General features: G+C 41.3%; 223 protein-coding genes, 2 tRNA genes, 3 pseudogenes and 2 other annotated features (1 of these 230 cut by a window edge). Of the genes and pseudogenes, 194 read left to right on the plus strand and 34 right to left on the minus strand.

Annotation, left to right across the window (positions count from 1 at the left end; translation table 11 throughout):
• From NQ560_RS01215 to NQ560_RS01255, 9 genes are all read left to right on the plus strand, one after another.
• On the plus strand, positions 1-702 hold the 3' portion of the coding sequence (locus NQ560_RS01215) for an Ig-like domain-containing protein (RefSeq protein WP_005332050.1). It extends 189 nt beyond the left edge of the window; 702 of the gene's 891 nt are visible here — the last part of the coding sequence; the start codon falls outside the window, past its left edge; its stop codon occupies positions 700-702.
• 11 nt (positions 703-713) lie between these two features.
• Positions 714-1040 carry a PF13754 domain-containing protein gene (locus tag NQ560_RS01220; RefSeq protein ID WP_005332051.1) on the plus strand — a complete coding sequence of 109 codons (327 nt, stop codon included), beginning with the start codon at positions 714-716 and terminating at the stop codon, positions 1038-1040.
• The gene (locus tag NQ560_RS01225) at positions 1033-1302 is read left to right on the plus strand and encodes a hypothetical protein (RefSeq protein WP_005332053.1); all 270 of its coding nucleotides are present in this window, start codon (positions 1033-1035) and stop codon (positions 1300-1302) included. The genes NQ560_RS01220 and NQ560_RS01225 overlap by 8 nt, the downstream gene beginning before the upstream one ends.
• On the plus strand, positions 1303-1464 hold the full coding sequence (locus tag NQ560_RS01230; protein ID WP_005332055.1) for a hypothetical protein: 162 nt from the start codon (positions 1303-1305) through the stop codon (positions 1462-1464). It begins immediately after the preceding gene.
• A gap of 18 nt (positions 1465-1482) precedes the next feature.
• Entirely contained in the window at positions 1483-2004 is a 522-nt protein-coding gene (locus NQ560_RS01235; protein ID WP_005332056.1) for a phage holin family protein, read from the plus strand.
• A gap of 147 nt (positions 2005-2151) precedes the next feature.
• Positions 2152-3015: an N-acetylmuramoyl-L-alanine amidase gene (locus tag NQ560_RS01240; RefSeq protein ID WP_005332057.1), complete on the plus strand. Its 864-nt coding sequence runs from the start codon at positions 2152-2154 to the stop codon at positions 3013-3015.
• 101 nt (positions 3016-3116) lie between these two features.
• Positions 3117-3326, plus strand: a complete 210-nt coding sequence (locus NQ560_RS01245; protein ID WP_005332062.1) for a helix-turn-helix domain-containing protein — start codon at positions 3117-3119, stop codon at positions 3324-3326.
• 211 nt (positions 3327-3537) lie between these two features.
• Positions 3538-3618 (plus strand) — tRNA-Leu (locus NQ560_RS01250).
• 120 nt (positions 3619-3738) lie between these two features.
• The gene (locus tag NQ560_RS01255; protein ID WP_005332064.1) at positions 3739-5694 is read left to right on the plus strand and encodes a bifunctional metallophosphatase/5'-nucleotidase; all 1956 of its coding nucleotides are present in this window, start codon (positions 3739-3741) and stop codon (positions 5692-5694) included.
• Positions 5695-5816: 122 nt separating this feature from the next.
• Here NQ560_RS01255 and NQ560_RS01260 read toward each other — a convergent pair whose 3' ends face one another.
• Positions 5817-6662, minus strand: coding sequence for a hypothetical protein (locus tag NQ560_RS01260; protein ID WP_005332065.1), 846 nt, complete (start codon positions 6660-6662; stop codon positions 5817-5819).
• Between the two features lie 251 nt (positions 6663-6913).
• On the opposite strand from NQ560_RS01260, the gene NQ560_RS01265 reads away from it, so the two are divergent.
• A complete protein-coding gene (locus NQ560_RS01265; protein WP_005332067.1) occupies positions 6914-7897 on the plus strand; it encodes a radical SAM protein in 984 nt (327 codons plus the stop codon).
• On the plus strand, positions 7897-8766 hold the full coding sequence (locus NQ560_RS01270) for a DMT family transporter (protein WP_005332068.1): 870 nt from the start codon (positions 7897-7899) through the stop codon (positions 8764-8766). The genes NQ560_RS01265 and NQ560_RS01270 overlap by 1 nt, the downstream gene beginning before the upstream one ends.
• Before the next feature lie 501 nt (positions 8767-9267).
• Here the strand turns inward: NQ560_RS01270 and NQ560_RS01275 are convergent.
• Positions 9268-9537, minus strand: coding sequence for a glutaredoxin domain-containing protein (locus tag NQ560_RS01275; protein WP_040015385.1), 270 nt, complete (start codon positions 9535-9537; stop codon positions 9268-9270).
• Between the two features lie 183 nt (positions 9538-9720).
• A complete protein-coding gene (locus tag NQ560_RS01280) occupies positions 9721-10311 on the minus strand; it encodes a TlpA family protein disulfide reductase (RefSeq protein WP_005332070.1) in 591 nt (196 codons plus the stop codon).
• Between the two features lie 327 nt (positions 10312-10638).
• On the opposite strand from NQ560_RS01280, the gene NQ560_RS01285 reads away from it, so the two are divergent.
• The 4 genes from NQ560_RS01285 (at position 10639) to NQ560_RS01300 (ending at position 15726) form a co-directional block, all read left to right on the plus strand.
• Positions 10639-12024, plus strand: a complete 1386-nt coding sequence (locus NQ560_RS01285) for a dicarboxylate/amino acid:cation symporter (RefSeq protein ID WP_005332073.1) — start codon at positions 10639-10641, stop codon at positions 12022-12024.
• A 3-nt stretch (positions 12025-12027) separates the two neighbouring features.
• On the plus strand, positions 12028-12522 hold the full coding sequence (locus NQ560_RS01290; protein ID WP_005332075.1) for a hypothetical protein: 495 nt from the start codon (positions 12028-12030) through the stop codon (positions 12520-12522).
• A 20-nt stretch (positions 12523-12542) separates the two neighbouring features.
• Entirely contained in the window at positions 12543-14048 is a 1506-nt protein-coding gene (locus NQ560_RS01295) for a type 2 periplasmic-binding domain-containing protein (protein WP_233420467.1), read from the plus strand.
• Positions 14049-14439: 391 nt separating this feature from the next.
• Entirely contained in the window at positions 14440-15726 is a 1287-nt protein-coding gene (locus NQ560_RS01300) for an aspartate aminotransferase type Ic (protein WP_005332081.1), read from the plus strand.
• A gap of 91 nt (positions 15727-15817) precedes the next feature.
• On the opposite strand, the pseudogene NQ560_RS01305 reads toward NQ560_RS01300, so the two are convergent.
• Both NQ560_RS01305 and NQ560_RS01310 read right to left on the minus strand, forming a co-directional pair.
• Positions 15818-15997 (minus strand): annotated as a pseudogene (locus NQ560_RS01305) (type II toxin-antitoxin system YafQ family toxin); the annotation flags it as partial.
• Positions 15998-16002: 5 nt separating this feature from the next.
• Positions 16003-16284, minus strand: a complete 282-nt coding sequence (locus tag NQ560_RS01310; protein ID WP_040015387.1) for a type II toxin-antitoxin system RelB/DinJ family antitoxin — start codon at positions 16282-16284, stop codon at positions 16003-16005.
• 417 nt (positions 16285-16701) lie between these two features.
• Here NQ560_RS01310 and rpmG point away from each other — a divergent pair, with 417 nt between their 5' ends.
• The 34 genes from rpmG (at position 16702) to NQ560_RS01475 (ending at position 53119) form a co-directional block, all read left to right on the plus strand.
• A complete protein-coding gene (rpmG, locus tag NQ560_RS01315) occupies positions 16702-16851 on the plus strand; it encodes a 50S ribosomal protein L33 (protein ID WP_005332089.1) in 150 nt (49 codons plus the stop codon).
• A 21-nt stretch (positions 16852-16872) separates the two neighbouring features.
• On the plus strand, positions 16873-17079 hold the full coding sequence (secE, locus tag NQ560_RS01320; protein ID WP_005332090.1) for a preprotein translocase subunit SecE: 207 nt from the start codon (positions 16873-16875) through the stop codon (positions 17077-17079).
• A gap of 27 nt (positions 17080-17106) precedes the next feature.
• Positions 17107-17622: a transcription termination/antitermination protein NusG gene (gene nusG, locus NQ560_RS01325; RefSeq protein ID WP_005332091.1), complete on the plus strand. Its 516-nt coding sequence runs from the start codon at positions 17107-17109 to the stop codon at positions 17620-17622.
• Between the two features lie 62 nt (positions 17623-17684).
• On the plus strand, positions 17685-18110 hold the full coding sequence (rplK, locus tag NQ560_RS01330) for a 50S ribosomal protein L11 (protein ID WP_005338556.1): 426 nt from the start codon (positions 17685-17687) through the stop codon (positions 18108-18110).
• Positions 18111-18257: 147 nt separating this feature from the next.
• Complete coding sequence (gene rplA, locus NQ560_RS01335; RefSeq protein WP_040015388.1) at positions 18258-18950, plus strand: 50S ribosomal protein L1; 693 nt, start codon at positions 18258-18260, stop codon at positions 18948-18950.
• A gap of 110 nt (positions 18951-19060) precedes the next feature.
• On the plus strand, positions 19061-19207 hold the full coding sequence (locus NQ560_RS01340; RefSeq protein ID WP_005332098.1) for a hypothetical protein: 147 nt from the start codon (positions 19061-19063) through the stop codon (positions 19205-19207).
• 312 nt (positions 19208-19519) lie between these two features.
• On the plus strand, positions 19520-20179 hold the full coding sequence (locus NQ560_RS01345; RefSeq protein ID WP_040015389.1) for an IS607 family transposase: 660 nt from the start codon (positions 19520-19522) through the stop codon (positions 20177-20179).
• A complete protein-coding gene (locus tag NQ560_RS01350; RefSeq protein ID WP_005332103.1) occupies positions 20127-21290 on the plus strand; it encodes an RNA-guided endonuclease InsQ/TnpB family protein in 1164 nt (387 codons plus the stop codon). The genes NQ560_RS01345 and NQ560_RS01350 overlap by 53 nt, the downstream gene beginning before the upstream one ends.
• A gap of 468 nt (positions 21291-21758) precedes the next feature.
• Positions 21759-21905 (plus strand) — a sequence feature (ribosomal protein L10 leader region).
• 45 nt (positions 21906-21950) lie between these two features.
• On the plus strand, positions 21951-22487 hold the full coding sequence (gene rplJ, locus NQ560_RS01355) for a 50S ribosomal protein L10 (RefSeq protein WP_005332105.1): 537 nt from the start codon (positions 21951-21953) through the stop codon (positions 22485-22487).
• Between the two features lie 89 nt (positions 22488-22576).
• Positions 22577-22951 (plus strand): 50S ribosomal protein L7/L12, encoded by a 375-nt coding sequence (rplL, locus tag NQ560_RS01360; protein ID WP_005338550.1) that lies wholly within the window; start codon positions 22577-22579, stop codon positions 22949-22951.
• Positions 22952-23301: 350 nt separating this feature from the next.
• Positions 23302-24276 (plus strand): hypothetical protein, encoded by a 975-nt coding sequence (locus NQ560_RS01365; RefSeq protein WP_029732443.1) that lies wholly within the window; start codon positions 23302-23304, stop codon positions 24274-24276.
• Positions 24277-24471: 195 nt separating this feature from the next.
• Positions 24472-25356 carry a ribokinase gene (gene rbsK / locus NQ560_RS01370; RefSeq protein WP_005330347.1) on the plus strand — a complete coding sequence of 295 codons (885 nt, stop codon included), beginning with the start codon at positions 24472-24474 and terminating at the stop codon, positions 25354-25356.
• Between the two features lie 31 nt (positions 25357-25387).
• Positions 25388-25528 carry a hypothetical protein gene (locus NQ560_RS15590; protein WP_005330350.1) on the plus strand — a complete coding sequence of 47 codons (141 nt, stop codon included), beginning with the start codon at positions 25388-25390 and terminating at the stop codon, positions 25526-25528.
• Positions 25529-25549: 21 nt separating this feature from the next.
• On the plus strand, positions 25550-25678 hold the full coding sequence (locus tag NQ560_RS15595; protein WP_005330351.1) for a hypothetical protein: 129 nt from the start codon (positions 25550-25552) through the stop codon (positions 25676-25678).
• A 19-nt stretch (positions 25679-25697) separates the two neighbouring features.
• A complete protein-coding gene (locus NQ560_RS01380; RefSeq protein ID WP_040015220.1) occupies positions 25698-26678 on the plus strand; it encodes a LacI family DNA-binding transcriptional regulator in 981 nt (326 codons plus the stop codon).
• 279 nt (positions 26679-26957) lie between these two features.
• The gene (gene rpoB, locus NQ560_RS01385) at positions 26958-30830 is read left to right on the plus strand and encodes a DNA-directed RNA polymerase subunit beta (protein ID WP_005330354.1); all 3873 of its coding nucleotides are present in this window, start codon (positions 26958-26960) and stop codon (positions 30828-30830) included.
• Positions 30831-30844: 14 nt separating this feature from the next.
• On the plus strand, positions 30845-34519 hold the full coding sequence (gene rpoC / locus NQ560_RS01390) for a DNA-directed RNA polymerase subunit beta' (RefSeq protein WP_005330356.1): 3675 nt from the start codon (positions 30845-30847) through the stop codon (positions 34517-34519).
• Positions 34520-34789: 270 nt separating this feature from the next.
• Complete coding sequence (locus NQ560_RS01395; RefSeq protein ID WP_040015221.1) at positions 34790-35032, plus strand: Fur family transcriptional regulator; 243 nt, start codon at positions 34790-34792, stop codon at positions 35030-35032.
• 19 nt (positions 35033-35051) lie between these two features.
• Positions 35052-35264 carry a FeoA family protein gene (locus tag NQ560_RS01400; RefSeq protein ID WP_005330360.1) on the plus strand — a complete coding sequence of 71 codons (213 nt, stop codon included), beginning with the start codon at positions 35052-35054 and terminating at the stop codon, positions 35262-35264.
• A 13-nt stretch (positions 35265-35277) separates the two neighbouring features.
• Complete coding sequence (locus tag NQ560_RS01405; protein WP_005330361.1) at positions 35278-35496, plus strand: FeoA family protein; 219 nt, start codon at positions 35278-35280, stop codon at positions 35494-35496.
• Positions 35497-35529: 33 nt separating this feature from the next.
• The gene (gene feoB, locus NQ560_RS01410) at positions 35530-37716 is read left to right on the plus strand and encodes a ferrous iron transport protein B (RefSeq protein WP_005330364.1); all 2187 of its coding nucleotides are present in this window, start codon (positions 35530-35532) and stop codon (positions 37714-37716) included.
• 19 nt (positions 37717-37735) lie between these two features.
• Positions 37736-37957: a FeoB-associated Cys-rich membrane protein gene (locus tag NQ560_RS01415; protein WP_005330368.1), complete on the plus strand. Its 222-nt coding sequence runs from the start codon at positions 37736-37738 to the stop codon at positions 37955-37957.
• A 179-nt stretch (positions 37958-38136) separates the two neighbouring features.
• Complete coding sequence (locus tag NQ560_RS01420; protein ID WP_040015222.1) at positions 38137-40512, plus strand: endonuclease MutS2; 2376 nt, start codon at positions 38137-38139, stop codon at positions 40510-40512.
• A 24-nt stretch (positions 40513-40536) separates the two neighbouring features.
• Positions 40537-41241 (plus strand): response regulator transcription factor, encoded by a 705-nt coding sequence (locus tag NQ560_RS01425; RefSeq protein WP_005330374.1) that lies wholly within the window; start codon positions 40537-40539, stop codon positions 41239-41241.
• Positions 41242-41273: 32 nt separating this feature from the next.
• On the plus strand, positions 41274-42686 hold the full coding sequence (locus NQ560_RS01430; RefSeq protein ID WP_005330376.1) for a sensor histidine kinase: 1413 nt from the start codon (positions 41274-41276) through the stop codon (positions 42684-42686).
• A gap of 61 nt (positions 42687-42747) precedes the next feature.
• The gene (locus NQ560_RS01435; RefSeq protein WP_005330378.1) at positions 42748-44028 is read left to right on the plus strand and encodes a S1C family serine protease; all 1281 of its coding nucleotides are present in this window, start codon (positions 42748-42750) and stop codon (positions 44026-44028) included.
• Positions 44029-44137: 109 nt separating this feature from the next.
• Positions 44138-45079, plus strand: a complete 942-nt coding sequence (locus tag NQ560_RS01440; RefSeq protein ID WP_005330380.1) for a 3'-5' exoribonuclease YhaM family protein — start codon at positions 44138-44140, stop codon at positions 45077-45079.
• Positions 45080-45189: 110 nt separating this feature from the next.
• Positions 45190-46587, plus strand: a complete 1398-nt coding sequence (gene rlmD / locus NQ560_RS01445) for a 23S rRNA (uracil(1939)-C(5))-methyltransferase RlmD (protein WP_040015223.1) — start codon at positions 45190-45192, stop codon at positions 46585-46587.
• A 206-nt stretch (positions 46588-46793) separates the two neighbouring features.
• Positions 46794-46916 carry a potassium-transporting ATPase subunit C gene (locus NQ560_RS15695; protein ID WP_005330388.1) on the plus strand — a complete coding sequence of 41 codons (123 nt, stop codon included), beginning with the start codon at positions 46794-46796 and terminating at the stop codon, positions 46914-46916.
• A gap of 153 nt (positions 46917-47069) precedes the next feature.
• Positions 47070-48410: a TrkH family potassium uptake protein gene (locus NQ560_RS01455; protein ID WP_081445640.1), complete on the plus strand. Its 1341-nt coding sequence runs from the start codon at positions 47070-47072 to the stop codon at positions 48408-48410.
• A gap of 13 nt (positions 48411-48423) precedes the next feature.
• On the plus strand, positions 48424-49071 hold the full coding sequence (locus NQ560_RS01460; protein WP_005330390.1) for a potassium channel family protein: 648 nt from the start codon (positions 48424-48426) through the stop codon (positions 49069-49071).
• Positions 49072-49092: 21 nt separating this feature from the next.
• Positions 49093-49635 (plus strand): LysR family transcriptional regulator substrate-binding protein, encoded by a 543-nt coding sequence (locus tag NQ560_RS01465; protein WP_040015224.1) that lies wholly within the window; start codon positions 49093-49095, stop codon positions 49633-49635.
• Between the two features lie 90 nt (positions 49636-49725).
• On the plus strand, positions 49726-52425 hold the full coding sequence (locus NQ560_RS01470; RefSeq protein WP_005330395.1) for a sensor histidine kinase: 2700 nt from the start codon (positions 49726-49728) through the stop codon (positions 52423-52425).
• Entirely contained in the window at positions 52418-53119 is a 702-nt protein-coding gene (locus NQ560_RS01475) for a response regulator (protein ID WP_005330396.1), read from the plus strand. Before NQ560_RS01470 ends, NQ560_RS01475 begins: the two co-directional genes overlap by 8 nt.
• Before the next feature lie 521 nt (positions 53120-53640).
• Here the strand turns inward: NQ560_RS01475 and NQ560_RS01480 are convergent.
• Positions 53641-53703, minus strand: a pseudogene (locus NQ560_RS01480) (DUF6061 family protein); the annotation flags it as partial.
• A gap of 269 nt (positions 53704-53972) precedes the next feature.
• Between NQ560_RS01480 and NQ560_RS01485 the strand changes: the two are divergent.
• The 5 genes from NQ560_RS01485 (at position 53973) to NQ560_RS01505 (ending at position 59959) form a co-directional block, all read left to right on the plus strand.
• Positions 53973-54662 (plus strand): response regulator transcription factor, encoded by a 690-nt coding sequence (locus tag NQ560_RS01485; protein WP_005330398.1) that lies wholly within the window; start codon positions 53973-53975, stop codon positions 54660-54662.
• The gene (locus NQ560_RS01490) at positions 54638-55903 is read left to right on the plus strand and encodes a sensor histidine kinase (protein ID WP_005330399.1); all 1266 of its coding nucleotides are present in this window, start codon (positions 54638-54640) and stop codon (positions 55901-55903) included. Before NQ560_RS01485 ends, NQ560_RS01490 begins: the two co-directional genes overlap by 25 nt.
• A gap of 136 nt (positions 55904-56039) precedes the next feature.
• The gene (locus tag NQ560_RS01495; protein WP_005330400.1) at positions 56040-56714 is read left to right on the plus strand and encodes an ABC transporter ATP-binding protein; all 675 of its coding nucleotides are present in this window, start codon (positions 56040-56042) and stop codon (positions 56712-56714) included.
• Entirely contained in the window at positions 56711-59155 is a 2445-nt protein-coding gene (locus tag NQ560_RS01500; protein ID WP_005330401.1) for an ABC transporter permease, read from the plus strand. Before NQ560_RS01495 ends, NQ560_RS01500 begins: the two co-directional genes overlap by 4 nt.
• A gap of 258 nt (positions 59156-59413) precedes the next feature.
• Positions 59414-59959, plus strand: coding sequence for an LOG family protein (locus NQ560_RS01505; RefSeq protein WP_005330402.1), 546 nt, complete (start codon positions 59414-59416; stop codon positions 59957-59959).
• A 107-nt stretch (positions 59960-60066) separates the two neighbouring features.
• On the opposite strand, the gene NQ560_RS01510 is transcribed toward NQ560_RS01505, so the two are convergent.
• The 4 genes from NQ560_RS01510 to NQ560_RS01525 form a co-directional block, all read right to left on the minus strand.
• Complete coding sequence (locus NQ560_RS01510) at positions 60067-60657, minus strand: nitroreductase family protein (protein WP_040015225.1); 591 nt, start codon at positions 60655-60657, stop codon at positions 60067-60069.
• 113 nt (positions 60658-60770) lie between these two features.
• Positions 60771-62057, minus strand: coding sequence for a [FeFe] hydrogenase H-cluster maturation GTPase HydF (gene hydF, locus NQ560_RS01515; protein ID WP_005330404.1), 1287 nt, complete (start codon positions 62055-62057; stop codon positions 60771-60773).
• Between the two features lie 95 nt (positions 62058-62152).
• Positions 62153-63202: a [FeFe] hydrogenase H-cluster radical SAM maturase HydE gene (gene hydE / locus NQ560_RS01520; RefSeq protein WP_005330405.1), complete on the minus strand. Its 1050-nt coding sequence runs from the start codon at positions 63200-63202 to the stop codon at positions 62153-62155.
• Between the two features lie 126 nt (positions 63203-63328).
• The gene (locus NQ560_RS01525; RefSeq protein WP_005330406.1) at positions 63329-64150 is read right to left on the minus strand and encodes a putative hydro-lyase; all 822 of its coding nucleotides are present in this window, start codon (positions 64148-64150) and stop codon (positions 63329-63331) included.
• Between the two features lie 413 nt (positions 64151-64563).
• Here NQ560_RS01525 and NQ560_RS01530 point away from each other — a divergent pair, with 413 nt between their 5' ends.
• Positions 64564-64734, plus strand: a complete 171-nt coding sequence (locus NQ560_RS01530) for a hypothetical protein (protein WP_005332490.1) — start codon at positions 64564-64566, stop codon at positions 64732-64734.
• Between the two features lie 3 nt (positions 64735-64737).
• Here the strand turns inward: NQ560_RS01530 and NQ560_RS01535 are convergent, their stop codons facing one another.
• The 5 genes from NQ560_RS01535 to NQ560_RS01555 all read right to left on the minus strand — a co-directional run bounded on the left by NQ560_RS01535 (position 64738) and on the right by NQ560_RS01555 (position 68754).
• The gene (locus NQ560_RS01535; RefSeq protein WP_005332489.1) at positions 64738-65205 is read right to left on the minus strand and encodes an HAD family hydrolase; all 468 of its coding nucleotides are present in this window, start codon (positions 65203-65205) and stop codon (positions 64738-64740) included.
• Between the two features lie 12 nt (positions 65206-65217).
• Positions 65218-65949: a phosphate ABC transporter ATP-binding protein gene (locus NQ560_RS01540; protein ID WP_005332487.1), complete on the minus strand. Its 732-nt coding sequence runs from the start codon at positions 65947-65949 to the stop codon at positions 65218-65220.
• Position 65950: 1 nt separating this feature from the next.
• Entirely contained in the window at positions 65951-66784 is an 834-nt protein-coding gene (locus tag NQ560_RS01545) for an ABC transporter permease (RefSeq protein WP_005332485.1), read from the minus strand.
• Positions 66774-67649, minus strand: coding sequence for a phosphate ABC transporter permease subunit PstC (gene pstC / locus NQ560_RS01550; protein WP_005332483.1), 876 nt, complete (start codon positions 67647-67649; stop codon positions 66774-66776). Before pstC (NQ560_RS01550) ends, NQ560_RS01545 begins: the two co-directional genes overlap by 11 nt.
• A 172-nt stretch (positions 67650-67821) precedes the next feature.
• A complete protein-coding gene (locus tag NQ560_RS01555; protein ID WP_005332482.1) occupies positions 67822-68754 on the minus strand; it encodes a phosphate ABC transporter substrate-binding protein in 933 nt (310 codons plus the stop codon).
• A gap of 591 nt (positions 68755-69345) precedes the next feature.
• Between NQ560_RS01555 and NQ560_RS01560 the strand changes: the two genes are divergently transcribed.
• The 18 genes from NQ560_RS01560 (at position 69346) to NQ560_RS01645 (ending at position 86730) form a co-directional block, all read left to right on the plus strand.
• Complete coding sequence (locus NQ560_RS01560; RefSeq protein ID WP_040015426.1) at positions 69346-69843, plus strand: DNA-deoxyinosine glycosylase; 498 nt, start codon at positions 69346-69348, stop codon at positions 69841-69843.
• A gap of 76 nt (positions 69844-69919) precedes the next feature.
• Positions 69920-70723, plus strand: a complete 804-nt coding sequence (locus tag NQ560_RS01565; RefSeq protein ID WP_005332476.1) for a protein-ADP-ribose hydrolase — start codon at positions 69920-69922, stop codon at positions 70721-70723.
• A 61-nt stretch (positions 70724-70784) separates the two neighbouring features.
• Positions 70785-71729, plus strand: a complete 945-nt coding sequence (locus tag NQ560_RS01570; RefSeq protein ID WP_005332474.1) for an AEC family transporter — start codon at positions 70785-70787, stop codon at positions 71727-71729.
• Positions 71730-72283: 554 nt separating this feature from the next.
• Positions 72284-72510, plus strand: a binding site (T-box leader).
• 212 nt (positions 72511-72722) lie between these two features.
• Positions 72723-75377, plus strand: a complete 2655-nt coding sequence (locus NQ560_RS01575; RefSeq protein WP_005332470.1) for a valine--tRNA ligase — start codon at positions 72723-72725, stop codon at positions 75375-75377.
• Positions 75378-75392: 15 nt separating this feature from the next.
• Positions 75393-77546, plus strand: coding sequence for an LTA synthase family protein (locus tag NQ560_RS01580; protein ID WP_005332469.1), 2154 nt, complete (start codon positions 75393-75395; stop codon positions 77544-77546).
• Positions 77547-78866 (plus strand): bifunctional folylpolyglutamate synthase/dihydrofolate synthase, encoded by a 1320-nt coding sequence (locus NQ560_RS01585; RefSeq protein WP_005332467.1) that lies wholly within the window; start codon positions 77547-77549, stop codon positions 78864-78866. It begins immediately after the preceding gene.
• Positions 78860-78994, plus strand: coding sequence for a hypothetical protein (locus NQ560_RS01590; protein ID WP_005332466.1), 135 nt, complete (start codon positions 78860-78862; stop codon positions 78992-78994). The genes NQ560_RS01585 and NQ560_RS01590 overlap by 7 nt, the downstream gene beginning before the upstream one ends.
• A 45-nt stretch (positions 78995-79039) precedes the next feature.
• Positions 79040-80446, plus strand: a complete 1407-nt coding sequence (locus tag NQ560_RS01595; RefSeq protein WP_005332464.1) for a tetratricopeptide repeat protein — start codon at positions 79040-79042, stop codon at positions 80444-80446.
• Positions 80447-80867: 421 nt separating this feature from the next.
• Positions 80868-81179: an STAS domain-containing protein gene (locus NQ560_RS01600; protein WP_005332457.1), complete on the plus strand. Its 312-nt coding sequence runs from the start codon at positions 80868-80870 to the stop codon at positions 81177-81179.
• Positions 81180-81635: an anti-sigma F factor gene (gene spoIIAB / locus NQ560_RS01605; RefSeq protein WP_005332456.1), complete on the plus strand. Its 456-nt coding sequence runs from the start codon at positions 81180-81182 to the stop codon at positions 81633-81635.
• Entirely contained in the window at positions 81614-82348 is a 735-nt protein-coding gene (gene sigF, locus NQ560_RS01610; RefSeq protein ID WP_005332455.1) for an RNA polymerase sporulation sigma factor SigF, read from the plus strand. The genes spoIIAB and sigF overlap by 22 nt, the downstream gene beginning before the upstream one ends.
• A 128-nt stretch (positions 82349-82476) precedes the next feature.
• Positions 82477-82782, plus strand: a complete 306-nt coding sequence (locus NQ560_RS01615) for a hypothetical protein (RefSeq protein ID WP_040015425.1) — start codon at positions 82477-82479, stop codon at positions 82780-82782.
• Positions 82769-83443 carry a stage V sporulation protein AA gene (locus NQ560_RS01620; protein WP_005332453.1) on the plus strand — a complete coding sequence of 225 codons (675 nt, stop codon included), beginning with the start codon at positions 82769-82771 and terminating at the stop codon, positions 83441-83443. Before NQ560_RS01615 ends, NQ560_RS01620 begins: the two co-directional genes overlap by 14 nt.
• The gene (locus NQ560_RS01625) at positions 83403-83825 is read left to right on the plus strand and encodes a stage V sporulation protein AB (protein ID WP_005332452.1); all 423 of its coding nucleotides are present in this window, start codon (positions 83403-83405) and stop codon (positions 83823-83825) included. Before NQ560_RS01620 ends, NQ560_RS01625 begins: the two co-directional genes overlap by 41 nt.
• 108 nt (positions 83826-83933) lie before the next feature.
• Positions 83934-84392, plus strand: coding sequence for a SpoVA/SpoVAEb family sporulation membrane protein (locus tag NQ560_RS01630; RefSeq protein ID WP_005332451.1), 459 nt, complete (start codon positions 83934-83936; stop codon positions 84390-84392).
• Positions 84393-84613: 221 nt separating this feature from the next.
• Entirely contained in the window at positions 84614-84928 is a 315-nt protein-coding gene (locus NQ560_RS01635) for a PadR family transcriptional regulator (RefSeq protein ID WP_005332450.1), read from the plus strand.
• Entirely contained in the window at positions 84928-85464 is a 537-nt protein-coding gene (locus tag NQ560_RS01640) for a DUF2812 domain-containing protein (protein ID WP_005332449.1), read from the plus strand. The genes NQ560_RS01635 and NQ560_RS01640 overlap by 1 nt, the downstream gene beginning before the upstream one ends.
• A gap of 213 nt (positions 85465-85677) precedes the next feature.
• Positions 85678-86730 carry a PDDEXK nuclease domain-containing protein gene (locus tag NQ560_RS01645; RefSeq protein ID WP_179974622.1) on the plus strand — a complete coding sequence of 351 codons (1053 nt, stop codon included), beginning with the start codon at positions 85678-85680 and terminating at the stop codon, positions 86728-86730.
• A 538-nt stretch (positions 86731-87268) separates the two neighbouring features.
• Here the strand turns inward: NQ560_RS01645 and NQ560_RS01650 are convergent.
• A complete protein-coding gene (locus tag NQ560_RS01650) occupies positions 87269-87793 on the minus strand; it encodes a helix-turn-helix domain-containing protein (RefSeq protein WP_005332447.1) in 525 nt (174 codons plus the stop codon).
• A 166-nt stretch (positions 87794-87959) separates the two neighbouring features.
• On the opposite strand from NQ560_RS01650, the gene NQ560_RS01655 reads away from it, so the two are divergent.
• The 4 genes from NQ560_RS01655 (at position 87960) to NQ560_RS01670 (ending at position 92197) form a co-directional block, all read left to right on the plus strand.
• Entirely contained in the window at positions 87960-88094 is a 135-nt protein-coding gene (locus NQ560_RS01655) for a hypothetical protein (RefSeq protein ID WP_005332445.1), read from the plus strand.
• Positions 88091-88663, plus strand: a complete 573-nt coding sequence (locus NQ560_RS01660; RefSeq protein ID WP_005332444.1) for a DUF4230 domain-containing protein — start codon at positions 88091-88093, stop codon at positions 88661-88663. Before NQ560_RS01655 ends, NQ560_RS01660 begins: the two co-directional genes overlap by 4 nt.
• Positions 88664-88857: 194 nt before the next feature.
• Positions 88858-89322 carry a DUF1653 domain-containing protein gene (locus tag NQ560_RS01665; protein ID WP_005332443.1) on the plus strand — a complete coding sequence of 155 codons (465 nt, stop codon included), beginning with the start codon at positions 88858-88860 and terminating at the stop codon, positions 89320-89322.
• 34 nt (positions 89323-89356) lie between these two features.
• A complete protein-coding gene (locus tag NQ560_RS01670; RefSeq protein WP_005332439.1) occupies positions 89357-92197 on the plus strand; it encodes a response regulator in 2841 nt (946 codons plus the stop codon).
• Here NQ560_RS01670 and NQ560_RS01675 read toward each other — a convergent pair.
• The gene (locus tag NQ560_RS01675) at positions 92168-92791 is read right to left on the minus strand and encodes a YdcF family protein (RefSeq protein WP_233420470.1); all 624 of its coding nucleotides are present in this window, start codon (positions 92789-92791) and stop codon (positions 92168-92170) included. The genes NQ560_RS01670 and NQ560_RS01675 overlap by 30 nt on opposite strands.
• 319 nt (positions 92792-93110) lie before the next feature.
• Between NQ560_RS01675 and NQ560_RS01680 the strand changes: the two genes are divergently transcribed.
• The 6 genes from NQ560_RS01680 (at position 93111) to NQ560_RS01705 (ending at position 100143) form a co-directional block, all read left to right on the plus strand.
• Positions 93111-94349 carry a threonine/serine exporter family protein gene (locus NQ560_RS01680; protein WP_005332428.1) on the plus strand — a complete coding sequence of 413 codons (1239 nt, stop codon included), beginning with the start codon at positions 93111-93113 and terminating at the stop codon, positions 94347-94349.
• Between the two features lie 92 nt (positions 94350-94441).
• Positions 94442-95455, plus strand: coding sequence for a stage V sporulation protein AD (locus NQ560_RS01685; RefSeq protein WP_005332427.1), 1014 nt, complete (start codon positions 94442-94444; stop codon positions 95453-95455).
• Positions 95456-95499: 44 nt separating this feature from the next.
• Positions 95500-95856, plus strand: a complete 357-nt coding sequence (gene spoVAE / locus NQ560_RS01690) for a stage V sporulation protein AE (protein WP_005332426.1) — start codon at positions 95500-95502, stop codon at positions 95854-95856.
• 619 nt (positions 95857-96475) lie between these two features.
• Positions 96476-97201 (plus strand): ABC transporter ATP-binding protein, encoded by a 726-nt coding sequence (locus tag NQ560_RS01695; RefSeq protein ID WP_040015423.1) that lies wholly within the window; start codon positions 96476-96478, stop codon positions 97199-97201.
• Positions 97194-98768 carry a COG1361 S-layer family protein gene (locus NQ560_RS01700; RefSeq protein ID WP_005332424.1) on the plus strand — a complete coding sequence of 525 codons (1575 nt, stop codon included), beginning with the start codon at positions 97194-97196 and terminating at the stop codon, positions 98766-98768. The genes NQ560_RS01695 and NQ560_RS01700 overlap by 8 nt, the downstream gene beginning before the upstream one ends.
• The gene (locus tag NQ560_RS01705) at positions 98725-100143 is read left to right on the plus strand and encodes an ABC transporter permease (RefSeq protein ID WP_040015422.1); all 1419 of its coding nucleotides are present in this window, start codon (positions 98725-98727) and stop codon (positions 100141-100143) included. The genes NQ560_RS01700 and NQ560_RS01705 overlap by 44 nt, the downstream gene beginning before the upstream one ends.
• 58 nt (positions 100144-100201) lie before the next feature.
• On the opposite strand, the gene NQ560_RS01710 is transcribed toward NQ560_RS01705, so the two are convergent.
• Positions 100202-100465, minus strand: coding sequence for a hypothetical protein (locus NQ560_RS01710; protein WP_005332422.1), 264 nt, complete (start codon positions 100463-100465; stop codon positions 100202-100204).
• Positions 100466-100676: 211 nt separating this feature from the next.
• Entirely contained in the window at positions 100677-101210 is a 534-nt protein-coding gene (gene yfcE / locus NQ560_RS01715; RefSeq protein WP_005332417.1) for a phosphodiesterase, read from the minus strand.
• A gap of 135 nt (positions 101211-101345) precedes the next feature.
• Here yfcE and NQ560_RS01720 point away from each other — a divergent pair, with 135 nt between their 5' ends.
• The gene (locus tag NQ560_RS01720) at positions 101346-102473 is read left to right on the plus strand and encodes a GNAT family N-acetyltransferase (RefSeq protein WP_052302918.1); all 1128 of its coding nucleotides are present in this window, start codon (positions 101346-101348) and stop codon (positions 102471-102473) included.
• Positions 102474-102613: 140 nt separating this feature from the next.
• Here the strand turns inward: NQ560_RS01720 and NQ560_RS01725 are convergent, their stop codons facing one another.
• Positions 102614-103477, minus strand: a complete 864-nt coding sequence (locus NQ560_RS01725; RefSeq protein WP_005332414.1) for a class I SAM-dependent methyltransferase — start codon at positions 103475-103477, stop codon at positions 102614-102616.
• A 229-nt stretch (positions 103478-103706) separates the two neighbouring features.
• Between NQ560_RS01725 and NQ560_RS01730 the strand changes: the two genes are divergently transcribed.
• From NQ560_RS01730 to NQ560_RS01930, 41 genes are all read left to right on the plus strand, one after another.
• Complete coding sequence (locus tag NQ560_RS01730; protein WP_005332413.1) at positions 103707-104408, plus strand: PHP-associated domain-containing protein; 702 nt, start codon at positions 103707-103709, stop codon at positions 104406-104408.
• Between the two features lie 49 nt (positions 104409-104457).
• Positions 104458-105042 (plus strand): sulfurtransferase-like selenium metabolism protein YedF, encoded by a 585-nt coding sequence (gene yedF, locus NQ560_RS01735; RefSeq protein WP_005332412.1) that lies wholly within the window; start codon positions 104458-104460, stop codon positions 105040-105042.
• A gap of 157 nt (positions 105043-105199) precedes the next feature.
• The gene (gene selD, locus NQ560_RS01740) at positions 105200-106240 is read left to right on the plus strand and encodes a selenide, water dikinase SelD (protein WP_081445663.1); all 1041 of its coding nucleotides are present in this window, start codon (positions 105200-105202) and stop codon (positions 106238-106240) included.
• Between the two features lie 39 nt (positions 106241-106279).
• Positions 106280-107698 carry an L-seryl-tRNA(Sec) selenium transferase gene (gene selA, locus NQ560_RS01745; RefSeq protein WP_005332410.1) on the plus strand — a complete coding sequence of 473 codons (1419 nt, stop codon included), beginning with the start codon at positions 106280-106282 and terminating at the stop codon, positions 107696-107698.
• Between the two features lie 24 nt (positions 107699-107722).
• Positions 107723-109636: a selenocysteine-specific translation elongation factor gene (gene selB / locus NQ560_RS01750; protein WP_005332409.1), complete on the plus strand. Its 1914-nt coding sequence runs from the start codon at positions 107723-107725 to the stop codon at positions 109634-109636.
• Positions 109636-110535 carry a selenium metabolism-associated LysR family transcriptional regulator gene (locus tag NQ560_RS01755; RefSeq protein ID WP_005332408.1) on the plus strand — a complete coding sequence of 300 codons (900 nt, stop codon included), beginning with the start codon at positions 109636-109638 and terminating at the stop codon, positions 110533-110535. Before selB ends, NQ560_RS01755 begins: the two co-directional genes overlap by 1 nt.
• A gap of 164 nt (positions 110536-110699) precedes the next feature.
• Positions 110700-111842: an aminotransferase class V-fold PLP-dependent enzyme gene (locus tag NQ560_RS01760; RefSeq protein ID WP_173785474.1), complete on the plus strand. Its 1143-nt coding sequence runs from the start codon at positions 110700-110702 to the stop codon at positions 111840-111842.
• Positions 111843-111884: 42 nt separating this feature from the next.
• Positions 111885-112121, plus strand: coding sequence for a putative Se/S carrier protein (locus NQ560_RS01765; protein ID WP_005332406.1), 237 nt, complete (start codon positions 111885-111887; stop codon positions 112119-112121).
• A gap of 81 nt (positions 112122-112202) precedes the next feature.
• Positions 112203-112300 (plus strand) — tRNA-Sec (locus NQ560_RS01770).
• A gap of 1346 nt (positions 112301-113646) precedes the next feature.
• Complete coding sequence (rpsJ, locus tag NQ560_RS01775; RefSeq protein WP_005332402.1) at positions 113647-113964, plus strand: 30S ribosomal protein S10; 318 nt, start codon at positions 113647-113649, stop codon at positions 113962-113964.
• Between the two features lie 72 nt (positions 113965-114036).
• Positions 114037-114717, plus strand: coding sequence for a 50S ribosomal protein L3 (gene rplC, locus NQ560_RS01780; protein ID WP_005332401.1), 681 nt, complete (start codon positions 114037-114039; stop codon positions 114715-114717).
• 29 nt (positions 114718-114746) lie between these two features.
• The gene (rplD, locus tag NQ560_RS01785) at positions 114747-115367 is read left to right on the plus strand and encodes a 50S ribosomal protein L4 (protein WP_005332400.1); all 621 of its coding nucleotides are present in this window, start codon (positions 114747-114749) and stop codon (positions 115365-115367) included.
• Positions 115367-115672, plus strand: a complete 306-nt coding sequence (rplW, locus tag NQ560_RS01790; protein ID WP_005332398.1) for a 50S ribosomal protein L23 — start codon at positions 115367-115369, stop codon at positions 115670-115672. The genes rplD and rplW overlap by 1 nt, the downstream gene beginning before the upstream one ends.
• 88 nt (positions 115673-115760) lie before the next feature.
• Positions 115761-116603 (plus strand): 50S ribosomal protein L2, encoded by an 843-nt coding sequence (gene rplB, locus NQ560_RS01795; RefSeq protein ID WP_005339032.1) that lies wholly within the window; start codon positions 115761-115763, stop codon positions 116601-116603.
• Between the two features lie 23 nt (positions 116604-116626).
• Positions 116627-116908, plus strand: a complete 282-nt coding sequence (gene rpsS, locus NQ560_RS01800) for a 30S ribosomal protein S19 (RefSeq protein WP_005332391.1) — start codon at positions 116627-116629, stop codon at positions 116906-116908.
• A 26-nt stretch (positions 116909-116934) separates the two neighbouring features.
• Positions 116935-117324, plus strand: a complete 390-nt coding sequence (gene rplV / locus NQ560_RS01805; protein WP_005332390.1) for a 50S ribosomal protein L22 — start codon at positions 116935-116937, stop codon at positions 117322-117324.
• 11 nt (positions 117325-117335) lie between these two features.
• Positions 117336-117989 (plus strand): 30S ribosomal protein S3, encoded by a 654-nt coding sequence (gene rpsC / locus NQ560_RS01810; protein WP_005332389.1) that lies wholly within the window; start codon positions 117336-117338, stop codon positions 117987-117989.
• A 2-nt stretch (positions 117990-117991) separates the two neighbouring features.
• Complete coding sequence (gene rplP / locus NQ560_RS01815; protein WP_005332388.1) at positions 117992-118429, plus strand: 50S ribosomal protein L16; 438 nt, start codon at positions 117992-117994, stop codon at positions 118427-118429.
• A complete protein-coding gene (gene rpmC, locus NQ560_RS01820; RefSeq protein ID WP_005332387.1) occupies positions 118419-118625 on the plus strand; it encodes a 50S ribosomal protein L29 in 207 nt (68 codons plus the stop codon). The genes rplP and rpmC overlap by 11 nt, the downstream gene beginning before the upstream one ends.
• A 38-nt stretch (positions 118626-118663) precedes the next feature.
• Complete coding sequence (gene rpsQ, locus NQ560_RS01825; RefSeq protein ID WP_005332385.1) at positions 118664-118918, plus strand: 30S ribosomal protein S17; 255 nt, start codon at positions 118664-118666, stop codon at positions 118916-118918.
• A 19-nt stretch (positions 118919-118937) separates the two neighbouring features.
• Positions 118938-119306: a 50S ribosomal protein L14 gene (rplN, locus tag NQ560_RS01830; protein WP_005332383.1), complete on the plus strand. Its 369-nt coding sequence runs from the start codon at positions 118938-118940 to the stop codon at positions 119304-119306.
• A 14-nt stretch (positions 119307-119320) separates the two neighbouring features.
• On the plus strand, positions 119321-119632 hold the full coding sequence (rplX, locus tag NQ560_RS01835) for a 50S ribosomal protein L24 (RefSeq protein ID WP_005332381.1): 312 nt from the start codon (positions 119321-119323) through the stop codon (positions 119630-119632).
• 22 nt (positions 119633-119654) lie between these two features.
• Positions 119655-120194 carry a 50S ribosomal protein L5 gene (gene rplE, locus NQ560_RS01840; protein WP_005332380.1) on the plus strand — a complete coding sequence of 180 codons (540 nt, stop codon included), beginning with the start codon at positions 119655-119657 and terminating at the stop codon, positions 120192-120194.
• An 11-nt stretch (positions 120195-120205) separates the two neighbouring features.
• Positions 120206-120391 carry a type Z 30S ribosomal protein S14 gene (locus NQ560_RS01845; protein ID WP_005332379.1) on the plus strand — a complete coding sequence of 62 codons (186 nt, stop codon included), beginning with the start codon at positions 120206-120208 and terminating at the stop codon, positions 120389-120391.
• A 143-nt stretch (positions 120392-120534) separates the two neighbouring features.
• The gene (gene rpsH, locus NQ560_RS01850) at positions 120535-120936 is read left to right on the plus strand and encodes a 30S ribosomal protein S8 (RefSeq protein ID WP_005339031.1); all 402 of its coding nucleotides are present in this window, start codon (positions 120535-120537) and stop codon (positions 120934-120936) included.
• Between the two features lie 75 nt (positions 120937-121011).
• Positions 121012-121554 carry a 50S ribosomal protein L6 gene (rplF, locus tag NQ560_RS01855; protein WP_005332376.1) on the plus strand — a complete coding sequence of 181 codons (543 nt, stop codon included), beginning with the start codon at positions 121012-121014 and terminating at the stop codon, positions 121552-121554.
• 17 nt (positions 121555-121571) lie between these two features.
• A complete protein-coding gene (rplR, locus tag NQ560_RS01860; RefSeq protein ID WP_005332375.1) occupies positions 121572-121940 on the plus strand; it encodes a 50S ribosomal protein L18 in 369 nt (122 codons plus the stop codon).
• A gap of 14 nt (positions 121941-121954) precedes the next feature.
• Entirely contained in the window at positions 121955-122464 is a 510-nt protein-coding gene (rpsE, locus tag NQ560_RS01865) for a 30S ribosomal protein S5 (protein WP_005332371.1), read from the plus strand.
• Positions 122465-122478: 14 nt separating this feature from the next.
• On the plus strand, positions 122479-122658 hold the full coding sequence (rpmD, locus tag NQ560_RS01870; protein ID WP_005332368.1) for a 50S ribosomal protein L30: 180 nt from the start codon (positions 122479-122481) through the stop codon (positions 122656-122658).
• 28 nt (positions 122659-122686) lie between these two features.
• Positions 122687-123127, plus strand: a complete 441-nt coding sequence (rplO, locus tag NQ560_RS01875; RefSeq protein ID WP_005332364.1) for a 50S ribosomal protein L15 — start codon at positions 122687-122689, stop codon at positions 123125-123127.
• Positions 123127-124443 (plus strand): preprotein translocase subunit SecY, encoded by a 1317-nt coding sequence (gene secY, locus NQ560_RS01880; protein WP_005332362.1) that lies wholly within the window; start codon positions 123127-123129, stop codon positions 124441-124443. The genes rplO and secY overlap by 1 nt, the downstream gene beginning before the upstream one ends.
• Before the next feature lie 58 nt (positions 124444-124501).
• The gene (locus NQ560_RS01885; RefSeq protein WP_005332354.1) at positions 124502-125146 is read left to right on the plus strand and encodes an adenylate kinase; all 645 of its coding nucleotides are present in this window, start codon (positions 124502-124504) and stop codon (positions 125144-125146) included.
• A gap of 4 nt (positions 125147-125150) precedes the next feature.
• Positions 125151-125915: a type I methionyl aminopeptidase gene (map, locus tag NQ560_RS01890; RefSeq protein ID WP_005332352.1), complete on the plus strand. Its 765-nt coding sequence runs from the start codon at positions 125151-125153 to the stop codon at positions 125913-125915.
• A 78-nt stretch (positions 125916-125993) separates the two neighbouring features.
• Positions 125994-126248 carry a KOW domain-containing RNA-binding protein gene (locus NQ560_RS01895; RefSeq protein ID WP_005332341.1) on the plus strand — a complete coding sequence of 85 codons (255 nt, stop codon included), beginning with the start codon at positions 125994-125996 and terminating at the stop codon, positions 126246-126248.
• A gap of 12 nt (positions 126249-126260) precedes the next feature.
• On the plus strand, positions 126261-126479 hold the full coding sequence (infA, locus tag NQ560_RS01900) for a translation initiation factor IF-1 (RefSeq protein ID WP_004607275.1): 219 nt from the start codon (positions 126261-126263) through the stop codon (positions 126477-126479).
• Positions 126480-126798: 319 nt separating this feature from the next.
• Positions 126799-126912, plus strand: coding sequence for a 50S ribosomal protein L36 (gene rpmJ / locus NQ560_RS01905; RefSeq protein WP_005339020.1), 114 nt, complete (start codon positions 126799-126801; stop codon positions 126910-126912).
• 246 nt (positions 126913-127158) lie between these two features.
• The gene (rpsM, locus tag NQ560_RS01910) at positions 127159-127527 is read left to right on the plus strand and encodes a 30S ribosomal protein S13 (protein ID WP_005339006.1); all 369 of its coding nucleotides are present in this window, start codon (positions 127159-127161) and stop codon (positions 127525-127527) included.
• Positions 127528-127576: 49 nt separating this feature from the next.
• Positions 127577-127972, plus strand: a complete 396-nt coding sequence (gene rpsK / locus NQ560_RS01915; protein WP_005332330.1) for a 30S ribosomal protein S11 — start codon at positions 127577-127579, stop codon at positions 127970-127972.
• Positions 127973-128032: 60 nt separating this feature from the next.
• Positions 128033-128626, plus strand: coding sequence for a 30S ribosomal protein S4 (gene rpsD / locus NQ560_RS01920; protein WP_005332326.1), 594 nt, complete (start codon positions 128033-128035; stop codon positions 128624-128626).
• Between the two features lie 30 nt (positions 128627-128656).
• Positions 128657-129616 carry a DNA-directed RNA polymerase subunit alpha gene (locus tag NQ560_RS01925; RefSeq protein ID WP_005339004.1) on the plus strand — a complete coding sequence of 320 codons (960 nt, stop codon included), beginning with the start codon at positions 128657-128659 and terminating at the stop codon, positions 129614-129616.
• A gap of 161 nt (positions 129617-129777) precedes the next feature.
• Positions 129778-130314, plus strand: coding sequence for a bL17 family ribosomal protein (locus NQ560_RS01930; protein ID WP_005332321.1), 537 nt, complete (start codon positions 129778-129780; stop codon positions 130312-130314).
• Positions 130315-130842: 528 nt separating this feature from the next.
• On the opposite strand, the gene fdhF is transcribed toward NQ560_RS01930, so the two are convergent.
• The 5 genes from fdhF to mobB all read right to left on the minus strand — a co-directional run bounded on the left by fdhF (position 130843) and on the right by mobB (position 138652).
• Positions 130843-133554 (minus strand): formate dehydrogenase subunit alpha, encoded by a 2712-nt coding sequence (gene fdhF / locus NQ560_RS01935; RefSeq protein ID WP_081445662.1) that lies wholly within the window; start codon positions 133552-133554, stop codon positions 130843-130845.
• Positions 133551-135386 carry an NAD(P)-binding protein gene (locus NQ560_RS01940; protein ID WP_005332317.1) on the minus strand — a complete coding sequence of 612 codons (1836 nt, stop codon included), beginning with the start codon at positions 135384-135386 and terminating at the stop codon, positions 133551-133553. Before NQ560_RS01940 ends, fdhF begins: the two co-directional genes overlap by 4 nt.
• Before the next feature lie 33 nt (positions 135387-135419).
• Positions 135420-136232: a formate/nitrite transporter family protein gene (locus NQ560_RS01945; protein ID WP_005332316.1), complete on the minus strand. Its 813-nt coding sequence runs from the start codon at positions 136230-136232 to the stop codon at positions 135420-135422.
• An 87-nt stretch (positions 136233-136319) separates the two neighbouring features.
• Positions 136320-137534: a molybdopterin molybdotransferase MoeA gene (locus NQ560_RS01950; protein WP_005332314.1), complete on the minus strand. Its 1215-nt coding sequence runs from the start codon at positions 137532-137534 to the stop codon at positions 136320-136322.
• Positions 137535-137578: 44 nt separating this feature from the next.
• The gene (gene mobB / locus NQ560_RS01955) at positions 137579-138652 is read right to left on the minus strand and encodes a molybdopterin-guanine dinucleotide biosynthesis protein B (RefSeq protein ID WP_005332312.1); all 1074 of its coding nucleotides are present in this window, start codon (positions 138650-138652) and stop codon (positions 137579-137581) included.
• A gap of 335 nt (positions 138653-138987) precedes the next feature.
• Between mobB and NQ560_RS01960 the strand changes: the two genes are divergently transcribed.
• From NQ560_RS01960 to NQ560_RS02055, 20 genes are all read left to right on the plus strand, one after another.
• Positions 138988-140820 (plus strand): NAD(P)-binding protein, encoded by a 1833-nt coding sequence (locus NQ560_RS01960; protein ID WP_005332310.1) that lies wholly within the window; start codon positions 138988-138990, stop codon positions 140818-140820.
• Positions 140814-142547 (plus strand): [FeFe] hydrogenase, group A, encoded by a 1734-nt coding sequence (locus NQ560_RS01965; protein WP_005332308.1) that lies wholly within the window; start codon positions 140814-140816, stop codon positions 142545-142547. The genes NQ560_RS01960 and NQ560_RS01965 overlap by 7 nt, the downstream gene beginning before the upstream one ends.
• Positions 142548-142970: 423 nt before the next feature.
• The gene (locus NQ560_RS01970) at positions 142971-143609 is read left to right on the plus strand and encodes a bifunctional 4-hydroxy-2-oxoglutarate aldolase/2-dehydro-3-deoxy-phosphogluconate aldolase (RefSeq protein WP_005338994.1); all 639 of its coding nucleotides are present in this window, start codon (positions 142971-142973) and stop codon (positions 143607-143609) included.
• 4 nt (positions 143610-143613) lie between these two features.
• Positions 143614-144639, plus strand: a complete 1026-nt coding sequence (locus NQ560_RS01975) for a sugar kinase (protein WP_005332306.1) — start codon at positions 143614-143616, stop codon at positions 144637-144639.
• 702 nt (positions 144640-145341) lie between these two features.
• Positions 145342-147948 carry a bifunctional acetaldehyde-CoA/alcohol dehydrogenase gene (adhE, locus tag NQ560_RS01980; RefSeq protein ID WP_005332305.1) on the plus strand — a complete coding sequence of 869 codons (2607 nt, stop codon included), beginning with the start codon at positions 145342-145344 and terminating at the stop codon, positions 147946-147948.
• 13 nt (positions 147949-147961) lie between these two features.
• A complete protein-coding gene (locus tag NQ560_RS01985; protein WP_005332304.1) occupies positions 147962-148717 on the plus strand; it encodes an aminoglycoside phosphotransferase family protein in 756 nt (251 codons plus the stop codon).
• 212 nt (positions 148718-148929) lie between these two features.
• Complete coding sequence (locus NQ560_RS01990) at positions 148930-149940, plus strand: permease (protein WP_005332303.1); 1011 nt, start codon at positions 148930-148932, stop codon at positions 149938-149940.
• A gap of 46 nt (positions 149941-149986) precedes the next feature.
• Entirely contained in the window at positions 149987-150346 is a 360-nt protein-coding gene (locus tag NQ560_RS01995; protein ID WP_005332302.1) for an ArsR/SmtB family transcription factor, read from the plus strand.
• Positions 150333-151265, plus strand: coding sequence for a CobW family GTP-binding protein (locus NQ560_RS02000; protein WP_005332301.1), 933 nt, complete (start codon positions 150333-150335; stop codon positions 151263-151265). Before NQ560_RS01995 ends, NQ560_RS02000 begins: the two co-directional genes overlap by 14 nt.
• A gap of 124 nt (positions 151266-151389) precedes the next feature.
• Entirely contained in the window at positions 151390-151623 is a 234-nt protein-coding gene (locus NQ560_RS02005) for a thioredoxin family protein (protein ID WP_005332299.1), read from the plus strand.
• A gap of 15 nt (positions 151624-151638) precedes the next feature.
• The gene (locus NQ560_RS02010; protein WP_005332297.1) at positions 151639-152469 is read left to right on the plus strand and encodes a Cof-type HAD-IIB family hydrolase; all 831 of its coding nucleotides are present in this window, start codon (positions 151639-151641) and stop codon (positions 152467-152469) included.
• A gap of 10 nt (positions 152470-152479) precedes the next feature.
• Entirely contained in the window at positions 152480-153307 is an 828-nt protein-coding gene (locus NQ560_RS02015; RefSeq protein WP_005332295.1) for an undecaprenyl-diphosphate phosphatase, read from the plus strand.
• 95 nt (positions 153308-153402) lie between these two features.
• On the plus strand, positions 153403-154284 hold the full coding sequence (locus NQ560_RS02020) for a transporter substrate-binding domain-containing protein (RefSeq protein ID WP_005332294.1): 882 nt from the start codon (positions 153403-153405) through the stop codon (positions 154282-154284).
• 34 nt (positions 154285-154318) lie between these two features.
• The gene (locus NQ560_RS02025) at positions 154319-155029 is read left to right on the plus strand and encodes an amino acid ABC transporter permease (protein ID WP_005332292.1); all 711 of its coding nucleotides are present in this window, start codon (positions 154319-154321) and stop codon (positions 155027-155029) included.
• A complete protein-coding gene (locus tag NQ560_RS02030) occupies positions 155013-155816 on the plus strand; it encodes an amino acid ABC transporter ATP-binding protein (protein ID WP_005332291.1) in 804 nt (267 codons plus the stop codon). Before NQ560_RS02025 ends, NQ560_RS02030 begins: the two co-directional genes overlap by 17 nt.
• Positions 155817-155992: 176 nt before the next feature.
• Entirely contained in the window at positions 155993-156727 is a 735-nt protein-coding gene (locus NQ560_RS02035; protein WP_005332290.1) for a zinc ribbon domain-containing protein, read from the plus strand.
• Positions 156728-156819: 92 nt separating this feature from the next.
• Positions 156820-157497: a zinc-ribbon domain-containing protein gene (locus NQ560_RS02040; RefSeq protein ID WP_005332289.1), complete on the plus strand. Its 678-nt coding sequence runs from the start codon at positions 156820-156822 to the stop codon at positions 157495-157497.
• A 32-nt stretch (positions 157498-157529) separates the two neighbouring features.
• Complete coding sequence (locus NQ560_RS02045; protein ID WP_052302917.1) at positions 157530-158105, plus strand: YARHG domain-containing protein; 576 nt, start codon at positions 157530-157532, stop codon at positions 158103-158105.
• 15 nt (positions 158106-158120) lie between these two features.
• On the plus strand, positions 158121-159323 hold the full coding sequence (locus NQ560_RS02050; RefSeq protein WP_005332287.1) for a zinc-ribbon domain-containing protein: 1203 nt from the start codon (positions 158121-158123) through the stop codon (positions 159321-159323).
• A gap of 29 nt (positions 159324-159352) precedes the next feature.
• Entirely contained in the window at positions 159353-161374 is a 2022-nt protein-coding gene (locus NQ560_RS02055; RefSeq protein WP_154104220.1) for a VWA domain-containing protein, read from the plus strand.
• A gap of 119 nt (positions 161375-161493) precedes the next feature.
• On the opposite strand, the gene NQ560_RS02060 is transcribed toward NQ560_RS02055, so the two are convergent.
• Positions 161494-163185, minus strand: coding sequence for a gluzincin family metallopeptidase (locus NQ560_RS02060; protein WP_040015420.1), 1692 nt, complete (start codon positions 163183-163185; stop codon positions 161494-161496).
• A gap of 391 nt (positions 163186-163576) precedes the next feature.
• Between NQ560_RS02060 and NQ560_RS02065 the strand changes: the two genes are divergently transcribed.
• The 12 genes from NQ560_RS02065 to NQ560_RS02120 all read left to right on the plus strand — a co-directional run bounded on the left by NQ560_RS02065 (position 163577) and on the right by NQ560_RS02120 (position 177236).
• Entirely contained in the window at positions 163577-164380 is an 804-nt protein-coding gene (locus NQ560_RS02065) for a hypothetical protein (RefSeq protein ID WP_040015419.1), read from the plus strand.
• A 4-nt stretch (positions 164381-164384) separates the two neighbouring features.
• The gene (locus NQ560_RS02070) at positions 164385-165743 is read left to right on the plus strand and encodes a zinc ribbon domain-containing protein (RefSeq protein WP_154104219.1); all 1359 of its coding nucleotides are present in this window, start codon (positions 164385-164387) and stop codon (positions 165741-165743) included.
• A 780-nt stretch (positions 165744-166523) separates the two neighbouring features.
• Positions 166524-167432 (plus strand): phosphate ABC transporter substrate-binding protein, encoded by a 909-nt coding sequence (locus NQ560_RS02075; RefSeq protein ID WP_005332273.1) that lies wholly within the window; start codon positions 166524-166526, stop codon positions 167430-167432.
• Between the two features lie 83 nt (positions 167433-167515).
• A complete protein-coding gene (pstC, locus tag NQ560_RS02080; RefSeq protein WP_005332272.1) occupies positions 167516-168418 on the plus strand; it encodes a phosphate ABC transporter permease subunit PstC in 903 nt (300 codons plus the stop codon).
• A 15-nt stretch (positions 168419-168433) separates the two neighbouring features.
• Complete coding sequence (gene pstA, locus NQ560_RS02085) at positions 168434-169309, plus strand: phosphate ABC transporter permease PstA (protein WP_005332271.1); 876 nt, start codon at positions 168434-168436, stop codon at positions 169307-169309.
• A gap of 16 nt (positions 169310-169325) precedes the next feature.
• Entirely contained in the window at positions 169326-170093 is a 768-nt protein-coding gene (gene pstB / locus NQ560_RS02090; protein WP_040015418.1) for a phosphate ABC transporter ATP-binding protein PstB, read from the plus strand.
• 3 nt (positions 170094-170096) lie between these two features.
• Positions 170097-170750: a phosphate signaling complex protein PhoU gene (phoU, locus tag NQ560_RS02095; RefSeq protein ID WP_005332269.1), complete on the plus strand. Its 654-nt coding sequence runs from the start codon at positions 170097-170099 to the stop codon at positions 170748-170750.
• Positions 170747-171421 carry a response regulator transcription factor gene (locus NQ560_RS02100; protein ID WP_005332268.1) on the plus strand — a complete coding sequence of 225 codons (675 nt, stop codon included), beginning with the start codon at positions 170747-170749 and terminating at the stop codon, positions 171419-171421. Before phoU ends, NQ560_RS02100 begins: the two co-directional genes overlap by 4 nt.
• 150 nt (positions 171422-171571) lie before the next feature.
• Complete coding sequence (locus tag NQ560_RS02105; RefSeq protein ID WP_040015417.1) at positions 171572-172888, plus strand: sensor histidine kinase; 1317 nt, start codon at positions 171572-171574, stop codon at positions 172886-172888.
• A gap of 102 nt (positions 172889-172990) precedes the next feature.
• Positions 172991-174514: a sensor histidine kinase gene (locus NQ560_RS02110; protein ID WP_259816077.1), complete on the plus strand. Its 1524-nt coding sequence runs from the start codon at positions 172991-172993 to the stop codon at positions 174512-174514.
• Positions 174498-175514 (plus strand): ABC transporter substrate-binding protein, encoded by a 1017-nt coding sequence (locus NQ560_RS02115; protein ID WP_005332262.1) that lies wholly within the window; start codon positions 174498-174500, stop codon positions 175512-175514. The genes NQ560_RS02110 and NQ560_RS02115 overlap by 17 nt, the downstream gene beginning before the upstream one ends.
• A gap of 99 nt (positions 175515-175613) precedes the next feature.
• Complete coding sequence (locus NQ560_RS02120) at positions 175614-177236, plus strand: response regulator (RefSeq protein ID WP_005332260.1); 1623 nt, start codon at positions 175614-175616, stop codon at positions 177234-177236.
• Here NQ560_RS02120 and NQ560_RS02125 read toward each other — a convergent pair.
• Positions 177233-178327 carry a GntR family transcriptional regulator gene (locus tag NQ560_RS02125; RefSeq protein ID WP_040015416.1) on the minus strand — a complete coding sequence of 365 codons (1095 nt, stop codon included), beginning with the start codon at positions 178325-178327 and terminating at the stop codon, positions 177233-177235. The genes NQ560_RS02120 and NQ560_RS02125 overlap by 4 nt on opposite strands.
• Positions 178328-178732: 405 nt before the next feature.
• Between NQ560_RS02125 and NQ560_RS02130 the strand changes: the two genes are divergently transcribed.
• From NQ560_RS02130 to NQ560_RS02165, 8 genes are all read left to right on the plus strand, one after another.
• Positions 178733-179722: an ABC transporter substrate-binding protein gene (locus NQ560_RS02130; RefSeq protein WP_040015415.1), complete on the plus strand. Its 990-nt coding sequence runs from the start codon at positions 178733-178735 to the stop codon at positions 179720-179722.
• A gap of 229 nt (positions 179723-179951) precedes the next feature.
• A complete protein-coding gene (locus tag NQ560_RS02135) occupies positions 179952-181445 on the plus strand; it encodes a sugar ABC transporter ATP-binding protein (protein WP_052302919.1) in 1494 nt (497 codons plus the stop codon).
• Positions 181445-182530, plus strand: coding sequence for an ABC transporter permease (locus NQ560_RS02140; protein ID WP_005332252.1), 1086 nt, complete (start codon positions 181445-181447; stop codon positions 182528-182530). Before NQ560_RS02135 ends, NQ560_RS02140 begins: the two co-directional genes overlap by 1 nt.
• 1 nt (position 182531) lies before the next feature.
• Positions 182532-183548, plus strand: coding sequence for an ABC transporter permease subunit (locus NQ560_RS02145; RefSeq protein WP_005332249.1), 1017 nt, complete (start codon positions 182532-182534; stop codon positions 183546-183548).
• A gap of 6 nt (positions 183549-183554) precedes the next feature.
• Positions 183555-185054: an L-arabinose isomerase gene (gene araA / locus NQ560_RS02150; RefSeq protein ID WP_005332248.1), complete on the plus strand. Its 1500-nt coding sequence runs from the start codon at positions 183555-183557 to the stop codon at positions 185052-185054.
• A 26-nt stretch (positions 185055-185080) separates the two neighbouring features.
• Entirely contained in the window at positions 185081-186679 is a 1599-nt protein-coding gene (locus NQ560_RS02155; protein ID WP_005332246.1) for a xylulokinase, read from the plus strand.
• A gap of 82 nt (positions 186680-186761) precedes the next feature.
• The gene (locus NQ560_RS02160) at positions 186762-187463 is read left to right on the plus strand and encodes an L-ribulose-5-phosphate 4-epimerase (RefSeq protein ID WP_005332244.1); all 702 of its coding nucleotides are present in this window, start codon (positions 186762-186764) and stop codon (positions 187461-187463) included.
• 59 nt (positions 187464-187522) lie between these two features.
• Complete coding sequence (locus NQ560_RS02165) at positions 187523-189007, plus strand: L-fucose/L-arabinose isomerase family protein (RefSeq protein ID WP_040015413.1); 1485 nt, start codon at positions 187523-187525, stop codon at positions 189005-189007.
• A gap of 189 nt (positions 189008-189196) precedes the next feature.
• On the opposite strand, the pseudogene NQ560_RS15700 reads toward NQ560_RS02165, so the two are convergent.
• Together NQ560_RS15700 and NQ560_RS02175 are read right to left on the minus strand one after the other, a co-directional pair.
• A pseudogene (locus NQ560_RS15700) lies at positions 189197-189478 on the minus strand (GxxExxY protein); the annotation flags it as partial.
• 86 nt (positions 189479-189564) lie between these two features.
• Complete coding sequence (locus NQ560_RS02175; RefSeq protein ID WP_040015412.1) at positions 189565-190719, minus strand: FprA family A-type flavoprotein; 1155 nt, start codon at positions 190717-190719, stop codon at positions 189565-189567.
• A gap of 270 nt (positions 190720-190989) precedes the next feature.
• Here NQ560_RS02175 and NQ560_RS02180 point away from each other — a divergent pair, with 270 nt between their 5' ends.
• The 13 genes from NQ560_RS02180 (at position 190990) to NQ560_RS02240 (ending at position 209048) form a co-directional block, all read left to right on the plus strand.
• Complete coding sequence (locus NQ560_RS02180) at positions 190990-191604, plus strand: DUF4230 domain-containing protein (RefSeq protein ID WP_005332235.1); 615 nt, start codon at positions 190990-190992, stop codon at positions 191602-191604.
• Between the two features lie 326 nt (positions 191605-191930).
• Entirely contained in the window at positions 191931-195827 is a 3897-nt protein-coding gene (locus NQ560_RS02185; RefSeq protein ID WP_005332230.1) for an MBG domain-containing protein, read from the plus strand.
• A gap of 443 nt (positions 195828-196270) precedes the next feature.
• On the plus strand, positions 196271-196900 hold the full coding sequence (locus NQ560_RS02190) for a chorismate-binding protein (protein ID WP_005332226.1): 630 nt from the start codon (positions 196271-196273) through the stop codon (positions 196898-196900).
• Positions 196893-197549, plus strand: coding sequence for a tryptophan synthase subunit alpha (trpA, locus tag NQ560_RS02195; RefSeq protein WP_005332224.1), 657 nt, complete (start codon positions 196893-196895; stop codon positions 197547-197549). Before NQ560_RS02190 ends, trpA begins: the two co-directional genes overlap by 8 nt.
• Before the next feature lie 18 nt (positions 197550-197567).
• Positions 197568-198218 (plus strand): hypothetical protein, encoded by a 651-nt coding sequence (locus NQ560_RS02200; RefSeq protein WP_005332222.1) that lies wholly within the window; start codon positions 197568-197570, stop codon positions 198216-198218.
• Between the two features lie 5 nt (positions 198219-198223).
• Positions 198224-198538, plus strand: a complete 315-nt coding sequence (locus tag NQ560_RS02205) for a hypothetical protein (protein ID WP_005332221.1) — start codon at positions 198224-198226, stop codon at positions 198536-198538.
• Between the two features lie 362 nt (positions 198539-198900).
• Positions 198901-199752 carry an Rpn family recombination-promoting nuclease/putative transposase gene (locus tag NQ560_RS02210; protein ID WP_005332218.1) on the plus strand — a complete coding sequence of 284 codons (852 nt, stop codon included), beginning with the start codon at positions 198901-198903 and terminating at the stop codon, positions 199750-199752.
• A 105-nt stretch (positions 199753-199857) separates the two neighbouring features.
• On the plus strand, positions 199858-200388 hold the full coding sequence (locus NQ560_RS02215; protein ID WP_040015411.1) for a phosphatase PAP2 family protein: 531 nt from the start codon (positions 199858-199860) through the stop codon (positions 200386-200388).
• A 25-nt stretch (positions 200389-200413) separates the two neighbouring features.
• The gene (locus tag NQ560_RS02220; RefSeq protein WP_005332210.1) at positions 200414-203191 is read left to right on the plus strand and encodes a translation factor GTPase family protein; all 2778 of its coding nucleotides are present in this window, start codon (positions 200414-200416) and stop codon (positions 203189-203191) included.
• Positions 203191-204483: a flagellin lysine-N-methylase gene (gene fliB / locus NQ560_RS02225; RefSeq protein ID WP_005332208.1), complete on the plus strand. Its 1293-nt coding sequence runs from the start codon at positions 203191-203193 to the stop codon at positions 204481-204483. Before NQ560_RS02220 ends, fliB begins: the two co-directional genes overlap by 1 nt.
• Before the next feature lie 55 nt (positions 204484-204538).
• The gene (locus NQ560_RS02230; protein ID WP_005332206.1) at positions 204539-205960 is read left to right on the plus strand and encodes a M18 family aminopeptidase; all 1422 of its coding nucleotides are present in this window, start codon (positions 204539-204541) and stop codon (positions 205958-205960) included.
• A 204-nt stretch (positions 205961-206164) separates the two neighbouring features.
• The gene (locus NQ560_RS02235; RefSeq protein WP_005332204.1) at positions 206165-207547 is read left to right on the plus strand and encodes an NCS2 family permease; all 1383 of its coding nucleotides are present in this window, start codon (positions 206165-206167) and stop codon (positions 207545-207547) included.
• Between the two features lie 169 nt (positions 207548-207716).
• Positions 207717-209048, plus strand: coding sequence for an IS4 family transposase (locus NQ560_RS02240; protein ID WP_005331271.1), 1332 nt, complete (start codon positions 207717-207719; stop codon positions 209046-209048).
• A gap of 241 nt (positions 209049-209289) precedes the next feature.
• On the opposite strand, the gene NQ560_RS02245 is transcribed toward NQ560_RS02240, so the two are convergent.
• Complete coding sequence (locus tag NQ560_RS02245; RefSeq protein WP_005332202.1) at positions 209290-210171, minus strand: LysR family transcriptional regulator; 882 nt, start codon at positions 210169-210171, stop codon at positions 209290-209292.
• Positions 210172-210538: 367 nt separating this feature from the next.
• Between NQ560_RS02245 and NQ560_RS02250 the strand changes: the two genes are divergently transcribed.
• The 16 genes from NQ560_RS02250 (at position 210539) to mutY (ending at position 227164) form a co-directional block, all read left to right on the plus strand.
• A complete protein-coding gene (locus NQ560_RS02250) occupies positions 210539-211282 on the plus strand; it encodes a DUF6198 family protein (RefSeq protein WP_005332200.1) in 744 nt (247 codons plus the stop codon).
• Positions 211283-211602: 320 nt separating this feature from the next.
• A complete protein-coding gene (locus NQ560_RS02255) occupies positions 211603-212673 on the plus strand; it encodes a BMP family ABC transporter substrate-binding protein (protein WP_052302914.1) in 1071 nt (356 codons plus the stop codon).
• 87 nt (positions 212674-212760) lie between these two features.
• Positions 212761-214290: an ABC transporter ATP-binding protein gene (locus NQ560_RS02260; protein ID WP_005332184.1), complete on the plus strand. Its 1530-nt coding sequence runs from the start codon at positions 212761-212763 to the stop codon at positions 214288-214290.
• Positions 214280-215380 carry an ABC transporter permease gene (locus NQ560_RS02265; protein WP_005332183.1) on the plus strand — a complete coding sequence of 367 codons (1101 nt, stop codon included), beginning with the start codon at positions 214280-214282 and terminating at the stop codon, positions 215378-215380. Before NQ560_RS02260 ends, NQ560_RS02265 begins: the two co-directional genes overlap by 11 nt.
• A complete protein-coding gene (locus NQ560_RS02270; protein WP_005332182.1) occupies positions 215377-216285 on the plus strand; it encodes an ABC transporter permease in 909 nt (302 codons plus the stop codon). Before NQ560_RS02265 ends, NQ560_RS02270 begins: the two co-directional genes overlap by 4 nt.
• 20 nt (positions 216286-216305) lie before the next feature.
• Positions 216306-217349 (plus strand): nitrogenase component 1, encoded by a 1044-nt coding sequence (locus NQ560_RS02275; RefSeq protein ID WP_005332181.1) that lies wholly within the window; start codon positions 216306-216308, stop codon positions 217347-217349.
• A 35-nt stretch (positions 217350-217384) separates the two neighbouring features.
• Positions 217385-218662, plus strand: coding sequence for a nitrogenase component 1 (locus tag NQ560_RS02280; protein WP_117607070.1), 1278 nt, complete (start codon positions 217385-217387; stop codon positions 218660-218662).
• Positions 218659-219405: a nucleotide-binding protein gene (locus NQ560_RS02285; protein WP_005332179.1), complete on the plus strand. Its 747-nt coding sequence runs from the start codon at positions 218659-218661 to the stop codon at positions 219403-219405. The genes NQ560_RS02280 and NQ560_RS02285 overlap by 4 nt, the downstream gene beginning before the upstream one ends.
• Before the next feature lie 2 nt (positions 219406-219407).
• The gene (locus tag NQ560_RS02290) at positions 219408-220340 is read left to right on the plus strand and encodes a carbohydrate kinase family protein (protein WP_005332178.1); all 933 of its coding nucleotides are present in this window, start codon (positions 219408-219410) and stop codon (positions 220338-220340) included.
• A 20-nt stretch (positions 220341-220360) separates the two neighbouring features.
• Positions 220361-221143 carry a pseudouridine-5'-phosphate glycosidase gene (locus NQ560_RS02295; protein ID WP_161597500.1) on the plus strand — a complete coding sequence of 261 codons (783 nt, stop codon included), beginning with the start codon at positions 220361-220363 and terminating at the stop codon, positions 221141-221143.
• A gap of 423 nt (positions 221144-221566) precedes the next feature.
• Positions 221567-222715 (plus strand): double-cubane-cluster-containing anaerobic reductase, encoded by a 1149-nt coding sequence (locus NQ560_RS02300; protein WP_005332176.1) that lies wholly within the window; start codon positions 221567-221569, stop codon positions 222713-222715.
• A gap of 253 nt (positions 222716-222968) precedes the next feature.
• Positions 222969-223607, plus strand: a complete 639-nt coding sequence (locus NQ560_RS02305) for an endonuclease III domain-containing protein (protein WP_005338846.1) — start codon at positions 222969-222971, stop codon at positions 223605-223607.
• Position 223608: 1 nt separating this feature from the next.
• Complete coding sequence (locus NQ560_RS02310) at positions 223609-223893, plus strand: hypothetical protein (RefSeq protein ID WP_005332174.1); 285 nt, start codon at positions 223609-223611, stop codon at positions 223891-223893.
• Positions 223894-223910: 17 nt separating this feature from the next.
• Positions 223911-224435 (plus strand): cob(I)yrinic acid a,c-diamide adenosyltransferase, encoded by a 525-nt coding sequence (locus tag NQ560_RS02315; RefSeq protein ID WP_005332173.1) that lies wholly within the window; start codon positions 223911-223913, stop codon positions 224433-224435.
• Between the two features lie 147 nt (positions 224436-224582).
• On the plus strand, positions 224583-225260 hold the full coding sequence (locus NQ560_RS02320) for a GTP pyrophosphokinase (RefSeq protein ID WP_005332172.1): 678 nt from the start codon (positions 224583-224585) through the stop codon (positions 225258-225260).
• Between the two features lie 62 nt (positions 225261-225322).
• Positions 225323-227164 carry an A/G-specific adenine glycosylase gene (gene mutY, locus NQ560_RS02325; protein ID WP_040015410.1) on the plus strand — a complete coding sequence of 614 codons (1842 nt, stop codon included), beginning with the start codon at positions 225323-225325 and terminating at the stop codon, positions 227162-227164.
• 160 nt (positions 227165-227324) lie between these two features.
• On the opposite strand, the gene NQ560_RS02330 is transcribed toward mutY, so the two are convergent.
• The 4 genes from NQ560_RS02330 to NQ560_RS02345 all read right to left on the minus strand — a co-directional run bounded on the left by NQ560_RS02330 (position 227325) and on the right by NQ560_RS02345 (position 230388).
• Positions 227325-227747, minus strand: a complete 423-nt coding sequence (locus NQ560_RS02330) for a bacteriohemerythrin (protein WP_005332170.1) — start codon at positions 227745-227747, stop codon at positions 227325-227327.
• Positions 227748-227811: 64 nt separating this feature from the next.
• On the minus strand, positions 227812-228615 hold the full coding sequence (locus tag NQ560_RS02335) for a phosphatase PAP2 family protein (protein WP_005332162.1): 804 nt from the start codon (positions 228613-228615) through the stop codon (positions 227812-227814).
• Positions 228615-229439, minus strand: coding sequence for a glycerophosphodiester phosphodiesterase (locus NQ560_RS02340; RefSeq protein ID WP_005332159.1), 825 nt, complete (start codon positions 229437-229439; stop codon positions 228615-228617). Before NQ560_RS02340 ends, NQ560_RS02335 begins: the two co-directional genes overlap by 1 nt.
• A 31-nt stretch (positions 229440-229470) precedes the next feature.
• A complete protein-coding gene (locus NQ560_RS02345) occupies positions 229471-230388 on the minus strand; it encodes a diacylglycerol/lipid kinase family protein (RefSeq protein WP_005332156.1) in 918 nt (305 codons plus the stop codon).
• Positions 230389-230686 lie beyond the last annotated feature (298 nt).

A 230686-nucleotide genomic window follows, 5' to 3' on the forward strand; every position in this document is an offset into this window, starting at 1 on the left:
AGTGATGCTACTTTCGGAGCAAATCTGTTACTTCGCGTCCTTGAAAAAGTCGCACCAACACTTGCTTTCACATACCCGACAGCTGGCGCGTATATTACAAACGCAACTCCGGCTATTAGGTTTAAGGTGACAGATGATGACTCTGGGGTAAATCCAGATACAATCGTTATCAAAGTTGATGGCGAAAAGGTAACAACCTCATTTACAAAAACAGCAGTCACCGGTGGTTACGAGTGTTCCTACACTCCAGGAACAGCATTGGCAGATGGCGCGCATACTATTTCAATTGAAGCATCTGATTTTGATGGAAACGCTGCAACAGCTAAGACGGTCACATTTACAATTGATACAATTCCACCGACACTTACTCTTACAAATCCAGCAGATGAACTTATCACAAATAAGACAGCTCTGGTTGTATCTGGTAAAACAGACGATGTTACATCTAAACCTGTCACAGTTACAGTCAATGGCGCATCCGTTACAGTTAATTCTGATGGTTCATTCAGCAAGGAAATTACTCTTGTTAATGGTTCCAATACAATTACTGTTGTTGCAACGGATAAGGCTGGCAAGACTACAACTGTAACACGTAAGGTTACTCTTGATACTGGCGCACCGGTATTTAAGAAAGTTACTCTTACTCCTAACCCAGTTGACTGTGGTAAGACGTTCATTATCTCTGTTAAGGTTACAGACTAGGAGCTATTTTTATGGTTACGAAAGTAATCGGTAAGGTCGATGGAAAAGAAGTTGTCTTTGAGCATGCAGAGGGGGACTTGTGGAATACCACAGTCCCTCTTGATTTAGATGGAATGTATGTGGTTGAAGTCACAGCTTATGACGATGCGGAAAACGTAGCGTTTTGTACAAAGATACTGTTGATTGTGGATCCAACTACGCTATGCGCTAGGCTCGTTCCGCTTGATTACGTGACGGAAGTAATTCCGGAAGAATACAAAGCAGTTGTACAAGCAGACGATTATACTGTGGAAGCAGTATATCCATGTCATCACGGAAGGGGGTGTTGCTGTGAATAAAGTAGTATTCATTTTAGGTGAAGATAAGCACGTAAAACTTCTGATCAGAAGTCCCAACAATGAACCATTCACGATATTAAGCGCATCCTATGAGCTTATCAGATATGGTGAGGTGGAAACGTGTGGGGAGTGCGAGATTAATGAGCATTATCTGGACATAAAATTAAGCCCGAAAGTAAAGTCGCGGTCATACGAACTGGAAGTGACTTATACAGTGGCTGATTCGACGAGAAAAACGAGGATAGAAGTGGAGGTTATCTAAATGTTAGAAATAACAGAGATTAAGCTGAGTAAGAACCCGGTCAGTACCGGAGAACAATTTAAGATTTCGATACAGATTGTGGAAAAGAAAAGCTATCCTTATAGATATCCGCGCAAATATCCGGTTTCGCAGGTAAGCCTTGCGGAGCCGGTAAAAGAATAACACAGAAGGAGAACGGAAGTGATTAATTTTTTGTACAGAAAATTCGAACTAAAGAAAGAAGTGAGGTATATGAAAATGGAACAGGCTAATTACATCAAAGCTATTTTCACAGCGGTATTCGCCTTCCTGTCAGCGCTCCTTGGAGTATTGGCAGTGCCGGTGATCCTGTTGGTGGCATGCAATCTGATTGACTACATGACCGGGCTTATGGCCAGTAAGTATAGAGCGGAGGACATAAATTCCTATAAGAGCATTCGAGGAATTTTCAAGAAGGTGTCCATGTGGCTCTTGGTAGTGGTTGGAGCAATTATTGACGAAATGCTATTATACGCATCCACTACGATTGGCTGGAAATCTCCGGTGACATTCTTGATTGCATGCATTGTAGCAATGTGGCTGATCTGCAATGAGATTATTAGTATATTAGAAAATATCCAGGACATGGGCGTTAAGATACCAGCGTTCTTGCAGCCATTGGTCAGACATATCAGGTCACAGGTGGAGGAACAGATTAACAGTAGTGATTCAGAGGGCGAGTAATCGCCCTCTTACATATTATATGGCGTGAGGCATAACACAGAAAGGAGAATAACATGGACGAAAATGAAGTAGTAGGAATGGAGCTGGATGAAGGTGTAGAGCCTACAGAAGAAGAGATTAAACAGGCAGAACAGGAGGTAAAATAGCATGGGAGTATATAACGTACATGGCGGACATAATTTTATCGTTCCGGGAGCTAAGGGGCTCCTGGATGAAACCACAGAGGATAGAAAAGTCACAGCACGCGTAATCTCAGCATTGCGCGTAGCCGGTCATACCGTCTACGATTGCACGGATGATTCTGGTCGGACACAGGGGCAGAACCTGGCTAATATCGTAGCCAAGTGCAATGCTCATCTGGTAGATCTCAACATTTCCAATCACCTCAATGCTGGTGGCGGAACAGGCGTGGAAGTATGGTGCTATGATGAGAAGACAAAAGACATTGCTGCAGCAATCTGTCAGAACGTATCCGCAGCGCTTGGAATTCCAAACAGAGGTGTGAAATACCCTAAGTCTCTGTATGTGCTCAGAAAGACATCCGGACGTGCGATTTTGGTAGAATGCTGTTTTGTGGACAGTCAGAACGATGCATCACACTGGAATGCTGATAAATGTGGTGATGCGATTGCATCTGCTATTGCCGGAAAGACCGTAACTGGCACGACTTCAAGCGGAAGTGCGCCTGTGACAACACCAGTGGCAAAACCAGCGACATCTACTGGAAATGACTGGGTACGCAGACTGCAGTCTGAGTGTAATGCTCAGGGTTTTTCCGACCAGCGTGTTGATGGAATTCCAGGAAAGAACACTCTCGCAGGTTGCCCGACCTGTAGAAAAGGAGCAAGGGGAAATATCACGAGATTGATTCAGGAGAAGTTAGGCGTGGCTGTAGACGGAATCTTTGGACAGAAGACAAAGAATGCAGTTATTGCATTCCAGAGAGCGCATGGGCTTATTGCAGACGGTATTGTTGGAAAGAATACATGGAGAGCTTTGCTCGGACTGTAGTATTTGCATATTATGGTGGAAAGAAGTATGTAGGATAGTGGAAAATATTCCCCATTTATAATCAGCGAAAATTTTGCTACATTATAATAAGAGGTGGTTACATGGAAAAGCTTGCGATAAGACTGAAAGAGCTGAGAGAAGAGAGGGGACTATCACAGATGGAAGCAGGCGCTGCACTGGGAGTATCAAGATCAACCATAGCCGGATATGAGACGAAAGGACGAGAGCCAGATGTACATATGTTAATTACCATGGCTGATTTTTATAATGTCTCTATGGACTATTTGGTTGGTCGAAAAGACGAAAAATAATATTATTGACAAGAGCGAAAAAATCAATTAAAATCAAGATGTCTCAAATGTGCCTCAGAGTACACTTGAAAAACGGCGTTATTACGGCGCTTGCAAGGATTTGAACGACGTGACTTTTAATCAAGTTGTCCGGGGTTCGAATCCCCGCACGCTCACTGTGAATATAACGCAAACTTAATGAGAATTAGGTATTGCGTTTTTATTTTCTTATGCGGATGTGGCGGAATTGGCAGACGCGCTAGACTTAGGATCTAGTGTCCCCGACGTGCAGGTTCAAGTCCTGTCATCCGCATTTTTATGCAAAACCTCGGAATAATAATTTCTGAGGTTTTTTGCGTTGACGAGTTTATAAAAAATATAGTATGATTACTAAAAATAGTAGAGAACAAAAGAATTGATAAAGGAGAGACATATGCAGAGAACGAAAAAGATAACCGCATTTGTACTTGCGATTGCTCTTTGCGTGGGGATGCTGCAGACACTTGGGGTGAATGCAAAAGCCGCGGACACGGGTAAACATATGGACGTATTATTTACACATGATACGCATTCGCATCTGAACAGTTTTTCTACGATCGTTGATGGAAAACAAGAAGAGGTCGGAGGATTTGCAAGGCTCAAGACTTTAATTGACGAGCAGAAAGAAAAAAATCCGGATACGCTCTATCTGGATGGTGGAGATTTTTCTATGGGAACGTTGATCCAGACGGTGTATGAGACAGAGGCGGCAGAGCTTCGTATGCTAGGCTATCTTGGATGTGATGTGACGACCTGGGGAAATCATGAGTTTGACTATCGTTCCAGTGGACTTGCTAATATGCTGAATACTGCAAAGGCTTCCGGTGAAAATGTTCCGTCACTGGTCGTTTGTAATGTGGACTGGAGCGCTATGGAGAAAGCGGGCTTAACGGAAGGACAGCAGCAGATTAAAGATGCATTTGAGAACTACGGAGTGAAAGATTATGTAGTTGTACAGAAAGGTGATGTCAAAATAGCAGTTTTTGGTGTATTTGGTAAAGATTCGCTGGATTGCGCGCCAACATGCGAACTGCTTTTTGAAGATCCGATCGAGGCTTCTAAGAAGACGGTGGAAGAGATTAAGAAAAATGAGGACGTGGATATGATTGCCTGCGTATCTCATAGTGGTACCGTGGAAGATGAAGATAAATCTGAAGACGAGATTCTTGCGAAAAATGTGCCGGATATAGATTTGATTATCAGCGGACACACACATACACAATTAGATGAGCCGATTCAGCACGGAGATACTTATATTGTTTCCTGTGGAGAATATGGAAGAAATCTTGGAACGATTTCTATGACGCAGAAAGATGATGGACGCTGGGACGTGGATACTTACGAGTTGATTCCGGTTACGGATGAGATAAAGGCGGATGCTGCAACACAGGAGCGGATTGATGAGCTGATGGAGACGGTTGATACGAATTATCTGTCACATTTTGGATATACAAAAGATCAGATTCTTGCGGAAAATGATATTGAATTCAGCAGTGTGGACGATATGTATAATGAGCATGAGGAGCTGAATCTCGGAGACATCATGTCTGATGCATATGTGTATGCGGTGGAAAATTCCGAGTACTATGACGGTGATCCGGTCGATGTGGCGGTTGTTCCGAGCGGAACAGTACGTGATACTTATACAAAAGGGGATGTCACGGTCGAACAGGTCTACAATTCATTTTCACTTGGAATTGGGAAGGATGGGCTGGCGGGTTATCCGCTGATCAGCGCTTATCTGACAGGAAAAGAATTGAAACTTGTGGCGGAAATTGATGCGTCTGTTTCAGATTTTATGACGATTGCCAGACTTTATTGTAGCGGTCTTAACTTTACATACAATCCGCATCGCATGATACTCAATAAAGTGACAGATTGCTATCTGATGGAAGCGCAGGGGGAAGGAAACAGAGAAGAGATAGAAGATGACAAGCTGTATCATGTGGTGACAGACCTATATACAGGGCAGATGCTCGGTGCTGTCATGGACACATCTTATGGACTGCTGTCTATTACGCCGAAGGACAAAGATGGAAATCCAATCGAAAACCTGGAAGATCAGGCAATTATGGAAGGCAATCAGGAGCTGAAAGCATGGGCTGCTATTGCCAGATATATGGAGTCCTTTGATGATACAGATGGTGATGGTATTGCAAATGTGTCGGAATATTATAATGAAAAACACGACCGCAAGGTTGTGGAAGACAGCTGGAATATTATTGATCTTGTAAAACACCCGAATAAATTTTTGGCTATCATAGCGGGCATTTTTGTACTTGTAATTGTGCTGATTATTTTGCTCATATTGCTGGTTAAAAAAATTGTGCGGAAGATAAAAAATAATTAAATGAAATAGATTTAAATGATAGACTAAACTAAGAAAAACCACCCTCTAAACTTTTGACGAGTTGGGTGGTTTTTCTATAATTACTTAACTAACGAAGTTTATAAAAGATACAGTTTTGAATCTTATCTTACTATAATTTTCCTGACCACACAGCTTACTACTCCTGCAATGCACAGCGGCAGTAGTGTGGCTTTCAGCCCACCGTAAATAGACAGTCCGCCTTGTACACCGGTAAGCCAGCTTGGAGAACTTGGAATCAGGTGACTGAACATGGCGGCCAGATAGGAACCGGCGTAAATGATAACAAAGGACAAAAGCCCGCGCCCGGTATCCAGGCGGTTGTTGTGCCTGCTTCTGGCGCGTGTGCGGCTGGCAGCCCAGAAGAAGTTGAGCAGTTCATAACCGACCAGCACAGCTCCGACAGCCAGGTATGCGATTAGTGTGGTATCTTTCGTCTGTCCGAGTAACAGGATTTTTCCATAAGAACCGGCGTTACTTAAAAATGCTTTCAACAATGTCAGAATGATGAGAGCGATTAAAATCAGTGTGGCTGCCCGGAGAATGGTTCCGACTAATTTTTTAGTCGCGTTAATGCCGGTCTTAGCAATATTTGCAACCGGTTTTCCTACATTGGGCAATCCGCAACGCTTTTTCTTCTTGGATTTTTTGGAATCCGGATCCTGTTTGTCGTTGCGCTTTTCCTTTTTTGAATCTCTGCCGTTGCTGTTATAGTCATAATCATCATAATCGTCATCATAATAATCGTCATCATCATCATCATCATAATCATCATAATCATAATAGTCGGTGTCGCCATCATAACCGTCATAATCGTCGTAATCATTGTTATTATCAGAACTATCTTCACTCAAATAGCTCCCAAGATCCTCCAGATCTTCATATACAACTTCGAAATCATCATCGAAGTAATTGTCAAATTCATTTGTCTGTTTCTTTTTGTTTCCCATAATCACTTATACCTCCCTGTGAGCAACTCATATTTTATAATGAATGCAAAAGGGACTCAAGAGATGTCACACAATCTTCACGAAACCGTAAGAAAATCTTCAGAAATGTGGAAAATGAGTGAGGACAGGGCATTGATTTTGGAAAAATTGTGTTATAATATGAATACCTGTGGATAAGTGCAATATGTATGCACTCAAGAAGGTGGAATCTTACAGATTTAAAAGTAGTAGGTTGAATTGGAGGTAATGGTATGGAATATGAAGGTAGAATTTGTCGTGCGCCAATGGAACGTGCATCTTACATGCTGCCGGTCATGGTCGGCTGCTCTTATAATAAATGTAAATTCTGTAATCTGTTCAGAGATTTAAAATATCGTGAGCTGCCGCTTGAGCAGGTCGAAGAGGAACTGCAAAGAGTGAAGAATCTGGGGGGAAATCCGAGAAAAATATTTCTTGGAGATGGTAATGCATTTGGACTGAAAATGGATCGACTGCGTGCGATACTTGATTTGATTGATAAATATTTTCCGGATTGTCAGATGATCAACATGGATGCGACTGTAACAAGTATCCGGCTGAAAAGTGATGAGGAACTTCAGGAATTATATGACCGCAAGGTGAGACATTTATATCTGGGGATTGAAAGTGGTCTGGATGATGTGCTGAAGTTTATGAGAAAAGAGCATACCCAGGATCAGGCGTATAAAGAGATTGCAAGAATCCAAAAAGTCGGATTGATTTTTGATGCACATGTTATGTCTGGTGTTGCCGGTAAAGGCAGAGGCCAGGAAAATGCAATCGCTCTGGCAGAGTTCCTGAACAAGACGCAGCCGGATCGTATTGTTAACTTCTCTTTATTTCTTCATAATCAGGTTGCACTTTATGAAGATATCAAATCCGGAGCATTTATTCCGGCAGATGAAGTGGAAAATATGGAAGAAGAGCGTACATTGATTGAGCTTCTGAAAGAAGGACCGGACGGACATCAAATGCTTTATGATGGATTTAATGACTTCCTGGAACTTCGTGTGAAAGGGAAAGTTCCGAAAGATGCACCACGTATGATCGAGAAGCTGACAGAGGCGATTGAAAAATATAAAGGCGAGCCGCCGATTTATGCCTATGTAAAAGGTGACTGTCCGGATTTGTCTATGTGTGACGGTGGACGTTGGCTGTGGGAGATGGATGACAGTAAGCTGGCTCAGTATAATGAAAAGGAAAAGAAACTGGGATAATGAATACAAGAGTAAAAGGATTCATATATTTATTGCTGTCCGCAGTCTACTTTGGTTTTATGCCATTGCTTGTGAAAGTGATCTGCGCGGATGGAAGCGCGATAGTGGGAGCATTATTTTTAAGGTTTGCCCTGGCAATCATTCCGCTGTACATTTACCTGAAAGTGCGGAAAGTTCCGATGGAGCTATCTGTGGAGGAAGGAAAAAAGATTTTGTGTGTGACGGTGTTTGGCTATGGCATCACAGCGCTTCTTTTGTATAGTGCGTACGATTATATGCCGTCAGGTATGGCGACGGTCATTCATTTTGGATATCCGGTTTTTGTGTTGCTTGGCAGTCTGATTTTCCTACGAAGACGTGTGCCTAAGCTGAAAATTGTGTGTGTTGGTCTGTGCATGATCGGTATTTTCCTGTCCTATGCAGGAAGCGGCGGTGAGGCAAAGCCGATGGGATTTGTTTTTGCGCTTATATCCGGAATGACGTATGCATTTTACATATTATATCTGGAAGTGGGCGGGCTGCAGGATATCCCTGCTATGAAGATGATATTTTATATGAATATTGTTGGCTCCATTATGGTATTTTTGATTGGAAAAGTATCGGGGAGTTTTGTGCTTCATATGAATGTAAACGCATGGATCGCAGCATTTGTTTTGTCACTTGGCGCAGCGTTTATCGGAGTGGGATTTTTTCAGTATGGCGTACAGTATGTGGGAGCCCAGGATGCGGCAATTTTAAGTACATTTGAACCGGTGACCAGTATGATCGTGGGGATTTTAGTCCTGCATGAGAGTGCAAGTCTTTCGTCGATGGCAGGCTGTATACTGATTCTTATATCCGTGACGGCAACTGCGTTCGCTAAGTCATGATAGATTTTTTGAATAGTGATAGAGAAAAAAGAACGAAAAGTATTAGAATAAGCATGCTTTTCGTTCTTTTTTTTGTTGGCAGCGTTTGCTATTAAGGGAAAAATGTGGATTTATTGACAATAAAAATATATAAAGAGATTACTATTTAAATAATCAATTGGACAAATGGCAGACTGCACGTTACACTATTCCCGGAGTTAAAAATGTTTTGAGTGTACAGACTCAAATACACAAATTTTGCTGAGAGAATGAGAGGAACAAAAGCATGTTAAAATCTTATCTGAGGTAGGCTTAATAGTGGTCACACAGGCAGTATCATATTGCCACTATTTTGAGAACAGGAGAATTCTCCTGCATAAATACAGGTGTTACTATCGACCTCACATCGATATTGACATTGATACATTTTGTAAAAGCGTGCTGTCGCCAGGCACGCTTTTTTCGTATCTAAAATTGATGATATCAGTGCAGAAAACGAAGTAATCAGCAGTTCGACTTGATTTAAGCTTCTTCCTCTGCCCGTTTTACGACTTCGTCGATGTCCAGTGACAGGCTTCCGTCCTGGAACTGGAAGCAAGGAACGCCGACCCAGTGGTTTTCCTTTACTTCATCAAAGATCGGGTTTGTGTCGCGGAGTGTGAGGAAACGTTTCAGATATCCGATATTGTCGGAAAATTCCATATACAGATACTGGATTCCTTTCTCTTTTAAAATTTCTTCTGCCTCGACGCAGTCTGGGCATGCTTTTGTTCCATACATTACAACTTTCATGTGTAACTCCTTTCTTTTAAAAAATTTTTTCCTGTCTGCTATACGGGTTTGCAAAATAATAAAGTGCTAAGTGTACTGCTTACTTTGTGCGGTCTGAATTCATGTGTGTTTAAACTGGCTTTAGATTCATCGGACTTGCGCCAGACTATCTAAATCGCTTGTGAATCTGGAGTCTGGCGTGAATTAGTTTGCTTCGTAAGCTTCCTGTAAAGCACGGCGCAGCTTCGTGTACTGGCTGTCTGCATCTTTTGCTCCGAGAAATGTCTCGGTAACAAGTCCGTCTTTTCCTACTATAACTGTATAAGGGATACCGGCACTCGGATAAAGATTACTGATATTGCTTTCGGTGTCGCAGGCAACCGGAAATGAATAATTCTTTGCCTCGATAAATGTATCAATAGTATCTTCATCTTCGCCTACATTTACTCCGACAATTACAATCTGGTCACCATACTCTTCATAAAGCTTCTCGATGGCGGGCATTTCCTTGACGCAGTTGCTGCACCAGGTTGCCCAGAAGTTCAAAAGAATGACCTGTCCTTTCTTATCGGAGAGGGTAAAAGTTTCGCCGTTATTCAACTTGGCGGTAAAATCCGGTGCTTCACTTCCAATTGCCATCTCTTGGTGAAGAGCAGAACTTCGTTTCCCACTTTTCTTTCCGGAAGATGTATCATTGGACTGACCGCCTGAGCAGCCAATCAGGACAAAGACAGAGAAAAAACACAGACAAAAACAGAACAGTGGTTTATAAATTTTTTTGAAAAATTTAAACATGTTTCGTGTCTGCCTCCTGTGATTTTGCTGAAAATATATTGTAGTTTCGTACAAATGAAGTATACAACATTTTCACCGAAATATACAAGACATACAAAGGGAAAGCTTTATTGAAAAAAAGAATATATAGAGACGCTTTTATCAAAAATCTTTATTGGACAAATGAAGAACATCAGATGTATGATTATTTGGGATTTGTGTGTGACTGCCTGAAACAATATGACAGATGGAAGGCGGGGACATACATTTTTATAAGGAAATAGAATTCCTTATCAGTAACTATAAGTATTTCTAATCTAAAGGAGAAGAAAAAGGAGGTTTTTCAAAATGGATGCACTTTTAAGTGTAAACTGGATAGCTCTTCTTGTACTTATGATCGCTCTGCTTTCTTTTAAAGCATTGAACTGGATCGCGTACAGAGTGAACTGGACAGTTGTAATTCTGATCAGTATGGTCATTGGTGCTGTCATTGGGGTAGTATTTGCTTCAGAGGGGAACACATACCTTGTGTGGCTGAATTTAATTGGACAGGCTTATGTAAAACTGATCAAAGCTTTGGTAGCACCGGTAATTTTAGTATCGGTTATTTCAGGACTGATTTCTCTGAACGATAAAGAGAAGATGAAAAAAATCGGAACGAAATCAGTATTCTGGCTTCTTATAACATCTGTAACAGCCATTGTTGTCACACTTGTTGTTGGGGCAGTGACTAATATTGGTAAAGGAGCAGGAGCAGTGTTTGCAGACATTTCCAGTGTCACAGACGCTACACTGAGCGCTTATCAGGAGATGGAAACATCTTTTGATACCATTCTTCTGAATCTGGTTCCAAGCAATATCGCAGCAGATCTTGCAGCAGATAATATCGTAGCAATCATTATTATTGCGGTTGCAGTTGCAGTTGCTTATGTAAGCATTTCTTCAGAAGAGGGAGAAGATAAAGTCCTTGTGATCAAGAAACTGATCGAGGCAGTTAAGAAGGTCATTTTCAACATTCTTGCATATGTAATTGATCTTACACCATACGCAGTGCTTTGCCTGACAGCATGTTCTGCAAGTCAGCTCTTAAGCGACAAAGAGGCGCTGGTACAGCTCGTACTTCTTGTTGTGATGGTGTTTGCTGCATGTCTTATCCAGTCATATGTTGTCAATGCGGTAATCTTGAAATCATTTGCCAAGGTTAATCCACTGAAGTTCTTTAAGAAAACATTTGACGCACAGGCAACAGCATTTACAACAACAAGTAGTGTTGGAACAATGCCGATCACAATCGACAGACTGATCCGTAAAGTTGGTGTTGATGAGGAGGTCGCAAACTTTACAGCGCCTCTTGGAACAACAATCGGTATGGCAGGATGTACATGTGTATGGCCGATTCTTCTTGCAATGTTCTACCTTAACGCAACAGGACAGAGCTGGGGAGTAAGCCAGTACCTTGTTATGTGCTTTATGTGTCTGGTACTTTCCCTTGGAAGCGCCGGAATGCCGGGAGTTGGAGTTATCACAGCAGTATCTCTGTTCAGCGCAGTGAATCTGCCGATCGCAGCAGTTGTACTTTTGATTCCGATCAACAACATTACAGACATGGTACGTACTCTTACAAATGTTACAGATGCCAGCGTATGTGCAGCAGTTGTAGCTCGTCAGAACGGACTTCTGAATGACGAAGTATTTGCAAAAGAGGACGAGAAATTAGAGAAAGGAGAGGCGTAAATCATGAAAAAATCAACCATCGCATTAATCGTAGCTGCAGTTGTATGTCTTGGCCTCTCAGCATTCTCAGCAAAAGCTTCTGTTACAAGAACGAACGAAGCTATTGAAGAAATTGGAGAGGTTACTTACTCCGAAGATTGCAAGGCTAAGATCGACCGTGCAGTGGAGTACTACAATGCACTCGACAAAAACCTGGACCTGCAGGAAAAAGTGAATAAAGAAGATATGAAAAATTTCGATGCTGCTAAAATTGAGTATGCACGTCTGGCAATCAAAGCTGCCAGTGTTGCAGATGCAAGAAAAGTACCGGAAGGATATACTTCTGATGATATTAAGAAATTTGTAACAGAGGCACGCGAAGTCGTAGACAGCTATCTGAGTGCTGACCAGACAAGTATGGTACCAAACTACGCAGACCTCACAGAACTGGAAAAAGAATATACTTCAACAGGCGGATCAGGCGGATCTGATGAAGAAGTATCCGTTCCGATGTGCTAGGAAGACAGAGAGGAGATTTAATGATGAAAAGAAAAATGATCTCGGCTGTTCTTGCTGCGGTAATGACAGTCGGAATGATAACAGGATGTGGAAGCAGCCAGACAACAACAGAAAACAAAGCTGACAAGGCTGATAAGCTTGAGAGCCAGACAGACCTTTCTTCTACAGATTATGATTTTGAAAAAGAATATGCATATGGAGATTTTAATGCACATTCAAGAGCTGACGAAGATCGTCAGGACGGAATCGATACATTTGAAGACAAAGATATCGTATTCCAGGATATTACGTACGATCAACTTATCGACATTCTTGGCAGTGAAGGAAACTACATGATTCAGCTTAGCGGATCATGGTGCCACAACAGCCGAGCAATGAGCCCGTTTATCAACAAATATGCAAAAGAGTACGGTATTGATACAGTATACTCTTATGACTTTAACATCAACAATGGTGATGACGGATCTTTATTCGTTCGTATGTCTAATGAGAAGACAACACCTGGAACAAAGCTGAACTATATGTATGGTGAGATGGTTTCCAGATATCTGACAAACTTAGATGACTGGGTAGAGTATCCATCTACACATGCAACAGCACTTTCTTATACAAATGCAGATGGCAAAGAGGTTACGGTTGGAAGACTTCAGCAGCCAATCGTATTTGTATACAACAAGGATAACAAAGTAGATTACAGCAACTCCGGAAACGGAAGCACTTCATGCCCAATTATGTATGCATTTGAGAAAATGGTTGAGCGTGATTCAAAGGGAATCTACACAAAGAGATTCGATGATGACGGAAATCCGGTTCTTGATGAGAATGGTAACCAGATCCGTGATTATATTACGGATGAGTATGATGCAAGTGTAAAAGAGATGTTCGATTTTATCAAAAATAACAATATTGAACTTTCTACATATTCAAAAACAGATCACTTGCGCGATGTATTTAACAGCTATGGAAGCGAAATCTTCTCAGCAGACCAGCAGATCAATGTATATCCGGTAACATACAGACAGCTGAAATGGCTTCTGAATGAAGACGGAAATGCAATGGTTATGATCGGTGGCGCCGGAGATGAGAAAACACGTGCTGTTATCTCAAGAGTGAATGACTATGCAGTAAAGAATAACGTCCGCGTATATCTTTATGATCCGCAGGTGGACGGAGATGTGACAACAGGACGTTGGGGATACAAGCAGTCTATGAATATTCTTGATGAAAATGCAATCGTGAACCTGATGTACACAGACCTTGTAAAGGGTGCACTTACAAACCTTGAAGTTGCACATTCTATGTCTGACGGTACAGCACTGATCCAGGAGCCATTCCTGTTCGCATTCAACAAAGATGCTAAGGACGCTGACGGATTTACAGCACCGATCAAAGCATGGGCTGAGCTGACATATACGCAGGATTCAGAGAAAAGATTCTACATTGGTAAAGAGGCTAATCAGAAATCCTGCGATAGCAGTATCGAGTCTGTATTTGCAGCTTATGCCGGAGAAGAGGCAGCAGAGTAAAATATTGCAAATGTGTCTGTTTTAAAGATGAGGATTTGAGAGTACACCTATAATAAGAATGGATATAAATTAAGAAGACAGTCGTTTTGCGTTGAGGCGCAGGATGGCTGTCTTCTTATTATATAATAGGAACTTACATTTCCTATTATACAAAAAAACTCCAGCAGGATGCGCACTCGCGCGAATAAGAATTATGCCGTAAGCGGCCACGCTCAGTGCGAGAATGCAGTAAATGACGGAATGATATCGGAGAAATGCATATAGAGACGAAAAAATAAGCATTTTCTTTATAAAATTAGTAGAAAATGCAAGTTTATGTTGTAATTTCTTCAAATTTTGGTAAAATAGCATATAGCGAAAAAGATAACATAAAAAGCAGGAGGAATGCCGTATGAAACCGTATAGCAAGTTGACGAAAGAAGAGCTGAAAAAGTTAAAAGGCCAGTTAGAGAAACAATTCGAAGAAGTGAAAGCAAAAGGAATACATTTGGATATGTCCCGTGGTAAACCGTCAAAAGCACAGTTGGATCTGAGTAATGGTCTGATGGACGTGCTGAATGGGGACAGTGACCTGGTAAGCTCTGATGGAGTAGACTGCCGTAACTACGGTGTTCTGGATGGAATTACAGAGGCAAGAAAATTACTGGCAGATATGTCAGAAGTACCAGAGAGAAATATTCTGATCTACGGAAACTCCAGCCTGAATGTAATGTTCGATACAGTATCAAGAGCTATGACTCATGGTATCATGGGAAGCACACCATGGTGCAAATTAGATAAAGTAAAATTCTTATGTCCGGTTCCGGGATACGACAGACATTTTGCGATTACAGAGTATTTTGGAATTGAAATGATCAATGTACCGCTTCTTCCGACAGGTCCGGATATGGATATGGTAGAGAAATTGGTGGCAGAAGATCCTGCAATCAAAGGAATCTGGTGTGTGCCGAAGTATTCTAACCCGACAGGTGTATCTTACTCTGATGAGACAGTCAGAAGATTTGCACACTTGAAACCGGCAGCAAAAGACTTCCGTATCTTCTGGGATAATGCATATTCAATCCATCATCTTTATGATGACAAGAGAGACGTTATTCTTGAACTGTTAAATGAATGTGTCAAAGCAGGCAATCCGGATATGGTATTCAAATTTATTTCCACATCCAAGGTTTCTTTCCCTGGATCCGGAATTGCAGCACTTGCTGCATCCAGAGCGAATATCGAAGATGCGAAGAGCTTTATGAAGTTCCAGACAATCGGACATGACAAGCTCAACCAGCTCCGTCATGTAAGATTCTTTAAAGATATGCCGGGAATGTATGAGCATATGAGAAAACATGCTGCTATCCTTCGCCCGAAATTCGAAAAGGTTGAAGATGTTCTGGAGAAAGAAATTGGCGGACTTGGAATCGGAACATGGACAAAGCCACTCGGCGGATATTTTATTTCTTTCGATTCAATGGATGGCTGCGCAAAGGCAATTGTGGCAAAAGCAAAAGAAGCTGGTCTGATCATGACAGGTGCCGGAGCAACATTCCCATACGGAAAGGATCCAAAAGACAGCAATATCCGTATTGCACCGTCCTTCCCGACAGTTGAGGAACTTGCACAGGCAGCAGAAATCTTCGTACTCAGTGTAAAACTTGTCAGTGTAGAGAAACTGCTTGGAGCAAAATAAGAAGAAACAAAAATCCCTGTAAGATTGGAATAATCTTGCAGGGTTTTTTAATACAAACATGCATTATACTGTGAAAAATGGAGGTAGAAAATTATAAGCTGAATAAATCACTATGAGTACCGGTGCGTGACAGTGTAAGCACAAGGACATCATTATCATAGCGATAAACAAGAAGCCAGTCTGGTTGGATATGATATTCTCGATGTCCAACCCAGTCGCCAGATAGAGGGTGATCTTTGTGCTTAGGGGCTAAGACTTCGCCATTCGCTAACTTTGTCATGAATCAAGATTTGCAAAAAATTCATCTACATCGTGATAACCTTTGACAGTAGGATCTTTTGCAATCCTTTCTGCCTCAAGCATAGCCGAGACGGTTTCTTTGCTTGGAGTTCCTTCGGTAATTTTGAAAGGAATCCCTCTTTCACGTAAAGACTGACGTACAAAAATATTAAACGCAGTGCTCAGATTCATACCAAGTTCTTCATAAAGAGCTTCTGCCGCAGCTTTAAGATTGCTGTCCATGCGTATACTGATATTACAGGTTGATGATTTAGCCATGATATCACTCCTTTCATTTGATAAATATATTATATGCAAAATGCACGAAAATATCAATACAATGCACGAAAATATTCGGTTCTAAATAATGAATGAGGGTAAATGAAATTCGTGAGAGGCGATTTGAAAGTCTGGTTCGTAAATAAAAAATAGGATATTCAAGTTATAAAAGGGTTCGTAAATAAAAAATAGGATATTCAAGTTATAAAAGGATTCCTATATAATGGAAGAAAGCTAATGCATATTGGTGGGACTTGACTTGGCGTAATCTGAAAAAAATCCTTGCATTTTATTCTCTGGTATGGTATACTATCCTAGCGAATGGAAGTAGGTCTTTTTTTTATGCCTAAAAATTAGGTAGCCTCGCAAGCTACCAAGCAACAAATTAACAAAGAAATATAAAGCGAGGTGGAAGTTGTGCGTACAAGAATCACATTAGAATGTACAGAATGCAAGCAGCGTAACTACAACATGACTAAGGATAAGAAAACTCATCCTGAGCGCATGGAGACTAAGAAGTACTGTAAGTTCTGTAAGTCACACACATTGCACAAGGAGACAAAATAGTCGTAAAGGAGTGTGTACGTCATGAGTGAGAAATCTCAAAAGACTCAGAAGAAGAACTGGTTCAAAGGTCTTAACGCAGAGTTTAAGAAAATCATTTGGCCAGACAAGCAGACACTTGTAAAAGAGACGGCGGCAGTAGTTTCCGTATCCGTAGTGCTGGGAGCAATCATCGCATTAGTTGATTTCCTGGCTCAGCACGGAATTGACATTCTGGTCAATCTGGGCTAGACACTAACGAGCAGGAAAGGTGAGTTTATGTCAGAAGCAAAATGGTACGTAGTTCATACCTATTCCGGGTATGAGAACAAAGTAAAAGCCAACATTGATAAGTCGGTTGAGAACAGACATCTGGAGGATCAGATCCTTGAAGTCAGAGTTCCGTTGCAGGACGTTGTTGAACTTAAGAACGGAGTGCAGAAGGTATCTCAGAAGAAGATGTTTCCGGGATATGTATTGATTCATATGATTATGAATGATGATACCTGGTATGTTGTGCGTAACACAAGAGGTGTGACAGGATTTGTAGGTCCGGGATCTAAGCCGGTACCGCTTACAGATGCAGAGATGGCACCACTTGGAATTCAGCAGGACAACATCGTAGTAGACTTTGAAGTCGGTGACACCGTACAGGTTGTTGCCGGTGCGTGGGCAGATACAGTCGGAGTGATCCAGGCTATGAACGCGCAGAAGCAGAGTGTAACGATCAATGTTGAGCTGTTCGGTCGCGAAACACCGGTTGAAATTAGTTTCGCAGAAATTAAACGAGTGTAACGTAAATACGAAACGTGGGAGGGGCCGTATGGTTCCGCCATTACCACAAGGAGGTAATTGAAATGGCAAAAAAAGTAGAAGGTTATATTAAATTACAGATTCCTGCCGGCAAAGCAACTCCGGCACCACCGGTTGGACCAGCTCTTGGACAGCACGGTGTAAACATCGTTGAATTCACAAAGCAGTTCAACGCTAAGACAGCAGATCAGGGAGATATGATCATCCCTGTAGTTATCACAGTTTACAACGATAGAAGCTTTAGCTTCATCACAAAGACACCACCGGCAGCAGTTCTGATCAAGAAAGCATGCAACATCAAATCAGGATCTGGTGTTCCGAATAAGAATAAAGTTGCTACAATCACAAAAGCTCAGGTAGAGGAGATCGCTAAGACAAAGATGCCAGACCTGAACGCAGCAACTGTAGAGGCAGCTGCCAGCATGATCGCTGGAACATGCCGTTCTATGGGAGTAACTGTAGTAGACTAGTCCCTGGTTGTTCTTTAAGACGGGCGAGGCCAAGCGCGGTGTGCGCGCGGACGAACCTGACGAAAAGAATTTCCTTGATAATGATGAAACTGAAGTAAATGGATGTGGGAGGGTTATCCCGACATTACCACTAGGAGGTTATTTATAATGAAAAGAGGAAAGAAATACGTTGAGGCTGCAAAAGCTATCGACAGAGGAACACTCTATGATGTAGCAGACGCAGTAGCATTGGTTAAAAAAACTGCAGTAGCAAAATTTGATGAGACAATCGAGGCTCATATCAGAACAGGTTGTGACGGACGTCACGCTGACCAGCAGATTCGTGGAGCAGTTGTACTGCCACACGGAACAGGTAAAAAGGTTCGTATCCTTGTATTTGCTAAAGACGCTAAAGCTGAGGAAGCTAAAGCTGCTGGAGCAGATTTCGTAGGCGGAGACGAGCTCATTCCAAAGATCCAGAACGAGAACTGGTTCGAATTCGACGTAGTTGTAGCTACACCAGATATGATGGGTGTTGTTGGACGTCTCGGACGTGTACTTGGACCTAAAGGTCTCATGCCTAACCCGAAGGCTGGTACAGTAACAATGGACGTTACAAAAGCAATCCAGGATATCAAAGCTGGTAAGATTGAGTACAGACTCGACAAGACAAACATTATCCATGTACCAGTAGGTAAAGCTTCCTTTACCGAAGAGCAGCTTGCAGACAACTTCCAGACGCTGATCGATGCAATCAATAAAGCTAAACCGGCAGCATTAAAAGGACAGTACCTTAAGACTGTAACTCTTACATCTACAATGGGACCTGGTGTAAAGATCAACCCAATGAAGCTGGCATAAGCATTTCTGAATTCATACAGAAATATGGACTCCCCAGAAAGAGAAATCTTTCTGGGGAGTTTTTTTGGTGTGAAAAAATAACCAAAAAAATAGACACAAAAATAGAAGTAATGTCTGGAAAGGTATCGACAGATGAATTGTCAGAAGGTGCACTTGCAAACGGTGATGTTGCAAGAAATGATGGAAAAATTACATTGGAAGATGTAATGACGCTATTATATTATCTGAGTGGACGAATTACATCATTTGAATCGTAATATATGAGATAATGAATTTCGATAATATTTGATAAACTGAGAGAAAATGCGGGGCTGCCGGAGATAAAGATAGCTCTACATTTTGCTATACATTAAAAATAAAATACATTGAAAAAGAATATTGCACGTGATAAAATTTATCTAGGGAAACCAAAGCCAGGCGGCTACCCTTCTTTTGAGGAGGGATAAGACACCCTCCGGCCGAAAGAAAGGAGGGTCATTAAAAGTTAAAGATAAATTATAAAATCATATAAGTAGATATTGAGTTTTATAAGATATTAGACTAGAACATTATTGAAAGGAGTTGATACTTTGAGTAAATATTATTCTATACACGAATTTTCAAAAATTATAGGCGTATCTGCTCAGACATTACGAAATTGGGATGCAAATGGAAAACTTCATCCGCATCATACTACAGTAAGTGGCTATAGATATTATTCTGATGAGCAACTCAACCAGGTAATAAATGTAAAGCCTAAAAATCGCATTACAATTGGATATTGTCGCGTTTTCAGCCATAAACAAAAAGATGATTTGGAACGACAGATTGATAATGTTAAGACATATCTTTTGGCAAAAGGACAGCCGTTTGAGATAATAAGCGATATCGGTTCTGGGATTAATTATAAGAAAAAAGGACTTCAGGAATTGATTAGACGAATCTCTCAAAATCAAGTTGAAAAGGTTGTTGTTTTATATAAAGACAGGCTATTGCGATTTGGTTTTGAGTTGATAGAATATATCGCTTCACTTTATAATTGTGAGATTGAGATTATTGATAATACTGAAAAATCTGAGCAGCAGGAACTTGTTGAAGATCTGGTTCAAATAATCACAGTATTCAGCTGCAAATTACAAGGAAAACGAGCGAACAAAGCTAAGAAACTTATCCGGGAATTGATACAGGAGGAAACAGATGGTAAAAGCCATAAAAGTAATGCTGCTACCAAACAACGTACAGAAAACTAAGATGTTTCAGTACGCAGGTGCTTCAAGATTTGCTTATAACTGGGCTTTGGCCAGGGAAAAAGAAAATTATGAAAAAGGTGGCAAATTCATTTCAGATTCAGAACTCAGAAAAGAATTTACAAAGCTCAGGCATTCTGATGAATACGCATGGCTGCTGAATATTTCAAATAATGTAACCAAACAGGCAATCAAAGATGCCTGTACTGCGTATAAGAACTTTTTCAAGGGTTTGCAAAAATTCCCAAGATTCAAGTCTAAAAAGAGATTAATGCCGAAGTTCTATCAGGACAATGTTAAGATACAATTCAGTAATACCCACGTTAAGTTTGAAGGCTTTTCTTCCAGCAGGAAAGCAAATAAGCAGAAAATGAATTGGGTAAGACTTGCAGAACATGGACGTATTCCAACAGATGTTAAATATATGAATCCGAGAATATCCTTTGACGGATTGAACTGGTGGATCAGTGTATGTGTGGAATTTCCTGATTGCAAAAAAACACTTAATGATGATGGAGTTGGTATAGACTTAGGAATCAAAGATTTGGCTGTCTGCTCTGATGCTGTTGAATATAAGAACATTAATAAGAGTCAGAAAGTAAAGAAACTAGAAAAACAGAAACGCAGATTACAGCGTAGTATCTCTCGTTCTTACGAGAAAAATAAGGAAGGAGAAAGTTACTGCAAAACCAATAATGTAATCAAAAAGGAAAAACTTTTATTAAAACGAAATCACAGATTAACAAACATCCGTAAAAACTATTTGAATCAGACCATATCTGAAATCGTAAATCGAAAACCAAGATTTATCTGTATTGAAGATCTGAATGTCAGCGGAATGATGAAAAATAGACATTTATCCAAAGCAGTTCAGGAACAAGGATTTTTTTGGTTTAGAAAACAGCTTGAATACAAATGCAGTGATAAAGGGATCCAGCTTATTGTGGCTGATCGGTTTTATCCATCATCAAAGCTTTGCAGCTGTTGTGGAAATATCAAAAAAGATTTGAAATTATCTGACAGGGTTTATAGATGTGCGTGTGGGAATATAATTGACAGAGATTTCCAGGCATCAATAAATCTTAAGGGGTATGGAGAACGATTTGCAAGCTGACACTGAAACGTTAATGCAAATATGTACGGATACGTTAGTCCGGAATTTACGCCTATGGAGAGTACAAGAACTTGTGAGTAGATAGATATTTATATCATCAAAAGCATACTCGTTGAAGTAGGAATGAAACATAAAAGTTTATAACTTTTTATAAGTTTTCAGTAACGGCGATATAATGGTTACATATTCTGATTTGATTCAGTTTTATATATTCATTGTTGCCCTTGTTGGTCTTTGATATGAGATTTTCAAGGGTAAAAGAAAATAGCCGCCAACTACTACCAATAGTTGACGGCTGTTAAAATAACAGTTAATTATATTATTGGGTAGCCGCTTGCGGTTTCCCTTTTCATATTTTTAACATATCATATTTGAAAATATGGCGCAAGAGGAGATTGATAATCTGTGAATTGCGGGAAAAGGATATTTAATACGAAAAAAATAGTTGACAAACGCAAGAGTGTATGATAATCTATTCAAGGACTGCCGAAGACAGTAGGTGTGCGATGCACATAAGGACAGAATACAAGGACGCCTACCGAGGGATGATCGATACAAAATGTATGATTTGCAAACCTCTATTGTCTTAGGATATAGAGGTTTTATTTTATATCTATCGGCGGTGTATAACCCAAAATCTAATAAGGAGGTGCACCATTCGTGGCAAAAGTTGAATTAAAACAACCAGTAGTACAGGCTATTGCAGAGGACATCAAAGATGCAGCAAGTGTTGTATTAGTTGACTACCGTGGACTGACTGTTGCTGAGGACACAGCTCTTCGTAAACAGCTCAGAGAAGCAGGTGTAATCTACAAAGTTTGTAAGAACACAATGATGAAGAGAGCTTTTGAAGGAACTGATTTCGCTGCTTTAGATGAGCACTTGGAAGGACCAAGCGCTATCGCAATTTCTAAAGACGATGCAACAGCTCCGGCAAGAGTCATTTGCAATTTCGCAAAAGATGCTAAGGCTCTTGAGTTAAAAGCAGGTGTTGTAGAAGGCACTCTTTATGATGTGAACGCTCTTAACGAGTTAGCTAAGATTCCATCAAGAGACGTACTTATTTCCAAATTGCTTGGAAGCTTACAGTCACCTATCACAAATCTTGCTCGTGTACTTAATCAGATCGCAGAGCAGGGTGGAGCTGAGGCTTGTGAAGCAGCTCCGGCAGCAGAAGAAGCTGCAACAGAGGAGTAAGAGTAGATAATACTCGCCCCTGTCTGATCTCACAGAGACGGACATAAAACTATTTCATAATAAAAATGTTAAAAATGGAGGAAAATAAAATGGCAAAGTTAACAACAGCAGAATTTATCGATGCTATCAAAGAGTTATCTGTATTAGAGTTAAATGATCTTGTAAAAGCTTGTGAAGAAGAATTTGGCGTATCCGCAGCAGCAGGTGTTGTAGTAGCAGCAGCTGGAGCAGAGGGTGGAGCAGCAGAGGAGAAAGATGAGTTCGACGTAGAGCTTGTATCCGCTGGTGCAGCTAAAGTTAAAGTTATCAAAGCAGTTCGTGAGATCACAGGTCTTGGACTGAAAGAAGCTAAAGAGTTAGTAGACGGAGCTCCAAAGGTAGTTAAAGAGGGTGCTTCCAAAGCAGAGGCTGAGGACATCAAAGCTAAACTTGAGGCTGAGGGTGCAGAGGTTAACCTTAAATAATTTCAGACTTCAGAATTTTAAAGACCGTTCCAAAAGGGGCGGTCTTTTTTTGTGCAATTCAGGGAAATTTTTTTGCTTTTCTGGAGATTTATAAATACAAAGTCTAGCTACAATTCTGACTATATTAATTTATAAAAAATATCTAGACATGATATATCAACTATGGTACAATCTTTTCAAGCATTATATTTCCAAGATCTTGAAGGTTTGTACCATTTCTATTTTCAATATATTTTCTAGGAATTTTCAATGCTTGAATTACCACGATGAACAAGCAGAAGGGATTCTTAGAAAACTTAGAAACAGTCAGGAGGAGAGTCCTTTCGAACACAGAAGAAGGAGGATACTGAATGACAAAAAGTATGAAGGCAGTAAGGGACAGAAAAACGGATAACAGAAGAATCTCACAAAATATGGAAAAAGCCTTTAAGAAAATGGCACAAGTATTTGGGTATCCAAATCGCGAGTACAAAGACCGGGTGTTCCGAATGTTGCTGAAGGAACCCAAAGTAGCACTGGAAGTTTACAACGCTATGAATGGAACTTCGTACGACAATCCAGACGAACTGATTATAACAACGTTGGAAAATGCAGTTTATTTAGGTATGAAGAATGATGTGTCATTTATATTGGGAACACAGCTGGTTTTATATGAACATCAATCAACGCCGAATCCTAACATGCCATTACGGAATCTGGCATATGTGGCTTGCGTTTATATGGCGTATGTATTTGGGGATAATCTGTATGGACGGAAGTTGATTAAGATACCAGAACCAAGATTTGTAGTATTCTATAATGGAACAGACAAGATGCCGGAACAGAGTGTTTTGCGTTTATCAGATGCTTATGAAAGTAAATCTGAAGAATTGGATTTAGAACTGAGGATCCGATTCATAAATATAAATCCTGGATATAATGAGGAAATGGTAGAAAAAAGTCCGACATTATATCAATATGTGAAATTTGTGGATGCAGTTCGCAAATATCAGCAGCAAATACCATTCCCGGAAGCAGTGGAAAAAGCAATTGACGAATGTATCAAAAAAGGTATTCTTGCAGAGTTTTTAAGGAAGAATAGAGCAGAGGTGTTAAGAGTGAGCATATTTGAGTATGATGAAGAAAAACATATGAGGATGGAACGAGAAGAAAGTCGGGAAAATGGAATTGCGATTGGAATAGTTAAGACCGCTCAAAAGTATCATGCAGAGAAAGAACAGATTATCAATCAAATCAGTGATGAATTAAATGTGTCACATCAGGAAGCAGAAACAATATATTCTGAAGTAGAAGAGTATATAAAAACATCTCAAGAAGAAAAATAATAAAAAATATGCAAGTTGCATAAAAACACTTTGCTAAAATTGTGCAATACCGCTAAAATTACCAAATATAATTGACGGCGGTATTTTTTATTACTATAATATAGACAAATGAAACGGGTTTCAGAAATGCGTTTCACAAACAGAAGAGAAAAAGACATGAATAAATAAAAAGACAAGAAAAGGAGAGAAAGAGTTATGAAACTGGCAGTTGTAGGAAGTATTAACACAGACATGACTGTAACAGCAGAAAGAATTCCACTTAAAGGTGAGACATTGATGGGCGACAGTTTGAGTTATATCCCGGGTGGAAAAGGTGCGAATCAGGCAGTTGCGATGGCAAAGCTTGGTGCTGAAGTCGAGATGTTCGGCTGTGTTGGTAATGATGACAATGGACGCAGAATGGTGGATAATCTGAATCGTGTTGGCGTAAAGACAGAGCATATCCAGGTTCTGGAAGGCGTGCCGACAGGAATTGCGATGATTACAGTTGGTGAGAGTGACAATACAATTATTGTTGTTCCGGGAGCAAATGGGAAAGTTGACAAGGCTTATGTGGATGGAATCAAAGATGAACTGGTGAAATATGACATGGTAGTTCTTCAGCATGAGATTCCGCTTGAGACAGTTCATTATATCGCAGAGTTTTGTTACGAAAAAAATATTCCAGTCGTACTGAATCCGGCACCGGCAGCAGAAGTGCCGATGGATATCATCGACAAAGTTACATACGTGACACCAAATGAGCATGAAGCAGTGCTGATCTTTGGAGACGAGTTGAGTACAGAAAATCTTTTGAAGAAGTATCCGGAGAAGCTTGTGATTACACAGGGATCCCGAGGAGTGTCTACATGCCTGAAAAATGGAGAAGTGCTGACAGTACCTGCAAGAAAGGCAAATGTGGTGGATACGACAGGAGCAGGAGATACACTGAATGGGGCATTTTCTGTAAGAATTGCAGCAGGTGATGATATGAAGAGTGCTCTTACTTATGCGAATGTAGCAGCAAGCCTTTCCACGGAGAAATTCGGTGCACAGACAGGAATGCCGACAGCGGAAGAAGTTGAAAAGGAAATGAAGTAAATACAAAACTGATTACTTATGCAATCTCAGGATGTATGTCAGCACTGTCCAGGCTGATTCTGGAATTCAGGGCGTATTTGCGCACAATGATGAGATGGCACTTGGGGCTGTAGAGGCAATCGGAAGCAGAAAGATTGTCGTAGTCGGATTTGATGCGACAGATGATGCCTAGGCAGCAGTCAAAGCTGGAAAAATGGCAGTTACTGTAGCACAGAAACCGGACCTTATGGGTGCGACAGCAGTCGAGACTGCACAGAAGATTTTAAATGGAGAAACAGTAGACAAAGAGATCCCAGTCGAGGTAGAATTAATTACAAAGTAAGACTAAGGGGAACGGATCATTGACTAGCATAAGAGAAGTGGCAAAGCTTGCCGGAGTATCTCCGGCAACGGTGTCACGTGTGATGAATGGAACTGCAAATGTAAATGAAGAGAAGAAAAAACGCGTAGAGGCAGCGATTAAGGAGACAGGATTTCAACCAAATGAACTGGCGAGAGCTTTGTATAAGAAGTCATCGAAGATGATCGGGATGATCGTGCCGGATATTGAAAACCCGTTTTTTAGTGAGCTTGCGAAAGCGGTGGAAGATACGGCATATCAGAACGGATACCGGATTCTTCTTTGCAGTTCGGGTGGAGACGAAGAGAAGGAGGCTGTAAACATTCAGATGTTCAATCAGCTCCGGGCAGATGGAATCGTTGTGATGACGAACTGCGCAGAGACAGGAAAAGTGTTGGCGGACTGTCCGATACCGGTCGTCCTTGTTGACCGCAAGCTTGATGGATTTAAAGAAAATGCATTAATTGAGGCGGACAACTACAAAGGCGGTTGTCTGGCAGCAGAGCATCTGGTGAAATGTGGCAGCAAGAATATTGTCTGTATGAAAGAACCGACCGGGTATTCCAGCGGGCGCAGACGATACGAAGGTTATCTGGATGTGTGTAAAAAATACAATCTCAAAGAACAGAGTGTGGACTGTTGTTATAATTATGAGAGTGGACTTCGGGCAGCAGAAGAGATCATTAAGAAGTATCCGGAAGTTGACGGGGTAGTTGCGGGAAATGATATTGTAGCAATGTCTGTATATAAGGTGTTCACAAGACACGGAAAGAAAATACCGCAGGAAGTTCAGCTTGTAGGATTCGATGATGTCGGGTTCGGCGAATTATTTATCCCGGAGCTGACGACTATACATCAGCCGATTAAAGAGATGGGGCATCTGGCAGCAGAGATTATTCTCAAAGCTGTGAATGGGGAACCTTACGAGAAGAAAAATGTATTTGACGTGAAGCTTATCGAGCGGGAGACAACAAAAAAATAATAGAAATTTGAAATTTGCTTAAACTTTTATTTAAACTTTTAAACTGAGGGTTTGCATTTTGGGGGAAAATAGTGTACAATTGAAAATAATATGGAAAAATATGATTTTGCTCTTGACAATAAAAAGGGCTTTGTGCTATAGTAAAAAATGCGCTATTGTGGAAAGTTATGCCATGATATTGCACGAAAAACTGAGTCACAAAGCTCTTTTTCGTCGTTTTTGCGATAACAGGGCATTTTGCGGACCACAAAAAAAATAAGAGGAGAGTGAAACGTCAATATGGAAAAGAACAGAATTCGTCCCATGAAAAGCGGAAAAAGCTCACGAATGAGTTATTCCAGACAAAAAGAAGTTCTTCAGATGCCGAACTTGATTGAAGTGCAGAAGGATTCTTATGATTGGTTCCTTAAGTCAGGATTGAAGGAAGTATTTGAAGATATTTCCCCAATTACAGATTATAGCGGTAAATTAAGCCTGGAGCTTGTTGATTTCACACTGTGTGAAGATGATGTGAAATACAGCATTGATGAGTGCAGAGATCGTGATGCAACTTATGCAGCACCGCTGAAAGTCAGAGTAAGACTTCATAATAAAGAGACGGATGAGATTAACGAGCATGAGATCTTTATGGGAGATCTGCCGCTGATGACACGTACTGGTACATTTGTAATTAATGGTGCGGAGCGTGTAATCGTAAGTCAGCTGGTACGTTCCCCTGGTATTTATTATGCAATTGCACATGATAAGCTGGGTAAAAAGCTTTATTCCTCTACTGTCATTCCGAACCGTGGTGCATGGCTGGAGTATGAGACAGATTCCAATGACGTTTTTTATGTTAGAGTAGATAGAACAAGAAAGGTGCCGATCACAGTACTTATTCGTGCTCTTGGAATCGGTACAAATCCGGAGATCATTGAACTCTTTGGTGAAGAACCGAAGATTATGGCAAGTTTTGAGAAAGATGCTGCAACAAACTATCAGGAAGGACTTCTTGAATTATATAAGAAGATCCGTCCGGGTGAGCCGCTTGCCGTTGACAGTGCAGAAAGTCTGATCACAAGTATGTTCTTCGACCCAAGACGTTATGATCTGGCGAAAGTAGGACGTTATAAATTCAATAAAAAGCTTCTTCTCAAGAACCGTATTTCAGGACATGTTCTTGCGGAGGATGCAGTAAGCCCGATTACAGGCGAGGTGATCGCTGAGGCTGGAACAAAGGTGACAAGAGAAATTGCAGATCGGATCCAGAACGGAGCTGTTCCGTATGTATGGATTGACAGACCGGAAGAAGAGAGAAATGTCAAAGTTCTTTCTAATATGATGGTAGATCTGAAGGAAGTTGTTGACATTGATCCGGAAGAGGTCGGTGTAACAGAACTTGTTTACTATCCGGTACTTGCAAATCTCCTTGAGGAAACAGCAGGAGATATTGATGAGCTGAAAGCGGCTATCAAGAGAGATATCCATGATTTGATTCCGAAGCATATTACAAAAGAAGATATCATGGCTTCTATTAACTACAATATGCATCTGGAGTATGGTCTGGGTAATGATGACGATATCGACCACTTGGGTAACAGACGTATCCGTGCGGTAGGAGAACTTCTTCAGAACCAGTACAGAATCGGTCTGTCCAGAATGGAAAGAGTCGTAAGAGAGAGAATGACAACTCAGGATCTGGAAGGAATTTCCCCACAGTCCCTGATCAACATAAAGCCAGTGACTGCAGCGGTAAAAGAATTCTTCGGATCTTCTCAGCTGTCACAGTTCATGGATCAGAACAACCCGCTTGGTGAGCTGACTCACAAGAGACGTCTGTCTGCCTTAGGACCTGGTGGTCTTTCAAGAGACCGTGCCGGATTCGAGGTTCGAGATGTACATTATTCCCACTATGGAAGAATGTGTCCTATCGAGACGCCTGAGGGACCTAACATCGGTCTGATTAACTCACTGGCAAGTTATGCAAGAATTAACGAGTATGGATTTATTGAAGCTCCATATCGTAAGATTGACCACTCCGATCCGGAGAATCCGCGTGTAACAGACGAAGTTGTTTATATGACAGCGGATGAAGAGGATAACTATCATGTAGCACAGGCCAACGAGACACTGGATGAGGAAGGACATTTTGTTCATAAGAACGTATCCGGTCGTTACCGTGAAGAGACTCAGGCTTATGAGAGAAAAGCATTTGACTATATGGACGTATCTCCTAAGATGGTATTCTCTGTTGCTACAGCTTTGATTCCATTCCTTCAGAATGACGATGCTAACCGTGCGCTGATGGGATCCAACATGCAGCGTCAGGCAGTACCGCTTCTTATGACAGAGGCACCGGTAGTCGGAACAGGTATGGAAGAAAAAGCTGCTGTTGACTCAGGAGTATGTGTAGTCGCTGAGGAAGCAGGAGTTGTTGAGCGTTCAACATCAGCAGAAATCCAGATCCGCCAGGATGATGGAAAACTGAAAAAATATAAACTTACAAAATTCCTTCGAAGCAACCAGAGCAACTGCTACAATCAAAGAGCAATTGTATTCAAGGGTGACAGAGTGGAGAAAGGCGATGTGATCGCTGACGGTCCGTCTACATCTAATGGTGAGCTTGCATTAGGAAAGAACCCGCTGATCGGATTCATGACCTGGGAAGGTTACAACTACGAGGATGCGGTTCTCTTAAGTGAGAGACTTGTTCAGGATGATGTATATACATCTATCCATATTGAGGAATATGAGGCAGAAGCCCGTGACACCAAGCTTGGACCAGAGGAAATCACTCGTGATATCCCGGGTGTCGGTGATGATGCGCTTAAGAATCTGGATGACAGAGGAATTATCCGCGTCGGTGCTGAGGTCCGTGCCGGAGATATTCTTGTTGGTAAAGTTACTCCTAAGGGAGAGACAGAGCTGACAGCCGAGGAGAGACTGCTTCGTGCAATCTTCGGTGAGAAAGCACGTGAGGTCAGAGATACATCTCTGAAAGTACCTCATGGTGAGTACGGTATCGTAGTAGATGCCAAGGTATTTACAAGAAGCAACGGCGACGAGATGTCACCGGGAGTGAACCAGTCTGTTCGTATCTATATCGCTCAAAAGAGAAAAATCTCTGTTGGTGATAAGATGGCCGGACGTCATGGTAACAAGGGTGTCGTTTCCCGTGTACTTCCAGTAGAAGATATGCCGTTCCTGCCAAATGGCCGTCCGCTGGATATCGTGTTGAACCCGCTGGGTGTGCCTTCACGTATGAATATCGGACAGGTCCTTGAGATTCACCTGTCTCTGGCAGCAAAAGCACTTGGATTCAACATTTCTACACCTGTATTTGATGGTGCGAACGAGATAGATATTATGGATACTCTTGATCTGGCAAATGATTATGTCAACTTAAGCTGGGAAGAGTTTGAAAAGAAACATAAAGAAGAGCTGCTTCCGGAAGTTCTGGATTATCTGTATGAGAACAGAGATCACAGAAAACTCTGGAAAGGTGTTCCGATTTCACGAGATGGTAAAGTTCGTCTTCGTGACGGAAGAACAGGAGAGTATTTTGACAGCCCGGTAACAATCGGACACATGCATTATCTGAAACTGCATCACCTGGTTGATGATAAGATCCATGCACGTTCAACAGGTCCTTACTCACTGGTAACACAGCAGCCATTAGGTGGTAAAGCACAGTTTGGTGGACAGCGTTTTGGAGAGATGGAGGTATGGGCTCTTGAGGCTTATGGCGCATCTTACACATTGCAGGAGATCCTGACTGTGAAGTCTGACGATGTAATCGGTCGTGTGAAGACATACGAGGCGATCATCAAGGGCGAGAACATTCCGGAACCAGGTATTCCGGAGTCATTCAAAGTACTTCTGAAAGAGCTTCAGTCTCTCGGACTGGATGTTCGTGTACTTCGTGATGACAATACAGAGGTGGAGATTATGGAAACTTCCGATATGGGAGAGACCAGCTTCCGCTCACTGATCGAAGGAGATGGAAAATATCGTCGTGATGAGGAAGACTTCGGCAAACACGGTTATACAACTCAGGAGTTCCAGGGAGAGGAACTTGTAAATGAGGAACTGGAAGAGGACGAAGACGATTACGATTCAGATTATGGCGACGATAGTTTTGATGACTATGATGACATGTCAGATGATGAATAGAAAGGGGTGCCTGTATGCCAGAAAATAGTAAAGAACAATCATATCAGCCAATGACTTTTGATGCAATCAAAATCGGGTTGGCATCACCTGAAAAGATTCTGGAGTGGTCAAAAGGCGAAGTAACAAAGCCTGAGACTATTAACTATAGAACCTTAAAACCAGAGAGAGATGGTCTGTTCTGTGAAAGAATTTTTGGACCAAGCAAAGACTGGGAGTGTCACTGCGGTAAATACAAAAAAATCCGTTATAAAGGTGTTGTTTGTGACCGTTGTGGTGTAGAGGTTACTAAGGCAAGTGTACGTCGTGAACGTATGGGACATATTGCCCTGGCAGCCCCGGTATCTCATATCTGGTACTTTAAAGGAATCCCGAGCCGTATGGGATTGATCCTTGACTTGTCTCCAAGAACACTGGAGAAAGTATTATATTTTGCTTCTTATATCGTACTTGATAAAGGCGAGACAGACCTGCAGTATAAGCAGGTTCTGTCTGAGCAGGAGTATCAGGAAGCAAGAGAATCCTGGGGAAAAGGTTTCCGTGTTGGAATGGGAGCTGAATCTATCTTAGAGCTTCTTCAGGCAATCGACCTTGAAAAAGAATACGAAGATCTCACAGAAGGTCTCAAAGGCGCTACCGGACAGAAACGTGCAAGAATCGTAAAACGTCTGGAAGTTGTAGAAGCTTTCCGTGAGTCTGGAAACAAACCGGAATGGATGATCATGACAAATGTTCCGGTTATCCCGCCAGATCTTCGTCCAATGGTACAGCTTGATGGTGGACGTTTTGCAACATCTGACCTGAATGATCTGTACAGAAGAATTATCAATAGAAATAACCGTCTGAAACGCCTTCTTGAGTTAGGCGCTCCAGATATTATCGTAAGAAATGAAAAGAGAATGCTTCAGGAAGCGGTAGATGCCCTGATCGACAACGGCCGTCGCGGACGTCCGGTAACAGGACCTGGAAACCGTGCACTGAAATCTCTGTCCGATATGCTGAAAGGTAAATCCGGACGTTTCCGTCAGAACCTGCTTGGTAAGCGTGTTGACTACTCTGGACGTTCCGTTATCGTTGTAGGACCGGAACTTAAGATTTACCAGTGTGGTCTGCCGAAAGAGATGGCAATTGAGCTGTTCAAGCCATTTGTTATGAAAGAGCTTGTTCAGAACGGAACTGCACACAACATTAAAAATGCTAAAAAGATGGTTGAAAGACTTCAGCCAGAGGTTTGGGACGTCCTTGAAGATGTCATCAAAGAGCATCCGGTTATGTTGAACCGTGCACCTACACTGCACAGACTTGGTATTCAGGCATTTGAGCCAATCCTTGTAGAAGGTAAGGCTATCAAGCTTCATCCACTTGTTTGTACAGCGTTTAACGCCGACTTCGATGGAGACCAGATGGCTGTCCATCTTCCACTTTCCGTAGAAGCACAGGCTGAGTGCAGATTCTTACTGCTCTCACCAAACAACCTCCTGAAACCATCTGATGGTGGTCCGGTAGCCGTTCCTTCACAGGATATGGTACTTGGTATTTACTATCTGACTCAGGAAAGACCAGGTGCAGCAGGAGAAGGTAAGATTTTCAAGAGTGTAAATGAAGCAATCCTTGCTTATGAGAACCAGGCAATCACACTTCACTCTAAGATTAAAGTACGTGTGACAAAGACAATGCCAGGTGGAGAAGAAATAACAGGAATTGTAGAGTCCACACTTGGACGTTTCATTTTCAACGAGATCATCCCACAGGATCTTGGATTCGTTGATCGTGAAAAAGAGGAGAACAAACTTCTTCTGGAGATTGATTTCCACGTAGGAAAGAAACAGTTAAAGCAGATCCTTGAGAAGGTTATCAATACACACGGAGCAACTGCAACAGCAGAAGTTCTGGATGCTGTAAAAGCAATTGGATATAAATATTCTACAAGAGCTGCCATGACCGTATCTATTTCCGATATGACGGTACCTCCACAGAAACCACAGATGATCCAGCAGGCACAGGATACTGTAGACCGCATCACTAAGAACTTCAAACGTGGTCTCATCACAGAGGAGGAGCGTTACAAAGAAGTTGTAGAGACATGGAAGGCAACTGACGATAAACTGACAGAGGCACTGCTTTCTGGTCTTGATAAATACAATAACATCTTCATGATGGCTGATTCCGGAGCCCGTGGATCTGACAAACAGATCAAACAGCTTGCAGGTATGCGTGGATTGATGGCTGATACAACTGGTCATACAATCGAGTTGCCTATCACTTCAAACTTCCGTGAAGGACTTGACGTACTGGAGTATTTCATGTCTGCCCATGGAGCACGTAAAGGTATGTCTGATACAGCTCTTCGTACAGCCGATTCAGGATATCTGACAAGACGTCTTGTTGACGTATCTCAGGAGCTGATCATTCATGAAGTAGACTGTGCAAAGAAAGATGCACCGATTCCTGGAATTTTTGTAAAAGCATTCATGGATGGAAAAGAAGAAATCGAAAGTCTTCAGGAGCGTATTACAGGACGTTACCTGTGCTATGACATTGTAGATAAAGATGGCAATGTTCTTGTTAAGAAGAACCATATGGTAACACCAAAACGTGCAGAACTGATCTGCAAGAAGGGTGTAAATGAGAACGGAGAACCATTAACACAGATTAAGATCCGTACAATCCTTACATGTCGCTCACACAGTGGCGTATGTGCAAAATGTTATGGAGCCAACATGGCAACAGGTGAGCCGGTACAGGTTGGAGAGGCTGTCGGAATTATTGCTGCTCAGTCAATCGGAGAGCCTGGTACACAGCTTACAATGAGAACATTCCATAATGGTGGAGTTGCCGGTGGAGATATCACACAGGGACTTCCTCGTGTCGAGGAGCTTTTTGAGGCAAGAAAGCCTAAGGGACTTGCAATCATCACAGAGATTGCAGGAACTGCGAATTTGAACGACACGAAGAAGAAACGTGAGATTATCGTAACAAATCATGAGACAGGTGAATCAAAAGCATATCTGATTCCTTATGGATCACGTATTAAGGTAGCAGACGGAGCAGAACTTGAGGCCGGTGATGAGCTGACTGAAGGTAGTATCAATCCGCATGATATCTTAAGAATTAAAGGTATCCGTGCAGTTCAGGATTACATGATCCAGGAGGTACAGAGAGTTTACCGTCTGCAGGGTGTTGAGATCAACGATAAGCATATCGAGGTTATCGTTCGCCAGATGCTTAAGAAGATTCGTATCGAGGAGTCTGGAGATACAGAGTTCCTTCCGGGAACAAATGTAGACAGACTTGAGTTCGAGGATGTGAATGAGGTACTGGAGGCAGAAGGAAAAGAGCCTGCAATCGGAGAGCCGATCATCATGGGTATTACGAAGGCTTCTCTTGCAACCAATTCCTTCCTGTCAGCCGCTTCTTTCCAGGAGACAACAAAGGTTCTGACAGAGGCAGCAATCAAAGGAAAGATCGATCCGCTGGTAGGTCTGAAAGAGAACGTAATCATCGGAAAACATATCCCGGCTGGTACAGGTATGAGAAAGTATCGTGATATCAGACTGAATAGTGAGTTATCTATGGATGACGATCTGTTCTTTGAAGAAGGATTAGATGATGATGACGATTTAGATATTCTGAATACAGATTTTTCAGATGATGATCTGTTAGAAGAAAATGAACTTACAACAGAAGAATAAGACTTGCGTAAGAGTTTTGAATGAAAGTACCGCCGCACGAATTCGTGCGGTGGTACTTTTTTGTATAATAACTTTAGGCTGCCCGTGCTGGAGCAGCCTGAAGTGCATTATGCACAAAAAAATAGAAATGATTTATGAACAATTAATAAAAACATAAAAAAATAGTCAAGACAAACTTTTTTGATAAAACATTATTGACAATGATTATCATTAACAATATAATAAGTGATGGAAATGATAATCAGTTTCAAATCGTGCGAGGTAATATATATGTGCCAAGAAGAGAGATTTCAAGAAGTATTAAATCAATTAAAGAAAGCTGGCTATCGGATTACCGAACAGAGAAAGCTTCTTTTACACATTATATTGAATAATGAATACTCCTCTTGTAAGGAGATTTATTATGCAGCAAAGAAGCAGGACGACAAAGTCGGAATTGCAACTGTGTATCGTACTGTGCAACTGTTGGAAGATATGGAACTGATCCATAAAGAGATGGTTGTGAGAATTTAGCGAGGAGAAGGAGTGGATTATGATGCCATTAACGATGTTAAATCCAGGCGAGAGTGCATCTATCGTCCGGGTAGGTGGAAATGAAGAAACAAAAAGATTCCTGGAGAATCTCGGATTCGTAGCTGGAAGTGAGGTGAAAGTTATTTCCAGTAACGAGGGTAACATAATTGCCCAGATTAAAGAATCACGAGTTGCAGTCAGCAAAGGAATTGCTAATAAAATAATGGTCTAGGAGGAACGGGAGAATGACTTTAAGAGATGTGAAAGTTGATCAGACAGTATCCGTAGTAAAGCTTCATGGAGAGGGAGCTACAAAAAGAAGAATTATGGATATGGGAATCACAAAAGGAACCAGCATTTATGTCCGTAAAGTAGCACCACTTGGTGATCCGGTGGAAGTTACTGTACGTGGATATGAATTGTCTCTGAGAAAAGCAGACGCAGAGATAATCGAAGTTAAATAACTAATTAGAGAGTAAAACAGGAGGATGTAAAAAATGGGAGTGAAGATAGCACTTGCCGGAAACCCGAATAGTGGTAAGACAACACTTTTCAATGCTTTGACAGGTTCCAATCAGTTCGTTGGTAACTGGCCTGGAGTTACTGTTGAGAAAAAAGAAGGAAAATGGAAGGAAGACAAAGAAGTTGTAATTATGGACCTTCCAGGTATCTATTCTTTATCACCATATACATTGGAGGAAGTTGTAGCCAGAAATTATCTGATCACAGAGCGTCCGGATGCAATCCTGAATATCGTAGACGGAACAAACCTGGAGCGTAACTTATACCTTACAACTCAGTTACTTGAGCTTGGTATCCCGGTTGTTATGGCAATTAACATGATGGATATTGTACGCAAGAATGGTGATGAGATCAACACAAAGAAACTTGCTGAGAAGCTTGGCTGTGAAGTTGTAACAATTTCTGCTCTGAAAGGTGATGGAATCAAAGATGCAGCTTCAAGAGCAGTAAAGCACGCCGGACAGAAAGCCGGACAGGAATCTGTGCATGAGTTCGCACCGGAAGTTGAGAACTACCTGAATGAGATTGAAGGCAGACTTGGATATGAAATTCCGGAAGAGCAGAAAAGATTTTACGCGATCAAATTATTTGAGCGTGACGATAAGATTAAAGATGCTATGAAAAATGCACCGGACGTTGAAGATATCATTGCTCGTGCAGAGAAAGAGATGGATGACGATGCAGAGAGTATCATCACAAATGAGAGATACAGTTTCATTGGTTCTATTATCGGAGACTGCTTAAAGAAGAATAAAACACAGGAACTGACAACATCTGATAAGATTGACCGTATCGTAACAAATAGATGGCTTGCACTTCCAATCTTTGCAGCAGTTATGTGGCTTGTATATTATGTGTCTGTAACAACAGTAGGTTCTATATTGACAGACTGGACAAATGATACATTGTTTGGTGAGTGGATCATTCCGGCAGCTCAGAGCTTCTTTGAAGGAATCGGATGTGCGGATTGGTTAACAGGTCTGATCGTAGACGGAGTTATCTCCGGAGTTGGTGCTGTACTTGGATTCGTACCTCAGATGCTTGTATTATTTATTTTCCTTGCATTCCTTGAGTCTTGCGGATACATGGCACGTATCGCATTCATCATGGACCGTATTTTCCGTAAGTTCGGACTTTCCGGAAAATCATTTATCCCGATACTGATCGGAACAGGTTGTGGAGTTCCTGGAGTTATGGCTTCCCGTACGATCGAGAATGACCGTGACCGTAAGATGACTGTTATGACAACAACATTTATCCCTTGTGGAGCGAAACTTCCAATTATCGCCCTGATCGCCGGAGCACTTTTCGATGGCGCTTCATGGGTAGCACCAAGTACTTACTTTGTTGGTATCGCAGCAATTATCTGCTCTGGTATCATCTTGAAAAAGACAAAGATGTTCGCAGGAGATCCGGCACCATTTGTTATGGAGCTTCCTGCATATCATATGCCGACAGTTGGTAACGTTCTTAGAAGTATGTGGGAACGTGGCTGGTCATTTATCAAAAAAGCTGGTACAATTATTACATTATCAACAATCGTTATTTGGTTCTTATTGAACTTCGGTTGGACAGATGCTGGATTCGGAATGCTGAACTTCGATGGACTTGAGGGAGCAGCTATGGAGGCAGCACAGGCAGAGTGTGTTCTTGCTAAGATCGGTAACTTGATTTCTTGGATCTTCACACCGCTCGGATGGGGAGATTGGAAGATGACTGTAGCTGCTATTACAGGACTTGTAGCGAAAGAAAACGTTGTAGGTACATTCGGACAGCTCTTTGGATTTGCAGAAGTTGCAGAAGACGGACAGGAAATCTGGGGAACACTTGCAAACAGCATGTCACAGATCGCAGCTTACTCATTCCTCGTATTCAATCTTCTGTGTGCACCTTGCTTCGCAGCAATGGGAGCTATTAAGAGAGAGATGAACAACGCAAAATGGTTCTGGTTCGCAATCGGATATCAGTGCTTACTTGCTTACCTCGTAGCTCTTTGCATCTTCCAGTTTGGTACACTCTTCACAGGTGGCGGATTCGGTATCGGAACAGTAGCTGCAATTGTAATTCTGATCGGTTTCCTTTACATGCTGTTCCGTCCTTACAAAGAGAGTACATCACTTAAGGCTAATACAGTTTCAAGTGTAAAAGCAGCTTCTAAATAAGCAGAAAGAAGGAGATTTTATGATGGCATTGGCAGCACAGACAAGTATATTGTCTACAGTGATTGTAGCACTTGTAATAATCGCGATTGTAGCATGGATCATAAGAGGCATGATACAAAAGAAGAAGAGAAGTGGTACATTTATCGGATGTGATTGTGGGTGTACCAATTGTCCACACTCCTGTCATAATCCAAAGAATAGTAATAGTCAGAGTGGCTGCGGCGGCTGTGGCGGGTGCTAGTCTGGAAAATGTATGACTTAGATTTAAGTCATATGATGTAAAATAATCTTATGTGTGAATAAATGTGTGAATAGACAGGGAAATCCTTGCAGATGAGTTTCATTTGCAGGGATTTTCTTTTGCGCTTTGCTCTTTTCAATGGGACGCAAATAGGGTAAAATAAATGCTAGGTGAATATGATGAATAAGAAATCTTTATACAAATTAGAATACAATAAAATAATTGAAAAACTGACAGAGCACGCAGGTTCTTTTGGAGGCCAGGAGCGTTGCAGAAAATTAAAACCAAAGACGGAAATCTCTGAAATTGAGAGAATGCAGGAAGAAACGGCCGCAGCATTTACACGGATCATAAAGAAAGGACGTCCATCTTTTGGAGGCTGTAGTCCGGTAAGTGAATCTATGATGCGTCTGGAAATCGGAGGAACACTTGGAAGTGGGGAGTTACTTCGCATATGTAAGGTTCTGGAGACTGCAGGACATGTGAAGAATTACGGGCGCCATGACAATGCAGATGATATGCAGGATATATTGGACGGATACTTTGAACAGCTTGTTCCTGTATCTATTTTGTCCACGGAAATCCGCAGATGTATTCCGGCAGAAGATGAGATTAGTGATGATGCAAGTCCGGAGCTTAAGAGAATCCGTCGCGCTATGGGGCAGATTAATGACAAGGTTCATGCAACATTGTCTTCCATGGTAAATGGTTCACTTCGCACATATTTGCAGGATCCGATTATTACGATGCGTGGGGATCGTTACTGTATCCCGGTCAAGGCCGAATACCGTGGTCAGGTCCCGGGAATGATCCATGACCAGTCATCAACAGGTTCTACTTTATTTATCGAGCCGATGGCAGTTGTAAAACTGAATAATGACCTGAAAGAATTATATGGAAAGGAACAGGAAGAAATCCAGGTCATTCTTGCCAGGTTGAGTGCAGATGCAGCAGAATATGTTTCTGAAATCCGTACGGACTATGCAACATTGACAGAGCTTGATTTTATATTTGCAAGAGGAGCTCTTGCATTGGATATGAATGCCAGCAAACCGATGTTCAACCAGGAGAGAAGGATCCGTATCCGCGAGGGAAGACATCCGTTATTAGATAAGAAGAAAGTCGTTCCGATCAGTCTGACACTGGGCGAGGACTTTGATCTTCTGATTGTGACAGGACCGAACACCGGTGGTAAGACTGTGTCACTTAAGACAGTTGGATTATTCCAACTCATGGGGCAGGCAGGTCTTCACATTCCGGCACTGGACCGTTCTGAACTGGGTGTATTCCGTGAAGTTTATGCAGATATCGGTGATGAGCAGAGTATTGAACAGAACTTAAGTACATTCTCATCACATATGACAAATGTAGTGTCATTTATCAAGCAGGTGGATGAAGATTCACTTGTACTTTTTGACGAGCTTGGAGCTGGAACTGACCCGACTGAGGGTGCGGCACTGGCAACAGCAATATTGAATCATTTGCATTGTCAGGGAATCCGTACTATGGCGACTACGCATTACAGTGAATTAAAGGTTTATGCCTTGTCCACACCAGGGGTAGAAAATGCGAGCTGTGAGTTCGACGTGGAGACACTTCGCCCGACGTATCGACTGCTTCTTGGAATCCCAGGAAAGAGTAATGCATTTGCAATTGCAGGAAAACTGGGACTTCCGGACTATATTATCGAGGAAGCAAAGACACATTTGACAGAGCAGGACGAATCTTTTGAGGACTTGCTGACAGATCTGGAGAGCAGCAGACGAACCATCGCGAAAGAACAGGAAGAGATTGCGGCTTACCGACGTGAGCTGGAAGCTCTGAAGCAGGAGACGGCGCAGAAGAAAGAAAAGCTGGAAGAACAGCGTGACCGCATTTTACGAGAAGCGAATGAAAAAGCACATGCGATTCTGGCAGATGCCAAAGAGACAGCAGATGAGACAATGCGTAACTTTCATAAGTTTGGAAAGGCCAATGTTTCGGCAACGGAGATGGAAAAAGAGCGTGAGCGCCTGAGAAAGAAGATGGAGAAGACACGCGAGGGCATGACAGAGGAAGTGAAGAAGCCGAAGAAGCAGTATAAGCCATCTGATTTTAAATTAGGCGAGACGGTTAAAGTTCTGAGCATGAATCTGACCGGAACCGTGCATTCACTGCCAGATACAAAAGGCAACCTTATGGTTCAGATGGGAATTCTTAGCTCAAAAGTACACATTTCTGATCTGGAGATTGTTGATGAGAAGCCGGCATATCTGAAAAAGACTGCTGCAAGAACAAGCAAGGGTAAGGTGAAGATGGGCAAATCTTTGTCCGTAAGCCCGGAAATTAATCTGCTTGGAAAGACCGTTGACGAGGCGGTCGCAGAGCTGGATAAATATTTGGACGATGCGTCTTTGGCACATTTGACAAGTGTGCGCGTGGTACACGGAAAAGGAACCGGAGCTTTAAGAGCGGGCATCCACCAATATCTGAAACGTCAGAAACATGTGAAATCTTACAGATTAGGAGCATTTGGCGAAGGAGATGCCGGAGTGACGATTGTAGAACTGAAATAATGCAAAAATCAGGGAGAATAAATAATGGTTAATAAACAGAAAATTTTGATCGTGGATGACGATGAGGCAATTGCAGAGCTTGTATCTTTGTATCTTGCAAAAGAATGTTTTGACACGATGATGGTTCATGACGGGGAGAAGGCGCTTGTAGCATTCGACACCTATCACCCAAATCTGGTACTTTTAGATTTGATGCTTCCGGGTATTGACGGGTATCAGGTCTGCCGCGAGATCCGTGCGCGGGCAAATACACCGATTATCATGCTTTCCGCAAAAGGGGAGGTTTTTGATAAAGTGCTTGGTCTGGAGCTTGGAGCCGATGACTATATTATGAAGCCATTTGATTCAAAAGAGCTTGTGGCGCGCGTAAAAGCAGTGCTCCGCCGTTATCAAGCAGTGCCGAAACCAGAGGTTCCTGCAGTAGATAAGGGAAAATGTGTGGAATACCCGGGAATCGAGATCAATCTGACGAATTATTCTGTTCTGGTCGATGGGCAGAATGTGGAGATGCCGCCGAAAGAGCTGGAGCTTCTTTACTTCCTGGCATCTTCGCCAAATCAGGTGTTTACAAGAGAGCAGCTTTTGGATCAAATCTGGGGATATGAGTATATTGGAGATACCCGTACTGTTGATGTGCATATTAAGCGTTTGCGCGAGAAGATCAAAGATCATAATGGCTGGAAACTTGCCACCGTATGGGGCATTGGATACAAGTTTGAAGTAAAGTAACAGATCAGGAAACCACATAGAAGAGGCATTGTATGAAAAGTACATTGTATTTAAAATTTATCATCATATATATGATTTTCGGGTTCATGAGTTTGTTCACAGTAGCAACGCTTACAAGAACATTGACAGAAGAACCTCTTGAACGGGATCTGGCTGCGGATGTTTATCAGGAAGCGAACCTGGTGGCAAATGAGTATCTGCCACATTATTTCCTTGGACAGATGGATGAAAGTGCTGTCCATACACAACTTGTTGGAATGGAAGCGCATCTGGACGGGGCAGTCTGGTTCGTAGACCGGGAAGGTAATATGATCACTTCCGCACATTCCGACGGATATCCGACAGCACCGACTGCGATTGAAGATTTTAACCCGGCAGAAATTGGCAGCGCAAAGTATGAAGTCGGAACATATCACGATTATTTTAAAGAAGATATGATCACAGTCATTGCACCGGTTGTACATGGATATTCCACACAAGGGTATCTGCTGATACACAAAAGCATGACTCAGATTGGACAATTACAGATTACATTAATGAATGCAGCGTATATCACACTTGCAGTCATCTATCTGTTGTCATTTTCCATTTTGCTTGGAATTCAGTTTATCGTGTACAGACCGCTCTGCAAGATAACCGAGGCAGCGAAACAATATGCGTCCGGTAATCTGGACTATGAGATTCCTGTGAACACAGAAGATGAGATTGGTTATCTGTCAGCATCGCTGAACTTCATGTCTTCCCAGCTTCGGGATATGGAGGATTATCAGAAGAAATTTGTGGCAAATGTGTCACATGATTTCCGCTCTCCTTTAACATCGATCAAAGGGTATGTAGAGGCAATTGCAGATGGGACAATCCCGCCGGAAATGCAGGGGAAATATCTGAATATCATTTTATTTGAGACAGAGAGACTGACCGATCTGACCAAGGATCTCCTTACGTTGAATGAATTCGATACGAAGAATTTATTACTGGATAAAGTTCCATTTGACCTTCATGAAATGATTAAAAATGTGGCAGCCTCCTTTGAGGGACGTTGCACGCAGAAAAAGATTTCTATTGAGCTGGTCTTTGCCAGAAAGCATTTGAAAGTAGTAGCAGATAAGCGAAAGATTCAGCAAGTGCTCTACAATTTGCTTGATAATGCGATCAAATTCAGTGACCAGGATTCAATCATTACGATTGAAACGACCGAACGTGGGGATAAGATCTACACGTCGGTCAAAGATTATGGAATTGGAATTCCGAGGAATGCACTGAATAAGATCTGGGAGAGATTTTATAAATCCGATCTGTCCCGTGGAAAAGATAAAAAAGGAACTGGCCTTGGGCTTGCAATTGTCAAAGAGGCGATACAGGCTCACGGTGAAAATATTAATGTAGTCAGTACAGAAGGTGTCGGTACCGAGTTCATTTTCTCGTTGCCGAAGGCAGAGGGATAAGGTATACTGTAAATATCTTCTTTGTTGAATATAAGGTTTGTAAAGGAGCCTGCGTGTACGCATGAAAGATGAGAAAGAACCATTAGAGCAAAAGCAGAACTCGGAAGAAGAGGAGTATTCTTTTTTACAGGAAATCATTAAAGATGAGGCAGGAGATCAGGCGAAGTGGAAACACGACGTCCTTAGAAGGATTCAGTTAGGATTAATATTCGGACTGGTGGCCTGCTTTACTTTTTTTGCGTGCAAACCGTGGGTGGAGAAGAGATTTGAAGAAAATCCGACGGAAGTAACAATTCCACAGGACGAACAGCAGGAAGAAAATCAGACACAGCAGGAAGAGGAACAAGTCCAGGAACAAAAAACCGTTCTGACAACAGAAACCTATCAGGAAATGCTGAATAATCTGAAGCAGGTGTCAGGAGAAGTGAGAAAAAGTGTTGTAGAGATTCAGGGCGCTGTTACAGAAGAGGAATTTTCGAAAGATCAGGAAGATAAGGAAAAGAGTATTTCCGGAATGATCGTGGCAGATAATGGTCAGGAACTTCTGATTCTCGCAGGAGAGCTTCCGGTAAAAGACGCGAAGATCATCCGTGTTACATTTTCTGGAGACAGTCAGTGCGATGCCATCTTGAAGAGCCGGGATGCAGGGATGGGACTGTGTGTTTATGCAGTTCAGAGAAAGAATATTGCGGATGATGTATGGGCACAGATTGAGACAGCGACACTTGGCGGCTCAAAAGTTGTGTCCGAAGGCGATACAGTTATTGCTGTCGGGAAATTGTATGGCTGTGATACGATTGCCGGATATGGTGTGATCGAGTCTGGCGAAAATTATCTGGATAAGGCAGATGGACAGTATCAGACCATTTATACGGATGTGGCAGGAGATATTTCCGGAAGCGGAGTTCTTGTGAATATCCGTGGAGAGGTGATTGGAATTATCAACACTTCTGTCAGAACAGATGATCAGACAAATAAGATTTCCGGATATGGAATTTCTGATATCAAAGATGTGATAGAATTACTTTCTAATGGGAAAAATGTACCATATCTTGGAGTGTCCGGTGTAGAGGTAAGCAGCGAGATGCAGGGACAGGGAATTCCACAAGGTGTTTATGTGAAAGAAGTCGATGCAGGATCTCCGGCTATGGCAGCAGGAATTCAGAGTGGTGATATCATTACCAATATTGCAGATACAGATATCATCAATCTTCTTGGTTATCATAATACGCTTATGAAGCAAAATGTGGGAGATAAAATTCTTGTTCGTGGAAAACGTCAGGGAACCGGAGGAGAATATGTGGATATTGACTTTGGAGTCACAGTTGGGTATAAACAGTAAGGAATACTATGCGAAACCATGATGGTGTGTTGCAACAATAACAGAAAATAGTGAACAAATGTCAGTGGAAGCTGACTGATATAAAATTAAGAAAAGAAAGGCACGAATTATGAGATATATTGATACTCTTGTAGAAGGAGAAACAATTCGAAATATATATTTATGTAAAGGAAAGAGATCCGCAGAGACGCGGAATGGAAAGCCGTATGACAATCTGATACTTCAGGATAAGACAGGAACTCTGGACGGAAAAGTCTGGGATCCGAATTCCAATGGAATTGCTGATTATGATGAGAAAGATTTCATTGAAGTATTCGGAGATGTCATCAGTTATAATAACAATCTTCAATTGAACATCCGCCAGATCAGAAAAGCACAGGAAGGCGAATACATACCTGCAGATTATATGCCTTCGACAGAAAAAAGCGTAGATGGGATGTACGAAGAACTGCTTTCCTACGGAAGACAGATCAGCAATCCGTATCTGCGTAGAGTGATTGAGTATTATTTTGAAAAAGACGAGAAATTCATTCGCACATTCAAAGGACATTCCGCAGCAAAGAGTGTACACCACGGATTTGCCGGAGGACTCTTGGAGCACACATTGAGTGTTGTGAAATTCTGCGAGTATATGGTTGGACAGTATGATATTCTCAACAAAGACCTGCTTTACACAGCAGCTATGTGCCACGATATCGGAAAGACAATTGAGTTGTCACCATTCCCGGAAAATGATTACACAGACGATGGACAGCTTCTTGGTCATATCATTATCGGAATCGAGATGATCGATGATGCAATCCGCGAGATTCCAGAATTCCCAAAACAGCTTGCAAGTGAGCTGAAACACTGCATCGTGGCACATCATGGAGAGTTAGAATACGGTTCCCCGAAAAAACCGGCACTGGCAGAAGCCATGGCACTAAATCTTGCCGACAACGCAGACGCCAAGATGCAGACATTAAAAGAAATATTCAAAGACAAAAAAGCCGGAGAGTGGCTTGGATATAACAGATTGTTCGAGTCAAACTTAAGAAAAACAACAATATAGTAATGTAATGGGGACGTAGCAAAACGTAAAAATACTACGTCCCCACCAGTGATTAAGGGTGTCCCTTTTTGTAAAAAGGGGTGCCCCAATTCTTATTATGAGGTATGAATATGCAGAAAAATGATTTGGTTACAGTGGCAATTGAAGATATTGGTGTCGGGGGAGAAGGCATTGGTAAAGTAGATGGGTATACTTTATTTATAAAAGATGCGATTATCGGTGATGTGGTTGAAGCCAAGATTGTGAAGGCAAAGAAGAACTACGGTTATGCAAGACTTATGAATATTGTTACGCCATCTGAAAATCGTGTAGAAAAGCCAGCGTGTCCGATGGCAAGAAGATGTGGTGGCTGCCAGATTCAGGAGATGAAGTATGGAGCCCAGCTTGCATTTAAAGAAGGAAAAGTCCGTGGTAATCTGGAACGGATCGGAGAAGTTCCGACAGAACTTCTTGACAAAGTTATGCAGCCTATTGTTGGCATGGAAGAGCCATTTCATTATCGAAATAAAGCGCAGTTCCCAATTGGAACAGACAAAGAAGGACACATCATCACTGGATTTTACGCAGGAAGAACCCACAGCATCATTCCGAATACAGACTGTGCACTGGGCGTAGCGGTCAATCAGAAAATTCTCGAGATTATTCTGCATTTTATGGAGAATAATCACATTTCTGCTTATGACGAGGAAAAGCATAAAGGACTGGTGCGTCATGTGTTGATCCGTTATGGATTCAAAACTGATGAAATTATGGTCTGCCTTGTGATTAATGGGGAAAAACTGCCGCATGCAGAAAAACTTGTGGATAAATTATGTGAAATCTCAGGAATGACAAGTATCACAATCAGTGTGAACAAGGCAAAAACCAATGTCATCATGGGAAAGGAAATAAAACTGCTCTGGGGGCAGACGTACATCACGGATTATATTGGAAATGTAAAATATCAGATTTCCCCGCTTTCATTTTACCAGGTCAATCCGGTACAAACTGAGAAATTGTATGGACTGGCGCTTGATTATGCAGATTTAAATGGAAATGAGACGGTGTGGGATCTCTACTGTGGAATCGGAACCATTTCCCTGTTCCTTGCTCAGAATGCAAAGCAGGTATATGGAGTGGAAATCGTACCGCAGGCCATTGACGATGCAAGGAATAATGCGAAGATCAATGATATTACGAATGCGGAATTCTATGTAGGAAAGGCAGAGGAAGTTCTGCCGGGATATTACCGTGAATATCAGGAGAGCCACGGTGGCGAAACGGCTCACGCAGATGTGATCGTTGTGGATCCGCCACGCAAAGGCTGCGAGGAATCATTGCTACAGACCATTGTAGACATGCAGCCAGAAAAAGTTGTGTATGTTAGCTGCGACAGCGCAACACTGGCAAGAGATGTTAAGTTCCTAAGAGAAAGCGGATATGAACTTAAAAAAATCACGCCAGTTGATCAATTCCCGAACACGGTGCATGTCGAAGTCGTGTGTTGTCTACATCGGGTAAATTCGTAGAAGTCCTTAATTTCAGGCACTTTGCGAGGTATATGAGTTTCACACCAACAGGCAAACAGGGCAAGAAAAAGCAGATTAGGAATGGCATCGAAGTGTCAGTAGTATTGCATCTGGTATGAGGAAACACATTCGGATAGAATTAACGTTTTTTATTCAATAGCATAGAGAAAAACCGAAAGGACGCTTATTTTCAGAACTTCTGGAAGATGAGTGTCCTTTTCTTTTATTCAAATATTGAAAAATGCACCGACAGTAGATTTTTAGGTGTTTTTGGAGAGAAAACAGTAAATGTTCTGAAAGTCAATTTGATGTTGGACGGTATCCTGTAACTAGCACTCTCAAAAGATGAGGAAAAGATTTCAGACTTCTGCTCATCTTTACACAATCTTAATTTCAAAACAAACTTACTTACGCCCCTTTAATACAAATGAAGATAGAATAAAGAAAATATAAAAAGAAATTAAGACTATGGGGATATAGTTATGCAACAGACAAACAGATCAAGACATCGACATATAACATCATTTCAAGTGATTAGTTTAGGGTTTTTATCCGTGATTCTCTTAGGCAGTCTGCTTTTGATGCTGCCGATTGCTACAAAAAGCGGTCAGTGTACCTCCTTTTTGGATGCTTTGTTTACCGCAACTTCTGCGGTTTGTGTGACGGGACTGGTTGTTAATGATACGGCAACTTACTGGTCTTTATTTGGCCAAGGAGTTATTTTACTGCTGATTCAAATCGGAGGTATGGGAATTATTACGATTGCTATTGCGATTGCTGTTGTTTCCGGACGCAAAATTGGGTTGATGCAGCGAAGTACCATGCAAGAGGCAATTTCGGCCCCAACGGTGGGTGGTATTGTGCGGAGAACGCAATTTATTATTCGGACTACTATTCTTATCGAAATCATTGGTGCGGTTCTTTTAGCCCCTGTTTTTTGCAGGGACTTTGGGTTTTGGAAAGGAATATGGTATTCGCTGTTCCATTCTATTTCTGCTTTTTGCAATGCAGGATTTGATCTAATCGGTATAAGAACCCCTTTTTCCTCGTTGACCTCTTATTCTGTACAGCCGCTTGTAAATCTTGTAATTATGATGCTGATTATTGCAGGAGGTATTGGATTCCTTACCTGGGAGGATATAAAGAATCATAAATGGCATTTAAAAAAATACCGGATGCAAAGCAAGGTGATTTTTATGGTAACAGGAATATTGATATTCTTACCGGCTCTTTACTTTTTTTATTTTGAGTTTTCAAATGTACCTCTTACAGAAAGAGTATGGGTTTCTTTGTTTCAATCCGTTACGCCGAGAACAGCAGGATTCAATACGGCAGATTTGACTTTACTCAGTGAAGTTGGGCAAATGCTTATCATTATGCTGATGCTCATCGGTGGCTCGCCTGGTTCCACTGCAGGTGGTATGAAAACGACAACTCTTGCAGTTCTCGTTTCATCGGCATTATCTGTATTTAGAAAAAAGGAACACACCCATTTTTTCGGCAGACAAATTCCGGATGGCACTATCAGAAATGCAGCTACGATTTTTTTGATGTATATCGTTTTATTCCTTGTCGGAGGAATGGTAATTTGCAGAACAGAAGATATTCCACTTATGACCGCTTTGTTTGAGACGGCGTCGGCAATCGGGACGGTAGGGTTATCGTTGGGAATAACTCCTGACCTGGGGCTTGTTTCCCATATAATCTTGATTTGCCTGATGTTTTTTGGCAGAGTGGGAGGATTGACCTTGATTTTTGCTACCATTTCTGAAAAAAAGCCTAACGGTTCAAAATATCCTCAGGAAAAAATTACAGTAGGTTAAGGAGAATAAAAAAATGAAATCAATATTACTTATCGGTCTGGGAAGATTCGGACGGCACATTGCTATAAAATTAGATGAATTGCATCATCATGTGATGGCGGTAGATAAAGAAGATACTCGAGTTGATGCTGTACTTCCCTTTGTAACTAACGCTCAGATTGGGGATGCGACGAATGAGGATTTTTTAAGTTCGCTTGGTGTTGGAAATTTTGATGTTTGTATTGTGGCTATCGGAGATAACTTTCAGAGTTCATTGGAAGTAACGTGCCTTTTGAAGGAACTCGGTGCAAGAATGGTGGTGTCTCGTGCCGCTCGTGATGTTCATGCAAAATTTCTTTTACGAAACGGCGCAGATGAAATTGTTTATCCCGAAAGGCAGCTTGCCGATTGGGTTGCAATCCGTTATAGTGCTGATCATATTTTCGATTACATAGAACTAGATGAAGAACATGCAATCTTTGAAATATCTATACCGGGAGAATGGATAGGAAAAACAATCGGTCAGTTGGATATACGAAAAAAATATAACATCAATATTATGGCGCTGAAAACAAATGATATTATGAATTTGAAAATAAGTTCCGATACGCAGTTGTTAAAGGGCAGTACCATGCTTGTTCTTGGGGAGACGAAACATATTCAAAAATGTTTTCATATTTAATTTTTGAAAGAAGTTGGTGATATGAAAGATTTTGTTTTACTTATAGTGGTATTGGTAGCATTTATTTATGGTTATTTTCTTATGGAAAAGATGGATAAATTTCTCAAGGAAAATCAATCTCAAAAACTTATTTCAGATTCTAAGCTCAGGATTGGATTTGAAACACCTGCAATCATAGATTCTATTGCAGATCTATTAGAACAATTTTCAAGCGAATACCCAAACTATGAGCTGAACCTGTTCTACGGTTCTGTAAGTGAAATAATAAATGGGCTGGAAAATAATAAACTTGATTTTGGCTTTATCATAGAAAATTCCAACGATATTTTGAAAGATGAGTATTGTTCCTTATCCTTTCAAATAAAGCAAAGTGTCATTACTCCAGGCTCTGTAGACATTGCGGTACATCCCATCAACACGATTGAGAAACCAGCGAGAGTGATATGGCAAAATGACATTAATTGTATGAAGGGTCTATTTGTCGAAAAATTGCGTGATTTTTCGGAGCGTTTTCTGCTTTCGGCTACACGCCCGAATAGAAAAAAAGAAGAAAAGGTGGTATAATCTTTATGCGATTTTAATGTCAGTGCTAAAATGCTTTTCTGAAATTTACGTATTATTCTATATAATGTTTTTGTACAAGGAGAAGACCGTATGAGTGAAAGCAGACACAATCCGGATCAGTTATTAAAGAAAATCCAAGCTGATGAAGAAAAACGTAATAAAGGACATTTGAAAATCTTTTTTGGATATGCAGCTGGTGTGGGTAAAACCTACGCCATGTTAGAAGCAGCTCATATGGAAAAACAGAAGGGAATTGACGTGGTAGCCGGTTATGTAGAACCCCACGCACGTCCCAAAACAGCAGCTCTTTTGAATGGCTTAGAAGTTCTTCCTACAAGAGAAGTTTTTTATAATGGTATGATACTGGACGAATTCGACATTGGCATGGCGTTGAAAAGAAAACCACAGCTTATCCTTGTAGATGAACTTGCGCATACGAATGCCGAAGGATGCCGTCATGCAAAACGGTATCAGGACATTAAGGAACTTTTGAATGCAGGGATTGATGTCTATACGACTGTCAATGTTCAGCATATTGAAAGCCTTTGTGATACAGTTGCATCCATTACGGAAATTGTTGTACGGGAACGCATCCCGGATTCTATTTTTGATCATGCAGATCAGGTTGAATTAATAGATATTGAGCCACAGGATTTAATCAACCGTTTGAATACAGGAAATATATACAGACAGACACAGGAAAAACAGGCAGTAGAAAATTTTTTTACAATAGAAAATTTGACAGCTCTCCGGGAGATTTCACTGCGGCGATGTGCGGACCGGGTGAATATCCTCACAGAAAATACCCGCATAAAAAATCATGGAGATTATCACACAGGCGAACATATTCTTGTATGTCTATCTTCTTCTCCATCCAATGCGAAAATTATCCGTACCGCCGCAAAAATGGCTTCTGCTTTTAAAGGGGAGTTTACGGCTCTATTTGTAGAAACCCCAGATTTTTCGTTGATGAGCGAGGAAAATGTAAAACGCCTGCGTTCAAATATTTGTCTTGCTGAGCAGCTTGGGGCAAAAATAGAAACAGTTTACGGAGAAGATGTTCCGTTTCAGATTGCGGAATTTACTCGTTTGTCCGGTGTGTCAAAGATTGTGATCGGACGTAATTCGGCTACAAAACGGCATTTGCTCAGCAAACCGACCCTGACAGAAAAATTGATTGATTATGCCCCTAACCTGGATGTGCATATTATTCCGGATACGGTTTCTAATGCGGCAGTGTATCAGTTAAGAGGGGGCAGGAAAAAGAATCATATCGTATTCTCTGTCACTGATACATTAAAATCTACTGCGATTCTGATTTTATCCAGTTTAGTCGGAATGATTTTCCAGAAATTTGGATTTGACGAAGCAAATATCATTACTGTTTTTGTTTTAGGTGTTCTTGTCACCGCTGTCATCACGAAACATCAGATATACAGCCTAATTTCCTCGATTGTAAGTGTTTTGGTCTTTAATTTCCTGTTTACGGAACCTCAATTTACCTTGCAGGCGTATGATCATGGTTATCCTGTTACCTTTATTATCATGTTGTTGGCGGCATTTTTAACCGGTTCTCTTGCTATACGGATTAAAAACCAAGCAAAACAGGCGGCACAATCTGCTTACCGTACCAAAGTGTTATTTGATACAAACCAGCTATTGCAACAGGCAAAAGATAAAAATGAAATTGTATCTGCAACTTCAAATCAGCTCATTAAACTCTTGAGAAAAGATATCGTTTTTTATTTAGCTGATGGAGAAGTGTTGGATACGCCGCATATTTTTTCTGTAACTGAAGAAAATTTGGAATCGTGTATTTCCGAAAATGAAAAGGCCGTTGCCGGCTGGGTATTGAAAAACAATAAACGTGCCGGAGCTACAACAGGAACGCTTTCCAATGCAAAATGCCTGTACCTTGCTGTTCGCAGCAGCAGTATGGTATATGGAGTTATTGGAATCGTGATGGGGGAAATACCTCTTGATCCATTTGAAAACAGTATTCTACTATCCATTCTCGGAGAATGTGCCCTGGCTTTGGAAAATGAGAAAAATGCCCGTGAGAAACAGGAGGCGGCCATTCTTGCAAAAAATGAACAGTTGCGAGCGAACCTGCTGCGTGCTATTTCACATGATTTGAGGACACCGCTGACATCCATTTCCGGCAATGCCAGCAATCTTTTGTCCAACGGCGATTCTTTTGATAATGATACAAAAAAGCAGCTGTACATGGATATTTATGATGATTCCATGTGGCTGATTAACCTTGTAGAAAACTTGCTGGCTGTAACCCGGATTGAAGAAGGACGGTTGAATCTCCGTATAATGGAAGATTTGATGGATGACGTGATCACAGAAGCGTTACATCATATTAACCGAAAGAGTGAAGAACATCATATTTCCGTTGAAAGCAAAGAAGAATTTCTTCTTGCAAAAATGGATGCAAAGCTTATTGTTCAGGTAATCATCAATATTGTTGATAATGCTATCAAATATACACCTAAAAACTCTCATATTGTTATTCGGACAGAAAAGCGGGGAAAACAAGCAATCGTATCTATATCGGATGACGGAAACGGAATTGCTGACGAAATAAAGCCACGGATATTCGACATGTTCTATAGCGGTGCAAATCAAATTGCAGACAGCCGCCGAAGTTTAGGACTCGGATTATCTTTGTGCAAGTCCATTATTAACGCCCACGGCGGAGAACTTACTGTTTCAGATAATCTGCCGCACGGAACAGTATTTACATTTACATTACCGGCAGGGGAGGTCAAAGTATATGAATAAGTCACTAATATTAGTTGTAGAAGATGACACATCTGTCAGAAATTTAATTACAACAACCTTAAAAACGCACGAATACCGATATCTGACGGCACCCGATGGTCAATCGGCAATTTTAGAAACATCTTCACACAATCCTGACATTGTTTTACTTGATTTAGGACTTCCTGATATAGACGGTGTTGAGATTATTAAAAAAATCCGTACTTGGTCAAATATGCCAATTATCGTAATCAGTGCTCGCAGTGAAGATACCGATAAAATTGATGCGTTGGATGCTGGCGCAGATGATTATTTAACAAAGCCATTTTCTGTTGAGGAACTGCTTGCCAGACTACGAGTCACGCAAAGAAGGTTATCGATGATGCAAAAAGTATCCCCTGCCGAAGCGGTTGTTTTTGTAAACGGAAAACTTCGTGTAGATTATGCTGCAGGTTGTGCTTATTTGAATGAAGAAGAGTTGCATTTAACACCTATTGAATATAAGTTGCTTTGCCTGTTGACAAGAAATATAGGGAAAGTTCTGACCCATACTTTCCTTACGCAAAGCATTTGGGGAAGTAGTTGGGATAATGATATTGCTTCCCTTCGTGTGTTTATGGCAACACTTCGTAAAAAAATCGAGAAAGAACCAAACTCTCCACAATATATCCAAACACACATTGGCGTGGGGTATCGGATGCTGAAAGTTGATTGAACTTCACAACACCATACTATACCGTTTCAGAATCCTCATACATAACTTCGGATAAAAGATATGAGAGGGATTATCGGACAGGCCTATATCGTGTTACAAAGTGTTGTAAAGCCTGCAATTTCGTGATTTTTAAAATTGACCGTTTTATAGAATACTATAAAAAATAATTCAAACCAAGTCTTTTATTTTTTAAAAGCGTGATATATATTAAGTGTATACAAAAACATGCGCATTCTTTTAAAGTCGTCTATAAATCTTAAATTCTTCAAGAAAGGAGGAAAATCATGAAAAAAGAGTATTGGGCGTTATTAGTTTTTGTGTTAATAATAGTATTGCAGTGGATTGGATTAGGATTTCATGGTCAAATAAGGTTTATTTTTTTGATAATTATATTAGTTCTAATTGTTTTATTTGCAATATTATTGCGAAAATAGCAAAAGTGATTTGTAAATAGTGAGGTAAAGGAACAAGGTGAAACCGATACACTTAGAGCAGTCCTTTACGGAACGGACACAGCCAGTCAATGCACAGTCTGATCCGGGTGTGGTTTTTAAATCCTTTTCAGCGTCCCAGCAGTCAATCCTATCTCCTTATTGTTCAATCAATTATTTGCGACAAAAATTAGAAGCATTTCAATCAGTTCACCATGTCACTTTTATTTTGTGTTATACTGTTTTCCAGTGTTTTCAGAGAATTTAATAACAAAATATAACAGTTATTAAATTTCTTAAAACAGGTGAAATCTCAATCGTGATTGACAGAGGTAATGAAATGTTTGAAGAATTAGGAATTATGTAATGAACTAGGTCTTGACGAAGAGGAGAAATAGTTAACAAAGAGAGGTGCATGTGCTATGCCAGGTATACTCGTGGTTGAAGATGATGAAAATTTAAATCGTGGAATTACATTTTCACTGAAAAAATCCGGATATGAGGTTTTTTCAGCAGAATCAGTGAAAAAAGCGAAAAGAATTGCAAGTGATAATAATGTGGATGTTACCATTTGTGATGTGAATCTTCCGGATGGGAATGGACTGGAATTTGTAAGGTGGATGAGATGCAATTATAATACATACATTATTTGTCTTACAGCACTAGATCAGGAGATGGATCAGGTTATGGGATATGAAGCCGGGGCAGATGATTATATTACAAAGCCGTTTAGTCTTTCGGTACTTCTTTTGAAAATAGAAGCACATTTCCGCCGCAGACAGGAGAAAACAGAAGCCGGCAAGATGATTTCGGGAGATATCGTATTTATCGCAGGAGAAATGAAAGTCCTGATAAAGAGTCGTGAAATCAGTCTGACAAAAACGGAGTTGAAAATGCTGACTTTTTTTCTTCAGAATCCGAAACAGATTCTTTCAAAAAGACAAATATTGGAAAATGTGTTTGATCTGGAAGGGGATTTTGTGGATGAAAATACAATCGCTGTCAATATCAGAAGACTCCGTGAGAAAATCGAAGACAATCCGGCTGCACCGGTCTATATAAAGAATATCAGAGGTCTTGGGTATATATGGAATCAGGAGGTAAGGCAGTGACAAAGAGATATCGCAAGAAGATTACAGTAGTACTCTCCTTGGTATTACCTGTCATATTATTGTTTGCAATATTAAATTGCTTTACCACATATGTGTTTTATGAAGATTATAAATATAAAATGAATCTTATGACAGAGATTGCTGCAAAGGAAGAATTTTCCGGGCTGGATGCTGTTTCGGAATTGCTTAAGGATAAGGATATTGAAACCAACGAACAGGGAAAGCAATTATTGGAGCAATATGGATACTGGGGAAATAAAGGGAATGCATTTTATTCGCAATTCCGGCATCAGGTTATGGTGACCGGTGCTGTAAGCACTGTGACATGCGTGCTTCTTTTGACTTTTTTACTTTATTGGAAGAAAAAAGAAGATGCGTGTCATCAGAAAATTTTAGACCAGTTGGAAGAAATTCTGATCAGATTCCGTGAAAATAAATTTGATGCTTTACTGAAAACGGAAAATTCAGCAGAACTGAAAAAATTGAATGACCAGCTTGAAGCAATCGGACATCATATTCAGTTGCTAAAGGAAGAAGCACGGGAAGAAAAAGAGAGCACGAAAGAAATGGTTTCTGATATCTCTCACCAGTTAAAGACACCGGTTGCAGCTTTGGATACATGTTTTAGTGTGCTGATGCAGAATGACTTAAGTGCCACAGAACAGGAGGAGTTTCGTATCCGTTGTCGGAGTGCTCTGGATGGACTGGAGACATTATTGCAGTCGCTTCTTGAAATATCCAAGATGGAAACTGGACTGATTCAGATTAATAAGAAAAAACTTCCGCTTATGGATACTGTCATATCTGCTGTGAACTGTACTTATCCAAAAGCGGATGAGAAAGAAATTGAATTCGTTTTTGACTATGCAAAAGAGCTGGAAACATGCATGGTTATGCAGGATAAAAGATGGCTTGGTGAAGCTGTGATCAACGTTCTGGATAATGCAATCAAGTATAGCCCGGATGGTTCAAAAATATTTATCCGGTTACAAAAAAGAAACGATCTAGTAAGAATGGAAATTGAGGATCAGGGAATTGGTATTCCGCAGAATGAGTATCACAAAATTTTTCAACGATTTTACAGAGGAAGTTCCAGGAAGGTCATGGAAAAGAGTGGTACAGGAATCGGACTTTTTCTATCGAGAGAAATTATCGAAAAACACGGAGGTACAATCATGGTAACCTCCGGCAAAAAGAAAAAAGGAAGCACGTTTGTGATTCAATTACCATATGTTGGTTAAATTTTAAGTGGGCAGAAATCTTACAATTCTGTAAGACTTCTGCTCGTTTTTTGAAAGTGAAATGAAAGATTATCCTGATACAATTTGGATGTAGGTTGAAAAGGTACACTTTACAGAATTAAAAAGGAGGCAACACATGAGTGTGATATTAGAAACCAAGCAGCTTTGTAAGTTTTATGGCGCAGGTGAGAATCAGATCAAAGCGGTCAATCAGGTGGACATTCAGATTGAGCAGGGAGAATTTGTCGCAATTGTCGGAAAGTCAGGTTCCGGTAAAAGTACATTACTTCATATGCTTGGAGGGCTAGACACCCCGACAAAAGGCAGTGTTACTTTAGCAGGGAAAGATTTATACAGGATGAAGGAAGATGCCCTTGCTGTTTTCCGCAGAAGAAAAATCGGATTTGTTTTTCAGGCATTTAATCTGGTTTCATCTGTTAATGTCTGGGAAAATATTGTACTGCCACTGGGGCTGGATGGAAGAAAAGTGGATGAAGCGTATGTAAATGATATTATTGCAACTCTGGGGATTGAAAACCGGATTTATAATCTGCCAAATCAGTTATCCGGAGGACAGCAACAGAGAGTAGCAATTGCAAGAGCACTGGTGAATCGTCCGGAAATTATATTTGCAGATGAGCCGACAGGAAATCTTGATTCTAAGACCAGTGATGAGGTAATCGCCCTGCTTAAGATGACAGCAAAAAAATATGGACAGACAATTGTAATGATTACCCATGATGACGAAATTGCACAGGTCGCTGACCGTATTCTGGTGATTGAGGACGGACAGGTGGTGGATTTTAGATGAAGACAATAAGCAGGATTGCATATAGCAATGACAAAAGGAACAGGACAAGAAGTATACTGATTATGATGGCAATCTGTCTGACCACGATGCTGCTTGTTATCATCAGTACTGTGGGAAATGGGGTAATTCATTTACAGAAAAGTCAGGCGGCAGGATCATATGGAAGCAATTATGGTCTGTTTGTTTCCGCAGACGGATCGCAGTTAAAAGAAGTAAACCGCCGTGCGGAAATAGATGCTACAGGCTCTATGTGCACTGAAGGTATCATAAAAGGTAATGAAAAAGGCGGGTTTGTCTGCATGGATGAGATTGCAAGAAAAATGCTTCCTTATAATAAAGAATATGAGTTGAAGGAAGGAAAGTATCCGGAAAAAATGCAGGAAATTGCCGCAGGAAGAGCATTTTTTCGTGCAATGGGGTATGGTGATGTAAAGATCGGAGATACGGTTACACTGGATTACCGCGCAGGGATGCAGTCAGAATATAAGCCGGAAGAATTTGTTGTCAGCGGAATCCTATATGATCGGGATGAGTATACCATCGAGGCATCTTATGTTGCTTTCGGGTCACAGGAGTTTTATGATGAGCACGTCGCAGAGAATGACAGACAGTATAATATTTATTTTACTTTAAATGATTCTGCAAATGTATCTATGAATAATATTGATTCGGTTATAAAGCAGATTGCAGCAGCTTGTGGGATCGAAGAAAAAAACGTTATAGTCAATGATCTCTATTTGCAATGGGTCTTGCAGCCGAGTTATGAAACGATTGCGGTATGCGGGGTTTTGATTCTTGCAATTGTACTTTTCTCTGTTGTGGTCATTTATAATATTTTTCAGGTCGGTATTGCTAACAAGATACAGGAGTATGGAAAAATCAAGGCTCTGGGAGCAACAAAAAAGCAGATGAAACAACTGATCTTCAGAGAGGGTATGTTTTTGACAATTTCTTCAATACCAGTTGGATTGCTTCTTGGTTTTCTGATTGCAAAATGCGGTTTTAACTGGCTGGTAGAACAGGGGAACCTTGTATCAACCGGAACTGGCTCTATGGGAGTTCAAAATCAGCAGGTGTCACTGTTTTCCCTGCCTGTTATGCTTCTATGTATTTTCGTATCATTTCTTACCGTTGCTTTGGCACTGCGTAAACCAATGAAAATTGTTTCACGGATTTCACCTATCGAAGCAACACGGTATTTAGAAAATGCAGAAACACAAAAAAAAGGAAAACGAAATGGCAGAAAAAATGTCACCGTGTTTTCTATGGCAATGGCAAATATAACGGGTAATCCAAAAAGAACCATTGGTACCATCCTTACACTGGGGCTTTCCTGCGCATTGTTTGTGATTATCTCTAATTATGTGGGAAATATTGACACGGAGCATGAAGCACGTCTTTCCGTTAATCATGGACAATTTGAACTGCAGCTTGACTATTCTTCTGAGTATGATGAAAGATATCCCGAGAATAATCTGGATACGATTCTGACGGATAATCCATTGAATGATTCGCTGATTGAAGAAATCAAAAGCATTCCGGGAGTGACAGATGTCATGACGAGAGAGATTGTCTCTGTAAATCTGAACGGAACAAGATTTCCGGCTGCTGTTGTGAGTAAAAAGGATTTTGATTTTATGCGCCAAGATGGGGATATTGGCTCTATGGACTATGATCAGGCGGTAAAGAATGGTGATATTTTCTTTGGCTGGTCAACGTGGATGGAACAAGATGGATATGCTCCGGGTGAATCCATTGCATTTGACTTTGAGAATGGAAGTGGAACCTATACCTATCAGGGAAAGATTGCAGGATCTTTTGTAAGTGCGGACACTTATCTTGTCATTCCAGAAGGTGTATACCGTTCCATGAATCCGAGAGGAACAGCCTATGGCTATCTGTGGGTGGACTGTGATAAAAAAGATGTGGCATCTGTGGAACAAAGTCTGAATACTTTGCTTTCTAATACTTCGCATATAAAAATGGATACCTATCATGCGCAGTTACAATCTGCCGAATTTGCAAGCAGCATGATGAAGCTTGGCTGTTATCTGTTTATGGCCATTGTAGGACTCATCGGGTTTATGAATATGGCGAATACCATGATTATGAATATTACGACAAAAAAGCAGGAATATGGTGTATTACAGGCTGTGGGTATGACAAATAAACAATTAAATTTATGTCTGCAGTTACAGGGACTGATTTTTACGGTTGGTACCATATGCGTAGCTTTGATCATTGGTCTGCCGCTCGGCTATACACTTTTTTCCTATGCAAAACATAATGGAATATTTGGAATGAATATCTACCATGTTCCAATCGTACCAATTTTTATTATGATTCTTTTGGTCGGTCTGTTGCAGATTGTACTTTCCTGCGTTTTAAGCAGTAATCTGAAAAAGGAAACGCTGGTAGAAAGAATAAGGTATCAGGGATAGCAAGTAATATGTAATGAACTAGGTCTTAACGAAGAGGAGAAATTAATTTTTGACAGATAAGTTTTTTGAAAACTGTCGTTTGGTAAAATCTATTCCATTTTTTAAAGCCTTGCGATAAAATATGTTCTGTGAGACGGTTATTCGTCCCAACTAAAATAAAAGCAGGATGAATGCAGAGGGTATTTTTGAATTCACAGATAAAGAAAAAGTGCGGAGTTGAGGTTGGAAAAATACTTTTTTACAAAGGAGAAAAATTAAATGAATATTACAGTATATCTTGGTGCAAATGAAGGTAACAATCCGTCGTTAAAAAGGGCAGTCAAAGAACTGGGAACCTGGATTGGAAAAAGTGGCAACGCACTTATTTACGGAGGTTCTAAAAGTGGTTTGATGGGAGCATTAGCCGATAGTGTATTGAATGCAGGCGGCAATGTTACGGGTGTTGAGCCACAATTTTTTATTGAAAATGAATTTCAGCACGAAGGAATTACAAAACTGATCGTAACTAAGGATATGTCGGAACGAAAAAACAAAATGATTGAACTTGGCAATGCATTTATTGCATTTCCTGGAGGAACAGGTACTTTGGAAGAAATAACTGAGATTATGTCAAAAGTATCACTGAAGCAGTTAAATGCACCGTGTATTGTATATAATCTTAATGGTTACTATGATGGCTTAAAAGCAATGCTTAAACATATGATTGACATGGGATTGTCATCAGAGGAAAGACAAAAAGGAATATATTTTGCAGAAAGCCTGGAGCAAATAACAGACATTTTATGCTCTTTGAAAGAGGATTAGCAGAAACCAGATTCAAATGTTGGGATAGAAATAAAAGCAACAGCAACGGATTCTTTAAGCCCCTTCCGATCTAAATCATAGAAAGGAAGGGGGAAGTGCATATGTACTTATCGGTATTCAACAATATCTGTGAATGGCTTCCGTGGTCTTTTAGCTGGAGCTTCATTTGCAAATCCAACAGCAACAATTCCGGTTAACTGGTTGTCTGTTTTGATAAAATCTACAAGTTCATTATACGCAAAACACGTATTTGCAATCCATAATGTACCTAATCCATGTTCTGTTGCTGTCAATATCATGTTTTCAATAGCGGCGCCTATGGATAGTGAATCGCAAATTTCCACGATGCGTTTTTCATTTTCAATACCTTCAAATGGAGTTTTCTGATTTGTGTTAAGCACTGCTATAAGACATGGCGCCTCTTCCATAATTCTGACAGTATTTTCAGCATCTGGTATGGCAAACGCCCATTCTTTCATAAGTGCATGCGTGATTTTTTCTGAATTTATGCCCTGGCGCATAACATCAACCAATTTCTCTTTTTCTTTGCCTTGATATACAATAAACTTCCAAGGCTGCCTGTTTTTGGCAGACGGAGCAAGAGTCGCACTATATATTATATCTTCAATTAATTCCTTGTTAATTTTATCCGCTTTATATTTTCTTATACTTCTTCTGTTCTCAATTTCCTGAATCATAGATATCCCCCAGCTGATATAAATAGCATTTACAGTGACTATTCCTTGCAGAAAAGCACCCAAAGGTGCTTTTCTGGTGAAGGATGAACATACAATGTAGTCCGTTACAAGATTTAGATTTCCTTTAAGTCCAACGTGTCCCGAAAGATAGAGATGCTCCGGTTTAAGATTCCGTTCATATAAGCAATCGCAGTTCCATAGTTTGTCATAGGAATGTGTGCATCTTCGGCACATTTTAGACGATATTTCATTTCTCGTTCGTTTAACATACAGCCTCCGCAGTGGATAATGAGCTGATATTCGGAAAGATTCAGTGGAAATTCAGTTCCGCTTGTAAATTCAAATTCAAAATCTTTTTCGGTGTATCGGCGAATCAGATTTGGAAGCTTAACAGTTCCGATATCACCGCATTGGCGGTGATGTGTGCATCCTTCGCTAATCAGAATTTTGTCACCTTTTTTTAATTTGTCCAGTGTATATGCGCCATGCACTACTGTTTTCAGGTTTCCTTTATATCTTGCAAATAGTATGGAAAATGAAGTTAATGGTACATGTTCAGGAACAATGGCAGATACTTGTTTGAAGGCTTGACTGTCTGTAATGACCAGGTCTGGATCGCGACCGAGTTTTTTTAATGTATCAGCCAGTTCTGTTTCTCTTACAACAATGGAAACGGCACCGGACTCCAGAATATCACGGATGGTTTGCTGCTGTGGAAGAATCAGTCTGCCTTTTGGTGCAGCAGAATCGATTGGCACAACAAGAACAATCAGGTCCATTGGACGGATTAGGTCGTGTACGATATATCGGTCATTATCAGAAGAAGGAATGAGCTTTCCGATTAATTCCTTCAGTTCCTGGATATTGCTGTGATCCTGTGCACTGACCCACAAAATGTGTTCAGAAGGAATTTGACAGGATTCGACAATATCAGCTTTTATGGAGTCCAGAGTGTTGCAGACATCAGAATCAGACTGATTGTCCGGACAGACTTTGGAGACAGCCAGATCTGCTTTATTCAATACAACAATATAAGGAATATTCTTATCCTGAATGCGGGTAAGAATTTTTTTGTCTTCTTCAGTCATACCGACAGTTCCGTCTATAACAAGAATTGCGATGTCGGTTTTATTCAACATTTGATAGGCTTTCTGAATACGCAGTTTTCCCAAAATATCTGCATCATCATCAAGTCCCGGAGTATCGATGATGACGACTGGACCCAAAGGTAAAAGCTCCATAGATTTTAAGACAGGATCTGTCGTTGTGCCTTTGATATCAGACACAATTGCCAGATTCTGCCCGGTCAATGCATTGATAACGCTGGATTTTCCAGCATTTCGTTTTCCAAAGATACCGATATGAAGCCGCTCGGCGGACGGTGTATTATTTAAGCTCATAATGGAACTCCTTATAACAAAGAATGTGCCAAAGCACATTCTTGAATAGATATAAAATAGTGACGTTGTAAATGATTTTGTACGTGTGTTCAACTTTAAATATTGAGTGAGTCTCCTCTGGAAGTCACCACCTGGTATCCGACAGATGCCATGCGGCGTTCCAGACAGTGCCGGCATTGTGCCGATTCGTCACCGGTACAGATTTTATTATCGTAGAGAAGATAATCTTTTCGCACTTCTGTCGGTGACAGGTTCGGCATGACAACATTTGCACCTGCAAGGATTCCAAGCTCACGGCCTTTCGGGTGAATGGTTCCAAGCGCGGTCGTAGCCGGAAGCAGGACCTTCGGCAGCATTAGCCGGATCAGGCCAAGCATAAAGAGCGTAAGCTCTAGTGTACCGGCAGGCTGGTCTGCAAATGGCGTATCATGATGCGGAATGAAAGGTCCGATTCCTACCATATGAGGATTAAGTTCCTTTAAGAATAACATATCTTCTGCCAGATATTCTGGTGTCTGATAAGGTGCTCCAACCATAAATCCGGTTCCGACCTGATATCCGATATCTTTCAAATCCCAGAGACACTGCTGTCTGTGAGCAGCACTTAAGATTGGCGGGTGGAGCTTAGCGTAATGTTCAGGATTGTAAGTCTCATGGCGCAAGAGATAACGGTCTGCGCCAGCATCAAAGAATGCCTGATAACTGTCTTTTTTCCACTCTCCAATGGAAAGAGTGATCGCACATTGTGGAAAATGTTCTCGGATTCGTCTGACAATGTGGATAATCCGCTCTTCTGTAAAATATCCATCTTCTCCACCTTGCAGGACAAATGTGCGAAATCCCAGATTATAGCCTTCCTGGCAGCAGCGAAGAATGGTATCCTCGTCCAGACGATACCGGTGTGCTGCTGCATTACTTTTTCGGATACCACAATAGAGGCAATCGTTTCGACAATAGTTTGTAAACTCGATCAGACCACGGACATAAACGTTATGCCCATAGTATTTGTGGCGTTCTTCTCTGGCAAGTTCGAAAAGGTACTCGGAAAGTTCCGGCGTGCGATTCTTAATCAGTTCGGTCCACTCTTCAAGTGAAAGCTCCTGATTTTTATGTAATTTGTCAATAAGTTCCTTCGGTCCGGTCATAGTACCTCCTGCATGTAATTACCATATTTGTAAAAACTGCCACATAGCTGGTGTGGGTTGATAAAGAATGCTTCTGCAACGTTATTTTCCACCATCTTGTAGCAGCATAAAAGTTTATTTCAAAGTCTATTTATTTTTCTGCGCTTCCAGATAATCATTCAACTCAGAATTCAGGATATCTGTAATAAACATATGTCCCGGTGCATGTGTGATTACGATTGGAAGTTTTGCATTTTCGATGGCAGCCTGAGGTGTAACTCCGCATGGCCAGAATACAGGGATTTCACCTTCGTAGATATCAACGGCTTCGCCGTAATCCGGTTTCATGACATCCATAACACCGACTTCTTCCGGATTGCCCATCTGTACCGGAGCACCGTGTACATTTGGCATCTTCACTGTAATATCATAAGCTTTCTGTGCATTTTCCGGAGTCATCGGGCGCATGGAGCATACCATAGGACCGGAAAATGGTCCAACAGGAACGGTTTGGATATTCGTCTTAAACATTGGTACGTTACGTCCCTGGGAAATGTGACGGATTTCGATTCCTTCTTTGATCAATGTCTCTTCAAAAGAGAAAGAGCAGCCAATCAGGAAGCCGACATAGCCTTCTTTCCAATAAGAAGATACGTCAGTCAGTTCTTTTGTAAATACGCCGTTTTCGTAGATACGGTATCTTGGAATATCAGTGCAGATATTACCGCCTTCGCCCATGGCGTGTGTGTCGGGCGTTCCTTTGATGATTTCAAGAATCGGACAAGGAAATGGATTCTTTTTTGCAAATTCTTCGAAATCTGCTGCGTATTCCGGAGGCAGGATTACAAGGTTTGCCTGTGCGTAACCACGGCACATTCCTGCGGTCGGGAAGTCAATAACTCCATCTCGGCAGAGTGCCCGAACCTCTGCTGGTGTTTTGTCTACATAAGGTGTGATGTCAAATGCCATGATGATAGTCTCCTTTCAGTTTTGCAAAATTATTATATCAGCTGGGAGATGACTCCCACCTATAGGTGGTGAGAAACAAGCTGATATCAGTGGTGGGAGTCAATCCCACAGCTGATATAGCCTCCGGCAGGATTGCAGAGGTGCGCAGTAGAAGTATGTCATGCAATTGCATGACGCGCACCTCGCAGCAAGAATGCCGAGGCATTCTTGAAAAGATTCAGCATCTTAATTCTGTTCAGCTATATCTTCTATTGTAACAAAATAAAGACATGGGAGCAATAAAAAGAGGAGATTGATATTTTATAGATATTCTTTTATTTTATTCATTAACAGATGTCAATTTCATGGTAAAATGATAGTGGGACAAGGAATGATTTATGTATTTAAACTTGAAGTTGTAAAGGAGAACGAAGATGTTGGAATGTGATTATATTGTAAAACAGATTGATGGAGATTATGCACATTTGCAGAGAGTAGACCAGCCGGAGGCAGAACTCAAGCTTGTGGCGAGAGCACTACTGCCGGCTGATATATATGAAGGCTGTGAACTGCATTATGCGATGATGCAGTATTCTATGAAGTAGTATTTATCCTCTCAAGGTCGCGACCAGTCTCTTCGGCAGCATCAGAAGGTCCAGTGCATCGGCTATGGAAGTTGTGCAGACATCGCATTCTGAAAGCAACTTTCCGTAGGCCCCTTCGGTACCCATCACTGCGATACTTAAGGCAGCGGCCTGACACATTGGTACGTCATTCCGTCCGTTGCCGATGGCGATACAGTGTTTGGCACCCAGTGAGCTTAGAATACGAAGCTTCTCATCCATGGCGGAACCGGAAGGAAATGTCATAATTTCCAAAGGAAGTCCGTCGCACATGGCAGCCGCAGTGCCGTGAGTGTCTGCGGTCAGTACATAGATTTTAAATGAATCTCCGAGCAGGAGCAGCCGCTCTTTGATTGCAGGTGGAATCAGCCCGTCAACGGCAATGGTTCCGTTGTAGTCAAGGACCAGATAGTCAAGGTCCAGTGTTTTATAGCCTGGAATTTCGATGATCATATAAGTTTCCCCTTACATATATTGAATTTGTTCGCGGGCAAGTTCTGTAGCCGGTGAGTCAAAGAAAGTTTCTTTGTCAGTAACTTCCAGTATCTTTCCCTGATCCATGAAAATAATCTGGTCAGCGATGCGCTTTGCCTGTCCAAGATTATGTGTAACAATGACAAATGTGTACTGACCTTTGAGTTCCATAAGGGTTTCTTCAATTGCGATTGTATTTTTCATATCCAGTGCGGAGCAAGGCTCGTCGAGAAGCAGGATTTCAGGATTTACACAGAGACTTCTGGCAATTGCAAGGCGCTGTTTCTGCCCACCGGATAACTTGAGGGCAGATTTTTTTAACTGATCTTTTACTTCCTCATATAATTTTGCTTTCTTCAGACTTTCTTCTACTTTTTCAGACAGAACTTTTTTATCCCTGATACCATAATATTTTAACACATAAGTCAGATTCTTCTCAATACTGTGTGGAAAAGCAATCGGCTGTTGGAAGACCATGCCGATGCGGCTTCTTAAAGTTTCTTTCGAAATAGATTTGATATCGGCATCACCAAGAGAAATCTTTCCGGTTGTATATCCTTGTTCCTCTTCCACCATACGATTTAAAGTTTTTAAAAATGTTGTCTTTCCGCAGCCGGATTGTCCGACGATGGCAGTAATCTTTTTATCTGGAATCGTCACAGAAATATCATGAAGAATTTCATGCTTTCCATATCCGCAATTTAAATGTTCGATTGTTAACATATTAGTTTCCCTTTCTCATGTAAGTAACAAATTTGCAGATCAGTTGAATGATCAATAGTAAAAGCATCAGTACAAATGCTGTGCCGTAGGCATAGTCCAGAGAGAATCCGTTGTTTACCAAAGTATATAAGTGATATGGCAGGGACATGAACGGATCTGTCAGTTTCGAAGGAACGCCAGCCTGCATCACTGCACCTGTGTACAGAATCGGGGCAACTGCGCCCATTCCGTATGCCATTCCAAGTGCAACTGTTCCGAGAAGTTCAGGGAAGCAGACCGGAAGAATCATTTTTCTAAGAGCATATTCTCTGGAAAGTCCAAGACCGATGGAATTAGTCATATAGGAAATTCCCTTTTCTTCAAAGACTTTGCGAGCGCGGATCGCAACAAATGGCACAATCATGGCAGAGACGCAAAGTGATGCACACAAAAGACTCCGGCTGATGCCAAAACCATAGATCAGGAGTGTGTAACCCACCAGACCAAATAAAATAGACGGGATACCGGACAGTCCTGTGATTGCGAAATTTACAATGCCGGACACATATTTGTTTCTATGGTAAAAAACAAGGTATGCGGAAGCACCGATTCCAAGGATTCCTCCAATCAGTGCGGCAAGTGCACCGAGATAAAGAGATCCCATAAGAGCCGGGAAAATTCCACCGGCAGTCCCGATTGGTACACCGGCAGGCTTGTCCAAAATGAAAGAAAGGCTCATGACAGTTTTTCCCTTCCAGAATACGTACAGGAAGAGGAACAGTGTAACGCCAATGACACTTAGTCCAAGCAAGATCAGAACAATGCGGATCAAATATTTGGATACCTTAGAATTCATGTTTTGCTAACCTCCTCTTCAAAAGATAGCCGATTCCCAGTACGACCAGCAAAATGACCAGTAACACAACATTTGCAACATAAAGTGCGGACAGATGGAGACTGCCGTACTCGATACTTCCCATTTCCAGTGCAGTCAGGGAAGGCAAGGTCTGACCACGACCAAGAAGTTTCGGGAAGATCGGAGAATTTCCAATGACCATCATAACTGCCATAGTTTCGCCAAGTGCACGCCCGAAAGCCATCATAGCTCCGGCAACGATGCCTGGGCGGATTGCCGGAAAAATGATTTTGACCAGAGTTATTTCCCGGGAAAAGCCGAGTGCAAGTGCTGTCAGTTCATATTGTGTACGTGCAACGCGAATAGATTCGTGACAGGTCGAGATAACGAATGGCAGCAGCATGATTGCCAGTACAATCCCGGCAGCGAGAATACATTGTCCGGCTGCCATATGAAATTGTGTGGCAAAACTTTTTACCAGGACAGTAAGTCCGATAAATCCAAAGATCACGGAAGGAATTCCGGCAACCAAGTCGATAAAAGCCAGAAAGACAGCGGCTATTTTTTCTGGAAGATAAAAATTCAGAAAGCATGCGCAGGCAACGCCGAAAATCAGAGCCAGGACTACTGCAATGAACGATACGTATAAAGTTCCTGTAATTGCAGGCAGTAGTCCAAATTGTGGGTTTGCACTGACAGGCCGCCATTCCGTAGAAGGGAGAAACATTTTTATCCCTAGTTCTGAAAAAGCGGGAATGCTTTCTTTTATGATATGGATCAGCATAATAGCCATCAGTGCGCTAACTCCAAACGCAGTGAGGTAAATAAGGAATCTGCTGATTTTATCTGGTAGTTTTCTTAACATAAGATGTCCTTTCTAATTTGTATAGAGAATAGACCTTGGCATATTAAAACGCCTGTGACCGATACCTGTAACATTTTCATTATAAGCTACAATGCGTGTTATGCAAGAGACATTCATATATAAAGAAGAGGGTGTGCATGTGACACACCCTCTTTGGATTGAAATAAAAGTCTTAGTTCATAGGAATGAATCCCATATCTTCTACAGTTTTCTGACCTTCGTCTCCAAGAACTACGTCTAAGAATGCCTGCTGAACAGCTGTAGGTTCACCGGAACCAACTAACAGCAGAGGTCTCTGAATGATGTAAGAACCATTGATGATATTCTCTTTTGTAGGCTCAACACCATTTACTTTCATAGTAACAACTTTTCCGGCATTCTGGTTAGCAACACCGAATGATGCATAACCGATTGCATATGGATTGTCGATGATATCCTGAACAAGTTCACCCATGGAAGAAGCCTGGATAGCATCAGATTTCACTTCTGTATCACCCATGATGTTCTTCTGGAATACTTCGTGGGCACCACCGTTAATGTCACGAGTGATAACTACGACTTCCTCATCTGGAAGAGAAGCATCAAGATCTTTCCATGTTTTATATTCACCGGAGAACAGGCTTACAATCTGCTCTGTAGAAAGGTCATCAATAATTTTAGTTACAGGGTTCTCAGGGTTTACAGCGATTGTAAGAGCATCGATACCAACCTGATATTCTTTCTCGTCTTTGATCGCCTTTTTCTCTTCATCTTTTACACTTCTTGCTACCATACCGAAAGTAGATGTACCATCGATGACAGCTTTTGTTCCTTGTCCGGAACCACCTGCGGAAACATAAATTGCAATATCTTCATCTGGAAGAGAGGAATCATAAGCTTTCCATGTTCCATATGTATCGAAGAAATTCGTTGCGATAGAAGTAATAACCGGTGCCAGTGTAGAAGAACCATTGAACAGAATCTGGTTGCTTTCCCCATCAGCAGATGACTCTGTCTTTGTGTCGTCTTTTGCGTCTGTGGACGCTGATTTGTTAGAGCCGCATCCTACAGCCATGGACATTACCATAGCGGCTGTAAGGAGAATTGATAATACTTTCTTTTTCATTAGAAATACCTCCCGATCACTTTTTAAAGTTTACGTGGATATTATAGCTTGTTTACAAAAACTTTACAAATAGATAAAGTTAATAATAAATATATATTTATAGATAAAATCGATTGAAATGTAGAATTAATAGAAAATATGAGAAAAAATGTTGGATATTCTCAATTAATACATTCTAAAATAAAGAAAAATTAATAAAAAATATAGATGAAGAACTCAAAGCAAGTGTATTTATGACAAGCCGATGAAACGAAATGTGAATAAATTGTTAATACAAATCATGCAGACGAAAAAACAAACAACATACAAGTAACATATGGATAAAAAGGAAAACAGAGTGACTGGTACAAGAAATTATGCTATGATTAGGGACGAAAAAACGTAGATTTACAGAGGTGCGCAGTAGAATTATGTTATACATTTGCATGATATAGCCTCCGGCAAGGCGCACATTGTCCGGTGGACAATGGTTTTGCGCCGACCGAAACGGAGTGTAGACTTGCAGAGGTGCGCAATAGAAGTATGTCATGCAATTGCATGACGCGCACCTCGCAGCAAAAATGTCAGAGTATGCGTAAATGGAGTTGGATTATGGAAGTAGAACATGTAACACATGAATTTAAACCAATTTATAATAAAGAATCTAAAGTTTTGATGCTTGGAACGATGCCATCCCCCAAATCCCGGGAAGTAGGATTTTATTACGGGCATCCAAGAAACCGGTTCTGGAAAGTATTGTCAGATGTATGTGGAGAGGAAGTGCCGGAGACTAAGAAAGATAAAATCACATTTGCCTTGCGCAATCATATCGCAGTATGGGATGTACTGGCAGGCTGTGAGATTCGGGGAGCAAATGACAGCAGCATCCGTAATCCAAAACCAAATGACATGAATCTTATCCTAAAAGAAGCACCAATACAGGCAATCTTTGCAACCGGTCAAAAAGCAGCACAACTGTACAGACGCTATTGCTACAAAGATACGGGTATTGAAATCATCTGCCTGCCTTCCACAAGCCCTGCGAACTGTCGGGTGAGCTACGAAGAACTATATGAGGCTTATTCAGTGATACAAGAATACATTAGATAGGAAAACTTACTAATAAACAGGCTAAGGTAGATTTAGAATTAGGAGTTTGAATATTTATTTTAACAGGAGGAAGCTTATGACACGTGAGCAAAAAGTCAGCACGTTAATACAATATCTGAAACAGGAAAATCAAGGCTATGCCAGTATTCCGGATCCAATCGATGAGGGAGAACAAAGGCGTCTTCTTCGAAGTCTCATGAATGTCCGTTATCCGGGACATGCATCAGCAGAATATGAAAAATTGCAAGATGAACTTTTACAGGAAGAAGCAGAGGAAAAAGGAATCGTGACATGCAACGATATTCCAGTAATCGAGCAGGAATATCCATGTTCAGAGATTAAGAACAGTGACCGCATATCCCTGTGGCGCGGTGACATTACAAGATTAGGCGTAGATGCAATAGTAAATGCAGCGAACAGCCAGCTTCTCGGCTGTTTTGTACCATGTCATGGCTGCATCGACAACGCCATTCACTCGGCGGCAGGAATTCAGCTTCGTAATGAATGTGCAGAAATCATGGCAGAACAAGGACACGAAGAACCGATAGGAAAAGCAAAGATTACAAAAGGCTACAACCTTCCGGCTAAACACGTCATACATACAGTAGGACCAATTGTCGGACTGGCAGTAACAGAAAAACAAAAAGAGCAGCTAAAAGACTGCTATCTCAACTGCCTGAAAGTGGCAGAAAAATCAAGTTTAAAATCCATAGCATTTTGTTGCATCTCAACCGGAGAATTCCATTTTCCCAATAAACTGGCAGCAGAAATCGCAGTAGACACGGTTGACCGGTTTTTAACAAAAACCAGCATCGAACGTGTGATCTTTAACGTGTTCAAAGAGCAAGATTTTAATATATACAAGAAACTTTTTTGTTAGCGGTACCGGGGTTTTTTTGAAAAAACCCCGTCCCCAATTGGATTTTATCTGGAGGTTGTAGATGGATAATTTATTTTTTTGTTTAAATGCGACAGGTCCTATATTCTTAATGATGATCCTGGGACTTTTTTTTCGTCATATAGGCTGGATGGATGAGGAGTTTGCCTCGAAAATGAATAAATTCGTATTTAAAGTGCCGTTGCCGTTATTATTATTCGGGGATCTTGCGACAGTAGATTTTTCGAAAGTCTGGAATGTAAAATTTGTTATATTTTGTTTTATTGTAACCTTGATTTGTATTATAATTTCAGCGGGAATTTCCTGTCTTTGGAAGGATAAGTCTATCCGTGGGGAATTTATTCAGGCTTCTTATCGAAGCAGCGCGGCGCTTCTTGGTATTGCATTTATCCAAAATATTTATGGAAATGCGGGTATGGCGCCAGTCATGATCATCGGCAGTGTTCCGCTTTATAATATTATGGCGGTTGTTGTTCTGTCCTTTTTCAAACCAGGACAGAGCAAGATTGATAAAGAGGTATTAAAGAAAACTTTAAAAGGAATTATTACCAACCCGATTATTATTGGAATTGTGATTGGACTTCTCTGGTCGGCTTGCCGTCTTCCATTTTCCGGAATCCCGGCGAAGACGGTGACAAGTATTGGAAACATGGCAACTCCGATGGGACTTATGGCAATGGGAGCGACCTTTGATATCCACAAAGCTTCCGCGAAAGCCAAACCGTCTATTGTGGCGGCTGTTATGAAGCTTGTCGGATTTGCGGCAGTCTTTCTGCCAATCGCAGCCGGGCTGGGATTTAAGAATGAAGAAATCGTTGCAATCCTTGTTATGCTCGGATCTGCGACGACTGTAAGTAGTTATGTTATGGCAAAAAATATGGGACATGAAGGTGTCCTTACTGCCAGTACAGTAATGCTTACCACTATGTTCAGTGCATTCACATTGACCGGGTGGCTGTATATATTGAAAACTTTAGGAATCGTGTAATAAAGAAGCTTAATTTCTCTCATTATAACGGCGAAGAAGAACGGACAGAAACAATCCCGGCAGGCGGTTCTACCTGCTTAAAACAACTCAAAGAAAATATAGAGTACACCGTAGGAATACACGCAGATGTCACAGAAGATACTCCTATTAAACTGACAACTTATGACGGAGAAGAGAGAGATGCCGAACTATAAAGTAATTGTATAACAGATAATAATAGAAGCGATTGCATAATATATCTACTGAAAAATAACAGATTTCCTATACAGTAGTGGATATCACAATACAAAAGCATCAAAAGGGTCTCAAGAAAGCATGGAGTTATTTTCGAAATTGGTGCGAGCATAGCCTGTGAGATTATGCACTGCCTGAGCCATCAGCGAGTTTGCATAATCTCACAGAGATAAGCGGCGCAGCAACAATAGAAAATCACTCAGCTTTCGAGATCCCCTTTTGATGCGGTCTCTTAAGGTTTTCTGAAAATTCCCTAAAAACCTTGACAAACAGGACTTCTGTGGCTATGATATTTTGTAGTTTCATGGTTGATAAACCAGTTAAATGCGTTGAAAAAGAGGAGTATGCATAGGTCGTTCTGACAGAGAGAGATGCCCATTGGCTGCGAGGCACTCAAGAACAGAGATGCAGAAGGTAGCTTTGGAGCAGGAACGCTGAAGTCACAGTAGGCGGTCCCGGAGTCGTTCCCGTTAAAGAATAGGATGAGATGTATAGAGGAGTTTCTTCTATATAATAAAGGTGGTACCGCGAATCAATCGCCCTTTGTGAGAATAAAGGGCGTTTTTTTTATAATTAAGAAATGCATTTCCTAATTATAAAAAAGCCTCCGGCAGGATGCGCACTGCGGCGTACAATGATGGTACCGCAAGCGACCACCGCAGGCGCCAGAATGTGCTGGGGCACATTCTATATTTTGCCCTGAAATGTGAAAAATGTGTGAAAACATGAACCAGGAAACACGTATTTGAGGAGGAGACTATGAGTCAGAATTTGGAGAAAACTTACAATCCGAAAGAGATTGAAGACAAACTGTACCAGAAGTGGTGCGAAAATAAGTATTTCCACGCAGAAGTGGACAGAAGTAAGAAACCATTTACAATCGTAATGCCGCCACCGAATATTACCGGTAAGCTTCACATGGGACATGCTCTTGACAATACGATGCAGGATATCCTGATCCGCTACAAGAGAATGCAGGGATACAATGCACTGTGGATTCCGGGAACAGACCATGCGGCTATTTCTACAGAAGTAAAGGTTACCAATCAGTTAAAAGACGAAGGTATTGATAAAAAAGAACTTGGCCGTGAGAAATTCTTAGAGAGAACATGGCAGTGGAAAGAAGAATATGGCGGAACTATCACATCACAGCTTAAAAAGATGGGTGTTTCCTGTGACTGGGACAGAGAGCGTTTCACAATGGACGAGGGATGTTCTGAAGCAGTTGAGAAAGTATTCTTGAACCTTCATAAAAAAGGATTCATTTACAGAGGATCCAGAATCATCAACTGGTGTCCGGTATGTAAGACTTCCCTGTCTGATGCCGAGGTAGAGCATGAAGAGCAGGACGGATTCTTCTGGCACATTAAGTACCCAATCGTAGGAACAGACCGTTTCCTTGAGATTGCAACAACACGTCCGGAGACTCTTCTGGGAGATACTGCAATTGCAGTTCACCCGGATGATGAGAGATATAAAGATATCGTTGGAAAGATGTGTAAGCTGCCACTGACAGACCGTGAGATTCCGATTGTTGCAGATTATTATGTAGACAAAGAGTTCGGAACAGGTGCTGTTAAGATCACACCGGCACATGACCCTAACGACTTTGAAGTTGGAAAACGTCACAATCTGCCAGAACTTAACATCATGAATGATGATGCTACGATCAACGAGAAGTATGGTGGAAAATATGCAGGCATGGATCGCTACGAAGCAAGAAAAGCTATGGTAGAGGATCTGAAAGAGCAGGGATATCTTGTAAAAGTTGTTCCACATTCTCATAATGTAGGAACTCACGACAGATGTCATACAACGGTAGAGCCAATGATCAAACAGCAGTGGTTCGTAAAGATGGAAGAGCTTGCAAAACCAGCCATTGAGGCGATCAAGAATGGTGAGCTTAAGTTTGTACCAGAGCGTTTTGATAAGATTTACCTGCACTGGCTTGAGAATATCCGTGACTGGTGCATATCCAGACAAATCTGGTGGGGACATAGAATCCCAGCCTACTACTGCCAGGATTGTGGAGAAGTCGTAGTAGCTTCCGAAGCACCGGAAAAATGCCCACATTGTGGTTGTACACATTTTAAACAGGATGAGGATACGCTGGATACATGGTTCAGTTCTGCGCTTTGGCCATTCTCAACACTTGGCTGGCCACATGAGACGGAGGATCTTGACTACTTCTATCCAACGAATGTACTTGTAACTGGATACGACATCATTTTCTTCTGGGTTATCCGTATGGTATTCTCAGGATATGCACATACAGGAAAGGCACCATTTAACACAGTACTGATTCACGGACTTGTTCGCGATTCTCAGGGACGCAAGATGAGTAAATCACTTGGAAATGGTATCGATCCTCTGGATATTATCGATCAGTACGGCGCAGACGCACTTCGTATGACACTGATTACAGGAAATGCTCCTGGAAATGATATGCGTTTCTACAACGAACGTGTAGAGGCAAGCCGTAATTTTGCAAATAAAGTATGGAATGCTTCCAGATATATTCTTATGAATATGGAAGGAAAAGAGATCACAGAGCCACAGGCAGAGGATCTGGGACCTGCAGACCGCTGGATTTTATCTGCATGCAATAATGTGGTAAAAGATGTAACAGAGAACTTAGATAAGTTCGAGCTTGGAATTGCACTTTCCAAGATTTATGACTTTATCTGGGACGAGTTCTGTGACTGGTACATTGAACTTTCAAAATATGCAATCTACCACGCAGACGAGAATCCGAAGAGTGCGAACGCTGCACTTTGGACATTGAAGAAAGTTCTTGGTGATGCACTGAAGCTTCTTCACCCATACATGCCATTTGTTACAGAGGAAATCTACAGCAAACTGGTTCCAGAAGAAGAGTCACTGATGATGTCAAGCTGGCCGGTATATGAGGAAAAATGGAATGACGCAGAGAATGAAAACATTCTGAACCATTACAAAGAAATCGTAAGAGGTGTTAGAAACGTCCGTTCCGAGATGAATGTTCCAAATTCCAGAAAGGCAACGATCTACGTTGTATGCGAGGACGAGAAGCTGGCGAAAGGTCTTGCAGTATTAAAAGAGTCTGCAATGATGATGGCATCTGCCGGAGACTTCATTGTACAGGCAGACAAGAGCGGTATCGCAGACGATGCAGTGTCTGTAGTAGTTCCGGATGCAACAGTTTATGTGCCGCTTGAGGAGCTGATCGATTTTGAGCAGGAAAAAGAGCGTCTTACAAAAGAAGAGACTCGCCTGAATAAAGAGATTGCACGTTCCAACGGCATGCTGAATAACGAGAAGTTTGTAAGCAAAGCACCGGCTGCAAAGGTACAGGAAGAGCGTGAGAAACTAGAAAAATATGAGCAGATGCTTGCTCAGGTCAAGGAGCGTCTTGCTGGATTACAGAAAAAATAAATGTAAGGGGATATTATGAAAAAGCTGCGAAAGGAAGAGGTTATAGCATACTGGAAGGAACGTAGAGAGCGAAGGGCAAGAATACTGGAAGAGAGAAGAAATGGTGCATTTGCGCAGAAGATGAAACCTGTCTATCAGTTTATGAACCGGTTTTCTCTGATATTTCACGCGCTTTTAGCATGTCTGATCAACTTTGCAATTGAGGCAATTTCAAGACATTCACTTGTTCAGGCATGGAGCTATATGACACAGACACCACTCGTCTTCCTTTACAATGCATTTATGATATTTATGACATTTACGGTGGTATACCTGTTCCGGCGAAGGGTGTTCGCAAGAATCATTATCGGTGTACTTTGGATGATTCTTGGAATCTGTAACGGTTACATGCTGATGAAGCGAGTGACACCGTTCAATGCCCAGGACCTGAAGGTAGCAACCGATGCGGTCAGCCTGATCAACAATTATTTCAATGGATTTGAGATCGTGATCGTATTGGTGGGAATTGCAGCGGTCATTATATGGCTGATTTCCATGTGGCGCCGCGGTGGTCAGTATGAAGGAAAAATACACCGGCTTCTGGCAATTGCCGGAGTGGCTGTATGTGCCATGTTATTCAGCTTCACAACAGATCAGGCAATTGATAAGCGAGTGCTTTCCACATACTTTGGAAATATTGCGTTTGCCTATGAGGATTACGGACTTCCGTACTGCTTTATGTCCAGTGTATTTAATACAGGAATCGATGAGCCGAATGATTATAATAAGGAGACTATTGATCAGATTACGAATAACGGAGAAATGGCCGAGAATAAAACAGGGCGTGCCTCTGATGATCTTCCGAATATCATTGTGGTTCAGTTAGAGTCTTATTTTGATGTAGATGAGGCGGAATTTTTCACAACAAGCGAAGATGCATGCCCGAATCTGCATGAGATGTACAAGAATTATTCTTCTGGATATTTCAAAGTTCCGTCTGTAGGAGCCGGAACCGCGAATACAGAGTTCGAAGTGCTGACAGGAATGAATATGCGTTTCTTCGGACCTGGAGAGTATCCGTATAAAACAGTTGTCAAGAACCAGCCATGTGAGAGTGCTGCAACAGCTCTTTCAGCACTGGGATACGGTACTCATGGACTGCACAATAACGGAGGTAACTTCTACAGTCGTGCAAAAGTCTATGATCATATGGGATTTGACAGTTTTACAAGTAAAGAGTTTATGAATATTCTTCAGCTTACGCCAAATGGATGGGCAAAGGACGAGGTTCTGGTAGACAATATTATGGAAGCTATGGATACGACCGAGCAGCAGGATTTCGTATTTACCGTCAGTGTGCAGGGACATGGAGATTACCCGGAGGAGCAGCTGATTGAGAATCCGAAGATCAAAGTAGAAGGTATCGATGACGAAGCAAAGAAGAATAAATGGGAATATTATGTAAACATGGTCTATGAGATGGACCAGTTTGCAGGAGATCTTGTGAAAGCAGTGGAAGATCGTGGAGAACCTGCAGTTGTCGTATTCTACGGAGACCATTTACCGACTATGGGACTTACCGCAGAAGATTTAAAGAGCCGTTATCTCTATAACACAAATTATGTGATCTGGGATAACATCGGACTGGAACAGCAGGATAGAAATATTCCGGCTTATCAGCTAATGGCGGATGTGATGAACCGCCTGGATATTCATTCCGGAACATTGTTCAATTATCATCAGCAGAGACAGAATTCCAAGAATTACCTGTCAGACTTAGAGCTTCTCCAGTATGATATTCTGTATGGCAAGCAGTATGTTTACAAGGGCAATCCGCCGATTACGGAAGGTCATATGGAAATGGGTGTGAAGGACGCTACGCTGACGAACATCGTTCCGTATCTGGAAAAAGGCTACAGCCTGTATGGCGAGAACTTTACGAAGTCAAGTAAGGTTTACGTCAATGGCGAGAAGCAAAAGAGTACATTTTTAAATAATACACGAATCGTTCTTCCAAGCACAGAGCTTAGCGAGGGAGATGTTATCACTGTCAGCCAGGTAGGATCCAGCAATACAATCTTCAGAACGACGGACGAATACATTTACCAGGGCGGACAGCTTGTAAGGCAGGAAGGAACAGGAACTGATACAACAAAATCCTGGACAGAACAGGAAAACGAGGAAAAATAAATGAATAGTAAGCCTGTTAACTACAAGGAGGCAGTCGAGTATATCGAAAGCATTCCGAAGTTTACACAAAAACACACGCAGGAGCACACAAGAGAGTTCTTAGAGCGGCTTGGCAGACCGGCATTTGACCGGAAGGTGGTACATGTGGCAGGAACCAATGGCAAAGGTTCTGTGTGTGCATATATTCAGGCGATCTTAGAAGCTGAGGGGAAGAAGACGGGATTTTTTACTTCCCCTCATCTTATATCTATCAACGAGCGGATTCAGATAGGAAGAGAGCCGATTGACAACGAAAAATTTTATCAGGTCTTTGAGCATGTCTATGATGTCGTGAAAAAAATGGAAGAAGAGGGAATTCCACATCCATCTTATTTTGAATTTTTATTTGGCATGGGACTAAGTGCATTTGAAAAATCTGATGTAGAATATATTGTTCTGGAGACAGGACTGGGGGGAAGACTGGATGCAACCAATGCATTTCCGTGTCCGGCGCTGACAGTTATTACATCGATCAGCCTGGATCACACCATGATCCTCGGGAATACAATAGAGCAGATTGCGGCAGAAAAAGCAGGGATCATCAAAGAAGGAACGCCGGTGATTTTTGACGGAAATGATGAGGCAGCAGCCGAGATTATCCGAAATACGGCGAGAGAGCATCATGCGCCATGTCGGGAAATCGGGAAAAATGCGTTCGAAATCCGGGAAGTTACCCGCAAACATATTGCATTTTCACGGACAAATGCTTATCATAAAGATGTTATCTGGCAAGTGCCGATCTGTGGTATCTATCAGGTGAAAAATGCAGAGATTGCAATCGAAGCAGTCCAGTGTCTGCTTGGGAATAAACCAGAGCATGAAGAAATGTGGCGCGATGCCGTTGCTAAAATCCAATGGCAGGGACGTATGGAAGAATGCGCAGACCATTTTATCATTGACGGAGCCCACAACCCGGGAGCAATCGAAGCGTTTGTAGAAAGCGTTCGTGCACTGAAAGAGGAAGAACCGCCGATTCTCATATTTTCAGCGGTATCTGATAAAAAATATGAGCAGATGATAGAATATCTTTGCAGACATTTGCAGACGAAAGCGTTTGTTGTGACAGAGATTGAAGATAAAAGAAGAGTTCCGGCCGGCGAACTGGGGGAGATTTTTAAGCGATATGCAACGTGTCCGGTGTATGTGAAGGCTGATGTAAAAGATGCCATAGCATGTGCCTATGAGATGCGTACCAAAGAGACATACATTTACTGTATTGGTTCTCTTTACCTGGCAGGAATGGTAGAAAAGGCGCTACAGGAGGTGGAGACGTCATGTTAAATTACGAAGAAGAACTGAAAAAATTCCAGCCAAGCCTGGAAGTTGAAGATATTGAGGAAGCAGTATACAGAGAAGACCTGACGGATATGCAGGACATTATCCGCGAAGCAGTAGAGCAGACGAAGTAGTAATGAGTCACGATACAGATAGAAAATAAGAGGGAATATAAATATATGGACTACACAGTGAAACTAGCGTACCAGTCTAACTACTGGTACAATGACGGACTGGCAAAAGCCCAGGTAAGGGATATGTCCGGTGCGATTACATCACTGAAGAAAAGTCTTCAGTATAACCGGGCGAACCTGGCCGCCAGAAATCTTCTCGGACTTGTTTACTACGGGCGTGGAGATGTGATTGAAGCGCTGGTGGAGTGGATCCTCAGCAAGAATTTTCAACCAAAAGACAATATAGCCAGTTATTTTATCAGTAAAGTACAGGAGACGCCGGGAGAACTGGAAGAGATCAACCAGGCAGTCAAACGATACAATCAAAGTCTGGAATATGCAAGACAGGGTGGAGAAGATCTTGCGATTATCCAGTTAAAAAAAGCAGTAGCAGCACACCCGACTTACGTCAAAGCATACCAGCTTCTGGCATTGCTTTATATTAAGACCGAGCAGTATGCCAGTGCGAGACAGATACTCAGGAAAGTACACAGACTGGATGCAACAGATGAAAAGACAATCCGTTACATGCATGAACTTACTGAGATAAGAAAAGAACGTCCGATGAGTGTCAAGCAGTCTGCGAAAAATCAGCAGAAAACGGTTAAATACCAGCTTGGAAATGAAAGCATTATTCAGCCGGTGCCGACCGGGATCAAAGAAAAGGCCAGCATTCACACGGTTGCGAATATTGCAGTCGGTGTATTGGTCGGTGTTGCAGTGATGTGGTTTTTGATTATGCCGGCGATTAATTCGTCAGAGAAAAAAGCATTGAATAAGCAGACCGTTTCATTTAGTGATCAGATTGCAGAACAGAAATCCCAGATCAGCGCACTGAAGACAGAACTGGAAACTTATCGGGCCAGCAGTGAAGAGACAGAAAATGCACAGGCAACTGCAGCTTCAACACAAGACAGCTATGAAGTCGTCATGAATATTGCAGAGCATTACAAATCCGAAGATATGAGTAATGCTGCCATGGCAGAAGAACTTATGAAAGTCAATGCAGATTCTCTTGGAGCTGTCGGAAGAGCAAAATTCGATGAACTGACCGGAAAGATTTATCCGGATGCCTGCAAAAAGCAATATAGAGCCGCAAAAGAAGCTTACGATTCAGGCGAGTATGATACAGTGATTTCCAGTCTCGAGACAGTTATGCAGATGGATGAAAGCTACAACGATGGTGCAGCGATGCTCCTTCTCGCACAAGGCTACGAGAAAAAAGGCGATCAGGATAAGGCCAACACGACTTATCAGAAAATCATCGAAACCTGGCCGGACACCGATGTAGCCACCCAGGCACAGCAGGCGCTCGACGCCCAGAGCGGAAATACTGACAACAGCGACAGCAAAAAATCCGACGACACCAAAAAAAACAGTGACAACGATGATAACGGTGACAACAATAATTAAGAAATAGCTTTAAACAATTAGAAAAATAACTAAATAAAACCAAACTTACAAAAGAGGATACGTTAACCCACGTACCCTCTTTTTTGACATTTTTGATAATTATTATAGGCTGCATATAGAAATTGCGACTGTGCGGATTCCTATAAGGCAGCTAAAGCTTCACACACGTAGAGGCAAAAAATATGTTTTTATAAAGCTAAAGTATATTCGCGATTAGCCAGTACATTCAGCACCTGAAAATCATATAGTTCACAAAAAGGTACTCTGGAGCGGCCGGTACTTAGGCGGTGTCCTTTAGCGCCTTATGTACCGCTGCCAGCGGAAGGTAGTGCGAACGTGCCTTTGGTGAACTATATGATTTCCAGGTGTGTAGAATGGAAAAAGTATAGAAACAAGCTTTATAAAAAAAGGAGGCCGAAAATTGAAATATCAAGTACAGGAAAACTGTCTCACAATTTTTCTCCCCCACGAACTGGATCACCACAATGCGGAGGAAATTCGCCGGGAATCCGACCATCTGATCATACGAAATCATATCCGTTACATCATATTTGATTTTGCGGAGACAGATTTTATGGACAGTTCGGGGATTGGAATGATCATGGGACGTTACAGACAGATTTATATGCTGGGCGGAGAAATCTGTGCAGCCCACGCAAATGAGCGTGTCAAAAAAATATTAACCATGTCCGGTGTGACAAAAATAATGGAAATCATAGAGGAGGATCAGTAAATGGATCACACGAATGAAATGCAACTTATCTTCGACAGTCGTTCTAGCAACGAATCATTTGCCAGGGTGACGGTAGCAGCATTTATGACATCGCTTAATCCGACAGTAGAGGAAGTATCTGATGTAAAAACAGCAGTGTCGGAAGCTGTGACAAATGCAATCATACATGGATATGAAGGAGAAGTACATAATATCTGTATCCGGTGCAGAACGAAAGAACAGACGCTTTTTGTGGAAATTGAAGATTTTGGAAAAGGTATCGAAGATGTTGAAAAGGCAATGGAACCACTTTTTACAACAAAAGCGGAAGCGGAACGATCCGGAATGGGATTTTCCTTTATGGAAGCATTTATGGATAGTCTGGAAGTGGAATCAACGCCGGGAAAAGGGACACTTGTAAAAATGTCGAAAATCATTGGAAAAGGAAGGAAAATATGGACCACACAATCGCTCTGATTCAGAGATCTCACGAAGGAGATGAAGAAGCAAGAGCACGATTGGTGGAGGAAAATGCAGGACTTGTCTGGTGTATAGTGAAACGTTTCCATAACCGGGGTGTGGAAACGGAAGATTTATTTCAGATTGGAAATATCGGTCTGATTAAAGCAATCGACAAATTTGACCTGAGCTACGATGTGAAATTTTCAACTTACGCTGTGCCGATGATTTCCGGTGAAATCAAACGTTTCTTACGGGATGACGGCATGATAAAAGTCAGCCGTTCTTTAAAAGAACTGGCGTACAAAGCATATTTGTTGAAAGAAGATTTACAGAATCAGTGGGGGCGTGAACCGACTGTGGGCGAACTTTCAGAGCGTCTGGGAGTCGAGCAGGAGGAATTGGTCATGGCACTGGATGCAGGCGGAGACGTCGAGTCCTTGCATAAGCCTATTTATCAAAAAGACGGACAGGAAATCCGTCTCATGGACAAGCTTGAGGAAAAGAGCGAAGAACATGAGCAGGTTCTGAATCATATAGTTCTGACGGAACTTCTTGGAGTGTTGAATCAGGACGAAAAAAGACTCATTTATCTGCGCTATTTTGCGGAGCAGACCCAGTCCCAGGTCGGACGCGAGCTTGGAATTTCACAAGTTCAGGTCTCAAGAATGGAAAAGAAAATACTCGGACAGCTTAAAAATGCATATTTTCATGGAAAGCCGACATACTAACATTTGAATAAAGAGTTTCGCAAATATTTCATTTAGCATAGGGAAAGAGTCGACGATAACTGCAATGGATCCAGTGCGGAAATGAATGGAACTATGGCGAAAGAAAGTGCAAGAAAGGTGTGAAAAATGTGCAGGAACAATTAGAAAAAGCGAGAAAAAGACTCAGAATCTGCCTCATTGCGGTAGTGCTTCTGGCAATAGTGGCAGGCTGTGCGTATTATTTTGGCGATTTTGGCAAAGAGCGAGACGTGACGGAAGGAACGCTGGTGAGAGGCGCGCAAGATGCACAGGGAGATGTAAGGGTTCTATATAGCTCCAATACGACTAAGATAGATACATCTATGCCATATAGTGAAAATATGTCAAAGACAGAGGACTGGGGGCGGAATTTAATAGCTGGGGCGTCGGGAGGTTCTGTATATGGCTGGCAGTAAAGAGACTGTTTATATAAAGGCAGACCGGAATGTGGAAGTCACGGATCCGTGTGTAAAATTAGGGGATATTCTGTCCATGGAATGTGCAAATCCAACAGTTCTGCCGAAGCTTAAGACAATCAAACTTCTGCGGTTTCATGGAGTTGATAAAAAGACACAAAATCGTGTCGCGGTTTCCATTTTGAAAGTTATCGAATGTATACATGCAGAATATCCGGAGATTGAAGTCCAGAATCTGGGTGAGCAGGACTTTATCATCACTTATGAGGAACAGCAAAGCGTGGGCGGTGTCTGGCACATTTTAAAAACAAGTCAAGTTGTACTGATTAGTTTTATGGGAGCGGCGTTTTCCATTATGGCATTCAACAATGACGTCGGTGTGACAAAAATGTTCAGTCAGATTTATGAACTGGTAACAGGAACAAAAAGTGATGGATTTACAGTGCTGGAATTTACGTATAGTATCGGAATTGCCATTGGAATTCTGACATTTTTCAATCATTTTGGAAAGAGGAGATTTTCCGTAGATCCAACTCCGATAGAAGTGGAAATGCGTCTGTATGAGAATGATCTTCAGACGACTTTGATTGAAAATATTTCCAGAAAGGAGCAGGAATTAGATGTGGGCACAAAATATACTACTGGCAGTCATCGGTCTTAGTGCAGGTGTGATCGTAGCCAGCGGACTTTTTTCATTTGTCATTGAATTAGGTGTTGTATCCGATTTTGCAGACCGCACCCACACAGGCGAACACATTTTGCTCTACGAGGACAGTGTGGCGCTGGGCGGAATACTGGCGAATATTTTCTGGGTGTTCCACATATCCATACCCGGTGGGAATATATTGGCAGCAGTGTTCGGGATTCTTGGTGGAATATTTGTGGGATGCTGGGCGATGGCACTTGCAGAAATGTTGAATGTATTTCCAATATTCATCCGGCGTATGAAGATTATAAAAAGCGTACCATATCTTATACTTGGAATCGCAGTCGGAAAGACTGTGGGTGCGCTTTTGTTTTTTGCAAATCACTGGGGACAGTAATAATGCCGAGGCATTCTTGAAAGAATACTTTGCCGTTCAAAGGCAGGGACGAATCGAAAAAAGTGTTCATTGACAGGAAAGTCATGTGGAAAAAGAAAGGAGAGGAACATGGATAAACAAAAGCAACAGGAAGCATATAAGAATTACGTCAAGCAGAAGACGCCGGTACACAATCTGCCATTCAATATGCTCAAAGCATTTATTACAGGAGGCATTATCTGCACAATTGGACAGGGCATTTTGAATTATTGCAGGCACCTTGGAATAGAAAAAGACATCAGCGCAGGCTGGACTTCCATGATTCTGATTCTCTTAAGCGTCTTGCTCACTGGATTTAACATTTATCCGCAGATCGCAAAATGGGGCGGCGCAGGAGCGTTGGTTCCGATTACCGGATTTGCGAATTCCGTGGCGGCACCGGCAATTGAATATCAGAAAGAAGGACAGGTCATGGGAATCGGCTGCAAGATATTTACCATAGCAGGACCGGTGATATTATATGGAATCTTCTCAAGCTGGGTACTTGGAGTGGGGTATTGGATATTGAAGATTTTGAAAGTGGTGTGAAAAAATTTTTAGATAGCGGACAGCAAGTCTCCAAAAGGAGCCGATAAAGGAGCTAAAAAAGAGCCAAAAAGGAGCCAAAAAGGAGCCGATAAGAGAAGTGTAAAAAGATGATAAGTTATGGGGAGTAGAAATGCTCCTCATTTTTTTTATTGACACATATATCACGGTGCGATATACTAACTATATCGAAGTACGATGTATCGCACTGAAAGGATTGAATTATGGACGCACATATTAAAAAGGTTTATGTTCCGATGACGGAGACAGGGTTTTACATCTTGTTATGCCTGCGCTCTCCGAATCACGGGTATGGAGTTGTACAGAAGGTAAAAGAAATGACAGACAATGAAGTGGTACTCGGTCCGGGAACCATGTATGGAAGTTTGTCAAAGATGGAAAAGGACGGATTGATTGAATTCGTAAGAGAGGAAGATAAGCGCAAGATTTATCAGATTACGGAGCTTGGAATGGAAGTACTGGAACTGGAGCTGAAACGGATTCAAAGATTGTATCGCAACGCACAGGAGGTATTGTAATGAGTGAGACAAAAAAGGAACTTCGCTGGTTTTCAATTATGGATTATGAAAAAGAAGCCCGTTATCTGAGCAGAATGCATCAGAAAGGCTGGAAATTCAAAAGAGTAACAATGCCTGGAATCTATACATTTGAAAAATGCGAGCCTGAGAAAGTGATCTATCAGTTGGATTATAATCAGGAAGGCATGAAAAACCAGATGGAATATGTGAAAATGTTTGAAGACTGCGGCTGGGAGTATCTTCTGGAATTTGCAGGATACAGTTATTTCAGAAAACCGGAAGCACAGATGTCCAGTGAAGAAGAGATATTCTGCGATGATGAATCGAGACTGGATATGATGAACCGGATCTTCCGGGGAAGAGTAATTCCGTTAATTGTGATTTTTTGTTGTCAGATTGTGAATGGGTACAATGCTATGGCAGGACATAGAGAATATGTACTTGCAAGTGTGTTTAGCATATTAATGATTTTGTATATTGTTATCTTTTTACAATTCACATTAAAATACATTTCATTTCGGCGGAAGATAAAGTAGTGAAGATGTTATAAAATTTTAAAAGAAGAATAAGATATGATAATCTCTTTATTAATAAGAATGCTATAAGGCAATTGTTAATAAGGAGATTTTTATTTGTTATAGTTGAGAAGATATAAATAATATATATAATATATATAATATTGAAAAAATAATATATATAAGTTAAAATAAAAAATAATTGATAACTATAGATTAGTGGGAGGATTTAGCTTGAAAAATAAAAAAGTGGAAATAATAAAAAGTAATGAATTTCAAAATTTATTTGATAAATCAAAGCAATTAATTGACAGTGCCAGAAGTAATATGGGGCAAATGGCAAATGTAATTACGGTTCTTACTAACTTTTTGCTCGGAAGATATATTGTAGAGCAGGAACAGCAAGGCGCCGAACGAGCAAAATATGGAGCAAAAGTTTTAGATTCTTTGTCGTCTTATCTGACAGAAGAATACGGAAGAGGTTTTTCAAGAAGTAATGTTGCGGGAATGCGACAATTTTATATGGCTTACAAGGATAGAGAAAATGAAATAATCCAATCGGGAATTGGACAATTTGATCAGGCTTTTGGAATTGTCCAATCAGGAATTGGACAATTGGAGGCTACATATAAGAAAAATCCATTTAAACTAAGTTGGACACATTATCAGATACTTATGCGTATAGAGGATAGGGAAGAAAGAGACTTTTATGAAAAGGAAGCGATACGTTCTAATTGGAATGTAAGCACCTTAAAAAGACAAATTCATTCTAGCTTGTATGAAAGACTGGCATTGAGCAGAGATAAAAATGATGTAATGAGACTGGCGAACGAAGGTGCCATTCCACAGAAACCGGAAGATATTTTACATACCCCGTATGTCTTGGAATTTGCAGGATTGGAGGATAAAGCAGCATATCATGAAAGTGATTTGGAGTCAGCAGTAATAGGAAAAATGCAGAAGTTCCTTTTAGAATTAGGAAAAGGTTTTCTTTTTGAACAGCGGCAGAAGAGATTTACATTTAATGACAAAAATTTTTATGTTGATTTGGTTTTATATAACAGACTGTTAAGGTGTTATGTTTTGATTGATTTTAAAATTGATGAACTCACGCATCAGGATTTAGGGCAGATGCAGATGTATGTAAATTATTATGATCGTTATGAAAAAATAGAGGGAGAGAATCCGACAATTGGTATTTTACTTTGTAAGCAAAGTGATGAGGCGTTTGTAGATTTAACACTTCCCTCTAATTTCATATGCATATATTCTGTACAAAAATACTGAAAGCAGCATTGCGCCGAATGGAATACAGTATGACGAATTCGTATACACCCAAAGGAAAAGATTTGTCATAATACTGCCTGTTACAAGTAATAAAAGCGCCGGTAAAGCAAGAAAAATTAATTCCTCAATAATTTTGAAATTTTTCATATTGCATAGGAAAAGCATGAGCAGAAATGCAACCACATAGTAGATTGCATGCAGTCCATTTCCTAAATACATAATAATTGTTGCCTTCGGGGAATCAAAAAGTTCCCATAAGTGATTCTCATAGATTTTCAATTGTGATGTCGCAAAATAGTGAAGTACAAAGCTTAATATCAATCCCAAATACAGTCCCCAAAATCGAAATCGATCTTTCATTGCATGTCCTCCTTGTATAATTTGTGCAAATGAATTGAAAATATTTCCCTGTGTCATTTATTGAATTATCATTATCTTCAGAATACTATGAAAATAGAGAGATTGTCAATTTGATTATATCAATAGAATAGACTGACATATCAGTGCGGACTATGAGAAAAAAAGAATTAAAATATGTTTATTTCTGTTTTTTTAACCGCTCCTTTTCTTCCCGCAGCAGTGTGACATTCAGATCATTTTCGCTGGCGGTTTTATCCACCCAGAGATTCAGGGAATCTACGGCGAGGGAAATTTCATCCAGCTTCTGGCTGATAAATGCGAAATCTTTAATCTCATCATCGGAGATTTTCCCGTCTCGGGCAATCTGGATCAGTCTGTTGGTGAGTGGATTGATTTCATTGAGACAGGCAATTGTCTCCAAGATAATATTGGAGAGTTCGCCGACTTCCACTTCCGGAACGTAGCGCTGCCCGATGGCACATTTATGGGAGCAGTAGTAATTGCAAAGATCCGGGCGTTTGTAGCAGTCCGCCATCTGCACGACGTCGTAAGGAGTCGGCTCCTGTGTTTCGTATTCAATTTTTTCAATCCGGGAGGAAGAAACTCCTGCCATCAGCTCACTTGCTTTCTCGCGGGTGAGTTCTTTTTCTTCCCGGCATAACTGATAGATTGTCTTATTTTCACGCGTTGATTGTTTTCCCATAATTTATATAAATCCTTTATCAAAATTTGTGATGAGTCCATATTTCCCGAAATCCGCGGAATATCAATATTTATTACTCTTTATTGAATATGTATTATCATGTCTTAAGTTATTATACTGGAATCATCGAAAGACAGCAAGAACAAGTAATTAAGGCGGTGTGTAAATGAATGCAGAACACAGAATACGGCTGATACGGGTGATAGAAAAAATAGAGAAAAATCCAAAGTTCAGCAAAAAAATTGGTATCAAAGATAAGACAAAAGAAAAATTACAGGAAAGACGAGGAGTAAGAGTATGAAGAAAAAAATTAAGATTGGATTTGTGGTGTTAGTTTTCATTGTGGTAAGCGTATGTGGGGTGTCTGTTTACAGGCATTTCACAGCGCCGAAAAAGGAAAGTGTTCCGCTTGAGACGGTGATTCAGAATTCATCGGATCTGACAACGCAGAAAATGGTGATTTCAGACGTGTTCGAGTGTACGAAAGGAAAGATTCCATTGCTCACAAAGAAAGATTTTCTGGTACAGTACAGAACAACTGTAACTGCCGGATTTGATGTAAGCGAAGCAGAAGTGGAAGAGACAAAGGATAAGGTGACGATCACGATTCCGCATTGCACAGTCGATGAAGATTCGGTCAAGATTAAATCCGACGACATCACACTATATGATACGAATTTTGCAATGTTAAATGTAGAACCGGAAGCTCTTCTGGAGGTGTTGGGCGAGGCAGAGACACGGGCAAAGAAGTTAGCAGAATCCGATGAATACGGATTTATCGCGGCAGCAGATGCGAATGCAGAAAATGTAGTACACAGCCTGTATGATAACATTGTAGATGGAAGAAAAATTGTGGTAGAGTTTAAGTAAAAAAAGAAAAAATCCCCTTGTTTTATGGTAAAATTACGATATATAATGTCAGCACGAAGCACAAAGTAATTTGCAGGCATTGTAATGTAAAATTGAGCTACAAAATAAAGGGATTTTTTTCGTGAATAAATTTTTCAATCATTACTGGATTATGGCTGCGGGATTAGAGATTGATGAAAAAAGGAGATTAAAATATGCCAAGAGTAAGAATTATTAAGAAAAATGATGAGTATTCTTCCGAGTACGACTTGGGAGATATTTTTGAAATCACAGGAACCTGGTACGGCGGCGTACACATTGAGGGAAAATCCGGGGTTCCGGTTTCGTTGGACAAGGATGAATATATGGAACTGGACACAGAACCACAGGAGCAAAAAAATCCGGCAGTAGGAGAAGTGCCGGAGCGGGACATTCTTGTAGGAGATATTGTGCAACATTTTAAACGGGAGTGGGTGTCTTCTGAAACTTCGGAATACTTATACAAGGTTCTGGCATTTGCGCAGCATACGGAGACGGGAGAGAAGCTGGTCGTTTATCAGGGGATGTATCCGCCGTTCAAGATATGTGCCAGACCGTATGATATGTTTATGAGTGAGGTGGATCGGGAAAAATATCCAAAGATCCGGCAAAAATACCGATTTGAAAAAATAAAATTGTAGGAGAGTAGCGCCAGAGAAGCGTGGATATGAGAGTATGGAAAAGAAGAGGGAAAAACGAACATCCAGAAAAGGAGACAGAATTGTATCGGTATGTATGGTTCTTGTGTTCTTTGTGTACCTGTTTTTGGGAATACAGGTAAATGCAGATGCCGGGGAACAAAAAACGGTGAAGATTGGGTATTATGAAGCCCATGACTTTCAGGAAGGAGCAGATGATTCAGCAGCAAAAAGTGGATATAGTTACGAATATATTCAGAAGGTTGCTTCATATACAGGGTGGCGTTACCAATATGTATATGGGGAATGGAAAGATCTTTATGAAAAGTTGAAAACCGGAGAGATTGATTTGATGGCAGGTATTTCCTATGATGACGACCGTGTCAATAGTATGTTGTTTCCGGAATACGAAATGATCAACGAGACATTTTATATTTATAAAGATACAGATGATACAACAATTAAGTTCGGCAATATTGATTCTTATGCAGGAAAAAAGATTGGCGTAGTGAACAATGATAAGAGAATGATGACTGCGCTGGAAGACTGGGCAAAGGAAAAGCAGGCAGACATTCAAATCCAATATTACGACAGTCTGGAATCCTGTGCGGCAGATTTTAATCAGAAGAATATTGATGCGTTTGTCAGTGCAGATAACGTGGCATCTTCTTATACAGGAATTTCACCGGTAGAAAAGATTGGAAAAGAAGCATATTATCTCTGTGTTGCGAAAGACAGAGAAGATTTGTTAGATGAACTGAATAGGGCGCTTTCTATTATTACAGAACAGGATACACTGGATGTAGATGAGTTGCATAAGAAATATTCGGCAGAATCTTCCGTTACAATATTCCTGTCAGAAAAAGAGCAGGACTGGCTGGCAGAGCACGATACAGTTACGGTTGGATATAGCAATGATTACCTTCCATATTGTGATACAGATAAGGATGGCAAAGCGACAGGCCTGGTATCAGACCTGATTCCGGATATGTTTGATGCACTTCCGGACGATTATGAGCCGGACATTATATATCGGGGGTATAACTCGCAAAATGAGATGGTGGAAGCTTTGAAAAATGGAGACGTGGATATGATCTTCCCGGTCAGCAGTGAAGCATGGTATGCGGAACAGGAGGGGTACCAGGAGAGTACGAATGTAGTCACATCTCCGATCGATCTGGCGTATCGAGAACCCTATACAGACAAGGTGACTACCAAAATTGCTGTTAATAAGAATAACCAGCTTCAATACTATTACACAGTGCAGAATTACCCGGATGCAGAAATCATTCAGTATGATTCAATTGAGGAATGTATCAAGGCTTTAAAATCGGGTGAAGTGGGGAGCACGATCCTCAGTGCCAGAAGAGCGAATTATCTGGTGGGGGCTGAGAAGAAGTTAAATGTGTTACCATTAGAAAATACAGAGGAACGGTGTATTGGAGTGGCGTTTGGCAATACGGCGTTACTGCAGATTATTAATCACGGATTGAGTATTCTGGGAGAAAATTACGGACTGAATCATACTTATACATACATGGATGCGATGAGAAATTACACGGCCATGGATTTTATTCAGGATAATATCTGGATTTTTACTGGAATTCTGATTGTCATATTCTTATGTATTATCTGGTATTTTTGTCAGCGCGACCAGAATATGCAGAAGCAGGCGAAAAAAGAAGCAAAACAAAAACAGGAATTGGAAAATGCACTGACAATTGCAAGGCAGGCAAATCGGGCGCGGGGGGTGTTTCTTAGGAATATGTCTCATGATATCCGCACACCGTTAAATGCGATTATTGGATTTGCAAAGCTCGCCATGAAGTCAGAAGGTAATTTTGAACAAATCCAGGATTATCTGAGTAAGATCAGTGTGTCGGGAAATCACCTTCTGGCAATTGTGAATGATGTTCTTGAAGTCAGCCGGATTGAGAGCGGTCAGACAAAGCTGGAAGAGCTGCCGTGTAATATAAAGAATATTGTAGATGAAGTAGAAGTTATTATACAGGGGCAGGCCCAGGAAAAAACACAGACATTTATTGTAGATACTTCGAAAGTGAAGGATTATTACATTTACTGCGACCGACTAAGAGTCAAGGAAGTTCTCGTTAATCTTCTTGGAAATGCAGTAAAATTTACTCCAAAAGGCGGAAAGATTGAACTTCGGATCATTCAGAATGAACCGGCACCGGAAGGATATGCGAATTATGAAGTTCATGTAAAAGATAATGGCTGCGGTATGAGTCCGGAATTTATGGGAAAAATGTTCCTGCCATTCGAGCGGGAGCGGACATCGACCGTCAGTGGTATTCAGGGAACCGGACTGGGTCTTTCAATTGCAAAGCAGTTTGTAGATCTGATGGGTGGAACGATAGAAGTTACTTCTAAAGAAAAAGAGGGAACAGAAGTTATTGTCAGAATTTCACCTCGTCTGGCACAAACTGAAAAAGAGGAGCGGACGGAAAATACAGAATCAGAAGAAAAAGATTATGATTTCCGCGGAAAACGAATTCTTGTTGTAGAAGATAATGAACTGAATCGTGAAATCGTGAAAGCCGTGCTTGAAGAGACAGGTTTTGAAGTGGAAGAAGCAGAAAATGGAGCAGTTGCAGTTGATAAGATAAAGACAGCAGGTGCATTATATTATGATGTAGTTCTGATGGATATTCAGATGCCGGTCATGGATGGCTACATGGCAACGAAAAAGATCCGAAATCTGGAAGATTCGGATCTTGCAAATATTCCAATTATTGCACTTTCTGCAAATGCATTTGAGGAAGACAGAAAAGCATCGGCCGATGCCGGAATGAATGGACATCTGGCAAAACCGGTCAATGTATCAGAATTATTGAAAATGCTTTGTAAGTTGTTTTAGGAGAAATTTAATTTCTGCAAAATATTCCCGGAACATATTGTTCGGCAGATATACTTTCGTGGAGCCGCAGGAAATACCGTAGGTGTTTGGTATCTTCTGCGCCCGCGCAATCTGCATAGCGCGGAACATATGAAAATCATTGGTCAAAATTCCAACGGTATTCGTTGTGTTGCTATCCAGTGCGTGATTTATCGTATCTGCAGAAATCAGTTTCATGCTGTTAGTCAGATTCTGGGCAGTGGTGGTTGATTTATCCTCCAGAATAATGCGCCCGGAATCAATTCCGCGTTTCACCAGATAATCTGCCATGCAGCTTGCCTCTGTAAAGGGTTCGTTAGATCCCTGGCCGCCGGTGACAATGCATCGGGTTTCCGGATTCGCAGACAGATATTCATAAGCCTTGTCCAGTCGAAATTTTAGGACCGGGCTTGGACCATTTTTATAGACTTGTGCACCTAACACGATAAGATAGTCCAGATTATCAGGACCCGCTACATGCATCTGGCTTATGATTAGTCCTTCAATAATAAGGAAAGATGCCAGACAACCGGCAAATATAATGACAATTCCTTTTTTTAGAATATCAGGGAACATTTTCCATAGATTAAAATGAATTCCCAAAGCAACGCATATAAAAAAGACAGCCAAAACGAGCCAGACTGCGAAAAATGCTGTACCAGAGCCAATAGCGCGGACTGCAATGCCGTATGTGCCACATACTAAAGCAAGTATAATGCATAAAAGAAATAAAAAAGTGTGCATGTAAATGATAAACCTTTCTACAATTTTATTTACATTCTATCATAGATTGGTAAGAAATCCTACCTTTTTACATTGTATCGAAAATAGGAAAGCTTTATAATGGAACGATAGAAATTTGAATGATAAATGTTGATAAAAAGAGGATAAGCAGATGGATTATAACCGGATCGTGCAGGAAATATTAAATATTGGAGAAGAGCTGTTGAAAAGCGGGGCAGAAATATTTCGTGTGGAGGACAGTCTGTATCGCATGTGCAGAAGTTATGGATTTGTGCGAAGTGATGTCTATGCTTCGCAGATCAATATTCAAATGACGGTGGAGACGCCCGAAGGAGAGATTATCACACAGATCCGTTATATTGAAATGACGAGTCCTCATTATGATAAACTGGATCAGCTTAATAACTTGTCCAGATATGTTTGTGCCAATACTCCGAAACAGGCAGAGATTCATGAACGTTATGAAAAAATTGCAAAAAGTAAAGTACTTGCATTTCCACTTATGGTGCTGGCACAGATTGTAAGTGGAACTTCATTTGCAATTTTTTTCGGAGGAGGACGAAATGATGCGATTGTAGCCGTTTTTGCTTCAGCTGCAATGGCACTTACCGGATACTGGATTGGAAAACAGGAAAAGAATCCAATGATCTATAATCTAGTTCTCGCATTTGTAACAGAGATGGTGATACTTTTAGCAGAAAAAATGGGAATTGCAATTCATTCAGATCGTATTATGATCGGGATTGTCATGGTGCTGATCAGTACTCTTGGCGTGATCAATGGACTGCGTGACGTTGTTCAGAGAAACTTTACTTCCGGAGCTCTGGAGATTATGAATTCTGTGCTTGGAGCCCTCGGAATTGCATTTGGAATTGCTTTAGCAATGAAAATGTTGCATGGCGGTGGAAATGCAGGAGGAGCAGTGCTAAACTCCAATATATTTGTGCAGGCGGTTTCGGTGTCAGTCGGAAGTATCGGACTGGCTGGAATTTATCAGATACGCGGCAAAAAAGTTATTTATTCAGGGATCGGAGCATTTCTGACATGGACAGTCTATCTGATCGTGAGACAATTCGGCGGCAGTTATTTGTTCGGAATGCTTCTGGCAGCTGTATTTGTGGGAATGTACGCATTTGTAATGGCCAGGCTTAATAAAGCGCCGTCCACAATCTTTCTGACAGCATCCGTATTTCCGCTGATGCCGGGAGCCAATCTTTATTATATGATGTACGGCTGTGTGAAGCAGAACATGGCGCTTGCCATAGAACATATGATTCTCCTGGTGGAGACCTGTCTGATGATCGTATTTGGATTTTTACTTGTGGATATTGTATCGAGAATCGTGATGCGAATTTGGGGACAGGAATATCATATTGGAAAGAATCAATAATGGAGCAAAAATAATCGGATCAGGGGAATATTTTGCCAGAAAAAGAAACATACTAATTTCATGTTGAAAATGAGTAAAGGGAGTTGGAATACATGAAATTAGTAAAAGGAGCGCAGAGTATAGCATATGACCGGGCGCCTTATCTTATCAGCAGTGCATCTGTTGTCGGGAAAAAAGAAGGGGAAGGGCCGATTGGAGAAATGTTTGACCTGGTCGGAGAAAGTGATTTGTTTGGAGAAAATACGTGGGAGGAAGCGGAGAGCACTATGCAAAGAGAGGCCTGTCTGCTTGCCATGGGAAAGGCGCATGTCAGCCAGAATCAGGTACGGTATCTGTTTGGCGGGGATCTTCTAAGACAGGGAATTGCAACGAGCATGGGAGTGGAAAAACTGCAGATTCCAATGTTCGGGCTTTACGGGGCGTGTTCAACATCGGGGGAAGCATTGGCATTGGCATCTATGAGTGTGGCAGCAGGATATGGCGAATATATACTTGCAGTGACCTCCAGCCATTTTGGAAGTGCGGAAAAAGAATTTCGTTTTCCACTAAGTTATGCGAATCAAAGACCATTGTCTGCCCACTGGACTGTGACTGGAAGTGGAGCGTTTCTTGTGGGGCAAAAGGAGAGCCATGTGAGGATAAGTGGCCTGACAGTGGGAAAAATTGTGGATTACGGTCTGAAAGATTCGCAGAACATGGGAGCGTGTATGGCGCCGGCGGCCTGTGATACGATCTGGCAGAATTTACAGGATTTTGGAAGATCGCCAGAAGATTATTCCCGGATTATTACAGGAGATCTCGGATATGTGGGACAGAGCATTCTTTTTGATCTGCTGCTTGAAAAAGGTTATGATATCCGTGGAAAACACCTGGACTGTGGTATGACGATCTTTGATCAGCAGACCCAGGACACCCATGCGGGAGGCAGCGGATGCGGGTGCGCGGCAACGGTACTTTCAGCATATATTCTTCCCAAAATCGAACGGGGAGAATGGGAACGTGTGTTGTTTGTGCCTACAGGAGCACTCATGTCTACGGTCAGCTACAACGAAGGTGCAAGTGTGCCGGGGATTGCCCACGCGATTGTGTTGGAGCATGAAGCTTAGAATATAAGTGGATCTTTGGTTTTCGAAATGGAGAGGAGACAGATATGGATTATATAAAAGCATTTATTATAGGTGGAATCATCTGTGCTCTGACGCAGATCCTGCTGGATAGGACAAAACTAATGCCAGGGCGTATCATGGTACTTCTAGTGTGCAGCGGGGCAGTTCTTGGAGCGATTGGAATCTATCAGCCATTCCAGGATTTTGCCGGAGCTGGTGCGAGCGTACCATTGTGTGGGTTTGGGAACCTTCTTTGGAAAGGGGTCCAAGATGCTGTAGATCAGGAAGGATTCATCGGAGTGTTCCTGGGAGGATTCAAAGCCAGTGCAGTCGGTATAAGCGCAGCGTTAATATTCGGATATCTCGCATCATTGATATTCAGTCCTAAAATGAAAAGATGACTTTTTATATCGCTCAGATTAGACAGGATTTTCTATGCCTGCTGCGTCATATATTACAGTTTTCTCCGCAAACTCGCCAAAAGGCAGGCTCAGACAGTGCTCCGAAAACTGAATTATACTCGCAGGCATAACGAAAATCCTGTCATTAATCCTCGCGATGTAGAAAGTTCAGGCGGAAGTTGTGTGCGGGGACTTGGTGTGCTCGTTCCTGCGAAAGCCTCACTATAGTCACCAAGAAACTGTATTTTATGAGGCAGAAAGTCTGTTTAATATTTTGAGAGAGTAAGTGAGTGTTAGCTTATAGAGGAGCATGTCACTGAGATAGGAGAGGGAGAAACAGTATAATATATCTTCCTGACAAATTAAACATGAAACATAAAAATTAAGAAATACTTCATAATTTCTACCGGAAGTATTTCTTTTTTTATGTTTTAATGAACATATGTAATATATAATTGAGAAAATAGATTTTTCAATTCTTAAGACAATTGGAAGATTTTTGCAACACCTGCAAATAGACGACGCAGCAGGTGTAAAAAATCTTTCATGTCTTCAAGAATGAAAAATCTGTATAACAATGTATATAAAGGAATTAAACATAAACCAAGAGGGAGGGTATATGGAAAAAGTCATAGAGGTAAAGAATCTGTATAAACTCTACCGCGTGGGTGATGAAGTCGTGCGTGCCTTAGATGGCGTAGACTTTAATATTTATAAGGGCGAGTTCTGCGCGATTGTCGGAACATCAGGATCTGGTAAATCGACCCTTCTGAATATGCTGGCAGGGCTTGAAAAACCGACAAAAGGCGAGGTCATCATCAGCGGCGAGCATATCGAAAAGAAGAACGAAGAAGAGTTGGTAAAGTTCCGGCGGGACAATGTAGGATTTATCTTTCAGTCTTTCCACCTGCTGGGGACTATGAATGCAGTGGAAAATGTAGCTCTGCCGTTGAGCTTTCGAGGAGTCCCGAAAGATGTAAGATTAAAAAAAGCGGATAAGATGCTGGATCTTGTAAATCTTGGAAAGCATAAGAAACATATGCCAAACCAGATGTCTGGCGGACAGCAGCAGCGAGTCGGTGTAGCGAGAGCGCTTGTGGTAGATCCGAAGATTATTTTTGCGGATGAACCAACGGGAAATCTGGATTCCCACACATCGGAAGAGGTCATGAAACTGATGCAGCAGGTAGTAAGGCAGCAGAAGAAAACATTAGTCATGGTAACTCACGATAATCATCTCGCGACCTATGCTGACAGAGTATTCCATATCAGTGACGGTAAGATCATAAAGATAGAAAATCACAGAAAGAATGAGGCTAATAAGGAGGAAAAGAAAAATGAGTAGATCAAGGAGAATGATGGCGGTGGTCGTAGCGGCACTTTTGATTGCTGCGATGATATTACCGGGGCTGGCGGTGAAAGCAGAGGCGGCAGAAGAGCCGGCAGAAAAGCCGAAAGTTGAAATATCTTTAGTTGGGGATCATCAGCCGTTTGAAGCCGGGGAGACAAAAACACTTACATTACAAATAACTAATAATAGTGGGCAGAAATTGGAAAATGTAAAAGTGGCGCCGGATATGAGCAAGAAAAAAGCAGGTGACTGGCCATTTGAAAAAGACTGGAAACAGTACTCTAAGAAAATAGACGGTGTTGTTGCAAATGGTGAGTCTAAAAGTGTTTCCTTTGATTTTACAAGACGAGAGGGAGCAAAGAAAAATAGTTATACGATTCCATTTTCCGTGTATGTGCAAGGCATCGATGGTGCAATTGTAACAGATTCAATATTTGTTTACGCAAAAAATGAAACTGTAACGCCAGATCCGACACCGGGAGATAATTCTCAAAACCAAGGTGATGCAGGAAATGGCGGCGGTTCGGGAAGTGGTTCTGCTGATGGAGGTGCTATGACAGCTTCTGTTGGCAATGACGAGCCGGCAGTCTACAGTGGTGGCGGCAGTGGAAGCAGTGGAAGCAGTTCAGATGGATCTGTACCGAGAGTTATCGTAACAGGATTTGATACCAATCCGGCAGAGGTACATGCAGGAAGTGATTTTACACTGACGATTCATTTGAAAAATACATCGAAGAAAACAAAAGTCCAGAATATGTTGTTTGAGCTGCAAGCTCCGACGGAAGGTAGTGATGAGCAGACAAGTGCGCCGGCATTTCTGCCAACTTCCGGTTCGAATTCTATTTATCTTGATGGAATTAAAGCTGACGGTACCGCAGATATTTCTATTACATTGAATGCGAAAGCAGATCTGCTGCAGAAGCCGTACAGCATCAATTTGAGCATGAAGTACGAAGATTCACAGGCAACTCAGATTGAGTCTTCCTCATCGATCTCTATTCCGGTAAAACAGGATGCAAGGTTCGAATTCAGCGAATTTGAAATCAGCCCTCAGACCATCGAGGTCGGTGGTGAGACAAATGTTATGTGCAGTCTTTATAATCTGGGAAGAATTAAACTGTATAATGCAAAAGCCAGATTTGAAGGCAATGGAATCAAAAAACAGGAGATTTTCATCGGAAATGTGGAAGCAGGTGCAACCGGTTCTATTGATGCCATGTTGCAAGGTGAAAAAGTGACGAATGGAAATTCTAAGATCACGATGACTCTTTCTTATGAAGATGAATCGGGAAATATATCTGAAACTACGAAGGATTTTGAACTGGAAGTCACTGAAGCAGTAGATGACTCTGATATGTATATGAATACAGACGGTGATGCAGAGGCAGGCAGTGGCGGATTTCCGGTTGTTCCGGTCGTAGTAGTGATCGTGATCATAGCCGGTGCAGTGGCAGCAGTAGTAATTGTAAAGAAAAAGAAGAAAAAGCAGATGTTAAATGAAGAGGAGGAGCTGCTGGATGAGTTGGATAGATCTTCTGAGGATGAGCGCGAGCAACCTTAAGAGACGAAAGCTTCGTACATTTCTTACGGTGCTCGGAGTCGTCATCGGAACAGCATCTATCGTAGTTATGGTGTCTCTTGGACTTGGGCTTCAGAAATCAGTATATGATGAGATGGAGCAGTCAGGGGGGCTTACGACTATAAACGTAACGGGCAGCGGATCTGTCGGAGATGGGATGATGCATTCATCGAACTCTGAGAATTCCGATGAGGCAAGCAAATATATTGATGACAATTGTGTGAAAAAATTCGGTGAGCTGGAACATGTAAAAGCAGCAGCACCAATCTATGAAACATCCGCAATTTGTCTGAAAGGGAAATATGAAGGATATATTTCCCTGTACGCAAGTACACCGGAAGGCTTGAGAATGAGAGATATCAAGCTGGCAGATGGAGGAACTCTTCCAAAATCCGGGACTGGAAAGCTGGAGCTGGTTTATGGTAACAATGTTCTGACCAATTTCAGTGAGAGAGGAAATAATTCATCAGGATATTGGGAGACAGGAGAACTTCCGGACATTGATCTGATGAAGGATTCTATGTTTATGATCCTGGATCAGGATGCTTATTACAACAGTCAGAGCTCCGGGGGATTTCAGGTTGATGCAGGAACTGACGGAAAGGGAACATCTAATGTTCCACAGTCAGCCAAGAAACATATCGTAACTGCCAGTGGCGTTGTGGCAGGAGGCGTTGACGATTATAATGTGAATTCCTATTATGTATTCTGTGATCTGGATACATTAAAACAGATTATGAAAAAGGAATTTAATGGAAGAGTGATTCCGGGTCAGCCATCTACAAAGTCTGGAAAAGCCTACAAAGAATTCTATTATTCTTCAGCGCAGGTCAAAGTAGATGATATGAGCAATGTCAATGATGTGGCAAAACAGATTCGCGAGATGGGGTATAATGTAGAGACGAATGTTGAATATATGGACAGCATGAAAAAGCAGATGGCAGTGATCCAGGCAGTGCTTGGTGGAATCGGAGCGATTTCCCTGATTGTTGCAGCAATCGGAATTGCAAATACGATGATGATGTCCATATATGAGAGAACAAAAGAGATCGGAGTCATCAAAGTACTTGGCTGCAGCCTGAAAAACATTAAGCAAATGTTTCTGATTGAAGCAGCATTTATCGGACTCCTCGGTGGAATAGTCGGAAATATGGTGAGCTTTGCAATGTCTGGTGCAATCAATATGGTAACAGCACAAAGCTCGGCACTGGGAGTAGAAGGAAATATTTCTTATATTCCGGTATGGCTGGTGCTTATTTCTCTTGGATTTGCGATGCTGGTCGGAATGGTGGCGGGATATTTCCCGGCGCTTCGGGCAATGAGACTGAGTCCGCTTGCGGCAATCCGCAGTGAATAAAGTAAGCAAGAACAGGTGAAAAGGGGACAGGTGAAAAAATCACCTGTCCCAAAGTCTTTTATTCTTCTATTATATGAATTTCCAGATAGTCAAATTCAATAGAATCTACGAAGTTATCCTGATGAAATCTTGTCTTTGCATGTCTTTTGAATTCATCAATATTGGAATCCAGCCAGATTGGATTGCTCAGATCAAATTCATGGCAGACTTCGTCAATCGCATGAAAAATTTTGTGTGTGCGGGTGTCATCGTTATCAACTTCTATGACAGTATCCCGCAACATTCTATTATCTTTAAATTCTTTTGCCCATAATCGGAACATAGAAAATCCTCCTTGTATAATTTTTAGCGGTTGATAATAATGATGTAATCGGATTGCTCCATTGCTATGCAATTACCGCAATCCTTGAACACCTCGAACTCCCATAAAATGGTGTATTCACACCATTTTATTTCGTCCTCGGTGTTCAGCGTGTCAAAAAGTATAAATTGCTTATTTGTGCGAGCACAAACACAATTTATACTTTTGACACTTACATCATATCGATCACATTTCCGTCTAGATCTTTCCAGATGAATTCCTGGTCATAGATCATATATCCGTGTGCGGAATTCTCTTTTGGAATAGACACAGAACCTGGATTCATGTAAATGAAATCAGCCATATCCTGATTTGCAGGAATGTGTGTGTGTCCATTCAGGAGAATATCTCCTTTCTTTAACATTGGCGGATTTGCAGGATTATGGTGATGACCGTGAGTTGCAAAAATAGTATGACCGTCCAGCTCAATAAAACAGTAATCGGCAAGAATTGGGAATTCCAGTACCATCTGGTCTACTTCGGTGTCGCAGTTGCCGCGGACACATAACAGATCCTCTTTCATAGCATTTAACATAGCAATGACAGCCTTTGGGTTGTAGTCTTTTGGCAGATCATTTCTTGGCCCATGATAAAGAAGGTCACCTAATAATAATAGTTTGTCAGCTTTTTCCCTTTTGTATGCTTCAATCATTTTCTCACAATAATATGCAGAACCATGTATATCAGATGCAATCATTAATTTCATAAGTTTTATTTCCTCCAGAATTCGTAAATATATTTAGTTACAACTTTTCTACGACGGATTATAGCACAAAAGAAAGCAGACGTGTATAATTATGATAAATTCAAGTGGATTTTATACAAGAAAGGAAATACGATTATGGAAGATGAAATTATTGAAATATATGAATATAATGATCAGACACTCGAGCTATCACTTGTGACAGAAGAGGAAATCCCGGAGGCACTTGAAGTTGTCAGAGATACATTTGAAAGGACAAAGAATAAAAAGTGCAAGGTCTTTCGCCTGGAATCTGATGAAAAAATGCGTTCTTATATGACAGACAAAGGCTTTGCAGTAAAAGCGATGCGTTATGGCGAGATGGTGGCAGTGTTTGTTGTCCAGACGGAAGGCGTGGACAAAATTCTTGCGGAAACCGGACTTGAACTTAGCGAGGAAGAAAGGAAAAGTGCTGCATTGATCTATTCCTGGTATCCTATGACTTATATAAGAAATGGGGAGGGGGTACCGGTACGATTGATTAATAAGATGATGCGTGCAGCAGAAAAAGTGATGTGGGACAGAGGTATCCATTATGCGGCAGGAATTATAGATTATGGAGTTACACGGGCAATGGGAACATTTGGGCGCAGCAGATATGAGGAAAGAGGAGATTTTCAGAAAGAAAACGGAGAAATGCAGACGCTCTTCTGGAAGGATCTGAAGAAAGTAGAGAGTCATTTGATGAATGGCGATGATGATTGTCCTTGGTTCCGTATTGAACAGGCCCAGGAGCAGGAAGGACCGGAAATTTATAATTTTATGCAGAGAATTTATGAGGGCATTCCGGATAAGAGCTGGTTCAGTATGGATAAAGAGGAGAAGATTCTTCGCTATGTGGCGACAGCAGGATTTGCAGTAAAAGCAGAGGCTCCGGTGGGAGGACATGAATACGAACTGGCAGGAATTTTTATAGCCCGGACATCAGAACTTGGGGAGGAGAATCTGGGAAAATATCTGAATTTAAACGAGGAAGAGCTTACCCGTGTCGCGCATATGGAAATTGCGATGGTAGATGAAGAATTCCGGGGAAGAGGTCTGCAAAAAGAACTGATGAAAACAGCGGAAGAACATTTGAAATTCTTAGGGTATCACTGGCTTATGGGGACTGCTCATCCAGAAAATGTGTACAGTGTGAATAATTTCCGAAAACTCGGGTATGAGATTGTGGCCAAGGACCTGAAATACGGCGGACTTCCGAGATATGTTTTCTGCAAGAAAATATAAGGATGTCATGATAATAAAAGACTGCAGAAAATAAATGTTTTTAATCTACATCTATTTCTGCAGCCTTTTCATGTAATTGTACACTTTTTTAATATATTTCCTGAATTGGTAATTCGGACAGCTTAAGTGTATTAAGATAATTAATGATCTGCTTCCCAGCGTCCCGAAGCTCCACATGGAAGGATCAGTCCGGAGCTTGTGACCGGAAGACCGATTTCCTGAGAGTCTACATGTCCATGGAAGGATTTTAACTCTGTTCCGAGCATGTAAGTTAATACGGCAGGAGCAAGCCCTGTTGTATAGGAGTTGATCAGGAAGAAAAGTGGATCCTCAGAAAGAATCTGAGTACACAGCTTAATAAGTGGATGAATGGCATCCTCGATCTTCCAAATCTCACCTTTTGGTCCGCGGCCGTAAGACGGCGGATCCATAATGATAGCATCGTAATGATTGCCGCGGCGGATTTCTCGTTCTACAAATTTTACACAGTCATCTACAAGCCAGCGGATTGGTTTATCGGACAATCCGGATGATGCGGCATTCTCCTTCGCCCAGGCTACCATACCTTTGGAAGCGTCCACGTGAGTGACATGTGCGCCGGCAGCGGCTGCTGCAAGTGTAGCTCCGCCGGTGTAGGCAAACAGGTTCAGAACTTTGACCGAGCGTCCGGCATTGCGGATCTTATCACCAAACCAGTCCCAGTTTGTTGCCTGCTCCGGAAAAAGTCCAGTGTGTTTGAAACTGAATGGTTTTAAATTGAATGTCAGCTCACCATAGTGAATTTGCCACTGTTCTGGTAAATCAAAAAACTCCCATTCACCGCCGCCTTTTTTGCTGCGGTGGTAGTGACCGTTCATATGCTTCCAGCCTTTTTCTTTTTTTGGGGTATCCCAGATGACCTGCGGGTCCGGGCGTACCAGTGTGTAATCACCCCAGCGTTCCAGCTTCTCGCCGCCGCTGCAGTCGATGACTTCATAATCTTTCCATTTATCTGCAATCCACATAATAAAACTCCTTTAAAATTTATATAGAAAATCATTGGATATTTTACGGATTTTACCGTTCAGACTGAAGTACAGTGCTATTTTGCACAAAAACTCAGTATCATAAGTGTAGCATAGGCACAGCACATTTTCAATTATAGATATTTTCTATATAAACGAACAACTATTATAAAAGTCAATTTGAAGATGTGCGAGAATATTCTTATAATATAAAGAGGAGGGAGAAATTATGTTTATTGACACACACATGCACGAAATGACATATTCACCAGACAGCTTCCTGAAGCTGGAAGAGATGGTTCGGATCGGTAAGGAGAAAGGGCTTGGAGCGCTTTGCATTACGGATCATGACAGTATGGGACTTAAGGACTATGCAGCAGAATATACAGCGAGGACAGGCTTCCCGATTTTTGTTGGGATTGAGTTTTATTCTCTTCAGGGAGACATTGTCGCATTTGGAATTGAAGATTACCCGAAAGAGCGAATCCCGGCACAGGATTTTATAGATCTTGTAAAAGCACAGGGAGGCGTTTGTTTTGCAGCGCATCCATTCCGCAATAATAACCGTGGCCTGGAGGAGAATCTGGCTTTGGTACACGGCCTGGACGGTGTGGAAGTACTCAATGGAAGTACATCTTTTGCAGCATGTATGAAAGCAGCGGCATATGCAAGGCAGTATGGATATTTTACACTTGGTTCCAGTGACTGTCATGTGCCGGAAAAAGTCGGTGTGTGTGCGACATATTTTCCAAATGAGGTCAGAACGATGGATGAATTCCTGACAGAGTTCAAAAAGGGACAGATGAAGCCGGCATATTATGTTCAGGGTGGCTATCGTGTCCTGGAAGTCCAGAATAACGACAAAAAAGTCCAAAATAGTATAAAAATACCATTTACCTTTCCAGCTAGAAGTGATAGTATGTATCTATAGTGTGCGTAAGAAATGGTATATTTAAATAAAAGAAAGGTGGAAATATACAATGATTACAGTTAACGCAATGGGAGATAACTGCCCGATTCCGGTTATCAAGACAAAAAAAGCAATGGATGCACTTACAGGACCGGAGACAATCGAAGTATTAGTTGATAACGAGATTGCCGTACAGAATGTGACAAAGATGGCTACAAGTGCCGGAGGAAAAGTTACATCTGAGCAGAAAGCTGAGAAAGAATATGTTGTTACGATCGAGATGGAAGGAGCACCAGCAGCAGAGGATGATGCAGAGGACGACAATACAGTTGTTGTAATAAGCTCTGACCGCATGGGTACAGGTAACGATGAACTTGGTAAAGTCCTGATCAAAGGATTTATTTTTGCTGTAACTCAGCTTGATAAATTACCAAAGACTATGCTTTTCTATAATGGAGGAGCAACACTTACAACTGAAGGATCTGATTCATTAGAAGATCTGAAATCTCTGGAAGCACAGGGAGTAGAGATTATGACATGTGGAACATGTCTTGATTACTATGGATTAAAAGACAAGCTTGCAGTAGGTTCTGTGACTAATATGTACAGCATTGTTGAGACACAGGCAAAAGCAACTAAGATCATTAAACCATAAGATGAGCACGCGAAGGGCGTGCCAGATGCTGTCTTGGGGGACAGCTCTGGAATTACCGGATTGAGATGAAAAGAGGAGCCTTCTGTTGTGACTGAATGGAAAGCTCCTTTTATTCATATATAATTATTTATTCAACATTGAGGAGGAATTAAGAAAAATGAAAACAAATGTCAAGTTGACTAGCTTAAGCAAGACTTCGGGGTGAGCGGCCAAAATAGGTCCGGAGACCCTTGCTCAGGTACTGAGTAAGCTGCCAAAATTTCAGGATGATAAGTTAATAGTAGGGATTGAGACATCCGATGATGCAGCCATCTATAAAGTCACTGACGATATCGCGATGATTCAAACGGTAGATTTTTTCACTCCGATTGTTGATGATCCTTATATGTTCGGACAAATCGCCGCAGCCAATTCATTGAGTGATGTATGGGCTATGGGTGGGGAACCGGCGGTTGCACTGAATATTGTTGGATTCCCGAATTGTCTGGATCCGGCAATCCTTGGTGATATACTGGCTGGTGGTGCAGATAAAGTAAAAGAAGCAGGAGCAGTGCTGGTAGGCGGACATTCTGTACAGGACGATGAGCCGAAGTATGGATTGTGCGTGTCTGGTTTTGTACATCCTGACAAGATATTCAAGAACTATGGATGCAGACCGGGAGATATTCTTGTATTGACAAAACAGATCGGAAGCGGTGTGGTAAATACAGCGATCAAAGCTGATATGGCATCACCTTCCGCAATCCGTGAAGCGGAGACGGTCATGGCGTCATTGAATAAACTTGGAAAACAAGTAGTTGAGAAATTCGACGTATCTGCATGTACAGATATTACAGGATTTGGACTTTTAGGACACTGTGTAGAGATGGCATCTGCCAGTGAAGTAACCTTCGAGATCAATGTCCGTGATATCGAATATTTTGCAGACGCAATTGACTATGCGAAGATGGGACTTGTTCCGGCGGGGGCATACAAGAACCGCGGATATTCTATCGATCAGGTCGAGGTTGGACATGTGGAAGATTTCTATCTGGATCTTCTGTATGATCCACAGACATCAGGTGGATTGTTGATGAGTGTGGCACCGGAGAATCTTCAGGAGATGCTTGCAGATTTTCGCGCGGCACATATGGATACTAAGATTTCTATTATTGGAAAAGTGGCAGAGAAGAGCGATAAGCTGATTCGTCTGTATTAGTTAGACGAACAAAAGAATAAGAAGGGGAACAAAGAAGTTATGAATAAGAATATGTTATACCGCAGCATTCCGAAAGTGGATGTATTGCTGGAAGACCCGGAGATTCAGGGGCTGATTGAAACATACAGCCGGGATACGGTAGTGGAATCGATTCATTTGGAGATGGATGCACTTAGAAAATATATCGGAACATGCGAGGATGAGGAAAAGGCAAAAGAACAGATTGGGAATCTGAATATGAATGTTCGAAGAACAGTAACTGCCATGCATACACCGAATATGCGTTCAGTCATCAATGGTACAGGAACGATTCTTCATACGAATCTTGGACGAGCACCGATCAGCCAGAAACACATGAATCGGATCGCTCAGATTGCAACGGGATATTCTAATCTGGAATACAATCTGGAAGCCGGAAGACGCGGAGAGAGATATTCACATTTTGAAAAACTGCTCTGTAAGATTACAGGCGCAGAGGCTGCAATGGCGGTAAATAATAACGCGGCAGCTGTTATGCTTATTTTAAGTTCCCTTGCAAAAGGAGGCGAAGTCGTTGTATCCCGTGGTGAGCTTGTTGAAATCGGTGGAAAATTCCGGGTTCCGGATGTTATGGAACAAAGTGGAGCAACACTGGTAGAAGTCGGAACGACTAACAAGACACATTATGATGATTATGAGAGCGCAATTACAGAAGAGACAAAGGCGCTTCTGAAAGTTCATACAAGTAATTATCGAATCGTAGGATTTACAGATACAGTAGGAATTGATGAATTGATTCCGATTGCGAAAGAACATGATATTCCGGTCATTGAAGATCTGGGAAGCGGTGTTCTGATCGATCTTAGCAAATATGGGATCACTTATGAACCTACTGTTCAGGATTCCATCAGAAAAGGAGCAGATGTGGTGTGCTTCAGCGGCGATAAGCTGCTTGGGGGTCCGCAGGCTGGAATTATTATCGGTAAGAAAAAATATATCGATATGATGAAAAAGAACCAGCTTACCCGTGCTCTTCGAATTGACAAATTTACAGCAACAGCATTGGAACTGGTACTTCAGGAATACCTGTCTGAGGAAAATGCGATCCAGAATATTCCGGTACTTAAGATGATTACAAAGTCTTATGACGAGACGGTTGCAGAAGCAAAGACATTTAAGCGTATGCTTCAGAGAGCAAAGCTGCCTGCAGCTTATGAAGTTGTGGATTGTGAATCTCAGATTGGCGGAGGATCTCTTCCGCTGGAACGAATTCCAAGTGCTGCAGTTGCAATCCATCCGGAAAAGATCAGTGTTCCGGAGCTGGAAGAACGTATGAGACATTTGCCTGTTCCGATTATTCCAAGAACGGTAAATGATACGATTCTTTTGGATGTGAGAACATTGGATAAAGATGCAATGACACTTGCTGTAAAGCAGTTAAAAGAGATGGATATATTAGAAGAAACAAGTCTTTTATAGAGACAATTAGGAGTATAGAGACAGATGAAGAATATTATCATTGGTACAGCCGGACATATCGATCATGGAAAGACAACTTTGATCAAAGCTCTTACAGGAAGAAATACAGACCGCTGGGAAGAAGAACAGAAGAGAGGAATCACCATAGATCTTGGATTTACATATTTTGATCTTCCAAGTGGAGACCGTGCGGGAATTATCGATGTTCCTGGACATGAGAGATTTATCAACAATATGGTGGCCGGAGTTGTAGGAATGGATCTGGTGCTTCTTGTTATTGCGGCGGATGAAGGAATTATGCCGCAGACAAGGGAACACATGGATATCTTACATCTTCTGGGAATTGAAAAGAGTATTATTGTCCTGAATAAATGCGATATCGTAGATGAAGAATGGCTGGAACTGGTGGAAGAGGAAGTGCGTGAAGAATTAAAAGGCACATTTCTGGAAAAAGCACCGGTATGTAAGGTGTCTGCTGCAACCGGTCAGGGACTGGAAGAACTGATTCAGGTGATCGAGCATATGACAAGTGATGAAGTTGTAGCTAAAGATGTGAATACAATTCCGAGACTTCCGATTGACCGCGCATTTACATTGTCTGGGTTTGGCACGATCATTACCGGAACCCTTGTGTCTGGTACGATTCGTAAAGAAGATACTCTGGAAATGTATCCGATTGGCAAAGAGTGCAAGATTCGCAGCATTCAGGTGCATGGTCAGGATAAAAAAGAGTGTTATGCGGGACAACGTGTGGCAATTAATCTGTCTAATGTTAAGAAAAAAGAAATTCAGCGAGGTTGTGTGCTGGCACCGCCGGCAAGTATGAAAAATACAGATCTGCTGGATGTGAAGATGAATATACTGGACTCCTCTATGCGGGTATTGACGAATCATACGAGATTACATCTGTTTACAGGAACGAGTGAAATTTTATGCCGTGCAGTACTGCTTGATAAAGAAGAAATCGGACCAGGTGAGAGTGGATATGTTCAACTTCGCCTGGAAGATGAAATCGCAGTACGCAGAGGCGATAAGTTTGTAGTCCGTTTTTATTCTCCGATGGAGACGATTGGGGGAGGCGTGATTCTTGAGCCAAATCCGGGTGTGAAGAGACGTTTTCAACAAGATGTGATTGAAGAACTTAAGAGAAAAGAATCCGGTTCTTCAGCGGATGTAATTGAACTTCATATAAAAGAACATGGAGACACAATGATCACTTCTGCAGAACTTGCAAAGCTGACGGCATTGTCCATGGATGAGGTAAACCAGGATATAGAAGAATTAAAAGAGAATGGCCAGATTTATGTATTCCCGATGAAAAAAGATACATTTACATGGCATGCGGATTCAAAACGTGGAGCAGTACAGGCGATTGTGAAGAGTCTGGAATCCTATGAAAAAGAGAATCCGTATCGTTATGGAATGAAGAAAGCGGAAGTGCAGATGACACATTTTAAGGGAATGAAACCGAATGTGTTTGATAAAGTCATTGAGCTGTTGGAAACTGAGGGATATGTGAAACGTGTCGGAGAGTTTTTGTGCACACCTCAGTTTGAAATAAAGAAAGATGAGACGTATAACAAGATAGCAAAGACCGTGCTTGGTACATTTGAAAGTGCGAAATATGACTTTGCAAAATATTCAGAGATTGACTTTGGAAAGACTCCAAGAGCAATGGCTGATGATATCCTGAATGTATTGCTGGTCGAGGGTAAAGTAGTAAAAATCGCAGAAGATATGTATACACTGACGGAATATATGGAAGAAGCAAAGAATATCATTCGGGAGAAATTAGCGGAAGATCCGGTTATTACTATTGCTCAGGTACGAGATATATTTGCGACCAGCCGAAAGAGTGCGAAACCAATTTTGGAATATATGGACAGTATCAAAGTTACCAAGAAAGTCGGAGCGGAAAGTGAAAGGGTAGCATACTAATGAACTTGAAACAATTAGAGGCTTTTGTACAGGTATCTGAAAGCGGCAGCTTTTCGAAGGCTGCCAAAGAACTTTTCCTGACACAGCCGACAATCAGTGCGCATATTTCCTCCCTGGAAAAGGAATTGAATGTACGGTTATTTATAAGAAATACAAAAGAAGTAAGTCTGTCAGATGACGGAAAAGATCTGTACCGTTATGCGAAGCAGATCACAGATCTTGAAAAGGCGATAGAAGAACGGTTTTATATGGATAGTGATGATGGAAAACATTTTATCACAATTGCGGCATCAACAATACCTGCGCAGTATCTTCTGCCGAAAGTATTGATGTGTTACAGAGAACGCTATCCAAAAGAGCAGATTAAGATTATGGAAACCGATAGTAGTGAAGTGGTTACACAGGTTGTAGATCACATGGTCGATGTCGGCTTTACAGGTACTGTACTTGAGAAAAAGCACTGCAAGTACATACCTTTCTATAAGGATGAACTGGCTGTGATCACTCCGGATACACCGGAATATAGAATACTGAAAGAACAGAATCGTGATGACATTGACTGGATCAAAAGGAAACCGCTGATTTTACGTGAAGAAGGATCAGGTACTAGAAAAGAAGCGGAAAAACAGTTGAAAAATGCTGGAATATCCATGGAGGATTTGGATATTGTGGCGAGCATTGCGAATCAGGAGACAATTAAAAAGTCTGTAAAACAAGGCATGGGGATTACGGTTCTTTCCAGACTGGCAGCTGAGGATGAAGATGGCCTGCTTATATTCCCGATTCCGGGCGCTGATGAAGGACGAGATATCAATCTGGTCTATAATAAAAATTATCAGATGACAAGATCGGCAGACCGTTTTATCCGGATCGTAAAGGAAGTATATGACATAGAATAGTGGTTACGGAACATATAAGTGACTATGAAATATATAAATGACTATGAAATATATCAGTGACTTGTTTAAAGAAAGAGAAAGAGATAGAATTAAGTTTGTACAATGATGTTGGGACCCTGGCATCGTACAATAAATATATAGAAGCGACGAAAGGGGATATTAGCGTGATATATATGGATAATGCGGCAACGACTATGCATAAACCGAAGACGGTGATCGATGCGGTAGTCGCAGCTATGAGTTCTATGGGAAATGCCGGACGTGGTGCGAATGAGGCGTCTTTAAGTGCATCAAGAATTATTTATGATACGAGAGAAAGGCTTGCAAAATTATTTGGGGCAGAAAATCCGAAGCAGATTGTGTTTACAATGAATTCGACGGAGAGTCTGAATATTGCGATTAAAGGATTGATTGAACCGGGAGATCATGTGATCACAACCATGCTGGAGCATAACTCTGTGCTTCGACCACTCTATGAGATGGAAGAAAGAGGCGCGAAGCTTACGATTATAAAAGCAGACAAGCAGGGGAATTTTTCCCTGGAAGATATGGAAGCTGCGATCACGCCAAAGACAAAAGCTATAGTATGTACCAATGGTTCCAATCTTACAGGAAATTATGTGGATGTTGCAGCTGTCGGTGAGATGGCACATAGACACGGAGTTCTTTTGATCGTAGATGCATCTCAGACGGCGGGAGTATTTCCGATTGATGTTCAGAAAATGAATATTGACGTGCTTTGTTTTACTGGACACAAAGGTCTGCTTGCTCCGCAGGGGACCGGAGGTCTGTATGTCAGAGAAGGGCTTACAGTGCAACCATTGTTGAGCGGTGGAAGCGGAGTTCAGACTTACAATAAAAAACATCCGGTGGAGATGCCGACAGCATTGGAGGCAGGAACACTCAATGGTCATGGTATTGCGGGAATGAATGCAGCTCTTGCATATCTGGAAGAGACTGGGATTGACACGATTAGGGAGCGCGAGCAGGAACTGATGTGGAAATTTTATGAAGGTGTTAAAGATATTCCGAATGTTACGGTATATGGTGATTTCAGCACAAAGAACCGTTGTGCGATTGTCGCACTGAATATTGGAGATTATGATTCAGCAGAGGTCAGTGATGAATTGCTTACGGAATATGGTATTTCTACAAGACCGGGTGGTCATTGTGCTCCACTGGCACACGAAGCACTTGGAAATGTAGAACAAGGAGCAGTGAGATTTAGTTTTTCCCATTACAATACAGATGAGGAAATTGAAACTGCAATCCGTGCAATTGAAGAGCTTGCACAGGATGAAGAGTAAAAAAAGATAAAGCATAACTTGAGATAGAAAAGGAAGACACTGATGAGAAAAAAAGAATTGAAACTGGTAGTTACTTTCCATACAACTGCAGATGCGATGGCTATGGAAAAGGCATGTAAAGAGAATAATACACCGGGCAGAATCATCCCGGTTCCAAGAGCTATCTCAGCAGGATGTGGACTTTCCTGGTGCGCGGCACTTGACGAGAGAGAAGAGATCGTTGCCATGATGGAGAAGGTCGGGATTGAACCAGAAGACCTGCATGAGTGTCTTGTATAAAAAAATGCAATAAATACTTGTAAAATATCGAAAAATATGATATTCTATCATAGCGTGATTAAAACGTGCGTAATTTAATACGGGGGTAGTTGGGTAACTGGTGTGCCTCCTAGTCTTCAAAACTAGTGTGGGGCGTTAAGAGCGTCCCGGGTGGGTTCGATTCCCACATGCCTCCGCCAAAAGAGAGGTTTCAGATCCATTGCAAGAGCGATGGATCTTTTTTGTATAATAGGAAATTGCATTTCCTATTATACAAAAAGCCTCCGGCAGGATGCGCACTGCGGCGTATACTGAAGATGTCGCAAGCGACCACCGCAGGCGCTAGAATGTGCCAAGGCACATTCTTTGTTCTAAAATAGGAAAAAATGTAAGAAAATGCATTTTTATATATAAAAACTCATTGAGAAAAACGAAAGAAATTGAAAATAGAATCTTTAAAATAATCAGGGAAGAAAAAAGAAAGACAATAAATTACAGGAAACTTCAAAAAAGAACGATAAGTTACAAAAATAATAGAAAAACATTATGAAAAGCATTAATTATATAGAAGTACAATAATTAGAATGGGTAAATTGACTAAAAGAGTAGAGAATGAAAATGCTTATTTGTCATATCGTATAAAAATACAAAAAACACTGGGATTCAATTGACGAAAGCGCTTACAAGTGGTATATTATAAGCAACTTAAAGATGTTCAGACCAACGGCGGTTATCTTAATATGATTCATATAGATGGCTGCTATTATATTTTGAGACATGTTTAAGTTAAATGACAACTTTGGTTGTGATTGCAGTTAAGCTGTTGCCGACTGTTTCCCCCAAGAATAGTCTTGCGACGGTAAACTCCAATTAATATATATACTTCCTCTTCAGAGGAGCATTCCCCAGCTTTGTATATAATAACAAACTGCAATGCAACGAGGAAAACCTCTCAATGACATACCAAAAAGAAAGAGCACGACATGAGCAGATGTCGTGCTTTTTCTTTTGTCCGATAAAATAAATAGAATACAAAGTGTTTTTTAGAACGCTTACAGGAAAAAGGTTATTATTATATATCAGCTGAGAGATGACTCCCGCAGGATTGCAGAGGTGCGCAGTAGAGGTATGCCATGCAATTGCATGACGCGCACCTCGCAGCGAGAATGTCTCGGCATTCTTGAAAGAAGAACCCCAAAATGTGCGCAAACCTTGAAAATACGTGGTTTTTAGATTGTACTGGAAAAAGTACAAAAAAATAAAAAAAAGACTTGCATTATTGCCTTGGATTAGATATACTAAGAGAGCTGTGACATGATAGCAATGAAGCGCGAGGTTGCCGTCGAGAATGACGGGTTTTCCGTGGAGCGAATGTCAAGTTAGGAAACTGGCGACAAGTCACTGTACGAATCAAAAACTGATTACTGATTACCATTAGGTATAAGTATGAAACAACGTGTGAGTTTCTCACGACACACACGGGAGAGTGTACAGTCACCGCTTGTCGTACTGAAGTTAAAAGTACGAAAAGGAGGCGACTTTTTTTATGGCAAGTCAAGTAATGAGAATCACATTAAAAGCGTATGATCATCAGTTAGTAGATGCATCCGCAAAAAAAATCATCGAAACTGTAAAGAAGAACGGAGCACAGGTGAGCGGACCGGTTCCACTTCCAACTAAGAAGGAAGTTGTAACAATCTTAAGAGCTGTTCACAAGTACAAAGACTCCAGAGAGCAGTTCGAGCAGAGAACTCATAAGAGACTGATCGATATCGTAACACCTACACAGAAGACTGTAGATGCGTTATCAAGATTAGAGATGCCAGCAGGTGTTTATATCGATATCAAAATGAAAAACAAATAAGACACAGTAATTCCTAAAATTTAGGATGAACGCCAAGTTGCGTTCCGCTGTAAATCACAGGAGGTAATTATAATGAAGAAAGCTATCTTAGCTACAAAAGTCGGAATGACTCAGATCTTCAATGAAGACGGAACACTGACACCTGTAACTGTACTTCAGGCTGGTCCTTGTGTAGTAACACAGATCAAGACTGTAGAGAATGACGGTTACGAAGCTGTACAGGTTGGATTCGTTGACAAGAAAGACAAAACTGTAAACAAAGACAAAAATGGTAAAAAGGAAATCGTTCATCGTCATGGTGTAACCAAGGCTGAGCAGGGACATTTCGCAAAAGCTGGAGTAACTGGAAAGAGATTCGTAAAAGAGTTCAAATTCGAGAACGCAGCTGATTATGCACTTGCACAGGAGATCAAAGCTGACATTTTTGAAGCTGGCGACAAGATCGACGCTACTGCCATTTCTAAAGGAAAAGGATTCCAGGGTGCTATTAAGAGACACAACCAGCACAGAGGACCTATGGCTCACGGTTCTAAATTCCATCGTCATCAGGGATCTAACGGTGCTGCATCTGATCCGAGTAAAGTATTCAAAGGAAAGAAGATGCCAGGACACATGGGAAGCAAAAAGATTACAATTCAGAATCTTGAAGTTGTCCGTGTAGATGCAGAGAACAACCTTCTTTTAGTAAAAGGCTCTGTACCGGGACCTAAGAAATCCTTAGTAACAATTAGAGAAGCAGTAAAAGCTAACTAGGTTTTGACGAGGAAGGAGGAAGACTTAAAATGGCAAACGTATCTGTTTATAATATCGAAGGTAAAGAAGTTGAGACAATCGAATTAAGCGATGCGGTATTTGGTGTTGAGGTTAACGAGCACCTTGTACACATGGCAGTTGTTAATCAGCTTGCAAATAACCGTCAGGGAACACAGAAAGCTAAAACACGTTCTGAAGTTTCCGGTGGTGGAAGAAAACCATGGAGACAGAAAGGAACTGGTCATGCAAGACAGGGTTCAACAAGAGCTCCACAGTGGACAGGCGGCGGAGTAGTATTCGCACCAGTACCGAGAGATTACTCATTCAAGATGAACAAGAAAGAGAAGAGAGCAGCTCTGAAATCCGCTCTTACTTCCAGAGTAGAAGAGAACAAGTTCATCGTAGTTGACTCACTTACATTTGATGAGATCAAAACAAAGAATGTAGCAAACGCACTTAAGAACTTAAACGTATCTAAAGCATTAGTAGTATTAGAGGACGGAAATGTTAACGCAGAGCTTTCTGCAAAGAATATCGCTGGTGTTAAAACAGCTAAAACTAATACGATCAATGTGTATGATGTTATGAAATACAACACAGTAATCGCAACAAAGGCTGCTGTTAAAGCAATCGAGGAGGTGTACGCATAATGGCAAACGTTCAGTATTATGATGTAATCCTTAAACCAGTTGTAACTGAGAAGACAATGGAGCTCATGGGAGATAAGAAATACACATTCCTTGTACACCCGGAAGCAACAAAATCTCAGATCAAAGAAGCCGTTGAGAAAATGTTCGACGGAACAAAGGTAGCGAAAGTTAACACAATGAACTGCGAAGGAAAGAAGAAAAGAGTTCGCGGAACATTCAAATATGGTAAGACTGCTGCAACAAAGAAAGCAATCGTACAGTTAACTGAGGACAGCAAAGATATCGAGATCTTCCAGGGTCTCTAAGATCTTTGGAGAGCACATGAGGAAACTCGCCGTGCTCAATGCATACGGAAAGCAACCGTGATAATAAACAATCGAAAGGAGAAACACCATGGGAATTAAGACATATAACCCATATACGCCTTCCAGAAGACAGATGACTGGTTCTGATTTTTCAGAAATCACAAAAAAGACACCAGAGAAATCTCTGTTAGCTCCAAAGAGCAGACAGGCAGGCCGTAACAACCAGGGAAAAATCACAGTTAGACACCGCGGAGGCGGAGCTAAGAAAAAATATAGAATTATCGACTTCAAGAGAAGAAAAGATGGAATCGCTGCTACAGTAATCGGTATCGAGTACGATCCGAACAGAACAGCTAACATCGCTCTGATCTGCTACGAAGATGGTGAGAAAGCTTATATCCTTGCACCAGAAGGATTAAAAGACGGCATGAAAGTCATGAATGGACCAGAGGCTGAGGTTAGAGTAGGAAACTGCTTACCACTTTCTCAGATTCCAGTAGGTACACAGATCCACAACATCGAGCTTCACCCAGGAAAGGGCGGACAGATGGTTCGTTCTGCTGGTAACAGCGCTCAGTTAATGGCTAAAGAAGGAAAGTATGCAACACTGAGACTTCCTTCAGGAGAGATGAGAATGGTTCCGCTTGAGTGCAGAGCTTCTATCGGAGTAGTAGGAAATGGTGACCACAACCTGATCAACATTGGTAAAGCAGGTCGTACACGTCACATGGGTATCAGACCGACAGTTCGTGGTTCTGTTATGAACCCGAATGACCATCCGCATGGTGGTGGTGAAGGTAAGACTGGAATCGGACGTCCGGGTCCATGTACACCTTGGGGTAAACCAGCACTTGGTCTTAAGACAAGAAAGAAAAATAAAGCTTCTAACAAGATGATCGTAAGAAGAAGAGATGGTAAATCTATTAAATAGTTTTCGTAAGGAGGTTAGAACCTATGGCACGTTCAGTTAAAAAAGGCCCATTCGCAGATGCAAGCCTGCTTAAGAAGGTTGACGCAATGAACGCAGCAGGAGACAAGTCTGTAATCAAGACATGGTCCCGCCGTTCTACAATCTTCCCAAGCATGGTTGGACATACAATCGCCGTTCACGACGGAAGAAAACATGTACCTGTATATGTAACAGAAGATATGGTTGGACACAAACTCGGAGAGTTCGTAGCAACCAGAACATACAGAGGACATGGAAAAGACGAGAAGAAATCAAAAGTTAGATAATTATATTGTGAAAGGAGGGTTCATCCATGGCTAAAGGACAACACAGATCCCAGATTAAGAGAGAAAGAAATGCTAACAAAGATACGAGACCTTCTGCTAAGTTATCTTATGCAAGAGTTTCCGTACAGAAAGCATGCTTCGTATTGGATGCCATCAGAGGTAAGGATGTACAGACAGCACTTGGTATTTTAACTTATAATCCAAGATATGCTTCTAGTTTAATAAAGAAATTATTAGAGTCAGCAATCGCAAATGCTGAGAACAATAACGGTATGAATGCTGAGAACCTTTATATTGCAGAGGCTTATGCAAACAAAGGACCAACAATGAAGAGAATCAGACCTAGAGCACAGGGTAGAGCTTACAGAATCGAGAAGAGAATGAGCCACATTACACTCGTGCTTGATGAAAGATAAGGAGGACAATCATGGGACAGAAAGTTAATCCTCATGGCTTAAGAGTCGGTGTTATCAAAGACTGGGACTCTAAGTGGTATGCAGAAAAGGATTTTGCAGACTACCTGGTAGAAGACCATGAAATCAGAACGTATCTTAAGAAGAGATTATACAGCGCTGGTGTTTCCAAGATCGAGATCGAAAGAGCATCTGATCGCGTTAAGATTACAATTTATACAGCTAAACCGGGTGTTGTTATCGGTAAAGGCGGAGCTGAGATCGAGAAAGTAAAAGGTGAGCTTGCACAGTTTACTGACAAGAAATTAGTTGTTGATATCAAAGAGATCAAGAGACCGGATAAAGACGCTCAGTTAGTAGCAGAGAATATCGCATTACAGCTTGAGAACCGTATTTCATTCAGACGTGCTATGAAATCATGCATGTCCAGAACAATGAAGTCTGGAGCACTCGGAGTTAAAACTTCCGTATCCGGACGTCTTGGTGGAGCTGATATGGCTCGTACAGAGTTCTACAGCGAGGGAACAATTCCACTTCAGACACTGAGAGCAGACATTGACTACGGATTCGCTGAGGCAAACACAACTTATGGTAAAGTTGGAGTTAAAGTTTGGATTTACAAAGGCGAGGTTCTTCCGGAGAGAGCACATAAGGAAGGAGATAGATAATCATGTTAATGCCAAAAAGAGTAAAACGTCGTAAACAATTCCGTGGTTCCATGAAGGGTAAAGCTCTTCGCGGAAACAAGATTACTAATGGTGAATATGGTATCGTTGCAATGGAGCCATGCTGGATCCGTTCCAACCAGATCGAGGCTGCCCGTGTTGCTATGACTCGTTATATCAAACGTGGTGGTAAAGTTTGGATCAAAATATTCCCTGATAAACCTGTAACTACGAAACCAGCTGAGACACGTATGGGTTCTGGAAAAGGAACCTTAGAGTACTGGGTAGCAGTTGTTAAACCGGGTCGCGTAATGTTCGAGATTTCCGGAGTAGCTGAGGAAGTAGCTAAAGAAGCTCTTCGTCTTGCAACACACAAGCTGCCATGTAAATGTAAAGTAGTTTCTCGCGCAGACTTAGAAGGCGGTGATAACAGTGAAAATTAATGCATTTGTAGAAGATTTAAAGACAAAATCAGCTGCAGAGCTGAATGAAGAATTAGTAGCTGCTAAAAAGGAACTCTTCAACTTAAGATTCCAGAACGCAACAAATCAGTTAGACAACACAAGCAGAATCAAAGAAGTTAGAAGAAATATTGCCAGAATTCAGACAGTAATTACTGAAAAGGCAGCTCAGAATTAAGAGTAGACTCATAAACCCCAGGAAAGGAGTTACAGACTGTGGAAAGAAATCTTAGAAAAACCAGAGTTGGTAAGGTTATCAGTAATAAAATGGATAAAACCATCGTTGTTGCAATCGAAGATCATGTAAAACATCCGCTTTACAAAAAGATTGTAAAGAAGACATATAAGCTGAAAGCTCATGATGAGAACAATGAATGCAACATCGGAGACAAAGTAAAAGTTATGGAAACAAGACCTCTGTCAAAAGACAAGAGATGGAGACTTGTTGAAGTTATGGAAAAAGTGAAATAGTATAAGGAGGGAAACCTGCATGATACAGCAAGAAAGCAGACTTAAAGTAGCAGACAACACAGGTGCTAAAGAGTTACTGTGTATCCGCGTACTTGGCGGTTCAACAAGAAGATATGCAAGTATCGGAGACGTTATTGTTGCGACTGTTAAAGATGCAACACCAGGCGGCGTTGTTAAAAAAGGCGATGTAGTTAAAGCTGTAGTTGTTCGTACTGTAAACAGTACTCGCCGTAAAGATGGATCTTACATCCGTTTCGACGAAAACGCTGCTGTAATTATAAAAGACGATAAGACACCAAGAGGAACCCGTATCTTTGGGCCAGTAGCAAGAGAGCTTCGTGACAAACACTTCATGAGAATTGTTTCCTTAGCTCCGGAAGTACTGTAGGGAGGTGCAAAGGAATGGCAATGTTAAAAATTAAAAAAGGTGATACAGTTAAAGTTATCGCTGGTAAAGATAAAGACAAAGAAGGCAAAGTTATCGCTGTAGATCACAAGAACGGAAGAGTTACTGTAGAAGGCGTTAACATGCTTACAAAGCATACAAAACCTAGCATGACAAACCAGAATGGTGGAATCGTTCACCAGGAAGGATCTATCGACATTTCCAACGTTATGTACTTACACAAAGGTAAAGCTACAAGAGTTGGAATCAAAATGGATGGAGACAAGAAGGTTCGTTTTGCAAAATCTACTGGTGAAGTGATCGATTAATTGAGGAAGGAGGGCTTAAGCTTTGAGTAGACTGAAAGAACAGTACCAGAACGAAATCGTTGATGCATTAACGAAAAAGTTCGGTTATAAGAATATTATGGAAGTGCCAAAACTTGATAAAGTTGTAATCAACATGGGTGTTGGCGAGGCAAAAGACAATGCAAAACTGTTAGATTCCGCAATTGCTGATCTTGAGAAGATCACAGGACAGAAAGCAGTTGTTTGTAGAGCTAGAAAGTCCGTTGCTAACTTCAAACTGAGAGAAGGAATGGCAATCGGTTGTAAAGTTACTTTAAGAGGAGAGAAGATGTATGAGTTCGTTGACCGTCTGGTTAACCTTGCACTCCCTCGTGTACGTGACTTCAGAGGTGTAAATCCTAACGCATTTGACGGAAGAGGAAATTACGCTCTTGGTATCAAAGAACAGCTTATCTTCCCTGAGATCGAGTATGATAAGGTTGACAAGGTAAGAGGTATGGATATCATCTTCGTTACAACAGCGAATACAGATGAAGAGGCTCGTGAGCTGCTTACACAGTTCAATATGCCTTTTACAAAATAGGGAGGTAAATTATGGCTAAGACAGCAATGAAAGTAAAACAGCAGCGTCAGCAGAAATTCTCTACAAGAGAATATAATCGTTGCAGAATTTGTGGACGTCCTCATGCATATTTAAGAAAATATGGTATCTGCCGTGTTTGCTTCCGTGAACTGGCATACAAAGGACAGATTCCAGGCGTTAAGAAAGCAAGCTGGTAGGCACTGAACACTTGGCGAGGTCAAGCGCCCAGCGCCGGCCGAGTTTAGTGAGAAGGCCGTTCTCTGAGTCTGGCGAGGTATTCCACGAGCCCGGCGAAGAGAACTACATTAAACAATCCATCAGAAGAGGAGGAAAACAATTCATGACTATGAGCGATCCAATTGCAGATATGCTTACAAGAATCCGTAATGCAAATACTGCTAAACATGATACAGTAGATGTACCTTCATCCAAGATGAAGCTTGCAATCGCAAATATCTTATTAGATGAAGGATATATCGAGAAATATGACATCGTAGAAGATGGAGTATTCAAAACAATCCATATTACATTAAAATATGGTGCAGACAAGAATGAGAAAGTTATCACAGGACTTAGAAGAATCTCTAAACCAGGTCTTCGTGTATACGCTAACAGCGCAGATCTTCCGAGAGTACTTGGAGGACTGGGAACAGCAATCATTTCTACAAACCATGGTGTAATCACTGACAAAGAAGCTAGAAAGCTTGGCGTTGGTGGAGAAGTTCTCTGCTACATTTGGTAGGCACTGAACAATTGAAACTGAAAACAGAGTGAGCAAAGACTCATTCCGAGAATCTAAGTTAAGGAGGATTTAGATATGTCACGTATCGGAAGACATCCAATCGCAATCCCGGCAGGAGTTACTGTTGAGATTAAAGAAAACAATGTAGTGACTGTAAAAGGTCCAAAAGGAACACTTGAGAAAGCACTTCCTACAGAGATGGAAATCAAGCAGGAAGGTGATGAAGTTGTTGTAACAAGACCAAACGATTTAAAGAAAATGAAATCTTTACATGGTCTTACAAGAACACTGATCAATAACATGGTTATTGGTGTAACAAACGGATACGAGAAAGTCCTGGAAGTTAACGGTGTTGGATACAGAGCAGCAAAATCAGGAAACAAATTAACACTGAACCTTGGTTATTCTCATCCAGTTGAGATGACAGATCCTGAAGGCGTTGAGACAGTAGTTGAAGGTCAGAACAAGATCATCGTTAAAGGAATCAGTAAAGAAAAAGTTGGCCAGTTTGCGGCTGAGATCAGAGACAAGAGAAGACCGGAGCCTTACAAAGGTAAAGGTATTAAGTATGCTGATGAAGTTATCAGACGTAAAGTTGGTAAGACTGGTAAAAAATAAGTAAGGAGAGTGTGAAAATGGTTAGCAAGAAATCAAGAAGTGAAGTTCGTGTAAACAAGCACAGAAAATTACGTAACCGTTTAGCTGGAACAACAGAGTGTCCACGCTTAGCTGTGTTTAGAAGTAATAATCATATGTATGCTCAAATTATTGACGATACAGTTGGAAATACACTGGTTTCCGCTTCCACTCTTCAGAAAGATGTGAAAGCAAACCTGGAGAAAACTAACAACGTTGATGCAGCAGCATATTTAGGAAAAGTCATTGCCGAGAAGGCACTTGAGAAAGGTATTAAAGACGTTGTCTTCGATAGAGGCGGATTTATTTACCAGGGTAAAATTCAGGCATTAGCAGACGCAGCTAGAGAAGCTGGGTTGAATTTCTAGAAGGAGGAGCACACATGAGACAGGAACGTATTGATGCTAGTCAGTTAGAGCTAGAAGAAAAAGTAGTGTCAATTAAACGTGTAACGAAAGTTGTTAAGGGTGGCCGTAATATGAGATTCACAGCTTTAGTAGTTGTTGGTGACAAGAACGGTCATGTTGGCGCTGGTTTAGGAAAAGCTACTGAGATTCCGGAAGCAATCCGCAAAGGTAAAGAGGATGCTGCAAAGAACCTCATCAAAGTAGCATTAGATGAGAACGATAGTATTACACATGATTTTATCGGAAAATTCGGAGGAGCTTCCGTGCTTCTTAAGAAGGCTCCGGAAGGAACTGGAGTTATCGCCGGTGGTCCGGCACGTGCCGTAATCGAGATGGCAGGAATCAAGAACATTCGTACAAAATCTCTTGGTTCAAACAATAAGCAGAACGTTGTTCTTGCAACTGTTGAGGGATTACGTCAGGTAAAAACTCCGGAAGCAGTAGCTAAACTTCGCGGTAAATCAGTAGAAGAAATCTTAGGCTAAGGAGGAAGAGTGAAATGGCAGATTTAAAAGTAACATTAGTAAAATCTACAATTGGAGCTGTTCCGAAGCATAAGAAAACTGTTGAAGCTTTAGGTTTAAAGAAGCTTAATAAGACAGTAGTTCTGCCGGATAACGCAGCTACAAGAGGAATGATCAAACAGGTTCAGCACCTGGTAAAAGTAGAAGAAGCATAGATTAAAATTCAGATAAGGAGGTGTCACAATGGATTTATCAAACTTAAGACCTGCTGATGGAGCAAAACAGAGTGATAATTTCAGAAGAGGACGTGGACACGGTTCTGGAAATGGTAAGACAGCTGGTAAGGGACACAAAGGTCAGAAAGCTCGTTCTGGAGCACCAAGACCAGGTTTCGAAGGTGGTCAGATGCCATTATATAGAAGAATACCTAAGAGAGGATTTACAAACAGAAATTCTAAGACTATCGTTGGAATTAACGTAAGTGCTCTTGAAGTATTTGACAATGATGCAGTTGTTTCCGTAGAAACACTGATCGAGCAGGGAATCGTTAAGAATCCAAGAGATGGTGTTAAGATTCTTGGTAACGGTGAGCTCACAAAGAAGCTTACTGTTCAGGCAAATGCATTTAGTGCTGGTGCAGTAGCTAAGATTGAGACGTTAGGTGGAAAAGCAGAGGTGATCTAATGTTAGAGACATTTCGAAGGGCATTTCAAACAAAGGATATTCGTAGAAAACTTGGATATACTTTTTTGATGTTGATCGTAATCAGACTGGGATCACAGTTGCCTACACCAGGAGTAGATCCGACTTATATTAAAGAGTTTTTTGCTCAGAATTCCGGGGAGGCGTTCAACTTGTTTAACGCTTTCACCGGAGGCTCTTTTGAGCAGATGTCAATTCTGGCATTGAGCATTACTCCATACATTACATCTTCCATTATTGTTCAGCTTCTTACAATCGCAATTCCTAAACTTGAGGAGATGCAGAAAGATGGAGAAGATGGAAGAAAGAAGATTGTAGCAATCACACGTTATCTGACAGTTGGACTTGCGCTTATGGAGTCAACAGCCATGGCCGTTGGTTTCGGAAGACAGGGACTTTTGAAAGAATTTAATTTTGTGAATGCTGCAATCGTAGTTCTTACACTGACCGCAGGCTCTACATTTCTGATGTGGATTGGTGAGCGGATTACTGAAAAAGGTGTAGGAAATGGAATTTCAATTGTGTTGGTAATTAATATTATCTCACGTATTCCAAGCGATATGACAACGCTCTTTACGAAATTCGTAAAAGGAAAAAGTCTCGCATCAGGTGGACTTGCTGTTGTTATTATAGTTGCTATTATCCTCGTACTTGTTGTATTCGTAGTAGTACTTCAGGACGGCGAGAGAAGAATTGCAGTACAGTATTCACAGAAGGTGATGGGAAGAAGAACTTACGGTGGACAGTCCACGAACATTCCGCTGAAAGTCAATACTGCAGGTGTTATCCCGATTATCTTTGCATCTTCATTGATGCAGTTCCCGATTGTGATTGCAACATTTGCCGGCAAGGGAAATGGAACAGGAATCGGAAGCGAGATTTTAAGAGGTCTTAATCAGGGTAACTGGTGTAATCCTCAGATGCCGAAATATAGCTGGGGACTGGCAGTATACATCATTTTGACAGTATTTTTTGCTTATTTCTATACATCAATTACATTTAATCCGTTAGAGATTGCAAATAACATGAAGAAAAATGGTGGATTTATCCCGGGTATCCGTCCAGGAAAACCGACTGTTGAGTATTTGACAAAGATTCTGAATTACATTATCTTTGTTGGCGCATGTGGTCTTGTATTGATTCAGCTTGTACCGATCATTTTTAATGGATGGTTAGGAGCAAGCGTGTCCTTTGGTGGTACATCACTGATCATCATTGTCAGTGTAATCTTAGAGACACTTAAGCAGATCGAGTCACAGATGCTTGTACGAAATTACAAAGGTTTTTTGAATAAATAAGCAGGATAACTCGCGGAAGATTCTTTCGCGGGTTATTATGCTATAAAGGAGAGTAATTATGAAGATTATTATGTTAGGTGCGCCAGGAGCTGGAAAAGGCACACAGGCTAAGAAAATTGCAGCTAAGTACGAAATCCCACACATTTCTACTGGAGATATCTTCAGAGCTAATATCAAAGAGGGAACAGAGCTTGGTAAAAAAGCAAAAACATATATGGATCAGGGACTTCTTGTACCGGATGAACTGGTAGTTGATCTCGTTGTTGACCGTGTGAATCAGGAAGACTGCAAGAATGGATATGTTCTGGATGGATTTCCGAGAACCATTCCTCAGGCAGAAGCACTTGATAAAGCACTTGCAGAGCTTGGACAGAAGATGGATTATGCAATTGATGTAGATGTACCGGATGAGAATATCATTCACCGTATGGGTGGACGTCGTGCCTGTGTTGGCTGTGGAGCTACATACCATCTGGAATATGCTCCTACAAAAGTTGAAGGAATCTGTGATGCATGTGGTAAAGAACTCATTCTTCGTGATGATGATAAACCGGAGACAGTAAAGAAACGTCTTGATGTATATCACGAGCAGACACAGCCATTGATTGATTACTACACAAATGCAGGAATCTTAAAGACAGTTGACGGAACAGTTGACATTGATGTTGTGTTCCAGAATATTGTGGAGATTTTAGGAGCGTAACAGCATGCCGGTCACGATAAAATCAGCAAGAGAAATTGAACTAATGGCAGAAGCCGGAAGAATTCTTGAGATTGTACATAATGAACTACGTGACGCGCTCCATGCGGGGATGAGTACGCTGGATATCGACAGATTAGGAGAAGAGATTATACGCAGTTATGATTGTATTCCTTCCTTCCTGAATTATAACGGATATCCGGCATCCATCTGCGTATCTCTGAATCAGGAAGTTGTTCATGGAATACCGGACAAACACCGACTGATTCAGGACGGAGATATTGTAAGTCTGGATGCAGGAGTCATCTACAAGGGGTATCATTCAGATGCGGCCAGAACTTATGGAGTAGGTGAAATCAGTAAAGAAGCAAAAAATCTGATGCAGATAACAAAAGAATGTTTCTTTGAAGGTATAAAATATGCCAGAGAAGGTAATCATTTATTTGATATATCCGGTGCGATCGGAGATTACGCCGAAGAACATGGATATGGTGTGGTTCGTGATCTGTGTGGACACGGAATAGGAACACATCTGCATGAGGCACCTGAAATTCCGAATTTCAGGATGAACCGGAAGGGAATGCTTCTGAAAGCAGGTATGACATTAGCGATTGAACCAATGATCACGGCAGGTGGTCATGAAGTTGACTGGCTGGATGATGACTGGACAGTTGTCACCAGAGATGGTTCACTGGCAGCACATTATGAAAATACAGTGCTGATTACAGAGGGAGAACCAAAACTTCTCTCGCTTAGTGAGAAGGTATTATAATAGAAGAAAACGATCTGACAGTCAGATTCGAATTCAATATTATGATTCGAGAGAAACTCAAATATAGGAGAGATCGCTATGGAACAGTTTGAAACAGGAATGATGGCCCGGTCCAAAAGTGGACATGATGCCGGAAATGTGTATGTAATCACAAAGGTTGAAGAGACATACGTATATTTAGTGGATGGAAAAGTAAGAACACTGGATAAGCCGAAAAAGAAAAAGAAGAAGCATGTCCAGTTGATCAAAGAAAGCTTTGATATTCAGGGCGCCACAGATGTGGACATAAAAAGATGGATCAAAATTTGGAATAAGGAAGATAATCAGAATTAGGAGGAAGCGTATATGTCAAAAGCTGACGTAATAGAAATTGAAGGAACAGTAGTAGAAAAATTACCAAACGCAATGTTTCAGGTTGAACTTGAGAATGGACATCAGGTTCTGGCACACATCAGCGGAAAACTTAGAATGAACTTTATCAAGATCTTACCAGGAGATAAAGTAACACTTGAGTTATCCCCATATGATCTTTCAAAAGGAAGAATTATCTGGAGAGATAAATAGGAAGAGATTTAAAATAATCTTGAAAAGGATATAGAAATATATCTGAAAATTCGAAAATAGACATTAAAATAAGCTAAAAAAAATATTCGAAAAAATACTTGAAAAAATTAAAAAAACTCAAGAAAAAGTATTGACTTTATTTGAGATATAATGCTACAATATATAAGCGCGTTTCTGGGCGCTTATATTTGCGTTATCATATATTTGAAGAACAGTCGGTGATACAGTCTTCAGATATTTTCATGAGTTGCAAAATGATATGATAAAAGAAACCGTGCGAAACAAAAGGCAGAGCAATGGATGAAAGGAGGATCCCCTAATGAAGGTTAGATCATCAGTAAAACCAATTTGCGAAAAATGCAAAGTAATCAAAAGAAAAGGAAGCGTTCGCATTATCTGCGAAAACCCGAAACACAAACAGAGACAGGGTTAATTAATTAGGCGGCTGATAGTCAGGACACGCCAGGCGGTGTGTAGAGACTATTTTAAATATACAAGGAACACCTTTAGCCGGTGATGATTCCTCGTATATTGCTTCTAATGCCGGTCCGTCATTACCGCGCAGCTTCCATAAAAGATGCGGTGACCGGAAAGGGCATGATACCGAACATGCCTGGGACATGGAGATGTGTCCCCTATTAAAGACGATAACAAACAAAGAAAGTGGAGGAACAGTCACATGGCACGTATTGCAGGTGTAGATTTACCAAGAGACAAACGAGTTGAGATCGGATTAACTTATATCTACGGAATCGGTAGAACAAGCGCAACCCGTATCTTAGCACAGGCAGGAGTTAATCCTGATATTCGTTGTAGAGATCTTACAGACGACGATGTAAAGAAAATCAGTGCAGTAATCGACGAGACTCAGACTGTAGAAGGAGATCTTAGAAGAGAGATCGCTCTGAACATCAAGAGATTACAGGAGATCGGATGCTATAGAGGAATCCGTCACAGAAAAGGACTTCCGGTTCGTGGTCAGAAGACTAAGACAAATGCAAGAACAAGAAAAGGTCCTAAGAGAACAGTAGCAAACAAGAAGAAATAAGTAACAAATAACAAATAACACAAAAAGGAAAGCGTAGGTTAGTTTTATTATGGCAAAGAAAGTTACAAAGAAAGTGACAAAGAAACGTGTCAAGAAAAACGTTGAACATGGACAGGCTCACATTCAGTCATCTTTTAATAACACAATCGTTACATTAACAGATGCTCAGGGAAATGCTCTTTCATGGGCAAGTGCGGGCGGTCTTGGATTTAGAGGTTCAAGAAAATCTACCCCTTATGCAGCTCAGATGGCAGCTGAAACAGCAGCTAAAGCAGCATTAGTACATGGTTTAAAATCAGTTGACGTAATGGTTAAAGGACCAGGTTCAGGTAGAGAAGCAGCAATCCGTGCACTTCAGGCATGCGGAATCGATGTAACAAGCATCAGAGACGTAACACCGGTACCACACAATGGTTGCCGTCCGCCGAAGCGCAGAAGAGTCTAGTTACAATAATTACGTTAATGGATTGTAGTATCCGAATATTTATAGGAGGAAAATTAAAACATGGCAGTAAATAGAGTTCCGGTTCTTAAAAGATGTAGATCCCTCGGTATGGATCCAGTATATTTAGGAATTGATAAAAAGTCCAACAGACAGTTAAAGAGATCCAATAGAAAGATGAGCGAGTATGGTCTTCAGTTACGTGAGAAACAGAAAGCTAAATTCATCTATGGTGTATTAGAGAAACCTTTCAGAAACTACTTCGAGAAAGCTCAGCGTATGAACGGAATGACAGGTGATAACCTGATGATCCTTCTTGAGTCCAGACTTGACAACGTAGTATTCCGTATGGGATTTGCTAGAACAAGACGTGAAGCTAGACAGATCGTTGATCATAAGCATGTACTTGTAAATGGTAAGCAGGTAAATATTCCATCTTACCTGATCAAAGCTGGTGATACAGTAGAGATCAAAGAGGCTAAAAAGAGCTCTCCAAGATACAAAGAGATCGTAGAGGTCACAGGTGGACGTATGGTTCCAGACTGGTTAGAAGTAGATCAGGAGAACCTGAAAGGAACAGTTAAAGAGCTTCCTGCACGTGAAGCAATCGATGTTCCAGTTGACGAGATGTTAATCGTCGAGTTATATTCTAAATAATAACCAGTAACCCCACAGGAGGTGGACTTAGTGTTTGATTTTAATAAACCCAATATAGAAATAACAGAGATTTCAGAAGATAAGAAGTATGGAAGATTTGTTGTAGAGCCTTTGGAAAGAGGTTATGGAACAACATTAGGTAATTCTCTTCGCAGAATTATGCTTTCATCATTACCAGGATCTGCTATCAGCCAGGTAAAGATTGATGGCGTTCTGCATGAGTTCAGCTCCATCCCAGGAGTGAAAGAAGACGTTACCGAAATCATCATGAACCTGAAGTCACTGGCTATCAAGAATACATCTGAGACAGATGAGCCGAAGACTGCATATATCGAGTTCGAGGGTGAAGGTGTTGTCACAGCTGCAGATATACAGGTAGATCAGGATATTGAGATCATGAATCCAGAGACTGTTATCGCTACATTGAATGGTGGAGCAGACAGCAAATTATATATGGAGCTGACCATTACAAAGGGCAGAGGATATGTAAGTGCTGAGAAGAATAAGAACGATGAGTTACCAATTGCAGTAATCCCAATCGATTCTATTTACACCCCAGTGGAGCGCGTGAATCTCACAGTTGAGAACACACGTGTCGGACAGATTACAGATTTTGATAAACTGACATTAGATGTATATACAAATGGTACATTACTTCCAGATGAGGCAGTCAGCCTTGCTGCAAAGGTATTGAGCGAGCATCTGAAACTCTTTATTGATCTGTCAGAAGTAGCACAGGCTGCTGAAGTCATGATTGAGAAAGAAGATGACGAGAAAGAGAAAGTGCTTGAGATGAGCATTGATGAACTTGAGTTATCTGTTCGTTCATACAACTGTCTGAAGAGAGCTGGAATCAACACAGTTGAAGAGCTCACAAACAGAACATCTGAGGATATGATGAAAGTTCGTAACCTTGGACGTAAGTCACTGGAAGAAGTTCTTGCTAAGCTTGATGAATTAGGATTAAGCTTAAGCAAAGGAGAAGAGTAAACACTGAATACTTATAGGAATGTGAGCCGTAAGGTGATACATTCGTTAAGCATTAAGTGAAATAGATGTTATCTGCTGGTAAGACCGTAAGAGCACAGCAGAGCATTTGGCTAGTAAGCCCGAAGAGTATAACCAAGTGTTAAATATGGAGGAAATTTAAAATGGCAAAGTATAGAAAACTCGGCAGAACATCAAGCCAGAGAAAAGCTTTATTAAGAAACCAGGTAACAGCACTTCTGAACAACGGAAAAATCGTTACAACAGAAGCTAAGGCTAAAGAGATCCGCAAGATTGCTGAAGGTCTTATTGCTATGGCTGTAAAAGAGAAAGATAACTTCGAAGAAGTTACTGTAAAAGCTAAAGTTGCTCGTAAAGACGAGAATGGCAAGAGAGTAAAAGAAGTTGTAGACGGAAAGAAGAAAACAGTTTACGACGAAGTTGACAAGACAATCAAGAAAGATATGCCTAGCAGACTTCACGCTCGCCGCCAGATGCTGAAAGTTCTTTACCCTGTAACAGAGGTTCCTACAGCACAGGCTGGAAGAAAGAAAAACACAAAAGAAGTTGATCTTGTTGCTAAATTATTCGACGAGATCGCACCAAAATACGCAGATCGTAAAGGTGGATACACAAGAATCGTTAAGATTGGTCAGCGTAAAGGTGATGCAGCTATGGAAGTTCTTATCGAGCTTGTATAATTGCAAATACTTTGATAATCTGAATAAGATAATTTTAAAGCTGTCATGTGAAAACATGGCAGCTTTTTTGTAATTTGTATGAAAATAAAATGTTTGATAATTTGCAAATAAGATATGTTGTCTTGTAGTTTACGATAGAAGGAGCTCCATCGCTTATACTTACACTCCAAGCACTGGACGTTTCCATGAGCCGTAGAACAAGCAATCATGTTCAGTAAGAACTTCCATGATTGCTAACGTCTCATTTCAACAGTGCTTAAGTCGTGCGCATATAAGAGATGGAGAGCCTTCTTAGCGTAAGTCTACGAGGCAAATTATTGCAGGGTAAATAAAAACTTCAACAGCCAGTCAATAAACAGGAATACAAAGCAAAATACATGCCTATGTGCGACTTGAGTACAATGGAGATGAGATAATGTCAATCGTGTAAGCCATTGCTGTACACGATTGACACGCTTATTAGCTCATCGAAATGTTCTGTACTCGGAGCGCAAAGGCATGTATTTGCTTATAAGTATTCCGTCTTATTTACGCTGTAATCTTCTCAACTTTAACCGTACATACTTTGTACTCTGGTGTACTTGAGATGGAATCCAGTGCATCGCTTGTCAGCCAGTTTGCACCACCTTCGATATAGTGGAAAGGCATCCAGCATTCACCAGGATTTGTCTTGTAGGATACGGTAGCTTTTGCCTGAATCGTTCCACGTCTGGAAGAAATGGAAACCATCTCTCCGTCTTCAACGCCAAGCTTTTGTGCATCTTCTGTGTTTAACTCGATAAAGGACTCGCCGGCAATCTGATTGATCCCTTCTGTCTTATCAGTCATAGCACATGCATTGTAATGATAGAGAATACGTCCTGTCATCATGATCAGAGGATATTCCTCATCTGGAAGCTCCATAGAAGGTGTGTATGCAGCTGGTCTGAAATATCCAAGACCTCTTGCAAATTTTCCTACGTGCATAATTGGTGTTCCAGGGTGATCTTTTGATGTACATGGCCACTGAAGTCCCTGTCCGTTTACTTCTTCGCTGTCCAGCCTCTCATGGCTGATACCGGCAAATGAAGGAGTTACAGATGCAATTTCATCCATAATCTGTGCAGGTGTCAGATGAGGCTGTGGATAGCCCATACGACGCATGATCTCAGTGAAGATCCAAGTATCAGGCTTCGTATCACCTTCAATCTCTACGGCCTTTCTGACGCGCTGTACACGTCTCTCAGTATTAGAGAAAGTTCCTTCTTTTTCAGCATAAGAACGTCCTGGAAGAATAACATCAGCAAGTTTTGCAGTCTCAGTCATGAACAGCTCATCAATTGCGAAGAAGTCCAGTGACTCAAGAGATTTGATTACGTGATGTGTGTTCGGATCTGTTCTGACCGGATCCTCTCCGAAGATAAACAATCCTTTAATATCTCCACTGATCATCTTAGGGAAGCAGTCCGTAGCTTTTGTACCAATATTCGGATTCAGCTTTGTATCCCATGCTTTTTCAAATTTTTCAAGAACTCCCGGTTTGTCGATGTTCTGATATCCGCTGAACTGGTTCGGAGAAGCACCCATATCGCAGGCTCCCTGTACATTGTTCTGACCACGGATTGGGTTAACACCACATCCAGGTTTTCCAAGTTTACCAACCATCATAGCCATGTTAGACAGGGACATAACACCTTCTGTACCAGTATGATGCTCTGTAACACCAAGACAGTACATAATTGGTGCACGATCAGCTTTTGCGTAAATACGTGCAGCTTCTCTCAACATATCTGCATCGATCTGACAGATTTCTGCTACTTTTTCAGGTGTATAATCTTTGACCATTTCTTTCATAGCTTCGAAGTTCTCTGTACGGTCTTCGATGAATTTGTGGTCGATTAAGTCTTCTTCAATGAAGATATGCATCATACCATTTGCAAACGCTACGTTTGTACCTGGTTTTAATTTCAAATGGATATCAGCATCTTTACACAGGTCGATATCACGTGGGTCAACTACGATGAGTTTAGCACCGCGCTGTACGGCCTGACGAACCTGCATTCCGATAACCGGATGTGCATGTTCCGGGTTAGATCCTACAAGGAGGATAGCATCAGATTCATGAGTAATATCATAAATGGTATTTGTCATAGCTCCTGAGCCAAGTGTGGTTGCCAATCCGGCAACAGTAGGAGCATGTCAAACGCGCGCGCAGTTATCGGTATTGTTGCTCTTAAACGCTGTTCTTACCATTTTCTGAAGCATGTAAATGTCTTCGTTGGTAGAACGAGAGCAGGCAAATCCGGCCAGCGCCTCACCTCCATATTGATTTCTGATCTCTGAGAATTTAGAAGCCACGAGATTTAATGCCTCATCCCATGTAGCACGCTCAAATTCACCAGTTTCTTTATTCTTAATTAATGGATAACGGATTCTTGCATCACAGTCTACGAAGTCGAAAGAACCACTACGTCCTTTGACACAGAGCAGATTGTGATTAGAAGGACCGTCTGCACCCTGCACGTCTACGATTTTGCCGTCTTTTACGTACAGATCCATCTGACAGCCTGTAGCACAGTGTGGACAGGTTGTGCGGACTTTCTTAACTTCCCATTCACGATAATCTTTTCTTCTCTTGATCGTAAGAGCACCTGTTGGACATGCCTGAGCACAGTTCCCACAAGACTCGCATAAGGAATTCTCCCAGCCTTCGCCGAACGGTACTTTTACATATACACGTGCACCGTTTCTCTCAAGAGAAAGGGCATGTCTTCCTGTAGCTTTTGCACAAGTACTGATACAACGCTGGCACTGGATACAAAGACCCGGGTCATAGGAGAGGAATGGATGAGCGTCAAATGGCTCATGCTGTACATCTCCGTGTGATGATTTAAAGTTTGGCACATCAATACCATATTCGCGTGCCATAGCCTGAAGCTCACAGGCACCATTTTTAATACATTTGAAACAGTTTGTTTTATGCTCAGCCATCAAGAGATGGAGAGTGTTCTTTCTGGATTCGATAACAGCTGGGCTGTCTGTTGTAATGTTCATGCCCTCTTTTACTTTTGTGTTGCAGGCAGTTACAAGTTTATTCATGCCTTCTACTTCTACGACACAGATACGACAGGAACCAATTTCATTAATTTTTTCCAGGAAGCAAAGTGTAGGAATATGGATTCCATGCTCCCTTGCAGCGCTTAAGATTGACTGACCTTCTTTTGCTTCAATCTGTACGCCATCGATTGTCAGATTAATCATAAGTCTCTACCTCCTACCATAGCTCCACATCCGAAGTGGTCACAACGCAGACAGCGGCATGCTTCCTGCATAGCTTCTTCATGTGTTAAGAGCTCTTCTACATGTTCGAAATCTTTCTTGCGGATATTTGCCGGGCGCTCACCAATCTCTGTACGTCCCATAAGATCACGCATATTTTCTTTTGGTTCCGGTACAACAGCTTCACAAGTGAGTGTGTGGTGGTAACCAAGATATTCATCAATATTGTGTGCAGCTACTTTTCCGGCAGCGATTGCACGAATTACAGTAGATGGACCAGTTGCACAGTCTCCACCGGTGAATACACCAGGGATTTCTTTTACTTCTGTGTCAAGTCCGGCCTGAAGGATATTCCATTTTGCAGGGATACCAAACTCTTCAAATGGAGCGGATACAATATCCTGTCCAACTGCGATCATAATAACATCTGCTTTGAATTCCTGTTTTTCTTTTGCAGCATCCTTTGGTGCCGGTCTGGATCCGCGGTAAGCACTAATCATCTGTGGTTGTGTGATCAGAGATTTACAGTTACCATTTTCATCTTTTGTAATCTCGACCGGAGCCTGCAGTGTTACAAGTGCGATTCCTTCCATAACTGCGGATTCGATCTCAGATTCCAGGGCAGTCATGTCTTTCTGACGGCGACGGTAAATGATGGATACTTCTTCTGCGTTGCATCTGACAGCACTTCTTGCACAGTCCATAGCAACGTTACCACCACCGATAACGACAACACTTTTGCCAGTGTAATCAGGAAGATTTCCATTTCCAATCTGATCCAGAATATCTACAGCAGATACAACATTTCCGGCGTCAGCACCTTCAATACGAAGTGTCTTACCTGTCTGAGCACCAATTCCAACAAAAATTGCATCATGTTTCTCGTAAATATCTTTGACAGGAATATCTTTTCCGATTGTTGTGTTGTATGTAACATGGATATCACCGCTATTTAAAATCGCACGGATATCTTCATCCAGACGATCTTTCGGAAAACGGTAATTCGGAATTCCATAACGGAGCATTCCGCCAAGTTTGTCATGTGTTTCATATACTTCAATCTTATGTCCCATAAGAGCTAAGAAGTATGCTGCAGTTAGTCCTGCAGGACCACCACCAATGACACCGATGGATTTTCCTGTAGAAGGATTCGGTTTTGGTGTAGCAACTTTGTCGACTGGCATCATATCAACTGCATATTTTTTCAGTGCACGGATGTTGATCGGTGACTCCAGCATCTTTCTTCTGCAGCGCTCCTCACAAGGATGCTCACAGACCATAGCACAGGCTGTCGGGAACGGATTGTCTTTACGGATCAGATTAATTGCTCCGGCGTAATCCTCTTCACCAACTAATGCGATATATCCCGGAATATTTACATGTGCAGGACATAAGGAGATACAAGGTACCTTCTGTCCGATGGATTCCAGACATTTTTTGTTTTCAATGTGGCTCTGATATTCGTCTGCAAACAGGTCTAATCCTTTTAAGACCTCATCAGCGGCATTCCAACCGATGGCACAGTCAGCAGATGAACGGATCATCGTAGCCATCATACGGATGTTATCCAAAGTTTTTTCTGTTGCACGGCCATCTAACACTTTCTGCATCAGACGTGCTACAAGTGGAAGACCGTCGCGGCACGGAACACATTTTCCACAAGTCTGGTTTGCAGCCGTACGCAACATAGAGATCTGCATAGTGATCGGGCAGCTTCCAGGAGGATAAACCTCAACTTTATGAGAAAAATGTCGTGCGATTTCATTCATTTTCACGTCATAACCTGACGGATCAGCAAGATATAATTTGCTCATAATTTTCCCTTTCTAAATTCAATAAAGATTTTTTTAGTCGTCTTTTAAGTAAACGAACCAGTAGGCAAGACCTACCAAAACTGCTCCGCCGATAATGTTCCCCAACGTTACCGGAAGAAGATTTTTGGTGAACATAGCTCCCCATGTAAGGCCAGATACGTCAGCGCCGGCAGCAGTTGCAGCTTCAAGATAGGCTGCATTTCCCTTAGCAAAAATACCGGCAGCAATATAGTACATATTGGCTACGCTATGCTCGAATCCACATAAAACGAACATCATGATTGGAAAGAACAATCCGATGATCTTGGAAGACACCTGCTTGGCAGCAAATGAAATCCATACAGCGATACATACAAGGAAATTACATGCAATTCCGCGAAGAAATGCATCGCCAAAGGAGAGTGATACCTTACCGGCAGCAGTGCTGATCATAGAAGCAGCAAGACCGTTGTTAAAAAGACCAGCCTGATGGCTGAATACACAGATTGCAGCAACACCAATTCCACCGACCATATTGCCAAGGTATACAACTACCCAGTTCTTCAGCATTCCGCCAAGAGTGATCTCTTTTTTGCAGAGCGGAATAACCAGAAGACAATTACCTGTGAACAGTTCACTTCCAGCGAGGAGTACCATAGTCAGTCCTCCTGGGAAGATGCATGCTCCAAGAAACTTGCCTACAGATGCCAGCGGAATAGATACAGCGGCTGCAGTAGAAGCAACGCCTCCAAATGCGATAAAGATTCCGGCCAGTATTCCAAGAACGAACATCTTGGCGACCGGAGTGTTTACCTTCCCCTTTCCGATAGCAATATAATTGTTAGCAATTTCTTTTGGTGAATTCATAACAAATTCCTCCCTTCCCCTAAAATTTTATTTCTAATATATATGATGCCGGCAAAAAGTTACGTAAAAACATCGTTTGCCCTGATATCATAATATATAGACTTCAAGCTTGTCGCCTGCCGCAAGAGGTTTACTTCCGGCAGGAATGACGGCCAGCAGATCACAATCGCTCATGGAAGAAACAGAACCATTGTGCTGGTTGCTAAGTGGGGTGAAATATAACATACCATTTTTGAAATCTGAATGACCTTTTAAAATTCTAGTCACAGGACTTGATTTTTTAAAATCAACCCCAAGATAAGCAGTTGCCTGTGAAAACGTGATGTCAGATCTTCCCGAGAGTTTTCTCATAAATGGAAAGCCGACACACAACAGACCTGTTGCGGCAGCACCCGGATTACCGGATAAGCCCAGAATGACTTTTCCGTCTTTAAATGCACCAAGCATTGCACCGCCCGGTTTGAATTTTAACCGGTGGAAGAGAAGGTCGCCCCCAATGCGACGTATCACTTCCGGCATATAGTCGAAATCACCGGCAGATACACCGCCTGTCGTGATTACGATATCATTGGTCTTGAGGGCGTCGAGTACGGCCCGACACAGGGAATCCAGATCATCACTGACCGTGTTAAGGTAGTTGGCAGTCATATGATGTTTTTGAATGTAACCGCCTAAAAGATATGGATTCGTATTATAAATCTTACCGTATTCTAAAGGAGAACCTGTATTCAAAAGTTCGCTTCCGGTACTGATAAGCCCGATGGAGAGCTTTTTATAGACCCCAATTTCAGCAATCCCCTGTCCGGCAATCAGTGCCAGGTCAGAAGCGGTAAGTATTTTGCCTTTTGGAACAAGCAAAGTTCCGGCTGCAACATCTTCCCCAGGTGGAATGATGTTTGCGGAGGTAACGGGCGCCGTTAATGTAACCGTATTCTCAGTAAAGGAAGTGCGCTCATGCATGATAATGGCATCGGCACCTTCCGGAACTGGTGCGCCGGTCATGATCCGTGCAGCTTTTCCTTCTGTGATTGGATAGGTTGGAACACTTCCGGCAGGAATTACCCCGGTAACGTCTAAAGTCACAGGATGTTCCGGTGAAGCAGCGGCTGTGTCAGCCTGACGAAGTGCATATCCATCATATGCGCTTTTGGCAAAAGAAGGCACCGGAATTTTAGCTGTAATATCTTCTGCAAGAATTCGTTCAAAAGCATCTTGTAGTAAAATGTGTTCTATCGTCTGAGTTTCTGGTTTTGCCAGATTCAGGAGACAGTCAGATGCTTCTTTTAAAGTCTGAATGTTCATATGTATGTTTTCCTTATTTTTCCTTATATAAATGTATCGATTATTTATAAATGTTTTAAATCTCCGTTATGATAATGTTGTAATATACAGTCAGCGATAGCTTCGATATTATCCCGACAATAAACGGGTGTATCTTGTATCAACTGTTCGGTTGAAAAATCAGCAGTGATATAGGAGATACAATTAGAAGCAGAAGCGAGTAAGCTGTTATTTTGTTCATCACTTCCAGTCAATAATATAAGCTTTGGATAATCGCTCCATTTGAAGCCTTCTAAAAGAACAAGATCAGCATCACCGACAAGCCCCGCAATTGCAGATTCCTGTAAAGGTTCCCGTTTTACAACGGAATATTTGTCGTTATCATAGACGATGGAAGCACTCACGCCTGCCTGCCAGAACCGATAACTGTCTGTTCCGGGAGAATCAGGTTCGAAAGAATGTCCGTCATGTTTGACTGTGGCGACCTTAAGTCCCCGGTGGATCAGCTCTGGGATTAATCGTTCCATTAAAGTGGTTTTTCCGGAGTTTTTAAATCCAGAAATGGCCAGGCAGCTTTTTGCAGTCAGTTTTTGGTATTCCTCTGGTGTATTGATATTCTGTAGCTGCCAGGAATCTTCTTCTACGTGATAAAAATGAACCTTTAAGTTGTTCAAAGCATCCATGATCCGAAGATTTCCATTATCCAAGCACCTCTTTAGTACAGGGGTGCAGCTTTTGCGATAAATACCACACAGGGGGTGGATCCGATCATCCGCCGTGACACAGATAAGTGCATCAGTATCAGAATGTTTCATGACTTCCTGAAGGTGATGAGCCAGTGTTCCGGAAAAAAGAGGAACGTCACAGGGAAGAACGAGCAGCGCATCCGACTCGCAGACAGATAAGGCACTGTAAAGTCCGCTCATAGGACCGCAATCTGAATATCGGTCATCAATCATTGAATAAGGGATTTCCGGATGCCGGGCGGCATCATCGACTGAAACCAGAATCTCAGGAAAATCGCGTAGTTCAAAAATCAGTTTGTCGAGAAATGTTGTTCCATTAAGTCTCAGAGAGGATTTCCGATATCCCATCCGACGGCTTTTTCCTCCTGCCAGTATCAGGCAGCCTGTGTTCATCTGTATCACCTCGTGTTGTATTTATCTATAAACAAGCGCGCTTATAGGCGTTTCTTTCGGTTAATTATAGCATTTGAAATTTAAAACCACAAGGAAAGATATATGTTTCACAGGATTGATAAAATTGGGACGGGTTTTAAATGAAACTAACTAAATTATATTTAGAAAATATAAGGACGTTTATAAAAAGAAACTATAGAAAAGACGTTGCTATTGATAAAAAAATAGCATTGTGACTAATTTAGATAAAAGTATTTACAAAATTTTATCTAAATGTTACAATATGACCGTTACTTATTCTAAAAACAATCGGTAGAGAGGGAAGGAATAAAAAAATGAGTAGATTAACGATCGATACTCCTAGCAGGGCAGACCTTGTTATGGAGCAGCTCTACAAGGATCTTGAGCGCAGAATCGAATCAAGCCCACCGGGATTATGTCCAGTAGACTTGTCTCGCGCATTTTTGGAGTTATGCCATGCTCAGACTTGTGGAAAATGTGTACCTTGCCGTGTCGGTCTTGGTCAGTTGAATCACCTGATCAGAAAGGTACTGAACGGCAACGCAACAATGGAGACACTTGATACTATGGAGCAGACAGCAAAGTCTATTATGGAGTCTGCCGACTGTGCGATTGGATATGAGGCAGCGCATATGGTATATAAGGGACTGATCGGATATCGCGATGATTATATCGAGCATATCAAGAACGGACGCTGTACCTGTACATATAATCAGCCGGTACCATGTGTATCCTTATGTCCTGCACATGTTGATATTCCGGGATATGTAGCGTTAGTTGGGGAAGGACGCTATGCAGATGCAATCCGTCTGATCCGTAAGGATAATCCATTCCCGACAACATGTGGATTTATCTGTGAGCATCCATGTGAGGCAAGATGCCGTCGTAACATGATTGATGATTCTATTAATATCCGTGGCCTGAAACGAGTGGCAGCAGACTTTGCAGGGGAAGTAGAGCCGCCAAAATGTGCACCAGGCACAGGTAAGAAAATTGCTGTATTAGGAGGAGGCCCGGGAGGACTCAGTGCAGCTTATTATCTGCAGCTTATGGGACATCAGACAACGGTATATGAGATGCTTCCAAAGCTTGGAGGTATGCTCCGCTATGGTATTCCGAACTACAGACTTCCGAAAGACCGTCTGGACGAGGATATCAATGCAATCTTAAAGACAGGAGTAGAAGTAAAATACGGTCTTAAGATCGGTGAAGATATTACAATCCAACAGCTTCGCAGTGAGTACGATGCTGTTCTGATTACAATTGGAGCAAGTACAGATAAGAAACTTGGACTGGAAGGCGAAGATGCAGACGGAGTCATCTCAGCAGTACAGTTCTTAAGAGATGTAGGAAAAGACGAAGCACTTGACCTGACTGGAAAAGAAGTCGCAGTTGTCGGTGGTGGTAATGTATCTATGGATGCAGTCCGTACAGCCAAAAGACTGGGTGCTAAGAAAGTCAGCATTGTATATAGAAGAAGAGTTGCAGATATGACAGCTCTTCCGGCAGAGATTGAAGGAGCAATTGCAGAGGGAATTGAAGTACAGACTCTGAAGGCCCCGGCATCTCTGGATATTGATGAAAATCATCACATTAAAGGAATGTATGTTACACCGCAGATGATCAGTGAGATCAAAGGCGGACGTGCAAGCGTAAAAGCAACAGGAGAGCCAGATCAGTATATTCCATGTGATATCCTTGTTGTGGCAATTGGTCAGAATATTGAGACAGATCATTTCGCAGAAGCAGGAATTCCGGTAGAGCGTGGTAAGATCGTGACAACTGCAGGAGGAGATTTCCTGGATATGCCAGGTGTATTTGCAGGAGGAGACTGTGCAAGTGGTCCGGCTACTGTGATCAAAGCGATTGCAGCAGCAAAAGTTGTAGCTGCCAACATTGATGAATATCTTGGATATCATCATGAGATTTCCTGTGATGTAGAGATTCCGAAAGCAAGCCTTCATGACAGAGTACCTTGCGGACGTGCAGAACTTACAGAGCGCGAGGCATGTGAGAGAGTCTGTGATTTTGAAGGAGTGGAGAACTGCATGACCGAAAAAGAAGCAAAACAGGAAGCTTGCCGCTGTCTGCGCTGCGATCATTTCGGATATGGAATATTTAAAGGAGGCAGAGAAAAATTATGGTAAATCTTACAATAGATGGAAGACAGATTTCAGTAGAAGAGAATACCACAATTATGGAAGCTGCCAGATCCGTTGGTATTCAGATTCCGAGTCTTTGTTATCTCAAAGGCATCAATGAAATAGGCGCCTGTCGCGTGTGTGTGGTAGAGCTGGAAGGAAAGGACAGACTGATCACCGCCTGCAATAATATTTGCGAGGAAGGTATGGTCATTTATACAAATAGTCCGAAAGTCAGAAAGGACAGACGTACAACAGTAGAACTGATTCTTTCTGAGCACGACTGTCAGTGTGTAACTTGTATGAGAAGCGGCAACTGCAGTCTTCAGAAAATTGCAAATGATCTGGATATTTTAGAACTTCCATTTCATCAGTATCTGGAACACCAGCCATGGGATAAAACATTTCCACTGATTCGTGATTCTGCAAAATGTATCAAATGTATGCGTTGCGTGCAGGTGTGTGACAAGGTTCAGGGGCTTGGTGTCTGGGATGTAGAAGGAACCGGTTATCACACAACAGTTAATGTGTCAGGTCATAATTCTATCCGAGAGGCAGATTGTGCACTTTGTGGTCAGTGCATTACACATTGTCCTGTCGGAGCACTTCGCGAGAGAAGTGATACGAATGAAGTATGGAAAGCAATTGAAGATCCGGATAAGATCGTGGTTGCTCAGGTAGCACCTGCTGTCCGCGCAGCATGGGGAGAGGAACTCGGACTGGCACCGGAAGATGCAACAGTTGGAAAAATCATAGATGCCCTCAAGAGAATGGGAATAAACTATGTATTTGATACAACATTTTCTGCGGATCTTACGATTATGGAAGAGGGAAATGAATTCGTAAAGAGATTTACAAGTGGTGAATTAAAAGACCGCCCGATGTTCACTTCCTGCTGTCCGGGATGGGTGCGCTTTATTAAGAGTCAGTTCCCACATCTGGTAAAATATCTGTCTTCCGCAAAATCACCACAGCAGATGTTCGGTGCAGTTATGAAGACATATTTTGCAGAGAAGCTGGGCGTAAGTCCGGAGAAGATCTATACTGTATCTGTTATGCCATGTGTGGCTAAGAAGGCAGAGCGTGAGATGGATCTTTATTATGAAGAATATGCAGGACATGATATTGATGCAGTTATCACCACACGTGAGCTGATCCGAATGATCCGTTCTGCACATATCAGCCCACAGACACTGGTAGATGTTGAGAGTGACCGCCCGATGCATGAGGGAACCGGAGCCGGAGTCATCTTCGGTGCAACCGGTGGAGTTATGGAGGCGGCACTTCGGTCGGCTTACTATATCATCAAAGGTGAGAATCCGCCGGCAGAGGCATTTACAGCAGTCAGAAGCCAGGGATTCAATGAAAATGACGGCGTTCAGGAAGCAAATTTCCAGATTAATGATATTACAGTGAGAACTGCAGTAGTCAGCGGACTTGGAAATACAAGAGAATTGATTCGCAAGATCGAATCCGGTGAAGTGCACTATGACTTTGTAGAAGTTATGGCGTGTCCGGGAGGATGCGTCGGTGGTGGCGGACAGCCGATCCACGACGGCGAAGAGCGCGCATTTGAACGTGGAAAGAACCTGTATTATCTGGATCGCAATGCGAACCTTAGATTCTCTCATGAGAATCCAGATGTCATTCAGATGTACAAAGAGTACTTTGAGGCACCGATGTCTCACAAAGCTCACATGCTTCTACATACTGAGCATAAGAAAAATATGTAGAAAAATGCGTAAGAAAAATGCATAAGAAAGATAGGCAGTCTGTGTGTATCATAGTTGGGGGCTTTTGCACCCGACATCATAAAGAAAATGATGGATAAGAGAAGGGGCGTGTGAAAAACGGAAGTTTTTTCATGCGCCCTTTTTGCATAATGTAGAATTGTATTCAAGAATGCCTCGGCATTCTTGCTGCGAGGTGCGCGTAATGCAATTGCATGACATACTTCTACTGCGCACCTCCGCAAGTCTACAAATGAGAACAGGTTGTTTTTACATAAGCTTAGAATTATAATAAAGAGGTAGTTAGAAAACTTGAAATACTCTTGACATTATGCGTCCTTTGAGTATAATCAGAATTAAGAGATTTCATAATATGAAAATAGGTTTCGCATAATGAAACTGAAAAAGAAGAAGGAGAAGAAGATCATGAATGAAGTATTAGAGAAGATTCAGAAAATTGGTATTGTACCAGTCGTTGTATTAAATGATGCAAAGGACGCAGAGCCACTTGCAAAAGCTCTTTGCAATGGAGGACTTCCATGTGCAGAGGTTACTTTCCGTACAGATGCAGCAGAGGAGTCAATCCGTATCATGTCTGAGAAATATCCAGAGATGCTTATTGGAGCCGGAACAGTTCTGACAACAGAGCAGGTGGATCGTGCTGTAGCAGCAGGAGCAAAATTTATCGTAAGCCCAGGACTGAATCCTAAGATTGTAAAATACTGTGTAGAGAAGAATATTCCGATTACACCAGGAATCTGCACTCCAAGCGAGGCTGAGCAGGCAATCGAGAATGGTCTTGAAGTTGTAAAATTCTTCCCGGCAGAGCCAGCAGGCGGACTGAAGATGATCAAAGCTATGGCAGCTCCATACACAGGACTGAAATTCATGCCTACAGGTGGAATCAATGCGACAAATGTAAAAGAATATCTTGCATATGACAAGATTCTTGCATGTGGCGGAAGCTGGATGGTAAAAGGAAGTCTTGTAGAGGCTGGAGAGTTCGACAAGATTGAGGCAATGACAAAAGAAGCTGTAGAGATTGTAAAAGAAGTAAGAGGCTAGTCTTATGAAGAAAAAAGCATTTGATCTGCTGACATTAGGAGAGATTCTGCTTCGTCTGTCCCCACCGGACAATGAGCGTATCGTACGTGGAGAGACATTTCAGAAGCAGGTTGGCGGCGCAGAACTTAACGTAGCTTCCGGCGTATCTCTTCTTGGTCTGAGATCCGGTATCATATCAAGAATTCCAGACAGTAGTATCGGTATGTTCGCAAAGAATAAGATCCGATTCTGTGGAGTCAGTGATGATTATCTGGTATACGATACAGGAAAAGATGCAAGATTGGGCGTGTATTACTACGAGAACGGAGCATACCCGAGAAAACCGGGCGTGGTCTATGACAGACAGCATTCGTCCATGACCAGAATTGACATCGATGAATTTGATGACAGTATATATGAATCGACCAGATGCTTTCATACCTCCGGAATTACTCTGGCGCTCAGTGAAGAGTGTCGGAAGACCGGAGTAGAGATGATTAAGAGATTTAAGGAAAAAGGCGCACTCATTTCATTTGACGTGAACTTCCGCCTGAATCTCTGGTCAGGAGAAGAAGCAAGAAAATGTATTGAAGGAATCCTTCCTTATGTAGACATTTTCTTTTGCTCCGAAGACACTGCAAGACTGACATTTGGAAAAGAAGGCAATGTAAAAGAGATCATGGAAAGCTTTGCAGCTGAATATCCAATCTCCATCATCGCATCCACCCAGCGTACTGTATTAAGTCCAAAGATACATAACTTTACTTCTGTAATTTACGACGCAAAAGCGAAGAAATTCTATGAAGAGAAACCATACGAGAATATCGAAGTTGTAGATCGTATCGGAAGCGGAGATGCTTATTGTTCCGGAGTGCTGTATGGACTTTTGAGAGAAGACGGAGGGTGTGCAAGTGCTCTTCGCTATGGAAATGCCAGCAGTGCAGCCAAGAATACTATCCCAGGTGATATGCCATCATTGGATCGTGAGGAGATAGAGAATATTATCCATGATCACGAGACAGTCGGATATCATAGTGAGATGAATTGGTAAATTGAATATATTGTGAAGTAAATATATGAACCCCGCCTGAGGTTTCAGAGCAGGTGAGATATTTTCTATAGTTGCTGCGTCGCTGATATCTTACTCTCGACGGAAACTCGCTTAAAGAACAAGCTCAAACAATCCGTCGAGAGCAAGGCTATACTCGCAACTATGACGAAAATATCCCAATCCTGGCCTGGAAATCCTCAGGCGTTTTTGGTTTACTTTACAATATATTGAAGAAGAGGAAGTAAAGGATCTCCATGTTACAGTTTTCTACTTAGCCTAAATGATAACCTTCCAGCGTAAGCCGTCCTGCTTCCAAGAAGTTTATTTTTTACATACTGAGTGGGAGAAATAGAACTGAAAAACAGGCGGTGCGCATAGAAACATTGAATTATTTTGTAGTTGATGCGAGCATAGCTTGAACTTTCGGAGCATTGTCTGAGCCTGTTCATCAGGCGAGTTTGCGTAGAAAGTTCAAAATAAGCGACGCAGCATCAACAAAAAATATTCAGTTTCTGTGCGCACTGCCTGTTTCAATTCTATTTATCACAGAATATGATAAAAAATAAACAATAATGTTAAAAAAATATCATTTATATATTGACAAATAATTAACGATATTTTATACTACCAAATGTAAAGAATAAAAGACGTCTAATCAAGTAAACTATAATCCATACTTTTTATTTACAGGAGGGAATCCAGATGGCTAAGAAGAAAGATGTTGTACCGGTATTTGTTGACAATGTGGAAGCGTTGGAAGCGAAGATGCAGGCGATGCGCGAGGCGCAGAAAATCTTTGCCACCTATACACAGGAGCAGGTTGATAAGATTTTTTATGCGGCAGCAGTTGCAGCGAACAAAATGCGTATTCCACTTGCAAAGCAGGCAGTTGAGGAAACCGGACGTGGTATTGTTGAGGATAAAGTAATCAAAAATCACTATGCAGCAGAGTATATTTACAATGCATACAAAGACACAAAGACTTGTGGTGTGATTGAGGAAGATAAAGCATTCGGAATTAAGAAAATCGCAGAGCCAATCGGTCTTGTGGCAGCAGTTATTCCGACAACGAACCCGACTTCAACAGCAATCTTTAAGACATTGATCTGTCTGAAGACGAGAAATGCAATTATCATCAGTCCGCATCCGGCAGCAAAAGCTTCTACAATTGCAGCGGCAAAAGTTGTTCTGGACGCAGCAGTGAAAGTTGGAGCACCGGAAGGAATTATCGGCTGGATCGATGCACCGTCACTGGAACTGACCAATATGGTCATGAAAGAATCTGACATCATCCTTGCAACGGGTGGTCCGGGAATGGTAAAGGCAGCTTATTCTTCCGGAAAACCGGCACTTGGAGTTGGAGCCGGAAATACACCGGTTATTATTGATGACACAGCAGATATTAAACTTGCAGTTAACTCCATCATTCATTCCAAAACATTTGACAACGGTATGATCTGTGCATCTGAGCAGTCCGTAACGGTTCTGGACAGTATTTACGATGAAGTAAAGAAAGAATTTGCATACAGAGGCTGCTACTTCCTGAAAAAAGGAGAAGAGCTTGATAAGGTTCGTAAGACGATTATTATAAATGGAGCATTGAATAACAAGATTCCTGGAAAATCTGCATATGAGATTGCAAAACTTGCAGGTGTGGAAGTTCCGGAAAATACAAAGATTCTGATCGGTGAAGTAGAATCCGTAGACATTTCTGAAGAATTTGCACACGAAAAATTATCACCGGTACTTGGAATGTATCGTGCGAAGACATTTGACGAAGCCCTTGAAAAAGCGGAGCGCCTTGTAGCAGATGGAGGATATGGACACACAGCTTCTCTTTATGTACATCCTGCTGAGACAGAGAAAATTGCAAAACATGCTGAAGCTATGAAGACATGTCGAATCCTGATCAACACACCGTCTTCTCACGGAGGAATCGGAGATCTCTACAACTTTAAACTGGCACCGTCACTGACACTTGGCTGCGGTTCCTGGGGAGGAAACTCCGTATCTGAAAATGTAGGTGTAAAACACCTGCTCAATATTAAAACAGTTGCAGAGAGGAGAGAAAATATGCTTTGGTTTCGGACTCCGGATAAGGTATACTTTAAGAAAGGCTGCATGCCGGTAGCGCTTGATGAACTTGGAAATGTACTGCACAAAAAGAAAGCATTTATCGTAACAGACAGCTTCTTATATAAGAATGGTTACGTAGCTCCGATCGAGCAGAAACTGGATGAGCTTGGAATCCAGCATACATGCTTCTTCGAGGTGGCACCGGATCCGACACTTCAGTGTGCTGAAAAAGGTGTGGATCAGATGCGTGCATTTGAGCCGGATACGATCATTGCTCTTGGCGGTGGATCTGCCATGGACGCAGCAAAGATTATGTGGGTAATGTATGAGCATCCGGAAGCTGACTTTGAGGATATGGCCATGGACTTCATGGATATCCGCAAGCGTGTATTCACTTTCCCGAAAATGGGCGAGAAAGCTTACTTTGTAGCAATCCCGACTTCTTCCGGAACAGGTTCCGAGGTGACACCATTTGCTATTATTACAGATGCCGAGACAGGCGTAAAATGGCCAATTGCAGATTATGAGCTTCTTCCGAATATGGCAATTGTAGATGTAGATAACATGATGACTCAGCCAAAAGGACTGACCAGTGCATCTGGTATCGATGTTATGACTCATGCAATTGAGGCATATGTATCTATTATGGCGACGGATTACACAGACGGACTTGCCCTCAAGGCAGCAAAAGCAGTATTTGAGTATCTGCCGAGAGCATACGACAATGGTGCAAATGATCCGGAGGCCAGAGAGAAGATGGCAAATGCTTCTTGTATGGCAGGAATGGCATTTGCAAACGCATTTCTTGGACTGAACCACTCCATGGCACATAAACTTGGTGCATTCCACCACCTGCCACACGGAGTTGCAAATGCAGTGATCCTGACAGAAGTTATGAGATATAATGCTGCAGAAGTACCGACAAAAATGGGAACATTTTCACAGTATCAGTATCCACATGCACTGGCAAGATACGCTGAAATCGGCCGCTTTGTAGGCTGCCAGGGAAAAGACGATGCAGAAGTATTTGAAAACTTTATTGCAAAACTGGAAGAGCTGAAAGAAAAAATCGGTATTAAGAAGTCCATTCACGAGTACGGCATTGATGAGAAATATTTCATGGACACACTGGACGACATGGTGGAGCAGGCATTTAACGATCAGTGTACAGCAGCAAACCCAAGATATCCACTCATGAAAGAAATCAAAGAGTTATACTTAAAGTGCTGGTAAGGAGGTAAATGTGATGAAACTTACGAATCCGGAATTAATTGTGAAACGTTCTTATAAGGAAGTCTACAAGGACGGGGATAAGATTGTAAAAATATTTGAAAAAGATCACCCGAAGTCAGCCGTTTTTAATGAGGCGCTGAATACAGTTCGAGTCGAGGAGGCAGGACTGGATATTCCAAAGCTTGATGAGGTCACACAGATCGATGAAAAATGGGCACTTGTTATTGAGTGTCAGGCAGGCGAGACTCTGGAAACAGTCATGGAAAAGGATTCGGATAATCTGGAAAAATATATGGCAGAGTTCGTAGATCTTCAGCTTCAGATCCACGCAAAGACGGCTCCGATGCTTACGAAACTGAAAGACAAACTGGCAAAACAGATCAATCAGTTAAAAGAACTGGATGCGACCCAGAGATATGAGCTTCTGGTACGTCTGGAGAGCATGCCGAAGCATACAAAAGTATGCCATGGAGACTTTAATCCAAGTAATGTCATCGTAGGCGAGGACGGCAAGCTGACAGTTGTAGACTGGGCACATGTTACCCAGGGGAATGCCAGCGCAGATGCGGCACTTACTTACCTTCAGTTCGCACTGAAGAACCGTGTGGCAGCAGAGATGTATCTGACTATGTTCTGCAAGAAGAGTGACACTGCGAAACAGTATGTACAGCAGTGGTTCCCGATTGTGGCAGCAGCACAGCTTGAGAAGAACAATGAGCTTGAGAAGGATTTCCTGATGAAGTGGATCGATGTCATGGATTATCAATAAAAATATTTGATATATAATTTGATTAAAATAAATAATAAAGCATATATAAGAAGATATATTGACAAACTTCTATGTATGATGTAAAGTGTGAATAGAACGAAACCGGTACGAAAGTTCGTGCCGGTTTTTATAAAACTAAAACATAGAGATATTTCTATATTTCTATATAATGAATTGTTTATAGAAATATCTAATGTTTAAAAGGAGACGTTATGGGTGCGATTAAGACAGGCTGGGATTTTTTTCAGGACCAGATATTAGGTATGCACTGGCTGAAAGATCTCATAGGAAATCTGCTTGTAAAGGCAGGAATGGGGGAGAGTAGATTTCCCGGTGAATTTTTACATTTTTTTATTTATGATGTGATTAAGATTTTTGTACTGCTGGCGGTGCTTATTTTTCTGATTTCTTATATTCAGAGTTATTTTCCACCGGAGAGAAGTAAGAAGATTATGGGAAGATTCCATGGTATCTGGGCGAATATTATCGGGGCATTGCTTGGAACGGTGACACCGTTCTGCTCCTGCTCTTCAATCCCAATCTTTATGGGATTTACAAGTGCGGGACTGCCACTTGGTGTGACATTTTCATTTCTCATATCTTCTCCGATGGTAGATCTTGGTTCGCTTGTGTTGCTCATGAGTGTGTTTGGAGGCAAGATTGCGTTTGCATATGTAATTGTAGGTCTGATTGTGGCAGTAGTTGGAGGCACTTTGATTGAGAAGCTTCATATGGAAGACCAGGTGGAGGAGTTCATCAGACAGGCTCAGAATGTGGAGATTGAATCCCCAAAGCTGACGGTAGGAGACAGAATGAATTATGCAAAGAATCAGGTGGTATCCACTGTGAAGAAAGTTGCACCATACATTTTTGCTGGAGTAGCAATTGGGGCGGCAATTCACAATCTGATTCCGGAGCATATAGTTCGAAGCATATTAGGAGAGCAGAAGTGGTATGCGGTGCCGCTGGCAACGGTAGTCGGAGTACCAATGTATGCGGATATTTTTGGAACGATACCGGTTGCAGAAAGTCTGCTGGCAAAAGGGGCAGGGCTTGGAACAATCCTGGCATTTATGATGTCAGTAACAACCATTTCATTCCCGTCACTGGTGATGTTGTCAAAAGCAATCAAGAAAAAGCTACTTGCAATATTTATCGGAATTGTGTGCATGGGAATTGTCATTGTAGGATACCTGTTTAATATATTTGGATATATGCTATGATAAAGATATCAGAAGATTTTTGAACAGTCAGGAAGGTGATTAGATAATGGATGATAAAGTGATGATAGATTATGCAAAATATGCCCGTATATTTAAGGTAATGTCAAACCCAAAGCGTCTGAAAATTATAGATATGCTTTCCGAAGGGGAACTTTGTGCATGCAAGATTCTGGAAGAGTTTCACATCACGCAGCCAACGTTATCTCATGATATGAAGGTAATGTGTGACCTTGGAATTGTGAAAGCGAGAAAAGAAGGAAAGTGGATGCAGTATTCACTGGATATAGAAGTTTTAAATGATGTGTATAAGACAGTCGGAAGACTTATGATACCAGGAGCTTATGCGGGACTTTTAAATTGTAATTGTAATACAGAAAGGGAGAATGAGAAGAATGAATCAGATTAAATTATATTTTCTGACAGGTTTTTTGGGATCAGGAAAGACAACACTTTTAAAGAATCTTTTAGAGAATATGGAAGGAATGAAAGTAGGAGTCATTCAGAATGAGCTTGGAAAAATCAGCATTGACGGAACAGTACTACAGAATGATGACATTCACATGGTAGAGTTGAATAGAGGATCTATTTTCTGTAGTTGTCTGCGACTTTCTTTTGTCGATGCGCTTGCGAAGATGTCACAGCAGGGATTGGAATATGTATTTGTTGAAAGTTCCGGTTTTGGAGATCCTTCCAATGCGGAGGAGATTCTGGAAGCTACAAAAGTACTGGTTGGGGAAGTATATGATTTCCGTGGCTGTATCTGTCTGGTGGACTGCTACAATTTTCTGGATCAACTGGAGGACGAAATTACCATCGACCGTCAGTTAAAGCACTGCAATCTGGCAGTTCTGACAAAGGTAGATTTAGTGGACAGAGAGCAGATTGAACTGATAAAAGAGAAGGTACAGGAGATTAATCCGGTCTGCCCAATTACAGAGAGTGAGAATGGCAATATTAACCGTTCATTTTATGATATGGATCTGATGAAGTATCAATGGGCAGAATGCGAGGAGACAACCAACTCAGCAGAGACAAAGCCAAAGACATTTTCCATGAACTTTGCAGGTGAGATTGAAAAAGACAAACTGGAAGCTTTCCTTGAGAGAATTGAGCCGAGTGTTTATCGAGCGAAAGGCTTTTTCAAGGTAAAAAATGAAGGCTGGGAGAAGGTCGATGTAGTTGGAAAGAAACTGGATTATGCGCCATATGAAGCGCAGGAGAAGTCAGAACTTGTATTTATCTCCAAGATTGGAATCGCACTGATCCGGGAGATTAAGGAAGCATGGGATGAGTGTGTCGGACTTCCGATGGATCTGAAGAATTAGGATGGAATTTTAGTTGCCAAGCATACGACAAAAAGGTCCGGTGTACCTTTTTTAGTTGCCAAGCATACGACAAAAAGGTCCAGTGGACCTTTTTTAGTGAATGTGATGAGATGAGGAGTCAGATATGAATATAAAAGTAATCGGCAGTGGATGTGAGAACTGTGATAAGACGAATGCAATTGTAGCAGAGTGTGTAGAGGAGCTTGGGATTGATGCGAAGATTGAGCGTGTTGCAGATCTGGTAGAGATTGTAAAGCTTGGAGTTATGACAGCGCCGTCTGTCATGATTGACGGAAAGCTTGTTATTTCGGGACAGGTACCATCAAAGAAACAGATGATGAAAGTGCTGAAAAAGTAAGGGAGACGAAAAGAGATGAACATCAGGATGATTGGTTTTGACCTGGATGGAACACTTCTGACAACGGACAAGATTCTGACGGAGAGAACGAAGAAAGCATTGGAGGCAGCGGCAGATCAGGGAGTGATTCTGGTACCGGCGACGGGACGGCCGTTATGTGGACTTCCAAAGGAACTTCTGGAGCTTCCGTTTATAAAATATGCAGTGACAGCCAATGGTGCCAGAATTTTGGAGACAAAAACAGAACAAGTTTTATCAGAAATGTTAATTTCGGTAGAAAAAGCGCGCGAAATATTGGATATTTTCTCAGATTATGATACACTACGAGATGTGTATTACGATGGAATCGGTTACTCAGAGAAAGAGAAGCTTGTCCATATTCAGGACTATGTCATGACGAAGGCCATGGGCGAATATATTCTTAATACTCGTGTCCCTGTTGAAAGTGTAGAAGAGAAGTTTGAGACAGAGAATCGAGGGACAGATAAAGTACAGGCTTTGTTCCGATACCAGACTGACAAGGAAGAAGCATGGAAGCGTATCCGTAAAGTGACAGGAGTGGAAGCAACCGGAGCATTGGAGAATAATATTGAGGTCAATGCAGAAGGTGTCCATAAAGGGATGGCTCTTTTGGAACTGGGCGAGATATTCGGAATCAGTCGGGAGGAAATTGCGGCATTTGGTGATGGATCCAATGATACGATGATGCTTAAGACAGTCGGAATGGGAGTTGCCATGGCGAATGGAATGCCGGAAGTGAAGGCAGCAGCAGACAGATTGACAGATTCCAATGATGAAGAAGGCGTGGCAAGATTCATAGAGAAATACATATTAAAAACTGAATAGGAGGTAACTAATGTTAGACGTATTGAAAGTCATTTTGCTCGGAATCGTGGAAGGAATCACGGAGTGGCTTCCGGTCAGCAGTACAGGACATCTGATTCTGGTGGGGAATGTTTTAAAACCGGGACTCAGTGATGCTTTTATGGAGATGTTCAACGTAGTCATCCAGCTTGGTGCTATTATGGCGGTCGTTGTTCTGTATTTTCATAAGTTGAATCCGTTTTCACCAAAGAAGACTCAAAAACAGAAGCTTTTGACCTGGCAGATGTGGATCAAAGTATTGATTGCCTGTGTACCGGCCGCTGTAGTGGGATTGCTTTTCGATGATATTCTGGATAAGATTTTTTATAAGCCGCTTCCGGTAGCTGTGATGCTGATTGTATATGGTGTACTATTTATTATAGTAGAAAACCGTAATGAAGGAAGAAAACCGGCTGTCCGCAGAATCTCTGAACTGGATATTAAGATGCTGTTGTGGATCGGTGCTTTCCAGATGCTGGCCCTGATACCAGGAACTTCAAGATCAGGTGCAACAATTGTCGGCGCGCTGATCATCGGAGTATCCAGAGAAGTGGCAGCTGAGTTCACATTTTTCCTGGCAATTCCGGTCATGTTCGGAGCAAGTGCACTGAAGCTTATCAAATTCGGATTCCACTTTACAGCAGCAGAATTCGGATTCCTGATGCTTGGCTGTGTAGTTTCTTTTGGAATGTCTGTTATTGCGATTAAGTTCCTGATGAACTATATCAAGAAGAATGATTTCAAAGTATTTGGATATTATCGAATTATATTAGGTGCACTGATTATTCTGGTAGCACTATTTAAGATGCTACTTGGATAAAAATGGACTTGAGTTTTAGCTGAAACGTGTTAAAATATGTATTATGCAATAAATATGTATAATCATGCAGAATAAAATTTTAGGAGGATAGGGTTATGAAAATGAAAAAATTAACCAGCGTACTTTTGGTTGCAGCATGTGCGCTTTCATTAGTAGCATGTGGCGGATCAGGAGACAAAAAGGACAGCTCCAAGGGCGGTTCATCATCAAAAACAGCAAAGGTTATCGATATTGACCTTACAAATGAAGAGTATGCATTCGGAGTAGATAAGACTCAGCCAGAGCTTCTTGAGAAGACAAATGCATTTATTGAGAAAATTAAAGGTGACGGAACATTAGATAAGATCTGTGACAAATATTTTGGAAGCGGAGAGCCAGAGGCAGTTGAATCTGCAAAACTCGACAGCTCCAAAGATCAGCTTGTAGTTGCTACAAATGCAGCATTTGAACCATTTGAGTATACAAAGGGAGACAGCTACTACGGAATCGATATGGAGATTGCTAAGCTTCTTGCTGATGAGCTTGGAAAAGAGCTTGTAATTGAGAACATGGATTTCGATGCAGTATGTCTGTCTGTAAGCCAGCAGAAATGTGATATTGCTATGGCAGGTCTTACAATCAATGAAGAGAGAGAAGAGTATGTAACATTTACAGATTCTTACTATTCAGCATCACAGAGACTGATCGTACCAAGCGACAACACTGCATTTGATGACTGCAAGAGCGCAGACGATGTAGCAGCACTTCTGGCTAAGACAGAGAAATCTGACAAGATTGGTGTTCAGGCCGGAACAACAGGTCAGTATTATGTAGAAGGAAGCGAGGACTGGGATTTCCCTGGACTTCCTGCAGAGTGTGTAACATATAAGAGTGGTTCCCTTGCAGTTCAGGATATGCTCAATGGAAACATTACATATGTAATCATCGATGCAGCACCTGCATCAGCTATTACAGAATCTATCAACGAGATGCAGTAATTCTCAAGCGATAGATTAGAAGAAGAGAGAGATTATGGGTAATTTTGATCAGAAAGTAAACAAGTTTATAGAGATTTTTGTGGAACAGAATGGTTATGCAAAAGTAATTCAGGGTCTGCAGAATACACTGTTAATTGCAGTGACAGGTTTAATCATTGGTATCATTGTTGGAACTTTGATTGCAACAGTGCGTGTACTTCCAAAGTATAAAACATTGCCAAAAGTATTGAATGGCATCTGCAGCTTTTATGTAGCACTGTTTCGTGGAACACCTATGGTAGTTCAGTTGTTGGTATTTTATTATGTACTTCTTCCAATCATCGGACTGAAAATTACAGGAGTACAGGTAGCCATGCTTGTATTCGGACTCAATAGTGGTGCGTATATATCAGAGATTATGCGAAGTGGAATTCAGTCTGTGGATTCCGGACAGATGGAGGCCGGTCGTGCAGTTGGCTTAAGCTTTGGGACAAGCATGATGAAAATCGTGATTCCACAGGCAGTAAAAAATATTCTCCCGACTCTTGGAAATGAGTTTATTTCCCTGATCAAGGAGACTTCAGTTGTAAGTTTTGTAGGAGCAGCAGATCTCTATGTTGCATTTAACTATATTGGAAGTAACAGCTATGAATTCATGGTTCCATACCTGGTAATGGCACTGATTTATATTGCACTGGTATTGATTATTTCCTTACTGATAAAATTGATGGAAAGGAGCCTGAAGAAGAGTGATAGACGTAATTAATCTGAAAAAAAGCTTCGGTGATGTTGAAGTGTTAAAAGGCATCGATATAACCATCAATAAAGGGGACATCGTAGCAATTATCGGACCGTCCGGTTCCGGTAAGAGTACATTCCTAAGATGTCTGAACTGTATGGAAGATCCGACGTCCGGACAGATTATTTTTAACGGTGTAGATATTGCAGATATGAAGGTGGATATTAATATTCACCGCCGTCATATGGGAATGGTATTCCAACATTTTAATCTGTTCAATAATAAGACAGTTATTGAGAATATTATGCTTGCACCGGTTTACACAAGATGCCAGGATCTTAAAAAAGCGAAGAGAAAGAAATTATTCGGAAAAGGTGGGGCAGATGCATCACTTGCAAGTCTGACAAAAGAGCAGATCAAGAAAGAAGAGAAGGAAAAGGCAATGTCCCTTCTTAAGAGAATCGGTCTGGAAGATAAGGCAGATGTATATCCGTCGACGTTATCAGGTGGACAGAAACAGCGTATTGCAATTGTACGTGCACTTGCTATGGATCCGGATGTCATTCTTTTTGATGAGCCGACATCAGCACTTGATCCAGAGATGGTAGGTGAAGTACTGGAACTGATGAAGCAGCTTGCGGGCGAAGGAATGACCATGGTAGTTGTAACACATGAGATGGGATTTGCAAAAGAAGTGGCTTCCAGAGTTGTATTTATCGACGAGGGAGTTATCAAAGAAGAAGCAGCTCCGAAAGAGTTCTTTGAAAATCCGAAAGATGCACGATTAAAAGAATTTTTATCAAAAGTATTATAAGAGATTATAAAAAAGATATAAAGAGACAGAGTGGAAAGAAATCCATCCTGTCTCTTTTTGCGTATGTGAAAATGTGGTATAGTAGAAACAACAAAGTTATCACAGATAAAAATGCCTATTAGACATAGAAAGAGGCAGCAGAAAAGAACAATATTGACACTAAGGAGGAAATAATTATGGCTTTTTTTGACAGAATGAAAGATTCACTTACAACAGCAGGACAGGAAGTGTCTCAGAAGGCGAAGAATGCAACGGAGAATGTCAGATTGGGAAATTTGATCAAGAACAATGATAAGATGGTAGATAAATTGCTTTACCAGGTTGGTCTGAAATATTATGAAGCACACGGACAGGAAGAGGGAACAGAATATCAGGAGTTATTTGCAGAGATTAATCGTCTGAAATCAGAAAATGCTGCATATCAGCAGGAGTTGGATAATCTGGCAGCTACAAACAAATGTCCTCAGTGTGGATTTGGTAACAATGCAGGTGCAAAATTCTGCATCAGTTGTGGAGCGCCACTGAATCAGACTCCGGTTGCACCGGCACAGTCAGCACCTGGAAAATGTTGTGACAAATGTGGAGCTTTGAATGATGTGGAAGCCTTATTCTGTACGGAGTGTGGAAATCGATTAAATACGCAGCCAATGACCTATACAGTGCCGGAAGCAGACGAGGTAGTTGAAACGACAGTAGCAGAGGCTATGCCAGAGGAATCTGAATCCGAGAAAGTTGACTCAAAGGAAGTTGACTCAGAGGAAACAGTGGCTGAAGTCTCAGAGGAAACAGTGACTGAAGTAGACGATACGCAAGAGCCGGTAACAGAAAAAAATCCGGCATGCTGTGCAAAATGTGGAGCACCATTGGAAGAAGATGCGTTATTCTGTACATCATGTGGAGCAAGAGTTTAGGGGAGTTCTAAAGAAGCTGAAATTCGGTTAAAAGAGACTGTCGGAGGTATTCTTGAAAAAAGAAGATAAGGAAGAGAGTAAGGAGGACAACTATGGCAAAATTTTGTTCAAAATGTGGCAATGAGCTGAAAGAAGGAGCAAGGTTCTGTTCTGTGTGTGGAAACCCGGTAAAGCAGGTACAGAGCGCACAGAGTGAGGCAACAGCAGGAACTAATGAAGAGAGGCAAGGAGTGTCTTCACAGCAGCAGGGATTTACTGCCCAGGATATGCAGTATCAGCAGATGGCAGGATCTGCTGCACCAGTGAAGAAAAATAAAAATTTATGGCTGCTTGCAATCCCGGCAGCGATTCTTGTAATTTTGCTTGTAATTTTCGGAATCAAAGCCGTTCTGTCACCGGCATATTTAAAACCTGTCAAATACATGGAAAAAGCATTCAATAAGCAGGATATTGATCTGATGAAAAAAGCAGTGCCGGATGAGTATGCAGAATGGATGACGGATGATATTGTAGATTATATGTTTGATTTGGACAGTGATTATAAAATTACGATTAAAGTTACTGATAAAGAAAAAATTGCAAAAAAAGATCTGGAAGAAACTCTGATTGATGATTATTATGTTCTGGACAGCATTGCTGAAGATGCAAAGGCGGGATATATTCTGGAAGCAGAGGCAACATTAAAACAAGACGGAGAAAAAGATACACAGGATATTACACTTGTAGTGGTCAAAGTAGATGGAAAATGGGTGATTGTCTCCGGATTATAAAAATAATGAAAAGAAAGACGAGAACAAAAGTTATGCAGGAACAGACAAAGGAAAACAAATTGCCAGTAGTGTTATTGGCGGTCATAATTGTAGTATTACTTGTAGGAAGCATTGTAATAGGAATATTTGGCGGTGGAGGAAAGAAAGTTGAGACTGCTGTTCCAAAGAAAGATATTAAAGCTGCAAGAGAGGCAGCAGAGCTTTCAGATGAGGGGGAAGTTCAGACGATTGCAATCGACAAAGATATTGTTGTGAATGCTGGTGGGACTGGAAGTGCAGATGAGAAGAGCAAAATGCAGGATTCACAGACAACAGAGGATTCCCAGACAGTACAGAACACGGAAGATTACATTTTCCCGAATAGTTCATCAGTACTTCTAACAGATGCAGAGGTGTCCGGAATATCAAAAGACCAGCTCAGAATTGGAAGAAATGAAATTCTTGCCAGACATGGAAGACGTTTCAACGACCAGGCACTGCAGCAGTATTTTGACAGCAAGAGCTGGTATAACGGAACCATTAGTCCGGACGAGTTCGATGCAAATTTAGATTCCAGATTGAATGATGTGGAACGTGCCAACATCGAAATCATCAAGAAGTATGAGTAACAGGGGGGATGAGAAATGTTTTGTCCAGAATGTGGATATAAGAATGTAGAGGGTGCGGCTTTCTGTGAGAACTGTGGAACGAAACTTACAGGAATGCCGGGAAGTATAAATCCAAAGGAAACCTCTTATGAAAAAACAGGAGAAAAAACAACAAAGAAAAGCGTGCCGTTTGGGAAGATAAATAAGATGCTTCTGATAGAGATACCAATCGCAATGATCAGTCTGTTAATATTCATTATGGTCTTCCAGGCAAAATTCAGCGTCAAAAGTGTGGTAGAGCGTTATGCGGAAGGGATGGGTGACGGAAACTGGAATCAGGTTTATGATACACTTTATCTTAATGATTCCGGAGACTTTATGTCAAAGCAGGCATTTGTTACTTCCCAGACTATCAATGGAATAAAATGGGATGAGGATCTGGAAGTTCAGAAGATCCGCAAAAAGACAAGCAACACATATCGTGTAAAATACGAAGGCGATAATGGCGTCCAGAGAATCGATGTAAAGGTAAAAAGAAGAGGTCTTACATGGAAAGTTGATGAAGCGGATACATTTCTTTCAAAAAACTTTTCTGTAGCGGTTCCGAAAGGTGCAGAGATTAAAATTGATGGAATTACACCAGATTCAAAACTGAAATCCCAGGATGAGATTGAAGGAATGGACACCTATACTATTAAGAAGATATTTGGAACAAGTCATTATGTAGAAATCAGCGGTTCTGACATTGAGACTACAAGTGCTGTACTTGAGTCATACGATGAACCTACTGTTATGACAGCCGGATACAGTAAGGCTACGGTGGAACAGATGGCAGATCAGGCAGTAAAAGATCTGAACAACATTTTCCAGGGAGCTGCCGCAAACAAACGTTTCAGTGATCTCGATATTTTGAATAATATGTATGCGGATGAAAAAGATTCTGCAATCAGAAAATATGAGAGTGCGAGGGACGATTATTTTGAAAATGGAAATAACAGCTGGGAGTTTCTGAACTATACAATAACGAATTGTGAGGCTCAGGCACAGATGATCACAAGAGATCAGAAACAACTGATTGAGGTGACGATCAAAGGTGATGCTCAATGGGAAAAGAATTATGTCTACTATGATGGAGACAAGGAGAGAGAGACAGAGACAGAAGATGCAGAACATACATTGTATTACATTGATGATGGTGGAACATGGAAATTGTATGATTTAGATCTTTGGACTTGGTAAAATATGAACTGAAAAAGGAAGAGACAAAAATGTTTTGCGAAAAATGTGGAAAGAAACTGGAAGATGGAGTGAAATTTTGCCCAAGCTGTGGAAACCGGATAGAAATACCGGAAAATCAGACTGATACGGTCTATGAACAGCCGGAAAAAAGTAAGAAATCCAGAAAAAAAAGTAAATTACCACTTGTTCTGATTGCGGTGCTGGCAATTATTTTGATTGTAGGCGGAATTTTATACGGAACGGTCGGCCTTAATCTGCAGAAAGATAAGCTGGCTGTGAAAATAAAAAAGGCTGGAATCCCGCAGTACACGGAAGAAATGAACGAAATTGTGGATGAATGGGATGATTTTGGAATATTCAGCATTTCTGATAAAAGAAATGATCTTCATAAGCTGAAAAAGATTGTAAATTATTTGGATGAGTACAACACAGCAGTGGATGAGTACAAATCCATGAATAAAGAAAAAGAGCAGTATGCGTTAGATGAGGATAGTTACAAAGAATATGAAAACGCACTTCATGACTGTAGCGATGCGATTGAGCAGAAAAATCCAGAGTCACTTATAAATGCAGTCGAGATTGCAAAAGAAACACTGAAGGATTTGAAAAAAGCAGATGATAGCTATGTAGAAGACCGGGTAAAGATGTATGAGGGACTGGATCTTAAAGATGTCGGGGACGATGTTGTCTCCGGATATAAAAAGAATCTGAAAGAGATTCAGGATTTGACTGGAAAAGGAAAAAAAGATTACAAAGCTATTAAGGAAGCATTTTCCAAGATGGATCAGATCGTGTACCAGTACATAGAGCCAAAGAATCAAGCAGTCGTATCCATCCAGCAGATTGATGCCAGTGAATTTCCAACTGTAAAACTATATATGAGTATCAAAGATAAGACAACCGGAAATGTAATTGAAAATCTGGATGATGCATTTTTCTATATCAATAAGCAGGATGCAAATGCAAAGTATGTAAAACAGGTCGTGAAATCAGCGAACCAGTTGAACGAAAAAGAAGCATTGAAAGTAGATATGGTAGCTGATGTCAGTGGAAGTATGGATGGTTCACCGCTAAACGAGGCAAAACAGGTAATGTCGGATTTTGTCGGAAGCGTGCAGTTTGACGCAGGAGATCTCGTGGAATTGACATCATTTTCAACCGGAGTATGTCTGGAACAGGAATTCAGTGATGATGCTGCAACATTGACCAATGATATCAATAATCTTGTTACAGGTGATATGACAAGTCTTTACGATGCACTTTACACAGCTGTTGAACGTGTAGCAGCACAGAACGGTGCAAGATGTGTGATTGCATTTACTGATGGAAATGACAATTACAGTAACTGTACAAAAGAAGATGTGGTAAATGTTGCAAATCGCTATCATGTACCGGTATTTATTATTGGAATCGGTTCCATTGATTATGCCGATGTAAATGATATCGCAACTCAGACCGGAGGTATGTATTATAATGTCAGCGATGTAACTTCCATGGATAAGATATACGAAGAAATCTATCAGATGGAAAAACAGCTCTATCTGGTGGAATTTGAAGATAATACAGGTGCAACTGTCGGGGATACCGCAAATATTCAAGCCGGATACCACAGTATCGATTATGGCGGAGAATGTGAATACACATACACTCCGAACGTTCTTATGAGTGCCCAGAGTAGGGATATATACACAGACGGTCCTCAGGCAGCAGTAGAAGGCTATCTGAAGAACTTCGACAGCGCCATGAATAAATCCGATTTTTCTCTGATATCCGGATATTTGAAAAATGGAAGCCCGATATACACAGAACAAGAAAAATATGTTTTGCGTGATATTACAGAACGATTGGATTCCTATGAACTGACAGACGTGTCATATGCAGACGCCAATAACTGCGTCATATCCACAAGAGAAACTTACTATGTACAAGTAAAAGGAAAACCATTACAACTTATGACCCAGGAATGTAAGTATAACGTAGAAAACCAGGGCGATAAGTGGCAGCTTACATCATTCGTGGATATTAAAGTCGTATCAAGAATCAAACAATAAAACAATCTTGGCATGGATGCTTTCCTGTAATTTACAGGAGGCATCCATTTTTTGTATAACAGGAAATTACATTTTCTGTTATACAAAAAGCCTCCGGCAGAAAAATTTGATGAAACGTATTATTTCTTCAAATCAAATTCGTTGCTAAGATCTTCAGATATTTTTGTGATAGTACCAGGTTCAAAAATATTGTTCAGCCCTGCAATTGTGAGTGCTTCCTGATATTTTGTCCCGGCAGGAACTGTGGTGAGAGTCATATATTTGGCAACACCGGAATGAAAATCAACCCGCGATTCTAAAAACAGTTCGAAAGAAGCGAGGGCAGAGGTGGCATAACCTATATAATAAAATGGCTCTTCAAAAACATGATCTATATAAGTCCAGGATGTGTCATCGCTGATGAAATTGTTATATTCATCACTGACATTTTCCCAAATCTGATCCAGCTTTTTAATATCCAGATCCGGAGTCGTATAGGAACGATATTCCGCTTCATTTATTGTAAATCCATCTGCAACAGAAGCCATCATATCAAAAATAACAAAGGAAGATAGGGCATCGCCACATTCCGGATAATAGGTATCATAATAATCATAGCAGATTAATTCTAATCCTTGCGACATGATTTCTGAGACATCGGTTATATCGCGAGAATCAAATGGATGAGCAGGATTGTGGTAATAATAATTGTAGTGTCCGAATTCATGCAGGAGGGTTGAATAATCGGAGACGGTCTCATATGGAGAACTATAAATATAAGCATCATTGTAGGCAGGCAGTGGTGCAGAAAAACTTAAGGCCGGATATTTCAGAGAAGACGCCTCGACATCATACAAAGTATTTTTTTGCAAATGAATCAAGGATTCCTCCAGTGCAGGACAGACTTTTTGAATACATTTGCGAAGCCGGTGGATTTTTTCCTCTCCACGGTCATGGTTTTCGTCATATACAACATAAATAGAATCATCCTCAGTGACGAAAGATACATATTCGTGAAATACAGGTATGAAATTATCTTTCACTTCATTTTCGATTTTCTTTAGATCGGTCATTGTGTAATCACGACCATATTCAACGGCATAGACAAAATCAGGGTAATTGGCATAACCGAAAGACTGAGCAAAAGCATTGTTCGTATTTACAAGGTCGATGTAGAGCTGTTTGAGTTCTTGTTCTTTGGCGCCCTGTGTGATCAGAGTCTCATAACGTTGGAGTAATTTGTTTTTTTGTTGCTTTAATGCAATTGCTTCATCAGAATAGATCAGTGAATTTTCTATCCGGGAGGCTTTATCTTCTCCAATGTAAGAACGAAAGACATCGCTGTATTGGGAAGATAAGGCACGCTGAAACAGACTGGAGGTTTTTTCAAAACTATCAGTATAGGCAGATTCTTTGCTATGATAACGTTCCGCTTTTTCCTGACTTTCGGTATCCAGATAATACGCATATTGCGCTAAAGTCGCATCAGTCAAAAGCATGTTCAGTTGTTCACATAACTGATCATAGAGACCGAGAATCCGTTCTTCATTACCGTCACTGTCAAGAGCGGTATGAAATTCATTAAAGGTAGATTTAAAGGTATCGATATCGATAGAATCCATAGAACGGTCAGTCAGGGAAAGGTTGGAACGGTTGAAATGATCCGTATACTTGAAGTCTGAATAAGGTTTGACCGTTTCTTTTGCAGATGTATGATTCTTGACGGCGGTATGCTTTTGAGACGAGTCACGGTTATTGCAGCCGGAGCATATAAATGTAGCCAACAGGCAGGAACAACATACTGTTAAGAGTAATAAAAATTTTCTTTTCATAAGGCAACCTCCTTTTAAAATATCAGCTGGGAGTCAATCCCCCAGCTGATATAGCCTCCGGCAGGATTGCAGAGATGCGCAGTAGAAGTATGTCATGCAATTGCATGACGCGCACCTCGCAGCAAGAATGCCTCGGCATTCTTGAATGGATGATTTGTCTTTTTTAGTTGAAATAGTATAACAGGTTTGTAAGGCATCCACAAGGATAGAAAGATCTAATTTTCAGGAAAATGATTGACGAAATTTGAGGCAAAAATCTGTGTATTTTTGAAGGTGGATTTTGCTTTTGTGGGAGTCGTTCTTCATGATACAATGAAAAAAACAATACTTGGCTTATCACAAGAAAAAAGATTCATGGCAGGTAAATCATATAGGAGAGGAGGAAAGGGTCATGGTAAAAAGAATATTAGGTGGAATTTTATTTATATGTATTGGATTTTTTTTGATGATTGCTTCAATAAAAATGATTTTTGTGGATGATCCAAAGGCAAAGAAGCTTTTAAGTGAAGCCGTCTATGTCACGACAGATACGGTAGATCCGGCAAATGATGGAAAAGCCGTTATCGTATCGGCGCCTTTTAAGCTCGTTGAACCGGCGTATGATGATGAAATGGGGATTACCTTAGACAGTATTCGTATTTCACGCAAGAAAGAGAGGACGGAGTATGAAAGAAAACAAAATGATGAGGATGGTTGGAAGGAAAAGTTAGTGTGGAATCAAGAGGGGGCTTCGGAGGAATATATAGGAGAAGGAATGGTTGGCGGATACACGCTTTCTGAGGATTTTATTCATATGATCCGAATGACCGGCACCTGGAAAGACTATGATGAACAGGTGTTAAAAGAACTTGGTTACGCCTTTGTATCGGATCCATCATATAGTCAGGGATATTTTATAGAACCACTGGATCAGACAGAAAGATCTTACCAATATTATCTGGAAAATGATATCCGCTATTCTTATAGTTATGCAGATTTCAAGGATGGCGATAAGGTGACGGCTATCGGTATTCAAGACGGACAAACGTTAAAAAAAGCACCTGGAATGACGGAATATTTGATGAAAGGTGAAATGGATATGGAAACTGCAATAAAAGAAGGTGGTGCCGCAGGGATTGGATTGCAGATTTTTAGTATTGCGATTTCGTTGATCTTTATGCTTGGCGGTGTACTGATGTTTGTAATAAAGAGGTGATTCTATGTCAATGATATGGGCTGGGACAGTTGAAATCGCACTTGCATGGGCGGTTATACTGGGCGTAAAAATTGCAAGTAATGCATTTGAATGGAAATTCGAGCATCTATTGCCGAATTACTGGTATCCGGTTGTAAAAAGAAAATTAGCAAAACCAGAGACAGCAACTTTAAAAGATAAGGGAATACCAAAAAAAATATCCGATGAACTGGAAGGTCTTCTGGCATTTATGCAAGGCGGCAGTTTGCAAAATAGCAGAATTCGAATGGATTGTACTTTTCAGGATAAGATAGATCACGAGACAAAGCAACTGAAAAAAAGAGGTCTGGCAAGACAATTTCATTTTACAAATTTAAAATTGTCGGAGAAGAATGAAAAAAAGAAAGATTTCAGACATTGGAGCGATGCTGGACGTGAATGGAGAGAAGTTATCGTAGAAGCGTCTGTTTCGGACAAATATCTAAGCAAAGATAAGAAAAAAGTACTCCATGAAACAATCTATCCTTACGGTGCGATATTACTTCGTCAGTCACGTCACATCCGACATACAGATAAGGCAGATAAGGACAGAAAAAAGGAACAGACATTTTACAGTGAATATTCACAGATGACCTGCCCAAGCTGTGGTGCGCAGTTAAATTTGAAAGGAAACGAAACGAATTGTCCTTATTGTGGCGCCTTTATACAGAGCCAATTTTACGATTGGCAGACAGAAGATTTTCGAATCTATCACCTTCCGGATCCGAATGCAAGGAATCTGTTATATACAGGCGGACTGATCCTGGCACTATTTTTACCGGCAGTTCCATGTATACGCTTCATCTCAAATATGTATCTTGCATTTGGTCTTGCATTTGTATTGACCATTTTAGTAGCTTTTGGAATGCTCTCTTTCATAACTCCGAAATTAGAGAAAGAGGAAAAGTTGAAAGAACAGATTGTCCGATATGACGAAAGCTGGCTGGCAAGTAACATCAATGAAGCATTGTATAAATCCGTACTCACACCGGAACTACTTACATATATTGTTGACGATATAAAGATAAAAAGCGTAGAAAATACAGAAGATACAACGACAATTTCAGTGAGTGCAAAACTGCGCAGGACTATTTTGGAAAATGATCAGCATATTGTCGTGAAAAATGAAAAAGAAAACTGGACGCTTTCAAGAGCACTACATCCAAATCGATTAAAATCAAAAGGACAGGACATTGTAATAGAAAAAGAATGCCCAAGCTGTGGCGCCAATTATGTTCCGGATGAGAAAGGCTGCTGTTCCTATTGTGGATATAGTTTGAAAGTTGATAACTCAAAGTGGAAAATTAATGCCAGTGAGAAAAGAAATATGTCTACTATAGTATAGTCGAAAGTAATATATTAATAAAATGTTTGACATAGAATAAGCAGACTGTTAATATAATATTAGAAAAGGTGCTACTGATGACGGTTCGCCTGATTTATTAATTAAAAAAATAACCGCTTAACTTGTCAGGGTGTGGGCGGTTATTTTTGCGTCTTGGAATCATGCCACGCAAAGCGAACCGCCATCAACACGTCAACGTGTAGTAGCACCTAAAAATATTTTAACAAAATAAATATATTTTATCAATATAATATTTCTAAAAGAATAAGTAATGTCTTGATAGAATGGGAATATCATAAAATGCTTTGAAAAGCAGTAGAAGTCGTAGTGTAATATAAGAGAGCATGCATCAATCTGACTACTGTGCAATGAAGATGAGACATAAAAAACGTGCTAGTTCATACTGGCACGTTTTTCGCACTTACTATTTATTAATAAAATGCTTTGAAAAGAGCGATAAATGAAGTGTATAAATAAAAAAGTCCCAAACAATCAAGGAGATTTCCGAAATATCAGTGAGCATAGCCAGTATGATTATGTATTGTCTGAGCCGTTTCTCAGGCGAGTTTACATAATCATACTGAGATAAGCGGCGCAACTGATATCGGAAATACCTTGTGTTTGTGACTTTTTTTATTTATAAACACATTCCCGACTACTTTACAAACATTTTACAATCCCGCCGTTTTTGATTTTACATTCTCCTTTTATGATAATAACTGTCGACGAGGTAAATAATAAAAAAAGAATTATTGTACAAGACAAAAGGAGATTACGAAAATGAAATTGAAAAAGTTTATTGCAATGATGGCAGTAACAGCAATGGTTGCAGGAATGGCAACAGGATGTGGTGGATCAAAATCAGATGCAGGATCTGATTCAACAGGAAGTGATACAAAGACAGAAAGCTTAAGCGGAACAATTACAGCAGCTGGTTCTTCAGCATTAAAACCGCTGGCAGATGATGCAGCAGATTCATTCTTAAATGAGAACCCGGACGTGTCTATTACAATTGATGCAGGAGGATCAGGAGAAGGACTGAAGCAGGTATCCGAAGGAACAGTTGATATCGGAAACTCTGATGTAGCTGCTGAGGATAAGTTGGATGCAGATAAAGCAAAAGAACTTGTAGATCATCAGGTATGTGTTATTACAATGGCACCAATCGTAAATGAGGATGTTGCAAAGGCAGGAGTTAAGAGCCTTACAAAAGATCAGCTCATCAGCATTTTCACAGGAAAGACAACAAACTGGAAAGAAGTTGGTGGACCAGATGAGGACATCGTACTCGTAACAAGACCAGGATCTTCAGGAACAAGAGCTACTTTCCAGAAATATGCATTAGACGGAAATGAAGAAGCTTCCAATGCATCTATGGAGACAGACGATTCAGGAGTACTTCTTACAAATGTAAAAGATACAAAGGGTGCAATTGGTTATGTTGCTCTTTCTTATCTGACTGGTGATGCAGGAGTTGAGACAGTTGCAATTGACGGAGTAGAGCCTACACTTGAGAACACATACAGTGGAGAGTACCCAGTATGGACATTTGAGCATATGTATACAAAAGGTGAGCCAAACGAAGTTGTAAGTGCATTCCTTGATTACATCACAGGTGACAAATATGGAAGCCAGATGGAGAAACTTGGATATGGCGTTTCTTCTAAGATGACAAAGACAGAGCACTAATCAGGAAAAACGAGAAGTGGCAGGGCAGACGAAAATATATCAATGTCTGCCATGCCATTTCTTATGAAAATCAGGTGAATGATATGAATAAAAAACAAAGTATGTTTGCAAAAGAATATGCCTGGAGAGGACTTATGACAGCCGGAGGCCTTCTGGTTATCGTAATCACGATCTGTATCGGAGCCTTCCTTGTATATAAAGGTTCTGGCACATTTACCATATTCCACCATTCCCTTTCAGACTTTCTGTTCTCAGCAGATTGGGGACCGGCAGATAATGCCGAAGGCGGTGGTACGGTCGGAGCATTGATCTTTATCGTAGGTTCTCTTTGTACATGCGGACTTGCACTTTTGATCGCAACACCATTTGCACTGGGATCAGCAATCTTTATGATTGAAATTGCACCGAAATTCGGTGAAAAGTTTTATCGTCCGATTGTAGAAATATTTGCAGGTATTCCATCTGTTGTATACGGATGGGTCGGATTGACAGTACTGATCCCGGCAATTAAAAAATTATTTGGACTACAGGTCGGACATTCTATACTGGCAGCAGGAATCGTACTCGCACTTATGATATTTCCAACGATCAGCAATGTGGCAGCAGATTCTATAAGTTCTGTTCCGAAAGATTATCGTATGGCGGCTTATGGACTGGGATCGACCAGATGGCAGTCAATCTATAAAGTTGTACTTCCGGCAGCAGGCTCAGGAATTCTTTCCGGTATTATCCTTGGACTTGCAAGGGCATTTGGTGAGGCGCTTGCAGTTGCAATGGTTATCGGACAGACGACAGCACTTCCAACTGGCATTTTCTCTACGACAAAGAGTCTGACAACGGAGATTGCGGCACAGATGGGAAATGCGACAGAAGGTGGAGAGATGAAGACAGCACTTTGGACAATGGCATTACTGTTATTCGTATTGTCCCTTGTATTTATTCTGCTGATTCATTATTTCTCCAGACCGAAGAAAGATAAAGTGTAAGGAGGAGACGAGAAGATGAACAGAATAAAACGTGCGCGTGGAACCAATAGCGTAATGACAGGCGTATTCTATCTGATCGCAGTTTTCTTTTTTGCACTTTTGATTTCATTTGCATCTTATGTGATTATAAAAGGATTCAGCGGTGCGACTCCGGAAATGTTCCGCTTTCTGAGAAAAGGAAGTATTGGAAACCAGTTATTCAATACGATTTATCTTGTATTCATATCACTGGTATTTTCCGTACCGCTTGGAGTAACTGCAGGAATTTATCTGTCTATGTATGCAAAAAAAGGATTTTTGACCAAGTTTCTTCGCATCTGCATCGAGACACTTTCCTCATTACCATCTATCGTAGTTGGTTTGTTTGGATATCTGGTATTCCTTGTGTTTTTCGGACTTGGAAAAAGTCTTCTTGCCGGAGCACTTTCCATTTCCATACTGGCAATTCCAGTTATTACAACGACGACAGAGGATGCGATTAATGGACTGCCAGATGATTATCTTCAGGCAAGTTTGGGACTTGGTGCAACGAGGTGGCAATCCATCTATCACGTACTTCTTCCGGCCTGTATTCCACGAATTATGACGGGTGTGATATTGGCAGCAGGAAGAGGATTTGGTGAGGCGGCAGCGCTTCTTTATACAACTGGTTCCGGAACAGATATCCGTTGGGGTAATTGGAACCTGGCAGCACCGACCTGTCCGTTAAATATATTCCGTCCGGCAGAGACGTTATCATTACAGATTTGGGGCTTACAGATCAATGGACAAGATCCGAATCTTGCCAATCTGTCAGCGGCAGTTTTGATGATCCTCGTTCTGTTATTTAGTATCGGGGCAAATGCCTTGAGCCGACATATCAATAAAAAGACGTCAGGTGAAAGTGTGTAGAAAGGATAAAAAAATTATGGCAGATCAATCAAAAAAATATAAATTTGATATCAGTAATCTGAATCTGCATTATGGTGGTTTTCATGCATTAAAAGATGTAAATATGCAGATTGAAGCAAATAAGATTACTGCTTTTATCGGGCCGTCCGGATGTGGAAAGTCTACATTTTTAAAGACTTTGAACCGCATGAATGACTTGGTAGAGAATTGTAAGATCGATGGAAAGGTGCTGCTTGATGGCACAGATATTTATAAGGATATGGATGAAATTACTTTGCGTTACCGTGTCGGAATGGTATTTCAGCAGCCAAATCCTTTTCCGAAGAGCGTATATGACAATGTGGCATATGGCCCAAGAATTGCCGGAATCAAGAAAAAATCGCAGTTGGATGAGATTGTGGAGCGAAGCTTAAGACAGGCAGCTATCTGGGATGAATTAAAAGACAGGCTTCATAAAAGTGCGCTTGGACTTTCCGGTGGACAGCAGCAGAGACTTTGTATCGCAAGAACACTTGCGGTAGAGCCGGAAGTCATATTGATGGACGAACCAACTTCTGCACTGGATCCGATTTCAACATCTAAGATTGAAGACCTTGCGATGGAACTGAAAAAAGATTATACTATTGTCATGGTAACTCACAATATGCAGCAGGCTGTCCGTGTATCTGACAATACTGCATTCTTCCTGTTGGGCGAAGTGATCGAGTATAACGATACAGAAAAATTATTCTCTATTCCTTCTGACAAGCGTACAGAAGACTATATTACAGGGAGGTTCGGTTAAGATATGCGTAATAAGTTTGATATGCAGCTGGAACGTCTCAACAGCCAGCTGACCCATATGGGAGAGATGTGTGAGATTGCAATTACCAGAGCAACGAAGGCTTTGGAAGATGGTAAGATTGATGAGGCGAAATCTGTCCAGGAGGCAGATGAAGAGATTGACCAGTTAGAAAAAGACATCGAACGTCTTTGTCTGAAGCTTCTGTTACAGCAGCAGCCGGTAGCAAGAGATCTTCGCCAGATTTCAGCGGCACTTAAGATGATCACAGACATGGAACGAATCGGAGATCAGGCATCTGATATTGCGGAGATTATTATTTCTGAAAAGAAGGCTGAGGCAGCAGATATTCCGGTTATTGTGAAGATGTCTGAAGCAGCAGCAAAGATGGTTCGGGACAGTGTGAATGCTTATGTGGAAAAAGACCTGGAGTTGTCACGTGCTGTTATCGAATACGATGATGTTGTAGATGAGATGTTCGAGGAAAATAAAAAACAGCTGATTGATTACATTTCCAAGAATAGCGGAGAAGGTGGAAAGGAAGCCATTGATCTGATCATGGTCGCAAAATACCTGGAGAGAATTGCAGATCATGCGACCAATATTGCAGAGTGGGTAGAATTTTCAATTACAGGAATCCACAAGGAGAGCAAAGTATGATATTTTGTGTAGAAGACGATAGTAACATTCGAGAATTAGTCATATATACACTTGAGACCACGGGCTTTAAAGCGCGTGGTTTTGAGGATGGAAAGGAATTTTTAGAAGCGCTGGCACTGGAGACACCGGAATTGATCTTATTAGATATTATGCTTCCGGGAATGGATGGGCTGGAGCTTTTAAGCAAATTAAAAGCGTCACCGAAGAACCGTGATATTCCGGTCATTATGTTGACAGCAAAAGGTGCAGAATACGATAAAGTAAAAGCACTGGATGCCGGGGCAGACGATTACGTGACCAAACCATTTGGAATGATGGAGCTTGTATCCAGAATCAAAGCAGTCCTTCGAAGAACACAGAAAGATACACAGGATCCACAGGACGTCATTGTTCTTGGTGACATTGAGATGAATACGAAAAAACATGAAGTAACTGCAGATGGAGAAGTTGTGACATTGACGCTTAAAGAGTATGAACTTTTGAAGCGCCTTATGAAGAACCCGAACATTGTCATGACACGAGACTGTCTGCTGGAAGACATCTGGGGATACGATTTCGACGGTGAGACAAGAACTGTCGATGTACATGTAAGAACACTCAGACAAAAACTTGGCAAAAGCGGAGAGAAGATCGAAACAGTCCGTGGCGTCGGATACCGCATGAGTGAATAAGAGATAATATAGAATAACAGGGGACGAGAAGGGGACGGGAGCAACGGAGCCAAGGCGAGTATGCCCCGTCCCCAAAGCGAGGCGCAAGCCCGCTCAAGAGGCTCACCCGTCCCCAAAGCGAGGCGCAAGCCCGCTTGGAAAGGTACGCATATGAAACTTAGAAGCAAAATTCAACATAGTATGATCATGGTCATCACAGTGACGCTTCTGGCGGCATATGCGCTGACCACACTGGTTATCTACAGACAGAATGTAGGTTTAATGGAGCGGGAGACGCGGCAGGAAGCGGATTATATTGTAAAGGCAATCGAGATATCCGGGACAGATTACTTAAAGCAGATGGACGAGGTAGAAAAGAATACAAGAATTACCTTGATTGATCCGGCAGGCGATGTTCTGTACGATTCTACGGAAGACGCGGTGACTTTACAGAACCACAAGAATCGTCCGGAAATCAAGGCTGCCCATAAGAATGGTACTGGTCAGGAAGTCAGAAGATCCATGACGATGAGCAAGGAAATGTTCTATTATGCAAAGCTTCTTCCGGATGGAAATGTACTTCGTGTATCCAAAACTATGAACACAGCGCTTCACACAGCAATTTCAATCCTGCCGATTATGGGATTGATCGCAGTTGTGGCTCTTGCATTTGCATATCTGCTTTCCAGACAGCAGGTGGCAAAGCTGATTCGACCAATTAATGAACTGGATTTGGAGGAACCTCTGGAAAACGAAGTCTATGAAGAGCTGACACCGCTTCTGGAGAGCATTGATAAGCAGAACAAAGAAAAAGAAGCCATTGCCAATATGCGAAAAGAATTTTCGGCAAATGTGTCTCATGAACTGAAAACGCCGCTTACCTCAATTTCAGGTTATGCCGAGATTATGAAGAGCGGAATTGTGAAACCTGAAGATATGCCACGTTTCTCAGAGAAAATTTACAACGAGGCAAGGCGATTGATTACATTAGTAGAAGATATCATCAAGTTATCACATCTGGACGAAGGAAAAGTCGAACTGGAGAAAGAAGATATAGACCTCTATGAGCTGACAAGAGAAATTATAAGCCGCCTGGCGCCACAGACTTCGGCGAAGAAAGTCCACATGGAACTGACCGGGGAATCCGTTATTTACAATGGAGTCCGGCAGATTTTAGATGAGATGGTCTACAATATTTGTGAAAATGCCATCAAATATAACAAAGAAGGCGGAGAGATCCGCATCTGGGTCGGCAACACACTGAATGGAAAGAAAATTATCGTAACAGATACAGGAATCGGAATTCCAAAAGAGCAGCAGGAACGAATCTTTGAGCGGTTTTATCGCGTAGATAAGAGCCACTCAAAAGAAATTGGCGGAACCGGACTGGGACTATCTATCGTAAAACATGGCGCAATATTGCACAATGCAAAGATCCATGTAGATAGCGAGTTGGGAAAAGGAACGAGGATGGAATTGACATTTTAATATTAAGGGATGTAGTCAAGCGTTGATTGACTATGTCCCTAATTGCGTTTAAGAATTGAAAATGATACAATGATAAAAAATGATGAATTAAGGAAGTATCAAATGGATAGACAGGATGTAAAATTTTCAATTCGAAAGAAAATACTAGGGGTAACGCTTGTGGCGGCGTTGCCTTTTCTTGCTATATCTATATATTTGCTCATTTCCATGTCAAACTACAATCATACATATAATAAGATTGTACAGAATCGTACTATTGCAAATAATTATAATCTGGATTTTAAAGAAGAGATGGATGAAAGTCTTTATAAAATGGTTGTTGGATATGTTACAGTAGATGACTTTGACGATGCGGAAGAATTAAAAAGTCCCTATGTCCTGATTAAGAATCTGCGCAAGGAATTTAGAAATTTGAAGAAAATTACAACGGATACCGAAAGTAAATTATGGCTAGATAGTCTGCTCCGAAATATTGACACGCTGGAGAATCGGGTCGATGATCTGGTGCAGAATATTCATGTGGGTGGTACTTATGACAGTAACATCAAAGAACTGGATGATAATATTTATATTTTAACTGAATTGATTCAGGATGATATTCAGTATTATATTTATTATCAAACGGAAAGTATGGAAAAGGTGACGGATACGCTGAATACACAGATTCGGACATTTATCATTATCTGTGCATGTCTGATCGCGGTCCTGACCATTGGTCTTGTTATGGCAGTCATGCAGATTACAACAGGCATGTTGCGTCCGATTCAGGTGTTGGCACAGGCGGCTGGAAGAATTTCAAAAGGGGATCTAGATGCAAGGGCAGATGTGGATTCCAGGGATGAGATTGCGGTGCTGGCTGATAGGTTCAACGATATGGCAGGCAATATCCAGACTTTGGTTGTGAAAGTTAGAGAGGACGAGCAGAAAATGAGGAAGGCAGATTTGAGACTTCTGCAGGAGCAGATTAATCCACATTTCCTCTATAATACACTGGACAATATTGTGTGGCTGATTGAAGGAAATGAGCCGGACGAAGCAGTGGAGATGGTTGTAACTTTATCTGAATTTTTCCGTCTTGTACTCAGTAAGGGAAAAGAATTTATCACAATCCGACAAGAAGAGCAGCACATCAGCAGCTACTTGCAGATTCAGGAAAAACGGTATCATGACATTTTGGATTACCATATTTATATAGATCCTGAAATTTATGAGTATCAGATTCCAAAACTTACGTTGCAGCCACTTGTGGAAAATGCGTTATATCATGGAATTAAATATAAACGTTCCCGGGGAATGATTGAGATCACAGGAACGAAAGAGGGAGAAAATCTTTATCTGACAGTAGCTGATGACGGTGTCGGCATGGATGAAGATGAATTAAAGAAACTGGGAAAAGAAATTTCCAGACCATGTAAAGAAACGGAAAGCGGATTTGGACTTGCAAATGTAAATGAAAGAATCCGTATGTATTTTGGAGCAGAATTTGGTATGAAAATCTGGTCTGAAAAAGGAAGCGGAACGAGAATTACGATTGAAATTCCGGCAATCACAGATAATCCGGAAAAACCGGAAGCAGGCAAACAAAGCACTAGAAGCGAGGAGGCAGAAAATGAAGCGGAAAAATAAGATTTTTCGAAAGGTAATCATTGTATTAGCCGTACTCGCACTGCTTACTGGTTGTGCCGGACAGGAACCCGAAGCGGAAGATACAAGAACGCCGACCGATGACAATTTAATTGTAGTTGGAGTCTCTCAAGAAGGAAGTGAGTCAGTCTGGCGGACCGCTAACACAAGGTCTGTAAAGGAGACATTAACAAAAGAGAATGGGTATTTTCTGATTTTTAAAAATGCAAGGCAGAAGCAGGAGAACCAGATAAAAGCACTTCGGAGCTTCATTTCCCAGAGAGTGGACTATATTGTATTTTCTCCGATTGTAGAGGATGGATGGGATACTGTACTGCGGGAAGCAAGGGAGGCAGAGATTCCGGTTATTTTGATGGACAGGAAAATTAACGTGAAAGACGAATCTCTATATACAGCGTGGGTTGGTTCTGATTTTGTAGAAGAAGGAAGAAATGCGGGAAAATGGCTGGAAGATTATCTGAAAGGACAGCGTTTTAATGATGATCAGGTGAACATTGTTGTATTGCAGGGAACTGCCGGAACAACAGCTATGTTCGGAAGAACACAAGGATTTGAAGAGATAGCTGCAAAACATGAAAACTGGAATATTCTGGAGCAGACAAATGCAGATTTCACAACGGCAAAAGGCGAAGAGGAAATGCGCAGGCTTCTGAACACTTATCCAGAGATTGACGTGCTTGTATCCCAAAATGATGACATGACTTTTGGTGCGCTGGAGGCAATTCAGTCGGCAGGAAGGACGACCGGAACAGGCGGAGATATCACTGTGATATCTTTTGACGGAACGAAGAAAGCGCTGGAAAAGGTGAAGACAGGGGCAATTAATGTTGATGTGGAATGTAATCCATATCAGGGAAAATATATCGAAGAAATCATTCAGGCACTGGAGACAGGACAGAGCATAGAAAAGGATAATTACGTGGAAGAAAAAGTATTTACACAGAAAAATGTGTTGAGTGTGTTGAATGACCGAACCTACTAAATCTGTAACGAAATTTCTATGAAATTATGGAATAGATTGGATTCATAGCATAGAGCAGAATTTCGAACAAGAGTAGATTAAAAAAAGGGTGAAGATGTGATGTTAAAAGTATTTCTGGCAGAAGATGAAACTTTAATCAGAGAAGGTCTAAGAGACAATATTCCGTGGGAACAGTATGGCTATCGGTTTGTCGGGGAGGCAGCGGATGGTGAAATGGCACTTCCGCTTATACGAAAGACGAAACCGGATGTGCTGATCACAGATATTAAGATGCCGTTCATGGACGGGCTGTCATTGAGTCGAATCGTGAGGGAAGAACTCCCAAGAACAAAGATTATTATCATCAGCGGGTATGATGACTTTGAGTATGCAAGAGAAGCCATTTCCATCGGGGTAGATCAGTATCTGCTGAAACCTGTGACGAGAATGAACTTAAGAAAAGTGCTTCAGGAATTAAAAGAAAAGATTGAACAGGATGCAGAACAGGAAGATTACCAGACGATGCTTCAGAATGAAATGCATGAATATGAACAGTTTTCCAGACGGATTTTCTTTGAAAAAGTACTGGAAGGGAAAATGTCTGTCAAAGAAATCTATGATGAGGCGGCCAAGCTTGAAATGGAGCTGACAGCGTCCAGCTATAACCTGATTTTCATATATTTGCAGGAGCACCGGAAGAACCAGTCGGAGCTGGAAGTAGAGCAGTTTTTGCGGCAGCAGGAAGAAATCCTGCACTATTTTCTGAGGTGTCCACAGTATCAGGTATTCCGGTGGAATGTAAACTGTTATGGAGTCTTAATAAAATCAGATCAGGATAACGTTGAAAAGGAGACAGACAAGGCACTGGATTATGTCCGGAAGATATGTGAGAAGGCGCTGGAAAAAATGGATTGGTACGTGGCTGCAGGAAAACCGGTAGAGCGGCTGAGTATGCTCAAAGAATGTTACAAGAGCGCCAGTCATTGCCTTGCGTACCGTTTTGTTCTGCCACAGATGCATGTGCTGACAGAGGAAAATCTGTCAAAATATATGGCGAACCAGGAAGAAAATAATCAGGCAGCAGTGACAGTCGACACATCAAAAGTGGCGCCGGACGTAATTCTGGATTTTCTGGCAAGGGGTATCCAGGGGGAGATTTACAATTTTGTTGAGTCCTATCTTGGGGGCATCAGCGAAGCCTTGAAATCCAGAATGTTCTGCGAATATGTAGTGCTGAATATCCGCTTTACGATTTTGTCTTATGTGGAGTCAGTCGGAGGTTCAAAGGAAGAATATCTACAGGCCATTGGCGAGTATGCACAGAATATTCATATGGAGTCAGAAGAGGTTTTTGAGTACTTTGTAAAAATGCTTCAGATAGCGATAGAGATTCGTGATAAGGACAGCGATTCACAGGGCGGCAACACTCTTCGAAGAGCACTGGAATATATTCAGAATCATTACACCGAAGAGTCGCTGACACTTGGAAATGTGGCATGTGAAGTTCAGGTTAATGCCAATTACTTAAGTTCTATCTTTAGTCAGAGCATGGAGAAGACATTTACCGAATACGTGACAGAAAAGCGTATGGAAAAAGCAAGAAAGCTGTTGCGGGATACGACTGTGGCAACCGCAGAGATTGCAGCAACGGTGGGCTACAAAGACTCCCATTATTTCAGCTTTGTATTTAAGAAAACGCAGGGAGTCAGCCCGAGAGATTACCGGAATGGAAAGAAGAACTAAAGGTTATCCAGAAGGTTGTCCGGTGTACTTCCTTTTGGAATCAGAGTCCATGGGACTTCTAAAAATGTGACAGGAATTCCTTTGAGCTGCTGGATTATCATGTTGGCAGCGGCAGTGCCCATTTCATGGGATTTGTGGGATAAAGTAGTCAGGGTCAGAATCTGGGAGTTGCTTAAGTAAGTATTATCAAAGGCTCCGATTGCCATATCATCAGGCAGATGGTATCCGGCCAGATTCAGTTCTTTAATTAAAAAATATGCAATCATATCATTATAACAGACGACAGCCGTGCAGGATTCCAAGGAGTCCTGCACGATTTTTTTTAAGAACCCAGTGTCCTGAAAACGCTGCAGGTGGTCCAGATCATGAGAGTTGAACCAGCCGACTCTGGAATCCGGGACAGGAAGCCCCTGGTTACGCATAGTCTCCATAAATCCTTGAAAGCGTTCTGCACCCTGCAGGTCGTCAGAGTGAAAGATGCCGCCAATTGCTGTATGTCCCTGGGAAAGAAGATACTCTGTAAGCTGGCGGCTTCCGGAAAAATTGTCGTCTTTTACAAAAGGGATCTGACTGAAATTCTGATAGTAATTATGTAAAAAGACAAAGCGGCAGTTCTTTTTTTGAAGTGCACGGTACAGATCCAGATTCGGATTCGGCAGATAACTTCTGGATCCTTCCACAATGATTCCCCGTGGTGGCGCAGATAAGAGTTTTGTCAGAATCTTGCGCTCTTCATAAGTTTCATTTTTCGTAATATGAACCTGTGATGAAAAATGATATTTTCGAAGTGTTCCCTGAATATCATCTAATACACCGGGATAAATATAATTGGAATCATCAGAAATCAAAATAGCAATCTGGTCATCAGACAGATTTGCAGAATGTCCGGTAATATAACTGCCGCTTCCATGGCGCTTTTCAATTAGACCTTCCTGTGTAAGAAGATTCAGAGCCTGCCTTACGGTTTGGCGGCTGACATGATAACGTCTGCACAGCTCCTGTTCTGATGGCAGCTTATTAATTTGATTTTTCACATCTTTTTTAATCAGATCCCGGAGCGTTCCGGCCAGCCATTTGTATTTAATCGCCATAAAAAAATCTCCTTTTTGAAAAAAATTATCTTTTCTTAACATAAAAAAATCTGAGAAAATCTAACGTTCCCCTGAAAAAATCAAACTTTTATGTAAAACAACTACAAAGATAACGACTGTAAAATGTAAAAATCCACATAAAATATGTCAAAAAAACAACGATATCAAAAGAAAATCACTGTTTATCTGAGAATAGTAAACATCAAAAATAAACTTGTATTTATTTGATATTTTAATACAAAAAAGTTGTATTGTAAATAACTGATAAACTTTTAAAAATAGCTATTTTCATAATTGCGGACAAACAGGTGGAATGCTATAGTGAAATCAAGAAAAAGAGAGGCCTTTCAAAAACAGAATAAAGTAACTGATGTAAAAATAATCAGGAAGATCAGGAGGAAGATTATGAAGAAAAAAATTATCTCAGTTTTACTCGCATCTATGATGGTCATTGGACTTGTAGGCTGCGGAGGATCAAAAGAAACAGCTGACGGCGCAAAATCCGATTCTGGTGACGGACTGATCAAAGTTGGTATCATCAACAACGATCCAAACGAATCCGGATATCGTACAGCAAATGATAAAGACTTAAAAGCAACATTTACAAAAGAGAATGGATATGACGCTTCATTCGCTTACAGCTTAAAGAATGATGAGCAGATTACATCAGCTCAGAAGTTTATCCAGGACGGTGTTGATTACTTGCTTCTCTCCGCTGCTGATACAGCAGGTTGGGACAGTGTCCTGAAAGACGCTCAGGACGCAGGTACACAGGTTATTCTGTTCGACCGTACAATTGATGCAGACGAAAGCCTGTATGCAGCATCTATCGTATCCGACATGGAAAAAGAAGGTGAGACAGCAGCAAACTGGTTAAAAGACCAGAAATTACCTGAGTATAACATCATTCATATTCAGGGTGTTATGGGATCAGCAGCTCAGAAAGGACGTTCTGGCGCACTTGCAGATACAGCAAAATCTGAGGGATGGAACATTGTAACAGAGCAGACAGCAGAGTGGAATGCAGAGAAAGCACAGCAGATTGTACAGTCCGTTATCGATTCCGGACAGGCATTCAATGTAATCTATGCAGAGAACGACGATATGGCTAAAGGTGCTGTAGCAGCTCTTGACAAAGCAAATATCTCCCACGGTGTTGGAAAAGATGTTATCGTTATGGGATTTGACTGCAACAAATGGGCATTAGAAGAACTTCTGAACCAGAACTGGAACTATGATGGACAGTGCAACCCTTATCAGGCTTCCTACATCGAAGATGTTATCAAGAAACTTGAGTCTGGTGAGAAGATTGACGAGAAGACAATCATCATGGACGAGAAGGGATTCGATGCAACAACAATCACACAGGACGATGTAGATCAGTTCGGTATCTAATGATGGATTGTGGGAGTGCGCAACAGGTCGTAATCCACAGGCATCAAAATGTAGAAAAAATGTGTTAAGTCGCGCGGCGCAGCGTAAGAAAAAATAAAAAAATACGCGGCGTCGCGCATTTTCTCTTAAAAGGAAAACAAACCCGAAAAGAGATAGAAAATAATAAGCAAAAACAGTAAGTAAGAATGAAGAGGTGAGTACGCTGGTGAAAGAGAATTCTGTATTGGAAATGAAAAATATCTATAAAAGTTTCCCGGGAGTCAAGGCACTGCAGGCAGTAGATTTCACATTGTGTGAGGGAGAGATTCATGCATTGATGGGAGAGAATGGTGCAGGTAAGTCAACCTTGATCAAGGTTCTGACCGGAGTTTATGAAAAAGACGGTGGAGATATCTTCCTGAAGGAACATGAAGGAGCAGTTGCAATCCGTTCTCCACAAGACGCACAGAATCTTGGAATCAGTACGGTGTACCAGGAGATTACACTCTGTCCGAACCTTTCCGTGGCAGAGAACATGTACATCGGACGTGGAAAAGGAATCGGACAGAACTGGAAGAAGATGAATGCGGACGCGGATAAGATTCTGAAATCACTGGATATTCCCGCAAAAGCAACACAGCAGCTTTCCAGTTGCTCTATCGCGATCCAGCAGATGGTAGCAATTGCCCGTGCGGTCGATATGGACTGTAAAGTACTGATTCTCGATGAGCCGACATCTTCCCTTGATGAACAGGAAGTAGAAAAATTATTCGGACTCATGAGAGACTTACGTTCCAGAGGTGTTGGAATTATATTCGTAACACATTTCCTGGATCAGGTATATGAAGTGTGTGATAAAATCACGGTTCTCCGTGACGGAAAATTAGTAGGTGAATATGAAATCAAGGATCTCCCGAGAGTCAAGCTGGTAGCCAAGATGCTTGGTAAAGAACTGGACGATGAGGCGGATATTAAAGATGAAAGTCTGGTCTATGAGGCAGATGAGTCCATTCCACCGGTCGTTGAAGTGGAAGGCTTACAGAGCAATGCCGGAATCAAACCATTTGATTTTAATATAAGAAAAGGAGAAGTCAATGGATTTACCGGACTTCTCGGATCTGGACGAAGCGAGTGCGTGCGTGCAATCTTCGGAGCAGATCGTGTGACTGGCGGTACAGTAAAGAAAAGCGGAAAAGTAGTAAAAATCAATAAACCACTTGATGCTATGAAGCAGGGAATCGCATATCTTCCGGAAGACCGTAAGAGAGACGGAATTGTCGGAGATCTGTCAGTCAGAGACAATATCATTCTGGCGGCACAGGTGCTTCGTGGATTCTTCAAACCATTTTCAAAAGCACAGGCAAATAAATTTGCAGATGAATATATCAAGCTCCTGGAAATCAAGACCGCTTCCGCAGACACACCGATCAAATCACTATCCGGTGGTAATCAGCAGAAAGTAATTCTGGCAAGATGGCTTCTGACTCACCCGGAATATCTGATTCTCGATGAGCCAACCAGAGGTATTGATATCGGTACTAAGGTTGAAATTCAGAAATTAGTACTTAAGCTTGCATCAGAAGGTATGAGTGTAACATTTATTTCTTCTGAGACAGATGAGATGCTTCGTACATGTTCCAGACTGATTGTCATGAGAGACCGAAAGAAAGTCGGAGAGCTTTCAGGAGAGGAATTGTCACAGAGCAGTATCATGGACACAATTGCCGGAGGTGACAAAGAATAATGCAGAACACTACAACAAAAAAATCAAAAAATATTATGAATATGTTCAGCGGTAAGCAGATTCTGATTCCGATTGCGGCGCTTCTTCTGCTCGCTGTATTTAACTTAATTGCAGACCCGTCATTTTACAAGATTTCCATGGACGTCAACAGTGCCGGAAACCATGTATTATCCGGATATCTGATTACAATTCTTGACTATGGCTCAGAGCTTGCAATTCTTGCAATAGGAATGACCCTTGTAACAGCGGCTTCCGGCGGACAGGATATCAGTGTGGGCGCCGGAATTGCTATTGCGGGTTCCGTGATCTTACGAGTACTCTGTGGAACAAATTCCAGACCGGACAAACTTCAGGCTCCGATCATTGTAGCATTTTTAGTAGCATGCGTTGTATCCATGTTATTCGGTGCATTTAACGGTATCCTTGTTGCAGGCTTCAAGATTCAGCCGATGGTAGCGACCCTGATTCTATACACAGCAGGACGTTCTATCGCAGCATGGATTAATAACAATGAACTTCCGGTCGTCAGTGATCCGACATTTGCATACTTTGGAGGATTTATTCCGGGAATCCCGATTCCGACACCATTTTTCATTGCAGTTGCATGTATGATCGTGATCGCACTGGCCATGAAATTTACAAATCTCAGATTATACACACAGGCGGTTGGAATCAATGAGCATTCTTCCAGATTGAACGGTCTGAATCCTGCATTTATCAAATTCTTAAGCTTTGTAATCTTAGGACTTTGCGTGGCAGTGGCAGGACTGATCAAGGTCAGCCGTATTTCTTCCATTAACTATTCTGTTATTGCGAAGGATATTGAGATGGATGCAATCCTGGCAGTAGCCCTCGGAGGAAACTCCTTAAGCGGTGGTAAATTTAACATGACAGCTTCAATTCTCGGAGCATACGTCATTCAGTTTTTGACAACAACACTTTATAAATTCAATGTAAAATCCGATGCAATCTCTGCTTACAAGGCAGTTGTAGTAATCATTCTGGTTGTAATCAGTGCACCGGTCGTACGTGAGAAATTTGCTTCATTTACAAAGAAAATGCAGGCAAAGAAGGAGGTAGCTTAGTATGAAATCTAAAAAGAAAAGAAATATTTCGGATACAAATCTACTCCTGACAATTACGATTGTCGTATTCTTTGCCATGTATATCGGCGCAATGATATTTCAGGGCGGTGGATTTTTAAAGACACAGACATTCTTTAACATTCTAAATGCAAATGCAGCACTTTTAATTACTTCCTGTGGACTGAGTTTAGTTATGATTACAGGCGGAATCGACATCTCCGTCGGTGGAGTGGTAGCACTTGTCAGTATGAGCTGTGGTGTATATCTGGATTACATGGGTGGAAATGTAGCCATGTCTATACTGATTGCACTTGGAATTGGACTTGCATTCGGACTCGTTCAGGGATTCCTGGTTGCTTATCTTGATATCCAGCCATTTATCGTAACACTGGCAGGTATGTTCTTTGCCCGTGGTATGACGACTATTGTACATACAGATCCGTTCAACGTACAGAATAAAGCATTCGTTGCATTAAAAGATACCCGTGTTATCGTACCTGGAATGGGTTCCGTAAACCGAATCGGTAAATATGTGGATGCTTATGTAGAAATCGGAGTTATTGTGGCACTGCTTATTGTAGTCCTGATGTTCGTAATGCTTCGCTGGTCCAAGCTTGGCCGGGCATTCTACGCAGTCGGTGGAAACAAACAAAGTGCACTGATGCTTGGTATTAATGTAAAAAGAACACGTTTCCTTGCACAGCTTTTCAGTGGAGTTCTGGCGGGAATCGCAGGCTATGTATATTTCCTTCACGTAGGATCAGGTTCTGCTTCCCATGCGACAGGAATGGAAATGAACGCAATCGCTTCCTCTATCATTGGTGGAACACTTCTGACCGGTGGTGTTGGAAATATTATCGGAACATTTTTCGGAGTACTTTCTTTAAGTACAATCCAGAATATCGTATCTTCCGCAGGTCTGGATCAGGCATGGTGGACAGGAATTACGATCGCAGCAATGCTTTGTCTGTTCCTTGTAATCCAGAGTATTGTTATGGCTCGTAAGAACAGGGGGTAATGACCGATGTTAAAAACGAAAAATTATCAGTTCTGGTTCTGTACCGGCTCTCAGGATTTATATGGAGATGAATGCCTGGCCCATGTGGCAGAACATGCAAAGAAGATTGTGGAGGCACTCAATGCCTCCGGAAATCTTCCATATGAAGTTGTATGGAAACCGACCTTGATTACAAATGAACTGATTCGCCGGACATTCAATGAGGCGAATACAGATGAAAATTGTGCAGGAGTCATTACGTGGATGCACACATTTTCACCGGCAAAATCCTGGATACTGGGACTGCAGGAATTCAGAAAACCACTGCTCCATTTGCATACACAGTTCAACCGGGAGATTCCGTATGACACCATCGACATGGATTTCATGAACGAGAATCAGTCCGCACACGGTGACCGGGAATTCGGACACATTTTCAGCCGCCTTCATATGAACCGGAAAGTCGTTGTCGGCTACTGGGCAGATGAAGACGTGCAGAAGCAGATCGGTTCCTGGATGAGAACTGCAGTCGGAGTTGTCGAAAGCAGTCATATCCGTGTGATGCGTATTGCAGATAATATGAGAAATGTTGCCGTTACCGAAGGTGACAAAGTAGAGGCGCAGATCAAGTTCGGCTGGGAGGTAGACGCTTATCCGGTCAATGAGGCAGTAGAAGCAGTAAATGCAGTCTCTCAGGCAGATATTGATACATTAGTTGAAGAATATTATGACAAATATGAAATTCTCTTAGAAGGAAGAGATGAGAAGGAGTTCCGCCGTCATGTAGCCGTTCAGGCAGGAATTGAAATTGGTCTGGAAAGGTTCCTGGAAGAGAACAACTATCAGGCAATCGTTACACATTTTGGAGACCTTGGCGGATTTAAACAGCTTCCGGGACTTGCAATGCAAAGACTGATGGAAAAAGGGTACGGTTTCGGAGCGGAAGGAGATTGGAAGACTGCAGCCATGGTCAGACTTATGAAGATTATGACCGGTGGCATGAAGGACGCAAAAGGAACTTCCTTTATGGAAGATTACACATACAATCTGGTGCCAGGTAAAGAAGGAATTCTGGAAGCACATATGTTGGAGGTATGCCCGACCATTGCAGACGGCAAGATCAGTATCAAAGAACAGCCACTGAGCATGGGCGACAGGGAAGATCCGGCAAGACTTGTATTCACGGCGAAAGAAGGACCGGCAATTGCTGCTTCCCTTATTGATCTGGGAGACCGTTTCCGTCTTCTGATCAATGAAGTGGAGTGTAAAAAAACAGAAAAGCCGATGCCGAAGCTTCCGGTAGCAACTGCTTTTTGGACACCGAAACCGAATCTTAAAATCGGAGCACAGAGCTGGATTCTGGCAGGCGGCGCACATCACACTGCATTTTCTTATGATTTAAGTGCAGAGCAGATGGGCGACTGGGCAGAAGCAATGGGAATCGAGGCTGTCTACATTGACGCAGACACAACCATCCGTCAGTTGAAAAATGAACTTCGCTGGAATGAGCTTGCTTATCGCAGATAATTTCGGAAAGAAACGGAGAAAATGATATGAGTAGTAGAAAAGAATTAATAGAAAAAGGAAAAACAGTCCTTGGTATTGAATTTGGTTCTACAAGAATCAAAGCAGTACTCATTGATGAAAATCATCACCCGATTGCTTCTGGAGATCATGAGTGGGAGAATCGTCTGGAAAATGGAATATGGACCTACAGCCTTGATGATATCTGGCAGGGACTCAGGGACAGTTATCAGAAACTGGCATTTAACGTAGAAGAATCTTATGGAGTGATTTTAAAGAAAATCGGAGCGATTGGGTTCAGTGCCATGATGCATGGCTATATGGCATTTGATAAAAATGGAGAACTTCTTGTTCCATTCCGCACATGGAGAAATGGAATCACAGGGGAAGCCTCCGAGGCACTTACAGAAGCTTTTCAGTACAATATTCCTCAGAGATGGAGCATTGCTCATTTGTATCAGGCAATCTTAAATGGAGAAGACCATGTAAAGGATATTGAGTTTTTCACCACACTGGCAGGATATATTCATTGGAAATTGACGGGGCAGAAAGTACTCGGAATCGGAGATGCCTCCGGAATGTTCCCGATCGATCCGGAAACAAAACAGTATCATGCAGCCATGATCCAGAAGTTTGATCTCTTAGTTGCAGACAAGAATTATCCGTGGAAATTAAAGGATATTCTTCCGAAAATACTGGTTGCCGGGGAAAACGCAGGAATTTTGACACCGGAAGGTGCAAAACTGCTTGATCCAAGCGGTAATCTGGAAGCAGGAATTCCACTTTGTCCGCCGGAAGGTGACGCGGGAACCGGAATGGCAGCGACAAACAGTGTGGCAAAACGCACTGGAAATGTATCTGCCGGAACGTCAGTATTTGCTATGGTCGTATTGGAAAAAGAATTAAAGAAAGTCTATCCGGAAATCGACCTTGTTACGACCCCGGACGGAAGTCTGGTCGGTATGGTACATGCCAACAACTGTACTTCAGATTTAAATGCATGGGTTGGACTCTTCCGCGAATTTGCCGAAAGCTTCGGTATGGAAGTGGATATGAACCAGTTATTTGGAACTTTATATAACAAAGCACTGGAAGGAGACAAAGACTGTGGCGGACTTCTTTCCTACGGTTATCTGTCAGGAGAGAATATCACAGGCGTGACAGAAGGAAGACCACTCTTTGTCAGATCGCCTGAGAGCAGATTTAATCTTGCAAACTTTATGCGAACACACCTTTATACATCATTAGGAGCCTTAAAAGTCGGCATGGACATTTTGTTAAAGGAAGAACAGGTACAGATTGATAAGATTCTTGGGCACGGCGGGCTATTTAAAACAAAAGGTGTCGGACAGGGAATTCTGGCAGCAGCCATTGACACACCGGTATCTGTTATGGAGACCGCAGGAGAAGGCGGCCCTTGGGGCATGGCACTTCTGGCATCTTATATGTTGAACAAAGAATCAGATGAGACACTGGCACACTATCTGTCAGAGAAAGTATTTGCAGGCAATAAAGGAACTTCTATGGATCCAGATCCGGAAGATGTAAAAGGATTCGAGACATTTATCGAGAGATATAAAAAAGGAATTGCCATTGAGAAGGCAGCTCTTGAGAATCTTATAGTTTAATCGGTGGTAGTGCCCTGTACGGCTTTGAAGTATGAAATGAGATAATCAATACGAGCCGTGCAGGGGAAAAGGAGAGACAGCAATGTTAGAAGAATTAAAAAAAGAGGTCTATGAGGCCAATATGCTTCTTCCTCATTACGGACTTGTCACATTTACATGGGGAAATGTCAGCGGAATTGACCGGGAAAAAGGACTTTTTGTTATCAAGCCAAGTGGAGTAGATTATGAGAAACTGACACCAGAAGACATGGTCGTGGTAGATCTTAATGGTAATAAAATAGAGGGAGATTTAAATCCATCTTCTGATACAGCCACCCACGTTGTTCTTTATAACCGTTTCCCGAAAATCGGTGGTGTAGTACATACACACTCACCGTGGGCTACGAGCTGGGCACAGGCAGGACGGGGAATTCCGTGCTATGGAACGACTCATGCAGATTATCTGTATGGAGAAGTTCCTTGTGTGAGAAATCTTACAAAAGAAGAAATCGACGAAGCTTATGAAAAAAATACAGGAGTCCTGATTGCTGATGAATTTGCAATCCAAAATCTGGACTATATCGCAACACCGGCAGTACTCTGCAAGAATCACGGCCCATTTACATGGGGAAAGGATGCACAAGAAGCTGTACATAACGCAGTGGTACTGGAAGAAGTTGCGAAAATGGCAGCCCGTGCAGAACTGATCAATCCACAGATAAAACCAGCGCCACAGGAACTTCAGGATAAGCATTATTACAGAAAACACGGTGCAAATGCTTATTACGGTCAGCCAGGGAGATAAATGATCAGAAAATTAATTGGCAGGGAGTGAACCGGCCAGAACTTAAGGAGGAAAAGAACATGATAAATATTCCTAAAATTAAAATTGGTATTGTAGCAGTCAGCAGAGATTGCTTCCCGGAGCCATTATCAGTAAATAGAAGAAAAGCGCTGGTAGAGGCTTATAAAGCAAAATACGATGAGACAGACATTTACGAATGTCCAGTCTGTATTGTGGAGAGTGAGATTCACATGGTACAGGCGCTGGAAGATATCAAGGCAGCAGGCTGTAATGCACTTTGCGTTTACCTTGGAAACTTCGGACCGGAGATTTCCGAGACATTGCTCGCAAAACATTTCGATGGACCGAAAATGTTTGTGGCAGCTGCAGAAGAGAGCGCAGTAGATCTTCTGGACGGACGTGGCGATGCATATTGTGGTATGTTAAATGCAAGCTACAACCTGAAACTTCGCAATATTCATGCATATATTCCAGAGTATCCCGTTGGAACCGCAGAGGAATGTGCAGATATGATTCACGATTTTCTTCCGGTTGCGAGAGCCGTTGATGCATTAAATAACTTAAAAATCATCAGCTTTGGTCCAAGACCGCTCAACTTCCTTGCATGTAATGCACCAATCAAACAGCTTTACAATCTCGGAATTGAAATCGAAGAAAACTCAGAGCTGGATTTGTTTGAGGCATTTAACAAACACGCCGGAGACGAGAGAATTCCAGAAGTCGTAAAAGATATGGAATCTGAGCTCGGAGCAGGAAATAAAAAGCCGGAGATCCTTACGAAACTGGCACAGTATGAGCTGACATTATTAGACTGGATTGAGGAACACAAAGGCTACCGCAAATATGTGACAATCGCCGGAAAATGCTGGCCGGCATTCCAGACACAGTTCGGATTCGTACCATGCTATGTAAACAGCCGTCTGGCAGCAAGAGGCATTCCGGTATCCTGTGAAGTAGACATTTACGGTGCACTCAGCGAGTTCATCGGAACAGTAGTCAGCCAGGACGCAGTCACACTTCTTGATATCAATAATTCTGTGCCGAGAGATATGTACGAAAAAGACATCAAGGACAAATACGACTACACCCAGAAAGATACATTTATGGCATTCCACTGTGGAAATACAGCTTCCTGTAAGCTGAGCAGCCACGAGATGAAATACCAGAAGATCATGGCAAGAACACTTCCGGAAGAAGTAACACAGGGAACACTGGAAGGTGATCTTGTTCCAGGAGATATCACATTCTTCCGTCTCCAGAGCACCGCAGACAATATCCTCCGCGGATATATCGCACAGGGCGAGATCCTGCCGGTAGCAACACACTCTTTCGGATCTATCGGAGTATTCGCAATTCCGGAGATGGGACGCTTCTACCGCCATGTGCTAATTGAGAAGAACTTCCCACATCACGGCGCAGTAGCATTCGGTCATTACGCAAAAGCACTCTACGAAGTATTCAAATATATTGGAGTACCGGTAGACGAGATTGGATACAACCAGCCGAAAGGTGTAAGATACCCGGACGAAAATCCTTGGGGTTAGAAAATAGAGATGATGGGAGAATGGAAAGGAACTCTTGAATTGATATATATTTAATGTTAATATAGATATATCAAAAGAATAAGAAAGGTGCTACCGTTGACGGTTCGCCTGATATTAATGGGTTATGAATAACCGCTCATGTTTGTAGGACGATGGGCGGTTATTCTTCTGCTATCATTGTAATATTTTTTATACTACCACTTCTATGATTTTTTTATTACCCACTTCGATTTCTTTCAATCTTGTCTTTTGGTTCTTATTGAAACTGAAACTCAACAAATATCCCTTTTACAAATGATAGTAATCTAAATATTCAGCCAGTTGTTTTTCGCCTCTTTTGTTGTACTCATCACCTCGCCAGATTTTTAATTCTATTACATACTGTTTTCCTAAATAATCCACGATTATGTCGGTTCGAGTCTGCTCTCGGGGCTGCGCTTCTGTATAATAATTTCCTGTACCATTGATGATTGTATATCCATTCTTATCTCTTAGTATACAAAAAAATGTTGAACGACAACTGAAACTGTCATTCAACATTTTTTAAGGAGTTTTATTTATTTACATAACTCTTCTGCCAGGTTTTCAAGCTGTGTTGTGCTTTCTTCGTTCAGCGCTGACATAATCTTTACAGTAGTTTCTGTAAATGTGATTTCTTTGCTCTTTTCAAATAACTGACGCATCACTTTGGCAGCGGTTGCAGCCCAGGAACCGTTTTCAATCAGTCCGATGGTACGTTTCTGGTAATTGCGTTCGGTCAGTGATTCAATGAACTCTCGCATAAATGGGAAGACATCCCCATTGTAGGTTGTTGTTGCCAGTACGAGGCGGTCATAGCGGAATGCATCTTCCACAGCCTCGGCAATGTCATCTCTTGCAAGATCTGTGATTGCAACTTTCTCACAGCCTTTGTCTACTAACATCTGAGCCAGTAATTCAGCAGCTTTCTTTGTATTTCCATAGACGGAAGTATAGGCAATGAGCACGCCTTTATCTTCCGGCTCATAAGTAGACCATGTCTGATACAGGTTCAGATAGAAGTCCAGATTTTCGTTCAGTACTGGTCCGTGGAGTGGGCAGATGGTCTGGATATCAAGACCGGCAGCCTTCTTAAGAAGAGCCTGTACCTGAGCGCCGTATTTTCCAACAATTCCGAAATAATAGCGTCTTGCTTCGCAAGCCCAGTCTTCCTCAACATCCAATGCACCGAATTTTCCAAATGCATCGGCACTGAAGAATACTTTTGCATAGGAATCGTAAGTCATAATGACTTCCGGCCAGTGAACCATAGGTGCTGCAACAAATGTAAGTGTATGTTTTCCAAGTTCCAGTGTGTCTTTTTCTTTGACTACAAGCTGGTGCTCTGCATAATCACATCCAAAGAATTGCTTCATGATGGTAAATGCTTTCGCGCTTGCCACAATTGTGGTATCTGGATAATTCTCCATAAATATGCCAATACTTGCGGAGTGATCAGGTTCCATATGTTGAATGATCAGATAGTCTGGTTTTGCATCACCGAGCACATTTTTTATATTTGCAAGCCATTCTTCTGAAAAATGTGCATCAACGGTATCAAAAATGGCAATTTTATCATCCGTGATCACATAAGAATTGTATGCCATACCATTCTCTACCTGATGCTGTCCTTCAAAAAGATCAATGTCATGGTCGTTCACGCCAACATATTTGATATCTTCTGTAATAGTCATATTGATTAATACCTCCTGTATTTTGAATTTGTCATTAAAATTAAAAAGTACATCCGCAATTTTTGTAAGAACAAAAGCTGCCTCGTACAAAGCTCAAATTCGCCAGGATTATTATAACGCCATCGAAGGAAAAAAAGATAGTATTTTACAAAGTGTATTTAGAAAAATACAAAAGAGATTTCAGAATATGTTGACAATAAAAAATGTTGTGCTAATTTATAGAAAAATAATTTAATCAACTAAACCGTTGAAGCGGAGATTAAAGCAATCATGCGCGCACAGAGAGTCCGGGGAGGTGAGAGCCGGGTGGAGATGCAGTTTGCCAAATGGACCGCTGAGGGCGCAGTCGCAGTTGTAATCAGTATCGGTTCGATATCTGCATACAAGTATATCACCAGTCCGAAGGAAGAGAGCATCCCGCTCGAGACTACACTGGAAGATGCTGCAGAGCTGACCACACAGAAGATGATCATCTCAGATGTATTCAGGAGCACAAAGGGAACCATCCCGCTGATCAATAAGAACCGGTTCCTGGTACAGTATAAAACAACCATCACTGCCGGGCTGGATGTGCAGAACGCAAAGATCAAAGAGACCGATGACAAGATTACGATCACAATCCCGCACTGCACGATCGATGAAGATTCGATCAAGATCAAGTCCAGTGACCTGAAGATCTATGACACGAACTTCGCAATTATGAGTGTAGATAAAGAGGCAGTCATGGAATTAGTCGGGGAAGTAGAAAAGAAGGCAAAGAAAAAAGCAGAATCAGACGAATATGGATTCCTTGAAAATGCAGATGAGAATGCAAAGAAAGTAATCAAGGGGATGTTCGAAAATGTGGCAGACGGACGGGAAGTCGTCGTAGGATTCGCAAAGTAAGACGATAAAACCGGAGAATGATAAAGCAGAATAGAAAATAAAGGAAAAAGCTATTGCAGATATTGGATGCAATAGCTTTTGTCTTGTGCTACGATGTGTCCGGAAGAAGCTGCCGGATGCTGCAACTGTCATCAGAATGTCAGCATATGTCTATAAAAAAATAGCAGAGAGAAAAAATATGCATAAAAAACAAGAAAAAGGAAAATAATGGGGCTGCTTGAATTGACTTAATGAGAAAAAGAAGCTAATATAAAATTAACTGTGGGAGTCTATGCCCACGGGGGAAAATATTTTTGGAATGAAAAATTAATAGGAGTAGAAAAGCGATGAAGAAGAGAAAGTACAAGCAGTTGCTTGCATCAGTAATTGCCTGTTCTATGGTGCTTTCAGGAATGCCGGCAACCGCATACGCTGCCGGAAATGACACCGCTCAGGAAGTACAGTCAGAAGACCAGACTTCAGGAACTGCCGGATCAGAAGATTCAAGCAGTGCCGGACAGCAGGAAAATGCTGGAAACCAGACGACTGCCGGAACGAATGAAAGCACATCGACTGAATCAGACAGCAATAGTCAGACAAACAGTTCACAGGATAACACATCCAAGAACAACACAGCACAGTCAGGCACAACACAGAACAACACAGCACAGTCAGACACAACACAGAACAACACAGCACAGTCAGGCACAACACAGAACAACACAGCTTCCCAGCCGGCAGCAGCTGATGCGCAGAGTGCGCAGGATGCGAAAGCGGTTAAGGCAGGAAATGTATTGGAGATTCACAAAGGTGAGACAATCAAAGGTGCTACGTTGTTAAAGGATTTTAAAGATTGGTTTGGTGCTGCTACAAGGTATCGATATAAAAAGACTGCAAGTACTGATGATTGGAATGAAATAACACCATTAGATTTATCTAAGGAGTATACCTTAGCATCTGGAACTGTGACAGTTGAAAAGTATATCAAAACAGGCGGGTCATGGATTAATCCTACAATGGAATGGGTACAGGCTGGAACATTCACAGTCAAGAATTACAGCAATGTAACTTTCAATGTCACAAACATTGAAGGCGCAGGTGTCAAGATTGATGGTACCGCTGTTACAGACACTGTAAAATCCTACGACACAGAGAACAAAACATTTACAGTCAATGACGTAGATGGCTATGATGTAACTGTAAAAAATGGTGAAACACCAATGACTCCAAATGCAGATGGCTTCTATACACTGCCGGTTACAGATGCAACAATCAATGTTGTATACGAAGCAACAGCTGGTGCATTTGTTAATGTAACCAATCCAGAGAACGGAAAAATTACAATTGATGGTCAGGATATAGCTAGCAAGAAAGTTGCACTGAATTCTACTTATACAGTTAATGTAACACCGGATAACGGGTATGCGGTAGAAAATATATTTGTAAACAATAATCCTGTAGAGGATGTTACTTATGCTAACCAGACAGCAACAGTTACTTTAAAGACTGGTGATTTGGATAATGAAATATTTAATATTACTGCTCAGATAGTTCAGTGTAAGTTAGATGTGAAAGATGCCGAGGTATCATATCACAATGGAATGTCAACAGATAAGATTGCGCAGAATATCTTTGCTGCAGTTGTTGGAACAGACAATGTACCGGAGATTACATTGAATGATGTAACAATTGAGTACGATGCATCGTTGACAGGATTAGGTAACTGGAAGGCAATCGGTTATCAGCCAGAGTGGTATGAACCAACTTTACATGAATTTGGAAAGAGTACTGAAAAAATCCGTATCACCTACAAGGGAACAGACAAGTATCCATTTATGCAGAAGACTGTTACAATCACATTAAAAGACCTTCGTGAGGAAACTACACTTTCTATCAACGATGGAATTATGATGAAGTATCAGTCAACTGAGATGATGGATGCAGTAATCAAAGTTCTGATTGCTCAGAATGCAACTGTAACAGATAAAGCAGGTAATAAGATTGAGACAACAGCAGATGACTTTACTTATACTCCATCTACAGATGAATGGAAAGCAGGAGAACAGGAAATCACAGTTACCTATAACGGAAATGAAGATTATCTGTCAAGTTCTGCGACAACAACCATCACAATCAAAAAAGGTGATGCAAAGGTATGGGTAAACAGCCAGAATATTAAATATGGCGAAAGCTTCTCTCAGATATTCTCAAGTGATCCATCAGATGCAGCACCACTTGGAATGATTGTTGGAATCGATGGAAATGGAAAATCATTTGTTGGATTTGATGTTTCTAATATTGTTATCAAACAGAAAGTTCCTGTAATTGGTACAATAGAAGTACCATTGGAACAGGCAATTTTAGCATTAGTACCGGATGGAAAAGTGACCGTTGGAAATCTTATGACCGTTATCAACAAGCTTCCTGATTTAGGAGATAATGCAGGTATTATTTCCGCTGTACAGAAAGTTGTTAATCAGATTCTGAAGATTTATCCGGCAGCAGCAGACTGGTCTATTTCTTTCAAACGACCAACAGAATCAGGTGTATACCTTGCAGCAGGAGCATCTACAAGCCAGAACTACAACACAGCAGTAGGTGTTGGATACCTGACAATTGCACCTCAGTCAAAAGATGTAAAACTGGAGTTCAATAGTCCACTTCCAAAGAATTGTACTTTAACGTATGAGGAAGCACAGGAATTTGACTTTAGTGGAAAAGCAACACAGAACGGGCAAACTGTCAGTGCGAATATTAAGACAAAATATGTGGGTGTAACAGCTGACGGAAAATGGGTAAGCAGTAAAGGCAATGAGCCGGAAGATGCACTCAGAGAGCCAGGTAATTATGTAGAAAAAATCTACACAGTTGGTGGCAATTATGTAGCGGCACCAATCGTCAGATGCTATACAGTAAAAAAAGCTGAGACAGAGATTAGATTTGATGATAGTATAGATCTTGAAGTTCCGTATGATGGACAGCCACACGGCATAACAGCAGGTGTATACCATGGAGACGAAAGAATCGCAGAAGCAGATATCATTTATATGAGTTCATCAGGATATAAGAGTGCAGAAAAGCCGACAGATGCAGGAATGTATCAGGTAATGGCTTCTTACAAAGGTGATTCTAAGTATGCATGTGTAGATGCTAAATACACAAGATTATTTATAAAACAAAAAGTAGTTACAGTTACACCAAATGCTCCTCAGAATCCAATTTACTATCGTGATCAGTTACCAGAATTCACTTACACAGTAACAGATGAAAATGGTAAGGTATTATCTGAAGAAGAGATTGCAAGTCTTGGAACAGTCTCTGTTGTTAAAACACCAGAAGATGTAACACCAGGACATTACACAATCAAAGCCCAGGTTGAAAATGCAAACAAGAATTATGATATTACTTGTGGAGATAGAAAATTTGATATTCTTGCAAGACCAATCACAATCAAGACAATGAACATGGCCATCGAATATGGTGATGATGTACCGGATGTTGATTATTACATCTCCGACATGAACGGTGAACTGGCAGATCCAGCAATTGTAAGTGGAGCAGACTTCCCGTCATTAGACTTCAGCATTGAAGGACAGGACGAAGGAAAACACCTGGCAGCAAGCACTACACCATATGCAATTAACGTTAGTGGATTAGACAATGCAAACTTCAAGGTAACATATGAAGGCGGAAGCCTTACAGTTAACCCAAGAAAGATTAACATCTCTATCGACTCTAAGAAGAAGGTAGAAGATGACGCTGATCCGGAACTGACATACACAGTATCAAGAGCAACTGGAGAAGCTGTTGCACAGGCAGTTGAAGATACAACTGCAGCAAGTGCTGTTGTAGAAGGTGACGAGCTTGGAGTTACATTAACCCGTGAAGCTGGTGAGACAGTTGGATTATATGACATTTACGCAAATGTAGAAGGATTAAATTCAAACTATGCATTAGCTGAGACACCGGACGGAACAGATAAGTTCGAGATCGTGAAGAAAGGAACTGTTATCGATGATAATAAGAAACCTTCTGATCAGAACCCATCAGGCGATAAGACGACTGTAAAGGGTGACAACAAGAACAACAAGAATACAAACACTGCCAAGAAAGCTGACAATACAAAGAAGAATCAGCCGAAGACAGGTGACAATTCACACGTTATGTTCTATCTGTTCATGATCGAGGCTGCAATGGTTGCAGCATTCATTACTCTGATCTTCAGAAGAAGACGCAGAAGCTAATCAAAGATCATAAAAGATATAATAGAAATGTCTGTCAAAGACGATAAATAGGAGACCGCAGGTCAGGCCCGCTTAAGAGCCGGATCTGCGGTTTCTCTTGTATTTTCAAAAAGGTGGTTTATACTGATAACAGTTCAATACAACCAGGGGAGCTTGTGAGACAAAGCTGAGAGTAAGGTATGACCTTAGACCCTAGAACCTGTTTGGATAATGCCATGTAGGAAGTGTTTGTCAGAAGAGTATAAAGTTAGATTGACATCTGAGTGTATCCGCATTTCTGTCAAGGGCGTTTTCCGGTCTGCCGGGAAATGTATTCCGACAGATATACGCTGGCTGAGGTCATGCGCATTTTAAGAAAAGAAAGCAGGCACGGCTATTTACTTGAGAGTGCGGGCCAGACCGAGCAGTGGGGACGATATTAATTTCTTGGATACGATCCATCCATGGAGATCACTTGTACCGACGGGAAGATGCGGATCAGAAAGACCAGTCTGGGAGGCTGGTCAGAGGAAGAACTTCGGACAGTTGATCACCCGGGTCAGGTGCTTCGTGAGATTATTGATGAGAACCGGACACCGGAACTTCCGGGGATTCCAACATTTACCGGAGTTCGCTCGGCGGATTTGGAGCAATCTTATGAAAAAGCGGAGGCGAAGTTGAATGAGATAGAGAAGATTCTGAAAACAGGTGAGAAAATGGAATTTCCACCGATCCAGTTAAAAACCGAAATCAAGCCTCAATTCTCTGAAGAAAAATACGAGAAAATGGTAGAGAAAGCGAAGCATTATATTCGGGAGGGAGACATTTTCCAGGTAGTTCTGTCAAATCCGATGCGGGCGAAGGCCGAGGAAAGTCTTTTTGATACATACCGGGTGCTTCGGACGCACAATCCTTCTCCGTACATGCTCTATTTTTCCAGTGACGACATCGAGAGCGCTCACGCAGTAGCATATGCAAAGAAAATCGTACCACAGATGGACAAAGATGAGATTGTAGTCATTACATTATCCGGACGCGGAGACAAGGACTGTGCAGCAATCGCACGTTACAGAGGGGAGAATATCCATGAATAAAAACATAAAAAAAGCATTTGGAAAAGGGAAAGCATTTATTCCATTCATCACTTGTGGTAATCCGTCGCTGGCGGTGACAGAACGAATTGTGTACGCTATGGAAGAGGCAGGCGCAGACCTCATTGAACTTGGAATTCCATTTTCAGATCCGACAGCAGAAGGCCCGGTCATTCAGGCGGCAAATGTACGGGCGCTCTCAGGCGGCGTGACAACCGACAAAATATTTGACCTGGTAAGGCGTATTCGTCAGAAAACTTCTATACCAATGGTTTTCATGACCTATGCAAATGTGGTATACTCTTATGGTACAGAGCGCTTTGCGAAGGTGGCAGCAGAAATCGGGATGGACGGACTTATTTTGCCGGACGTACCATTTGAAGAGAAAGAAGAATTTGCCATACCATTTAAAGAGCATGGATTGGATCTCATCTCCTTGATCGCAACGACTTCCCACGAGAGAATTGCCATGATCGCAAAAGAAGCAGAAGGATTCGGAATCTCGGAACCCAAGCAGGCGGAGAAAATGGCATCCCAGTCAGATGGAGTTATTGTAGGTTCAGCAATTGTGAAGCTCTGTGAAAAATATGGAGCAGATTGTGTCCCACACATTTCCACATTTGTGAAAGAGATGAAGGACGCAATCCGGTAGAAAGGACATGCGTAGAAAATGGCAAGATATGTGAAAGACCTGGTGCTGAACAAACCAGAAGATTTTGTAACATTTATTATGAACGACTATTTACAGAAAAATCAGTTCGTTGTATCAGAGTGGAAAGGCGAGCCAGCTTACCGGACAGGAGATGCGCTGATTGAAGGATATAAGTATCTGAAATGGTCCTATGAAAATGGAACACTTCATCTGGAAGCATGGATGAAAAGCACATTTGGAAAAGAAATGGGCCTGGATGGATTCGTAGGAGCTTTGCAGAAAAAGCCGTACAGAGAAGGACTGGAACAGCTCTTTCATGTATTGGAACAGGCAATTCCTGAGGCCGGTATGAATGAGATGACAGGACAGCAGGGCATGAATGGTGCAAATGGACAGTCAAAACCACAGCCGGTTCAGGTGAAGACCGTGGATAATTCCAGTGCAGCAACGATGGCACTTGTGTTCGGAATTCTGGCATTTGGTATCAGCTTTTTATCACCATTGATTTCTATTATCCTTGCAATACTTGGCTACAGCAGAGCACGCATAGGCATGCAGTCCGCATTAAAAGGACGGGCAAAAGCCGGGCGCAACTTCTGTATAGTTGCAATTGTACTTTCTATAATTCTATGGGTAACGAACCTTGTGTTGACAATTATGGTCCGGTAAATGTTATGGAGCTTAGAGAGCGGATCTTTCAGGAGACAGAACGAGAAAAAGCGCAGGATTATCTATGGAACGAATTAGTCCTGCTACAGAGTCAGACCTTTCGTACCGTGAAGGGACTGGAGTATACATATCAAATCCGTGGAAATGAAATGTTTGTGTCAAGAAAGACGAAATCCATAACGAAAGCTTCCGTGGATCTGGCACTTGAAAAAATCATAGAATTAAGTGGAGAGGTGGCAGGACCTAAAAAACTGAAATGCTTCGGCGCAAGCTACCTGTATCCGATATTTATAGAAATGGGACTTATTAAGAGCAGCTAGTTTATGAGAAAACAGCTGGCTGTTTATATTAAAATATGAAACAAAATTATCAGAGGCAGACTTAAGGAAAACATAAGAAATCCTTCCTTGAGACTGCCCTTTTTTTGTGATATGATATCTACACGCAGACGATGGTTCTAATCATCTGCAAAGTATCTATATTAATTTCATTCATTTTCGGAGCCAGAAGAATCGGCAGTAATTCCAAAAGTGATGATAAGCGGACAGATAAATGAAGTTAAAAATGATGTGAAATTATCTTCATATACTGGAATATACTGAAAGTATATGTTAATCTATAGGTAGAAATCATAGCATTTTCTTTTGAACAGACATTTATCTGCAAAAAGAAAGGAGAAGCTATGGCAACAAAAGAGAAGAGAAAATTGAAAGACCTGAACCTGTTGGATAAGTTCCTGTTTGATGAAGCGATGGAAGACGAGGAGAATAAGAATATGAAGACACTCCTGGATATTATTCTGGGACAGGATACGCATCTGAAGCAGCCACCCCAGACGGAGAAGGAGTGCAGAAGTTCCTTTGAAAAACGTCAGATAAGACTAGATGTCTACACTGTCGATGAAGATGATGTGGTGTATGATACAGAACCACAAAAGACAAACACAAAAAATCTTCCAAAACGAAGCCGGTTATATCAGGGAATGATAGACAGCCGTTTGTTACCGCCGGGGTGCATTGATTTTAATTTACTAAATCCTGTGGTAATTATAATGATTATGCCATTTGACTTATTTGGATATGAGTTATATCGCTATACATTCAAAATGCAATGTGAGGAAGTTCCGGAAATGGAACTGGGGGACGATGCAACGAGAATCTTTCTGAATAGCCATGGAAAACATCCGGAGTTAGTCAGCCGGGAGTTGATTGAACTTCTGGAATATATGGAGAAATCTACAGATGCGGTAGTAGAAGAATGTGAAAGTGAACGGATCCATCAGATGCATGAACGGGTCAACAGGCTAAAGTCGAGCAAAGAAATGGAGATAAAGTTTATGCAGAAGTGGGAAGAAAAAGAAATGGAAAGGCAGGAAGCATACGCAGAAGGACGAGAAGAAGGCGAACGTGTTGGAGAGGCGCGAATTAATAAGCTGATTGTATACTTATTGGAACAGGGGAGAAATAAGGATCTGGCAAAGGCAGTTTCAGATTCTGAGTATCAGGCAAAGCTGTTAAAAGAGCTGGGATTGTAATGATAATATAATTTAAAAGTAATATTATCAGAGGCAGACTTAAGGAAAACATAAGAAATCCTTCCTTGAGACCGCCCTTTGCTGTCTCAGGAAGGAGAAGATATTATGGAGATACAAATATTGAATTGGCTGCAGAGCTTACATACGCCAATTTTGGACAAGATCATGCAGCTGATCACACATCTGGGAGATATGGGAATTATATGGATAATTCTTACGATAGTTATGCTCCTGATTCCAAAGACAAGAAAAAGCGGTGTGATCATGGCAGCAGCACTGATTGTAGATGTGATTTTATGCAATGTAATTTTAAAAAATCTGATTGCGAGAGTGCGGCCATACGATGTTAACACAGCAGTACAGGTATTAGTTGCAAAACCGAAAGATTTTTCTTTCCCGTCCGGACACACAGCAGCGTCGTTTGCCAGTGTGACAGCCCTTTATCTGGCAGGAGAGAAAAAACTGTGGAAACCAGCCCTTGCGCTGGCAATTCTAATCGCATTTTCCAGAATGTACCTGTATGTACATTATCCGACAGACATTCTCGGTGGAGTTATCTTTGGAAGTTTAAGTGCATGGATTGGATACCGAATATCGACGAAAGTCTTATTGTATGCTATGATGAAAAAAGAATGATTTTAGTAGAAATGAGGGATTTTAGGTGGGAACGACATCTGAAACTAAACCAAAACGATATATCAGCGTGGGGCTTCTGGCACATGTGGATTCTGGAAAGACAACGCTTTCAGAAGGAATCCTTTATCTGACAGGACAGATCCGTAAGCCGGGGCGTGTAGATCATGGGGATGCGTTCCTTGACAACTACGCACTGGAACGACAGAGGGGGATTACGATTTTTTCCAAGCAGGCAGTGTTTCAGCTTGGTGACAGCCAGGTGACACTTCTGGATACACCAGGGCATGTGGATTTTTCTGCGGAAATGGAGCGGACGCTCCAGGTGCTGGATTATGCGGTTTTGGTAGTCAGCGGAGCTGATGGCGTGCAGGGACACACCCGCACGCTCTGGAATCTGCTTGCGCGCTACCGGATTCCGACATTCATATTTGTCAATAAAATGGATCAGCCGGGGACGGACAAGACGCTGATTCTAAAAGAGCTGAAGAAAAAACTGGATGCTTCCTGTGTGGACATGGAAGATCCGGAAGATATTGCCATGGGGGACGAACGTGCACTGGAAGAGTATCTGGAAGCGGGAGAAGTTTCTATAGATACCATAAGCCAGATGATTGCAGATCGTCAGATTTTCCCTTGTTATTTTGGTGCTGCACTGAAATTACAAGGTGTACAGGAATTACTGGACGGGGTTGGAAAATATGTGGGAGATAATGTTTCGGCCAATTATGATCAGGCAGATAATAGATTACAGAACAGCGGAGATGCTCAGCAGTTTGGTGCGCGTGTCTATAAGATTTCCCGTGACCCTCAGGGAAACCGGCTGACTCACATGAAGATTACTTCCGGTGAATTAAAAGTTAAATCTTTGCTGAAAGGTGGACAAGTCTCTGAGCCGTGGGAAGAGAAGGCAGACCAGATCCGAATTTATTCCGGAGAAAAATTCGAGACAGTACAACAGGCGAAAGCAGGCATGATCTGTGCTGTGACAGGATTAAAGCATACATTTCCAGGGGAGGGACTTGGAATTGAAGCCGGTAAACAGGCAGTAACACCGATGTTAGAACCAGTTCTGAATTATCAGGTTTATTTCCCTGATCAGGTGGATGCACATACCATGCTCGGCTATATGCGCCAGATTGAGGAAGAAGATCCCATGCTTCGGGTTATTTGGAATGAAGAACTGGGCGAAATCCATGTTCAGCTCATGGGCGAGGTGCAGACAGAGATTCTGAAAAGTCTGGTAAGCGAACGATTCGGAGTAGATGTGACATTTGGCACTGGAAATATTGTATATAAGGAAACAATAAAAAATGTCGTAGAAGGTGTAGGGCATTATGAGCCGCTCCGCCATTATGCGGAGGTGCATCTGATTCTGGAGCCGGGACTTCCGGGCAGCGGACTTGAGTTCGCAACCGACTGCAGTACAGATGATCTGGATCTGAACTGGCAGCGGCTGATTCTCACACATCTTTTGGAGCGGGAGCATAGAGGTGTGCTTCTTGGAGCGGCAATTACTGATATGAAGATCACACTGGTAGCAGGAAGAGCACATTTGAAACACACGGAGGGCGGTGACTTTCGACAGTCTACTTACCGGGCGGTGCGCCAGGGACTGATGCAGGCGGAAAGTGTACTGTTAGAGCCATATTATGAATTCCGTCTGGAAGTGCCGTCAGAAATGATCGGGCGTGCACTGACGGATGTTCAGCGTATGTACGGTGAGTTTGCGCCACCGAAGACAGACGGGGATCAGAGTGTGCTTACAGGAAGCGCGCCGGTTGCCTGTATGCGTGATTACCAGAAAGAAGTGGTGAGCTACACAAGAGGACGGGGACGGCTGACACTTGTATTTCAGGGCTATGCACCATGCCATAATACAGAAGAGATTCTGGAAAATGCAGGCTATGACCCGGAAGCGGACAACGAGAATCCGACCGGTTCTATATTTTGCAGTCACGGAGCCGGATATTATGTACCATGGCAGGAAGTGCCGGAGCATATGCACATTTCCTCTAAGTTGGAGGAGTATCTCAGAAAAGACAAAGATGCGGAGGAAATGCACGAAGAAGCTGATGGCAATGGCAGAGGTGTATTAAGAAATGGTGCTGCCGGTGGAAGTCCTTCAAAATCAGGCAGAAGTCGTGATTTTGGCGCGGAAGACCGGGAATTGGAAGAGATTTTCATGCGGACTTACGGAAAGATTGAACGTAAGAAACCAGGCAACGGACCGCGTACGATCATTGCCCAGTCCCAATATAAAGAAGAAAAACCACAGGAGAAGGTTGCAGAATATCTTTTAGTAGATGGGTACAACGTCATTTTTGCGTGGGACGAACTGAAAGAACTGGCAAAGGTGAACATTGAGAGTGCCAGAAATAAATTAATGGATATCTTAAGCAACTATCAGGGATTTAAGAAATGTACCGTGATCCTTGTGTTTGATGCATATAAGGTGGATGGCGATACGCTGGAGATTCAGAAATACCACAACATTCACGTTGTTTATACGAAGCAGGCTGAGACAGCAGATCAGTACATAGAAAAGGTCGTGCACCATATCGGACGAAAACGCCATGTGACAGTCGTAACTTCCGATGGCGTGGAGCAGGTCGTGACCCAGGGACAGGGAAGCGCACTTATTTCTTCCAGAGAATTTTATGAAGAGGTAGAAATCACCCGCAGACAAATTCAGGAAGAAATTAAGGAGCGCACAGGCGGCACAAAAAATTACCTTTTCGACCATATGGATGAAGCATTTGTAAAAGAGATGGAAGATGTCCGTCTTGGAAAGAAGGATATTTGATGTTATGTACCATACCAGATTATTATAAAGAATTTTCCTGCATTGCCGGGGACTGCGAGGACACTTGCTGCGCGGGGTGGCAGATTGTAATTGATGAGAAGTCGAAGCGGCGGTACGCAAAGGCAGCAACAGGGCTTAATAATATTGAAAAGAATCTTGCCCGCGAGCTGCGCCGCTGTGTCAACTGGCGCGAGGGCGTATTCCGTCAGGATACGGAAAAGCGCTGTGCATTTTTAAACCAGAATAATCTCTGTCGGCTTTATCAGATGGCGGGACCGGACAGCCTGTGCCGGACTTGTAAAATGTATCCGCGCCACATAGAAGAGTTCGAGGGAGTCAGGGAAATCACGCTCTCCCTTTCCTGCCCGGAGGCAGCAAGAATCATATTAGGCAAGAAAAATCCGGTGCATTTCTTAAGTTATGAGAAGCCGGGAGAAGAAGATTATGGCGACTTCGACCTGTTCTTTTATTCACAGTTGGTGGACGCAAGAGAAAGCATTTTAAAAATGCTTCAGGATAGAAGTCTCTCCATTCATCACCGCATGGCGCTGGCACTGGCGATCAGCCATGATATGCAGGCACATGTAGACCGCAGGGAAATGTTTTCCTGTGAGGATATTCCGAAGAAATACGAGTCCGAGACAGCCAGAAAGTATACAAAAGAACGTCTGGAAGCATTTGAAAAAGACGAGACCGGACGATTCGAATTCGCACAGAAAACATTTCAGTATCTGTATCGGCTGGAGCTTCTGAAAGAAAACTGGCTGTATGTGCTGATGGACGCAGACAAATTACTTTACGGCGGTCTGGCAAGTGTGTATGAGGATTCGGTGAAGAGCGATGCAGAACAAAAAGGCAATGCAATACAAAAAGGCAATGCAATACAAAAAGGCAATACAGCACAAAAGGATGGAGAGGAACAGTCAGAGGAAGACATTGACCAGCTCAGATACTTTGTAAATCTCCAGGAATTTGAATTGTGGAAGCAGGAGCATATGCCGGATTGGGACATTATGCTGGAACAAATGCTGGTGTATTTTGTGTTTACCTATTTCTGTGGGGCAGTTTATGATGGACGTATTCAAGCGAAAATGCAGGTGTGCGTGTACAGTGTCTATATAATAGAAGAAATCTTGCGCGCCAGATGGCTGGAAAATGAAAAGACACTTTCCATGGAAGAAGTTGTGGAGCTGACCTACCGCTACTCCAGAGAGGTCGAACATTCCGACCAGAACCCAGAGCGTCTGGAACATTTCATGGAGAAAAATCCGTGGATCCGTGTAAAAAAGTAAAATGAAAATAGAATAGAAAGAACCGGAAGAAACAGGAAAAGAGGGATTTAATATCGTGGAAGAAGACAGAGAATATAAAGACACAGTGCAAAAGCTGTTTACATTTATTGAAGAGAGCCCGAGTCAGTATCATGCCGTTGATACAATGAGAAAGCATTTGGAAGCGGCTGGCTATGAGCAGCTTTTAGAGAGCGGAGCGTGGAAGCTGAAATCAGGTGGGAAATATTATGTGATCCGCAGTGGTTCATCACTCATTGCATTTCGAATTCCGGCGCAGGATTCTCAGAATTACTGTGGGTTCCAGATTGTGGCGTCCCATAGTGATTCTCCGAGCTTTAAGATTAAAACAAATCCGGAAATGAACGTGGAAGAACATTATGTAAAATTGAATGTTGAAAAATATGGCGGTATGCTCTGTGCACCGTGGTTTGACAGACCACTGTCTGTGGCAGGGCGTCTGATCGTAAAAGAAAATAACAGACTTGTCACGAAGCTGGTCAACGTAGACCGGGATTTGGTCATGATTCCGAATCTGGCTATTCATATGAACCGGGAGGCAAATAAAGGTTACGATTATAACATACAGAAAGATATGCTGCCACTTTACGGTTGCGGCGAAGCAAAAGGAAAATTTATGAAGCAGATTGCAGAGGCGGCAAATGTAAAAGAGGACGCGATTCTTGCAAGTGACCTGTTCCTTTACAATCGCATGAAAGGAAGCATCTGGGGAGCTTGCGAAGAATTCATTTCCAGTCCGAAGCTGGATGATCTTCAGTGCGCATTTTCTTCATTAGAAGCTTTCTTGCAGTCTGAAGAATCTTTGCCATCGGAAAATGTACAGGCAAATGAACAAAGCGAAGTCGATGGAAAAAATGTAATCAATGAAAAAAATGTAATCAATGGAAAAAGTATCCCAGTTCACTGCGTATTCGATAACGAAGAAGTTGGAAGTGGGACAAAACAAGGAGCTGCATCTACATTTCTTGCAGATACACTGATTCGGATTAATCATGCCATGGGACGGGACGAGGCCGGATACAGGCAGAGTATCGCCAACAGCTTTATGCTTTCAGCAGATAATGCTCATGGCGTACACCCGAACCATACCGACAAGGCATGCCCGACGAATCGGCCATATCCGGGAAATGGAGTGGTCATCAAGTACAGCGCCAATCAGAAATATACTACCGATGCAATATCAGCAGCGGTGTTTGAGGAAATTTGCAACCGGGCAAATGTACCGTATCAGATTTACGTGAACCGTTCCGATATACTGGGAGGTTCCACACTCGGGAACATTTCCACGACACAGGTACCAGTCAACACAGTAGACATCGGACTGGCTCAGCTCGCCATGCATTCCCCATATGAGACAGGAAGCGTGAAAGACACAGATTACATGATCCAGGCTATGAAGACATTTTTTGAAGCTTCCGTGCGGCAGACCGAAGATGGATATGAACTCAATTTTCTTTAACAAAGTTAGCAAGAAAAATGTGATTTCGTGTTGAAAGAAGTAAAATTTTATAATAGTTATTATGTAAACTAATAAATGGACAAAGGAGCGGTTTTTTATCTGATTGAGATGGAAGAACCGCTTTTAGAATATAGCTTTTTAAAATGTGGTATGCTATCATGAAAATGTTGTTTTTATACACTACAGGAACGAAAGGGGAACATCATGTTAGAAAAAGTATTTAAACTTAGTGAAAACAAGACCGATGCGAAAACAGAAATACTTGCCGGAATCACAACATTTATGACAATGGCATATATTCTTGCGGTCAATCCAAGCATACTCTCAGCAACGGGTATGGATTCAGGAGCTGTATTTACTGCCACTGCTCTGGCAGCATTTATCGGAACACTGCTCATGGCAATCTTTGCAAACTATCCATTTGCACTGGCACCTGGTATGGGACTGAATGCATATTTTGCATACACAGTCGTATTAGGAATGGGATATAGCTGGGAATATGCACTGACAGCCGTATTTGCAGAAGGAATCATCTTTATTCTTTTGTCTGCAACAAATGTACGAGAAGCTATTTTCAATGCAATCCCACAGAATTTAAAAGCAGCCGTCAGCGTAGGAATCGGACTGTTCATCGCATTCATCGGACTTCAGAATGCAAAAATTGTAATCGGAGGATCTACACTGCTTCAGTTATTCTCCGTAGATAAATATAACGAAGTAAACGGAGTATCCGCGTCATTTAACGATGTAGGAATCACAGTACTCCTTGCAATCATCGGAATTATCGTTACAGGAATTTTAGTAGTAAAGAACATCAAAGGAAATATCCTCTGGGGAATCCTGATCACATGGCTGCTCGGAATCATCTGCCAGTTTACAGGACTTTATGTACCAAATGCAGATCTTGGATTCTATAGCCTGTTGCCAAATTTCAGCAACGGATTATCCATTCCAAGTCTGTCACCAATCTTCTGCAAACTGGACTTCAGCGGAATCTTCTCTCTGAACTTTATAGTCATCTTGTTTGCATTCCTGTTCGTAGACTTATTTGATACGATTGGAACACTGATCGGAGTATCCGCAAAAGCAGACATGCTCGACGAGAACGGAAAACTTCCAAGAATCAAAGGCGCACTTATGGCAGACGCAGTCGCAACAACAGTCGGAGCCGTAATCGGAACATCAACAACAACAACATTTGTAGAAAGCGCATCAGGAGTATCCGAAGGAGGAAGAACCGGACTTACATCAGTCACAACAGCAATCCTTTTCGGACTGTCACTGTTCCTGTCACCAATCTTCCTTGCAATACCATCATTTGCCACAGCACCGGCACTTGTAATTGTAGGACTTTACATGCTCACGAACGTAACAAACATAGATTTCAACGATATGTCAGAAGCAATCCCTTGCTATGTATGCATCATCGCAATGCCATTCTTCTACAGCATCTCCGAAGGAATCTCAATGGGAGTTATCACATACGTGGCACTCAACCTGATCACAGGAAAAGCAAAAGAAAAGAAAGTCAGCATACTCATGTACGTACTGGCAGTATTGTTTGTATTGAAATATGTATTTTTATAAAAAATTGGGGACGGGGTTTTTTCAAAAACAATGTCATTAAGTTAAGGATTTTAGTAGTGTGAAAAGTAGTTTTTTACTTTTTGCACTACTTTTTTTGCCTAAAAGCTTGACAAAACTTCACAAAAGTGTGGCGAAGCCATTTGAATATATTCTTTTTTAGGAGGTTCAAATGGCAAATATTTCTTTTATTGTAAAGCAAAAACTGGAGTCTGCTATAAAAATATTATGCAGAGATTTTTCATCACACGTAAAGCGTCCGGGAAAAGACTTTTCTAGGAATCGTAAACTTCCATTTGAAGAGGTGATTCGATTCCTTCTCCCTCTGCAAGGACAATGTATGGATCAGGAATTATTCCGTCACTTTTCAAAGAAACCACTCTTCTTTTCAACAGACTATTCGGGTATTCCGCATAGTTCCGCTATGATTCAGGCTCGGCAAAAACTTTCAGATTCTGCAATGCCGGCCTTGTTCCATTCGTTTACAGAGACTTGTAAAAAAGGTGCGCTTTTCCAGGGTTACCAACTTCTGGCAATAGATGGTTCCCAGTTTTCTGTCCCGGAAAATCTAAAAGAACCACTATGCTGGCGTAAGATACCCAATATCTCAAAGGGAAGAAATGTGATACATTTAAATGCTATGTACCATCTTCAGAGTGGTATTTTTGAAGATGTCGTTTTTCAGCCAATCTGTGAATGTAATGAGCATAAAGCCCTGGCTCAAATGGTAGACCGCCGGTCTTCTGCGTTTCCTGCTATTTTTATGGCTGATCGGGGATACGAAAGTTATAATACTTTCGCCCATATAGAACAAAAAGGGGATAAATACGTGGTTCGGGGAAGAGAATCAGGTACAGGTATCTGTTCTGGTCTGAATCTTCCTGATACAGAAGAATACGATATCGAAAAAGAACTTTATATCTGTAAAAAACATAGCAAAAAAGTAAAAACAAACCCACGAAAATATAAACGAATTCGCAGTGATGCAACATTTGATTTTTTCACAGACGATTGTGAGGAATATCGATTAAATCTTAGAATTGTAAAAATAAAACTCTCTGAAACCACAACTGAAGTACTGTTTACAAATCTTTCTAAAGAGAAATTTTCGGCAGATGATTTAAAACGGTTATATCATATGCGCTGGGGAATTGAAACTGCATTTGACCAGTTAAAATATGCGCTTGGCGCTGCATCTGTTCATTCTAAGAACTCAGAATTAATCATACAAGAATTGTATGGAAAGCTAATTATGTTCAATTTTTGTAAAACTATAGTTGGTGGAATTGCGGTAAAACAGCAGGAATACTGGAAATATGAATATAAATTGAATATAAAAATGGCAATGTGTATTTGTAGAGAATTCTGGTGCTCCCAGACTTTAGCAGCACCAGAGGTTGAAAAAATGTTGCTGAACTATCTTGTCCCCATAAGGGATAACCGGACTTTTCCACGAGATACGGTTAAAAAGTCAGCAATAGCATTCAATAGTAGGATAGCATAAGATTGTAAAAATGAAAATAGGAACCATGAGAAAGCAGGGATTTTTCGCTGCTTACTTGTAGTATCCTTGAAAAACAAGAAGCCTTGACAATCCATAAAAAAGAAGTGTCAAAGCCTCAATAATTACAATTTTATCCTTAACTTAATGACATTGTTTTCAAAAAAACCCCGTCCCCAATTTCACTTCAACCTGTCCCTTTTTAAATTGTGTCAAAATTCCAACCGCCATTTTCCGGGCTTTCCTAAAATTCCAACCTGTCCCTTTTTGAATTGTGTATAATCTGGCTCCAAATTGTTTTTTCGCCATGGCTTCTGACCCCATCGCGTCTGCGGATTGCATAAAAGGTCGACTCCCATTTTGTCTCGGAAAGTGGAAGAACGTCTACATTCCGGTTTTTGAAGATATCCAGATATGGCAGGACAGAGATGCCAAATCCGTGTTCAATCATATTTAAAATCACTTCTATTTCTTCAGCTTCGCAGGCAGGGGCTGCAGAAATTTGATAATCTTTGTAAATTTGTTCCTGAAGCTTTCGCATTGGGCTTGTCCGTGTGAAGAAAATCTGTGGGTATGTAGTAATATCACGAAAGGTGAAAGCTTCTTTTGATATTAATTCATGTCCTTTTGGAACGACGATTCCAACATAGGATTTTTGAACAGGGCAGTATTCAAATAGTTCTGATGAGGGCTGTCCGGAGCAAAAGCCAAGATCATAAGTCATAGTTTCCAGACCGTGAAGAATATCCGGGGTCATTCCATTGTAAATTGCAAATGGAAACTTCAAAGAACAGGATTGGATCAGTTCCGGAATGAAGCTTCTGGCCAGGGGATAGACGCTGGCAATCCGGATGATTTTATCTTCTCGGTGGAAGTCAGAGATGGTCTGTTCTAATTCGTCCAAGTTGTTTAAAATGACATCTATATATTTTTTTATTTCTAGTCCATAAGGGCTAAGTCGTACATTTCTACCGGTTTTCTCAAAAAGTGGAAGTCCATAGTCTTTTTCCAAAGAATGAATTGCATGGCTGAGTCCCGGCTGGGAAATGTTTAATTCTTTTGCAGCATTTCCATAATGTTGGAGTTCTGCAAGAGTGGAAAAGTAGCGAAGGTAATCGGTGTTCATAAATAATCCTTTCAGTTATATGTGTCAAGAGGTCCTATGATGCCTGCGGATTGTTTCGCGCTGCGCACTCTCACAATCCTACCCAATATTATACTATATTCATTCTAAAATAGAATAGATATATTCGAAAAATACATTAGTATTTATGAATTCTTGGGTCTATACTAAAATACGGTCAGCAAAATCTGACTGAAATTATACAGAAAAATTAACATTCAAGAATGCCTCGGCATTCTTGCTGCGAGGTGCGCGTCATGCAATGCATGACATACTTCTACTGCGCACCTCTGCAAGTCTACACTCCGTTTCGGTCGGCGCAAAACCATTGTCCACCGGACAATGTGCGCCCTGCCGGAGGCTATATCAGATGTATGCAGTAAAAGTATATGAGGCGTATATCACAACAAGATTAAAAGAAAAGAGGATTATCATGAATAAAAAATATCTCCCTGGAGAACTGGCTCTTTGCATCGTACTGATCATCAACAGTCTTGGAGTGTGCCTGATGGCAAAGAGTGGCTTTGGAATTTCAACGATTTCATCTGTGCCATTTGTATTCAATAAAGTATTTCCGGCACTGTCGTTTGGAACATGGAATTACATTTTCCAGACAATGCTCGTATTAACACTTATGATTTTAAAGAAAGCATTTTGTTTCGAATATATCTTTTCCTTTGTTGTAGGAATCGGTTTTGGGAAAATGATTGATGTCCACGATGCGTGGCTGGCACTTCTGCCAAATACAATGGCGTTAAATGTACTGTATTTTGCATTGGGATTTTTGATTATCGGCTTTGGAATCGCACTGGCGAATCGCTGTATGCTTCCGATTATTCCGACGGATACATTTCCAAGGGATATGTCAGAGATTCTGAACAAACCATATAAATATGTGAAGACCACATTTGACTTGTGTTGTCTGACTACAACACTGGTACTTTCCATTGGAATCCTTCACGGACTTCACGGTGTAGGAATCGGAACAGTGCTCTGCGCATTCATTACAGGAAAGACCGTATCCATGTTTCAGAAAGTGTTAGATGACCATGTTGTATTCTATCGCGCGGTAATTCGTCCGACGAAGCCGGAGATATCCGGACGGACGGTGTAAGATGGATTCTCTAAAAACTAGAACTTCGATATAGAAATAAGTTTCAGAGACATTGCTTTTTTGAAAAAAAGTTATGCCTCTTTTTTTAATCAAAAAGGAAAACAAAATATTTAATAAGATTTTTAGTGAATATATACAAGTCTATGATATACTTTTTGTTAATTCTGACTGTTTAGATAGGAATGATGAGAAGGTGAAAAATAATGCAATAGATTATAACAATAAAAAGGCTTAATCATACAAATAATCAATTTGCCAATTATATGAAGAGGAGAATACAATATAGATGTTATCAATATTATATAGGAGGAAATAGAGAAATGAAAAAGAAACTAATTGGAATGATGCTTGTACTTGCAATGATGGCGTCTCTGCTTACAGCATGTGGAAAGTCTAATTCAAGTTCAGACAGCAACTCAACAAAAAAGGCAAAAAGTGAAAGCAGCGAAAACTTAACATCTGATGGTAAGGCAAAGAAAGCTTGTTATATTACAAATTCACCATTAGGTAACGACTTCACAGATTCTATTTGGTCTGGTTTTCAGGCTATGAAAGATAAGGGCTGGGAGGTTAAGAGTATTGAAGTTAGTGAAGAAGGCGAGTATGCAGAGCAGATTCGTGCCATGGCAGCAGAAGGATACACTGCAATCTTCACAATGTTTGATGAAGTAAGTGACGTGGCGTTAGAGCTTGCAGACGAGCTGAAAGAGGAGTATCCAGACCTTCATATTTTCATGCTTGATACATATATGGAGCACGATAAAACAAATTGCACAAGTGTTTCAGTAGATCCGTTCGAGTCATCATTCGTTGCAGGTTTCGTGGCAGCAAATATGACACAGACTGGAACAGTAGGATGGATTGGACATTCTGATATTCTCAAAATTTGGAGATTCAGAGATGGATTTAAAGCTGGGGTAGCTTATGCAAATAATGGAACACAGGTTGTGACCGCATTTACAGGAGATTATAAAGATCCTGTAAAAGGACAGGAGACAGCAAAAGCAATGATTGATGAGTACCCGGTAGATATTATTTATCAGTGTGATTATCTTGGAGGAAGTGGCGTCATTTCCGCATGTGCAGATGCTGGTATCAAATGTATCGGTGTAGATGACTGGCAGGGTGGAATTGATAAATGTGTATTCTGGTCAGCAATCAAAGCTATGAATGTAGCAGTAGAGTCTATTCTTCAGGATGTAGATGACGGAAGAGAATTTCCTACGGCAATTAACTTTGACTTAAGTTCAGGCGGTAGAGTTTATGATGATCGTGACTGGAATAACATTCCAAAAGATCTTCAGGATAAAGTAACAGAACTTATCAATGGAATCAAATCTGGAGATGTAGATGTTTACGCAGGATTTGATGAGTACAGATTACAGTACTAAGAATAAGTATAATTAGCAGTGATAAGATGGCGGTTCTTTTTATAAGAATCGCCATTTGTTCTAACGAAAGAAGACAGTGGAGACGGTATGGAGAGCAACGAATATATTCTTGAATTAAATAATATATATAAGCAGTTTGGCAACTTAATTGCGAATAATCACGTAAGCATTAAAATAAAAAGAAATTCCATCCATGCCATAGTGGGAGAAAATGGTGCGGGGAAAAGCACATTGATGAATATATTGACCTGTGTTTATAAGATGGATGCAGGAAAGATTCTCTTAAATGGAAAAGAAGTACATTTCCATTCACCCAAGGATGCAGCAAAGGCCGGTATCGGTATGGTACATCAGGAGTTCATGCTTTATAAAGGAATGACCGTATTAGAAAATATTATACTGGGAACAGAAAGAAGTCATATAGGTTTCCTAAATAAAAAAAGAGACTATAAAGATATTGAAGAAATCAGTAATAAATATCATTTTCAGCTTCCATTGAAGGAAAAAATTGATGAATTACCGGTTGCTATGTTGCAGCAGATTGAAATTGTAAAAGTATTGTACAGAGAAGCGGAAATATTTATTTTTGATGAGCCGACTTCAGTACTTACGCCACAGGGAGTGAAAGGCTTATTTCAGGCATTTCAGTTTTTGAAAGAGAAAGGAAAGACAATCATATTTATCACGCATAAGCTTCAGGAAGTTCTTGAAATTGCAGATTATGTGACAGTTCTAAAAGATGGAAAAGCAATTGGAACAAGAAAAAACGAGGGACTTACTGAGGAGATACTTGCAAGTATGATGGTTGGACGTGAGGTCATGCTTCATGCAAATAAACCGGCATGTGAAAGCGGTGAGATTATTTTAAGCGTCAATCATTTGTCGGTGAAAGATTTTAATAATATTTTGCGAGTGGATGATGTGTCTTTTGATATTCACGAAGGAGAAATCGTTGGTATAGCAGGAGTTGCTGGATCAGGACAGAGCGAAATTGCAGCGACTCTTATGGGACTTGTTTCGCCAGAGCCGGACAGTGAAATCTGTTTTCTGGGAAAGGATATAAAGAATAAAAGTGTAAGAGAAAGAAGAGCTTTAGGAATAGGATATGTACCGCAAGATCGTATGAAAAATGGAATCAATAGACAGGGAACAGTCTGGGAAAATGCAATTATGGGATATCATTTGCAGCATGGAGTAAAAAAGAGTGGTGTCATAAATTTTAAGGAAGTACATGATTTTACAGATGATGTGGTAAATCAATATAGTGTAAAAGTGCAGAAAGATGAAGATATTGCCGGTACTTTGTCAGGAGGAAATATACAGAAACTGATTGTTGGAAGGGAATTTTCTCAAGATAAGAAGTTGTTGATTATTGAGGATCCAACCAGAGGAATTGATGTGGGAGCTATTGAATTTATCTGGAAAAAGATTATTGATATTTCGAGGAAAGGAGCTGCGGTTCTGCTTATCAGTCATGAATTGAATGAAGTTATGCAGTTATCAGACCGGATATTGATTGCATACAATAAAAAATTGCAGGCTCCAAAGAATTCAACTTCTCTTTCAGAAGAAGAAATAGGATTATTGATGGCAGGAGGAAAGATAAGTGAGCAGTAAATGGAAAGAAAAATGGAAAGATATGCGAATGATCTGCCTACAGTATGTGATTGCATTGCTCCTTACGTTAGCGTTGGGAGCACTTCTGATCTATCGTCTGGGGGAGCAGCCAATGACTGCTGTTTATTACATCTGGGATGGGGCTTTTGGGAGCCTTTACAAATTTGGCAGTACATTAAGATGGATGACTCCATGCCTTTTTACCGGAATTGCAGTATCATTTGCATTTAAATCAGGAATCTTTAATTGTGGAATTCAGGGACAAGTATACATGGGGGCAATCACAGCGGCTACGATAGGTTATGCAGTGCCGATGCCAGCCGGAATTCATGCGTTTGTTTGTATCGCAGCAGCAGGGATTGTCGGAATGCTATGGGCATTGATTCCTGCAATTATGAGATTATATTTTAAAATAGACGAAGTTATTACTTCGCTGATGTTTTGCTTTATTGCAACCTATATTACTTCATATATTGTAATCTGGAAAATTATTGGTGGAAAAGCAGATTCTATGGCATCACAGGCAAATGCGTCACCACAGATTATGGACACAGCAAGAATTCCGAAGCTAATCAAGGGAACAGAATTAAATTGTGGAATGTTGTTTGGATTAGTGATAGTAATCGTTATCTTTTTAATCTATAAACATACAAAAATTGGATATGAGCTGAAGCAGATAGGTCAAAATATAGAGTTCTGCAAAGCAGGAGGAGTCAATACAACAAAGTTATTCCTTGGAGTATTTTTGATTTCCGGATTGATTTCCGGATTGTGTGGTGGAATCGAAGTATCTGGTTCTTATGGAAGATTTAATACAAATTTCAGTAGTAATATCGGATGGGATGGAATTATGATTGCCAGAGTGGCAGGGAATAACCCACTTGGAGTGATTGCTGTTTCGTTTGTCTGGGGTGCTTTAAAAGCAGGAGCAATGAATATGGAACGCCTTACAACATTGAACCGACTTACAGTTAATATTATTCAGATGTTTTTTGTATTATTGATATCTGTTGATTTTAAAGCATTGTGGAAACGTTTTGGTGTTTACAGACAACGTCGGAAGATTAAAAAGATGGAGGAAACAGTATGATAAAAATATTATTTGGAACGATTACTCTGTCTGCAACATTAAGACTTGCGACTCCGATTATCATAGCAGCTGTAGGAGGAAGTTTTTCACATAAAGCGGGTACTTTTAACATTGCATTCGAATGTTTTATGTTATTTGGCGCATTTTTTGGAGCATATGGAAGTTATCTGACGGGTAGTCCGATGGCAGGAGCGCTGCTGGCGGCTGTTTCGGGAGGGGTACTTTCTCTTGTATTTGGATTATTTGTATTTATTTTAAAGGCAAACCCGATGATTATCAGTATTGCTATGAATAACGGAGCCTGGGCAGTCACGACGCTTATGTTGACACTGGTATGGGGAGTCAGAGGATCCTTTGTAAGCCCGGAAATTGTTAGTTTTAAAACACTGGATATTCCAGTACTTCGAAATATTCCTTACATAAAGAATATTGCAAATAACCAGATTATACTTGTGTATATGGCATATGCAATTATTATCATCGGAACAATTATTATGTATAAGACAAAGTTCGGACTGCGAGTCAGAGGAATCGGTATCAATGATGTGGCAGCCCAGACCGCTGGTGTAAATGTTGGAGCGACTAAGTGGATTGCGCTGATTATTATGGGAACAATGGTTGCTTTTGCAGGAGCCTACTGTCCATTGTGTGGGTTAAGTACATTTTCAGAAAATATGACAGCAGGAAGAGGATTCCTGGCGTATGCATCAGTACTTGTTGGAGATGGAAATCCACTGGTCAGTGGTTTGATAGCGGTAGTTTTTGCATACGCAGATGCATTAATGCTTACACTGACACAAAAAGGATATCCAACACAGTTGATTCAAACATTTCCTTATGTAGCAGTTATTATTGTATTATTTGTAACAAATATAAAGAATTTTAAAAAGAGTGCAAGTGTGTAAGAAAATGGCAGGTGATGTAAATGAAAAATTTATTTAAAAGACTTCCTACTTTTTCAGCAGATTACAGTGGCGTATGCAATGCCATACAGCATATGCGCTGTCTGATAATACTACATGGTCAGGGAGGATGCATTGGCGGAGTGAGTACATGTGATGACTTTGAAAAAGAAAAGAATGAAGAACGCATTTTATTTACAAAGATATCAGAAATTGATACTGTGACCGGAAATGATCGTAAAATTCTAAATCAGATTGTCTTAGATTCACAGGAGATAGAGCATGATTTTATTGTTATAGCAGGTTCTCCAATTCCAATGCTGATTGGTACAGACTGGAAAGCATGGGTGAGAGAATTGGAAGAAGCTACAGGAAAACCTGTGATTGCGATGAATACCAAAGGATTTTTAACTTATGAGGAGGGAGAAAAGGCAGTTTTTCTGGAATTGGAAAAAAAATTTTCCAAACCGGCAAAAAAAGAAAATCGTGTGAATATTATTGGGGATACGTGTTTGTCCGGCTGGACAGAGGACAGGCGGACAAACTTAAAAAGCAACCTGCAAAGACAATACGATAAAGTCATTTCATGGAATGATAATGCTGGGATAGACGAGTTACAGAAGATGTGTAGTGCCAGTATAAATATTGTGGCATCTGTCTCAGCACTTCCGACAGTCAGGAAGCTGGAAGAGGATTATGGAGTTCCATATATGATAGCAGAGGAGGAGTTAAAAGAGATAAAGGGAATGGAAGTATTTAATAAGACAGGATCTATTTTACTGGTTGGAGAACAGGTGATTATGAATCAATACAGAAAACAATTCCGAAAAAATGGATATACGGGTCGAATTTCCGTATGCAATTTCTTTGAGATGAATCCAGAATGGATGGAAGAAGGAGACTGCCGTCTGGAGGGCGAAGATGACTATATAAAATACCTCAAAGAGCAGGAAGGTTATGAATATATTGTTGGAGATTCGCTGTTGGAACAGTTTGGGGGATATCAAAAGGAATTTATAAATGTACCGCAAATTGCACTGAGTGGAAGATTATTAAATGACAGGTGATATGTGAAAAAGATTTTGAAGCGGGAGCGAGAAATATGAGTACAAGATCAATTTTTAGTATTGAGGAAGTTTATCAGTCAATTAAAGAGGAAAAAAATTTGACAGAAAGTCATCTTGGCGTTCCGGGAAATTCAAAAGGTTGTGGAGGAATTATAGATATTGCATTGATGATTCCGGAATCAGTGGTGCTATTTGTAGCACCACTCGGGTGTGCGCGTCATGTGACAACTCACAGCTGGCAGCGGGATGGCAGAGTATTTGCACTGGCATTAGATGAGGCAGAAGTTGTAACTGGTGCACATCTCAACACCATTGAACAGGCAATTTTGGAGATTTATGATGATTGCAGAAATAAGCCAAAACTGCTAACTATATGTGGTTCCTGTATTGATCGTTTGATGGCATCGGATTTTGAAATGGTGGCAGATCGGTTATATGGACAGATGCCTGGAAGAATCCTGGTCATCTGGATGGACCCAGTAGTAGGAAGAAAGGAACATTGCCAGGTCAGATGCTGGGATAAAGTTTATTCTATGTGGAGGACAGGTGAAAAGAAAAACCTGTCAGTGAATCTTATAGGTCGTCTGTATCCACTGGCACAGAATAGTGAACTTCCACAATTACTGAAAAAAGCTGGAGTCGAGAACGTAAAGCATATGGCTGAGTGTGAAACACTGGAAGAGTTTTATGAGATGGGAGATGCATCATTAAATATTCTTGGAAGTAATCTTGGTGAGAAAGCGGCAAAAAAACTGCAGAAAACAAAAGGGATTCCGTATATAAAATGTCAGCCAACATTATCGGTAGAAAAAGTGCATAATATGTACAGGCAACTGGAAGATATTTTAAAAATTAAAATCTGTGATGAAGAAATTTATAGATTCACGAAAAAAGAAGTGGAACGATTCAAAAATGAGCGCAAAAACAATCCGGTACATATGGCAATAGGAGAAGCTTATGCGAGCCATGAAGATGCTTTTTCCATGGCAAAGGAGATTGCAGAATTAGGAATTAGTGTTGACTGGATTTATTCCGATGGGAAATTTAGTGGAAAAGCGGAACAGATTACCTGGCTGTATGAAAATCAGAAAAATGCAAAAATTTTGCTATTATCACATCCGGGCAGCAGGAAAATGATGCTAGATCCGCCAGAAGTGGATGTGGCATGGGGGATGAATGAAAAGTGGTTTTTAAAGAAAAAGAATAATCATTGGATTGATGTAGAAAGCAGACCAATAGACTGTGATTATGCTAGTGTTTTATGGTTTATAAATGTTGTAGAAAATGAATTGAAAAGAAGGAAAGATAAATGAAAAAGATTGCAATTTATGGAAAGGGTGGAATTGGAAAATCCACAGTGACAGGAAATCTGGCGGTAGCATTTGCGCAGACTGGGTATCGGGTGCTTCAGATTGGCTGTGACCCCAAGGCAGATTCTACAATGAACATAGTAGGAGAACAGGGAATAGAACCTGTCATGGATGTTCTGCGAGGTGGGAATATACATCCAGCATTGGAGGATATTTGTAAAGTCGGATTTGCAGGAGTATACTGTGTAGAGGCAGGAGGACCAATTCCGGGAATGGGATGCGCAGGTCGAGGAATCATTACAACATTCGAATTACTGGAAGAGCTGGAAGCATTTGAAAAAATTAATCCGGACATTGTATTATTTGATGTTCTGGGTGATGTTGTTTGTGGAGGATTTGCAGCACCGATTAGAGAAAATTACGCAGATGAGGTAATCATTGTTACCTCCGGTGAGAAAATGTCCCTATATGCAGCAGGGAATATTGTAAAGGCGGTAAAATCTTTTGAGACTCGTGGATATGCGTCGGTGAAAGGCGTCATATTAAACCGACGGAATGTTGAAGATGAAGAAGTGGAAGTTGTCAGATTTTTAGAGGAAAACGAATTACCACTATTAGGTGATATCCCACGTGATAATTTGATTCAGCAGTGCGAGAAGAAATCACAGACTGTGTTGGAAGGAGCAAAAGAGTCAGAGGTGGCGGAAATGTTTCGATATCTTGCAAAGAAGATAGTGGAGGAATAATTATGATTCACAGAATTTTGTCACTTGGAACGATTGCAGTCGATACAATGCTTTATATTGACAAAATGCCAGGAAAAGATGGATTTGGACATGTATATTCTGAAAAAGTTGTTCCAGGAGGCAGCAGTGCAAATGTCGCTGTTGCAGTAAAAGAATTAGGAAATATAGTTTTACAGTCAGGGAAAATAGCAGATGATTCATTTGGAGTTATTATTGAAAACAATCTGAAAGAAGAAGGAATTGATACAAGATATCTGGTGACAGAACCAGGTGGGGAATCTTTACATACGTATATTGTTGTGGATAAATCAGGAGAGCATTTTATTCTAGCAAATTCCGGAAACTGTGTAATGAATCTTGAAAAAGAAGAAATACCAGACCAGTTGTTTGAAGATATTGATTTATTTTATACAGATCTTGCATCTCCAAGGGCAGCAGTTTATATTGCTGGAGAATGTTACAGGAGAGAAATTCCGGTTGTGTATAATCTTCAGAATCCACCATCTATGGATCAAGGGGTAACATCAGAAGTTATAGATGAAATGTTGGAATATACCAGTTTATTTATTACAGGTAAAGCCACAATCTGTGCGACAACAGGAGTAGATGACCCAGTTCAGGCAGTGAAGACATTTATCGGAGAGCACCATCTTCCAGACGGATTCATCTGCACCCAGGGATGTGCTGGGGCAGACTGGTTTGCAGAAGAAGAATACCATTGTGGTATCTGTGAAGTAGACAGTGTCGATACGACCGGAGCCGGAGATGCATATATTGCTGCAATTATGGATTCTTATTACTGTGAACAGAAATCAAAGCAGGAAAGTATGAAAGATGCGGCAGTTGTTGCAGCATTAAAGACAATGCAGACAGGACCGCGTTTTAGCATGGACAGAGAAAAACTAGAAGAAGTGAGAACGATGTATATATCGTAAAAATGATTGGTGGAAGAATTATGAATGAAAAATATCTGGTGGAAAGTTGTTTACTTACACATGGCCTTCGTTCTGTTACAGATGAAGAGATGATGCAGACATGGCAGGGAGTAAATGCGACATTTGCTTGGATAGATAAAGGAAAAATACAAACTGGTTCTGTGGAACAATTCATAGAATTTCGAAAAAGAAAGATTAAGCTCAGAGTAAATTACAAAAATATAGATGAGATGCTGGAGAAAAAGGTCCCGGGAGCATTAACTGCGTCAGGAACAATGGAAGCATGCCGGAGATTAGAAATTCCGACAGCTGTGACATGTGGAATTGGAGGAATCGGAAATGTTCCGGGAGAAAAAATTTGCACAGATCTGCCTGCCTTGGCAGAAATTCCGGTAAATCTTGTTGCAACATCTCCAAAGGATATGATAAATATTCCACAGACATTTACATGGCTTCGAGAAAGAGGTGTAAAAATTTTCGGATATCATACTGATTACTGTACAGGATATGTATTTTACAGCGCACATGAGAAATTGGACGGAACGTTTGATACAGTACCAATGGAGCGGACAGGCAAAACATTACTTTTAAATCCAATACCGATGGAAGATAGAATTCAGGATAATCAGATTCTGGAACAGGCTGTAAAAGAAGCATTTGAGGCAGTGAAAAGAGGTGAGTATTTTCATCCGGCTGCCAATGGAGCAATAGACAAACTGACAGACGGAAAAGCTTCTTATATTCAACTAGCATCTATTGTAGAAAATGCAAAACTTGCAGAAAACATAGCAAAAACCCGTTAGCCTTTCGACCAACGGGTTTTTGTTGTTGTTATAGTTATCTAAAGGAATGAGAGTAAGTGCTTTCGCACTTTATGAGGGGGAGATAGTTGATTTATGTCTCTCAACTATCTGACTTTATTATAGCCAAGAATTATGTCTAAAATATGTTAAAACAATAAAACAAATCTGAAATTTCTTATGAAAACCTTAAGAAAACAGGAAAGCAGGTTAAGAAACATATAACAGACTGGATAAATACGTATTCAATGCGTAAGGACTTTTGCAACTGGTAAAGGTTCTTGCACCTGGTAAGATTTCTTGAAACTATAGATAAATAAAATACATACACGTATATATTATAAATACCAATTTGTCCGATATTAATAAAGAGACTACAATAAAAATTATATGTTGAGGAAAATGAAAACTTAAGGAGGAAGCAACATGGAGTTAGTAAAAGAATTGCCTGAGATTTTCGAAGAATTTGCAGAGCAGAGGCAGAAATCATTTTTGGTCATGAAAGAGGTAAAAGATAAGGGGATTCCAGTAATTGGCGCGTATTGTACATATTTTCCACAGGAAATTGCCATGGCTATGGGAGCTGTAACAGTCGGACTTTGTTCCACATCTGATGAGACAATCCCGGTTGCAGAAAAAGATCTTCCAAAGAACCTTTGCCCGATGGTAAAAGCAAGTTATGGTTTTGCTGTAACTGACAAATGTCCATTTTTCTATTTTTCAGATGTGGTTGTCGGGGAAACAACTTGCGATGGAAAGAAAAAAATGTACGAGTTAATGAAAGAATTTAAAAATGTGTATATTATGGAACTTCCAAATACGCAGAACGAATCAGCATTAGAACTTTGGAAAAAAGAGATTATACGATTCAAAGAATATCTTGAAGAGACATTTAACACAACAATCACAGAAGAACAGGTTCGCCATGCAGTTCATGTTGCTAACCAGGGACGGCTGGCACTTCGCAGGTTTTACGAGACAATGAAAAATGATCCGGCGCCAATGGAAGGTTCCAAGCTTTTTAATGTTCTTTATGGAAGCCAGTTCAAATTTGATAAAGAAGCAATGCCGGCAGAAATTGATGCACTGACAGAAAAAATCATGAAAGAATACAAAGAAGGAGAAAAGCCAGAGAGACGAAAGAGAATTCTCCTGACAGGCTGCCCAAGCAGCGGTGCTCCGATGAAGGTTGTAAAAGCAATTGAAGAAAATGGTGGAAATGTCGTTGTATATGAGAATTGTGGCGGTGCGAAGTCAGTGGATCGCCTGATTGATGAAGATGCAGAAGACATTTATCAGGCAATAGCAGAACGTTATCTGGCAATTGGCTGTTCTGTCATGACTCCAGACACGAATCGTTATGAATTGTTGGAAAGATTGCTTGACGAGTATCAGGTAGAAGGAGTTGTTGAGATGACCCTTCAGGCCTGTCATACATATAACATTGAGGCAAAGAGCATCGAGAAGCGTGTAAAAGAAAAAGGACTTCCTTATATTCATATCGAAACAGACTACTCACAGGCAGATGTAGGACAGCTTGATACACGAATCGCAGCATTCCTTGAGATGATTTAAGGATACTACGAACATAAAAGAGTAGCATTTGCAGACTAAAAAAGGTCCACCGGACCTTTTTGTCGTATGCTTGGCAACAAAAAGCAGGTAACTTAGTGTTATCTGCTTTTGTCATGTCGGAAAGTGTGTTATTATATCAGATATGAGATGGCTCTCGCCTTTGCAGATGGCGAGCAAAAAATCCGAGGCATTTTTGAACACATTTTTGAACAAAAGTTGTTCTATTGTCAGACCGATAAAAGGAGAGATTAGCATGCGAAAAAAAGAACTGGCTCTGGAAGTAATCCGTCGCCTGAAAGAAGAATATCCGGATGCGGATTGTACATTAGATTATGATGAAGCTTGGAAGCTTCTTGTCAGTGTACGTCTGGCAGCCCAGTGTACAGATGCGAGGGTCAATGTAGTCGTAGAAGATCTCTATGCAAAATTTCCAGATGTAAATGCACTTGCAGATGCGCCGGTGGAGGAGATAGAAGAGATCGTAAGACCGTGTGGACTTGGAAAAAGTAAAGCAAGAGACATCAGTGCATGCATGAAGATACTTCGGGATGAATATAATGGAAAAGTCCCAGATGATTTTGACAAATTATTAAAGCTCCCGGGAGTGGGAAGAAAGAGCGCGAATCTGATTATGGGGGATGTGTTCGGCAAGCCGGCAATTGTTACAGATACGCATTGCATCAGATTATGTAATCGAATCGGACTTGTAGACAAGATGAAAGATCCGAAAAAAGTAGAGATGGCATTGTGGAAGATTATACCACCAGAAGAAGGAAACAGCTTCTGCCACAGACTGGTTAACCATGGAAGAGAAGTATGTACAGCCAGAACAAAACCTTATTGCGATAAATGCTGCCTCCAGGACATTTGTAAGAAAGTGGATGTAAAATAATATGGCAAATGTAATAGATATGTTAGATGAATTACAGAACCGGGCGTTAAAAGAACCAGAACTTAAGGAACGGCTTAAGAACACAAAGAAGGAAAAAGAACCGCTTAGTGCATTTTGCAGAGTCTGTCAGGAGCTGGGATATGAAATTTATGAAATGGATATTATTTGCGCAGGAGAGGAATTCCATGCTGCTATGAAAAGAAGTACGAATGGTGGGGGAGAAAATTCACCAATGCTTGCCGGAGAAGATGATTTTTACGAATTATTTATGGCAAATTTGAAATAAGAAATGGAGAATTGTAGATGATAGGAACTGGAAGGATACATGTATATTACGGAGACGGAAAAGGAAAAACGACAGCGGCTATGGGATTAGTGCTGCGTGCGGCAGGAAGTGGTCTGGATGTTCTGATGTTCCAGTTTTTAAAAGACAACTCTTCCAGTGAACGTGTTATTTTGGAGCAGATCCCGAATGTGACCTGTCTGCCGGGAAAAGATCGTGTGAAGTTCGTTAGCAAGATGAATGCAGACGAAAAAGCAAGATTAAAGCATTATAACAATAAAGCACTGGATGAGATTATAAAATTTTGCGGTCCATTTGATGTACTGGTACTGGACGAAATATTATGTGCAGTGCAGCTGGGCGTATTAAGTGAAGAAAAGCTTGTTGAATTTCTGGAGCACAAACCACGTGGTCTGGAAATTGTGCTGACCGGTCATGTTGTCTCAGATAAAGTGCTGGAGCTTGCTGATTATGTAACCGAGATCCGAAAAGTCAAACATCCATATGATCAGGGAATTACAGCAAGAGAAGGAATTGAATATTAAGAAAAACCAGTGGATATCATAGAGGGGAGTCTTCAGCCCCGAATATCATTTATTAAGTTTTCGTGAACAGACCCACAAGTGAAGTGGAGTGTGTTATAATAAACAAGTACGAATTTTTCTCTTCAATATGGAGAGGAGAAGTGAAATATGGATCGTGTAATAAAGAATTATGAAGATGTCGATAGTTGGAAAACGGTTATGTTCTTATACCAGTCGGCATTAAAAGAAGTCGGAACAAAACTGGAGATATTGAATGATGAATTTCAACATGTTCATCAGTATAATCCGATTGAACATATTAAGACAAGAGTAAAGACAGCAGAGAGTATCGTAAAGAAACTGAAACGTTACGGATATGAGACTTCCATAGAGAATATGGTAAAGTATATCAACGATATTGCAGGTGTGCGGCTCATTTGTTCCTTTACATCAGACATTTATCGTCTTGCAGAGATGATTGGTAATCAGAGCGACTTGAAGGTTCTGTCCATCAAAGATTATATCAAGAACCCGAAAGAAAGTGGATATAAGAGTTATCATATGCTGGTGTCTGTGCCGATTTTCTTGTCTGACAGTGTTGTTGATACAAAAGTTGAGATACAGATTCGGACCATTGCCATGGATTTCTGGGCAAGTCTGGAACATAAGATATATTATAAATTTGAGGGAAATGCACCGGATTACATCAGCCGGGAGTTGCGGGAATGTGCGGAGATGGTATCTTCGTTAGATGACAAGATGTTGTCACTCAACGAGGCAATCCAGACGTGTGTCCTGGAGCAGGAAGAGAAAGAAAATCGTACGAATGAAGAAAGTCTGAGTTAATATACTCAGGCTTTCTTTTGGGAAAGTGCTACTTTCAGGAAATAATTGGGAAAGGGAAATATATGAAATATCAGAATATCCGAGTAGGACATTTTATCAGCCGTCCGAACCGATTTATTGCAAAAATAGAGATTGAAGGCGCAGAAGAGACAGTTCATGTAAAGAATACCGGACGATGTGCGGAACTGCTGGTACCAGGGGCAGAAGTCTATGTCCAGGACAGCCAGCAGGAAGCCGAAGACTGGTTGTCAGATAATGAATTTTTACAAGGTGAAATGCAGACGGCGGTTAGTTCAAAATCTACGAATATTGGGAAAAAACGTAAGACGCGCTGGGACTTGATTGCTGTAAGAAAAGGGGATAGGCTGATTAATATGGACTCCCAGATCCCCAATAAAATCGTAAAAGAATGGCTGGAACAGGAAAAATGGAATCACAATCTGCACAACCAGAGTGATCGAATTCATGGTATCACAAAAATTCAGCCGGAGTACACATATGGAAAATCAAGGATCGATCTCTATGTAGAAGCCCAGAATCGAAAAGTTTTGATTGAAGTCAAAGGTGTAACATTAGAAGAAAATGGTGTTGTGCGATTTCCGGATGCCCCAAGCGAGCGCGCGGTAAAGCATGTCCATGAACTAAAAGAAGCATTAAAAAAAGGTTACGAATGCTATGTGTTTTTTGTAATACAAATGTCTGGCGTGCGTTATTTTACGCCGAACATGGACACACATCCGGAATTTAAAGAAGCACTTAAAGAGGCAGCAGAAGCCGGAGTACATGTAGTTGCTTACGATTGTTCGGTCAGAGAAGATGAAATCCGGATACAAGATCCAGTCCCGGTAATATTAGAAAACCCGGAATTGTATGAACTGAGCCAGGTGCTGGTACCATGGTATCAAAAAGCACGAAGAGATCTTCCATGGCGTCACACCACAGACCCATATCGAATCTGGGTTTCAGAAATAATGCTTCAGCAGACACGAGTAGAAGCAGTAAAGCGCTATTATGCAAGGTTCATGGAAGCACTTCCGAATGTAAATGCTCTGGCAAATGTTGAAGAAGACAAGCTCTTAAAATTATGGGAAGGCCTTGGATATTACAACCGTGTCCGGAATATGCAAAAAGCAGCCAGACAGATCATGGTAGATTACAATGGGACATTTCCAAAGACATATGAAGAAATTCAGTCACTCACCGGCATTGGCAATTACACTGCCGGAGCAATCAGTTCATTTTCCTTCGGACTTCCGTATCCAGCGGTAGACGGCAACGTTCTGCGCGTTATAACAAGAATCACTGCAGACGACAGCGACATCATGAAGCAAAGCACAAGAAAACAAATCGAAGAAAAACTTAAAAAAGTTATTCCAAAAGATTGCGCAGGAGATTTTAACCAGGGACTCATTGAACTCGGCGCAATTGTGTGCGTTCCAAATGGAGAACCCAAATGCGAAGAATGTCCGGCAGCACCATTTTGCCAGGCAAGAATACAAGGAAAAATCCAGGAACTTCCAGTAAAAGAAAAAGCAAAAGCAAGACGAATCGAAAAAAAGACAGTGTTCATCTTGCGAGATGAAGATAAGATTGCTATTTGCAAACGACCAGCAAAAGGACTTCTGGCAGGACTTTACGAACTCCCGAACATAGAAGAACACTTGAACAAAAAAGAGATAACACAGTATTGCAAAGAGATTGGACTCATGCCGATTCACATAAAAAAATTGCCCGCAGCAAAACACATTTTCAGCCACATCGAATGGCAGATGATCGGATATGATATACGCGTAGACGAATTGGAAAAAACAAACAACAAGAAATATCTTTTCATTCACCCAGAAGAAATTCAAAAAGAGTATCCCATCCCGTCAGCGTTCGAAAAGTATATGAAATTGATATAATTTTAATTGGGGACGGGGTTTTTTCAAAAAAACCCCGTCCCCAATTAAAATTTAACCTGTCCCAATTAAAATTGTCTTAATTGTACAAAAAAATCGTATTCCTTTTTCAAGGAATACGATTTGAGGTTACATATATTTAAGATCCATGTGTGAATCCTGATTATAATCTTCCGCCATTTTCGCGCATATTAATATATTCTGCAACGGAACGGTCAAAACTGCTGATGTGGCGATAGAACCACTTTACTACATGTTCTTCTACCTTCTGAACGAATGCATCGGAAGGACCTTCTTCTTCCTGGAGCATCTCATTCAACTCTTGAATCGTCTGTTTGAATTCTTCGTGTTTTGCATGGTGTTTGTCGTAATCCGGATAACAGACTTCTTTCTGAAGTGCTTCTTCATCGCCAAAGTGTGTGTCTGTGTACTTGGCAAGGTAGTCTAACATCTTTATTGCACTTATTTTTCCTTCGCCTGCTTCACAACTGTCGAGGAGTTTGTTGATTCGATCGATTAATTCTTCGTGCTGTGAATCGATTAATTCGTTTCCGGTAATCAGATCATCTGTAAATTCTGCTCTCATATTTGTTCTACCCCTTCTTTCGTGTGTATATCAAACAGGAGACATCTCCTGTTTTAACCAAATATTAAATCAATTGCTGTGAAAGTTTTGTCTCTTTCTTTTCCTGTATTGCATATACAAATGGATAAATCATACATGCCATTGCGAGGGCAGCAATCACATCTGTGATGGAATGCTGTTTCAAAAATACTGTAGAGAAAATAATCAAAATTCCAAGTACATAGGAACCAATCTGAACTCCGCGGTGCTTTTTCAGGGATGTGCTGTGGGCAATTGCTGCCATAGCTCCGATGGAGTTATAAACGTGAATACTCGGCAGCACATTGGTCGGGGTATCCATCGAATATATCATTCGCACCAAATCCGTGAAGATATTTTCCCGTGGAAATGTGACTGGACGCAGGTTCAGTCCATTTGGGAAAATGGTACAGACAATGAGGAAAATGGTCATACCGCTGCACAGAAATGCTGCCAGCCGGTAAAAGTCTCTGCGGTTCGTAAAGAAAAAGTATGCACCGGTTACGGCGAGAAATACGAACCATAATAAGTATGGAATAATAAAGTACTCGACAAATGGGATATAATCATCCAGTGGTGAGTGGATGAGATAGTGGATTGTCTGACGCTTTTCCAGGTAGCAGAACCATGGCATATAAATCAGACCATATAACAGAACCCATGCATGCCGGTACTTCAGAATCAACGATTTCATTTTGGATATCGCTTTCATATGAATCCCCTTTTCAAACGAATAAATCTTAATCAGGTTACGTTCTTTTGTTTCAAACGGATAAATCTTAATCAGGTTACATTCTTTTGTTTCAAACGGATTATAACATGAAATCATCTGTGCAACAAGGAAGTTCACTATTTGTTAATAATTTTTACCGGATTTTCAAAAATCTGAATATCGTATTCCTGTTTCCCCTCGTGGATAGCGTCTTTTGTGCGAAGTGTCCACACTGCGATGGTTGTTCCGGAGAAAATGCGCAGCAATGTCACCGTGAGTTTGGGCAGGTCAGTTAATTTATAAGCAATAAAGTCCGGGCGCCCAAGAAAATTACACCACAGATTTTCCACAAAGAACCGTAAAAACCAGGATACATCGGATTTCTCCTTTGTCAGTCTGGAAGATAATTGTCCTCTTAGAACTTCCGGAGCATTTTTCCGGAACCAGTACAGACCTTCGGAATTAAAGGATTCAAGAAGAAATGCGCCGTGGTAAGAGCGTAGCATTTCGTATGCTTTTTGGCAAATCTGCATGTTTCGTTCCGGAATTTTTAACTCTACAAGGAGTGGAACCTGGTCATTTACGAGTGCAAGCACATCGCGAAACAGTGGGATATGTTCTTTCGTACCAAGAAGCGTACATTTTGTCAGCTCCGCAGCAGTCAGATCCTCCGGACGTTCCGGCCGTCCGCAGACACGTTTCAGGTTATCGTCGTGGAAGACGACCAGCTCACCGTCGCGTGTCAGATGAAGATCCAGCTCAATTCCGTAATTTTTTTGAATTGCGGCGCGAAAAGCTGACATGGAATTTTCCGGAATTCCGTGAGTCTTACTGTGAAGTCCTCTGTGGGCGAACATAATTCCATGAAATGCTTTCATGCGCTTTTGTCTGGACATTTCCGGGAAAATCGCAAAACAATATAATAATATGAAAAGAATCAACAGTATGATGACAACATGCATGAAAAAATGCCTCCTTTATTGTTTCATATCATTAAGAGAGGATGAATCGGATCCGGTCCGGCTCCAAGGCAAATGTAGCGGTGTCGGAGCGAAGATTAGCCTCACCATCTGTGTGGACAGGCAGAACCTGTACGCTTTCAATTTTAGCACTTTTGCACTGGTAGGTATAGATTCCTTTAAATTTCGTGTGCTTTCCCTTATATGCGGTCGGCAGCAGGCAGAGAATCTTGAATTTACTTAAGCCAGACACGACAATAATATCCAGCAGATCGTCTTTGGGATCCGCTTTCGGACAGAATTCAAAGCCGCCACCCTCGTATCTCTGGTTCATAGCTGCAATAAAATACACTTTTGGAAATGTAATCGGCTTTTGATCATCCAGTGTAATCCGCATGGATTTTGGATTGGAAGTCAAAAGCAAATGGAGCGCAATGGCAGTATAGGAAAGCTTCCCAAGTTTACATTTATTCAGGAAATGCTTCAGTTTCGAAGACAGATTATTGTGGTAGCACACATCTGCATCAAAACCGATTCCGGAACTGACGGCGTAGCGTTTCTCTAGTTGTGGTGTTTTCAAAAGCCCCACATTAATGTACGCGTAGTCTGTGGGATTTAAGATATGTAAGAGGGCTTTCGTCGGATCTTTTGTCAGCTTCATAGACCTGGCAAAATCATTTCCAGAGCCAATCGGGATATAAGCCAGGGTCAGCTTTGCGAGATCACGAATTCCGTTAACAACTTCGCCGATAGTGCCATCTCCGCCAAGAACGACCAGCGTATCAGCATCGGTGTCACAGATTTGCGCAGCAAGCTTGGTACCGTGTCCCGGACGTCTGGTGAAATAAATCTGATAATCGATATGTCTTTCTTTTAATATAAGTTCTAATTGTTCCCAGATCTTAAAGCCGAGGCCGGATCTGGAATTCGGATTTACGATAAATGCATACATAGTCGTTCCTCCACCTAATCTTTTGTGTTTGAATTCAAGAATGCCTCAGCATTCTTGCTGCGAGGTGCGCGTCATGCAATTGCATGACATACTTCTACTGCGCACCGCTGCAATCCTGCCGGAGGCTATATCAGCTGGGGGATTGACTCCCACCACTGATACCAGTTTTTTTCACAACCTATAGAGGTGGGAGTCATCTCCCAGCTGATATAATTCTAGTGTATCATTATATTGCCGGAATGTCCTGCTTAATATTTGAAAATCCTTGAATTCAATCATTGTTTCGTAGTGGGATCTC

The organism is Dorea formicigenerans (genome assembly GCF_025150245.1).
In the GTDB taxonomy this organism is placed as follows: domain Bacteria; phylum Bacillota; class Clostridia; order Lachnospirales; family Lachnospiraceae; genus Dorea; species Dorea formicigenerans.

Bases quoted from the DNA above. Each gene is read 5' to 3' on its own strand.
- NQ560_RS01495 (WP_005330400.1), top strand. From the start codon at position 56,040: ATGAGTGTGATATTAGAAACCAAGCAGCTTTGTAAGTTTTATGGCGCA.
- NQ560_RS02145 (WP_005332249.1), top strand. From the start codon at position 182,532: ATGAAATCTAAAAAGAAAAGAAATATTTCGGATACAAATCTACTCCTG.
- NQ560_RS02285 (WP_005332179.1), top strand. From the start codon at position 218,659: ATGAAAAAGATTGCAATTTATGGAAAGGGTGGAATTGGAAAATCCACA.
- NQ560_RS01555 (WP_005332482.1), bottom strand. From the start codon at position 68,754: ATGAAAAAGAAAGTATTATCAATTCTCCTTACAGCCGCTATGGTAATG.
- rpsH (WP_005339031.1), top strand. From the start codon at position 120,535: ATGACTATGAGCGATCCAATTGCAGATATGCTTACAAGAATCCGTAAT.
- NQ560_RS01575 (WP_005332470.1), top strand. From the start codon at position 72,723: ATGAGTCAGAATTTGGAGAAAACTTACAATCCGAAAGAGATTGAAGAC.
- NQ560_RS01595 (WP_005332464.1), top strand. From the start codon at position 79,040: ATGGACTACACAGTGAAACTAGCGTACCAGTCTAACTACTGGTACAAT.
- NQ560_RS01270 (WP_005332068.1), top strand. From the start codon at position 7,897: ATGAATACAAGAGTAAAAGGATTCATATATTTATTGCTGTCCGCAGTC.
- NQ560_RS02060 (WP_040015420.1), bottom strand. From the start codon at position 163,185: ATGAAAAGAAAATTTTTATTACTCTTAACAGTATGTTGTTCCTGCCTG.
- NQ560_RS01545 (WP_005332485.1), bottom strand. From the start codon at position 66,784: ATGAATTCTAAGGTATCCAAATATTTGATCCGCATTGTTCTGATCTTG.
- NQ560_RS15590 (WP_005330350.1), top strand. From the start codon at position 25,388: ATGTATGTCAGCACTGTCCAGGCTGATTCTGGAATTCAGGGCGTATTT.
- NQ560_RS02205 (WP_005332221.1), top strand. From the start codon at position 198,224: ATGGAGCTTAGAGAGCGGATCTTTCAGGAGACAGAACGAGAAAAAGCG.
- NQ560_RS01230 (WP_005332055.1), top strand. From the start codon at position 1,303: ATGTTAGAAATAACAGAGATTAAGCTGAGTAAGAACCCGGTCAGTACC.
- NQ560_RS01720 (WP_052302918.1), top strand. From the start codon at position 101,346: ATGGAAGATGAAATTATTGAAATATATGAATATAATGATCAGACACTC.
- NQ560_RS01845 (WP_005332379.1), top strand. From the start codon at position 120,206: ATGGCTAAGACAGCAATGAAAGTAAAACAGCAGCGTCAGCAGAAATTC.
- rplK (WP_005338556.1), top strand. From the start codon at position 17,685: ATGGCAAAAAAAGTAGAAGGTTATATTAAATTACAGATTCCTGCCGGC.
- NQ560_RS01940 (WP_005332317.1), bottom strand. From the start codon at position 135,386: ATGAGCAAATTATATCTTGCTGATCCGTCAGGTTATGACGTGAAAATG.
- NQ560_RS01295 (WP_233420467.1), top strand. From the start codon at position 12,543: ATGATGAAAAGAAAAATGATCTCGGCTGTTCTTGCTGCGGTAATGACA.
- NQ560_RS02130 (WP_040015415.1), top strand. From the start codon at position 178,733: ATGAAGAAAAAAATTATCTCAGTTTTACTCGCATCTATGATGGTCATT.
- NQ560_RS01695 (WP_040015423.1), top strand. From the start codon at position 96,476: ATGGAAAAAGTCATAGAGGTAAAGAATCTGTATAAACTCTACCGCGTG.
- NQ560_RS02115 (WP_005332262.1), top strand. From the start codon at position 174,498: ATGAAGCGGAAAAATAAGATTTTTCGAAAGGTAATCATTGTATTAGCC.
- NQ560_RS01530 (WP_005332490.1), top strand. From the start codon at position 64,564: ATGTTGGAATGTGATTATATTGTAAAACAGATTGATGGAGATTATGCA.
- NQ560_RS02275 (WP_005332181.1), top strand. From the start codon at position 216,306: ATGAAAAATTTATTTAAAAGACTTCCTACTTTTTCAGCAGATTACAGT.
- NQ560_RS01965 (WP_005332308.1), top strand. From the start codon at position 140,814: ATGGTAAATCTTACAATAGATGGAAGACAGATTTCAGTAGAAGAGAAT.
- pstC (WP_005332483.1), bottom strand. From the start codon at position 67,649: ATGTTAAGAAAACTACCAGATAAAATCAGCAGATTCCTTATTTACCTC.
- NQ560_RS01640 (WP_005332449.1), top strand. From the start codon at position 84,928: ATGAGTGAGACAAAAAAGGAACTTCGCTGGTTTTCAATTATGGATTAT.
- NQ560_RS01395 (WP_040015221.1), top strand. From the start codon at position 34,790: ATGTGCCAAGAAGAGAGATTTCAAGAAGTATTAAATCAATTAAAGAAA.
- NQ560_RS02055 (WP_154104220.1), top strand. From the start codon at position 159,353: ATGTTTTGCGAAAAATGTGGAAAGAAACTGGAAGATGGAGTGAAATTT.
- spoIIAB (WP_005332456.1), top strand. From the start codon at position 81,180: ATGGATCACACGAATGAAATGCAACTTATCTTCGACAGTCGTTCTAGC.
- NQ560_RS02045 (WP_052302917.1), top strand. From the start codon at position 157,530: ATGCAGGAACAGACAAAGGAAAACAAATTGCCAGTAGTGTTATTGGCG.
- rplX (WP_005332381.1), top strand. From the start codon at position 119,321: ATGGCAATGTTAAAAATTAAAAAAGGTGATACAGTTAAAGTTATCGCT.
- NQ560_RS02280 (WP_117607070.1), top strand. From the start codon at position 217,385: ATGAGTACAAGATCAATTTTTAGTATTGAGGAAGTTTATCAGTCAATT.
- rplB (WP_005339032.1), top strand. From the start codon at position 115,761: ATGGGAATTAAGACATATAACCCATATACGCCTTCCAGAAGACAGATG.
- selB (WP_005332409.1), top strand. From the start codon at position 107,723: ATGAAGAATATTATCATTGGTACAGCCGGACATATCGATCATGGAAAG.
- NQ560_RS01650 (WP_005332447.1), bottom strand. From the start codon at position 87,793: ATGGGAAAACAATCAACGCGTGAAAATAAGACAATCTATCAGTTATGC.
- NQ560_RS01340 (WP_005332098.1), top strand. From the start codon at position 19,061: ATGTCTGGAAAGGTATCGACAGATGAATTGTCAGAAGGTGCACTTGCA.
- NQ560_RS02345 (WP_005332156.1), bottom strand. From the start codon at position 230,388: ATGTATGCATTTATCGTAAATCCGAATTCCAGATCCGGCCTCGGCTTT.
- NQ560_RS01500 (WP_005330401.1), top strand. From the start codon at position 56,711: ATGAAGACAATAAGCAGGATTGCATATAGCAATGACAAAAGGAACAGG.
- NQ560_RS01425 (WP_005330374.1), top strand. From the start codon at position 40,537: ATGGTTAATAAACAGAAAATTTTGATCGTGGATGACGATGAGGCAATT.
- NQ560_RS01440 (WP_005330380.1), top strand. From the start codon at position 44,138: ATGAGATATATTGATACTCTTGTAGAAGGAGAAACAATTCGAAATATA.
- infA (WP_004607275.1), top strand. From the start codon at position 126,261: ATGTCAAAAGCTGACGTAATAGAAATTGAAGGAACAGTAGTAGAAAAA.
- NQ560_RS02305 (WP_005338846.1), top strand. From the start codon at position 222,969: ATGCGAAAAAAAGAACTGGCTCTGGAAGTAATCCGTCGCCTGAAAGAA.
- NQ560_RS01685 (WP_005332427.1), top strand. From the start codon at position 94,442: ATGAAATTAGTAAAAGGAGCGCAGAGTATAGCATATGACCGGGCGCCT.
- NQ560_RS01655 (WP_005332445.1), top strand. From the start codon at position 87,960: ATGAATGCAGAACACAGAATACGGCTGATACGGGTGATAGAAAAAATA.
- NQ560_RS02315 (WP_005332173.1), top strand. From the start codon at position 223,911: ATGATAGGAACTGGAAGGATACATGTATATTACGGAGACGGAAAAGGA.
- NQ560_RS01665 (WP_005332443.1), top strand. From the start codon at position 88,858: ATGCCAAGAGTAAGAATTATTAAGAAAAATGATGAGTATTCTTCCGAG.
- NQ560_RS02065 (WP_040015419.1), top strand. From the start codon at position 163,577: ATGGTAAAAAGAATATTAGGTGGAATTTTATTTATATGTATTGGATTT.
- rplF (WP_005332376.1), top strand. From the start codon at position 121,012: ATGTCACGTATCGGAAGACATCCAATCGCAATCCCGGCAGGAGTTACT.
- yfcE (WP_005332417.1), bottom strand. From the start codon at position 101,210: ATGAAATTAATGATTGCATCTGATATACATGGTTCTGCATATTATTGT.
- NQ560_RS01960 (WP_005332310.1), top strand. From the start codon at position 138,988: ATGAGTAGATTAACGATCGATACTCCTAGCAGGGCAGACCTTGTTATG.
- NQ560_RS02180 (WP_005332235.1), top strand. From the start codon at position 190,990: ATGCGCGCACAGAGAGTCCGGGGAGGTGAGAGCCGGGTGGAGATGCAG.
- NQ560_RS02020 (WP_005332294.1), top strand. From the start codon at position 153,403: ATGAAAATGAAAAAATTAACCAGCGTACTTTTGGTTGCAGCATGTGCG.
- NQ560_RS02025 (WP_005332292.1), top strand. From the start codon at position 154,319: ATGGGTAATTTTGATCAGAAAGTAAACAAGTTTATAGAGATTTTTGTG.
- NQ560_RS02070 (WP_154104219.1), top strand. From the start codon at position 164,385: ATGTCAATGATATGGGCTGGGACAGTTGAAATCGCACTTGCATGGGCG.
- NQ560_RS02040 (WP_005332289.1), top strand. From the start codon at position 156,820: ATGGCAAAATTTTGTTCAAAATGTGGCAATGAGCTGAAAGAAGGAGCA.
- feoB (WP_005330364.1), top strand. From the start codon at position 35,530: ATGGGAGTGAAGATAGCACTTGCCGGAAACCCGAATAGTGGTAAGACA.
- rplC (WP_005332401.1), top strand. From the start codon at position 114,037: ATGAAGAAAGCTATCTTAGCTACAAAAGTCGGAATGACTCAGATCTTC.
- hydF (WP_005330404.1), bottom strand. From the start codon at position 62,057: ATGAGCTTAAATAATACACCGTCCGCCGAGCGGCTTCATATCGGTATC.
- NQ560_RS01535 (WP_005332489.1), bottom strand. From the start codon at position 65,205: ATGATCATCGAAATTCCAGGCTATAAAACACTGGACCTTGACTATCTG.
- NQ560_RS02165 (WP_040015413.1), top strand. From the start codon at position 187,523: ATGATAAATATTCCTAAAATTAAAATTGGTATTGTAGCAGTCAGCAGA.
- NQ560_RS01505 (WP_005330402.1), top strand. From the start codon at position 59,414: ATGAATATTACAGTATATCTTGGTGCAAATGAAGGTAACAATCCGTCG.
- NQ560_RS01950 (WP_005332314.1), bottom strand. From the start codon at position 137,534: ATGAACATTCAGACTTTAAAAGAAGCATCTGACTGTCTCCTGAATCTG.
- mobB (WP_005332312.1), bottom strand. From the start codon at position 138,652: ATGAACACAGGCTGCCTGATACTGGCAGGAGGAAAAAGCCGTCGGATG.
- NQ560_RS01765 (WP_005332406.1), top strand. From the start codon at position 111,885: ATGAGAAAAAAAGAATTGAAACTGGTAGTTACTTTCCATACAACTGCA.
- NQ560_RS01710 (WP_005332422.1), bottom strand. From the start codon at position 100,465: ATGTTCCGATTATGGGCAAAAGAATTTAAAGATAATAGAATGTTGCGG.
- araA (WP_005332248.1), top strand. From the start codon at position 183,555: ATGTTAAAAACGAAAAATTATCAGTTCTGGTTCTGTACCGGCTCTCAG.
- NQ560_RS01755 (WP_005332408.1), top strand. From the start codon at position 109,636: ATGAACTTGAAACAATTAGAGGCTTTTGTACAGGTATCTGAAAGCGGC.
- NQ560_RS01670 (WP_005332439.1), top strand. From the start codon at position 89,357: ATGGAAAAGAAGAGGGAAAAACGAACATCCAGAAAAGGAGACAGAATT.
- rplL (WP_005338550.1), top strand. From the start codon at position 22,577: ATGGCAAAGTTAACAACAGCAGAATTTATCGATGCTATCAAAGAGTTA.
- NQ560_RS02010 (WP_005332297.1), top strand. From the start codon at position 151,639: ATGAACATCAGGATGATTGGTTTTGACCTGGATGGAACACTTCTGACA.
- NQ560_RS01565 (WP_005332476.1), top strand. From the start codon at position 69,920: ATGACACGTGAGCAAAAAGTCAGCACGTTAATACAATATCTGAAACAG.
- sigF (WP_005332455.1), top strand. From the start codon at position 81,614: ATGGACCACACAATCGCTCTGATTCAGAGATCTCACGAAGGAGATGAA.
- NQ560_RS01460 (WP_005330390.1), top strand. From the start codon at position 48,424: ATGAAATCAATATTACTTATCGGTCTGGGAAGATTCGGACGGCACATT.
- NQ560_RS01580 (WP_005332469.1), top strand. From the start codon at position 75,393: ATGAAAAAGCTGCGAAAGGAAGAGGTTATAGCATACTGGAAGGAACGT.
- rpsE (WP_005332371.1), top strand. From the start codon at position 121,955: ATGAGACAGGAACGTATTGATGCTAGTCAGTTAGAGCTAGAAGAAAAA.
- NQ560_RS02245 (WP_005332202.1), bottom strand. From the start codon at position 210,171: ATGAACACCGATTACCTTCGCTACTTTTCCACTCTTGCAGAACTCCAA.
- map (WP_005332352.1), top strand. From the start codon at position 125,151: ATGCCGGTCACGATAAAATCAGCAAGAGAAATTGAACTAATGGCAGAA.
- rbsK (WP_005330347.1), top strand. From the start codon at position 24,472: ATGAAACTGGCAGTTGTAGGAAGTATTAACACAGACATGACTGTAACA.
- NQ560_RS02140 (WP_005332252.1), top strand. From the start codon at position 181,445: ATGCAGAACACTACAACAAAAAAATCAAAAAATATTATGAATATGTTC.
- NQ560_RS01660 (WP_005332444.1), top strand. From the start codon at position 88,091: ATGAAGAAAAAAATTAAGATTGGATTTGTGGTGTTAGTTTTCATTGTG.
- NQ560_RS01420 (WP_040015222.1), top strand. From the start codon at position 38,137: ATGAATAAGAAATCTTTATACAAATTAGAATACAATAAAATAATTGAA.
- NQ560_RS01725 (WP_005332414.1), bottom strand. From the start codon at position 103,477: ATGTGGATTGCAGATAAATGGAAAGATTATGAAGTCATCGACTGCAGC.
- NQ560_RS01970 (WP_005338994.1), top strand. From the start codon at position 142,971: ATGAATGAAGTATTAGAGAAGATTCAGAAAATTGGTATTGTACCAGTC.
- NQ560_RS02210 (WP_005332218.1), top strand. From the start codon at position 198,901: ATGGCAACAAAAGAGAAGAGAAAATTGAAAGACCTGAACCTGTTGGAT.
- rpsM (WP_005339006.1), top strand. From the start codon at position 127,159: ATGGCACGTATTGCAGGTGTAGATTTACCAAGAGACAAACGAGTTGAG.
- NQ560_RS01245 (WP_005332062.1), top strand. From the start codon at position 3,117: ATGGAAAAGCTTGCGATAAGACTGAAAGAGCTGAGAGAAGAGAGGGGA.
- NQ560_RS01485 (WP_005330398.1), top strand. From the start codon at position 53,973: ATGCCAGGTATACTCGTGGTTGAAGATGATGAAAATTTAAATCGTGGA.
- hydE (WP_005330405.1), bottom strand. From the start codon at position 63,202: ATGACCGGACCGAAGGAACTTATTGACAAATTACATAAAAATCAGGAG.
- mutY (WP_040015410.1), top strand. From the start codon at position 225,323: ATGAAATATCAGAATATCCGAGTAGGACATTTTATCAGCCGTCCGAAC.
- NQ560_RS01415 (WP_005330368.1), top strand. From the start codon at position 37,736: ATGATGGCATTGGCAGCACAGACAAGTATATTGTCTACAGTGATTGTA.
- NQ560_RS01430 (WP_005330376.1), top strand. From the start codon at position 41,274: ATGAAAAGTACATTGTATTTAAAATTTATCATCATATATATGATTTTC.
- NQ560_RS02295 (WP_161597500.1), top strand. From the start codon at position 220,361: ATGAATGAAAAATATCTGGTGGAAAGTTGTTTACTTACACATGGCCTT.
- NQ560_RS02015 (WP_005332295.1), top strand. From the start codon at position 152,480: ATGTTAGACGTATTGAAAGTCATTTTGCTCGGAATCGTGGAAGGAATC.
- NQ560_RS01625 (WP_005332452.1), top strand. From the start codon at position 83,403: ATGTGGGCACAAAATATACTACTGGCAGTCATCGGTCTTAGTGCAGGT.
- rplW (WP_005332398.1), top strand. From the start codon at position 115,367: ATGGCAAACGTTCAGTATTATGATGTAATCCTTAAACCAGTTGTAACT.
- NQ560_RS02050 (WP_005332287.1), top strand. From the start codon at position 158,121: ATGTTTTGTCCAGAATGTGGATATAAGAATGTAGAGGGTGCGGCTTTC.
- rplP (WP_005332388.1), top strand. From the start codon at position 117,992: ATGTTAATGCCAAAAAGAGTAAAACGTCGTAAACAATTCCGTGGTTCC.
- NQ560_RS02120 (WP_005332260.1), top strand. From the start codon at position 175,614: ATGTTAAAAGTATTTCTGGCAGAAGATGAAACTTTAATCAGAGAAGGT.
- NQ560_RS01350 (WP_005332103.1), top strand. From the start codon at position 20,127: ATGGTAAAAGCCATAAAAGTAATGCTGCTACCAAACAACGTACAGAAA.
- NQ560_RS02200 (WP_005332222.1), top strand. From the start codon at position 197,568: ATGGCAAGATATGTGAAAGACCTGGTGCTGAACAAACCAGAAGATTTT.
- NQ560_RS01310 (WP_040015387.1), bottom strand. From the start codon at position 16,284: ATGGCTAAATCATCAACCTGTAATATCAGTATACGCATGGACAGCAAT.
- NQ560_RS01985 (WP_005332304.1), top strand. From the start codon at position 147,962: ATGAAACTTACGAATCCGGAATTAATTGTGAAACGTTCTTATAAGGAA.
- NQ560_RS02105 (WP_040015417.1), top strand. From the start codon at position 171,572: ATGAAACTTAGAAGCAAAATTCAACATAGTATGATCATGGTCATCACA.
- rpsD (WP_005332326.1), top strand. From the start codon at position 128,033: ATGGCAGTAAATAGAGTTCCGGTTCTTAAAAGATGTAGATCCCTCGGT.
- NQ560_RS01730 (WP_005332413.1), top strand. From the start codon at position 103,707: ATGTTTATTGACACACACATGCACGAAATGACATATTCACCAGACAGC.
- NQ560_RS15595 (WP_005330351.1), top strand. From the start codon at position 25,550: ATGGCAGTTACTGTAGCACAGAAACCGGACCTTATGGGTGCGACAGCA.
- NQ560_RS01255 (WP_005332064.1), top strand. From the start codon at position 3,739: ATGCAGAGAACGAAAAAGATAACCGCATTTGTACTTGCGATTGCTCTT.
- NQ560_RS01275 (WP_040015385.1), bottom strand. From the start codon at position 9,537: ATGAAAGTTGTAATGTATGGAACAAAAGCATGCCCAGACTGCGTCGAG.
- NQ560_RS01585 (WP_005332467.1), top strand. From the start codon at position 77,547: ATGAATAGTAAGCCTGTTAACTACAAGGAGGCAGTCGAGTATATCGAA.
- NQ560_RS01465 (WP_040015224.1), top strand. From the start codon at position 49,093: ATGAAAGATTTTGTTTTACTTATAGTGGTATTGGTAGCATTTATTTAT.
- rpsS (WP_005332391.1), top strand. From the start codon at position 116,627: ATGGCACGTTCAGTTAAAAAAGGCCCATTCGCAGATGCAAGCCTGCTT.
- NQ560_RS02005 (WP_005332299.1), top strand. From the start codon at position 151,390: ATGAATATAAAAGTAATCGGCAGTGGATGTGAGAACTGTGATAAGACG.
- nusG (WP_005332091.1), top strand. From the start codon at position 17,107: ATGTCAGAAGCAAAATGGTACGTAGTTCATACCTATTCCGGGTATGAG.
- fliB (WP_005332208.1), top strand. From the start codon at position 203,191: ATGTTATGTACCATACCAGATTATTATAAAGAATTTTCCTGCATTGCC.
- rpmJ (WP_005339020.1), top strand. From the start codon at position 126,799: ATGAAGGTTAGATCATCAGTAAAACCAATTTGCGAAAAATGCAAAGTA.
- NQ560_RS02255 (WP_052302914.1), top strand. From the start codon at position 211,603: ATGAAAAAGAAACTAATTGGAATGATGCTTGTACTTGCAATGATGGCG.
- NQ560_RS01895 (WP_005332341.1), top strand. From the start codon at position 125,994: ATGGAACAGTTTGAAACAGGAATGATGGCCCGGTCCAAAAGTGGACAT.
- NQ560_RS01975 (WP_005332306.1), top strand. From the start codon at position 143,614: ATGAAGAAAAAAGCATTTGATCTGCTGACATTAGGAGAGATTCTGCTT.
- NQ560_RS01675 (WP_233420470.1), bottom strand. From the start codon at position 92,791: ATGTTCCCTGATATTCTAAAAAAAGGAATTGTCATTATATTTGCCGGT.
- NQ560_RS02300 (WP_005332176.1), top strand. From the start codon at position 221,567: ATGGAGTTAGTAAAAGAATTGCCTGAGATTTTCGAAGAATTTGCAGAG.
- NQ560_RS01620 (WP_005332453.1), top strand. From the start codon at position 82,769: ATGGCTGGCAGTAAAGAGACTGTTTATATAAAGGCAGACCGGAATGTG.
- NQ560_RS01630 (WP_005332451.1), top strand. From the start codon at position 83,934: ATGGATAAACAAAAGCAACAGGAAGCATATAAGAATTACGTCAAGCAG.
- NQ560_RS01280 (WP_005332070.1), bottom strand. From the start codon at position 10,311: ATGTTTAAATTTTTCAAAAAAATTTATAAACCACTGTTCTGTTTTTGT.
- NQ560_RS01260 (WP_005332065.1), bottom strand. From the start codon at position 6,662: ATGGGAAACAAAAAGAAACAGACAAATGAATTTGACAATTACTTCGAT.
- NQ560_RS02240 (WP_005331271.1), top strand. From the start codon at position 207,717: ATGGCAAATATTTCTTTTATTGTAAAGCAAAAACTGGAGTCTGCTATA.
- NQ560_RS02125 (WP_040015416.1), bottom strand. From the start codon at position 178,327: ATGGCGATTAAATACAAATGGCTGGCCGGAACGCTCCGGGATCTGATT.
- NQ560_RS02270 (WP_005332182.1), top strand. From the start codon at position 215,377: ATGATAAAAATATTATTTGGAACGATTACTCTGTCTGCAACATTAAGA.
- NQ560_RS01700 (WP_005332424.1), top strand. From the start codon at position 97,194: ATGAGTAGATCAAGGAGAATGATGGCGGTGGTCGTAGCGGCACTTTTG.
- rplD (WP_005332400.1), top strand. From the start codon at position 114,747: ATGGCAAACGTATCTGTTTATAATATCGAAGGTAAAGAAGTTGAGACA.
- NQ560_RS01475 (WP_005330396.1), top strand. From the start codon at position 52,418: ATGAATAAGTCACTAATATTAGTTGTAGAAGATGACACATCTGTCAGA.
- rplA (WP_040015388.1), top strand. From the start codon at position 18,258: ATGAAAAGAGGAAAGAAATACGTTGAGGCTGCAAAAGCTATCGACAGA.
- rpoC (WP_005330356.1), top strand. From the start codon at position 30,845: ATGCCAGAAAATAGTAAAGAACAATCATATCAGCCAATGACTTTTGAT.
- NQ560_RS01405 (WP_005330361.1), top strand. From the start codon at position 35,278: ATGACTTTAAGAGATGTGAAAGTTGATCAGACAGTATCCGTAGTAAAG.
- NQ560_RS02290 (WP_005332178.1), top strand. From the start codon at position 219,408: ATGATTCACAGAATTTTGTCACTTGGAACGATTGCAGTCGATACAATG.
- NQ560_RS02175 (WP_040015412.1), bottom strand. From the start codon at position 190,719: ATGACTATTACAGAAGATATCAAATATGTTGGCGTGAACGACCATGAC.
- NQ560_RS01635 (WP_005332450.1), top strand. From the start codon at position 84,614: ATGGACGCACATATTAAAAAGGTTTATGTTCCGATGACGGAGACAGGG.
- NQ560_RS02135 (WP_052302919.1), top strand. From the start codon at position 179,952: ATGAAAAATATCTATAAAAGTTTCCCGGGAGTCAAGGCACTGCAGGCA.
- NQ560_RS02310 (WP_005332174.1), top strand. From the start codon at position 223,609: ATGGCAAATGTAATAGATATGTTAGATGAATTACAGAACCGGGCGTTA.
- NQ560_RS02330 (WP_005332170.1), bottom strand. From the start codon at position 227,747: ATGAGAGCAGAATTTACAGATGATCTGATTACCGGAAACGAATTAATC.
- NQ560_RS01240 (WP_005332057.1), top strand. From the start codon at position 2,152: ATGGGAGTATATAACGTACATGGCGGACATAATTTTATCGTTCCGGGA.
- NQ560_RS02035 (WP_005332290.1), top strand. From the start codon at position 155,993: ATGGCTTTTTTTGACAGAATGAAAGATTCACTTACAACAGCAGGACAG.
- NQ560_RS01455 (WP_081445640.1), top strand. From the start codon at position 47,070: ATGCAACAGACAAACAGATCAAGACATCGACATATAACATCATTTCAA.
- NQ560_RS01300 (WP_005332081.1), top strand. From the start codon at position 14,440: ATGAAACCGTATAGCAAGTTGACGAAAGAAGAGCTGAAAAAGTTAAAA.
- NQ560_RS02190 (WP_005332226.1), top strand. From the start codon at position 196,271: ATGGAGATCACTTGTACCGACGGGAAGATGCGGATCAGAAAGACCAGT.
- NQ560_RS01290 (WP_005332075.1), top strand. From the start codon at position 12,028: ATGAAAAAATCAACCATCGCATTAATCGTAGCTGCAGTTGTATGTCTT.
- rpsK (WP_005332330.1), top strand. From the start codon at position 127,577: ATGGCAAAGAAAGTTACAAAGAAAGTGACAAAGAAACGTGTCAAGAAA.
- NQ560_RS01220 (WP_005332051.1), top strand. From the start codon at position 714: ATGGTTACGAAAGTAATCGGTAAGGTCGATGGAAAAGAAGTTGTCTTT.
- NQ560_RS02250 (WP_005332200.1), top strand. From the start codon at position 210,539: ATGTATGCAGTAAAAGTATATGAGGCGTATATCACAACAAGATTAAAA.
- NQ560_RS01560 (WP_040015426.1), top strand. From the start codon at position 69,346: ATGGAAGTAGAACATGTAACACATGAATTTAAACCAATTTATAATAAA.
- NQ560_RS01995 (WP_005332302.1), top strand. From the start codon at position 149,987: ATGGATGATAAAGTGATGATAGATTATGCAAAATATGCCCGTATATTT.
- NQ560_RS01510 (WP_040015225.1), bottom strand. From the start codon at position 60,657: ATGATTCAGGAAATTGAGAACAGAAGAAGTATAAGAAAATATAAAGCG.
- rpoB (WP_005330354.1), top strand. From the start codon at position 26,958: ATGGAAAAGAACAGAATTCGTCCCATGAAAAGCGGAAAAAGCTCACGA.
- NQ560_RS01435 (WP_005330378.1), top strand. From the start codon at position 42,748: ATGAAAGATGAGAAAGAACCATTAGAGCAAAAGCAGAACTCGGAAGAA.
- pstB (WP_040015418.1), top strand. From the start codon at position 169,326: ATGGCAGATCAATCAAAAAAATATAAATTTGATATCAGTAATCTGAAT.
- rpmD (WP_005332368.1), top strand. From the start codon at position 122,479: ATGGCAGATTTAAAAGTAACATTAGTAAAATCTACAATTGGAGCTGTT.
- NQ560_RS01400 (WP_005330360.1), top strand. From the start codon at position 35,052: ATGATGCCATTAACGATGTTAAATCCAGGCGAGAGTGCATCTATCGTC.
- spoVAE (WP_005332426.1), top strand. From the start codon at position 95,500: ATGGATTATATAAAAGCATTTATTATAGGTGGAATCATCTGTGCTCTG.
- NQ560_RS02215 (WP_040015411.1), top strand. From the start codon at position 199,858: ATGGAGATACAAATATTGAATTGGCTGCAGAGCTTACATACGCCAATT.
- secY (WP_005332362.1), top strand. From the start codon at position 123,127: ATGTTAGAGACATTTCGAAGGGCATTTCAAACAAAGGATATTCGTAGA.
- selA (WP_005332410.1), top strand. From the start codon at position 106,280: ATGAATAAGAATATGTTATACCGCAGCATTCCGAAAGTGGATGTATTG.
- NQ560_RS15695 (WP_005330388.1), top strand. From the start codon at position 46,794: ATGAGTGTCCTTTTCTTTTATTCAAATATTGAAAAATGCACCGACAGT.
- NQ560_RS01705 (WP_040015422.1), top strand. From the start codon at position 98,725: ATGAGTTGGATAGATCTTCTGAGGATGAGCGCGAGCAACCTTAAGAGA.
- rplN (WP_005332383.1), top strand. From the start codon at position 118,938: ATGATACAGCAAGAAAGCAGACTTAAAGTAGCAGACAACACAGGTGCT.
- pstA (WP_005332271.1), top strand. From the start codon at position 168,434: ATGAACAGAATAAAACGTGCGCGTGGAACCAATAGCGTAATGACAGGC.
- NQ560_RS01365 (WP_029732443.1), top strand. From the start codon at position 23,302: ATGACAAAAAGTATGAAGGCAGTAAGGGACAGAAAAACGGATAACAGA.
- NQ560_RS02000 (WP_005332301.1), top strand. From the start codon at position 150,333: ATGAATCAGATTAAATTATATTTTCTGACAGGTTTTTTGGGATCAGGA.
- phoU (WP_005332269.1), top strand. From the start codon at position 170,097: ATGCGTAATAAGTTTGATATGCAGCTGGAACGTCTCAACAGCCAGCTG.
- NQ560_RS02155 (WP_005332246.1), top strand. From the start codon at position 185,081: ATGAGTAGTAGAAAAGAATTAATAGAAAAAGGAAAAACAGTCCTTGGT.
- yedF (WP_005332412.1), top strand. From the start codon at position 104,458: ATGATTACAGTTAACGCAATGGGAGATAACTGCCCGATTCCGGTTATC.
- rpsC (WP_005332389.1), top strand. From the start codon at position 117,336: ATGGGACAGAAAGTTAATCCTCATGGCTTAAGAGTCGGTGTTATCAAA.
- NQ560_RS01525 (WP_005330406.1), bottom strand. From the start codon at position 64,150: ATGGCATTTGACATCACACCTTATGTAGACAAAACACCAGCAGAGGTT.
- NQ560_RS01265 (WP_005332067.1), top strand. From the start codon at position 6,914: ATGGAATATGAAGGTAGAATTTGTCGTGCGCCAATGGAACGTGCATCT.
- adhE (WP_005332305.1), top strand. From the start codon at position 145,342: ATGGCTAAGAAGAAAGATGTTGTACCGGTATTTGTTGACAATGTGGAA.
- NQ560_RS01490 (WP_005330399.1), top strand. From the start codon at position 54,638: ATGGAATCAGGAGGTAAGGCAGTGACAAAGAGATATCGCAAGAAGATT.
- NQ560_RS02235 (WP_005332204.1), top strand. From the start codon at position 206,165: ATGTTAGAAAAAGTATTTAAACTTAGTGAAAACAAGACCGATGCGAAA.
- NQ560_RS02260 (WP_005332184.1), top strand. From the start codon at position 212,761: ATGGAGAGCAACGAATATATTCTTGAATTAAATAATATATATAAGCAG.
- NQ560_RS01470 (WP_005330395.1), top strand. From the start codon at position 49,726: ATGAGTGAAAGCAGACACAATCCGGATCAGTTATTAAAGAAAATCCAA.
- NQ560_RS01570 (WP_005332474.1), top strand. From the start codon at position 70,785: ATGGATAATTTATTTTTTTGTTTAAATGCGACAGGTCCTATATTCTTA.
- NQ560_RS01930 (WP_005332321.1), top strand. From the start codon at position 129,778: ATGGCAAAGTATAGAAAACTCGGCAGAACATCAAGCCAGAGAAAAGCT.
- rplR (WP_005332375.1), top strand. From the start codon at position 121,572: ATGGTTAGCAAGAAATCAAGAAGTGAAGTTCGTGTAAACAAGCACAGA.
- NQ560_RS02110 (WP_259816077.1), top strand. From the start codon at position 172,991: ATGGATAGACAGGATGTAAAATTTTCAATTCGAAAGAAAATACTAGGG.
- NQ560_RS01285 (WP_005332073.1), top strand. From the start codon at position 10,639: ATGGATGCACTTTTAAGTGTAAACTGGATAGCTCTTCTTGTACTTATG.
- NQ560_RS01540 (WP_005332487.1), bottom strand. From the start codon at position 65,949: ATGTTAACAATCGAACATTTAAATTGCGGATATGGAAAGCATGAAATT.
- rlmD (WP_040015223.1), top strand. From the start codon at position 45,190: ATGCAGAAAAATGATTTGGTTACAGTGGCAATTGAAGATATTGGTGTC.
- NQ560_RS02100 (WP_005332268.1), top strand. From the start codon at position 170,747: ATGATATTTTGTGTAGAAGACGATAGTAACATTCGAGAATTAGTCATA.
- pstC (WP_005332272.1), top strand. From the start codon at position 167,516: ATGAATAAAAAACAAAGTATGTTTGCAAAAGAATATGCCTGGAGAGGA.
- NQ560_RS01945 (WP_005332316.1), bottom strand. From the start codon at position 136,232: ATGAATTCACCAAAAGAAATTGCTAACAATTATATTGCTATCGGAAAG.
- NQ560_RS01680 (WP_005332428.1), top strand. From the start codon at position 93,111: ATGGATTATAACCGGATCGTGCAGGAAATATTAAATATTGGAGAAGAG.
- NQ560_RS02075 (WP_005332273.1), top strand. From the start codon at position 166,524: ATGAAATTGAAAAAGTTTATTGCAATGATGGCAGTAACAGCAATGGTT.
- trpA (WP_005332224.1), top strand. From the start codon at position 196,893: ATGAATAAAAACATAAAAAAAGCATTTGGAAAAGGGAAAGCATTTATT.
- NQ560_RS01590 (WP_005332466.1), top strand. From the start codon at position 78,860: ATGTTAAATTACGAAGAAGAACTGAAAAAATTCCAGCCAAGCCTGGAA.
- rplO (WP_005332364.1), top strand. From the start codon at position 122,687: ATGGATTTATCAAACTTAAGACCTGCTGATGGAGCAAAACAGAGTGAT.
- NQ560_RS02320 (WP_005332172.1), top strand. From the start codon at position 224,583: ATGGATCGTGTAATAAAGAATTATGAAGATGTCGATAGTTGGAAAACG.
- rpsJ (WP_005332402.1), top strand. From the start codon at position 113,647: ATGGCAAGTCAAGTAATGAGAATCACATTAAAAGCGTATGATCATCAG.
- NQ560_RS02340 (WP_005332159.1), bottom strand. From the start codon at position 229,439: ATGCATGTTGTCATCATACTGTTGATTCTTTTCATATTATTATATTGT.
- NQ560_RS01990 (WP_005332303.1), top strand. From the start codon at position 148,930: ATGGGTGCGATTAAGACAGGCTGGGATTTTTTTCAGGACCAGATATTA.
- rplV (WP_005332390.1), top strand. From the start codon at position 116,935: ATGGCTAAAGGACAACACAGATCCCAGATTAAGAGAGAAAGAAATGCT.
- NQ560_RS02185 (WP_005332230.1), top strand. From the start codon at position 191,931: ATGAAGAAGAGAAAGTACAAGCAGTTGCTTGCATCAGTAATTGCCTGT.
- NQ560_RS01885 (WP_005332354.1), top strand. From the start codon at position 124,502: ATGAAGATTATTATGTTAGGTGCGCCAGGAGCTGGAAAAGGCACACAG.
- secE (WP_005332090.1), top strand. From the start codon at position 16,873: ATGAGTGAGAAATCTCAAAAGACTCAGAAGAAGAACTGGTTCAAAGGT.
- NQ560_RS02160 (WP_005332244.1), top strand. From the start codon at position 186,762: ATGTTAGAAGAATTAAAAAAAGAGGTCTATGAGGCCAATATGCTTCTT.